Below are 230,686 nucleotides of genomic sequence, written 5' to 3'. Positions count from 1 at the left end.
AGTTCTGCAGATCCGTGAAGCAATCGATCGTGATTATCAGGTTGAAGGCGATCTTCGCCGCGAAAACTCGATGAACATTAAGCGTCTGATGGATTTGGGCTGCTACCGCGGTCTGCGTCATCGTCGCGGTCTGCCGGTTCGTGGTCAGCGCACGCATACAAATGCGCGTACACGTAAGGGTCCAGCTAAGGCGATTGCTGGTAAGAAGAAGTAGTATTGGCTGGAGGCAGTGCGCCTCTGGTGACGTTTAAGTTCGGGCAAGGGTATGCTCTTCCCGGTGGAGCCGCTGGTATTACGGCGGTGAAGAGATCTTAGAAAGGTTTAGCATGGCCAAGGAAGCCACACGCGTTCGCCGTCGCGAACGTAAAAATATTTCGTCGGGCGTTGCTCACGTCAATTCGTCGTTCAACAACACAATGATCACGATCACCGATGCTCAGGGCAATGCAATTGCATGGTCGTCCGCTGGCGCAAAGGGCTTTAAGGGCTCGCGCAAGTCGACACCGTTTGCAGCGCAGATTGCCGCCGAAGATTGCGCCAAGAAGGCACAGGAACATGGCATGAAGTCGCTTGAAGTGGAAGTTTGCGGTCCGGGTTCCGGTCGCGAATCGGCTCTTCGCGCTCTTCAGGCTGCTGGCTTCATGATCACGTCGATCCGTGACGTTACCCCGATTCCGCACAATGGTTGCCGCCCACGCAAGAAGCGTCGCGTGTAAGTGTTGGAATTCAACATCGGCTAGCTTTGCTATCGGTGCTTCATAGGTCGGTTGTCACGATTGGATGGTGGCGACGAACAGAAGGCAAGTGACATGATTCAGAAAAATTGGCAGGAATTGATCAAGCCAAACCGCGTGGAGTTTACGTCGAGCGGTCGTACCAAGGTTAGCCTTGTTGCGGAGCCGCTTGAGCGGGGTTTCGGTTTGACCTTGGGCAATGCGCTTCGTCGCGTATTGCTTTCCTCGTTGCGTGGTGCGGCTGTAACAGCCGTGCAGATTGACGGCGTTCTCCATGAATTCTCGTCGATTCCCGGTGTCCGTGAAGATGTCACCGATATCGTTTTGAATATCAAAGAAATCGCCATCAAGATGGATGGTGACGATGCCAAGCGCATGGTCGTGCGCAAGCAGGGTCCAGGTGTTGTTACCGCTGGTGATATCCAGACGGTCGGCGATATCGAAATCCTCAATCCGAATCATGTGATCTGCACGCTGGACGAAGGCGCGGAAATCCGCATGGAATTCACCGTTAACAACGGTAAGGGTTACGTGCCGGCCGACCGCAACCGGTCAGAAGATGCGCCGATTGGACTCATTCCGGTCGACAGCCTCTATTCGCCGGTGAAGAAGGTATCGTACAAGGTCGAGAACACCCGCGAAGGTCAGGTTCTGGACTACGACAAGCTTTCCATGTCGATTGAAACCGATGGCTCGGTAACGGGTGAAGATGCTATTGCATTTGCAGCTCGTATTCTTCAGGACCAGCTCGGTGTGTTCGTCAACTTTGATGAGCCGCAGAAGGAAGCTGTTGAGGAGGCGGTTACGGAACTTGCGTTCAACCCAGCGCTTCTCAAGAAGGTCGATGAGCTTGAACTGTCGGTTCGTTCGGCGAACTGCCTGAAGAACGATAATATCGTTTACATCGGCGACCTGATTCAGAAGACTGAAGCTGAAATGCTTCGGACCCCGAACTTCGGCCGTAAGTCACTGAATGAGATCAAGGAAGTTCTGGCATCCATGGGTCTGCATCTCGGGATGGAAGTGCCAGCTTGGCCGCCGGAAAACATCGAAGATCTCGCTAAGCGTTACGAAGATCAGTATTAATATATGAAGGCGGTGTATGAACGCTGCCTTTCCCCGTCAAACGGCAGGTGAATACCTGCATGTGTCAGGAAATTGCGGTCATACCCCGCATGTAAAGGAGAATAGCAATGCGCCACGGTAATTCCGGCCGCAAGCTGAACAGAACTGCAAGTCACCGTAAGGCCATGTTTGCGAACATGGCTGCGTCCCTGATTGAGCACGAACAGATCGTCACAACTTTGCCCAAGGCAAAGGAAATTCGTCCGATCGTGGAAAAGCTCGTGACACTTGGCAAGCGTGGCGATTTGCATGCCCGCCGTCAGGCTATTTCGCAGATTCGCGATGTGGCAGTTGTTGCCAAGCTGTTTGATACGATCGCTTCGCGTTACGGTAACCGTCATGGTGGCTACCTGCGCATCATGAAGGCTGGCTTCCGTCACGGCGATAACGCCGCTTTGGCAGTTGTCGAATTTGTGGATCGTGATCCTGCGGCCAAGGGCTCGAAGGATTTGGCTCGCGTCGCAGCCGAAGCCGATGCAGCAGAAGCTGCTTAACATTTCTGAAAATCATGAAAAAGCCGCGCCCTCAGCGCGGCTTTTTTCGTTTTGGCAGACCGCGTCCTTGGACTTGATTCCAACCTATTTTATTTGAAGGGTTGCTGGCTTATATCGTTTACGACATGACTTGAATGGATGGTGGAAATGTTCAAACCGTTGCGTATCGCTGTTGTATCTGGACTGGCGTTCATCGTTGCGGGTGCCGGGTGGGTCGCTTTTGTAGATCGCTCTCTTGGCGAGCAGACTGTTGATACGGTCCAGACAAACGCGGTTCAGACAGCCGTACCGTCCACAAAGGCCGAAATGCAGCTGTCATTTTCCCCGCTGGTGAAGCAGACAGCAAACGCGGTGGTCAATGTCTATGCGGAAAAGACGGTCCAAAGCCGCTCGCCTTTTTTTGACGATCCATTTCTGGAGCAATTCTTTGGCCAGCGGATGCCAAATCGCTCATCCAAGCAGTCCTCCCTCGGTTCCGGGGTCATCGTGACGGCAGACGGGACGGTGGTAACCAACAACCATGTGATTGAAGGCGCAGACGATATCAAGGTGGCGCTTGCCGATGGACGGGAGTTCGAAAGCAAGATCATTTTGAAGGATGAGCGGCTGGATCTTGCAGTTCTGAAAATTCAGGGAGAGGGGCCGTTTCAAATCATACCAGTTGGGAACTCCGACTCGCTAGAGGTTGGCGACCTTGTTCTGGCGATGGGAAATCCGTTTGGGGTGGGGCAAACGGTGACGAGCGGCATCGTGTCCGGCCTGGCGCGCAACCAGGTTACACCGGGCGACTTCGGTTTCTTTATCCAGACCGATGCGGCAATCAACCCCGGTAATTCCGGTGGCGCGCTAATCAACATGCGGGGTGAGCTGATCGGTATCAATACGGCGATTTTTTCGCGGGGTGGCGGTTCTAACGGTGTTGGATTTGCAATTCCAGCAAACCTTGTGAACGTCTTTGTGCAGTCTGCACAAAAGGGGGAAGGTGCGTTTGTGCGACCCTTCATCGGTGCGACGTTCGAGCCGGTGACATCGGAGGTTGCGGAAGCGCTCGGCCTTCAAACGGCGCGCGGCGCCTTGGTGAGTTCTGTCCTTGAGGGCAGTCCCGCATCGGACGCAGGTATCAAGCCCGGACAGGTCATTATTGCGGTCAATGGTATCCCGGTCGAGCATCCCGATGCGCTTGGTTATCGGTTAACAACCGTCGGCGTCGGGAAAACAGCGCGAATGACAGTGTCTGAAAACGGAACGCAGCGTGACGTCGAGATGACGTTGACCCAAGCGCCCGAAAGCACGCCGCGCGATGAGCGATTGCTGGAAGGGCGCAATCCACTCGCTGGAGCAGTGATTGCGAACCTCTCTCCGCGTCTGGCGGATGAACTTCGGATGCCAACAGGAAAGACGGGGGTTGTCGTAACATCCACCAAAAGCGGTTCTCCTGCGGCGCGTGTAGGGCTGCAAGCCAAAGACATCATCGTGGCATTGAACGGCGTAGATATCACAAACACGGCTATGCTGGAAAAAGCCGTTGCCGCCGATCCGTCCCTCTGGCGGCTTGAGATCGAACGCGACGGACAAAGAATACGGCAGTTCTTCAGATGACCGATCTGTTCTCAACGACCGAGCCAGCGGACATTGGCGCAAAGCGACCGCTGGCCGATCGGCTGAGGCCGAAAACACTCAGCGAGGTATCCGGACAGCCGCACCTCACTGGTGAGGATGGTGTCTTGAGGCGCATGATTGGGTCAGGATCACTCGGTTCCATGATCTTCTGGGGGCCGCCGGGTACAGGCAAGACCACCGTCGCACGGCTGCTATCGGGAGAGACCGGTCTGGCATTTGAGCAGATTTCGGCCATCTTCTCCGGCGTAGCGGATTTGAAAAAGGTGTTTGAATCGGCCCGTGCGCGTCGTATGTCCGGCAGGCAGACATTGTTGTTCGTGGATGAGATACACCGGTTTAACCGGGCGCAGCAGGACAGCTTTCTGCCTGTGATGGAGGATGGTACGATCATCCTGGTTGGGGCGACGACGGAAAACCCGTCGTTTGAGCTGAATGCCGCCTTGCTCTCCCGCGCGCGTGTCCTGACATTCAAGCCCCATGATGAGTCCAGCCTGTCGGAATTGCTGGTGCGAGCGGAGGAAACGACCGGGCAGACCCTGCCGCTGGACGATGAAGCAAGAGCCAGCCTGATCCGCATGGCGGATGGAGACGGAAGAGCGATTCTGACGCTGGCAGAAGAAATCTGGCGGGCTGCACGACCGGGCGAAGTATTCGACCAGAACGCGCTGCAAGACATCGTGCAACGCCGCGCCCCCGTCTACGACAAGGGGCAGGATGGTCATTACAATCTGATTTCAGCACTGCATAAGGCAGTGCGCGGATCGGACCCGGATGCCGCTCTTTACTATTTATGCCGAATGTTTGATGCAGGCGAAGACCCTCTGTTTTTGGGTCGCCGTTTGGTGCGCATGGCGGTGGAGGATATCGGACTGGCCGACCCTCAAGCTTTGGTGGTGTGCAATGCCGCCAAGGACGCCTATGATTTTCTGGGCTCACCGGAGGGCGAACTGGCACTGGCGCAGGCCTGTGTCTATCTGGCGACCGCGCCCAAATCCAATGCAGTGTACAAAGCCTACAAAGCAGCACTGCGTGTGGCCAAGGAACACGGCTCTCTGCTTCCCCCCAAACACATTCTGAATGCGCCGACCAAGCTGATGAAGGGCGAGGGATATGGCTCCGGATACCGTTATGACCATGATGAGCCTGACGCTTTTTCCGGTCAGGACTACTTCCCGGAGAAATTGGGCAGACACGTATTCTATGATCCGCCAGAACGGGGATTTGAGCGCGATATTCGAAAAAGACTCGACTGGTGGTCGAAGCTTAGAGCGGAAAGAGCGGACAAGTAAAATATCGGACCGAAAAGTGTGAAGCGGTTTTCGGAAAATCCGATGTGACTACAAAAGCCCAACAAGCGAAATGGGGCAGGAGCAGACGTTTGATGGACGGCAGTGTACAATCGCAGACGGAATCGCCGGGTTTGTTTCAGGCGTCTGTCTTTGCTTCAGCGGGTGTTGCGGCCGTGGTCGGTTTTGGCGGAACGCTTGCGCTCATAATAGCAGCCGCTCAGAAGCTTGAGGCAACACAGACGCAAACAGCCAGTTGGGTAACCGCCGTTTGTATCGCGATTGCGCTATCATCCACTTTTCTCAGTCTCAGGTTTCGCATGCCGTTGATCACTGCGTGGTCCACGCCGGGATTGGCCGTTATCAGCGCAAGTACCGGGTTTGGATTGAACGAGGCCGTTGGCGCATTCGTGATCACGGGCGCGGCACTTCTCCTGACAGGTATGGTCAAACCGTTATCCGCGCTGGTTTTGAAAATTCCAGCGCCGGTCGCATCCGGCATGCTGGCAGGTGTGCTCCTGAACTTTCTGGTGGGGGCCGCGAAAGCTGCAGCTATTGACCCTATGCTGGTTCTGCCGCTCGTCGCCATGTTTTTCATTGTCCGGTTGTTCAATGCTCCGCTGGCAATCATTGCCGTTCTCGCCAGCGGCGTGGTACTCGCGTTTGCGCTGGGGCGCGTCAGTGCTCTGCCGATGGTTGAGATATCGACGCTTGAACTGGTGTCACCCGTCTTCGATCTGCGTGTGGCCATCGGCCTGGCCTTGCCGTTGTATCTCGTCACCATGGCGTCCCAGAACCTGCCGGGTTTTGCCGTGCTGCGGGCTGCGGGCTATCAGCCGCCGACCTCTGCGTGTTTGCAGGTCACAGGTCTCGTGTCGCTCATCTCCGCGCCCTTTGGTGCGCATACGTCCAATATGGCGGCCCTTTCGGCGGCGCTCTGCACGGGGCCGGACGCCCACCCGAACCCTAAGCACCGCTGGTTGACGGGGCCGGTTTATGGCGGCATGTATCTCGTGTTTGCGCTGTTTGGTGCCTCGCTTGTAGCACTGTTCGCCGTGCTCCCACCGGTGTTCATCACGGTGGTGGCGGGACTGGCGTTGATGGCGCCGTTCATCAATGCAATGGCCCTGGCGCTCTCCGTTGAACGCGAAAGGGTCGCTGCTACGGTGACTTTTGCGGTTACAGCATCTGCCATCTCGGTCGGGGGGATCGGTTCGGCGTTCTGGGCGTTGATTGCAGGGCTGCTGGTCACGGCCGTGAATACCAGTCGCAAACCGTCAAGCTGAGGTAAATGACCATGCCGCTGAATATTGTGCTTGTGGCCGTGGGAGGAGCCGTTGGTTCGGTCCTGCGCTATCTGGTAGGGGTATGGGCGCTGCGTTTGGCAGGCCCGGTATTTCCGTGGGGTACGCTGTTCGTCAATGTTACCGGATCGTTTTTGATTGGAGTGACGGCTGAATTTATCGTCCGTCGGTTTGGCGGGTCGGTCGATTTGCGGCTGCTTTTGATCACGGGCCTTATCGGCGGCTATACGACCTTTTCCGCCTTCACGCTGGACGCTTTGACGCTCCTTGAGCGAGGAAATACAGCAGCAGCGCTCATTTATATCGCATCCAGCGTGGTTGTTTCCCTGTTGGCGGTGTTTGCCGGGCTGGTCCTGACCCGCTCAATCGTTTAAAGCCAGCTGTTAAAGCGGGTCTGAAGGATTACGCCTTTCAGAACAATGATCGAAGGTTGACGGGTATGGCGGGTATTGAGCATAGGCAAGTGGAAAGCGAAGAGGCGGGAATGCGGCTGGATCGCTGGTTCAAGGTCCATTTCCCCGGCCTCGGCTTTGGCCCTCTGCAAAAGCTGCTGCGGTCAGGGCAGGTGCGTGTTGATGGCGGTCGGGCAAAGTCTGATATGCGGATACAGCCTGGACAGATGATCCGCATACCGCCCATGGGAATTGATGCCAATGTAAAAACCGGTCCTATTGCCGGACGGGATCTGAAACATTCGCCGGATGGTGAATTGCTGTCACGCATGCTGTTGCACGAAGATGCCAAGGTGATTGTTTTGAACAAGCCTGCCGGGATCGCCGTACAGGGTGGCTCAGGTATCAACCGCCATATCGACAAAATGCTGGAAGCGTGGACAAGCCCGAAGGGCGAAAAGCCGCGCCTCGTGCATCGGCTGGACCGCGATACATCCGGCGTGCTGGTCATTGCCCGTACGCGTGGTGCGGCGCAGCAACTAACTGCCGCATTTCGTGAGCGTGATACCAAAAAAACATACTGGGCTCTGGTCAAGGGTGTTCCGCGAAAGCGCGATGACCGAATTTCAACATGGCTAGTCAAAGAGCAGACGCCCGATGGCGACCGGATGCGCATCTGCCAACACGGTGAGGATGGTGCGGACCATGCCGTGTCCTACTATCGTGTGCTGGAGCAGGCAGGCCAGAATTTTGCCTGGCTGGAGATGGAGCCCTATACGGGGCGCACCCATCAGCTGCGCGTTCACGCTGTTCACATCGGCCACCCGATTCTCGGAGATCCGAAATATTTTGAGGCGGACACGAACTGGGATTTTCCCGGTGGAATGCAGAACAAGCTGCATCTGCACGCGCGCCACATCGACATACCGCATCCGAATGGCGGACGCCTGAAAATCACCGCGCCGATGCCTCAGCACATGGTGCAGAGCTGGAATCTGCTAGGGTTCGATATGGCCAATGGTGAAAGGCTCGATGACTGATGCGGCTGGTTCTGTTTGATTGCGACGGAACACTGGTCGATAGCGCCGGTTTGATCCACGAAGTTATGGCACGGACCTTTGTCGCCTACGATTTGCCGCGCCCGGATATCAGCGAGACAAAATCGATCATCGGTTTGACCTTGGATATCGCCATTGCCCGCATGATGAGGCAGGCCCATGTGGATGACCGCGCGATCGCAATGACCGCCTACTATAAATCAATCTACGCGGATGTTCGCGCCGAGGCGGGTTTTCAGGAGCCGTTGTTCGCTGGCATTTCTGACGTCATGAGCACTTTATCGGCGCGGGACGATCTGGTTCTGGGTGCGGTGACCGGAAAATCACGCCGTGGTTTGGACGTCATCTCGCAAACCCACGGCTTCACCCCCATATTTGCCGTGTCGCGCACCGCTGACGATTGCCCCTCCAAGCCACACCCGGCGATGGTAACCGAGTGTTGTGCAGAGGCGAATATCGCCGCCACCCGTACCATTGTTATCGGTGACGCGATTTACGATATGCAGATGGCAAAAAGTGCGGGTGCAACGGCCATCGGCGTGGCCTGGGGCTATGCCAGCGTGCCGGAACTGGTGGCGGCGGGTGCCGATAGCATCGCACGCACGCCGAGCGACCTTATCAAAGTGTTGGAGACCAGCCATGGCTGACGTTCGAGACGACCTTACTGCAGCGCTGACCGATCCGGACCCGGTTCGCCGCGCGCAAATACAAATGTTGAAGCCGCTGCCCAAACGGTTCTATACTGCGGTGACTGTGGAAGAAGCAGAGGGGGGCTTTGCCATTCATCTGGATGGTCGTTCGGTCAAGACGCCTGCGAAAAACCTTTTGGTGGTCCCGACACCTGGCGTAGCGGACCTTTTGCGCGAAGAATGGGCCGCTCAGACCGACGTGATCGATCCGTCCTCCATGCCTGTCACGCGGCTTGCCAACACCGCATTGGATGGAATCGCACAAGACCCTCAGGCTGTCATTGATGATATCGTTCGGTTTGCTGGCACGGATATGATCTGTTACCGGGCCGACCAGCCGCAGGAACTGGTGTCTCTGCAGGATGAGCGCTGGGGACCTGTTCTGGCGTGGGTAACTGAGACCTACGGTGCGCGATTCATTCTTGCGCAGGGGGTCATGCACCAGACGCAGCCGCCGGAGGCGATTAACGCATTCCGAAACGCCATGGCGCGTCATCAGCAGCCTTTGGCACTTGCAGCACTGCATACGGTGACGACTCTGACCGGCTCTGCGCTTCTTTCACTTGCGCTTGTCGAGCAGCGTCTGGAGGCGGACGAGGCATGGGCGCTTGCGCATGTGGACGAGGACTGGAATGTCCAGCTTTGGGGCACTGACGAAGAAGCGGAACTGCGGCGAGCCCATCGCTGGAAGGACATGCAGGCCGCAGCAAAGGTTCTGTCCGCACTGCGTGTTTAAGCTAAAAGCAGATTGAAGAAACCCTTGGATACGAGCGCATCCAAGGGTTTTTTGCCGTCCGTTAAGCCGTCAGCTTCAAACCTGCGATACCTGCCATGATCAAGGCGATGCAGCCCAGGCGCGCTGCGGTAGCCGGTTCGGCAAATAGAATAATGCCGACAATGACCGTGCCAACGGTCCCGATTCCCGTCCAGACGGCATAGGCCGAGCCTATGGGCAGTGTTCTCACCGCCAGCCCCAGCAGCACCACACTCGCGATCATGGCACCGACGGTCAGTGTCGTCGGCACGGGTTTCGTAAAGCCCTCGGTATATTTCAGGCCGATGGCCCAGCCAATCTCGAAAAGTCCGGCAACAAAAAGCAAGGTCCAAGCCATGCCATCTCCATGCACCATCCCCATGGATGGTTCAAGTTCAGCGAGGTCGTCCTCGCAAGGGGAAGGGATGATACGGTCGTCCGTACAGGCGCACTATATAAGGCAAAGGTGCTCAACCTCAAGATAGCCGGGAGAGATAATCAGCCGGACAAACTCACCGCGACATTGACCGTGGCGGCAACAAGCACCGTATTAAAGAAAAACGAAACGATGGCGTGCGCCAGATTAAGTTGCCGCATGGATGTTTTGGTGATTTGAACGTCGGATGTCTGTGCCGTCATGCCAATCACAAAGGCAAAATACAGAAATTCGTAGACGCCGGGCTCGTCGTCGCCGGGAAAGTCCAGACCGCCAGCGATTTCACTGTCCTGTTCACCCTCGGCTGCTCCTTGCTTGGCCGAAAGCCAGTAAACATGAGCGTAGTGCAAAGCGGCCATCACGTGAACCGTAACCCAGCCGAGGCCGACGGACAGCAATGCAATGGCGAGATCGACCCCGCGAATGTCGCCATTGCCATTCAGGACGAAAAACAGGGAGGCAATGGAAACACCGACGGTAATCAGCGTTGCCGCAAAGATAATGGCAACCGGTTCATCGGTATCAGCCGCGTGTCTGCGCAGGAACGTCGCCGTCAGTCTCGGCAGTTTCAGAAAGGTGAGAATCAGGTAGGCTAGGAAAAAGACGATCGCTGCTGGCTCAAATGCGCGGGGCAGACCGGCGAGCGCCACGACGACCAGCGTCACCACGCCCAGCGCTGCCCCGATATAGAAAGGCATATGCCGAGACCGGTGCAGCGAGAGCGAGGTGACCAGCATGATTATGCCAACCGCTCGGCATGCCACTTCAAATGGTCATCCATAAAGGTCGAAATGAAGAAGTAGGAGTGATCGTAACGCTCGTGCATGCGCAACGTCAGCGCGATATCAGTCTCTTTCACCGCGTCCTCAAACAGCCATGGCCGCAATCCGTCCTCCAGAAAGCCATCGGCCTTGCCCTGATCGATGAGGAACGCAGGAAACCGGTGGCCGTCTTCGACCAAAGCACAGGCATCGTAGGCGCGCCACGTTGCCCGGTCAGCGCCGAGATATTTCTCAAACGCGCCGCTCGACCAATCGGCGGAAGAGGGGGCCACGATCGGCGCGAAGGCGGAGCAGCTTTTAAAGCGGTTCGGATGCTTCAGCGCTATCGTCATGGCACCGTGGCCGCCCATCGAATGGCCGAATATGCCCTGTCGGCTCATGTCCGTCCGGAACTGTTCTGCGATCAATGCAGGCAGCTCTTCCGTTACGTAATCGTACATCTGGTAGTGTTCGGCCCAGGGGGCCTCAGTCGCGTTCAGGTAAAAGCCTGCACCCTTGCCCATTTGCCAATTTGTGAGTTCATCCGGCACCTCATGCCCGCGCGGGCTTGTGTCGGGGCAGACGATGATAAGACCAAGTTGGGACGCCATCCGGCGGTATTCGCCCTTATCCATCACATTGGCATGGGTGCAGGTCAGGCCGGATAGATACCATAAAACCGGGCAGGGCTCGGAAATCGCCTTGGGAGGGACGTAGACCGCAAACGTCATCTCGCCCTTGCAGGCCTGTGATTCGTGCGTGAACACACCCTGCATGCCGCCAAATGCGGTTGCTTGCGATATGATCTTCATGGGTTGCTCCGTTGTGCTGTGCTGTGCTCGGACAAAATTTTGGCCCGTCGGCACAGACGGTCCAGTGTTTCCAGAAACGCCGAGCGGTCGCGCGGCGAGAAAGCCGCATTGTATCCTTTGCTCTCACCGGTTTCCCGAAGATGCTGACCGAGGTCTCGCATGGCGGTCGCCATGCCGATATTGGTCTTGTCAAACACGCGCCCGGTCGGGCCGGTTACCAGCGCGCCGCTGGCAACACAGCGGCCCGCCAGCGGCACATCCGCCGTGATGACCACATCACCCTCGGTTGAGCGCTCGGCAATCCAGTCATCTGCTGCATCGAAGCCCGCCGAAACGATCACATTCGTAACCCTTGGATCGCGCGAGGGCCGCAGGCCAGAGTTGGCCACGAAAGTGACGTCCATGCCGTGCCGCTCGGCGACTTTGAGAATTTCCGGTTTGACCGGACAGGCATCTGCATCGACGTAAATCATGTTGAATCAATGTGTTAAGAGCAGCGGAAAAGCCCATCTAACCAATGTTTTGATGGGCTTTCTTGAATCAGTAGATGACTACGGAGCGAATGCTCTCACCCCTGTGCATGAGGTCGAAGCCGTTATTGATGTCGTCCAGCGGCATGGTGTGAGTAATCATGGGGTCGATCTGGATTTTGCCTTCCATGTACCAATCCACGATTTTGGGAACATCCGTGCGACCTCGTGCACCACCAAAGGCGGTGCCGCGCCAGTTGCGGCCAGTTACCAGCTGGAACGGACGGGTGGAAATCTCCTTACCTGCGCCCGCCACGCCGATGATAATCGACTGGCCCCATCCACGGTGCGACGATTCCAGTGCCTGACGCATAACGGTGGTGTTGCCTGTGCAGTCGAAGGTGTAATCGGCACCGCCAATCGTGTCGTTGCGACGCTTCGTCAAGTTCACGAGATAGGGCACGATATCGCCGTCTACGTCCTTGGGGTTGACGAAATGGGTCATTCCGAACCGCTCACCCCATTTCTTTTTGTCATTGTTCAGGTCGACGCCAATGATCATATCGGCACCGGCAAGACGCAACCCCTGAATGACATTCAGGCCAATGCCGCCCAGACCGAAGACAATGGCGGTCGAACCGATTTCGACCTTCGCCGTATTGATCACCGCACCGATGCCAGTGGTCACGCCACAGCCGATATAGCAGATCTTGTCAAAGGGCGCGTCCGGATTGACCTTGGCAAGCGCAATCTCTGGCAGCACGGTGTAATTTGCAAAGGTGGAGCAACCCATGTAATGGTGAATCTTATCCTTGCCGATAGAAAAGCGGCTGGTGCCATCGGGCATCAGGCCTTGCCCCTGCGTTGCGCGAATAGCGGTACAGAGGTTGGTTTTCTGCGAAAGGCAGGAGTAGCATTCGCGGCACTCCGGCGTGTAAAGCGGAATGACGTGATCACCCTTTTTAAGCGACGTTACGCCCGGGCCGACATCAACGACGATACCGGCGCCCTCATGACCCAAGATGGCCGGAAAAATCCCTTCTGGATCTGCGCCCGACAGCGTAAACTCATCGGTATGACAAATGCCTGTGGCCTTAACCTCGATCAGAACTTCGCCAGCGCGTGGTCCTTCAAGTTGGACCGTCATGATTTCAAGGGGCTTCCCAGCCTGCACAGCGACCGCAGCGCGAACGTCCATAGTGTCTCTCCGTCTTAAATTAGAATGAACCATTGCAGAGCCGTTGAGCGCGCTCAAGCAAAAAGTCTTGTTTCACCACAATTGCCTTTCTAGGTCTCGTTAGATCGCGACATGGGGGCGGTGATTGTCGGACCGAAAACGACCTCAAAGGCCTGGCGAATCAGAATGTCGACATCTGACATCATGACGGGCAGACCGAGATCAACCAGACTGGTCACGCCGAAATCCGTGATGCCGCACGGCACGATGCCGGAAAAATGGTCGAGATCGGGATCGACATTCAGCGAAAACCCGTGGAAGCTGACCCACCGGCGCAAACGGATACCAATGGCCGCAATCTTGTCTTCCGCAATGTCCCCACTCGGGGTTCGTGGCTTGTCCGGGCGGCTGACCCACACGCCCACACGATCTTCCCGGCGTTCGCCTCGCAGATTCATCTCCGAAAGGGCGGCAATGATGACCTCCTCAAGAGCCGCGACGAACGCGCGTACATCCTGCTTGCGCCGCTTTAAGTCCAGCATCACATAGACCACGCGCTGGCCCGGTCCGTGATAGGTATATTCCCCACCACGCCCGGTTTTGAAGACGGGAAAGCGTGAGGGGGAAATCAAATCGCCCTCTGTTGCGCTGGTTCCGGCTGTGTACAGCGCGGGGTGTTCGACCAGCCAAATCAACTCGGCTGCGTCTCCTCGGGCAATGCTGTCTACCCGCGCTGCCATGAACTGAACCGCTTCATCGTAGGGCAGCAGCCCCGGCTCGATACGCCATTCCACCGGCGGTGAATCCACGGAGGCAAGGAAGGTTCGACAGAGATGTCCGCGAAGCATTGGCTTTCCCTCAGGCAAATTGGTTTGTGACCATGGGTACATTCCACATTCTGTATCAGAGGGGGTAGGCAGACGCCAACAGCCGATCAGGATCAGCAGTGTTTGACCATTGGCTGAATAGTTCAAGATAAAAGGAAAAATCGTTCGGCAGGCTCTTGTGTACCCCCCATGCTTTTGCTAGATGCACCCCACCGGAGCAGTTCGGTACTACCACGATGCGGTCGTGGCGGAATTGGTAGACGCGCAGCGTTGAGGTCGCTGTGGGGCAACCCGTGGAAGTTCGAGTCTTCTCGACCGCACCATTCAGAGCGACCTGAGCCTCTGTAAAATACTCTTTTAAATCACCGATTTCCGGGCATAAGACACGTCGACGTCATTGTTGCAAGACGGTGAATAAGACCGTGTTGCGCGATTGATATCAATTTAATCTCGCATGCCAACCCGAGCATCTCTGGCGAACACATGTTCGCCCAACTGCTCAAATCTCTTGTGTTGGTGCATTGCTGAGGATGTAGAGGCAATACCTCTTTTACCGGGAATGCGCGATGAGCCTCCCTACATCTCGGAATGCTGGTTCATACTTGGTTCACCTCTGACGGCGCATGGTCCCTCATCAATTCTGATAGGAGTGAACAATGAATAGATTTATCTCTGGTATCGGCGCCGCCCTGCTGGTTGCCGTGACAGCCTTTTCGTCGGTTGGTTCGGCCGCCGCCGCACCGGTCGTTATTCATCAACCTCTGGCAACGTCGGATGTTGAACTGGCGCAACATCGTGATCGTCATCGCCCACAGGTTCGCCATCACCGTGATCGTCGCGAGCGGTTCGATCGTCGTCGAGATCGTGCGGGCTATTGGCATGGACATCGTGGTTACCGCAACCACCGTCCTGGCTATCGCCGTCATAGCGACGGGTATTACTATGCGCCTTCGGTGTTCAAGCTGTACATCCGATAAAACGCAGCCCGTTAATCGCAAAACCCCGCACCATCACCGGTGCGGGGTTTTCTGTAGGTTCATGTCCCGCCACCAGACGGAACCTGTAACAGCGCCGCTGAAGAAACCCAGCAGACATATCCAGTCCTGAACGTCCCACCATAAACAACCCGCCAAGGGTATCAGCATCCCGATAAATCCAGCGGTGAAAGTATAGGTATTGGAACTTTCAGCGCGCAAACGCCGCAAGATGAATGTGACCGGGATTCCAAACACCAAACTACTGACGAGTACGATGGGGAACGCCACGGCGAGCGGCAAAAACACCATCTGAAGAGTTTGTGGCAAACTGCCTGGTCCCTTGATCCCGCCATCGGGAAGGGAGAGCAGTGCGAAGGTCACCGTTATCAGGAGGATTGGTCCAGCCCCGGCCAGCGTGCCAAACAACACAGCTTTCAGGAAGCTTTTAAAGGGAAACACGATCTGACCCTTCGCATTTACTAACGACCTGCGAAGAAAGCATAGTCGTATGGTCTATAGGAGCGCACGAGGCGCTCCTCATCAATGGGCGTTCAACCGAGCTTCCCGTGCGGCGGATATGAACATTTCGCGGGCTTCTTCAAGAGTTCGGCGTCCGTCGATCGCCGCACGACAGAACCGGCGTGCCTGAACGTAAAACGGACCGCGGCGATCCGGCCAGGCTTCTGCGAGGCAATGCAAAGCTTCCGATGGACCGTGGATCGCCCTGATGTCGCCTTGTAAAGAACCCACTTCTATTGGCTCACTCCAGGTGATTTTCATCGAAGACTTCCTTTCTGCGAAAACGGGGGCGGCTCCTCGTGCCGCATTTTCCAAACGCAAAACAAGGCGTTTGGTTCCCAAGCGCCGGGCCGTTGACGCACCAAAGCCGCCTTGCTTGTGCAGGCGGCTTTGCTCAATATAGTTCAGTCAAAAAGGATTAGCGACGTTCTGCCGTAACCTCATTGGAATTAATGGTTTTGCCGAGCGGGCCAAGCTGCCAAAGAGCGGAGAGGCCAACAAGAATATAAATGATCCGTGCCAGAAGCGCGTTCTGGCCACCGAAGATGGAGGCGACCAGATCGAACTGGAAGAGGCCAACCAACAGCCAGTTCAGGCCGCCGACAATAATCAAAAGGAGCGTAATAACATTGACAGTTTTCATGGGAAGATCCTCAGGGGTTGTCATTGCCCACTCAACAGCTTTTGATTGATATTGTTCCTCGTTCCAGTCAAGATTCCGCTTATTCTTTTATAGTAATACCGGCCTCTTTCGCAGCAGCGATAAAGGCTTCTCTTGCATCCTCATCAGGCCGTTTGCCCTTGCTGACGTCTGCGCAAACGAGCAGTGCGTGGTCGAGTGCAGGATGGTCTTCCAGCGGCCAGTCTTCAATCATGGCCCAGGATGCGCCCTGGGTGGAATCAATAGTTGTGTATTGGCCGGGTCCCTCAAGTTCCAGGGTCACGCTCTTTTTCCAAACCTGCGACATTCTTTATCCCTTCGGCATGCTTGCAGACACTGGTTTCCTTAGCATCAACCACCCGGTAACGCCTGACAGGATGGAGCCGCCCAGCACACCGATTTTTACCTGGTTCATCAGTTCTCCGCCATCGGTAAATGACAGATTACCGATAAACAGGCTCATGGTGAAACCGATGCCGCAAAGGATCGACATGCCGTAAATCTGGCGCAGGTTCGCGCCTGCAGGCAGGGATGCGACACGCAAGCGGGCCAGCAGCCAGAGCGTGGCAAAAATTCCGATCTGCTTGCCCAGAAACAAGCCGAGGCCGATCCCGAGGGGCAGGGGTGAAAGAAGGTCGCCGATCTCGATACCCGCTAGAGAAACACCTGCATTGGCGAAGCCGAACAGGGGCACGATTGCAAAGGCAACCCATGGGTGCGCTCGATGTTCCAAACGGTGCAGCGGTGAGTGAGCGTGGTCGGCTGACATGGGAATGGTCAAAGCCACCAGAACGCCCGCGAGCGTGGCGTGCAGACCGGATAGAAACACACAAACCCACACCAAAATACCAACCAGCAGATATGGCCAAAGGATGTGGATGCGCAGCCTGTTGAACAGCAGCAAAACGCAGAGACCGAGCACCGCCCCCATCAGCGGCAGCAACGACAGGGATTGGGTATAAAAAACGGCGATGACGATGATAGCGAGCAGGTCATCAATCACCGCAATAGCGGTCAACAATATTTTGAGCGACATGGGCACACGGGAGCCAAGCATGGCAAGGATACCAAGCGCGAAGGCTATATCGGTCGCGGCGGGTATGGCCCATCCCCGCAGGTTCTGTGGCTCGGACTGGTTGATAGCAACAAAAATGAGCGCGGGAACCACCATTCCGACGATGGCAGCAACGCCGGGGACGATCCGCTGACCCCAACTTGCCAACTGGCCTGAGACCACCTCCCGTTTGATCTCCAGCCCGATGAGCAAAAAGAAGATCGCCATCAGCGCATCGTTGATCCAGTGCGAAAGGGAAAGGGGTCCGAGATAGCTGTGCAAGATCTCGAAGTATTCAGGCGCGGCGGGAGAATTGGCAACGATCAAGGCCAGAAGCGCGGACATGAACAGCACGATTCCGCCGGCGGCTTCCAGATGGATGAAACGCCTGAGATGGCCGAAAAAGACTGTTGATTTCATGGGGTCACCGAAGAACGTAAAACAGATCAGCCCGGACAATGCCGGGCTGATCATACTTATCAGAGAGGACGAAGTTCAGGAGCAGCCGCTTGTTGAGCCGCAAGTGTCACATTTCAGGCAGGTTCCGTTGCGAACCATGGTGAAATTCGAGCACTCCGCGCAGCTGTCGCCGGTGTAGCCTTGCATGATGGACTTCATGCGACGGTCGGCCTCCAGTTTCTTCGCTTCCGTTTTTGCACTGGCGGCATCCGCCGCTGCCTGATCGGAGAACACATCCGTCACCGCGGCTGGCTGCAATACGGGTTCGGCAACCGGTGCCGCCCGCTCCTCAAAGTCCCGCTTGAAGGCGATGACTTCGCTCTGCTGCGGTGCCGCTTCCATTTTCAGCGCTGTCGATCCAATGGACGTGATCGTCGAAGATCCACCCTTGGGCTGTGTCGCAGTTGCCGAGCCCTTTGGCTCATTGATGTTGCTGACGTTATGGCCAGCAACGAGCGAAGGCTTGTATCCGCGGGTCCAGCCGGTGGATAGCAGATTGGTTTTGCCTTCTTCAATGCCTTTGCCAAGCGCGGTGTTGCCGAAATCGGACGTGTCCACATGCGCCAGATCGTTACGACCAAGGTAGGAAACGGCCAATTCGCGGAACACGTAATCCAGAATGGATGTGGCGTTCTTGATTGCATCGTTGCCCTGCACCATGCCAGCGGGTTCGAACTTGGTGAAGGTGAACGCCTCCACATATTCCTCCAGTGGCACGCCGTATTGCAGGCCGAGCGAGATGGCGATGGCGAAGTTGTTCATCATCGCACGGAAGGCCGCACCTTCCTTGTGCATATCGATGAAGATTTCACCCAGACGACCGTCACCAAATTCACCGGTGCGCAGATACACCTTGTGTCCACCAACGATGGCCTTCTGCGTGTAGCCCTGACGGCGGTTCTGGAGCTTCTCGCGCTGGCGAACGATCTTTTCGACCACGCGCTCCACAATTTTCTCCGTCACGGTCACAGCCTGCGCGGCAGCCGGGGCCGCCAGGAAGTCTTCCATGGCATCCTCGTCCTCATCGTCTTCGATCAGGGAGGAGTTCAGCGGCTGGGACAGCTTGGAGCCATCACGGTACAGGGCGTTGGCCTTGAGCGCGAGTTTCCACGAGAGCATGTAGGCGCTCTTGCAGTCTTCAACCGTTGCGTCGTTCGGCATGTTGATTGTCTTGGAAATCGCACCGGAAATGAACGGCTGGGCCGCTGCCATCATCCGAATGTGGCTTTCCACCGACAGATACCGCTTGCCGACCTTGCCGCAGGGATTGGCGCAATCAAACACCGCCAGATGTTCCTTTTTGAGGAACGGCGCGCCTTCGAGCGTCATCGCTCCGCAAACGTGGATGTTGGCCGCTTCGATATCCTTGCGCGAGAAACCGATGTGCTCCAGCAGATTGAAATCCATAGACGCAAGCTGATCGTCCGAAACCTTGAGCGTCTCCTTCAGGAAGTCGGCGCCCAGCGTCCACTGGTTGAAGGCAAACTTGATGTCGAATGCGGACTTCAGGCCAGCGCTGACGGCTTCAATCTTCTCATCCGTGAAGCCCTTTGCTTTCAGCGAGCCGGGATTGATGGCCGGAGCCTGATTCATATTGCCATGACCCACGGCATAGGCTTCGATCTCTGCCAGCTGGCTTTCGGAATAGCCGAGCGTGCGCAGGGCTTCCGGAACCGCCCGGTTGATGATCTTGAAGTAGCCGCCGCCGGCCAGCTTCTTGAACTTGACCAGTGCGAAGTCAGGCTCAATGCCAGTCGTGTCGCAATCCATCACCAGACCGATTGTGCCGGTCGGGGCCACAACAGTCGTTTGCGCATTGCGGTAACCGTGCTTTTCGCCAAGCTCCACAGCCTTGTCCCAGGCGGCTTTCGCGTGGCTGATCAGGTCCTGATCCGGGCATTCCGCATGGGCAAGCGGCACAGGGTTGACCGAAAGACCTTCATAGCCCGTTGCTTCGCCATAGGCCGCGCGGCGATGGTTGCGCATAACGCGTGCCATGCTGGCCTTGTTGGGAGCATAGCCCGGGAAAGCGCCGAGCTTGGCCGCCAGTTCGGCAGACGTGGCATAGGAAATACCGGTCATGATGGCGCTGAGTGCGCCACAAATGGCACGGCCTTCGGTGCTGTCATAGGGAATGCCCGACGACATCAACAGGCCGCCAATGTTGGCGTAACCGAGACCAAGGGTGCGGTACTGATAGGACAGTTCCGCAATCTGGCGCGAGGGGAACTGCGCCATCATCACGGACACTTCCAGCACGATCGTCCATAGCCGAACCGTGTGCTCGTAATCAGCGATGTTGATATTCTTGGTCGTCGGGTCCTTGAACTGCAGAAGGTTCAACGAGGCCAGATTGCAAGCCGTATCATCCAGGAACATGTATTCGGAGCAGGGGTTGGATGCCCGAATCGGGCCTGCTGCCGGGCATGTGTGCCAGTCGTTCATGGTTGTGTTGAAGTGCAGGCCCGGATCGGCCGACGCCCAGGCGGCGTAGGAAATCTGCTCCCAAAGGTCGCGCGCCTTTAAAGTCTTGATGGTGCGGCCATCCTTACGGGCAGTCAGGTCCCAGTCACCGTCATTTTCGACAGCACGCAGGAAGTCGTCCTTGATGGAAACCGAATTGTTGGAGTTCTGGCCCGAAACAGTCAGATAGGCTTCCGAATCCCAATCGGTATCATAGGTCTTGAAGTCGAGATCGGTATAACCCTGACGGGCAAACTGGATAACACGCTTGACGTAGTTTTCCGGAACCTGCGCCTTTTTGGCGGCGCGAATTTCGCGCTTGAGGGCAGGGTTTTGCTTGGGATCAAAGCAGGCATCATTGTCGGCTTCGCAGTTCTTGCAGGCCTTCATGATCGCTTTCAGGTGAAACGCGACGACCTTGGAACCGGTAACGAGCGCGGCAACCTTCTGCTCTTCCTTCACTTTCCAGCTGATATATTCTTCAATATCGGGGTGATCGATATCGACCACGACCATCTTGGCAGCGCGGCGGGTCGTACCGCCGGACTTGATGGCACCGGCAGCGCGGTCACCAATCTTGAGGAAGCTCATCAGGCCGGACGACTTGCCGCCGCCGGACAGTTTTTCACCCTCGCCGCGCACATAGGAGAAATTCGAGCCCGTGCCGGAGCCGTATTTGAACAGACGGGCTTCCCGAACCCACAGGTCCATGATGCCGCCTTCGTTGACGAGATCATCACCAACGGACTGAATGAAGCAGGCATGGGGCTGCGGATGCTCGTAGGAGGACTTGGATTTTGTCAGCTTGCCGGTGAAGGGGTCCACATAAAAGTGGCCCTGTCCGGGGCCATCAATGCCATAGGCCCAGTGCAGACCCGTGTTGAACCACTGTGGCGAGTTGGGGGCCACGCGCTGGCTGGCCAGCATATAGGCCAGCTCATCGCGGAAGGCCAAGGCGTCGTCTTCAGATGCGAAGTAGTTGCCCTTCCAGCCCCAATAGGTCCAGGTGCCGGCCAGACGATCAAAAACCTGACGGGCATCGGTTTCAGAACCGTAGCGCTCGCTTTCAGGCATATCCTTCATGGCCGCCAGATCAGCTTCCGAGCGCCACAGCCAGGATGGAACGGAGTTTTCTTCAACCTTTTTCAGCCGGGCCGGTACCCCCGCCTTGCGGAAGTATTTCTGGGCCAGAATATCCGAGGCAACCTGCGAGAACTGTGCGGGGACATCAATATTCTCCAGACGAAACACGATTGAGCCGTCCGGGTTGCGAATTTCACTGGTGGCTTTGCGAAACTCCAGGCTTGCATAGGCAGACTGCCCAGCCTTGGTAAAACGACGTTCAATACGCATTGTCTCAATCCTCTAGGAACCGCGCTCAGGCACGGGTTAGTTCATCTCGTCGCGGGGCGAACGGTCTCGCCTTATCTAGTGTGTCATACGTTGGTTAACACAATATGTAGTGCTCTATGCACACAAAGGCGAGTCGGTGCCAGTATAAAATCGTGTACAGACGTCAATTTTTTTGGACAGTGTCGGTCGCTACAAGTGCTACGTCATCCCATAGAAGCAGGGATCGTCACGTTGCAGCCCGTCCAGAACTGAGATGTGCCGTTTAATTACCGCGGGCGTCAAGCTGTAGATCGCCGAAACACGAGACCACTAAATATAGTAGGGTCCCCTGTGGATATCGTTTGATTTCGGAAGCTGCCTTTAGAATCAGCAGCTTCCCTATCAACCGGTGACGGTATCGCCTCCGAGCCCACCCGATTTAAATTTTAGATGTGCGAAACGACGTAAAAACGCTTGATTTCTTGCGTCGGCAAGCAGTCGCAATTCCTGGGTAGAATCGGTGGCACGTCGCCCAAAAAGTCGGCGCTTTTTTTCCGGCGTAGGACCCGGCAGGGAATCGTTGAATGCAAACAACGGTGGCTGCTCGGAAAAGCCAGACTATTAATCTAATCGGTTTGCAGAACAGTCAGTGAATTTATACTCTTGCCATATCGGAAATTTGCTGGCAGAGTTTCTGTCGTTCGGGCGAATTTGATCCCGGAGACTGGACAGATACCGGCGCAAATGCCTGAGCTTGATAGGTTTCGGCCTGGGAGGCAATATGGACGTTCTTTCCCCGATATCGTGACTTCTCGACTGGCTTTTTGCGTCGATCGATCGGCGCGGGAGGCAACACCACCGCACTGGCAACGGTGCAGCGTTTCTACAAGGGATAAGGACTTTCCCCCATGGCCACCAAGGGCATCGTAAAATTCTTCAACCAGGACAAGGGTTTTGGTTTCATCACTCCAGACGGCGGCGCCAAGGACGTATTCGTTCACATTTCCGCTCTTCAGGCAGCTGGTATCCAGACTCTGAAAGACGGCCAGCAGGTCACGTTCGACACCGAGCCGGACCGTATGGGCAAGGGCCCCAAGGCCGTCAACATCCAGGCTCACTAATAGCCTGTTACGAATTCAATAAAACGGCGCCCTTCAAACGGCGCCGTTTTTTGTGTCCTCATTGATAGTCTGCGTTGCCGACGCTTCAAAAATGGCATCAAACGCATGCGCGATGACGGCCGATTCCGCACCGGCCTTGGTGGCATCGCTGGACAGGATTTGCCGGAAGCGGCGCGCGCCCGGCCAGCCCTGGAACAGCCCTACCATATGACGTGTGACATGGATCAGGCGTCCGCCGCTGTCGATATGCCGGTCCGCATAGACCATCATGGTATCACACAGATTTTCCCAGAACGCCGTCGATGTCGTATGGCCTGATGGTGTCAATGCTTCCACCGGCCCCAAGGCGCGGGTCATTGGGTGCGGGAACATCTGGTCCACACCCGTCAACAACGCGCTGTCATGGTAGGCAGACCGCCCCATCATCACGCCGTCCACGTGCTTCAGATGATCATGTGCCTGTCCGAGCGATGTCACCCCACCGTTGATACCAATAAACAGCGAGCGACGCTCAGCTTTCACACGGTACACTAAATCATAATCCAGCGGGGGAATATCGCGGTTCTCCTTGGGGCTCAGTCCTTGCAACCACGCTTTGCGGGCATGGACCCATACGGCATCAACCCCGGCATCCACAACGTTTGCCAGCAGCTCGCGCAGCGCGACTTCCGCATCCTGATCGTCCACGCCGATCCGGCATTTGACGGTAACCGGAACGTGGACAACGGCTTTCATCGCGGCAACGCAGGCGGCCACTGTTTCCGGCTCCCGCATCAAGCAAGCGCCGAACGTGCCGCTCTGGACCCGGTCGGACGGGCAGCCGACATTCATGTTGATTTCGTCGTAACCGAAGTCCGCACCAATACGCGCGGCCTCGGCCAGTTTCACCGGGTCATTGCCACCAAGCTGCAAGGCAACGGGATGTTCGCTCTGATCGAACCCCAGCAATTTCTCGCGGTTGCCCCGCAGGATCGCATCGGCCACCACCATTTCGGTGTAAAGCAGCGCATTGTGCGACAGTTGCCGCGCCAGATACCGAAAGTGCCGATCGCTCCAGTCGATCATCGGTGCAACCGCGAATGTGGGCGTGCTGTAAAGGGGCATCAGAGGGGTCCAGTATGGTTCATTGCGAGCCTTATGACGCCTTTCGTTTTGATTTGAAACCCCGCAGGGGCCATGGTAAATCTCAAATCTTCGACAGCGCATGAGGGCATGATGGATAACGTCGGTACGATAGAGTTTGCTGCCAGCACGGTGCCCAAGTCCTTCAATCGCTGGCTGAGCCTGCGCGCCGCTACCTCCAGCAGCCATGAATCGCTCGATGCGCTCGTCATGCGAATGCGCCCGTTTGAAAGCATTGCGCGGTATGGGTTGTTTCTGCAATGCCAGTATCAGTTCCACGGCCTATTGCGGGCGCTCTACCATCGCCCGGAACTGACCGTCTTTCTTCCTGATCTCGCCGAGCGAGACCGTTTCGAGCTGATTGAACAAGACCTCGCCGATCTCGGTCTGTCTGCCCCGGAACTTGCCGATCCTTCGGATATAATCACCTCCGATACACCGACCGCGCTGGGTTGGCTCTATGTCGTGGAGGGTTCCAACCTTGGCGCTGCCTTTCTCATCAAGGAAGCGCGCAAGCTCGGACTGAGTGAAAGCCATGGTGCGCGCCATCTGGCGGGTCATCCGGATGGACGTGGCAAGCATTGGCGTTCGTTCACGGATTCGCTTAATGATATCGACCTTCCGCCAGCCGACGAGGCCCGCGTGATATCCGGTGCCATTGCCGCGTTTGAAACGATGCGCGCCATAGTGCTGTCGCGCGTCGATTCCTGACGCTCATACCAATCGAGCTGGAGTGTATCATGCCAGTCTACGCACTCGGTGATAAACGTCCAAAGACTCCTCCGGCTGGCTCCTACTGGGTGGCCCCGGATGCGCATGTCGTTGGTTCCGTTACCTTAAATGATCAAGTCAGCATCTGGTTTGGTGCCGTGTTGCGCGCAGACAAAGACGCCATCACCATTGGGACGGGAAGCAACGTTCAGGAAGGTGCCGTCATCCATGTGGATGCCGGTTTCCCGGTCACGATCGGCGAGGGCTGCACAATCGGGCACCGCGCCATTGTTCATGGCTGCACCATTGGCAACAATTCGTTGATTGGAATGGGCGCGACGATTTTGAATGGGGCTGTCATTGGCAACAATTGCCTCGTCGGTGCCAACGCACTGGTAACGGAAGGCAAGACCTTCCCGGACAACAGCCTGATCGTCGGAGCGCCTGCAAAAGCCGTTCGCGTGCTGGATGGCGAGTCCATCAGCACACTGCGCAAAGCTGCAGAAAGCTATGTCAACAACTGGCAGATCTTTGCGGCAAACCTTGCGATTTTGCCGGATTCCTAAGGATCAAACGCCAGCACAGGCACCACAAATTCCCCGAATTTCCATTGTGGTCTTGTTTGGCTTGAAACCGTTTTCTGATCCCCAGAACGCAATGCGCTGGTCGATGTTGGAATCATGAAACTCGTTGACCTGCCCGCAGGTCTCGCAAATTGCGAATGCGGTAACTCCATGGCTATGTTCGTCATCGTGGTTATGGGGATGGGAGCACGCAACGAAGGCATTGAGGCTTTCCAGCCGGTGAACCATGCCAAATTCCAGCAGTTTTTCCAGCGCGCGGTACACCTGCAAGGGCGCGCGAAAACCATGGTCGCGCAGTTGATCGAGAATCGTATACGCGCTCAGCGGGCCATCCGCGTGGCTCAAGGCATCATAAACAAGAGACTGATTTTTGGTCAGCTGCCGCGTACTCATTGCAAACTCCTCAGCAGGTCTGCGTCCGTTGACCTGTCATCTACACGTAATAATGTTACTGCGTGCTTGCAAGCGCACTGAACAAAAAAACCGGGCTCGTGTAGCGCCGCGCATTCATCATGCATGGAAGCGAGGCGTAACGCACGGCCCTCAACCAGCGCGGCCCAGCTATTGCCCGGGCCGCCCAGTCTTGCCGCGTCCCCTTTTTTTCTGACGCTCATCCGCCGGGTCCTCATAGCTGCCGACACCTGCCTTGGCGCGGCGCAACGGCTTGGCGTCATCTTCCGGCAAGCGCTTTTCCGACTGGCCCTGCAACAAGGGTGCCTGAATCCTGCCGCCCCGAGCAATCTCATTCTTCGTCAATGCCGACGGCTTTTCGGGCAAATTGGCGTTCGGCAACGGCTTTTCCGTGCGTCCTACGGTCATCTCATCCAGCGTGTTCTTGCGGAAAAGCGGTTTGACCATATCCGTTCCGGGACCCATATCGTCCAGTGATGGCTTGGCAAACAACGAACTAGCCGATGACGATGATGGGGCAGGCGGCGCTTTGCCGCGTTTGCCGCCGCCTTCGCCCGCATTGCCTTGCTCGCGTGCCAGCGGATCGTCCATCGTGGCGAGTTCGGCGGCTTTCAGACGCTTGATTTCGTCGCGAAGACGAGCAGCGGTCTCGAAGTCGAGATCGGCTGCGGCGTTGCGCATCTGCTTTTCCATGGCGTCAAGATGGGCCGCAAGATTGTTGCCGACCATGTGGCCACCGCTGGCAAAGCCCTTGCCGACGGCACCGGAAATATCTGCACGCACATGATCCTTCTCGTATACCGAGTCCAGAATATCGGAAATCCGCGCCTTGACGCTTTCCGGCGTAATGCCATTGGCTTCGTTATAGGCAACCTGCTTTTCGCGGCGGCGGGCGGTTTCTTCCATCGCCCGCTTCATGGAGCCGGTGATCTGATCCGCGTACAAAATGACCTTGCCATCCACGTTTCGCGCGGCACGGCCAATGGTCTGCACCAGCGAGGTTTCAGACCGCAGGAACCCTTCCTTATCCGCATCGAGAATGGCGACGAAACCGCATTCCGGAATATCGAGACCTTCTCGCAGCAGGTTGATGCCGATCAGCACATCGAACGCACCGAGCCGCAGATCGCGAATGATTTCAATGCGTTCCAGCGTGTCGATGTCAGAGTGCATGTAGCGCACCCGTACACCCTGCTCGTGCAGATACTCGGTCAGGTCTTCGGCCATGCGCTTGGTTAGAACCGTCACCAGCGTACGATAACCCGCCGCCGCCGTTTCGCGGATTTCGCCAAGAACATCGTCAACCTGCGTTTTGGCGGAGCGAACTTCCACCGGCGGGTCGATCAGGCCTGTCGGACGAATCACCTGCTCGGCAAACACGCCGCCGGATTGTTCCATTTCCCATCCGCCGGGAGTGGCGGATACGGCAATGGTATCCGGCCGCATGGCGTCCCACTCCTCAAACCGCAGCGGACGATTGTCCATGCAAGAGGGCAGGCGGAAACCGTATTCCGCCAGCGTCGCCTTGCGGCGAAAGTCGCCGCGATACATCCCGCCGATCTGCGGAATAGTCACGTGGCTTTCGTCGATGAAGATCAGCGCGTTGTCGGGAATGTATTCAAACAAGGTTGGCGGAGGCTCGCCGGGGGTGCGACCCGTGAGATAGCGGGAATAGTTCTCGATACCTTGGCAGGAGCCCGTCGCTTCCAGCATCTCGATATCATAGCGGGTTCGCTGCTCCAGCCGCTGCGCTTCCAGCAGACGACCGGCTTTCTCGAGTTCGGCAAGGCGGGCCGTCAGTTCTTCCTTGATGGACTTGATCGCCTGATTGAGCGTCGGGCGCGGTGTCACATAGTGCGAGTTGGCGTAGATTTTCACCGACTTCAGATCATCGGTCTTGTGACCGGTCAGCGGATCGAACTCAACAATCGAATCAATCTCGTCGCCAAACATGGAAATGCGCCAGGCGGCATCCTCTAAGTGAGCGGGGAAAATTTCAATCGTATCGCCGCGCACGCGGAACGAGCCGCGCTGAAAATCCATATCGCGCCGCTTGTACTGCTGCGCCACAAGGTCCGCCAGCAGCTGGCGTTGGTCCAGCCGGTCGCCCACCTGCATCTGGAAGGTCATGGCGGTGTAGGTTTCCACAGAGCCGATACCGTAGATGCAGGAAACGGACGCAACGATGATGACGTCATCGCGCTCGATCAAGGAACGGGTGGCGGAGTGGCGCATCCGGTCGATCTGCTCGTTGATCGATGATTCCTTCTCAATAAAAGTATCGGAGCGCGGCACGTAGGCTTCCGGCTGGTAGTAATCGTAGTAGGAAACGAAATACTCGACCGCATTGTTGGGAAAAAAGTTCTTGAACTCGGCATAGAGCTGCGCCGCCAAGGTCTTGTTGGGCGCCAGAATAACAGCGGGCCGTTGGGTCTTGGCAATGACCTGCGCCATAGTGAAGGTTTTGCCCGAACCCGTGACACCCAGCAGCACCTGATTGCGCTCACCCGATTCCAGCCCCTCGACCAGATCGCGAATGGCCGTTGGCTGATCGCCCGCCGGTTCGTATTCGGATACCATCTCGATCCGGATTCCGCCCTCTGACTTTTCAGGGCGGGCAGGGCGGTGCGGCGTCCACAGCTTGCCATCCTTAAAGAGCGGATTGCCTGACTCGATCAAAGCGGAAAGCGCTTCGACCGTGGCCGTGACGGCTGTGGAAGAGGTCAGCTTGTCCGCATCTTCCAGTGCGACATCCAGTCCGGCGACAGGATTGAGTCCAGCGGCGGCGCGGGTCTTGGGGTCGGTGGAGCCGCCCATGGAGGTGCCGCGCGCGGTCTTGGCGCTGCTGGCTTTTGTTTTCTTGGCCAGCTCCGTCTTCGCAGGGTCCAGACCGGCAGTCTTTTCCTTCTGCGCCGCAATTTCCACGCGCTTGCGGTGCTTGCCAGCCTTGGAGGCAACATCGTGGCGGGTCTCGATGGTTTCCGCCTCCGCCATGCGTTGCAGTTCCATCGCCCAGTCAGACACGGAACCGGACAGCGGCGTGCCGCTCAGGCCTGCCTGTGGCGCTTCTTCAAAACCGGGGGCGGAGGATGTTTTCGTGGATTTAGCCATGCCGCCAATATGGTGAGAGTCCCACCAAATGAAAAGTCCCTGGAGGGACAAAACGGCAACGGATCACCAGTTTTCGTAAGGAGATGGTGATAGAGACGATCTGCCGCCCCCTCATCGACTGAAAGCATTCGTTTACCGCTTTTGCATAAAATACCACGCGCATGCAACGGCATGACGCTCTGCCGGAGAACGGCCATGCGGCTGCCCGGTTTTGGCCATCAGAACCGGGTTTGATGACCCGAGTTGGCTGATGAAACGCCAGATAACCAGCGAAAGCGAAACGCATATGGCAGTCGGCTCTCTCCTGCGCAGGTCTACGGCAACAGTCGCTTTGCTGGCGCTGGCCGCCTGCACCTCCGATGTGCTGACCCCGACAGCGCGGGTGGATCACGGCGCCCGCGTCAACGCCATTTCGCGCAGCCAGCAAGCGCGGGTTGCCCCGGTGGAAACAGCGGCGGCCTATCCTGCGCCGGTTGAGGCAACGCAACCGGTGTCTGGGGCCATGTCCATTCCGGCCGAGGGCGTTAACATGGATGCGATGCTGGGCGCGGAGCCCACCGCGCAACAGCCTGTCGTGGGGCTGGCACAAGAGCAAAGCCTCGATATTGCCGAGGGCACGGGCAGTCAGCCCGTTGTGGATGGCATTGGCACGGATGAGGTGCGCCAAGTGTCCGTTCCCGTGCAAGCGGGATCGCCAATTCCGCCGCTGGATGGCGACGATCCTGATCTACCGCCACTGGCACAATCGCAGCCGCAACAGGTTGCCATGTTGCCGCGCGCGCAAAATCCTGTGCTGCAATCGGAACCAGAGCCGGAGTTGCGTTCTGAACCGCGCATGTCGCGGCCCGTACCTTCGGTCATGCCGAGCGGCGAGGTGGCCTGTCGCCAAGCGCTGAAACAACTGGGTGTTGTATATCAGGACATTCCAGCGATTTCGAGTGGCGGTTCCTGCGGCATTGCCTATCCCATCAAGGTGTCGCAGCTTTCCGGCGGTATCAAGCTAAAACCTGCTATTACAGTGGCTTGCCCGGTCACGGTCAATTTTGCCAAATGGGTCAAGTACGAGCTGGCACCGTCTACCCGCTATCGCTATTTATCCGGCTTGAGTGCGCTGGAAAATGTCGGGGGCTACTCCTGCCGCACCATGAACTCGCGGCGTGGCGCCGCCATGTCCGAGCACGCGCGCGGTAACGCCATTGACCTCGGACGCCTGACATTGAACTCTGGCAAGCGGATCGATATTCGCAGCAAGGGGCTGTTTGCATTCCGTGAGCGCGGCCTGTTGAAGTCCGTGCGTGGCGATAGTTGCAAGTATTTTACCACGGTGCTCGGACCCGGCAGCGACCGCTACCACAAGGACCATTTTCACTTCGATCTGCGTGCCCGCAAGTCGAAGTACCGGCACTGCAGCCTTTAAAGATAGCAAAACCTGAGAATTATGCCATATAACACCGCACCGATCCTCATGGACCCAACGGCAAAAGCATGGCACCTATCGTATCCGTTTCCAATCTTTCCAAGACCTATAAGGGTGGCTTTCAGGCGCTGAAAGGCGTGAGCCTCGATATCGAAGAGGGGGAGATTCTGGCGCTGCTGGGACCGAATGGCGCTGGCAAGACCACGATGATCTCCATCATCTGTGGTCTGGTGAACCCAACCGGCGGTCAGGTGCTGGTCGGTGGCTTCGATGTTGTCAAGGACTTCCGGCAGACGCGGTCCATGATCGGGCTCGTACCTCAGGAACTCACGACCGACGCGTTTGAAACGGTCTGGAACACCGTATCGTTCACGCGCGGCCTGCATGGTAAAAAAGCCGATCCGAAACACATAGAAAAAGTGCTGCGCGACCTGTCCCTCTACGACAAGAAGGACAATATGTTGCGCGAGCTCTCCGGTGGCATGAAGCGGCGCGTGCTGATTGCCAAGGCGCTTTCGCATGAGCCAAAAATTCTGTTTCTGGATGAGCCGACGGCGGGTGTGGATGTCAATCTGCGCAAGGATATGTGGCGCGTGGTGGAAGATCTCCGCGCCAGCGGCGTGACGATCATTCTCACGACCCATTACATTGAAGAGGCCGAAGAAATTGCCGACCGGATCGGCGTGATCAACGGCGGCAACATTCTGCTGGTGGAAGACAAGGCCGCGCTGATGGCGAAGCTTGGCAAAAAGGAACTGCGCATCGATGTCAGCGAGCCATTGACGGCGGTGCCGGACGCACTGGCACCGTACCGGCTGAAGCTTGAAAACAATGGCACATCGCTGGTCTATCAATATGACACGAAAGGCGAGCGCACCGGCATCACCGCGCTGCTGGCCGACCTTGCCGAAACGGGTATTAAATTGCGGGATATTTCCACTCATCAGAGTTCACTGGAAGACATATTTGTCGAACTGGTGGAGGCGCGGTCATGAACTTTGAAGCTGTCAAAGCAATCTACCTTTTTGAAATGGCGCGAACCCGCCGCACGCTGCTGCAAAGCGTGGTATCGCCGGTTATCTCCACATCGCTTTATTTCATCGTGTTCGGTGCGGCCATCGGCTCGCGCATTCAGGAGGTGGAAGGCGTGAGCTACGGGGCGTTCATCACACCTGGGCTCATCATGTTGACCCTTTTGACACAGTGTGTGGGCAACGGTTCGTTCGGCATTTATTTTCCGAAATTCACCGGCACGATTTACGAAATTCTGTCAGCGCCCGTGTCCATGGTGGAAATTGTGCTGGGTTATGTCGGCGCGGCGGCCACCAAGGGCATGATGGTGGGGCTGATCATTTTAGCCACTGCTGCGCTGTTTGTGGATCTTTCCATAGCCCATCCAGCAATGATGCTGCTGTTTTTCGTTCTCACAGCCATCACGTTCAGCCTGTTCGGCTTCATCATCGGCATCTGGGCCGGGAATTTCGAGCAGTTGAACCTGATTCCCATGCTGGTGATTCCGCCGCTGACGTTTCTGGGAGGCAGCTTCTATTCGGTCAATATGCTGTCGCCGTTCTGGCAAACGGTCAGCCATTTCAACCCGGTTTTGTATCTGGTGAGCGGCTTCCGCTGGAGCTTCTTTGAAATTGCCGATGTCAATCCGATCATCAGCCTGTTCATGGTTGGACTGTTTCTGCTGATCTGCCTAGGCGTTGTCGCCTATATCTTCCGCACGGGCTACAAGTTGAAAAACTAATCTCGGAGCCGCAGCTCGTCCGTCTGCATCTGCATTGAACTCAGCGACGAGAGAAAGCTCATGCCCAGCAGGCTTTGATCCAATCGTCCGCGCTCCGCTACGGTCGCGCGCACGTTGCGGCGAACGATGGGGCCGATAGCAACCTGCTCCAGCGTTACCGGGGCTGCCATGGCGCGCCCATTGGCGGTCATGACCGGCACCGTGAATCTGAGATTTCGCGGGTCCAGGCCAATCCGTTCCGCGTCCTCAAAGGACAGGGCAACATTGCTGGCACCGGTATCGACCAAAGCACGAATATCGAAATTATCGATGCTGACATTGGTTTCGAAATGGCCGTTCATCCGTTTGTAGAGAACCACCTCCGGTATGCCTTCCGCGCTGGTCATCACGACAGGGCGTCCAGGCACCAAAGCGCTGGTGAGGCGCTGCCCGATGGACTGGACATCGCCCCGGTAGATGTACCCGAATGCCAGCGCCATGAGGATAACGACCCAGATCGCGAGCTGACGCAGCGTTTCGCCCCAACGGTGCCGACTGCCCAAAATACCGGCACCCAGAAGTGCTCCAATGGCACTCAACGATACCAGCCGACCGAAATCATCATTGTCCAGACCAAAGGACTCGCCCTCACCATGATTGAACAGGAGGACGGCCAGGCCGCCGCCCAGAATGGCGAGAAGCAGAATCAGCCTGTTCATGAGGTCTCCCGAAGTGGGTTAAGTTGAGCGAGGCGGGCGGGGAGACGTCGCATGATCGCGCTGCGTTCGTGGTCGCTGTAGCCGCTCCAACTGCCGATCTCCGTCAGCGAGCGTCCGCATCCCTCACAAAGGCCGCTTGGCGCATCGATTGCGCAGATGTGAATGCAAGGCGTTTCCATGGCCGCTGATATTGGCAATTCAAACCGTAAGTGCAAGGGCGATAAGGCACGCAATCTCCGCCAGTTGCTGCGTTGTGCCCAACGTATCGCCAGTGAAACCGCCGATCGTCCGTCGCGCCTTGCCATTGAAGATTGCCGTGGCCAGAATGACCATCAGAGGCACCAGCAGGAACGCCGAGAGCGGAAGAAAGAAGGCTGATGCGACCGCAAAGCCCGCAAATGTGCTGATCAGCGCAAAACGAACTGACGCATTCAGCGGCAGCCCGGATGAAGCCGCCACACCCTGATCGCGTGCTGACGGCAATTGAGCCCAGTGCCACACCATCGCGGCGCGGCTGATGGCTGCTGCGAGCAGCACAATCGCGCCCGCTGCGAGTGCACCGACAGCGTCGAGAACTGCTGACAGGGCAGCAACGCGCAAGGCAAAGGACAGAATTAACGCGAGCGTGCCATAGGCTCCGATTCGACTGTCTTTCATGATGTCCAGAACGCGGTCGCGGGTTTTGCCGCCGCCAAAGCCGTCCGCAGTGTCCGCCAAACCGTCCTCATGCAGGCCGCCAGTCAACCAGATCAGCAGGCCCACCGCCAGAGTCGCAATGAGAAGGGGTGAAATGGCAAGCGCATGCAGCACGGCAACCATGACAGCAGGAATGGCCGAAATCACCAGACCCGCCACCGGAAACGCCCGGACCGCACGGCTCAACCGTCCATCAAACCCGTAAAAATGATGCGGTGGCACGGCGAGGCGGCTAAGGAAGCCAACCGAGCGAGCCACGTCATGGCGAAATTCTAAAAATGCCATTGTCGCATCCCCGGTTAACAGTTGTTAGAAAGCCTCTCTAAGATTAAGAACCGTCATAACTTCAGGCGATGAAATGTAAATGAGGAATTTAACAATGGCCAATAGCGGGCTTCCATTCGATGACTTCCGCGAATTGCTGCGCAACCTGCCCGGCCCGGATTCGCAGGCGCTGGTCGCAGCGCGCGCCCGCGATGCGGAGTTGACCAAGCCGCAGGGCTCGCTCGGTCGTCTGGAAGAAATTGCCATGTGGCTTGCCGCCTGGACGGGGCGCACGCCCTCGATCCGCCGTCCGCTGGTCGCCATTTTTGCGGGCAACCATGGCGTGACCGCGCAGGGCGTGTCGCCGTTTCCGGCCACCGTCACGCAGCAGATGGTGGAGAACTTTGCCGCTGGCGGCGCAGCCATCAACCAGATTTGCGTGGCCTATGACCTTGGCCTGAAAGTGTTCGATCTCGCTCTGGAGTATCCAACGGCAGATATCACGCAGGAACCGGCACTGACCGAACGCGATTGCGCGGCCACGATGGCCTTCGGAATGGAAGCGGTTGCCGGCGGCACGGATCTGTTGTGCGTTGGCGAGATGGGCATTGGCAACACCACCATCGCCGCCGCCATCAATATGGCGCTCTATGGTGGCTCGGCGGAAGACTGGGTCGGCCCCGGCACGGGTGCTGATGGCGATGTGATGGCCCGTAAAATTGCGGTGGTGGAAAAAGCAGTTGCATTGCACGGCGATCATTTCGGTGATCCGCTGGAGGTGATGCGCCGCGTCGGCGGTCGTGAAATTGCAGCCATGGCCGGTGCCATTCTCGCCGCGCGTATGGAGAAAATCCCTGTTATTATCGATGGGTACGTGGCGACTGCTGCTGCGGCGATCCTGAAAGCTGCCAATCCGGCAGCACTTGACCATTGCCTGATCGGCCATGTGTCGGCAGAGCCCGGCCATATACGGGCAATTGAGATGCTTGGCAAAACGCCGCTTCTGGCCCTTGGCATGCGGCTTGGCGAAGGCACGGGCGCGGCACTGGCCGCCGGTATCGTAAAGGCAGCAGCCGCATGCCATACGGGCATGGCGACATTTGCCATGGCCGGTGTCAGCAACCGGGGCGAGGCGTAATACACATGAGCCAACCAGAAGGTCTGAAAAAGCTTAAGGGCATCAGTCACTTTTTTGCGGCGGTCAGTTATTCCATTGCGGGCGTGCGGCGGCTTTGGGAGGAAGCAGCCTTCCGGCACGAAATCGGTGCCTTTCTGACTATTATGGTCGTCTTCTTTGCCGTGGGTGCCACACTCATCCATTTCGGCATTATGTTTCTGCTGTTTTTGTTGATCATTGCGTTTGAGGCGGTCAACACGGCAATTGAAGAGATCGTTGACCGCGTTTCACCGGAAATTTCCGTGTTTGCTAAAAATGCAAAGGATCTCGGCTCGTTCGCTTGCTCGTGCCTCATCGCCGCGAACGGCGGCTTTGCGGCATTTGTGGTCATAACGCGGTTGTTTGACCTGTGACGCGGTGGAGACCAGTTGCCTCCATAAAGGTCAAAGTTCTTGGCGTGGCGACCCGCGGGGATGAATTTCTTGTGTCCAACGTGCAGCGCGATGATGGCAGAATAACAGGCGTGCGTCCACTTGGTGGTTCGGTTGAGTTCGGAGAAACGCGCGTTAGCGCGCTACACCGGGAATTGATGGAGGAACTGGGAACGGCGATTATGATCACCAGCCCGTGGTCTGTTCTGGACAACATCTTCGAGCATCAGGGCGTGACGGGTCATGAACTGATTTCCGTGGCCCGCATTCAACTCATGAATTCGGACTATTACGAGCAAGACACGTTTTCTTTCCGGGAGCATGACGGCACCGCCTGCCAGGCACGATGGATGACCTTGGAAGCGATACACGCTGAGGGTATTGCCCTGTATCCAGATGGTCTAGAAGCGGTTTTAGGAGACAAGCTTCTGATTTAAGCGCTTTGGCGCTGTCCCGGCGAGGGGAGCAGAACGCGCTCGCGCGGCAGGATTGCGATAGCTTCGGTGCCTTTGCGAAGCTGAGATTTCAGCATGAACTGCCCGCCATGTTTGGACAGTATGGCCTGCACGATGGGGAGGCCGAGCCCGGTTCCCTGCTCGGCGCTTTTGATGGCGATAGAGCCCTGGCCGAAAGCCGAGAGCACAACCGGGATTTCCTCCTGCGGAATACCCGGACCATTGTCGCGAATGGCAAGATACTGCCCGCCGCCCGCAGTCCAACCGACTTTCACGGAAATTTCGCCGCCTGTCGGCGTAAATTTTACAGCGTTGGACAGGAGATTAAGCGTCACCTGCCGCATCGCCTTTTCATCCGCAAACACTGGCGGCATGCTGGTCTCCATCCGGTCGATGATGGTGATGTTCTTGGCGCTGGCCCGCAACTGCACCATGCCGATGCAGTCTTCGGTAATGTCGGCCAGATGAATTTCATCTTCCTGTAAATCGTATTTTCCGGCTTCGATGCGGGAGAGATCGAGAATTTCGTTGATGAGATCCAGAAGGTGCTGGCCTGAGCGATGAATGTCGCTGGTGTATTCCTTGTAAACAGGGTTTTCCAGCGGACCCATGACTTCGGTCGCCATGACTTCGGAGAAGCCGAGAATGGCATTCAGCGGAGTGCGCAACTCATGCGACATGGAGGCCAGAAAGCGGGACTTCGCAAGATTTGCCTCTTCGGCGCGTTGCCGGGCTTCGTCCGACATGGATTTAGCAACCTCCAGCTCTGCAATCAGCCCATCTTTTTCGGATTGAAAGGTCAGTAGCCGCACATTGCTGCGGTAGAGACGGGACGTCATCAAGCCAAGGAATACCGCAGCTGTCGCGATGAAGGCAAACAGACCCATCCGCAACGGTGAGGGAGATGCGACTGTCTGCGCCAGAAGAGTGACCCCAATGGGCAGGCAGAAGAGCAGGAAGCCGTAACGCATGAAACATGCGCTGAGTGCGGTTGCTGCAAGGGCAGCGAGCAACACAGCGCTTTGAACAAATGTTGCGTTTGAAGCGCTACAGGCCGAGCAGGGGAGCAACAGAAAAAACGACCAACCAACGCCCGATGTGACCTGGGCAAGCCAAAGCCGCAAACGCCATTTGGCGATCAGCGCGACGGAGCGTCGTTCCCTGTGCGCCGCTCGTGCAAGAGCAACGTGCACACAATGGGCAATCATCGCAAATGCAGCCCAGCCAATAAAGTAAATAGAACCGCTGATATACAGACCGGCAAAGGATGTCAGCACAATCAAAGCTGGGATGATAAAGGGGTTGCGCAGGAGGGAGCCAACGTGCAGGCGCAGCATATCCCGCTCGAAACCCCGAGCGCCACTGGCAAAGGTTTGCAACCGCAGACGCGCAGCCCGAACTGCATTCGCAGCGAATGTTGTCCGCTGGCGGGGCAGTCTATCGACGGTGCTGGTATCGTCCGATGGAGGGCTCATCTCTGCCTGCAAGATTCATGATTCACTAGGGTTAACAGAAAATTCTTAAGAGAATGCTGCGACAGACTGGCAGCTGTCAATTTGCAGCAGATAGAGGCTTGAAACCTTTGATGACGACATACACATGGTCGCCGTGAAACGATTGCGTACAGGAGCCCGGCGCGGGTGGGACTATGTGGTGGCAGCCTGCTTTCTGGTGCTGGTGAGTCTTATCGTGGCGAAGCTGGAGCACGATAGCGTGGAAATCTTCAGTGATTATGCGCGCGTGCTGGATGGCGACACGCTTATTTTGAACGGTCGGCATGTCCGTCTGTCCGGAATCGATGCGCCGGAACTGGCGCAAACCTGCAGAGGGCCGAATGCTGTGCAGCCCTGTGGTCGAGATGCGCGCGCCGCGCTGATCGCGTTGATTGGAACTGCGAAGGTGAGTTGTGAGGGCCAGGGTACTGATAAATATCGGCGTACACTGGCCACGTGTCTGGCCGATGATCGTAATCTCAACCAGGAAATGGTAGAGCGGGGCATGGCGGTCGCTTATGGACGCTACGAAAGGCAAGAAAAACAAGCCAGAATGAAAAAGTTCGGTCTTTGGACAACAGAGTTTGATCGGCCTGAGGAGTGGCGCAAGACCCATGACCGAAGCCAGTCCGCTGACCCGTTAGCGTCATGGCGCACGTGGCTTCCATCCTGGATGCCGGCGCAGTGATCGGCTATCCCAATGCCGTGCCGGATAAACTGGATGCGCTCCGTGAGGCCATTGCTCGCTGTCGCGTGTGTCGCGATGAGCCCCAAAGCGCAACGCCCTTGCCGCATGAGCCACGACCGATCTCGGTAATATCCCAGAAGACCTCTATTCTGATTGCCAGCCAGGCGCCCGGTCTGCGTGCGCATGACAGCGGCGTTCCGTTTAACGATCCCTCTGGTGTGCGGCTGCGCCAGTGGCTGGGGGTTGACCCCGAAACTTTCTATAACCGCGATCACTTCGCCATCGTGCCAATGGGGTTCTGTTTTCCCGGTTACGATGCGCATGGTGGGGACTTGCCGCCCAGACGCGAATGCGCGCCGGTCTGGCGTGAGCCGGTGCTGGCGTCCATGCCGCAGATACGGCTCATCCTCGCTATTGGCCATTACGCGCAGCGTTGGCATCTTGGGAAACTCTGTCCCAAATCGATGACCGATACAGTGGCGGCCTGGCGCAGTTTCATCGATCCCCAAGACGGTACGGTTCCGCTGCTGCCTTTGCCACACCCAAGCTGGCGCAATACCAGTTGGATCAAACGGCACCCCTGGTTCGAGACCGAGCTTTTGCCAGTTCTGCGCACTCGCGTGCGCACGCTGCTCGGTTGAAATAAGGTTCTTTTCTTTCCTGCAATTGCGGGTATAAGGGGAATATTATTCGCAAACGGGTGTTTTCATGGATCGTCTCGACCGTAAAATCCTGCGTATTCTGCAGGAAGATTCCACTTTGGCCGTGGCAGACCTTGCCAAGAAGGTGGGGCTTTCCACAACGCCCTGTTGGCGGCGTATCCAGAAGATGGAAGAAGACGGTGTTATCCGGGGCCGCGTCGCTCTTCTGGACCCTGCGAAGATCAACACCAAGGTTACTGTGTTTGTGTCCATCCGCACGGCATCCCATTCGATTGAATGGTTGCGTCGCTTCTCCGAAGTCGTGAGCGAATTTCCTGAGGTGGTCGAGTTCTATCGCATGAGTGGCGATGTTGACTACCTGCTCCGCGTGGTGGTGCCAGATATCGCCGCCTATGATGCCTTTTACAAGCGGTTGATTTCGAAGATCGAAATTCGCGATGTGTCGTCGGTGTTTGCCATGGAGCAGATCAAATACACCACGCAAATGCCGCTGGACTACATGCAGCTGGACAATGCGAAGTCCCAGGAAGACTAACCATGCTCGCGAAGAAGGCGGCTCAGTCCGCCTTCTTGTTCAGACGCGCCAGCAGGGACGATGTATCCCAGCGATTGCCGCCCATAGCCTGTACTTCGGCATAAAATTGATCGACCAGCGCCGTGACCGGAAGGTTTGAACCATTCCGACGCGCTTCTGTCAGCACGATATCAAGGTCTTTGCGCATCCAGTCCACGGCAAAGCCAAAATCATATTGACCTGCGGCCATGGACTTGTGGCGGTTTTCCATTTGCCAGGAGCCCGCAGCGCCCTTGGAAATGACGTCAACGACCTTTTCGATATCCAAACCGGCCTGTGTGCCGAAATGCAAGGCTTCGGCCAGCCCTTGCACCAGCCCGGCAATGCAGATCTGGTTCATCATTTTCGTCAACTGACCCGCGCCCACCGGACCCATCAAGCCCACCATACGGGCGTAGGATTCGATGACCGGCTTTGCGCGTTCGAAAACAGAGTCCTCGCCGCCGCACATGACGGTCAGCACGCCGTTTTCTGCGCCCGCCTGCCCACCGGAAACGGGTGCGTCCAGAAAATGTGCACCCTTCGCTGTCGCGGCGCGGTCAAGTTCCCGTGCGACTTCGGCGGATGCTGTCGTGTTGTCGATAAAAACAGCATTTGGGGAAAGCGTCTCAAACGCACCGTCCTTGGCTGTCGTTACCGAGCGCAAGTCATCATCGTTGCCCACACAGCAGAAGACAAAGTCCGCATCCTTTGCAGCCTGCGCAGGTGTATCGGCGGCTACGCCGCCAAACTCCTCCGCCCATGCTTTTGCTTTTGCGTTGGTGCGATTGAAAACGGTAACGGAGTGTCCGCCACGGTTTTTCAGATGCCCCGCCATAGGATAACCCATGACGCCAAGACCAATGAATGCAATCTTCGCCATGGGGAATCCTTCTGCTTTTATCCGCGATACCGGGCGACGATCAGGTGGCCGGGTGTCGGTTCGCCCTCTTCCAGCCGCACCGTGATTGGGCTGATATCAACGATATCAAAACCCGTTGCGTCAAGACGGCTGCGCACATAGGTTTCCGAATGGGCAAAACGCTGGTGCGGACCGACCATGAAATGGCGACCGGCGAAGACGGAATCCTCCAGCGTTTCGCTGGAAAAAACGAAGATCCCACCAGTTTCCATGTTTTCGGCAACGCCGAAGAACAGGGCTTCCAGCGCTCCAAGATAGGGAAGCACATCGGTCGCGGTTATCAGGTCGAACGCGTCATCATCGTTGTCGTCAAGGTAGTCGACCGCTTCGGCAACATAGAGCGTCTCATACAGGTCCTTGTCATGGGCCAGTTCAACCATGTTTTCGGACAGATCGATGCCGGTCATGTCCTCGACCATGTCGTGCAGCGCACCGCCGGTGAGGCCGGTGCCGCAGCCGAGATCAAGGAGACGCTTGAACGGTCCAAGGGCAAGGGTTTGCAATTTCTGACGCACGAGCAAAGGGACGTGGTATTCGAGCTGCTCCACCAGAACATCTTCAAAAACAGCCGCGTGCTGATCGAACAGCGTCGTCACATAGGCGTCCGACGCCTTATCCGGTATTTCGCCACGCCCCATGGACGCCAAACGAACGGCTGCACCGCCATGATCTTCGGGGTCGATGGCCAGCACTTCGTGGTAGGCAATTGCAGCTGCATCAAGATCGCCAGCCTTTTCCAAGGCCAGAGCGCGGTTATAGGCGTCCGCCAACGCTTCTTCGTCAATTTTTTCCATGCGGCCTTGATACTGTAAAATGCCTTGGACAGGAACCAAGATTTAGCGTTTCAGATGACGGGTTAAACGGTTTTCCAGAAGCACCCAAAGATTTCGGAGAAGTTCTACGAGGATGAGATACAAAATCGCAGCCCAGAGATACATCTGATAATCGAAGGTCCGCGAAAAGGCTCTACGGGTTTCACCCATCAGATCGAACACGGTGACGATGGCAACGATGGCTGATCCTTTGATCATCAAAATGATCTCGTTGCCGTAGGGGCGTAAAGCCACGATCATCGCCTGCGGCATGATAATCTTGAAGAACGATACGAGCGTGGAGAGGCCAAGAGACGAAGCCGCTTCATGCTGTCCGCGACCCACGCTGCCAATGGCACCCCGCAGAATTTCGGCCTGATAGGCTGCGGTATTCAAGGTGAAAGTCAGCAGCGCACAGTTCCATGCCTCGCGGAAGAACCACCAAAGACCGATGCTTTCCAACTGCGGCCGAAAGCTTCCCAGTCCGTAATAGATCAGGAACAACTGCATGATCATCGGGGTGCCGCGGAAGAAATAGACATAGGCGTAAGCCAGCGATGACAGAATCCGGCTTTTGCTCATTCTCGCAAAGGCAATCGGGAACGACAGGACCGCGCCGGCCAGAATTGAAATGGCAACGAGAACAAGCGTCGTCCGAAGGCCCGTCAGGTAGCTCGGACCATAACGCGCGAATTTCTCTGGATCCCAGCCGTTGACGATCATGAGGAAAAGCCCGACCACCACGGCAAGCCATACGCCCATGGAAACACTGCCGATAAACCGCGACCATGTGTAGGGGCGCGGTGGCGCGGGCGGCGGCGGAAGAGCTGGCAGCAAGACTTCGCGGTGACTCAACGGGTTGCCTCCGCACGCTTGGATCGCCGCTCAAGCGCCGAAAACAGTATTGACGACAGCATAGCCAGCACCAGAAACAACGCGCAGGACAGGGTAAAGAAGCCGAATGCCTGTTTGGTCACGCGCGCTGCGACCTGTGTTTGGCGGAGAATATCCGGAAGGCCGATGACGGACACCAGAGCGGTATCTTTCAAAAGCGCCATCCACAAATTGCCGAGACCGGGCAGGGCAATCCGGATGAGTTGCGGCAGGATGATGAGCCGCATGGTGCGTCTGCGCGGCAGACCCAGCGCATCACCGGCCTCATATTGTCCACGCGGGATTGCCTGAAATGCTGACGTCAGTACCTCCGAACAATAGGCCGAAAACACCACGCCCAGTGCAATCATTCCGGCAAAAAAGGTATTGATCTCGACAGCTCCGGTATAGCCCAGACTAGCCAGAAAACGCTGCGCCAGAATTTGCAGACCATAATAGACAATGAAGAGTGTCAACAGTTCCGGAAGACCGCGAAAGATCGTCGTGTAGATATTGGCAGCGCGGCGCAAAGAGGGCTCGTCCGATTGCTTTGCTAACGCAATACAAAACCCGATCATCAGGCCGACCGGAAGCGTTGCGAGGGCAAGCGTTGCAGTGATCCAGACGCCTCCGGCAATCTCATCGCCCCAGCCGGTATCGCCGCAGGCGAGCAGCGTATCGGAGGCAAGCCAGGTGAACAGCCCGAAATGTCCGCACAGCGGATCCAGCACAGCGCCCAACGTCGCCAATAACGATGAAACAGCGGTTATCATTCCGCTCATGCCAACTTGCTCCCGCGCCTCATGATTGCCGAGGTCGCTTTTATTCTTGTTCCTATCTCAAACAAAAATGGCGGAAGAGCAAGCCTTCCGCCATGGTATTTTAAACGGTCAATACAGCAGTTACCAATAAATTAGAATGTCTTATTCGCCATAGGCATCAAACGAGAAATACTTATCGTTGATTTCCTTGTATTTGCCGTTCTCGCGCAACGCGGCAATTGCCTTTGTGAAGCGCTCCGCCAGTGCCGTGTTGCCTTTCTTGACCGCGATGCCAGCGCCGTTTCCGTTGATGATCGGATCGACAGGCAGAACTTTCAAAAGCTTGCAGCAGGCTTCGCCATCGGGCGTCTTCAACCACTCGGACAGCACGACAATGTCGTCAACAATGCCGTCGATTCGGCCGTTGGACAGGTCCAGCTTGTATTCATCCGACGTTGGGTAGAGCTTCAGTTCCGATTTGGAAAAATGCTTTTCAACATAGTTGGAGTGCGATGTGGAGGACTGTGCACCCAGTGTCTTGCCGGATAATGTCTCTTCGGTCGCGTCCGTCAGGTCGGAATCCTTGGCAACTACGATTGCGGGTGGTGTATTGTAATATTTGGCGGAGAAATCGACCTTCTGCTTGCGTTCGTCCGTAATGGACATGGAAGCAACATAGGCATCGAACTTGCCTGCATCGAGCGCAGGGATGGCGCCGTCCCACTCCTGCGAAACGATTTTGCACTCGACCTTCATCTCGTCACAGACGGCTTTTGCAATGTCGATATCGAAACCGGTCATTGTGCCATCAGTCTGCAGAACGTTGAAAGGAGGATAGGCGCCCTCACTGGCAATGGTCAGGGTTTCAGCCGCCGATGGGCCGCTGGCAAATGCCAGATAAGCTGCTGATGCAGCCAGCAGCAGGCTTTTGGAAATGCGCATGATGTGTCCTCTCTGTTTGGTACCGGCGATTCTTTTTGTTGTCGACCGGCCCAGTCGTTACGGAGCGCCGCGCTCCGCTATGGTTGGTATAGTTTTGATTTTTGCGGGAAAAATCAACTGTATGCCCAATATTATTTTAGGGGCTGGACCCACGATTCTACCAGCCTATCTAAGCCATCTATTCATCGCTGGTTAATGGCGAATTGATTACGCAGGTGACGATTGTGGCGTTGCTACACACAGGCAGCGTCCAGAGCGAGGACTTTATATGACACTACGATCCAAATTGCTGGGCACTGTGGCCATGCCCGTATTGACCGTGGCGCTGATTGCTCAACCGATTTTGGCTGCGGCACAAACACGTTCGTTTGAGGTCGCGCAGGCCGAAGAAGCTGCGCCACAGGCAGAACCTGCACAACAGGACGATGGTGCTGCGGAAGCGCAGGCTGAAGAGGAGCGTCGCCGACAGGAACAGCAGGCGTCCGAGGCGCAGGCCGCTGCCCAGCAGAAGGCTGATGACGAAGCGGCCCGGGCTGCCCAGGCCGAAGCCGCAGAACAGCAACGCGCCGCCGATGAAGCCGCCGCCGCACAGGCTGCCGCCGAAAAGCAGGCCGCAAAAGAGGCCGCGAAGGCCGAAGCTGACGCCGAACAGCAACGTGCCGCACAGGCGGAAGCCGAAGCTCAGGCCAAGGCGGAGCAACAAGCTGCTGACGAGGCACAAAAAGCTGCCGATGAGGCGCAGGCTCAGCAAAAGCAGGCTGATGAGGCTGCCAAGGCGGCGGCTGAAGCGCAGGCTCAGGCTGACCAGCAAGCCGTGAGCAAAAAGGCTGCCAAAGAAGCTGAAAAGGCAGCCGAGGACCAGGCGGCACAGAGCCGCGCTGACGAGGAAACGAAGGCTGCAGCAGAGCGGCAGGCTGAAGAAGAGCGTGCGGCCAAAAAAGCCGCCTCTGCCGCCGAAAAAGCAGCAGAACCCGAGGCTGTAACGCCGCAGGAGCAGAAGGCCGTAGACGACAACGCCGCCGCGCCACAGGGTGAAGAACAGACAGCAGAACCACAGACGGCACCTGTGCCGACACCTTCCCCGGAAGCACCGGCACAAGAACAGGTTCCTGCGACGGGTGAAGCGCCCGTGCCAGAACCGGCACCGGGCGAACCAGCGGCACCGGCGGATCAGGCCGCACAGCCAGCACCGGTTCAACCGATTGTTGAGCAGCAGACGGAGGCAGAGAAGCAGACAATCGCTCAGGACCCCGCAAAAACCACCGAAACAGTCGTCCTGCCTGTCGAAAACGGTGCCGCCGTTCTGGACAGTGACAAGGATGCGGACAATGCCCGTGGTGCAGAGGGACGCCGCGAGCGGCAGGAGCAACGGGCACAGGAAAAGGCTGCACCACCGCCAAAGACAGATGCGGATGCGCAGGTTACCATCAAGCCAGCCGAGGCAAAGGCAATCAGTGCCAATGTACAGGAGGGTCTGACGGAAAAGGGCCAGAGGCTCGAAGCCGCACCGGTGTTCGCGGTTCCGGCGCAGGCTGGTGGAACGGTGATCAACAACAACACCGTCAACAATACGACGACGAACAACACCGTCAACAACAACACGGTGACCAACAACAATGTGACGAACACCACCGTCAATACCGTTGTGGTACAGAGCCAGGTGGATAACCGCACAGTCCTGAAGGTCGATGACCGTTTGATTGTTCGCGGTGATGATCGCCCAAGACTGCGAAGGGATTCGGACGATTCGTTTTACGAAGAGCTGCCGCGCGGCCGGACGCGTGAAACGATCGTGAAGCCTGACGGCTCTCGGATCGTTACCGTCTATGATCGTTATGGCGATACGGTCCAGCGCTCTCGCATTGACCGTCGAGGTCGCGAGTACTTGCTCACCTATGCACCGGAAATGGAGGATCGTGAGCCGTCCTACTATCGCGATCCGGGCTATGACCTGCCACCCATGCGCCTCACAGTACCAGTGCGGGACTACATCATCGACACGTCAAGCTCGAACGACCGGGATTACTACGAATTTCTGGCCGAGCCCCCGGTTGAGCGGGTTGAGCGGGTCTATTCCATCGATGAAGTGAAGTACTCGGCTCGTCTGCGAGACAAGGTTCGTCGTATCGACCTTGATACGATCACGTTCGCGACCGGCAGTGCCGAGGTTCCTCTGCAACAGGCAAAGACCCTGCGCAAGGTTGGTGAGGCCATCAACGAGGTCTTGAAAAAAGACCCCGGTGAAACCTTCCTGATTGAAGGTCATACGGATGCGGTTGGTTCCGACCAATCCAATCTGGTGCTGTCCGACCAGCGTGCCGAATCGGTCGCGGTTCTCCTGACGGAAGTTTACGGTATTCCGGCAGAAAATCTGGTGACGCAAGGCTATGGTGAGCGCTTCCTGAAAGTGCGCACTCAGACTGCTGAACAGGCCAATCGTCGTGTCACCATCCGCCGTGTAACGGCGTTGGTTCGTCCGGCACAAAAGTAACTGGCAACGGGTCCCGGCTTCGTGATGGTCATGAAGCCGGGACCCTTCATTTAAGATGGGTCGCCTTTTCGATGAAATTGGTGATCGCTACGGTGTCGTCCAGATTGAAAACCGGGATGGCACTATCCGGCACCGCATGATCCGCTGCAATCGCGACAATCGAGGGATCATCGCGATACAGAGGCGTCCGGCTTGAGGATTGCAGGCGGCGCGTTTCGATTTTTGCAATCGGTTCCTTCTTGTAGCCTTCGATCAACACCAGGTCGCACGGTGCCAGGCGCGATAGAATGTCGTCGAGCGATGGCTCTGGCGCATTACGCAGTTCATGCATGATTGCAAAGCGTGCTCCCGATACGATGGCAACTTCGCGCGCACCCGCTTGGCGATGGCGAAAGCTATCGGCACCCGGCTTGTCGATATCGAAATCATGGTGGGCATGCTTGATCGTGGAAACGCTGTAACCGCGCCGTGTCAGTTCGCTGACCAGGCGTGTGGTCAAGCTGGTTTTGCCTGAGTTTTTCCACCCGGAAATACCGAAAACGCGCTGTGTCATGGCGCTTGTAGCCTTTGTTCTGCGGTCCGAAGATCCTCCGGGCTGTTGATATTGAAGAATGGATCATCTCCATCGATCACTGGAAACTGCACATATTTCGTATCGTGCTGCGCGAGAAAAGCTCGTACCCGTCGTTTCTCGTCATGTCTTACGAAGTCTTCCAGCACGCTCGAAATCGATACGGGCCATAGCCCGAAGATCGGATGCAGATTGCCCCCGGACCACGCCACTGCAATTTGATCGGCAGAATCAAGGCCCATGTTCAATCGTGCGGCAAGATCGGTCGGGAAAAATGGGGTATCGATGGGCACAGTCAGCACATGCGTAGCCTCCGGATGAGACTGTCGTGTGTAAAGAAGGGCAGAGGCAATGCCAGCCAACGGACCCAGAAACCCCGGTATGGTATCTTCAAATCGGTCAATGTCCGGCGGCAGTGGCGTAGCAATCGGTCCGTTGTGGTTGATGGCCACAGCGTCCACCTGAGGGACAAGGCGCGTTAGGACTTGCGAAATCAGAGGCTTGCCACACAACAGCACATCAGCCTTTGGCTGCCCCATCCGCAGGGAGCGACCACCTGCCAGAACCACAGCGGGCAGGTTGGTTCGGTTGCGGGTATCATGTGACATCTCAGCGGCTCGTTTGCGGTATGGATTCCTGCGCCACCGGGTCAACCCGGCGCTTGTTTTCACGATAAAAGGCATAGAGGCCGGAGCAAACTACAATCGTGAGACCCAGAAGCATATAGCCATCCGGGACTTCGCCAAAGAACACGACTCCCAGCGTAATAGACCACACCAGTCCCGTATAGCGGAAGGGAGCAATGAAGGAGATTTCGCCGGTGCGCATGGCAACGATGATGCAGTGATAGCCCAGCGAAACCACCAAGCCGGATATGCATATCAAAAGAATCACATCACCATGCATCGGTTGCCAGCCACCCATCGGTATCATTAGCGCCCCGCCAGCGGCTGTGATGGCTGCGCTGGTCAGCACGGTCACGAACATCGATGGCAAAGCCGGGTCTACCCGTTTGGTTGCCAGATCTCGTAAAGCAGCAAACAGCACTGTGGCTATGGCTGCCAGCGAGACCATCGTAAAGCCTTCCGGGCCCGGGCGCGCGATGATCAAGACACCCGCAAAGCCGACAGCAATTGCCAGCCATCGCCGCCATCCGACCGGTTCTGCCAGAAACAGCGCTGCTCCCAACGTGACGGCAAGCGGCAAAGCCTGCAAAATGGCGGAGGCGTTGGCAAGCTGCATGTGCTTCAAAACATAGATGTTGGTAATCGCCGCGCAAACTTCACCAAATATGCGCAGGGTGAGTGCGGTGCTGGCAACCGCACGAACCGGACGCAGCGCTCCAAGACGCCAGGCAACCACGAACAATAGGAGCGTGGTGAAAATGCCGCGAACAAACATGATCTGGCCAACATTCAGGGATGCGGTCATTGCTTTGACCGCAGCATCGTTCACTGCAAAGGCAGCCATGGCGCTCATCATAAAAAGAGCACCTTTTGCATTGTGTCCGAGCTGCATTGTTCAAGCCTTGATTCGCATTGCCCCCCGTGAGAGACCTACAGCATCGTCCCGAAAATCGAAATGCATTTTCGGAACGCCTTATGCATTGATTAAAGGATTTAGAGCGACGTTCGCACGTCCGAATGGACGCACGGCGTCTAGCAAAATCCGCCTGATTTGACGTGTGAATTTTAGCCGCCGGTAACACTCATGTGGCGCGAAACAGCAGGCCGATTGTGTGTGCGGTCTATGATGAAATCATGACCCTTTGGCTTGCGGGCAATAGCCTCATCAATCGCTTTCGCCAAAACCATGTCGTCATCGCTTTGCCGCATCACACTGCGCAAATCCGCCGCGTCGTTCTGTCCAAGGCACATATAGAGTGTGCCGGTGCAGGTAAGCCGGACCCGATTACAGCTTTCGCAAAAATTATGCGTCATCGGCGTAATCAGTCCAAGACGTCCGCCGGTTTCCGCAATGCCGAAATAGCGAGCCGGGCCACCCGTCTTGTAGGGGATATTTTTGAGCGTGAACTGCTCCTCCAGCCGCTGCTGTACCAGCGAAAGAGGCAGATAACGGTCCGTGCGGTCTTCCTCGATCTCGCCCATCGGCATCGTCTCAATCAGCGTCATATCCATGCGGCGGCCATGCGCCCAGCGGATCATGTCGGGGATTTCGTCCTCGTTAAACCCCTTCAAAGCAACCGCATTGATCTTGACTGCAATGCCCGCATCTCGCGCCGCATCTATGCCGTCCATGACCTTTGCCAGATCCCCCCAGCGGGTTATGGCGCGGAATTTATCCGGGTCCAGCGTGTCCATCGATACATTGATGCGACGCACCCCGCATTCCGCAAGTTCCGCGGCGTAACGGGCAAGCTGTGACCCGTTGGTGGTCAATGTCAGCTCTTCCAGCCTGCCATCATGAACGCTGCGTCCCAGCGTGCGCACCAACTGCATGATATTCTTGCGTACCAACGGCTCACCGCCGGTCAGGCGCAGCTTGCGCACGCCCTTGGCGATAAACGCCAGACAGAGGCGCTCCAGCTCTTCCAGGGTCAGAAGGTCTTTCTTCGGCAGAAAATTCATGTGTTCAGACATGCAATAGGTGCAGCGGAAATCACACCGATCGGTAACCGAAACACGCAAGTAGCTGACCGAACGCCCGAACGGGTCTATCATCGGCCCAATCGCTGGCCCAATCACTGGCCCAATCACTGGTATGCCACGCGCGTTGAGCGCCCTGATCTGCGCCAATGGATTGATGTGCGTGTTCAAACAAAATCTCCGCGTTTAAGCGTCCAATGTTGTGACCGAAGACGGTTTCGTCAAGGCTTGATTGCGACTATAACGCATGTACAGGACTGCATGAAGGACACTTTCAACATGACCGCACCATGGCCGACGGAACTCCGTGTGACGAAAGATCGCCGAAACCTCAAGGTCACATTTCAGGATGGGGTCGTGGCGGAACTGCCTGCAGAGATGCTACGGGTGCTTTCTCCTTCAGCCGAGGTCCAGGGCCATGGGCCGGGCCAGCGCGTGACGGTGCCGGGCAAGCGCACTGTCGAGATCATCTCGGTGGTGGCCATGGGCAATTACGCCGTGCGCATCGGCTTTGACGATATGCACGATACCGGCATTTACACCTGGAGCTTTCTGCGGGAGCTTGGGGAGCAGGGGCGGGAGCGTTTTGCAGCCTACGAAGCCGAGCTGGCCGCGAAAGGGATGACCCGCGACCGCTCCGAAAAACCCCGGTGAAAATTCCACAGCAGTTCCAGCGAACATACGTTCGCCGGAACTGCTCTAACATCTTGTTTTGTCGCATTGTCCTGGCGTGAAAGTGATTCCACTTTTCCTGGAAATGCTCTAGCTACCGCTGCGCATCATGTCCGCATGTGACGGGAAGAACCGTTCAAGACCTGCCTGTTTGCCAAACATCGCATCATATTGCAGGTAGCGATAATCACGGATCAACGGGTCAACGGTTTTCGCGCGTGTCCAATCGGTGGTGACCGTCTCATCCCGCCCGACCAGCATGTACCGGTCAATGACGGAAATCTTATCATGCACCTTGCCGAGATACTCTGTGTAGAACGGGTGCTGGAAGTTGGCCAGTTTGAGAATGTGGTAGGGCAGGAACGCAGGGCTGGTGGTTCCGATGTTCTGTGCGCCCGTCCGGCTGGACCAGACAACAAGCGGCGTTTCGTGCTGCACCTTCATCTGTGCCAGCGGCCCTTTGCGCTCGGCGGTCGGGTCGTTCATGAAACCCGTGGAAACATAGGGGTTGCCCAGTGGGGGCAGGTGATCGCCGAAGAAAACCAGAATGGTCTCGCGGTCACGTTTCTTTGCCCAGCGCATCAGCGTTTTCAGGCCATCATCGGCGTCTTTTATGCCCTGTGCGTAGCTAGCAAGGGTTGCCTTGTCGGCATCGGGGATGTTTGCGTCCACCGTCATCTTGCTGTCGGGATACCGGTTCGCCTCGTAGGGGCCGTGGCCTTGCAACGTTACGGCAAAGTAGAACACCGGGCCGTTGGAGGCGTCGGCTGTCTGCATGATTTCCCGCATCAAACCGGCATCAGAGGCAAAGGTGCCGCGCTTCTCGATCTGTGGCATGTCGTCAGCGGACAGAAACTTGTCAAAGCCGAAGGCAGAATAGACGGAATTCCGGTTCCAGAACCAGCCCCCGAACGGATGCATGGCGGCCGTCTCGTAACCCTCACCTTTAAAGAAGGTGGCAAGTGACGGCACCGAGCGGCGCACATATTGCTGATAGGGGATGCTGCCATAGGGCAGAAATGCGTTTGAAAAGCCGGTCAACGCCTCGAACTCTACGTTCGCAGTCATGCCGCCAAATTCCGGCGAAAACATCGTGCCGGACTGCTGCTTGCGGACAGTCGGCATGGGATCGGCAGAAAATTTGACGTTTGGAAGCCGGGTCGGGTCCCAGAAGGATTCGCTCATGACCATGATGACATCCGGCTTGTCTTCAAAAAACGTCACCGGTGCAACCGGGCCTTCATCGATACGGCCGATCGCGTCAGCGGAATAGCCTGAAGGGGCGGCAACCGTTGCCATGGGCAGGTTAAACGCAAAGGCCAGAACAAACCCGTTGTGCGTATAGTTCTCCTTCTGGTCGTACATCATGGGAATGATTTGCAAACGATCCCGCGCCCATGAAAACTGATTGTAATCCATGAGGGAAAAGAAGGTCACCAGCAAAGGGACCGTCAGCAGCAGTCGAAAAGCGCGTTGACGGTAGGACATTTTTGGAAAATTACGCCACGCAAACCGCAGCGTCCAGATCAGACAGGCGATCGCTGCGATCAACGTCAAAACAATGAAAACAGCAGTCCATGGCCGGTCTTTCACCAGCACCGGCATCAACTCCATCAACTGACGGCCGAACAGAAAATCCGTGGGGTAAAGGGGGTCCGACAGGTACAGTTGCTTCTGTTGCGACATGAAGGCGGGGATGAGAGCGAGCGGGCCGAGCAGCAGGGCTGCCTTGTGCGTGCGACCAAGAAGAGCGTCCAGCGCGACGATCAACAGGAAGAACAGCCCGACCGTCGTCCAGCCCGGTTTGGTTGCGTCCAGAAGGTAATGGCCCGCAGCGATCATCGAGGAACGGGAGATCGATTCGATGGCAAACACGAGAAAAAGTGCGATCAGCAACGAAACAAGCAGTGTGCGACCGGTCTGGAACCCATCGATAGCAATGGGAAAGCGCCGGGATTGCGCAACTGAGGCTGTTGGTTGGGAGACCGTGCTGGCTCCGGTATGTGCGAGCGCCAAGGCCACCTCCGGTTTCATAAAAGTGTTACAGGGATGTCATATTGGCGTCATGTTGAACAGAGCATGAATGGTCGTTTTCCCCTCCCAAGGCACTGGATTGCGCAAGAGCTGGCAAAGAATGTTGCACCAGCGCACCATCCGGGCCATAGCGCTCGTCATGATCAAAGACACAAATGACAGGCTGGTTGCCGTTTCTGCTTTCGACGCCGACGACCGGGATGCGGTTTATCGCGCAATTCAGTCGCGGCGTGATGTTCGCGACCAGTTTCGGGGCGATCCGATCCCGGACGATGTGCTGCGCCGTTTGCTGGAGGCCGCCCACCAGGCGCCATCCGTGGGCTTCATGCAGCCATGGAACTTTATCGTCGTGCGCGACAAGGCGTTGCTGGAGCAGGTTCATACGGCTTTTTCAAAGGCCAACGCCGAAGCGGCACGCTTGTTTACCGGCGAGGCCCAGGCGCTCTATCGCAGTCTCAAGCTGGAAGGCATCCGCAAAGCGCCCTTGAGCCTCTGTGTGACGTGCGACCCCACCCGGGGCGGCGAGGTGGTGCTGGGGCGAACGCACAATCCACGTATGGATGTTTACTCGACCGTCTGTGCCGTCCAAAATCTATGGCTTGCCGCGCGGGCCGAAGGTGTCGGGGTCGGTTGGGTCAGCATTTTCCACGAGGATGACGTGAAGGCGGTGCTGGGTATCCCCGATCATGTCGAGATCGTCGCCTGGCTGTGCGTCGGTTTCGTAGATCAACTCTACGAAGAGCCGGAACTTGCCTTGAAAGGATGGCGGCAGAGACTGGATCTGAACGATCTGGTGTTTCAGGATCGCTGGAATAGCAAACCTACTTCGGGTTCTTGAGATCGATCGCTTTTTCGTTTGGTGGCAGGAATGTGGGGCCGACCACGCGCACATTTGCTTTTGAAGGGTCGTAGGGGCGTGCCGGTTGTTCCGGTGCCGGTGTGGCCGTCACCACCGCTGGCGGCGTTGGCTGGGGCTTTGCTGGTGTCGCAGATGCCGGGGGCAGAGCTGCGGAGGGAACGCGGGCCGTTGGGGCCTTTGGGGCCGGGAGTGCTTCCGGCGCTACGGGCTGTTCTGACTTTGGGGGCTGAGCAGGCGCCGTGACTGTCGTTGTTGGTTCTGTTTTGGGACTAGGCGTTGGCACGGTGATCACACTTGGGCTTTGTTCGCGCAGCGCCTTAGGCGTGTTGCCATACATCTTGGGCGGATTGCTGACCTCGCGCTGTGGCACGCCTTCAATGGCGCAGCCATTGGCACGTAGCGCAGCCAGTACCCGCGAGCGGACAAGATCACCTTCATTCGAACCTGCCCGGGAGCGCAGATCGTCCCGACGCGACTGCTGGAGATCGGCTACGCGATCCTGCAATGCCAGCACTTCATCCTCAAGCATCATGCACTGGCGGTCGGAGGCATAGTCATCGTAGAGGTCGCCACGCTCACCACTGCAACCATACCGGCGCAGATCTGACCGTGCGCTGCGCAGTGCCCGCAATTGATCGTTGAGTTGACGGTCGAGCCGCGCAGAGGTGGGGTCGATCTCGTAGGTTTGCGGCGCGCTGGCCAAACGCTGGTTGAGGCGAGCACACAGATTTGCGTCTTGCGCAACAGCGGAGCCAGCTGCAAGCAGGAAAAGCAGAAGGGCGGCGGAACCGAACTGGGGTGACACAGGCAGACCTCAAACCAGAATAGATTGTCCCGCTGTTAGCCGCAAAACATGGCTACACTGGGTCCAATACTGGTGCTTCTGATAGTGCGTGTGGTTGTAAAGGTCAATTTCGCCGCTGCCGGGTGCATGTCCCCGGCAGCGGCTGTTATCAGTGTACAAACTGTCTTAAGCCGCAACAGATACCGGTTGTTCATCCAGCGGAGCAACTATGTCGCCATCAATTCCAGCAAGCACCTTCATAGTGGACAGCATCGTCTGTGTCACCGGCCAGTCGATTGCGACGGCATCGACGGTGCCGATGCGAACCGGATTGCCGATGCGTGTGCCCGGGCAGCCCATGCGCCTAAACATGCGCTCCAGGAACACGTCGGTAACCGTCACGACGTTGTGGACCCCTTTGGCAAGCGACAAAGCGCCTACACCACACATCAATTCCGCTGCCGCAAGTGTGACGTGATTGGAACCGCGATTCTGCGTGATTTCCGGGTCGATACAGAACCGGCTGGACTCCCAGATGGTGCCTGAGTGTATCGGCGGCTTTCCGCCCAAAAGCACGGGGAACGTGTTGTTCAACATGTTCGGCCCGGATGTTGGAAGCAGCCGCAAGGCGCCGCGCACCGCACGGGTGGTTGGGTCCAGCGACAGAACGTAGATGGGATTGTTTCCATCATAGTCGTCAATTTCCCATCCCTCCTGCACCGAAACGTCCCACTGAAGCAGCTCATGGAAAACACGGTATCGAAGACGGAACATGGAGTTGAGCTCGGCAAGATGAGCCAGTTTGTTGGACGAATCGCATACTAAAATCATAGGGGTTCTCCTGTTAGAAACCCGGAGGACATCGCTAATTCTTGATAAAAATGTAACTGACGGTAGTGACAGGTAAAAATAACAATCTAGGATTTAAGGAATGGTTAGTAGACCGGTGGCGGTGGCTTGGGCAACGGCTTGGGAATTGGTGGCAGTATTCAGCTTCGCGCGGACGTTGGTCATGAAAAAGCGGACTGTCCGCTCGGTTATGCCGAGTATCTTGGCCGTTTCCCAATAGGTCTTGCCGGCGGCTATCCAGTGGAGAACCTCGCTTTCTCGCAGCGTCAGGGTCCCTGCGAGAGGAGGAACGAACCTGTCCTGTTCGGCCGCATGAAACATGGCACCGAGAAAGCTGAGGTCACGAAGATGAGCGCGAAGAAACCTGCGCCACTCCGCCTCCTGCATGTCGGCGTTGATGGATAACAGGGCTATGCGCGGCGAGCGCGTCAGCAGGGGAACGGAGATGCCTTGTGTTGGCACATCTAGTTTTTCCAGCGTGCGAAACAAGGGCTCGCTGTCGGGAAAACGTCTGCGTGCGTCCTCCCAGTTGATGGGGCGGATTCCCGTCATCATCAGTTTCAGAACTGGGTCGATCCGATAAAATCGGCGCGCTCGATACATGTCTTCGACATGCGGACCGAATGTATGACTGAGCCGCACGGCCCTGAGCCCCTGAAAGCCAATCTGCGCTTCAAGGTACAACAGGCCACGCACGGGAAAAATGGACTGCATCAACGAAAAAAACCGTTGTGGTCCAACGGCGCCTTCACGTTCAAGAATATCCAGAAGGTCAAAAAACCCCTGATGACGCACAATGATTACCCTGTAAAATTAGGGGATCATCGCCGTACATCAGGGGTTTGTAAAGTACAGAATTGTAAAAGTTTTATAGTACAACCAAGTGAGCGTTTACGCCTCGTCTTCGTAGGGGTGGGTTGCTTCCACCACGGCGAGCGCTGCCATATTGACCACGCCACGCGACGTCACCGAAGGCGATAGAATATGGGCGGGCAGGGCAGCACCAAGAAGAATGGGTCCCACATGCAAGCTGTCCGTCATGGTTTTGACGACACCGAGGGTAATGTTCGCTGCGTCCAGATTCGGGAAAACCAGCAGATTGGCTTCGCCGGACAGCGTGCTGTTGGGCATGACGCGCTTACGCAAAACTTCCGAAATAGCCGAATCGCCGTGCATTTCACCATCGGCTTCCAACTCCGGCGCAACCTTGCGCACCAGTTCGGTCGCCGCACGCATCTTGGATGCGCTTTCGGAGTCCCGGGAACCGAAGTTTGAATGCGATACAAGCGCTGCGCGAGGCGTAATGCCAAAGCGGCGGATTTCCTGCGCGGCCATAACGGTCATTTCAGCAATTTCTTCCGCAGTCGGCGCGAACTTCACATAGGTATCGGTGAAGAATGTCGCGCCGCGTTGTGAGATCAACAGGCTGAGAGCGGAAAAATCGAGCACACCGTCGCGCTTGCCGATAATCTGGGAGACATCGCGCAAATGCTTGCTATAGCGCCCTTCCAGACCGCAGATCAGCGCATCGGCTTCCCCACGACGCAGTGCCAGCGCACCAATCACTGTCTGGTTCGTGCGCACGATCGTGCGGGCGGCTTCCGGTGTCACGCCGAGGCGACCTACCAGTGAGAAATACTGATCGACATAATCGCGGAAACGCGGATCGCCTTCCGGGTTGATGACTTCAAAATCCGCATCCGGGCGGATGCGCAGACCATAACGTTTCAACCGGGTTTCAATAATCTGTGGGCGACCAATCAGGATCGGACGGGCCGTGCCTTCTTCCAGCAGCACCTGTGCAGCGCGCAACACCCGTTCGTCTTCGCCTTCGGCAAAAATGACCCTGTTTTTCGCGGCCGTCTTGGCGGCGGCAAAAATCGGCTTCATCAGGAAGCCGGAGCGGAACACGAACCGGTTCAACTGGTCGAGATAGGCGTCGTAGTCCGCGATCGGGCGATTGGCGACACCGGTTTCGGCTGCTGCTCTGGCAACAGCAGGCGCGATACGCAGAATCAACCGCTGGTCGAACGGGGAAGGAATCAGATAATCCGGTCCAAAGACTGGCGTTTCCGTCGTGTACGCGCGGGCCGCAACGTCGGACGGTTCTTCACGCGCAAGCGATGCAATGGCGCGAACGGCAGCCATCTTCATCTCTTCGTTGATGGTCCTCGCGCCGCAATCCAGTGCGCCCCGGAAAATGTAGGGGAAGCAGAGAACATTGTTGACCTGATTTGGGAAGTCCGAACGACCCGTGCAGATCATGGCGTCCGGCCGCGCTGCACGCGCCAACTCCGGCATGATTTCGGGATTTGGGTTCGCCAGTGCCATTATTAGCGGCTTCTCAGCCATCTGCGCCAGCAGTTCGGGCTTCAGGACACCCGCCGCCGACAGGCCGAGAAACACGTCCGCGCCACCGATGCTATCCGCCAGCACGCGTTTGTCCGAGTTCTGCGCGTAAACGGACTTCCACTGGTCCATCAGAACCTCGCGGCCCTCATAAACGAGACCTTCAATATCATGGACCCAAATATTGCTGCGGTCCGCACCGAGTGCGACCAGCAGATTGAGGCAGGCAAGTGCCGCTGCGCCCGCACCGGATGCCACGATCTTGACCTTGGAAATGTCCTTGCCAGCCAGATCCAGTCCATTGAGGATCGCAGCCGCCACGATAATGGCCGTGCCATGCTGATCGTCATGGAACACTGGAATGTCCATGGTTTCGCGCAGGCGCCGCTCTACGTCAAAGCATTCCGGCGCTTTGATATCTTCCAGATTGATGCCGCCGAAGGTCGGCTCCAACGCGGAAATAACATTGACCATATCGTCGACGCCAGCGGCATCGATTTCGATATCGAAGACGTCGATACCGGCAAACTTCTTGAACAGAACAGCCTTGCCTTCCATGACCGGCTTGGATGCCAGAGGGCCGATATTGCCAAGCCCGAGCACTGCGGTGCCGTTGGAAATAACCGCTACCAGATTGGCGCGGGAGGTATAATCCGCAGCCAGAGCCGGGTTATCACGAATGGCAAGACAAGGGGCTGCTACACCCGGCGAGTAGGCCAGAGCGAGATCGCGCTGGTTGCCAAGGGGCTTTGTCGCACGGATTTCCAGCTTTCCGGGCGAGGGGTAGCGATGAAAAAACAGCGCCTGCTCATCCATGTCCCCGGCAGACGGAACAGTGTTCTGCGGGGTGGCGGGTGTTTTTGAAGTTTCGCTCGTCATACCGGTTGATTCCATCCAAAGTCTGAGTGGTTTTGAGCCTTCTTGCACAAATAGCGGCAAGGGTACAGATCACAGCGCCGCGCACGGGGCCACAACATGTGTCGCGTTAGCACAATTGGCCCCTTGGCCGCACGTTGGCCCATGGTATAGCTCGGGTCTCACAATACAGGTGTTTCATGACAGCCGATTCGCCGCTGGTCTACCACCAGCCTGCGCCACCCTATTTTGTTCTTCGCACGGCGTTTTTGTTCGCGGCACCGTTTTTCGTCAATGGTGTGGCACTGCCGTTTTTCCCGGTATGGCTGCGCTCCCTGTCGATGACTGACCTGCAAATCGGGCTTGTGCTGTCCGTCCCGCTTCTGGTGCGGGTCATGACCGCACCGGTGGCCGGCGTCATTGCCGACCGCATTGGCGAACGGGCGGATGTCCTCATCTGGAGTGCGGGCCTGTCGTTGCTGACTGCGCTCGCCTTTTTCATGGGTGGCGGCTTCTGGGTCGTGTTGATCGTCTACGGGCTGCAAGGTGCCGTGTACTCACCCTATGTTCCGATTGTCGATTCCATTGCGCTCTCGGGCGTTCGGCGATGGGGTTTTGATTACGGTCGCATCCGCGTATGGGGATCGCTGTCTTTCATCGTCGCGACCATGATGGGTGGAATGTTGATTGGCCGATATGGCGGGGGCATCGTCCTGCCGGTCATGGCTGCGGGTTTTGTGCTCACGGTCATTGCCGCTCTCTTGTCTCCGAAAGTCGGTCGCCCGCGTCGCGCCAACGCCATACCGGCGCTGGAAACACCACCGAATTCCCTTCGCCAGAAAGATTTACAGTTGCTGTTGCTCGGCGTGACCCTCGTGAACGGCAGCCACGCTATGCTCTATGCGTTTTCAGCGCTTTACTGGCAGCAACTGGGCTTTACCGGAACACAAATTGCGGGTCTCTGGAGCGCTGGCGTCCTGGCCGAGGTTCTTGTGTTCATGGTGGCGAAGAACATTCGGCGGCACGTCAGCGTCTTCACCATGATTTTAAGCGGTTGCACGCTTGCCGTCGTGCGGTGGATACTGTTCCCCCTCGGAACGGATTTCTTCTGGTTTCTCGGCCTGCAATGCCTGCATGCGTTCACCTACGCTATCATGCACAGCGGCATGCAGGGGCGTATCGTCGAACGGGTATCGGAGGATCGCGAAGCATCGGCGCAGGGCCTCTATTTCTTCTACACAGGCACGTTCACGGCCTTTATAACGCTGATTTCCGGCTCGCTGTTTGAGAGATTCCACGTTTACGGGTTTTGGGCCATGGGTGGCTTTGCCTTCCTGGGACTTTTTATGGCCGTCCTCGGCTGGCGGCTTCAGCCCCACAGCCTCGGTTCTGGTGGCAGAACCAGAGAGTCGCGATAGGCAAGGCCCGGCTCTCGGTCCTTTGCCAGCAAAAGCGGTCCGTCCAGATCAACAAAGTCTGCGCCTTGTGCCAGCAGCACAGCCGGTGCCATGGCAAGCGAAGTGCCGACCATGCAGCCAACCATAACTTTCAGGCCAAGTTCGCGGGCACGTGCGCGCATCAGCAGGGCTTCTGTCAGCCCACCCGCCTTGTCGAGTTTGATATTAATGGCATCATATCGGTCGACGAGGGAGGCCAGATCGTCCGTCTTGTGCACACTTTCATCCGCGCAGACAGGTACGGGCCGCGAGACTGTCGCGAGCGCACCGTCATCCTCTTGTGGCAAGGGCTGCTCGATCAACCGCACGTCGCATTCCACACAGACCGCGAAATGCGCCGCCAGCGTCTCCGGTCGCCAGCCTTCATTGGCATCCAGTATCAAAGCGCTGTCAGGCGCAGCCGCACGAACGGCACGAATTCGAGACACGTCGTCACCCGTTCCAACCTTCACTTTCAATAGGGCCCTATGGGCATAGGCTTTTGCCTGCGCCGCCATGGTTTCGGGCTCCCCCAGAGAGATTGTATAGGCTGTTGTGAGTTCCACCGGTGCAGACGTCTCACCCATCATGCGCCATGCAGGCATCGCGCCGCGTTTTGCGTCCAGATCCCAAAGCGCGCAATCGACCGCGTTGCGCGCAGCCCCGGCAGGCATCAACGTCTGTACAGCAAGCCGGTCTGCCCCGGCCTCTATATTGGACCGAACAGCTTCGATTGCCGCCGTAACGTTCTCCATCGATTCGCCGTAACGTGCATAAGGAACGCATTCTCCACATCCGGTGTGCTGGCCTTGGGTCAGCCTCACACAGAGGACATCAGCCGCTGTTTTCGCACCCCGTGATATCGTGAAACTCCCTGCTATAGGGAAGCTCTCATGTGTGATGGTGAGCGTGGTCAGCATGAATTCCTCACAGCGGGTCTATTTTTTATTGAGGTAGCACCTATTATAGCGTTTCTGGCGATGACACCATGGTTTGAACACCGTATGAGTCTGCTGAGACAAGAACAATTCAGGAAGATTCGAAGCCGTTGACAGACACCGCTCAGAACACTGCCCGCAACACCGCTTCGGGGGCAGATGTGCAGGAACAGCAGGCGGGCAACGGTGGCGCACACACCTTTCTGTTCGACGGCGAGTGGCGTTATCAGGCTGCGGAACAGTTGCGGCCAAAACTGAACGAATTTTCCGCCAACGGTCAGGGCGGAGCCGAGATTGACCTCAGCGGTGTCACCGCTATGGACACGGCGGGTGCCTGGGCGATACGGCGTTTCATGACGCAGCTTCAGGATGCCGGTGGTGAGGTCAAGCTCACCGGCGACAAGCAGCGTTATATCGATCTTATTGGCGCCCTGCCGGAAAAGCTTCCCGAGCCCGCGGCGGACGATAACTCATCCACATTGTTTGAACGGATTTTTGCACCCCTGGGTGTTGGCGTCAAATCCCTATGGGACGATGTTCTGGCCGCCTTGTATATTCTGGGCTCCGCCGTTCGTGGTGCACAGTTGAAGCTTGGGCGTCACAGCGGGCTTTCACCCGCAGCCATCGTCAACCAGATTGATCAGATGGGCGTCAAAGCGGTGCCGATCATTCTGCTGATGTCCTTTCTGATTGGGGCCATCATTGCGCAGCAGGGTGCATTTCAGCTTCGTTATTTTGGCGCCGAACTGTTCGTTGTCGATCTGGTCGGCATTCTGCAATTGCGTGAAATTGGCGTCTTGTTGACCGCGATTATGATTGCGGGTCGTTCCGGCAGTGCGATCACCGCTGAAATCGGCTCCATGAAAATGCGGGAGGAAATCGACGCGTTGAAAGTCATGGGCTTGAGCCCTGTCGGCGTGCTGGTTTTTCCGCGTCTGGTTGCGCTGACCATTGCTTTGCCGCTTCTGACGATCATTGCCAATTTTGCGGCTTTGTCCGGTGCCGCCGTCGTTACATGGGCCTATTCCGGCATCACATTCGCCACGTTTCTGGCGCGCCTGCAGGAGGCTGTTGAGCTTTCCACGGTCATGGCAGGCATGATCAAGGCTCCGTTCATGGCGCTGATCATTGGCGTGGTCGCTGCGGTTGAGGGCATGAAGGTCGGCGGCAGCGCCGAATCGCTGGGCAAATGCGTGACCGCGTCGGTGGTGAAGGCTATTTTCGTGGTGATCCTTGTGGATGGCCTCTTTGCCATGTTCTATGCAGCGATTGAGTTTTAGAATGGAACAGGCTGTGCAAACCGAAACTAAGAACGGGCACGAACCGTCAGATCATCAGGATGACAAGGACAGGGAGGTTATTCTCTCCGTTCATGATCTCACTGTGAAATTCGGCAGCAATACGGTTCTCGATAATCTGAATCTGGAAATTTACCGGGGTGAAATTCTGGGTTTTGTTGGCGCGTCAGGTACCGGAAAATCGGTCTTGATGCGCACCGTCTTGCGACTTTTGCCCAAGGCCGCTGGCGAAATCCACATTCTCGGCGCACAGTACGACAAGGTCAGCGACGAAGAACGCATGCGGCTGGATATGAAGCTTGGCGTTCTGTTCCAGCACGGTGCGCTGTTTTCCGCGCTCACGGTGCTGGAAAACATTCAGGTCCCCATGCGTGAATATCTGGATTTATCGCAGGAAACTATGGACGAACTGGCACGGCTGAAGATTGAGCTTGTAGGCCTGGCACCCGAGGCTGCTAACAAGTTTCCATCCGAACTCTCCGGCGGGATGATCAAGCGCGCCGCGCTGGCACGGGCCTTGGCGCTGGACCCGGATCTCGTCTTTTTGGATGAGCCGACCTCCGGTCTCGATCCGATTGGTGCAGCCGAATTTGACGAACTGATTGCCAAATTGCGTGATACGCTGGGTCTGACCGTCTACATGGTTACGCACGATCTCGACAGCCTGTTTTCCGTCTGTGACCGAATTGCCGTTCTCGGCAAGAAAAAGGTTCTGGTGGAAGGCACAGTCGAGGATATGCTGGCTTTTGATGATCCGTGGGTGCAATCCTATTTCCGCGGCAAGCGTGCCCGCTCCATCGTTACGCAGGATGGCGAAAACGCCGCTGCCGCTTACGATCACAGCCCCAAGGGCGATGGCACCGATGCAGTCGACACACGTACAGACACGACGATAACGTAAGGGTATCAGACTATGGAAACCAAAGCCAATTACGCGATTGTCGGATTTTTCACGGTTATTGTGATCGCCGCTGCCTTCGGCTTCGTCTACTGGATGACCCAGTATGGACGGGGCGGACAGATGGTGGAACTGATCGTCAACATTCCGGGCTCTGCCAATGGTTTGAGCGTCGGCTCACCGGTTCGCTTCAACGGCATACCGGTCGGTTCGGTCCGCAATCTCGCCATTAACTCTGCCGATCCACGGTACTCGCTGGCGGTGACGCAGGTATCGGCCGATGCACCGGTGCTGAAATCGACCAAGGCGACGCTGGAAATTCAGGGCCTGACCGGCGCTGCCTATATCGAGTTGAGCGGTGGCAACAAGGGTGACGAAAATATTCTGACCACAGCGCTGAACGCCGGCAGTTCCGCGACGATCACCGCTGACCAGTCCAGCGTGACCAGCCTTCTGACCACAGCTGACCAGATCCTGAAGCGGGCCAACAGTGCAGTTGGCGACATTCAGGGCTTTGTAACCGATGTGCGCGCGCCGCTGACCGGCACTATCGTCAATGCGGAAAGCTTCTCGAAGTCCTTGGCTAACAATGCCGAGGGCATCGACCAGTTCCTGCAAAGTGTCAGTGCACTGTCCACCTCGATCAACGGCGTGGCCGGAAAGATTGACTCGACAGTCGAGGCCGTCGAGCGGTTGATCAAAGCCGTGGACCCGAAGAAGGTCGATGTGATTCTTGCGAATGTCGAAAAGATGAGCAGCGACTTCGCCGACGCATCCGGCAGTGTTTCCGAGGCCATTGTGGTGTTCAAGAACACAGCCTTGACCTACGACCAGTTCGGTCGCAACGCAACGAAGACCCTCGATCGGATCGATCAGTTGGTGGCCGCTGTCGATTCGCAAAAAGTTGGCATGACGGTTGATGATATCAATAAGGCCAGTGCGGATGCCCGCAAGGCCATTGCTGACATCTCGAGTGTTACAGAGAAATTCCGCACGCGCCAGAACGACATCGACCAGACCATTACAGACGTGACCCAGATGGCCAACAAGCTGAATGCAGCCTCCAGTCGTGTGGATGGCATTCTTGTGAAGCTGGACGGTTTCCTGGGTGATGCTGATGCGCCGTCACTCTCTGAAAATGCACAGGCGACTCTGGCATCGTTCCGCAAGGTGGCCGACAACATCAATGCGCAGATCGGACCGATTGCTGACAACATCAACCGCTTCTCCGGTACCGGGTTGCGTGATATCCAGACACTGGTCAACGAGACCCGCCGAACTGTGCAGAACATCGACAGCACAATTTCCGGACTGGACCGCAATCCCCAGCGTTTGATTTTCGGTGGTGACACGGTCAAGCAGTATGATGGTCGCACAAGACGCTGACGCTTTGACCGAGCCTCTTGTAACCGTGGCAAAAATACGTCTCGCAGCTTTCATTTGTTTGCCCCTGCTGCGAGTCGCTTGAATATTTGTAACAGTCTCATACCCTTGCGTATGAATGTGATGCGTCAATTGTATCTGCGTTAACGGGCCGATTTGAGAAAGTCGGCGATAGGATCGGAAGCGGAATGAAGTCCATAGTTTTGACGAGCAAGTTGAGTGCGTCTCGCATTGCGTTGGCGTCCGTTATCTCTCTTTTGTTGGCCGGCTGCGGTACGAAAGCCAGCAATGACACCTTCAGTCTTACGTCTACACCAATCATCGCCAGCAAGACCGGTGTGGCCAAAGGAAGGCAGATTCTGGTGCCGGAACCGACGGCGCTGAAAGCGCTGGATAGCGAGCAGGTCGTTGTTCGCCTATCTAATTCGGAAATTCAGTACCTGTCCAATTCGCAGTGGAGCGATAAGCTTCCGCGTCTGGTTCAGGCCAAACTGGTTCAAGCCTTTGAGAATACCGGGAAGCTCGGCGGCGTGGGCAAACCCGGCGAGGGCCTTGCAATCGACTATCAGGTCCAGACAAGCATCCGCTCGTTTGAAGTAACGACGGGTGCCAATAGCAGCGGCACGGTCGAGATTTTTGCCAAGCTTGTCAACGATCGCAATGGCTCGGTCCACGCCCAACAGGTGTTCCGCGCAACCGTGCCGGTGGCTGCCGCAGGCAATGCCAATTATGTGCAAGCGCTCGATCAGGCTTTCGCGCAGGTCACAAGCGATATTGTCGCCTGGACATTGCGGTCCATCTAGGGACCGCAGCATAGCGGCTGATGCAAACGTCTAGCGACGTATCCAGCAACTAATCAGTCATGAGTAAGGCCTTGTGGAAACACGGGGCCTTTTTGCTTTTGTGCCCTTCCACCAGCCAATAGTCCAGTGTGTCCGGGTGGGGCAACTTTGGAGGATTTCTCCAATCAGAGCGCTTTTCGTTCTGATGGAATCAGATCGGCGCCCTAAACCTTTATGCCGAAAGCATAATCTTATCGATCCTCGTTTCACTCCGGTCGGATTATGCTCTAACTCTTCCGTCAATGGTTATGCAGTCTGCCGATACCCGCGTTGACGTTGCCACTGGACGCCTCAAACAAACCGTATGGCATCCCCAGAGCAACTTTGACCGCCACAACTTTTCAAGGCACAAAAAAACCCGCCGAAAGGTTCGACGGGTTTTTGTGTTCCAGCGGACTTTTATCAGTCGAGTTTACGCAAACCGCCCCGCCGCATGCGCGAGCATTGTGTACACTTTGCCGGTGTCCGACGTCAGGTACGACTGAGTGATGGACTTGTCCGTATCATTGCGACTGACATCGGCGAGCAGCTTTTCGAAATCGCCGATATAACGATCCACGGCGGCACGAAACTCGCTTTCGCGATCATATTTCCGCTTGATCTCATCGAAGGTCTGTTGCCCCTTCAGCGTGTACAAACGCCGCGTAAAGATATCGCGCTCGCCGCGCTGGTAACGCCGCCAGAGATCGACCGAGGTTTCGTGATCAATCGCACGGGCGATATCGACCGAAAGCGAATTGAGGGAGTCTACGACCTGACGCGGGTTGCGAACTTCAGCTGTACGCGGCTGTGCCTGTGCCTGTACCGGTGCTTCTGCGGCGCGGGCTGGCGTGGCAGGCTGCGCTTCGGCGCCACGAAGCAGGTTACGCATCCAGCCCGCTTTTTCGTCCTCGGTAGCCGGGGCTTCCGCTTTAGGCGCAGACTTGGGTACGGGAGCGGCCCGTTCGGCATCCAAAGCGCCACGCAGAGGCGTTGTTTCAACGGGCCTCGTTTGAGTTACAGACGACGCTACCGTTGAGGGGCGCGGCGACTGTAATACCGTTGCAGCCGGAGCGGCCTGTGGCTGAGCCACCTCCAACTGGGCGGACGACTTGCCGATAATGTCCGACAGTTCCTGCAGTGCCTTGATCTGCTCGGTGACAGCACGGCGCATGATGGCTGCGTTTTCCTTGGCTTCTTCCGGTAGATCGAAAGCACCGCGCTTCAACTCTGTCCGGGTCGTGTCCAATTCGTTGCGAATCTGTTCAGCAGACGTGCGGATCGTATCCGTGGCACCGCTGAACTTGGCAAGCGCATCGTCAACGGCGACCCGCAAAGCGTCCCGCAGTTGAGACGATAGCGTACCGGACTTCTTGTCCGCTTCTTCTAGCAATCGCTCCAGATCGGTAACGGAAGCGCCGACATTGCTGCGCAGCCGCTGGGCAACCTCTTTCGAGCGCTTTTCCGCGTGACCGAAGGTAGTTTCCAGCGAAGCTCCGGCCTGTGCGCCCGCCTGTTCAATGGCGGAGCGAAGAGACGTTGCTGCGCTCAGGGCACGTGCTTCGGTTTGAGACAAGGTTTCGTTGACCGATGCAAAGGACTCCGAAACACCATTCTTAAGGTTTTCAGTGATCTCGCCGGACCGTGCCTCAACCTGGCCAAATGCCGCTTCCAGCGACTGGTTTGCCTCATTGCCAGCCTTGGCAATGGCATCGCGCATATTGGCTGCCGCCTGCAGCGCTCGGCGTTCTGTGGATGTCAAAGCGCGGTTCACGGTTTCGAACGATGTCTCCACGCCACTGATGACCGTTTCGGCAATTTTGCCGGAGCGTTCTTCCACCTGACCGAAGGCCGTTTCCAGCGAAAGGCTCGCGTCCATTCCGGCCTGAGAGATGGCATCGCGCAGCGACGAGGCGGCACCCAAGGCGCGTGCTTCCGTCGCCGATAGCGACTGGTTGACCGCGTCGAACGAGCCTTCAACGCCTGTGGTCAGAGCATGGGCAATCTCGCCTGTACGCTCCTGCGCCCGGGTAAAGACGCCTTCAATCGTATGGCTCGCGTCCTGACCGGCCTGCGACAGGCTCGCACGCATTCCCTCGGCAGCAGCAGCGGCTCGGCTTTCTGCCTCGGTCAGCACCTCATCCACATCCGAAACGGAGGCGTGCAAGCCCGATGCGAGATTCCGTACGGCTTGGCCCGAGCGCTGCTCGGCGCGCACGAAGATGCCTTCCACAACGCCTTCCAGCGCACGCATCGTTTTTTCGATATCGGCAGAGCGCTCAACCAGCCCGGCTGAAAGGGTGCGCAGGGCATCCTGACGCTCTTCCAGCGTGCTGGCAAGGCTCGACTGAGCAGCGCCAAGAAGATCGGAGGCCTGCGTCAGCACACGGGAATGGTCTTCAAACCGACCGACGATACCACCGATCTGCGACAGCGTCGTGGTGGAAACATCCGTGAGTTTTTCAGCTTTGCCTTCCAGTAGACGGGCCGATGTGGAGAGCAAACCACTGGCGCGGTCCGCGTGCTCGGTAAAGCGCGCCGTGGTCGCGTCGAGTTGGCGATCCATGGCCCCAATGCTTTCGCCAGCGGTTTCAACGGCCGTGACGATGGACGCGTTGCTGAGGGCAAGCTGCTCGATCAGATTGGTGGCCGTGGTCTGCATGCGTGCTTCCACGGCATTCATGACAGCGGCAGTTTCATCGGCGCGGGTTGTCAATTCGCTGAGCGTATCACCGGTGCGCGATGAAATCGCCTCAAGGAAAGCCTCATTCTCGCGGCGCAGGCGCTCTGTCTGTTCACGCGTGGCGTTGGCAATTTGCTCGACCGTGTCGCGACCCGTAATGGCATATTGTTCGATGACGGGGCGGGCCTGCTCTTCAATCAGACGGGCAAGTTCGGCGGAGCGTCCTGCCAGCATGGAGTTCAGCTCGCGCGTCCGGTCGTCGAGCGTTGTGCGAATGCTGTCGCCACGTGTATCCAGCGCTTTTTCAACCTCGATGAGACCCTGCTGCAGGAGGCCTGCATGTTTGGCCAACCGGCTTTCTGCCGCTGCAATGCGCTCGGACATGCCGTCGCTGCGCTCTTCCACAGCACGGGCAAATTCTGCGTTGCGGGTCGCCAGCGCGGCTGCGAAGTTTTCGCCAGCCTGTGCCAGAACTTCGGCAGCGCGAAGGGCCTGCGCGTCGATATCCTGTGTTGTCTGGGTAACCGCCTCGCGCAGTGTCCCAGCCAGCGCGGATGCACGGCCCTCAATCGACCGGCTGATATTGTCCAGCCCAATGTTCAGAGCACGATCCATTGTGCCGAGACGCTCGTCAATCCGGCCTGTGCCTGCATCAATGGTGGTGGCGATCCGTGAGGCGGCCGTTTCGCTGATCTGATCGATCTCGCCGATGCGGTTTGATATCGCGTCGGAAATGCGTTGGCCGGCCGTATCAGCAATGGTAGTCACACTGGTAACACCGTCGCGGATACGCCCTTCCAGAGCGCCGAGGCTGTTGGTGATCTGCGTTCCTGTCTCGTCAAACCGCCCGGCAACGCCGTCAATGCTGGAGCGCAGCCTGCCTTCCAGCGCGCCCAGATTGGTTTCAAGCAGGGTGCCGCTATCGGCAAAACGCGTATGCGTTTCGTGCAGGGTGCTATCGATCTTGGTCGTGAACGCATCGGCTGCGGATGCAATCTTGTCGGACGCATCGCCAATCTGGCCGGCAATGGTACCAACGCTGGTGCGCAGACGCGAATCGAGGTTGGCGGCACCGGCTTCGATAACTTTGGCAATCCCGTCCTGACGGTCTTCCAACGTCATTTCCAGCATGCTGGCGGACGCGGCAAGCGTCGCGCCGATGCTGGTGGATTGGTCGGCGAGAACCGATTCCAACTGACCGCGACCCTCGGTGACGACGACGTTGATTGCATTGATACGATCATCGAGCGTGGCGCGGATCTGGTCGTGGGTCGACAGGATGGAGCCAGTGATGGCTTCGGCGCGAACGGAGAGGGTGCGATCAATGTCGGCAGCATGGTTGGCAAGCGTGCCGCCAATCTCGTCGGCGCGATCTTTCAGCGTCGCGGTGATTTCACCGGCGCGTGAGGAGAGGGTGCGGACGATCTCAGCCGAATTGCCATTCATCGTCTCGGCAATTTCGCTGACGCGGCCACCGAGCGTTTCGGCAATCTGCGATACCCGTTCCGACAGCGACTGCTCGATATCCGTGGCGCGATCCTTCATGGTTTCCGCAATGACGGTGGTGCGCAGCGATAGATCGTCGGCGATATCGCCAGCGCGCGACGCCATTGTGTCGGCGATGGTCACGGCCCGCAGTGCCAGACCATCGGCAATCTCTTCCGCGCTGGTGCTGAGTGTGACGGACATATCGTTTGCGCGAGCGCGCAGCGTCTCAGAGAGTTCCGCAGCACGCGTGGACAGCACTGTATCCAGCGCATCCGTCTGCGCAGCAAAGGTCCCGCCGATCGTCCGGCTGCCTTCCGAAAGTGAAGTTTCCACGCGGCTGACGGCGGCGTCAACCGTCTGCTCAATGGCACCGGCATTGGTTTCCAGCGTAATGGCGAGAGATGACGTATGGGTCGCGAGCGTATCGCCGATCTGACGGCTGCCTTCGCTGATGACGGAGCCCACGCGGCTGACAGCGCCATCCACCGTGGATTCAATCGAGCCGGTGCTGCTATCGAGCATGATGGCAAGAGACGAGGTGCGGTCCAGAAGCGTATCGCCGATTTGGCGTGTGCTTTCATCCAGCAGCGAACCGACCCGCTCGACCGCGCCGTCTACGGTGGTGCGAATGATACCAGCGCTGTCATCCAGCCTGGTAGACAGAAGCGTTGTGCGCGTATCCAATGCGTCTGCAATCACACGGCTGCCATCGGTGAGCGTGGCGTTGACGCGAGAAACCGCACCGTCGACCGCTGATTCCAGTGCGCTGGCATTGTTGTCCAGCATAATGGCGATCGAGGATGTTCTATCCAGCAGCGTATCACCCAACTGGCGCGAACCATCTTCAAACAGGGAACCCACACGGGTAACGGCGGCATCGACCGTGGAGCCGATCTGCTCACCGCTGCTATCCAGCATGATTGCCAGGGACGACGTGCGATCGAGCAGAGTATCGCCCAACTGACGCGAACCGTCCTCCAGAACCGAGCCGACGCGGGCGACAGCCGCATCTACCGTGGAGCCAATCTGTTCGCCACTGCTATCCAGCATGATGGCGAGCGTTGAGGTACGGTCGAGCAAGGTATCGCCGATCTGGCGTGACCCTTCGTCGAGCAGTGTTCCGACACGTCCGACTGCGGCGTCAACGGTGAAGCCAATCTGCTCGCCGCTGCTATCCAGCATGATCGCCAGCGTCGATGTGCGATCCATCAATGTTTCGCCAATCTGGCGGCTACCGTCCTTCATCAGGGTATCAATACGGCCGACACCGGATGTAACAGCATTTTCAATGGCGCCGGTATTGCGTGCGAACGTCACCTCGATCTGGTCGGCGCGGCCGGACAGGGTCTCGGTCAGAACACGGCTGCCGTCGGCCAGAATGCTTTCGACTTTACCAACGGCGGAACCCACTGCCGTCTCGATTGCACCGGTGTTAGCGGCAAACACAGCACCAATTTCGTCGGCGCGGCCCGAGAGTGCGCCGTGCAGTCGGTCGGTTCCGTCGCTCAACACCGTTTCCACGCGGGAAACCGTCGTGCCAACCGATGTTTCTATCTGGCCAGCGCGTTCTTCCAGCGCTGCATTCAGGGCGGCGGTGCGCTCTGCCAGCGTGCGATCCAGTCGAATCTGTGTGGTCGCGAGTGTTTCGGTGATTTCGCCAGCGCGGTTCGATAATGTCTCTTCGAAACGACCCTGAACGGCTTCAATGCTTTCGGCGAAGCCGCTGCTGCGCGCATCAAGCGCGTCAATAATGCGGTTTTCGCTGTTTTCCATGGCGCGGGAAAGGGCTGCCGCACGCTCGCCAAACTGGCTGCCGATGCGGTTTTCCGTTGCGGTGAGACCGCTCAGCAACCGCTCCGAACGGTCGCTCAGCACACCATCGATACGCTCATGCACGTTGCCGATAGCAGCGGAAAGTTCTTCCGCCTTGCCAGACAGCGCATTTTCAATGAAATCTTGCGCGGTGCCAAGCGTCGTGGCCAGCGTCAGTGATTGATCCGTCAAGGATGAGCCCAGCTTGTCGATGCTGGTGTTCAGGATGCCGTCGATGGCGCTGGTGCCACTGGATACGGTTTCGTTGATGCGCCCGAGGCTTTCCATCAGCTTCGAGTCCAGCGTGCCGGCGCGCTTGTCGAAAGCGGTCGCGAATTCCTGGAAGCGCGAGTCAAATGCGGTGGCCAACTGACCGACGGTGGCCTGAAGACGATCATCGAAGAAGCCGGTGCGCAGATCGATATCCATGATGGCATCGTCGGCACTGGTCTTGAGGGTCTGTCGGAAGTTCGCGCCCTTTTCATCCAGCGTTGCGTTCAGGCTGTTCAGGATATCGTCGAGACCACCGGTAATGGCCTGCTGACCGATGCTCAGGCTGTCGTTCAGGTCGCGTGTGCGGGCAATCAACGTTTCATTCAACTGGCGGGCGCGCTCGTTCAGTGCAGCGTTCAGCTTTTCTGTGTTAGCGTCCAGCGACGATGCGCGGGTTTCAAACTGGCCAAGGAGATTCTCTCCGCGCTTGGTCAGCGTCTCGCTGATCGCTTCCAGCCGGGTATCGAATTCGTTGGTCAGGGCAAATCCGGCGGAATTCAACGTCGACAGCAACGAGTCGGTGCGCGATGCCAGCATGGCACCCATGGTCTGCGTTGCGCTGTTGGATTTTTCCATCAGCATTGCCGCGCGAATATCGATCATAGAGGCAAACGCCTCGCCGGATGTTGCGATACGGGAGGCAATATCCTCGCCCGCTGTCGACAGATCATCTTTCAATTGATCATGCGCACCGCTGATCGAGGAACGAATGCGCTCCGCATGGCTGACGATGGCTTCACGCTCCGCGCCCAGCTCCTGCACCAGTGAGCGCACACGCAGTTCATTGTCGGAATAGCTCCGCTCCAGAGCATTCACCTCGGAATGAACCAGCGTTTCCAGCTCTGTCGCGCGTGCAATCGTGCGCTCGATGCCTTCGTTCATGGCGGACACTTCGCGACGAACAGCCTGACCAACGCTCATCACGCGATCCGCTGCGGCGGTTTCCGGCTCGGCCAGACGCATGGCAACTTCAGCCATCGAGCGGGCGGCAGTCCGCAATTCCTGCGCACGAGACACCATGATAGCAAAGGCGAAGAACAGCAGGACAGGCAGCAAAAGAGCCAGAACAAAGCCCAGCGTACCGCTGAGCGAAGCGGCATCGCCGGAAGGGCTCCACAGCGCATCGCCATACATCAGCTTGGCGAACCCGATGCCGCCCAGAATCCAGACCAGCGATATGAGCGCGGCGGCCCTGAGCGCATTGCGGCCCGAGCGCGTGTCCAGCGCCTTTAAGACTGCAGCCGGGGTCTTGCGACCATCATCATTGGCGGGTGCGAAGGTTTGCGTCTTTGCAGGTTCTTTGGGCGCACTTTCCGGCTGAAGATTTCTCGCCGAAGGCGTGGGTTGCCGTGTGTCGGACATTGCGGTCTCCGGGCGGTGCTCAGGCTTCTTGGCCGGGCTCTGCGTTTTGGGAGCTGGCGTTTCCAGATCGTTGAAGTCGATATTCAGCGCATCTTCCAGTGCCTGGAAGGCTTTATCGTCAATCGACTCAGGTGTCTTGTTCGTCGCCATACGGATACGCCTCGTTACTAACTGGCAGGCCGGTTATACGCCTGAACCCCGCCGCCGCCCGATGGCAAGAGTTCTGTCCGGCCCGGATGACAGGAGCCAGGCTGTATACGCCAGCACGTTTCCCATCACCGTTTCTTACTCATACACATGACAAGACGGTAAATCCTGCCGATTGCACCTGTCTTCAAGCTTATCTTAGTGGCACATAAGCGCCCATCTTACAATTCGGCTGCATCCTGCCCAAGCGAAATGCTAACAGTTTGTTAATGGAACAGCGCCCGTGTCTGCGGCAAAATATGAAGGCTTTCCACGCTTTAGGGTTTGTTAACCATAGTTCAGATTTTTTGTGCAGAAAGAAGCAAGAGGTGTCCCGCAGCGACTGCGACCCTGCATTTGTTGACTGGAAACCCGATTTGAGGGAAGAGGCGCGTTCAAGTGCCTGTGTGCCGGTGATTGCAACACTATATGCAATGTCTGGGCCGACGGCCCGAACCATATCTCAAGCGGGAACACACCCTATGACTTTGCTGACAATTGTTGCTTTTGATGGAACGCGCTACGATCTCAATGTCGATAACGGCACGACGATCATGGAGAATGCCTCGCGCAATTCTGTACCGGGTATCGAGGCAGAATGTGGCGGTGCGTGCGCCTGTGCCACCTGTCACATCTACATCGACGACGATTGGGTGGAGCGGGTCGGCGGTCCCGAAGCCATGGAAGAGGATATGCTGGACTTCGCCTATGATGTGCGGCCAAGCTCGCGGTTGTCCTGTCAGGTCAAGATGAAGGATAGCCTCAATGGACTGGTTGTTCACGTGCCGGAGCGTCAGGCCTAGTCAAGCGCTGTTCTGATGGAATCAGAACAGCGCTCTCGCTTTGTATTTTAATGTTCTAGTTCACCGGGCGGGATTTAAGGCCGTAGCTCAATAGCCGCATCAACCTGCTGTTAAAATTGGCGGATTCAACACGATCAAATCGTGCCTGATCTTTGTCATGGGCAACAATTGCGTCGGCACTGGCCCGGTCCAGCCGCGCCTGCATCCGCTCGCAATCACTTTCGGGATGGAGCGCGAGAAACGTCTTTTCCATCGCGCGCGCATGGTTTCGGGCAATTTCCGCGTGGCGTTCTTCGTGTCGTTTGATATCGCGCGACAAGGTGTCCCAGATGAAAGCCAGATCCTTGTCGGCCCGGCGACGGTTGGTCCAGCGCGGCAGAATAAGGCGGGTACTCAGCGTGACATTTGCTGCGCCAACAGCACATTTGCCATTGCGCTCGACATAGGTCACGGTCCCGCCGAACTTGATGCGCGTCGCACCGGGATGACGCGCGCCGGTCTTGCGCATCAACGGTCCGTGATTGGACAATTGCTGATCAAGTTCCGAAGCCGTTTTTCCACCGATTGCAAAATAGCGGATGCTCTTTGTAATCTGAACGTCCGCCCGTGTCGGGTGTGTGAAAGCCAAGGCGGACAGAAGGGTGAGAGCAGACAGGCAAAGGCGGTGGTTCGGCATTGGCAAGCGGCTCTCGGTTGAACTCGCGTCAAGCTTGGGGCATAGCCACGCAGAGCGCAACAGCAAATCGCTTGGCTGTTGCCGTCATGAACGCGGAAAGGGCGCGGGATGGTTAATCCGCAATGGACGCGAATCTGGGTACTCGCGCACGATCGACAACTGGAGTTGGGGCCAAAGGGCCGGTTGATGGCCATTATCAACACCACGCCCGATTCGTTTTCCGATGGCGGCGAGCATCATGATCCACAGCGAGCCATCGCCTTTGCGCATCAATGTGTTGAAGACGGTGCGGATATTTTGGATATCGGCGGCGAATCGACCCGTCCGGGTGCGGCAGAAGTCAGCTTGGACGAGGAACAGGCCCGAATCCTGCCCGTGATCACCGCGCTCGCCGCGACATCGCAAACGCTAATATCGGTTGACACATACCGTGCGCAGACGGCCCGCGCGGCGGTCAGCGCCGGAGCGCACATCATCAACGATGTGCATGGTCTGCAACGCGAGCCGGAGATTGCCGCAGTTGCCGCACAAACCGGGGCAGGGCTCTGCATCATGCATACAGGCCGTGATCGCCAAACTCTGCCGGATATCATCGAGGATCAATTGGTTTTTCTGAAGCAATCGCTGGAGATTGCGGAACAGGCCGGAGTTAAGCGTGAACAAATCGTGCTGGATCCCGGTTTTGGCTTTGCGAAAGACACCGAGCAGAATTACACACTGATGGCCAGACTGACCGAACTGCACGCTTTCGGCCTGCCTTTGTTGATTGGCACGTCGCGCAAACGCTTTCTTGGCGCAGCAACGGGCAGGGACGCAGCCGAGCGCGACGCGGCGACGGCAGCAACCACCGCCTTGACGCGCACGATGGGTGCAGCCCTTTTCCGGGTGCATAATGTCGCAATGAATAGGGATGCGCTGGCCGTTGCGGATGCTATGCTAAAGCATTTCCAGTGAAAGCGGGATCGCTATCGCGTCTGGACGATGCGACCAACGAGCTAAGCACACCATCCCGATTGGGACAACACGACGGCGGAACGCAGATCATGACATCACTCTACACAATCACGCTGAAAAACTGCGCCTTTTTTGCCCGTCACGGCGTGCATGATGAAGAGGAGTTTCTAGGGCAGCGGTTTTTTGTCGATGCGGAACTGAGTGTCGAGCGCAACAACGCGCTGGAGGATGACGATATCGAATCGACCGTTCACTATGGCATCGTGTTCAGCGAGATCGAGCGTGTTGTCACCGGCAAGCGCCGTTATCTGATCGAGGCGCTCGCACTGGATGTTGCCAAGGCCCTCTGTACGCGGTTTGCCCAGATTCGACGGGCCAGAATTTCCATTCGCAAGCCGAATGTGCCGATTGCGGGCGTTCTTGACTATGCTGAAGTGACGGTTGAGCATATTGCCTGAAACGATGACGGCCACGCTGGGCCTTGGCGGCAATGTCGGTGACCCCGTGATCACTATGGGTGCGGCACTTCGCGCTTTGCAAGCGCGCTCTGACTGTACCGTTAAGGACGTATCCCGCCTCTATCGCACACCCCCTTGGGGCAATGTAGATCAGGACTGGTTCGTCAACGCTTGTGCGCTGATCGAAACGCAGTTGCAGCCCGACGATTTGCTGGCCGTGTGTCTGGGCATTGAACTGGATATGAAGCGCGAGCGAACGTTGCGCTGGGGGCCGCGTACCATTGATATCGATGTTTTGACCTATGGTGATCTTGAGCAGCGATCAGCGGTTCTGGAATTGCCGCATCCGCGCATGACGGAGCGTGGATTTGTGCTGATGCCGCTTGCCGATATTGCGCCCGATTTGGTCGTGCAGGGCAGAAGCGTGCGCGATTGGCTCGCGCAGGCCGATACTAGCGGCATTGAACCCGTGAGCGCTGCGCGCGACTGGTGGACTACTTGATCGAACCGACGGCAATCGAATCAACCTGACGGTTGAGACTGACGCCGATCACGGGAACCATCGTATCCTCGACCTTGACTGAAATAGTCACATTCATGGTCTTGTCGTCCTGCATGCGTGCAATCATCGCGCCATTCAGTTTTTTGCGTGTTAAGCCGATGACCATTTTGTCGGTTGCGACCTTGCCGGACACAATATCAAGGCCTTTGCCATCGGACCCGTCCAGAAACGTGCCGGTATAGCTGTCACCCTTCTGGGTAATCAAAGCGGACATCGGCTGTTTGAACACGCCGACGCGGCAGAACCCGTCAAGCTTGATGCCCACAACAGGAGCCATTTGCGGCTCGCCGTTCAGGTCGCAGGTGAATTTCGTGCCTTTGTATTTACCAGCCACAATTTCACCGGGTCCTTTCCACGAGCCTGAAACCTGCTCGAAGAAGGCCTTGTCCATGCTGCCGGCAAGTGCCGGTGTGCTGGTAACGGCCAGTGCCGCAAGCGTGGCGGCAGCAAAGCCGCGCGTAATCAAAGAAGGGCGCGCGTACATGTTCAATCCTTGATGGGTGAATGCGTGTCTTTGATCTACATTTGCGGAAAAATGGTTAATGGACCGTTTCGAATCCGTATTTCTATGCTTTGGAGGAGCCCGGCGTCAAATCGCCGATAAAATCTCCGATGCCCGGCCGCTTTAAGGCGTGGAACGGGAGAGGGCGACAAAGGTCCATTGCGGCAATACCAATTCGCGCGGTCATCAGCCCATTGATGACCCCTTCGCCCAATCGGGCCGAAAGTTTGGAAGCCAACCCATGGCCAAGGACTTGGCTGATGAGGCTATCACCCACGGCAATGGACCCGGTAACGGCAAGGTGCGCCAGAACATCCCGCATCAAGCGCATCATGCCCAGCGTCCCCGGTCTGCCGCCGTAGAGGTCGGCCATGGCCCGCACCATCCGCGCCGACTCGTAGACCACATATCCGATATCCACCAACGCCCGCGGGCTGACTGCCGTAACGATGGATACGCGCTTTGACGCATTAAGGATGAGTTGCCGCGCCTGCCGGTCCAACGGGGACAGCAATTCACGTTCGGCCAGATGGAGAAGCTGAATGCCGTCGATGATATCCTCTTCCGTCTCTTTCAAGCGGGAGCGGCCCAAAGCGGTTTCGGCTCGGGTGGCCAGAAGAAGCGTGAGTTCATCAACGACCGCCCGCGCCGCCTTCGGAGTTCTAGCAATCGCAGCATCGGCTGCGCGTGTTTTTAAAGCCTGAACCGCGTTCAGCCGCATGATGCCAAAAATCTCACGCCCAACAACGGCCAAAAAAGCCAGTACGAAGATGATCACGGCACCGATAGCGGTATAGCCCAACCAGTCGGACCTCGAAAACAGCGTGCGAACCAGCCCATCGAACCACAGTCCGAGTGCGAGCGAAACAATCAGGCCCAGCGCGCCCAATGCGAGCTTGCCGAAAGAGAAGCGTCGTTTACGGGGGATTGCAACCGGGACGGTCAGGTCGCCAGTAGCGACTGCTTCGGCTTCGAATGGGTCGGCTGCTTCCGGGGTCAGGCGTATGTTATCATCAAAACTCGCCGGGTGCCTTGGCGCCTTCGGCGCTTCAACCGGGGAATCGATGCTGAAGGAGGCGGGGGTGCGTGGAGGCGTTGTCATGCGAGCTTATCCCCGAACAGAAACTGCATCGCCCGATCCAACCGGATATGCGGAACAGACAGCTTCATACCGCCCCCGGTCTCCTCGATTTGCGGTGGGCGAAAACGGACGAAATTGACCGGTACATGGTGCTGAATATCCTGAAAAAGCGCTTCAGGATTGTCTGGCAAGTCACCGGGAAATATAGCGGTTTTGCGATTTCCATCAAAAACCTCTGATCCGACGCGCTCACCCGCAATCGGCGTCCCGACGATTACAGGAAGGACAGTGCCGCTTTGATCGATGGTTGCTTCCCGCGTTGCGCGAACGGAAGCAAGAGCCATCACGTCGATCCCTGCGCCCGCCATATCGATGCGCTCTATCGCGTTGTTCACCAGCCGGCGTGTAATGCGCTCCAGCCGATCATGGCTCTCGTGGTGCAGATGGTCCGCCTTCGTGGCCGCGACCAGAACCTTATCAATGCGCCGACTGAGGAACGATGTGAAAAACGAGTTTGTGCCGGGCCGGAAGCAGGCCAGCACGTCGCCCAGCGCCTGCTCTAGATCGGCAAGTGCCTCTGGTCCCCGATTGATGGCCTGCAGTGCATCAACCAGTACGATCTGCCGGTCGAGCCGTGCAAAATGCTCGCGGAAAAACGGCTTTACCACATGCGTTTTGTAAGCCTCATACCGACGCTCCATCATGGCCCACAAGGAGCCAGCGGGCGCACGACCTTCTGGCAGATCCGGCAGCGGCGCAAATGTCAGTGCAGGGGAGCCTTCCATGTCACCCGGCATCAAAAAGCGCCCCGGTGGCAGGGTGGATAGCGAGCGCTCGTCCGACTTGCAGGCCCGCAGATAATCCGTAAAGGCGGTCGCCAAGCCCCGCGCCGCTGCTTCCTGTGCTTCCGCTTCCGGGCTGTGTGTTGCAGCCAAAGTCAGCCACGGCCCAGATAGCGAGGCGCGAATGCCAGTGCGGGCAAGCCGCACCGTCTGATCGCTGAAACTGCGAAAATCCTGCCCCAGCAGCGGCAGGTCCAGCAGCCACTCTCCGGGGTAATCCACGATGTCGATGGAGAGCCGTCCGGGTGAAAACAACCGGCCCCAACCGCTCGCGCTTTCATAATCCAGTGTCAGGCGAAGCTGCGAGATGGCGCGCGTCGATTCAGGCCAAATCCGGTCGCGCACCAACGCCTGAATATGGTCCTCATACTGAAAGCGCGGAATGGCATCGTCCGGCTGCGGCTCCAGCCGGATTTTTGAAACACGGCCGGAGCGGACAGCTTCAAACAGGGGCAGGCGGCCCCCGTTCAAAAGATTATGAACCAGCGAGGAAATGAAAACTGTCTTGCCCGCGCGAGATAAGCCCGTAACGCCCAACCGAATGGCAGGGTTCACCAGTCCCGAGGCGCGGTCGGTCAACATGTCGAAAGCAATAAGGGCGTCGTCTTTGAAGCTCGTTGGGGCTGGTGGCAAAGGTTGTGTTCCTGTTCGTTGCTTGCCTTATATAAGGAGCAACCCATCGCTGAGAAGGGGCAGGAAAGGACTTCGTGTCACGCCTAAGGCACCAGTCGCGGGGATTTGGGCGTTATCATTCCCACATACCGCCCACCCGTTACGTGTCGCCCGCTGGGTAAGCTGTCGAAATCTATGATGGCCACGCCCGCCGTCGGATAGCCCCCATCCGGGGCAGCATCCGTCGCGAGTTCATGCAAGAGTTGCTCGATCATCGGATTATGTCCCACCAAGAGAAGTGATGTAACGTCGGTTTGCGCGGCAATCATGTCACGATAGACCGTGATCGAGCCGGTAAAAAGAGCGTCGGAATAGGCAATGTCGACAGGATCTGCCAGCGCGCGTTGGACGGCCTCTGCCGTCTGGCGGCAGCGCATGGCTGTCGAACACAGGACGCGCTGCGGATTGAAACCTGATTCTCCCAGAATGTTTGCGATGATGTCTGCCTCGGCAAACCCGGTGTCATCCAGCGTTCGGTCAAAGTCCTTTTGCCCATCGGCGGCGGGCCCGGAGCGAGCGTGACGCAAAAGCGCCAGACGAAACGCGGTTTGTGGGGGCAGTTCCATGATTATCTCCAAAACGGGGCGAGCGGGTTTGGTGCTGCAAATCGCCGAAACAAGCAAAAGAAGGTGTAGTGTAACGCATTTGCGCGACGGAATTGTAGCGATTTCGATCAACTTAAGCGAGAACGCCAGCGAAAGCGAAAAACGCGCCTTTGTCTCAAAACCTTCAAAAAGTGCTTTTATACGAGTGCTTTAAAAGATAATTCTAATTCGAATTGTAGGTTGCTCACTACACTTGAAAGGTTAGGGCCGTAGGGGTATACACCGCCCCCACATGAGATGTTCTTCAGGAGAAAACCCGTTGAGAGAGAAGATCGATCTTGGTACCTACGTCCTATCTGATGAGGACGAGTTTATGAATGCAAATCAGCGGGCATATTTTCGTGCCAAGCTGAATGCATGGAAGAACGAGATTTTGCGTGAGGCCCGCGAAACACTGGGTCATCTTGCGGAAGAAAGTGCAAACCACCCCGATCTCGCTGACCGCGCATCCTCGGAGACCGACCGGTCGATTGAGCTGCGCGCCCGTGACCGTCAACGCAAGCTGATTTCCAAGATCGATGCAGCGTTGCAAAGGCTGGACGAGGGCACCTACGGCTACTGTGAGGAAACGGGCGAGCCAATTGGCTTGAAGAGGCTGGATGCACGCCCGATTGCAACCTTGTCGATAGAAGCTCAAGAGCGGCATGAGCGTCGCGAAAAAGTGTACAGAGACGAATAGAAGCTTCGGATACACCGAAGCTTTTTTTATGGCTTTTTACCCGGGGCGATGTCGCCAAGCATCCGCGCCATCTCTTCTTCCAGTGTCGGCCCCGTCTTGATTGGCGGGACGGTGCAAGACGGTTGTTGTTCCAGGTTTGCAGAAACTTCCGCATCCAGAACCCGCTCGAAATCAGATACAGGTTCGCGGCGCGTCGGCTGCGCGACAGACGCGGCGGTTTTGGCTTGGACTGGTTTTGTCAACACCCGGGAACGGGCAGCATCCAGAATGTCTTCGGCATCCAACGTGGCGGAGATTGGCTTGGGCACCTGAGCCTGTACGGGTGCCACGGGTGGTGCCGTGCGAGCGGCAGGTGTGGGCCGAACGGGCGCAACCGTATCATCCGCACCGTAAAGCGTTTGACCGGCAGCAGAGACGGGCTTGGTAGGACTGGGCTGTAGTGCAGCTTTTGGCCTCGGGTCACGGGCTGCCGCCGCTGTTTTCGGCACGTCAACAACGGCGGCCTCGGCCTTTCTGGATGGTGCTGCCTGCGCTGGCATCGGCGGTTGCAGCGCAGCGGCTTCAACGCCGGAATTGCCTGCGATTCCGCTTTCTATGACGAGATCAGTCGGTCCTCCTATGAGAATCAGATGCTCCACATTGTCACGTCGGACCAGTACGATCCGGCGGCGGGCATCGACAGCGGCTGCATCCAGCACAGCAAGGCGCGGCTGACGATTCTTTCCACCGCGAATGAAGGGCGATGATGGGCGATTTTTGAACACTTTCAAAATCAGCACCAGCACCACAAGCCCGATCGCGACTGCTGCCACAGCCAACAAAAGACGACTACCATTGACGCTTGCGATGGTTTCAAACATAGGCTGCTGTCTCCTGACCGGGTGTTGAAGCAGTTTCTTACTGACTGTTTTTGGCGGAACGAACAACCGCGCGCATCACGTTGTCCATAGGTTAACACGGGAGATGTAGCGTTTGCCGGGACTTTCAAGATTGCTGAATTGCCAGCAATGAGGGGCGCGCGGTTTAAGGCGTGATATTTTTGTGCCAACATCGGCCAGCGGGGCGCATGGGCGGTTTTGGGCTTCCCTCAGGCATTGAATCGTGATTTTTGCAGTATATTCCAGTCATATCGCGAAGCAGCGATGGCCATGGATGCAAAGCAGACGAGGGTACGATGACGAAATTGCGGCAGGCGGGTGATTATCACATGCCGATTGTGGATCGGGGCACCCGTCCGGGAACCGTGCTGCGCATCATTGCGCTGGCGTTGGTAATGACGGCCTCCGCCGCTGCATTCGTTATTTTCAAGAACCAGCTCTACAATGAGATTGTGCTGGGCGTCCTTGGCATTCTTGCCATGGTCGGCATCTTCTTTCTGGTGTCGTCAGCCATTGGCTTTATCGAGGTCATGCCGCAGTCGCGACCGGATGAACTGGCCAAGGCATCTCTGGACACGCACCCGGAAGGCACGATCATCACGGATCGCAAGGGCCGGATCGTCTATGCAAACGGCGCTTACGGCGCAATGACCGGCGCGGAGAAGGCTTCAGACATCCAATCGCTGGAAACCATACTGGCGCGCAATCGCGAAGCGACCGAAGCGATTTATCGCCTGACGAACGGTTTGCATGAGGGGCGGGCTGGACACGAAGAATTTCGCCTGTTGCGTCCGATATCCGCCGGTAGTGCCAGCAGCGGCGGTGCCCATTGGTTTCGCCTGAAAGCGCGAGTGCTTCCGGTCGAATACGGCGCGCGCAATCCCATGTATCTCTGGCAGATTTCCGATATCACCTCGGAGCGGGACGATCAGGAGCGGTTCTTTCGCGAACTGCAAAACGCAATTGATTATCTCGATCATGCGCCAGCAGGATTCTTTTCCGCCGGTCGTAAGGGCGAAATTTTTTACGTCAATGCCACGCTTGCCGAATGGCTCGGCATTGATCTGACCAAATTTCAGCCGGGTTCGCTGTCCATCGCCGATCTTGTGGCGGGCGAAGGGCTGGCCCTGGTGCAGTCCGTGCATGCTGAACCTGGTTTGAAGAAAACCGAAACGCTGGATCTCGATCTGCGCAAGTCCAACGGCCAAAGCCTGCCGGTGCGCATGATCCACCGCGTAACTTCTTCGCGCGATGGCGCACCGGGGGAAAGCCGGACCATCGTTCTGGCGCGCAACAGCGACGATGAAAGCGACCAGTCCGCATCCATTGCCGCGATGCGGTTTACCCGGTTCTTCAACAATACGCCGATGGCGATTGCGTCGGTCGATGGAACAGGAAAAATTCTGCGCACCAATGCGCCATTCCTGAAGCTCTTCTCTGGCCTCGTGTCCCGCGATGACATGGAACACGGTGCGGCGTTTGAAACGGTGGTTCATGAAAGTGACCGTCAGCACCTGCAAAATGCTCTGGCCGCCGCGCGCGATGGGCAGGGGGATATCGCGCCGATCGATAGCCGCTATCCCGGCGATGAGGAGCGGCATTTCCGCTTTTACGTCAATGCCGTTATCGACCAGAGCGATGAGGCACCAGAGGAAGCTGCGATTGTCTACGCCGTGGAAATAACCCAGCAGAAAGCGCTGGAAACGCACATGGCACAAACGCAGAAGATGAATGCGGTGGGCACGCTTGCGGGCGGTATCGCCCATGATTTCAACAATGTGCTGACCGCTATTCTTCTCTCTTCCGATCATCTGCTGCTGTCCGCACGTCCATCGGACTCCAGTTTTGCCGACCTGATGGAAATCAAGCGCAACGCCAACCGTGCGGCGGTGCTGGTTCGTCAATTGCTGGCATTCTCGCGCAAGCAGACGATGCGCCCGACCGTGCTGAACATGACGGATGTGATCGGCGATCTACGCATGCTGGTTGACCGCATGACAGGCACCAACGTGAAGCTGGAAGTGGACTATGGCCGCGACCTGTGGACGGTGAAGACCGATCTGGGGCAGTTCGAGCAGGTGCTGATCAACCTTGCCGTCAATGCGCGTGATGCAATGCCCAATGGCGGCACGATTACCATCCGCACCCGCAATATTGCGGCCACAGATGTCGCGGCGTTGAACCAGCGTGGCCTGCCGGAAGAAGACTATGTGTCGGTTGAGGTCATCGATCAGGGAACAGGCATTGCGCCCGATATTCTCGATAAGATTTTCGAGCCGTTCTTCACGACCAAAGACGTGGGCAAAGGCACCGGGCTTGGGCTGTCCATGGTCTATGGTATTATCAAGCAGTCCAGCGGTTATATCTATCCGGAGTCGGAAGTCGGGAAGGGCACGACCTTCCATGTACTGTTGCCGCGGTTTATCGAAGAGCCTGTGGAGGAGACGGCGGAAGAGCCGTCCAGTTTTGCCGCTTTAGCCGCACCAAGCGCCGCCCCGGCGAAACCGACTACTCCTGCAAAAACACCTGAGCCTACCGATCTCACCGGTGATTCTGCCGTTGTCCTCCTTGTGGAGGATGAAGAGGCTGTGCGCCGGGGTGGCAAGCGCATGCTGGAAACGCGCGGGTACACCGTGTACGAGGCCGGTTCCGGCGTCGAGGCATTGGAAATTATGGAAGAGTTTGGAAGCACGGTCGATATCGTCGTATCGGACGTCGTCATGCCGGAAATGGACGGGCCAACACTGCTGACCGAGCTTCGTAAATCTTATCCGGATTTGAAGTTTATCTTTGTATCCGGTTATGCCGAAGACGCCTTCGCCCGCAATCTGCCTGCGGACGCAAAATTCGGGTTCCTGCCAAAACCGTTCTCGCTCAAGCAGTTGGCGGTGTCGGTGCGGGAAATGCTGGATGAGTAAGGTCGCTGCTGCGACCTTACCTTATGCCATCGCCACTGCGATTTCGGCGGCAAGCCGCGCATTGTTTTGCACCAGCGCAATATTGGTTTCCAGGCTTCGCCCATCCGTCAGGCGGAACAGGGTATCAAGCAGGTAAGGGGTCACAGCCTTGCCGGTAATCTCGTCGCGCTCGGCATTATCGATAGCGCGCTGAATGTAGATTTCCATTTCCGCGCGCGGAATTTCAAACGCTTCCGGCACAGGATTTGCAATCAACATACCGCCATCGATGCCGAGGTTCTGACGCATGGTCTGGAAGTTGGCAATTGCCGCAGGGCTGTTGAGCGTCAGCGGGCTGCGAAGGCCGGAGTCGCGCGACCAGAAGGCCGGAAAGGCTGGGTTGTCGAATGTAACGACCGGCACACCACGCGTTTCCAGCACTTCCAGCGTCTTGGGAATGTCCAGAATAGCTTTCGCTCCAGCACAGACCACGATCACCGGTGTCTTCGCCAGTTCTTCAAGGTCAGCTGAAATATCAAAGCTCAGCTCTGCGCCTCTGTGCACACCACCAATGCCACCGGTGGCAAACACATGAATGCCCGCGCGCGAGGCAGCGATCATCGTGGCGGCAACCGTCGTTGCTCCGGTGCGTCGCTCCGACAAGGCAAAAGCAAGATCTGCGCGTGAGAGTTTCAGCGCGCTGGGAACCTGCGCAAGCCATTCTAGCGCGGCATCTTCAAGACCGATATGCAGCACGCCATCAATCACCGCTATCGTCGCGGGAATTGCACCTTCGTTGCGAATGATCGTCTCGACACTTCGCGCCATTTCCAGATTGCCGGGAAACGGCATGCCGTGGGTGATAATGGTCGATTCCAGCGCGACGATGGGCGCATTGCGCGCCATAGCATCGGCAACTTCCTGCGAGTAACGCACGGGCAGGTCGGGAGAGATGGGCTTGGTCATGATGGGTCCTTGAATGTTGCAACTGCGGGCGATGGGTGGGAAAGTTTTGCAGCGAGGTCTGCGACAGCGGCGGGCGTGAGGCTATCATCAACCGCCTGCGGCGAACGAACAGTCAGCGCCGCCGCTGCCACCCCGCGTTTGAGACAATCCGACAACGAAAGTCCGGTCAGATACCCGGACAGGAACCCCGACGCCAGCGCATCGCCCGCGCCTGTCACATCGCGCAGGCCGTCTAGCACGGGTGGCACAAGGGTGAGTTGCGCGTCGGCGTCAAAGGCCAGGGCTCCTTCAGGACCGCGTGTCACAACGCCGCCATTCAAGCCCATCTGGCGAAGGATAGCGGGCCAGTCATCGAAAGTCGCGGGCGCTTGCCCTGTCAACGCACGGGCTTCCGCCTCATTCATGAAAAGCCAGTGAAGCGCTGGAAGAACCGTGAGCAACCTGACCACCTTGGCCGGGGAAATTGCGATGGCCGCCAGCACTTTTCCGGCACTTCGCGTCAATTCAGCAATGGCAGCCACAGTCGCCTCGGCAAAATTTGCGTCGACGAGAACCAGATCGCTTGCGGTAATCTGCTTGCGCATGCTCGCGCTGGACACACGGCGTGGTGAGAGAAGGGCATACAAATCCATATCGGCGAGGGCAACCAGCAGATTACCATCCGGCTCCAGCAAAGCGGTATAGCTCGGCGTTTTCCGGTCCAGAAACGTGATGGGGCAATAGCTGACACCGGCGGCGCGTGCCACTTGCGCGACAGTTTCTCCATCGGCGTCGCCGCCGCGCAAGGACACAATGGAGACGGCGTGCCCAAGCCGGGATAAATTGCGCGCAGCATTGAAGCCGCCGCCGCCCGGCTCCTCAATCCACCGGCCGGGAGTGCTCGCGCCTGCAACAGACGGCTGATAAAACTGGCCGCGCCGGTCCATATGGGCGCCACCAATCACAAGGACGTTTTTACCGATCATGCCATGTCCATTCGATTCGCGAACCCGGACACCAAAATGAAGCCCTTGAACGCTCGCCACGGATTATTTTACACACGATGAACAGGAAAAGAACAGGGGCCGGATTGTTTTTTTATATCATAGGCTTTGTTCCCTCTTGTCTAATTGGAACAAAGTAAGTACATAGGTTTCATCAGAGACTTGATTGCCTGTGCGGCTTCAATAACCTAAAGGTGAACCAATGGCACAAAACTCTTTGCGGCTCGTAGAGGACAAATCCGTGGATAAAAGCAAAGCATTGGAAGCGGCACTTTCGCAGATCGAGCGTTCGTTCGGCAAGGGTTCGATCATGAAACTTGGCTCCAACGAAAGTGTTGTCGAGATCGAGACGATTCCCACCGGTTCGCTTGGGTTGGATATTGCATTGGGTGTCGGCGGGCTTCCGAAGGGTCGTATTATTGAAATTTATGGACCGGAAAGCTCCGGTAAAACGACACTTGCTCTCCAAACCATCGCGGAGGCACAGAAAAAGGGTGGCGTTTGCGCCTTCGTGGATGCTGAACACGCGCTGGATCCGGTCTATGCCCGCAAACTGGGTGTCGATCTTGAAAACCTGTTGATCTCACAGCCCGATACGGGCGAGCAGGCGCTGGAAATTACCGATACGCTGGTTCGCTCCGGTGCTATCGATGTGTTGGTCGTGGACTCGGTGGCGGCTTTGACGCCACGGGCGGAAATTGAAGGGGAAATGGGCGACAGCCTGCCGGGCTTGCAGGCCCGTTTGATGAGCCAGGCACTGCGCAAGCTGACTGCGTCCATTTCCAAGTCGAATACGATGGTGATCTTCATCAACCAGATCCGCATGAAGATCGGTGTGATGTTCGGTTCACCGGAAACGACGACTGGCGGTAATGCGCTCAAGTTCTATGCGTCCGTCCGTCTCGATATTCGCCGCATCGGCTCGGTCAAGGAGCGTGATGAGGTGGTGGGCAACCAGACCCGCGTGAAGGTGGTCAAGAACAAGATGGCCCCCCCCTTCAAGCAGGTCGAGTTTGACATCATGTATGGCGAAGGCGTGTCGAAGACGGGCGAGTTGGTCGATCTGGGCGTGAAAGCTGGTATCGTCGAAAAGTCCGGCGCATGGTTCTCCTACAACAGCCAGCGGCTGGGGCAGGGACGTGAAAACGCCAAGACCTATCTGAAGGAAAATCCCGAAGCGGCACGCGAGATTGAACTCGCCCTTCGCCAGAACGCCGGTCTGATCGCCGATAAGTTCCTGGAGAACGGTGGTCCCGACGCACAGGAAGACGATGACACCGCACCTGAGGCATAAGTTTACAGTGTAAGCACAAACCGGCTTCTTTGAAAAAGGAAGCCGGTTTTTTGTTGTCTGGACAGGCCCGCAAGCGAACGCTAAAAGCCTGTTTTCAAGAGCTGCGTGGTAAATGTCAGTTGACACAGGATAAGGGCGCAATATGAGCGGCGTAAATGAAATTCGGTCGACCTTTCTCGACTATTTTAAGAAAAATGGCCACGAGGTCGTGCCATCCAGTCCGCTCGTCCCGCGCAACGATCCTACGCTTATGTTTACCGCTGCCGGAATGGTGCAGTTCAAGAACGTTTTTACGGGTTTGGAGCGTCGTCCCTATACGAGGGCGACGTCTGCGCAAAAATGCGTTCGAGCTGGTGGCAAACATAACGATCTGGACAATGTCGGGTATACGGCTCGCCATCATACTTTTTTCGAGATGCTCGGTAATTTTTCGTTCGGCGACTATTTCAAAGAGCATGCGATTGAACTCGCATGGAATCTCATAACGAAAGAGTTTGGAATCGATGCAAAGCGTCTGCTGGTAACAGTTTACCATACCGACGAAGAAGCACCTGTTCTGTGGAAAAAGATCGCCGGTCTTTCCGACGACAAGATCATTCGGATTGCCACCAGCGATAATTTCTGGGCTATGGGCGATACCGGCCCATGCGGTCCGTGTTCGGAAATTTTCTACGATCATGGCGATCATATCTGGGGCGGACCTCCGGGATCTGCAGATGAGGACGGTGACCGGTTCATCGAAATCTGGAACCTCGTCTTCATGCAGTTCGAGCAGGTGACCCGCGAGGAGCGCCTGGCTTTGCCGCGTCCGTCGATCGATACAGGCATGGGGCTGGAGCGTGTCGCAGCCTTGCTGCAGGGCAAGCACGATAACTATGAAATCGATCTGTTCCAGGCCTTGATTGCCGCCTCGGTCGAGGCGACAGGTGTTCCCGCCGAGGGAGACCGTCGCGCGAGCCACCGCGTTATTGCCGATCACCTTCGCTCTGCCTCGTTTCTGATTGCCGATGGTGTTCTGCCATCCAATGAGGGCCGTGGCTATGTTCTGCGCCGCATCATGCGCCGCGCCATGCGTCATGCGCAGTTGCTGGGTGCCGAGCAGCCGTTGATGTGGAAGCTGCTCCCGGCACTCGTCGGGCAGATGGGTCGCGCCTATCCTGAGCTTGTGCGAGCGGAAGCTTTGATTTCCGAAACGCTGAAGCTGGAAGAAACGCGTTTTCGCAAGACTCTGGAACGTGGTCTGACATTGCTGTCGGACGCCACAACCGATCTGACCGAGGGCCAGCAGTTGAACGGCGAAACGGCGTTCAAACTTTATGATACCTATGGATTCCCACTGGATCTCACGCAGGATGCGCTGCGCGCTCGCGGCATCGGCGTTGATACCGATGGCTTTACCGAAGCCATGAACCGGCAAAAGGCAGAGGCGCGCGCAAGCTGGTCCGGCTCAGGCGACAAGGCCACGGAAACCATCTGGTACGAGCTTAAGGATACGTTCGGTGCAACCGAGTTTCTGGGCTATGATACCGAAACCGCAGAGGGTGTCGTTCAAGCCTTGGTGCGGGACGGTGCAACCTTGGATCAGGCTGCTGCGGGTGATGTGGTTCAGGTGGTTGTCAATCAGACCCCATTCTATGGTGAATCCGGTGGCCAGGTTGGAGATACCGGCGTAATAACCACGGATACGGCACGGCTGCTGGTGTCGGACACGCAAAAGCGTGGTGAAGGTGTGTTCGTTCACATCTGCACCGTGGATCACGGCATTATCAAGGTTGGTGAGCCAGTCGTGCTGACCGTCGATCATGCGCGCCGGTCCAGCCTCCGCGCCAACCATTCCGCAACACACCTTCTGCATGAAGCGCTTCGCGAGGTTCTTGGCACCCATGTGGCACAAAAAGGGTCGCTGGTCGCGCCGGAACGCCTGCGGTTCGACGTATCCCACCCCAAGCCCATGACGGCCGAAGAGCTCAAAATCGTTGAGGATATGGCCAACGAGATCATCGTCCAAAACACGCCGGTGACGACGCGCCTGATGAGCGTTGATGACGCCATCGCCGAGGGCGCAATGGCTCTGTTTGGTGAAAAATACGGAGATGAGGTTCGTGTCGTCGCCATGGGTCAGGCGGTTCAGGGCGAAAAGACTGGGAAGGCGTACTCAATCGAATTGTGTGGAGGCACGCATGTCACGGCAACCGGCGATATCGGCCTTGTGCGCATTCTGTCCGAAAGCGCAGTCGGTGCAGGTGTCCGGCGTGTGGAAGCTGTAACGGGCGAAGCCGCACGTTCGTATCTCAGCGAACAGGACGAGCGTGTCAAATCGCTTGCCACACTGTTGAAAGTGCAGCCAGCAGATGTGCTCACGCGCGTTCAGGCGCTGACCGACGAGCGCCGCAAGTTGGAGCGTGAACTGAACGAAGCCAAGAAGAAACTGGCTCTCGGCGGTGGTAGCAACGTTTCCGGAGGCGAAGGGGATTCAGTGCGCGATGTGGGCGGCATCCGGTTCCTCGGCAAGGTCGTTACGGGCGTTGAGCCGAAGGATTTGAAGGGTTTGGCCGACGATGGGAAGACAAGCATTGGCTCCGGGGTCGTCGCTTTCGTGGGCGTCTCCGCCGATGGAAAAGCCAGCGCGGTTGTGGCAGTCACCGACGATCTGACCGGGCGTTTCAGTGCAGTTGATCTGGTGCGGGTGGCATCTGTTGCGCTTGGGGGCAAGGGCGGCGGCGGTCGCGCTGATATGGCGCAAGCCGGCGGGCCAGATGGCGCCAGTGCGCAACACGCACTGGACGCCGTCGCAGACGCGCTGTCCAAGTAATCAGCGTTGGCACTCGGCTGAGCCGGGTGCCCCACAACGAAGAAAACAACAAAAATCTGTCGTTTTACCTGTACGAATTGATGATTGTCAGAGGTTTGATTTTACCCCCGAAATATTTGGGGTGTATTGCTGCCGGACACTTGGTATTGGTTGTATTTTGTGAAATGAGTACACTCATACGGATTGAGGTGAGTTGTGCTTGGGGATCACATCGACATCGTCACTCTGCTGATTTGCACGTTTCTGGCAACAGCGGTGGTGGCGATTTTCCTGACATTGATATGGTTGCGTGACCGTACAGCGTTCGCCGTTGGCGTATGGTGTCTGGCGCTATGGACAGGTGTTGTGTCCTGCATGTTGCTGGGACTTCGCGCCATCGGACCTGAGTGGCTTTCTATCGGCATTGGCAATGCTTTGGCAATTTTGGCCTATGCCATTCTCTGGGCGGGGTTCAAGGCGTTTGACGGGTCTCGTGCTCACCCGGTGGTTTTCCTGGCCGGACCGGTAATCTGGCTCGTCTGCTATTTCGGGTTGTCATTTCATGACGATGCCAATGCACGCGTTGTTCTGGCTTCGCTGTCGGTATCCGCCTATTCCCTGCTCGTGGCTGTTGATGTGTATAGTGCACGCCACCGGGAAGCCTTACCCTGTAGACCGATTATCACCAGCTTCTTCGCGCTGCACGGGCTTGTCTATTTTTTGCGCATCCCTTTTGCAATCATGATGCCACTCGACGCGCGCAACGTCATGAACTTTCCAGTGTGGTTTTCTATCTTCAATCTGGAGCTGTTTGTCAGCACGATCGTCATCGTCGTGTCGGTTCTGGCGCTGACACTGGAGCGGGCGCAACATCGCTATCGGATTCTCTCGTTCACTGATGAGTTGACGGGTATCTCCAACCGCCGGTCCTTTACGGAGAAGGTCGAAGCCTTGCTGATGCGGCCCAACACGGTTGGCGCATTGATGATTCTTGATATCGATCACTTCAAACGGATCAACGATACCTGGGGTCATATCGCGGGGGACCGGGTGTTGAAACGGTTCGCTGAGATCGTGACGCTGCTCGTTGAACAGAATGTGCTGTTTGGGCGTATTGGCGGTGAGGAGTTCGCGCTGTTTCTACCCAACGCCGGTGTGCTGCGGGGGCTCGCTTTGGGCGAGACCTTGCGGCGGGAGGTGGAAGGCATGGCGATGGACTATGAGGGCCATCGTGTGGACATTTCTGTCAGCGTCGGCGTATCGTGTGTTGGGCAGGTCGGTACGGATTTTGACCGGCTGCACAAGGCAGCGGACTGCGCCCTATACGAGGCCAAACGCTCCGGCCGTAACGCGGTGCGCGTGTTCAGCGAGGATATGTTGTTGCGCTCCTGTATGGAATATCCGCCGACGATGGAGCTGAAACTGCGGCCAGTGTAGGCAATAAAAAACCCGGCTCGTGGCCGGGTTTTGTCCTGTCGCTTGTAATATCAGGCGGCCATGGCGATCTTCAGGTTCTCATCGATTTTATCGAGGAAGCCGGTCGTGGACAGCCATGGCTGATCCGGTCCAATCAACAGCGCCAGATCTTTCGTCATGAAGCCAGCTTCAACGGTTTCTACGCAAACGCGCTCCAGCGTATCGGCAAACTTCGTCAATTCTGCATTTTTGTCCAGCTTGGCACGATGCGCGAGGCCGCGTGTCCAGGCGAAGATGGAAGCGATGGAGTTGGTTGAGGTTTCCTCACCCTTCTGATGCTGGCGGTAGTGGCGCGTGACCGTGCCATGGGCAGCTTCCGCTTCAACGGTCTGGCCATCCGGTGTCATCAAAACGGACGTCATCAGACCAAGGGAACCAAAACCCTGAGCCACGATGTCGGACTGCACGTCACCATCATAGTTCTTGCACGCCCAGACATAACCGCCGGACCACTTCAGAGCCGAGGCAACCATGTCGTCGATCAAACGGTGCTCATACCAGATCTTGGCTTCCTTGAACTTGTCGGCGAATTCTTCGTCAAAGACCTTTTGGAAGATATCCTTGAAGCGGCCGTCATAGACCTTGAGGATGGTGTTCTTGGTCGACAGATACACCGGCACTTTGCGCTGCAAACCGTAGTTCAGCGATGCGCGAGCAAATTCTGTGATCGAATCGTCCAGATTGTACATGCCCATGGCAACACCGGCTGATGGTGCGTCGTACACTTCGTGTTCGATTTCCTGGCCGTCTTCGCCAACGAATTTCATGTACAACTTGCCCTTGCCGGGAAATTTGAAATCCGTTGCACGGTACTGGTCACCAAAGGCGTGGCGGCCAACGATGATGGGCTTGGTCCAGCCGGGAACCAGACGCGGAACGTTTTCGCAGATGATCGGCTCGCGGAAGATCACGCCACCGAGGATGTTGCGGATTGTGCCGTTTGGCGATTTCCACATTTTCTTCAGCTTGAATTCTTCAACGCGGGCTTCGTCCGGTGTGATGGTTGCGCATTTAACGCCAACGCCGTGCTTCTTGATGGCGTTTGCCGCATCAATGGTCACCTGGTCGTTGGTTGCATCGCGATGTTCCATGCCGAGATCGTAATATTCAAGATCGATGTCGAGATACGGATGAATCAACTTGTCCTTGATGAACTGCCAAATGATGCGGGTCATCTCGTCGCCGTCAAGTTCAACGACCGGGTTTGCCACCTTGATCTTGCTCATAAATACCTCGTTTTGTTGCAGGGCAACTCCCGTGCCCACACGCCTTTAAAAGAACCGTTAGCCCTATAGCATTGTGCGCAGACGAGGCAAAGGCGCGATTTGTCGGTGACACCTGCAATTGCCTGTGTTTTGCCGGAATCCTCATGCTAGTCTCATGTGATAGCGATGGGGGAATGGTATGAAAGCACGTGTGACGGGTGCGATGCTGCTGTTGGTGGCCACGGGGGCTAAGGCTGGCGATGTGCTGGCCCCGGTTCAGGAAATCATGGGTGCCACGCGCCAGTTCTGGAGCGAGCAACCGGGGTCTAATACCGACATTTTTACCGAGGATCGTCTGGCGCGCTTGTACAGCAAGGATTTCGCGGAGAAATATCGCGCTGCTGCGAAATACCCGGCCTATGAGGGTGGGCGCTCTCCGTTTTCTTACGATCCTATCACCAACGTGCAAGATGGTTGTTCGATAGAGGATCTGACGATCGCTACGGAAAGCGAATCTGAGGGTGTCAGCGATGTCGCCGTGCGGTTCAATAACCTGAAATGCTTGGGCGCAGCACCTGAATATGCCGCCCTGAACGAGTTGCATTTTCAGGTGAGGGATGAAGAGGGGCGCACGGTGATCGACGATGTGCTCCACAAAAGCAGCGATGGCAGCATGCGCTCCATGAAAGCGGAACTGGTTGCGTTAGAAAAATCTGGCCGCGAAGGGCAGCGCGCAGCCGATACGGACGCGGAATGAGGTGCCCTGTCAATTTCCTTTAAATCGGCGGAAGGATATGCAAGGAAGCGCGACAGCGCAGCAACAGGACAAGACAATGGCAGGTACAGATAAAAAACGTGCACTTCTCACTGAAGGCCCCGCCATTATTCTCGTTGAGCCGCAATTGGGTGAAAACATCGGCATGGTTGCCCGCGCCATGGCAAATTTCGGCCTGTCGGAACTGCGTCTGGTCAATCCTCGGGATGGCTGGCCGAATGAGAAGGCTGTCTCGGCTGCCAGTAAGGCGGATCACGTGATCAGCGGCGCTGTGGTGTTCGATACGCTTGAAGAAGCAATTGCCGACCTGCATTTCTGTTACGCAACAACGGCGCGGGAGCGATACGGGTTCAAGGCCGTACGCTCGCCGGTGGAAGCCAGTGAGACACTGCGCCAACGATTCAATGCCAATGAAAAAACTGCTATTCTCTTCGGGCGCGAACGCACGGGCTTGAAGAACGAAGAAGTGGCCCTTGCCGATGAGATCGTAACATTCCCTGTCAATCCGGCCTTTGCGTCACTGAACATTGCACAGGCCGTTCTGCTGATGTCGTATGAGTGGATGAAAACGGGCATGGAGAGTGCAAACGCAACGCCGTTTCAGGCGCTGACCCAACGGCCCGCGACGAAAGAGCAGTTGCAAGGGCTGTTCGACCATACGGAGGAGGCTTTGGATGCGCGCGGATATTTCCGCCCTTTGGCAAAGAAGCCGAAAATGGTCGATAATCTTCGTGCAGTGCTGACACGGCCGGGCTTCACGGAAACGGAGATACAGGTCATGCGGGGCATCGTTTCATCGCTTGATCGTTTCAGCCGCAAGGTGCCGAAGGGAAGCGGCGGCCCCTTTGAAGGGGACGATGCGGATGATGACCATGCGTGATCTCAAACCCATTCTGGTATTTGATAGCGGAATTGGGGGCCTTACCGTGCTGCGCGAATTGCGCGTCCTGTTTCCGGAACGTCAGTTCATCTATGTCGCAGATGATGTCGGTTTCCCCTATGGCAACTGGGAGGAGGGCGCCCTCAAAGCTCACGTGTTAGCCCTGTTTACGCGTTTATTGGCACACCATACGCCAGAATTGTGTGTCATTGCCTGCAACACCGCGTTTACCCTGGCCGGAGCGGATTTGCGCGCCGTATTTCCCCACATGCGGTTTGTCGGAACGGTTCCGGCCATAAAGCCCGCAGCAGAGCGCACGCGTTCCGGCCTGGTTTCCGTACTGGCAACACCCGGCACCGTTCGGCGCGCCTATACGCATGATCTCATTCAATCCTTCGCCACCCAGTGTAACGTCACGCTGGTTGGCTCTCAAAATCTTGCACGCATGGCGGAAGCCTACATCCGGGGCGAGGGTATCGATGAAGATGCTGTTCGCGACGAGATCAGCGGCTGCTTTGTCAGCGACGGGAATAAGCGCACCGACATCGTCGTTCTGGCGTGCACCCATTATCCATTCCTGGCCAATCTGTTTCGCAAGCTGGCCCCATGGCCGGTCGATTGGCTGGACCCGGCAGAGGCGATTGCCCGACGCACGCGAAGTCTGGTGGAAGCGGAGGACGGGTTTGAACCGCGCATGGGCAATGACCGGGCCATCTTCACATCCGGCGCTGCTGATTTTTCCACGCGCCGGTTAATGCAGGGGTTTGGCTTATCCACGGAATGATCTGTGGGTTTCCGGGTGAACGGGCGGGCGGGGGCAGCCAATAGGTGCTAAAGACCGCCCATGGACGCAAGACATAAGAGGGTCAGATGAGGGTCGGGATCGACATGGGAGCGGCGCAGGGCGGTGTGCCGGCCACGCTCGATATCGAAGAGTTACTTGCCACACGCCTGCTGGTGCAGGGCAATTCTGGCTCTGGAAAGTCACATCTCTTGCGAAGGTTGCTGGAGCAATCCGCCCCCTGGGTGCAACAGGTGGTGATCGATCCCGAAGGGGACTTTGTCACCCTTTCCGATAAGTTCGGCCATGTCGTTATTGAGGGGGAGCGCTCCGACGCTGAATTGATCGGGATTGCAACGCGTATTCGCCAACACCGTGTCTCCTGCGTTCTGTCGCTGGAGGGGTTGGATATCGAGCAGCAGATGCGCGCGGCAGGCGCATTCCTGAACGGCCTCTTCGATGCTGACCGTGACTACTGGTATCCCGTGCTGGTGGTGGTGGACGAGGCGCAGATGTTTGCGCCCTCCGTTAGTGGCGATGTGTCGGAAGACGCGCGCAAATTGTCTCTGGGTGCGATGACGAACCTGATGTGCCGTGGGCGCAAACGCGGGCTTGCAGGCGTTATCGCCACGCAGCGTTTGGCAAAGCTCGCCAAGAACGTCGCCGCTGAAGCTTCGAATTTTTTGATGGGCCGCACATTTCTGGATATTGATATGGCCCGCGCAGCCGATCTGCTGGGTATGGATCGCCGGACTGCCGAAATGTTTCGTGACCTGAAACGCGGACATTTTGTTGCGTTAGGCCCGGCGCTGTCACGTCGTCCGCTGCCCATCACCATCGGCGCGGTGGAAACCTCTGCCCGTTCATCCAGCCCCATGCTCATGCCGCTTCCCGATGCTGTGGCTGATGTCGAAGACTTGATCTTCACGCCCGACCCGGATGAGATGATGCGACCGTTGGCACGCCGTGCAACACCCGCTCCGCGTCCGACAACTGATATTCTCGCCGAACTGTCCCGTGCGACATCATCCGGACCTTCGGCCCCGGTCGAAACGCGCGTCAGTCAGCCGGACATGAGCCCACAGGAGCGCGAGGAAAAAATTGCATCGGTACTGGCAACGATCCTGCAAAATCCACACTCGGCCTGGCAACCGGACGCGGTTCTCTATCAGGAGTTTTTGATACAGGCGCGCATGCGGCGCATCGCTGGCGCACCGATGTCACTGCCGGAGTTTCGGCGGCAAGTGGCGATCACGCGGTCTGGTGTGGATGAGGTAACCGCAGCCAGCGAGGGCTGGCAAAAGGCGCTGGAGCTATCGAGGTCCGTATCGGACGATCTGCAAAGCGTGTTCCTGCTGCTCGTCAAAGCAGCGCTCGGGGATGAACCCTGCCCATCGGACGCCCGCATCGCACGCGCTTATGGCACACATTCCGTTCGCCGGGCGCGTCGGCTTCTGGGCTATTTCGAGGAGCAGGGGCTGGTGGTGCTTCATGCTGATTTTACCGGCAAGCGCATCGTCGCCTTCCCCGATCTGGATATCAAGACGGCTCCCGGTGATGCCAATGCCGTGGAGGACGATATCGTCCGCGCAGCGGAGTGACTTACACGGTTAATGCGGCCCAGATTGTTGTGGCCATGGTAACGAACCCCACGATGCATGAGAGAAGAACCAGCAGAAGGATCGACAGGACGAGCCCAACCAGCAGCCGATCCCTGACTGTCAGCGGCTTTTTTACCGGACCAACATCGTCCGATGCGGTACTCAGCGCTTTACGTGTCTCGGCAGACCATCCTTCCAACTCGAATTCTCTGGACGCTATCAATCCGGCAAGATGCTTGTGTTTGCTCACCATGCGCGGCAATGCCGACAGAAACTGATCCGGGTTCTTTCTGCTATTGCGAGACAGAAACAAAGCAATCGCCGCGCCGTATTCCGGTTTCCGAGCACCTGATGCAAAGAGCATTCTCCCCGCCTCCAGATCGTCGCGCATTGAGAGCAGCAGTCGGCCATAGTCTTCCATAAGCTCCGGCTCAAAACCCCCTGAACGCAAACGTCCCTGCAACTTTTGCTTGGCCCTCCAGGGTGGTAATGTCTTTTCTCGGGTCACCTATCACTCTATGTATTTCGCGGCTGTTTCGGCCCAACTGTAGCCGCCGTTACGCCCACCGATCTGCTTTGCCAGAAACGTCTCTATCGCCCGGGCACGAATAACCTGGGATTGCCAGCGCGCAACCCCATGGCCCTCTTTTTCGAGATAGAGCGCAGTTACATCCTTGCCGGACGCTTTCAGCGCCCGCTCGAACTCTTCCGTCTGTTCAAAACCAACGATATTGTCTTCCTTGCCAGCAATCAGCAGGAGTGAACCGGTTACATTGCTCGCATGGGTAAGAGGGGATCGGTCAACCATATCACGCAGGTCATCGGCATTTTCGCTATCGCCGTAATACCGTTGTACCTGCTCAACAATCAGTCCCCATGCGGCAGGATTGTTGCGCATTTGATAGGCAATATCGGTCACTGCGTATTCCGCTATCGCAGCCTTGAACAGGCCCGGATCGCGTGTCATCGCAAGGGCCGATACATAACCGCCGAAACTGCCACCCATGACGGCCATATTGTCTTTGTCTGATATCCCTTGCTCCACCAGCCAGTTGGCTGCATCCACAATATCATCCTGAATGGCCTTGCCATACTGGCGAAAGCCCGCCTGCTGGAAGGACTTGCCGTAGCCGATCGATCCACGGAAGTTGACGGACAAAACAGCGTAGCCGCGATTGGCCAGAAAAAGGTCATCAATTTCGGTCGTCCAGATATCCCGCCAAGCAGGACCGCCGTGGACCCGAACCACCGTTGGGAGGTCTTTGCCGTCCGTGCCAGCGGGCAGGGTGAGAAACGCCGGAATGGGCAGTCCATCACGGGCCTTGAAGGTCACCGGTGTCTTGGTTGTCAGATCCTTATTGTATTTGGTCCGCGGTGTGTCAGCCAAACGCTTGGCTGTTTCAGTTTTTATGTCGAGCAGCCAGAAAGCTCCAAATTTCGCATCGGTTGCCGTGAACACCGTCACAAAGCGCCCGTCAGAAGACCGGTCAACAACCGTGAAATCGACCGGACTGCCCTGTGCTTCAACAAGCCTTTTGAAAACCTGGCCGCGTTCACTGAGCGGCTCGATTCGCGGCAACCCGTCGCGCACGACAACAACATCGGGCGAGAAATCAGCGCCGGCAAGGTTCAGGACATCCGTGATATCCACATTCGGATTACTAAAGACGACCGTTTCTTCGGCAGTCTTCATATCAACCTTCACCAAAGCGGACTTGTCTCGGTTGCGATTGCAGAGGGCGTAGACGAAGGTATCGGTTGGTTCGGGCGTGTTCAGTATTGTGAAACTGTCGAGGACATCAACGCGAAGCAGTTCCTTCCACGCTTTGTCTTTTCCGCGTATGAAGTAAATCTGTCCCGTCGGGTTGCCTTTATCGATCCGAATAACCGGTTCCCGCGCCTTGTTGATAAACCAGTCGATGGTTTGCCCATCGTTGCGCACCAACAATTCTTTTCCAGTCCCGTCGTCACGCGTGGTGTACACATCGACTGCAGCGGCCATTCGTTCATTCGTGCTCACGATCTGACGACCGTCTGCGTTGGGGGCTGGTTCTGCAATTCTCCAGAATTGGAAACCTCTCGGGGTGGTGTCTTTTTGTTTATCACGATCGGGCTGATAGGGATCGACACTCCACAATCTGCCATCGCGGTACACCCGTAGAATGTTGTCATGCATCGACCACATGAACCACTCGATGTCGCCATCGTCTATGACAGTGACTTCCGAAAGGTCGCTCGTCTTTACGATCCGAATGACCGGCTTGCCATAATCACTGGCGAAATGGGCAACCATGCTGCCATCGAAGGAGGGTCTGAAATCCCAGACATCGTTCAGGTTCGCATGCAACTCAGAGATCGGAATCAATGGCGGGAGCGGAGCATCTTTCAACACAGTATGCGTTGCAGGGGTTCCTCGTGAAAACCACAGGTAGCTCGTCATGCCTATTGCAAAGAGGCCACTGAGAACGACGACCGCTATCAAAAGGAAGTTCCGCATACATAACACTCCTACTCAAGGAATGTCTAAATTTACAATGATGCTTTTGCAACCGGTAATATCCGCCATTCCAGCGTTGACTTTCCGTGCGTTCCTGCCTAAACACCGCGCAATCGCCGGTGCATGTCGTGCTGGTGGTTTTGACATGTCCCGTGGTCTTTCCGTTAGCGTAATGTGAGAGGTCTGTCAGAGTTCGGCAACGGGCTCAAAGGAGGGCGTGTTTCCTCTCGCCGTGCCATATTGGCCGGCGCAACGTTGAAGGGAAATGCGATGAGCAAGCGCGAATCGTCTAAGTACAAAATTGACCGCCGTATGGGCGAAAATATCTGGGGTCGTCCGAAGTCCCCGGTCAACCGTCGCGAATACGGCCCCGGCCAGCACGGCCAGCGTCGTAAGTCCAAGCTTTCCGACTTCGGTGTGCAGCTGCGCGCCAAGCAGAAGCTGAAAGGCTATTACGGCGATATTCGCGAGAAGCAGTTCCGCGCGATTTTCGCTGAAGCTGACCGTCGCAAGGGCGATACCGGTGAAAACCTGATCGGTTTGCTCGAGTCGCGTCTGGATGCCATCGTCTACCGCGCAAAGTTCGTTCCGACACCCTTTGCTGCCCGTCAGTTCATCAACCACGGCCACGTCAAGGTCAACGGTGTGAAGGTGAACATTGGTTCGTACCGCTGCAAGGCCGGTGACGTCATTGAAATCCGCGAGAAGTCCAAGCAATTGGCTATCGTTCTGGAGTCGGTATCGCTCGCAGAACGTGACGTTCCTGATTACGTCGAAGTCGATCACAACAAGATGGTTGCAACCTACGTCCGCGTTCCTACGCTGGCAGATGTTCCTTACCCGGTCATCATGGAACCAAACCTCGTCGTCGAATTCTACTCGCGTTAATCCGCGTCTCGATGGTTTCGAAAAGCCGCCTTCCGGGCGGCTTTTTGCATTTCAGCGCTCAATTGAATACAAGCCGCGAACCGAATGGCTTGGAGGGTTTCGTGTTCGATTTGCAAGCGATAATAGACGATATCTATCGGGAGTTGGAGCCGCAGCGCGGCTTGGGAAAGGTTGCCGATTACATTCCCCAACTGGCGCGGGTTGATGCAAGACGGTTTGGCCTTGCCATAGTAACCGTCGAGGGGCAGGCCTATGTGGCGGGTGATGCCGATACGGCGTTTTCCATTCAGAGCATTTCCAAGGTCTTCAACCTCACACTTGCACTTGGCAAGTTCGGTGAGGCAATCTGGCGGCGGGTCGGGCGGGAGCCTTCTGGATCGGCCTTCAACTCCATTGTGCAGTTGGAACAGGAGGGCGGCAAGCCCCGCAACCCCTTCATCAATGCAGGCGCCATTGCGGTGACCGATTTGATGCTGGCGGGACATACGCCGCGCGAAGTCATTGGTGAATTCGTCCGGTTCGTTCGCTCGCTGGCCGATGACGAGACCATCGTGATCGACCACGAGGTTGCGGCGTCGGAGGCAGCCACCGGTTTTCGCAATGCGGCCCTTGCCAATTTCATGAAGTCCTTCGGCAAGCTGGATCAGCCGGTCGAGCATGTTCTGGGCGTCTACTTCCACCACTGCGCATTGGCCATGTCCTGCCGTCAGCTAGCAAAATCCGGTCTGTTTCTGGCAAACAATGGTCGCAACCCGATGACAGGGCATTCCGTGGTCTCACCGCAACGGGCCAGACGCATCAATGCGCTGATGCTGACCTGCGGCCACTATGATGGATCAGGTGATTTTGCTTATCAGGTCGGTTTGCCCGGCAAAAGCGGCGTGGGTGGAGGTATCCTCGCGGTCGCTCCCGGTAAAGCGTCAATTGCGGTCTGGTCACCCGGTTTGAACGATAATGGCAACTCCGCACTTGGCAGCAAGGCGTTGGAGATGCTGGCCCAGCGCACGGGCTGGTCGGTTTTCGGGAGCTGACCCATCGCATTTCGCTTGAAATTCAACACCAATACGGGCAAGCCCTCTGCCAAGCGAGGCGAGATTTGATACTTCGCTGCAACTGATCGGACAACCACGATGGACCTTTCCCACGATACCGCCAGCACGCCGATTGATTGGCCGGCAATGCCGGATGCCTTGGCAAGCCCTGAGACACATCCATTGTTTTCCAGAATGCCATCGTCGGTTTCGTTCAACAAGCTGCGCAAACGCCTGCTGCGCCAGACCCGTCAGGCAATCGAAGATTTCGGTATGCTGGGGGGCAATACCAAGCGGTGGCTGGTGGCCTTGTCGGGAGGCAAGGACAGCTACAGCCTGCTGGCGCTGCTGATGGATCTGCAGTGGCGCGGGCATCTGCCGGTCGAATTGGTTGCGTGCAATCTCGATCAGGGCCAGCCAAATTTCCCAAAACATATTTTGCCGGAGTATCTGACGTCGATAGGGGTCAAGCACCGCATTGAATACCGGGATACCTATTCCATCGTGAAGGAGAAGGTGCCAGCGGGCGGAACCTATTGTTCGCTCTGTTCCCGCCTGAGGCGGGGTAACCTCTACCGCATGGCGCGAGAGGAGGGATGTGACGCGCTCGTGCTTGGTCACCACGGCGACGATATTCTGGAAACGTTTTTTATGAACATGTTTCATGGAGGGCGGTTGGCAACGATGCCTGCGAAACTTCTCAATGATGAAGGCGACGTCATGCTGCTGCGCCCATTGGCCTATGCCTGTGAGGATGATCTGGCAAAATTTGCAGCGGCGATGGAATTTCCCATTATACCCTGCGACCTCTGCGGCTCGCAGGACGGGCTTGAGCGCAATGCAATGAAGGCCATGCTGTCCGATATAGAGCGGCGTATGCCTGGCCGGAAAGACACGATGCTGCGGGCGCTATCGCACGTGAATCCATCCCATCTTCTGGACCCCACACTGTTTGACTTCAAAGCCTTAACGACGGAGACCATGCCATGACTGCTGTGTTCGATTTCGCTGCGTTGACGACCGTTCTGAAGGAGGCGGCGCAGGCGGAGATATTGCCGCGCTTCCGGCGTCTGGGTACTGGCGATGTGCGGATGAAGACAGAGGCGATCGATCTGGTCACGGAAGCGGATGAAGAAGCCGAGCGGTTCCTGAAAGCACGCATGGACGCGATTGCACCGGGCGCGCTGTTCATCGGCGAGGAAGCCGTATCGGCCAACCCGTCGCTGTTGGACACAATCTCGGGCGCTGATCTGGTTGTCATTGTCGACCCGATTGACGGAACCTATAATTTCGCGGCCGGCATGCCTTTGTTCGGCGTCATGGCAAGCGTGGTTTACAAAGGTGAGACGGTTGCCGGCATCATCTACGATCCCATGGGGGATGACTGGGTTCTGGCGGAAAAAGGCTCCGGCGCTTTCCGGCAGCGCCCGGATGGGCATCGTGAAGCCATGACAGTGAGCGCCCCCGTTACGCTGGACAATATGGTGGGTGTCGCCAGCACCACGTTTTACAGCGGCGAGGACAAGCGCATGATTCTGTCCAACCTTGCGCAAGTGCGTTTGGCGACCAGCTATCGCTGCGCGGCGCATGAGTACCGGACGTTCGTTGCCGGGTATCTGCATTTCCTGATGTACAATAAGCTGATGCCGTGGGACCATCTGGCCGGCGTGCTGATAGCACAGGAAGCGGGCGGCTATGTTGCTCGGCTAGATGGTTCAGCCTATCTGCCGCACCATGTGGGCGGTGGACTGATCGCCGCGACCGATCCCGACAGTTGGGAAACGCTGCGCGCCAAAATATTTACGATCTGAACCCGGAATAACAAGCCCCGCCGTACTAATGGCGGGGCTTGTTGCTAATTGTTAAGCTGAAAGCTTTGTTGCAATCTGTGCAACATGCGAGCCCTGGAAACGTGCGGCTTCCAGCTCCACTGCGGATGGCTGACGCGAGCCATCGCCATCCGTGATTGTTGTTGCGCCGTAGGGCGTGCCACCCTTGACTTCTTCCAGTCCCATCTGACCTTGGAACGAGTAGGGCAGACCGACGACCACCATGCCGTGGTGCATCAGGGTCGGGATAAAGCCGAGCAGCGTGCTCTCCTGACCGCCATGCTGGGAGGCGGTGGATGTGAAGACAGAACCGACTTTGCCCACAAGCTTGCCTTGTGCCCACAGACCGCCCGTCTGGTCAATGAAGTTGCGCATCTGCGATGCCACGGTGCCATAGCGCGTACCGGCACCAAAAATGATAGCATCGTATTCTGGCAACTCATCAACGGTCGCGATCGGGGCTTCCTGATCCATTTTGTAGTAAGAGGCCTTGGCGACGTCTTCTGGAACCAGTTCCGGAACGCGTTTCACGACTGCTTCCGCTCCGGCGGCGCGAACGCCCTCGGCGACTGCATATGCCATCGTTTCGATGTGCCCGTAAGCGGAATAATACAGTACCAGTACTTTAGCCATGTCTATCTCCCTGGACAGCTCTTGATTGCACCTGTCACTTCCCTGTAGCAAGTTGTGAAAGCCTTGTCTCACGACAGACGGTCAACAGATTGTATCTGGTCGGTTGACAGTGTCGGCCAGATGACAGTGATTCAGAGACAGGCGATCAAGGGAGCAGGGACAGGCGATGAGCGAAACGACAATCACAGCAGCCATGGTTGCCATCGGGGATGAGCTTTTGTCTGGACGGACAAAAGACAAGAATATTGGCCATCTGGCTGATGTCCTCACGCTGGCTGGCATCGATCTGAAAGAGGTTCGGATCGTCTCGGATGATCAGGATGCCATCGTGGAGGCGATCAACACGCTACGCGCCAAGCATCGCTATGTGTTCACCTCCGGCGGCATTGGGCCGACGCATGACGATATTACAGCTGACGCCGTATCAGCGGCCTTTGGCGTGGAATGCCACCATGATGCTGAGGCGATGGAATTGCTGGGAACCATGTATAAAAACCGTGGGTTGGACTTCACCGAAGCACGCCAACGCATGGCGCGGATGCCTGTTGGGGCTACCCATATTCCCAATGCGGTTTCCACGGCGCCCGGGTTCATCGTTGACAATGTTTATGTGATGGCGGGCGTACCACAGGTGTTTCAGGCGATGCTGAATGCCGTTCTGCCATCCTTGGAAACAGGCGCAAAAATGCTCTCCCGCTCTGTCGTGTCTCCCTTTGGTGAAGGTGATATCGGAACATTGCTGGGTGAGGTACAAAAGACCCATGCTGACACCAGCATCGGCTCCTATCCGAAATTCGACGGACAAAGCTTTTCGACGGAGATTGTTGTTCGCGCTCGCGACGAAGCAACACTGGATGCTGCCGTTCAAGCGGTGCAGGATATGCTGACCGCCATCGGCGAGAGCAAAGCCAGCACAGGGCCCGATCTCGGCTAAAGCAATTATTGTTTCCAGAACACTGGCGTAAAAACCACCAGGACTGTCAGCACTTCCAGTCGTCCAAGCAGCATCATGATGGAGAGCAGATACAGCCCTCCATCATTGATCGTCGAGAAGTTCCCGGCGGGGCCGACAACATGGCCGACGCCCGGACCAACATTGGAAAGAGCCGTGATGACAGACGATGTCGCGGTCACAAGATCATAACCCAGTGCGCCCATGGCGAGGCTGCCGAAAACCCAAAGAAAAATGTAGGTCGTGAAAAACAGAAACACGGCGCGCTGTGTATCTGGGTCCACGGTCGTGCGTCCATACCGCACAGCGTAAATCGCGTTTGGGTAAACCAGTCTGTTCAGACCTGATCGTATCGTGTTGAAAAGGATAATAAAACGATAGGCTTTAATACCGCCTGCGGTGGAGCCCGAACATCCGCCCATGAACGACGTGACATAGGCAGCGATGACGACAAACGGCCCCCAGAGCGTGTAATCCTCGCTCATAAATCCACTCGTCGAAAGGATAGAGGTTATATTGAAGAAGGAGTGAGCCAGCGCAATGTGGAACTCCACGCCATTTGCCAACCGGTGATAGGCACCCGTGGCGACGGAAAAAGCGACGAGGTAGGCTAGAAACACGATGATCTGTGGATCACGCAACGCATCCAGCCGTCCGCGCACCATGAAAATAATCAGAATGGAAAACGGCAGACTGCTCAACGTCATGAAGAATGTTGCGGCCCACAGCAACGGGATGCTGTTGTAAAACGCGAACGACGAGTCATGAACCGAAAAGCCGCTGGTTGCGATGGTGGACATGGCGTGGTTCACCGCATCGAAACGGCTCATTCCAAGACTTGCATAGGCGATAAAACACGCCACCGTCATCGTCACGTAAATCAGGATGAAGGCCCGTGTAAAGCTGGAAACCCGGGCAAAAGGCTTATCGTTCGTATCGGATGATTCCATCTTGAAGAACGACAGTCCGCCGACCCGCAGATAGGGCATGACGAACAGGCCAAGCCCGACAATGCCGATGCCGCCCAGCCAACACAGCAGCGAGCGCCAGATGAGAATGCCCGGGGGCGCGTTATCAAGACCGACGATAACCGTGGAACCGGTTGTCGTGATTCCCGAGACCGACTCAAAGAAAGCCTCCGAAAAATCGAGATTGAGCGATGACAACCAGAACGGTATGGCCCCAATGAGAGAGCAGACGAGCCAGAGGATATTGACCAGCAGAAACCCGAAGCGCTTCGAAAACGGCGGTGGGCCCGACCGAGTCGCCATGGCGGTGGCGAGACACAGCCCGCCGGTCATGAAAGCGCTGACGGCAAAGATCTGCCAGTCCCTGTTGCCGTAATAAAGATCTGCCAAGGCCGGGATCAGCATAGCGGCAGACAGATAGAGACCGAAAATCGCAGCAATATACAGCGAATGCCGAATGAGTGTGGCGTTCAACGTCTTGCAATCCTTTGATTGTCGGTGTGGTTTCTTCGCGCCGTTTATGCCATAGCGGTTGGATGTTTTAAACTCAATGGACGAAGTAACTGTTATGAAGAGCCAAGTGAATGAGGCCAAAGAGGCTTTGCGGGAGCTGTTTCCGGCAACACCTTTACAACTGAATGAGCACCTCAGCGCGCGCTACGGTGCCCATATTTACCTCAAGCGCGAGGACCTCACTCCGGTTCGTTCATACAAGATTCGCGGCGCGTTCAACTTCCTGCGCAAGGTTGTGGCGGCGGGTGAAACAGACAAGGTTTTCGTGTGCGCGTCTGCGGGCAATCACGCACAGGGTTTCGCATTCGTTTGTCGACATTTCGGAGTGCAGGGCGTCGTATTCATGCCTGTGACGACCCCGCAGCAGAAGATCGACAAAACCCGGATGTTCGGTGGGGACTTTATAACCATCAAACTTGTGGGTGACTTTTTCGACCAGTGCTATCAGGCGGCCCGCGACTATGTGGAACGTATGGATGGCTACATGGTGCCACCCTTCGACCATGCCGATATCATTGAGGGACAGGCGACCGTCGGTGCTGAAATCATGGAACAACTGCCCGAAGGTGAGGTGATCGACGCCGTGATCATGCCAGTGGGCGGTGGTGGTTTGTCTGCCGGTGTCAGCGGATACCTAAGCGGTATCTTACCGAAAGACGCATTTCTGTTTTGCGAGCCTGCGGGCGCGCCGAGTCTTAAAACCAGTCTGGAAGCGGGCAAGGTTGTGACCCTTGACCGTGTCGACAATTTTGTTGATGGCGCGGCAGTGGCGCGGATCGGGGAACTGAATTTCGAGCGCCTCAGCGGCTTCTCGCCCGAGCAGGTCTTGTTGCTGGAAGAAAACGCCATCTGCGTGACCATCACGGAAATGTTGAATCTCGAAGGCGTCGTTCTGGAGCCCGCTGGGGCACTGTCTCTGGCTGCGCTTGAGAAGCTCGGGCGACCGGCTCTTGAAGGCAAAACCATCGTTGCGGTCGTCTCTGGCGGCAATTTCGATTTCGAGCGGTTGCCGGATGTTAAAGAGCGGGCAATGCGCTATTCCGGCCTCAAGAAATACTTTATTCTGCGGCTTCCTCAGCGTCCCGGTGCGCTCAAGGACTTTCTCACCCTTTTGGGCGAAGAGGATGATATTGCTCGCTTTGAGTACCTGAAAAAGTCTGCTCGCAACTTTGGTTCTATCCTGCTCGGCATTGAAACCAAGCGACCGGAGAATTTCCCGCCGCTGTTCGCGGCGTTCGATGCGGCAGGCATTGGCTATCAGGATATCACCGAAAACGATATTCTCGCCAATCTGATCATTTAAGAAATTCGAAGACTACCGAAGAGGTCAAAATGTCGTTTCTCAAAAAGCTGTTTGGTGGGTTTGGCGGGCAGGCCTCTGAACCTGCGCCTGCAAAGGAACAGAAAGAAGCCTACCGTGATCTGGTAATCGTCGCAAAGCCGGTGCGCGAAGGCGCGCAGTTCCGGCTGGCCGGCCGTATCGAGCAAGGCGCAGAGAATGCTACCCGCTCAAGAACTTTTGTCCGCGCCGACCTGTTCACATCCGAAAGCGATGCCATTGATGCTGCCCTGCGCAAGGGCAAGCAAATCATCAACGAGCAGGGCAACGGCCTGTTCAAGGACGAGGCCGAAACACGAAACGTTTAGAGCATCTCCAATAAAAGCGGAAACGCTTTTACGTCTGGATACTGCTCTAACCTTGTTAGGGAACGTGCTGGTGGCTTGGCACGACCAGCACGTTCCCGAAATCACGCCTTGCCGGTAACGACCGGCGTATCGTCGCGTGAACCCCACTCGGCCCACGATCCATCATACAGCGTATTGTCTGCATGGCCCACGGATTGCAAAGCCAGCGTGATAACGGCTGCTGTTACGCCGGAGCCGCAGCTGGTAACAACGGGACGGTCAAGATCAATACCGGCTGCTAGAAGTGTTTCGTGCAAGGCTTCTATCGACTTCAGTCGCCCGTTTTCAGCCAGCGCAGCAATCGGCAGATTTTTTGCCCCGGGCATATGGCCGGAGCGCATACCGGCGCGCGGCTCGGCTTCTGCACCGGTAAATCGTCCGGCACCGCGCGCATCGGCAATCTGGGCTGAACCGGTCTCCACCGTTGAGCGCATTTCACCAAATGTCGTAATGGCATCGGCGTTGAACACGGGCGCAAAGATGGTGGCCTGCGGCTCCGTGGGTTCATTGGTCAAAGGACGCCCCTCGGCTTTCCAGCCATCCAGCCCGCCGTCCAGAACATAGACCTTCGTGGCGCCCATCACACGGAACAGCCACCAGACACGGGCAGAGCTGAACAGGCCGGGGCCGTCATAAACGACAATCGAAGCATCAATGCTGATTCCCATCTGGCCGACATGGGCAGCAAAAACGTCGGGCGAGGGAACGGTATGCGGCAGGCCGGAGGTGTGATCAGCTATCTCATCCTGATCGAAAAATACGGCCCCTGGAATATGGCCAGCTTCATACTCTGCCTTGCCATTTCGGTTATGCTGGGGGAGATACCAGGACGCATCCACAATCTTCACTGTCTGGTCGGTCAGGCGTTCCTGCAACCAGTCGGCGCTCACAATGAAACGGCTTGTTGTGTCTGTCATTTGAATTCCCTTTCTGAAAAACCGCTGTAGCTTTGGCGCGACATGCGTCAGGCAGTCGAAGGTTCGGCTGCGCCGAAGCGAATGCGAAACCGGCGGTTTTCCTTGCCCTTCTTCTCGATCTTGCTGATGTGAATCAGACCCACATCCTGTGTTTGCGCCACATGGGTGCCACCGCAGGGCTGGCTGTCGATGCTGGCATCTTTGCCGATACACACAAGCCGCACGCGCCCGAGACCCATAGGTGGCCGAACGTTCTTTGATTTTACCATGCCGGGATTGGACTGCAATTCTTCATCGCTGATCCAGACACCATAGACAGGATGATTGGCTGAGATGAGTTCCATCAGTCGAGCGGTCACCTCGTCCTTTGATGCACTCTGACCGGTCATATCAAAATCGACGCGGCTCTCTTCCACGCCAACGGCGGCACCGGTTATTGGAAAGGGACATACCACCGAGAGCAGGTGACAAGCCGTGTGCATTCGCATCAGGTTGAAACGCCGTTGCCAGTCAATATGCAGGGTTACCCGTTCACCAAAATCAAGCTGGGCGCTTCCGGGTGCAGGCACATGCAGGATGATATCCTTCGTTTCTCCATGAACCGTGCCTTCAATGACGATGCGTTCGCCGGACGCTCGCTCCAGATAGCCGGTATCGCCGGGTTGACCGCCCGATGTGGCATAAAAGCAGGTTCGGTCCACCTCGATACGCCCGTCGTTATGCACAGCCGTTACGGTGGCGTCGCAGCTGGATGCCGCCCAATCATCCCGGAATAATGCGTCAACAGCCATCGTTAAACCTTACTCGGTTGTCTCAAACGGTATGGAGATAGAGGGACTTTCCTCCAACCACGCTGGTACGGGCAGATCTTTGCTGCGCAGAAAGTCCGGATTGAAAAGCTTTGACTGATACCGGTTGCCATAATCGCACAGAATTGTGACAATGGTGCTGCCCTTCGGCAGGTCGCCTGCAAGACGGATCGCACCGGCAATGTTGATGCCGGAGGAGCCGCCAAGGCACAAACCCTCATGCTGGATCAGATCGAAGACCAACGGAATGGCTTCCTTGTCCGTGATTTTGTAGGAATAGTCCGGGGTGAAATCTTCCAGATTGGCCGTGATCCGGCCTTGGCCGATGCCCTCGGTAATAGAGCTTCCGGGAGAGGCAAAGGTGCCGGTGGTGTAGTAATCAAACAGGGCTGCACCTTCCGGGTCGGCAAGGCCAATTTTGATAGCGGGATTGAAGCTGCGCAAACCAGCCGCAACCCCCGCCAGCGTTCCGCCGCTGCCAACGGCGCAGACGAAGCCATCGACCTTGCCATCCGTATCGCGCCAGATTTCCGGTGCCGTTGTCTCGATATGGGCTTGCCGGTTGGCGGTATTGTCGAACTGGTTGGCCCAGATTGCGCCGTTCGGCTCGGTTTTCGCCAGTTGCTCAGCCAGACGACCGGACAGGCGGACGTAGTTGTTCGGGTTCTTGTAGGGTAACGCTGGAACTTCGATCAACTCTGCGCCAAGCAGACGCAGGGCATCCTTCTTTTCCTGCGCCTGTGTTTCGGGAATTACGATGACGGTGCGATAGCCGAGTGCCTTTGCGACCAGCGCCAGTCCAATGCCCGTATTGCCTGCTGTGCCTTCAACGATTACGCCCCCGGGTCTCAGCGCACCGCTGCGCTCTGCCTGCCGGATGATGGCCAGAGCCGCGCGGTCCTTGACCGACTGGCCGGGATTGAGAAACTCCGCCTTGCCAAGAATGGTGCAGCCGGTTGCCTCCGATGCGGCTTTCAGCCGGATCAAAGGTGTGTTGCCAATGGCCTCCAGAACGGACGGAAGATAGGACATGGTCTTCAACTTTCTTGACGTGGCGGTTCGAACCTTTTTCTAGCCCATGGCCCAAATTGGCAAGCAATATCGTTTCATTCGTCTTTGCCAGACAATAAAATTCGTTTTATTTTCAACCTTGCATTGATGAGGCAGGGGTGATCCGTCGCTTGACAACCGGCGTATGACCTGCGGTAAACCACAGCGCACCACGATCCCGGTGCAATGGTAAAGACGGACGGCGAATGGCGCAGAGTATTCCTGATACGGTTGATACATTGCTGGCACAGTATGTGGCCGGAACCCTGCCGGAACCGGTACGCGTGTTAATGGGTGCCCATCTGGAACTGAAGGACAGCAGCCGCATATGGGTGCGTGATCTCGAGTTTGCAGCAGGCACAGCGCTGGAAGGCATGGCTCCAGAACCCTTGACTGAACGGGACCGCTGTCTGGACACGATATTTGCCACCAAGTCTTCCAGTGAGCATGGATTAGAGCCCGCATACCAGCCAACCGCCGGCTTTTTTCCAAAGGCCATTCAGGAATTCATTGGCTTCGATCTAGATCAAGTGCCATGGAAAACCAAGCTCCCGGGCTTCAAAGAGCATATTATCGGGAACTTTGACGGGTTTGAAGCCAGCCTTTTCTGGATACGACCCGGTCGGGCTGTTCCGGCCCACACGCATCAGGGAACGGAGTTGTTTCTGGTCGTAGATGGCGCCTACAACGACACACTGGGCCGTTTTGCGCGCGGCGATATTGCCTATGCGGATGCAACGATCGATCATCGTCCCATTGCGGAACCGGGCAGGCCCTGTGTCGGTTTTGCTGTAGTTGATGCGCCGTTGAAGCTGACGGGGTCTTTCCGTCAATTGATCGGCGATCTCATTGGCTGATTAAGGCCATAGTGGTGTGCGACTGAACAATTTCCCTGTTTTACTGAAGGCGTGACCATGACCCATTTCGTTGCCCGGCCTGAACATGGTTTTGCATGGGTGACAGGGGCAAGTTCCGGGATAGGCGAAGCTGTAGCGTTGAAGCTCGCTTCCGAGGGCTTTACCGTAGTACTGACCGCGCGCAATCATCAAAAACTGGTGGAAATCGCCAACGCCTTTCGCGGACCCGGCAAGTTGATTGTACTGGATGGCGATGTCACCAAGCCGGACGATATGGAAGGCGTCATTTCTGCCATCGAGTATGAGCACGGTACACTCGCGCTGGTTGTTCTGTGTGCTGGAACCTATGTGCCAGTTCATGGGGAGGACCTGAAACGGCGTGATTTCGAGGAGACGTTCGCTGTCAATTTTGGTGGGGTTGTGAACTGCGTTGTTCCCGCTGTTGCTCACATGAAGCGGCAGGGACGTGGCCAGATCGCGATTGTTGCGTCCGCCACAGCCTATGGTGGCTTGCCCACCAGCGCGGCCTATGGTGCCAGCAAGGCAGCCTTGAACAATATGGCAGAAAGCTTGAAGTTCGACCTCGATAAGCTTGGTATTCGTATCCAGATCGTCAATCCCGGCTTTGTTCAGACCCCGCTGACGGACAAGAATACGTTTTCCATGATTTCCGTTATTTCCTCTGAGAAAGCGGCGGAGGAAATTGTTGACGGTCTGAAATCAACCCGGTTTGAAATCACATTCCCGCGACGATTCACCTATGTTGTGAAGGCACTAAAATTTTTGCCATATTCGGCCTACTTCTGGCTCATAGGTGCCGTGACCGGATGGACGAAGAAGCCGCTTCGCCCGCCGGAACAGTAGGCATCAATCAGCTTTTTGGAACACAACCTGCCGAACGTCGATATTTCCCGCCCGGAATCCAGCTTCACAGTAGAAGAAGTAAAATTCCCACAGGCGTTTGAACCGCATATCGAAGCCCAATGGCGCGATCTGCTCCCAGCGTTGCCAGAACGCTTCACGCCATTCAGCCAGCGTACGCGCGTAATCCTGTCCAAAACCGAAATCGCTGGTGATCGACAGACCGGCTTTCCGACCGAGTTCATGCAGGTGCTGTGGCGTCGGCAGCATGCCGCCGGGAAAAACATACTTTTGAATGAAGTCCGGGTTTGACCGGTATTCGCGGTAGGCTTCCGGCTTTATGGTGATGATTTGCAGGCCAGCCTTGCCCGCCGGCTTTAAACAGTCTCGCAACGTGCCGAAATAAACCGGCCAGAATTTTTCGCCGACCGCCTCAAACATTTCAATGGAAACGATCCGGTCGTATTGGCCCGCCTCATCGCGATAATCCTGAAACTTAAGGGATACGCGGTCGGACAGCCCGGCCTTTTGCATCCGCTCTGTCGCAAAGGCCAGTTGTTCGCGGCTGATGGTCAGACCGGTCACGCGACACCCGATTTCGCCAGCGGCGTACTCTGCAAATCCGCCCCATCCACAGCCGATTTCCAGCACATTGTGGTGGGGTTCTATCCCGGTGGCCTCAGCCAGTGCACGGTATTTTTCCCGTTGTGCAGCGGCGAGGTCGTCAGCTCCATTGGCAAACAGGGCCGAGGAGTACGTCATGCTCGGGTCCAGCCATTCGCGGTAAAAGGCATTGCCGAGATCGTAATGCGCGGAGATATTGCGCCGCGATCCGGATTTTGTATTGGCGTTGCGCCAGTGGCGCAGCTTTTCAAATAACCGGAACAGCCCCCGTGCTCCGTTGGAAAATCTGCTTCCCATCTCGGCATTGACGAGGAAGAGTTCCAGAAACGCGCCAACATCGGTGCTTTCCCAGTCTCCATCCATATAGCCTTCGGCAACCGCAATCGTGCCGCCTGTCAGCGCATGACGAAACAGGTTCCAGTTGTGCAGCGTTATGTCGGCCCGTGGGCCAGGGTTGCGACCGCTGACCAATACCGTGCGTTTATCCGGCAAAGTCAGTGATAACGAACCGTGCTTCATCTGGATAAGACTTTGCAGCACAAGCTGAGCTTTTGCCGGTAAGCCTCTGATTACACTTTTGATGTTTTCAGGAGACAGAGTCAGGGGCCGGTTCGTAGGATGGTTGGTAAGCTCGGTATCAGTCATGTTGTCACACCCTGGCGTGATAGGCCAATAAATCCGTATGTCATTCAGCCGGGTCGCCGATAATCACCTTGCCCCGATTGCTGACCGGCGGCGGTGCTTCAGGTCTGGGAATATACCGCACGCCCTTGAGCCACAGCTTGAGCGCCTCCCAATGAATAGCACCAACTATTTTCAATGTAAGGTGTGGAATACGCGCTGCAAGTCGTAAAATTTTACCCGTGGTGAGCGGTTGCTTCTGCCCTGAAAACACAGCAACAAGCAGCACCCCTTCGGGGTCTTTTTCAACGATCCGCCACTGAATGCTGCTTGATGGCAAAGCCATATGGAAATGGTAGCGCATATTCATCGGGATAAATGGCGAAACGTGAAAAATCTTGTCGCATTCCTGCTTCAGCCCGGCGGACGACAACTCGCCATCGCGCACCGGGCAGACATAGGTGTGCCTCTCACCGAACGTGTTGCGCACCTCGTAGATCACTGCGACGAGAGCCGAGGTTTCGTTATAAGCATAGTAAACCGCAAGCGGATTGAACACGAGCCCAAGGATACGCGGGTAACACACCAGAATGATTTTGGCTGCCGGTTGTTCAAGCCCTGCGGCTTGCAACAGGCGATCAGCATACTCTCTCAAACAGCCATCGTCGCCTGAGTGATCGCGCTCGAAAAACGACACGACATTGCGGCGGTTGACGGAGAACAACTTGCTGAGCGCATTGGCTTCGTCCAGCCGGTCCAGATCGACCATCAGCGAAAATACATCGTACTGAAAGCGATGACCAACGGGCTTCATACGCTGATGCATGACCCAGCCCGCGTAGAAGGCAGCAGCCTCCGACGGCGGCTCTGTTGGGTTGATCTGCGCTGACGACACGCTCACTCAGCTGCCTCGGCATAGGCTTGCCGCGCCCCGCGCCACGGAACGGTTCCTCCAAGGGCCTCGGCAACCGCCAGCCCGGAGGACAGGCCGTCCTCATGGAAACCATAGCCTGTCCAGGCACCGGCAAACCATGTGTTCTGCACCCCCTGTATAAGCGAAAGTTGCTGCTGCGCAGCCATTGAGCGCGTATCGAACTGGGGATGATCATAGCTGAATTCAGCGAATACACTGCCCGGCGCAGGCTCCCGTTCCGGGTTCAGCGTAACAAACAGCGGGTGATGAGCACTGATGCCCTGCAGCCGGTTCATCCAGTAGGTCACCGCCACCGCGTTGCCATCGTTTGCATTGCTGGTGCGCAGATAATTCCACGAGGCCCAAACCTTTCGGCGTGTCGGCATCAGGCGGCTGTCACGATGAAGGATCACCCAATTTGGACGATAGGGTATGGATGAAAGGACGGAGCGTTCCTGCTCGGTAGCATCGCCCAGCATAGCCAAGGTCTGATCGCTATGGCTGGCGAGGACAACGTGATCAAACACAGCCTGTTCACCGTGGCTGTCGTGGACGGTTACCTTGCCATTATGCCGCGTAATACGCTCGACACCGCATCCAAGTTTGACGCGTTGGCCCAGTGGTTTCAGCAGCTGATGCAGGTAGGTTCTGCTTCCACCGGTCACGGTCCGCCACGGATGGGTTTTTGTATGGATCAGCCGATGGTTTTCAAAGAAATTGATGAAATGCTCCGCAGGAAACGCCAGCATCTTGTCGGTCGGCGTTGACCAGATGGCCGCCGCCATGGGCATCAGGTAGTTTTCGGTAAACGCGTTCGAAAACTCACGGGTCTTAAGATAGTCACCAATCGAGCGGTTTTTCATCATCCCGGACTGGCGATCCGTCAGGCAAATACGATTGAACCGCAGAATTTCACGGATCATCCACAGGAAGGACGGACGAACGATATTGCGCTTCTGGGCAAACAAAGTGGTGAGATTATCGCCGCTCCATTCCAGTTTGCCGTTATCGAGCGACAGCGAGAAGCTCATATCACTCTGATGGGTCTGCACACCCAAATGCGCAAACAGGGCTGTCAGATTCGGATAATTTGCTTCGTTGTAGACAATAAAGCCGGTATCAACTGCCAGCTTCGTGCCATCATAATCAATATCGACAGTGGCCGTGTGTCCGCCCGCGCGCTGGTCCTTCTCATACAGAGTTACATCATGCGCGGTATGCAAGGCCCAGGCCGCAGAGCTACCGGAAACCCCGGAGCCAACCACGGCAATTTTCAAACGGCTTGATGCGCTCGAGAGCGTCGCAGGCAGAGTTGGCACGATCATACGGCGTCCTTGATGGTTTTGAAGACATCCAGAGCGCGATCACGCGCCATGGAGTGATTGACGATGGGAGCAGGGTACGTGGTGCTAAGCGTTACACCAGCCTTGGTCAGAACAGACGCTGGCGCTTCAAACGGGCGATGCACATACTTGGCGTCGAGGTTGGCGAGTTCCGGAATAAAGGTTTTGACATAAGTGCCGTCTGGGTCGAACTTTTCGCCCTGCAAAATCGGATTGAACACCCGGAAGAATGGCGACGCGTCCGCCCCGGAACCAGCAACCCACTGCCAGCTGGCGGCGTTGGATGCGGGATCGGCATCCACCAGCGTATCGGCAAACCAGTCCAGCCCCCGCCGCCAGTCGATCAACAGGTCCTTGATGAGAAACGAGGCCGTAATCATCCGGACACGGTTGTGCATGTAGCCATGCCGCCAAAGCTGGCGCATTCCGGCATCGACAATGGGGTAGCCGGTGCGGCCGTGGCACCATGCCGTGAATTCGGCATCCGAGCCGCTCCACGGGAACGTATCGAACTTGCGGTTTAAATTAACGCTCGGCAAGGTCGGGTTGTGAAAGAGCAGATGGTAGGAAAACTCGCGCCAAACTAGCTCTTTGCGATAGGTGATGACATCGGCTGAATCGCTGTCCGTCACCAGACCTCGTGTCGCGTACCAGATACGCGCAGGAGAAATCTCACCCATGGCCAGATGGGGCGACATGCGTGATGTGCCATCGACGGACGGGATGTCGCGTCTGGTTTTATAGTCCTGAACGTTCTTGTCGATGAAGTCTTCAAGCTTTTGAAGCGCGGCCTGCTCGCCCGGCTCCCAGATCTCGGAAAATGTGCGCGCCCAGTTCGGTTTCGTTGGTAGCAACGCCCAGTCCGAGAGCGTATCGGAATGGGGGTACGACCTTGGCGGATGAATGTTGTCTGGCGGGTCGAGCGGTTCGGAGGGCTCACCACTGGCTTCCAGTGCGCGCCAGAATGGTGTGTAGACCTTATAATGGGTACCGGAGCCTGTTTTCAGCTTGGAGGGTTCATGCAGCAATTGCCCTGCAAACGTGTGCACCTCCAGACCGCGCTCCGTCAGGTTCGCTTTCAGGGCGGTATCGACCGCAATCCCGGCGGGGTCGTAGCGTCGGTTCCACAACACCATATATGCGCCCGTCTCGTCGATTATACTCGTCAGTTCGGTCTTGGCGTCGCCGCGCCGAAGGATCAGACGAACGCCTTTGGCATCTAGCGAACGCGACAGGGCCTCCAGCGAGTGATGCAGCCACCAACCCTGGGCAGCACCCTGCGGACCGTTTCCGCTGTCTTTTGGTTCCAGAATGTAAACGGCCACGACCGGATGACCGGACGCGACGGCAGCGTTCAGTGCCAGATTATCGTCCAGCCGAAGGTCTTTGCGGAACCACAACAGGACCGGACTATCGAGATTGGTAGCGTTCGCTGTCATTGTCGGGTCCGCCGGGTTTTTGTCATGGTCGATCATACGGTTATACGGGCGCGGCGGATCATGAGTTTCACCGCTAGTCGTTTTATATCATGTGTTTAGGTGTTGCTGATGGGAGGGTTACATCTTCTGGTAGCGTTTGATGAGGCGATCCCGTTTCAGCCTCGACAAGCGATAGATCCAGAAAATGCCGTCCATCTGGTCGATCTCATGCTGAAGGCAAACGGACAGCAACCCATCGGCGTCCAGTTCCTGCGGCTTGCCGGTCATGTCCTGATAGCGAATGCGTACGCGTTGTGGGCGAGTGATCTCCTCGGTCACGTTGGGCATCGAGACACTGCCCTCCGTATGCCCGGCTGTTTCGGGCGACGACCAGACGATGTGCGGATTGCAGAAGCATCTGACCCCCACGCCATCATTGAGATCGATTACCGTGAGCCTTTGAAGCACGCCGACATGCGCTGCCGTTATCCCGATGCCCGGAGCTGCCCGCATGGTGTCCTCAAGATTCTGCGCCAAAGATGTCAGGGCGGAATCAAAGTCGGTCACGTCCTGAGACGGCAACCGCAGGCGCGGATCGGGGAATTGAAGCAGGGGTAGAACGCTCATTGCATATCCGTATCGGGACGTTTCGTATTTTAGACAGTGATGGAGCGCGGGCTTGGAAATTGCAACAGGTGTATGAAATGATTGTTGGCCGCACCAAGGTCTGTGGACCGCGAACGCGGATTGCTTTAGCACATCGCTATCTCTCACAGAGGCGGCCCGGCTGGCCGAATTTTGCGCGAAGGCAGACCCATGAACGACGTCAACGAACAGCACCAGGACCGCGAGAGCGAAAGCACCAGGGTTGAAGACCTTGGCTATGCCGATATCTATGCGGAAGACGGGTCCATTCGGTCTGATTATCTCATGCATGTCGGCGCGGCGATTGCCGACCGCGATCTGCTTTATCTGCGCCAGAACGTTGCCCGTCTGCACGAATCGGAACTGGGGGACCTTCTCGAAGCCATTCAGGTGGACCAGCGGCGCGCTCTGGTCTCGCTTCTGGGCAACGATTTTGACATGGCCGCCCTCACGGAGGTCGATGAGGCCATCCGTCTGGATATCGTTGAGCATATGCCCAACGAACAGATCGCCGCAGCGCTCGGCGAGATGGATTCCGACGACGCCGTTTACATTCTGGAAGACTTGAACGAGGAGGATCAGGATGAAATCCTCTCCAAGCTTCCCTTTACCGAACGCGTGCGTCTGCGCCGCTCGCTGGATTACCCCGAAAGCACTGCCGGTCGGCGTATGCAGACGGAGTTTATCGCCGTGCCGCCATTCTGGACGGTCGGCCAAACCATTGACTACATGCGTGAAGACGATGATCTGCCGGAATTCTTCACGCAGATCTTTGTGATTGACCCAACGTTCAAACTGTTGGGCACCATCGACCTCGACCGGATTTTGCGCGCCAAGCGCTCAGTCAAGATCGAGACGATTATGCGCGAGACCAACCATCTGATACCGGCAGAAATGGATCAGGAAGAGGCGGCGCAGCTTTTCGAGCAGTACGACCTTCTGTCTGCCGCAGTGGTCGATCAAAATGGCCGGCTGGTGGGTGTGCTGACCATCGATGACGTAGTCGACGTGATTCAGGAGGAGGCGCAGGAAGACTTGATGCGCCTTGGCGGTGTGGGGGACGAAGAGTTGTCCGACTCCGTCGCCAGCGCGTCCCGTTCGCGCGTGCCCTGGCTGCTTGTCAATCTGGTGACGGCCTTCATGGCCGCGTCGGTGATTGCGTTCTTTGACGCGACGATTGAACAGATTGTTGCTTTGGCGGTGTTGATGCCGATTGTCGCCGGTATGGGGGGTAATGCAGGATCGCAGACCATGACGGTGACGGTGCGCGCTCTGGCAACGCGCGACCTCGATATTCACAACGCCGGGCGCATCATTCGTCGTGAGGCCGGAGTCGGCATCATCAATGGTGTGGTTTTCGGCGTTCTGATCGGTGTTGTTGCGGGACTTTGGTTTCAGGACGTCAACATCGGCGGGATCATCGCCACGGCAATGGTTGTCAACATGCTGGCAGCGGCTTTGGCCGGCATCCTCATCCCGTTGCTGCTGGACCGGTTCGGTGCCGATCCGGCCGTGTCCTCAGCGGTGTTTGTGACAGCGGTGACGGATATTACAGGGTTTTTCGCTTTCCTTGGACTGGCTACCTGGTGGTTCATGACCTGAATTCGTCAGGTTCTTGATCTTGCTAACGCAACCCTGCGTAAATTGACTTTGACGTCAAAGAAAATATGTATCGAATCCGGACGTGCGCATTGGAGCATACATGGAGCGGTACTACACCATAACGGAGCTGACGCGGGAGTTCGGCGTATCGACCCGTACGCTGCGCTTCTATGAGGATGAGGGCCTGATCCACCCGGAGCGGCGCGGGCGCACACGGCTTTTTCGCGCGGCAGATCGTCGGCTGATTCAGGAAATCCTGCGCGGGCGGCGGATTGGCTTTACGATTGCAGAAATCCGCGAAATTATTCAGGTCTACAAGGACCCGCCGGGTGAAGCCGGGCAGTTGCGTCTGCTGATGAAGCGCGTTGACGAGAAGCGTGACGACCTGAAACAGAAGCGCAAGGATATCGAGGAAACGCTCAACGAACTCGATCACATTGAAGAGGCGTGTCTCACACGCCTGGCTGAAATCGGCGTGGGAACCTGAAGCGGAGCTGTTAAATCCAGCGTGTGGTGGAGCGGCAGTATTTCTCGAACTCGACGCCAAACCGCGACAACAGGTGACGCTCCTGCCGACGAATGGCAAAGGCCGTAATAACAATCACCGCCAGAATTGCCAGAACGAAAAACCACGGGTTGAGCGAGATCAAACCAAACCCGATGGTCATGATGGTGTGCCCCAGATAGACCGGGTTACGCGTGTAGCGAAACGGTCCGCACATGATCAAATGATTGGGAAACTTTTGGCGTTTGACCGCCAGTCGACGGTTGATAACAGTCGCAATGGCCCATGTATTGAGTGATAGAGCCAGTACAATCAGAACGGAACCTGCGATGACGGTCGCCCAGCCATGGCTCTGGTAGACGGGGATGGGATGCAGCCGACCCAATAGCACGGCACCGAGAATAGCCAGTCCGTACAACAAGGATGGCCATGGAAATTTGAGCGGTTTCACACGATGTGCGTTCATGATCCTACTCCTTCGGCCCGACGCCAGCTTCAGCGCTGCACTGACCGGCCAGACTGACAATGCGCGGGTCGTTCGTCATATTGATATTTCCAGCATTCATGTCGTTGAACAGGTTCCCATCCAGAAGACCGGCCAACGTGCATTCACAAAAAGCCTGACACACGGGCTGCCCCTGATTTTGACTGCAAACGGCGACACATTGTTGCATGTACGACTGCACCGGATCAGGCACAGCTGGCGGCACGATCCATGTCGCAAGATAGACCAGAGCAATCAGCAGGGGTTGGTGAACGAGGTATATGACCAGACTGTGGCGCCCTGCGGTCACCAGCGTCCTTTTCCACAGACGTGTTGGTGCCTCCGCTGAAAACCACCGAAACCAGCCGTATTGAAGGGCAAGACGTGTCACAGCCATTCCCAAAAGGAAGGGTGCCAGCCAGGGAAAGATCGGCACATAATCGTTGGAGCGGGGCAGGGTTTCGGACAAGCCCAGCCACCAGAATGCCGGACTATCGAAGGCGGGTGAGCGCAGATACATCGGCGCTAGAAACGCAAACAGTGCCGCCAAGGCGGTGACTGGTGCTGGTGCGCGCAAGAACACGACGCCAACCATGCTGGCAGCGGCCATTCCGTGCAGGATACCGAAGAAGATAAAGCTGTCCGGCATAGCAACATAGGTCGCGACGGAAATCACGAGGGCGGCCAAAGCTATTTTCGCCAGCCGGATACCGAAAGCGCGGGGCCGAAACTGCGGGGTGTGGCCAAGCACCAGACCCACGCCCGCCAGAAACAGGAAGCTGCTGGCAATCAGCCGAGCGAAAATCTTCCAGCCGCCTGTGCCAGCCGTTGCGGGGTCTATATATCCGAAGAAACCGAGATCCCATGTGAAGTGGTAAATCGCCATGGCTATGAGTGCCACGCCGCGCGCGACATCAATTGCCGCCAGACGACGCGGGGCGGCTAACGGAGCACGTGGCTGGTCCTGCGATAGTGATGGCATGGACATACGATATACACTTCCACAATCTTTAATGCAGCATGGTCCGCACAGCTTGTGCCACGCTGGTCATAAATCCATATTTTCTAAAAGAGCAGCACGTGCATCGGAGAAGAACTGGCGATGCGCAAGAACGGCGACAACGAACACGGTCAGGCCAATGAACATATAGGGGCTGATGAACCATCCCAGATAGCCAATGGATAGGAAGATCGCGCGCAAGCCTGCATTAAAATGCTTGCCCGCCATGATGTTCAGTTGAATGGCGCGCTGGGCAGCCCGTTCGGCTGCGTCCGGGTCCTTGGCCGCTTCGCCCATCATGGGAATTGCACCCATGAGAATGGAGCAGTAATTGAACAATCGGTACGACCAGCCAAATTTAAAAAAGGCGTAGGCGAAGATGCAGGTGAGCCCGGCGACTTTTAATTCATAGGCCGTGCGCCCGCCTTGAACGACATAGGGCAGATCGTTGAGGATGGCCTGAACCTGCTCCGTCGAACCCAGCAAAGCGAAACAGCCACCGATAGCGAAGATTGTCGTTGAGGCAAAAAATGCCGTGCCGTTCTGAAGCCCTGCGATGATCTGGGTGTCGATCATCTTGAGATCACGCATCAGGGAGTTCTGTATCCAGCGTCGCCGATGCTCGCTCATAATGCGGGTGAGGCTCTTGCGTTTGAATTGCCGCGCACTGCTGCTCGTCCAGCTGAAGCCGAGCCACATGCAGCCGAACAGCACCAACGCAATGTAGTCAGAAACGATCATGTCACAAGTTTTGCGGTGGAGATCGGAAAATTGCAAGCACGGTTTCTGGTCATAGCTGCATTCTCCGTGACGAAAATCTAATATACAGAAATATCGGGTGTAAGCTGGCTGAGTGACAGTTTCGTGTCAACGAAGACACAATTTAGCCATTTTTCGTGCTTGCCGCAGTGCATGAATTTCACTATGTAATAAAGCGTGAAATGCTGAAGTAAGACTGCTGGAGTGACCATGGACGAGATGATTGAGAGATCCTGCTGGGGCTTGACGCTGCGTGTCGTTGCTGGATTCATCGCGCTTGTTGTTCTGGCCTATCTTTTCGGCGGCATTTAGGTCCCGACCGTCACCGTTACCGGCCATGTCGCGCCTGATGCTGCGAATGTCGGCGCTTTATCGCATCATCCACTGGACTCGTGCTAGGCTTGAACCTGCAACGGCCGGTTACTTACCGCCGTTATGCGTCATATGGAGCCAGCATGTTCCTTTCTGTTTTCGATGTTTTCAAGATTGGTATCGGTCCCTCGAGCTCCCACACAATGGGGCCGATGTCGGCAGCAAACCGGTTTCTGGATCTGATCCTGTCGAACGACTGGCCACGGCCAACGGGCGCTATGGTCGCTGGCATTAAGGTCAGCCTCCATGGGTCGCTCGCTTATACCGGTATCGGCCATGGCTCTGGCCGTGCCGTGGTATTGGGACTGATGGGCGAGCAACCCCATACGGTGGACCCCGACCATATGGACGCCATCATCAAGCAAGTGGAAACGCAGGGTACGGTAACACCGCCCGGGCATCCACCATACGCGTTTCAGCCTGCGGATGATCTAATTTTTGACCGGAAGATACCTTTGCCGGGACATGCCAATGGCATGACCTTCTGCGCATTTGACCGGAGCGGACGGCTTCTGCTGAAGCGCATCTATTACTCTATCGGCGGCGGGTTTGTGGTCACCGATACCGAACTGGACGCGATGCGGGCAAGCAAGAGCAAACCCAATGGCGTAACCGTGCCATATCCCTTTGCGACTGCCAAACAGATGCTCGACATGGCCGAGCGCTCCGGCTTGACGATTGCGCAGATGAAGCGCGCCAATGAAGAATGCTGTATGACATCGGCGGAGCTCGATGCAGGGCTGGACCGTATCTGGTCTGCTATGTCTACCTGTATCGATCGCGGCCTCACACAGGACGGCATTATGCCCGGTGGGCTGAAAGTGCGCCGCCGTGCGCGGATGATCCACGATAAATTGCAGGAGGAGTGGCGCTCCAACCGGATCAATCCGGTTCTCGCCAATGACTGGCTGAGCGTCTACGCAATGGCGGTGAACGAGGAGAATGCGGCGGGTGGACGGGTCGTGACCTCCCCAACCAATGGCGCAGCCGGAGTGGTTCCCGCCACGCTGCGTTATTACCTGCACTTCTATCTGGATGCAGACCAGAACGACATCCGAAACTATCTGCTGACGGCTGCCGCTATCGGCGGCATTATCAAGTTCAATGCTTCGATTTCCGGCGCGGAGGTCGGCTGTCAGGGCGAGGTGGGCTCTGCCGCTGCCATGGCCGCTGCCGGTCTTGCGGCCGTTATGGGCGGCAGCCCGGAGCAGATCGAAAATGCAGCGGAAATTGCGCTGGAGCATCATCTGGGCATGACGTGTGATCCGGTTGGCGGATTGGTGCAGGTTCCCTGCATTGAGCGCAATGCGCTGGGCGCTGTCAAAGCTGTCACGGCTGCGTCTCTGGCCGTTAAAGGCGACGGGCAGCACTTTGTGCCGCTCGATGCCTGCATTGAAACCATGCGGCAAACTGGCATGGATATGAACGAAAAGTATAAGGAAACGTCAACAGGCGGCTTGGCCGTTAATGTCGTGGAGTGCTGACTGGCGCTTCATCCAGCGCACGATAACCGTAGAGCCAGTCCAGATCGCTCGCCAGCGTTTCTGGTGGGCGCATGGACAGGACGATATCGCGGGCCACACGCACGGGCCCTCGGGCATGATAGGCGAAACGGTTGAACGCACCACGCGCGCGAACCTTGGCGATACGTGCGCGACGATGCTGTTCGAAGGCAGCCAAGGCCGGGGCAAGCGGCCCGGTGCCTGTCGCAAAGGCTGCAAGTTCAAAGGCATCCTCGATTGCCATCGCCGCGCCTTGCGCTGCGAACGGTGTCATCGCATGGGCGGCATCACCGATCAAAACGGTGGACGACCCCACATGCCACGGACCGTCCGCAACCTGAAACAAGGGCCAGGATGTGGGATTGGGTGCGGTCGCCAGCAGATGCTGAATGGCCGGATTCCAATTGGAAAAGGCAGCCAAGGCCGCTGTGAGATCCCACGCGCTCATGGACCGGAACCAGCTCCGAGCGTCACCGCCGCCTTGCAGAATGGCAACAAGATTGAACGCATTCATCTCGCGCAAGGGATAGGCGACGATATGGGTCTTGGCGCCAAGAAGCGCAGTCACACATGTCGGATCAAATACTGTCGCGCCCGTCGCGCTATCCAGCACAAAGCGAATTGCCATATTGCCAGAAAAACGCGGCGCTTTGGCTCCGGGTACAGTGCGGCGTAGGGCTGACCACACACCATCGGCCCCCACCACGAGGTCGGGCACGCGCCCGGTCACGGCAACGATGTCGGCTTCAGACGCTGCGTCCAGTTGCTGGCCGAGATACAGGCGGCATAAAGGGTTGGCCTGAACGGCGGCCAGCAGTGTGGATTGAAGGGTCGCCCTGTGCAAAACACCGTGCGGCATATGCCAGCGCTGACGTGCGAAAGTGCCCGAAGGCACGGAGCTCACGGGTTTCAGCGAAGAGCCGGAGACTAACAATATGCGGTCCGGCTCAAACCACAGCTTTTCCAACGCGGGCAGAACCCCGAGCTTGTCCAGAACGGCAGACGCATTGGGAAAGCTCTGTAGTCCGGCACCCACCTCTTCCAGCGCCGGCGCCTTCTCGATCATGTCCACCGCCACACCTTTGCGCGCGAAGGCGAGGGCAGCGGTCAGACCGGCAATGCCCGCTCCAACAATTGCAACGGTTCTGACGGGCACGGCGCGGCGATCAGGCGTGAACGGCGAATGTGCAGCCAGCCGGAACTGTCTGCGTTTCTTTCAGGTCGTGATTATAGCGATAGAGCGTGGAACAGTAAGGGCAGACCTTTTCATTGTCGTCGCCCATGTCCAGAAAGACGTGAGGGTGGTCGAAAGGAACATTGGCGCCGACGCACATGAATTCCTTGACGCCGATTTCAATGGCGCGATGGCCACCATCATTTTGAAAGTGTGGAATTGTATGTCCGGCCATGTCGGTCTCCGAAAGAAGGCTTGTTTGCGCGGACCATAATGGGGTTGAACGCAAATGTGTAGCGGCAAATCTGTGGCCTCCGCCGGTCTTTTTGACTTTTCAGCATTTGCATTCTAGGTCATTGGTGCACCGCACCTGCCGAGCAAGAGACGTTTCCCGATGAATCTGAACACTCCGAACTTTTCGCGTTTTACCCATGATGGGTTGGAGTTCGCTTTCTTCGATGAGGGGCCACCCGACGGTGTGCCAATCCTGCTCATTCACGGCTTTGCGTCCAGTGCCAGCGTCAACTGGGTCTATACGGGTTGGCTGAAAACCCTGGTTGATGCCGGGTATCGGGTCATTGCCATCGACAATCGCGGACATGGCGACAGTGACAAGCCGCATGATGCATCCTTCTACCATTGCAGCGCCATGGCTTCCGATGCGCTGGCACTGCTTGATCATCTTGATCTCGCCGGAGCCCATATCCTCGGATATTCCATGGGTGCGCGGATTGCCGCTTTTGCGGCTGTGCAAAGTCCGGCGCGTGTATCGTCTCTGGTGTTCGGCGGGCTGGGCCTTGGAATGGTCGATGGCGTGGGTGACTGGGACCCGATTGCCGACGCGCTCCTTGCTTCATCTCTTGCCGATGTGACGCATGACCGGGGACGCATGTTCCGCGCGTTTGCCGACCAGACCAAAAGCGACCGTATCGCGCTGGCGGCCTGTATCAGAACGTCTCGTGATTCGATTTCCCGTGAGCAGGCAGCGCATATCTTCGCGCCCACGCTGATTGCGGTTGGCACGAAAGATGATCTGGCTGGTTCACCCCAAGGACTGGCAGCCCTTATGCCGCACGCGACTGCGCTCGATATACCCAACCGGGACCATATGCTTGCGGTGGGTGACAAAGTGTTCAAACAGGCTGTGCTGGAGTTTCTGGCGGAGGCTCCTACGCCTTAAGTATTTTCGAGCACAGTGAACTGCGCCGGTTGGTGTCAGCGCAAATCTGTCCTATATTCCGATCCAATCTTGAAAGACGTTGTTAAAACGGGGAGAGCGGCAATGGTCGCCACACCAGAATTACGCCAGACCGACGCGCTTGCCGTCATGGACCCCATCTGGGATACCATGCGGCAGGAAGCGCGGATTGCTTCCGAACAGGATCCCCTGCTGGCGGCGTTCATCTACTCTACGATCATCAATCACCACTCACTGGAAGACAGCGTTATCCATCGCATCTGTGAGCGGCTCGACCACCCGGACCTGCAAGCCAATCTGCTGCGCCAGACATTTGAGGAAATGCTGGAAGACTGGCCGGAATGGAGCACGGTTCTTCGGGTAGACCTGCAAGCTTTCTATGATCGCGACCCCGCGTGCACCCGATTTATCGAGCCGCTATTGTACTTCAAGGGGTTCCACGCAATTCAGACTCATCGCTTGGCGCACTGGCTGCGCAATCGCGGTCGTCGTGACTTTGCATTGTACTTGCAAAGCAGGTCGTCCAGCATCTTCCAGACGGATATCAATCCCGGTGCCCGTATCGGCAAGGGGGTGTTTCTGGACCACGCAACCGGTCTCGTGGTCGGCGAAACCGCGGTCATCGGGGACAATGTATCCATTCTGCATGGGGTTACGCTGGGTGGAACCGGCAAGGAAGGCAGCGACCGGCATCCCAAGATCGATAACGGTGTGCTGATCGGCGCTGGCGCTAAAATTCTGGGCAATATCCGTATCGGGTACTGCTCACGCATTGCAGCCGGCTCGGTTGTGTTGAAAGAAGTGCCGCACAACAAAACGGTGGCCGGTGTTCCTGCGCGCGTAGTGGGTGAGGCCGGATGCTCCGAGCCCTCGCGCGCCATGGATCAGGTGGTTGCCAATTTCGATATTTGATTTCGGAATCGCTGAAATTCACTGGGGCAACTGCGCGGGAGACACGGAGCGGGGTTTACACATCTTCCCCAGCCGTGCCAAAAGCAGCATCCCATATACAAAAATACGGAGACGAGCGTGAAGCCGGAAGATATCAAGAAACTCGAAGCGTATTTCAAGCGCACGTTCAATCAGGCGATCGTCATCAAGGCCCGCCCGAAGAAGGATGAGTCGGCTGAAGTTTACTTAGGCGATGAGTTCTTGGGCGTGATCTTCCGTGATGAGGAAGATGGTGAGCTGTCCTTCAATTTCTCCATGGCTATTCTGGATATCGACCTGTGAGCCAGCACTGTCGCTAGCCATATCTGAACCTCAGATTCGGGAACTGCCTGACCGGCTGCGATGTGCGTGGCCGGTTTTGTTTTTTCACGAGACTTGCGGCGCAACGGGATGTGCATCACACTTGGCACGGACAGAGGATAATGTTGAAGAGGTGAACCCCGGCACTTAAAATCGGGAAAAGAATAACTAGATTATGCACCATGTACGCGGCACACTCGCTACGGTGTCCCTGATTTTACAGGGTAGCAAACAGGGAATGACAGAGAATGATCGCACTGCCGGTCCAGATGAGCGAGGGTGATGACAAGAACGGCGGCAATGCCAATCGCGGCACCTCCGTAATCACCCGGACAAAGCCGAAGACGAAAAAGCCGAGCCTCTACCGCGTTCTGATTTTAAACGACGACTACACGCCGATGGAATTCGTGATTCATATACTGGAGCGTTTTTTCCAGAAGGATCGTGAAGCGGCAACCCGGATCATGCTTCATGTTCATAACCACGGCGTGGGCGAATGCGGTGTGTTCACATACGAGGTTGCCGAAACGAAAGTGGCACAGGTGATGGATTTTGCCCGCCAGCATCAGCATCCATTGCAGTGTGTCATGGAAAAGAAATGAGGAACGAACGTGCCAACATTTTCAACCAGTCTTGAAAAGGCGCTTCATCAGGCTCTGACTTTGGCCAATGAGCGCCATCACGAATTTGCAACGCTGGAGCATCTGCTGCTGGCGTTGATCGATGATGCAGACGCCGCGGCAGTCATGGGCGCTTGCAACGTCAACTTCGAAGCGCTGCGCAAAGTCGTGTCCGATTACGTGGATAACGATCTCGCCAATCTGGTTACCGGATATGACGAGGACTCCAAGCCCACGGCAAGCTTTCAGCGTGTCATTCAGCGGGCTGTGATCCACGTCCAGTCCTCCGGTCGCGAAGAAGTGACCGGTGCCAATGTGCTGGTCGCTATCTTTGCCGAGCGCGAAAGCCACGCCGCCTACTTCCTGCAAGAGCAGGAAATGACGCGCTACGATGCGGTTAATTTCATCTCCCATGGAATTGGCAAGCGTCCGGGTGCGTCTGAATCGCGGCCTGTGCGTGGCGCGGAGGACAGTGATGCCGAGCCGAAGGCAAGCGGCGCGCGCGATGCCGAGGACGGTCCTGCCAAGAAGCAGGATGCGCTCACGGCCTATTGCGTGAACCTGAACGAGAAGGCGAAAGTCGGAAGGATTGATCCGCTGATCGGACGCCACGCCGAAGTGAACCGGACCATTCAGATTCTATGCCGCCGCTCCAAGAACAATCCGCTCTATGTGGGCGATCCCGGCGTGGGCAAAACGGCGATTGCCGAAGGTCTGGCAAAGCGCATCGTTGAGAAGAAGGTGCCGGAAGCCCTTCAGGATGCAACGATCTTTTCTCTCGACATGGGAACGCTGCTTGCGGGCACGCGCTACCGTGGTGATTTTGAAGAGCGTTTGAAACAGGTCGTGAAGGAACTGGAAGAGTATCCGGGCGCGGTGTTGTTCATCGATGAAATTCATACCGTCATCGGTGCCGGTGCCACATCGGGTGGGGCGATGGACGCCTCCAACCTGTTGAAGCCTGCGCTGTCTTCAGGACAAATTCGTTGCATTGGATCAACCACTTACAAGGAATACCGTCAGTTTTTTGAGAAGGACCGCGCTCTTGTGCGTCGCTTCCAGAAGATCGATGTGGCGGAGCCGACAGTGGATGACGCCATCGAGATCATCAAGGGTCTGCGGCCCTACTTTGAAGAGTACCACAAGCTGAAATATTCCAACGAAGCCATCAAGTCGGCTGTGGAACTTTCGGCTCGGTACATCAATGATCGCAAGCTGCCGGACAAGGCTATCGACGTGCTGGATGAAACGGGTGCTGCACAAATGCTTCTGCCTGCCGGCAAGCGTCGCAAGCTGATTACGGAGCGGGAAATTGAAGCGACCATCGCGACGATGGCTCGTATCCCTGCAAAAACCGTATCGAAGGATGACGAGACGGTGCTTGCCAATCTTGAGCAGGAACTGCGCTCGGTCGTGTACGGTCAGGATCTGGCGATTGAAGCCCTGTCGTCGGCTATCAAGTTGGCGCGCGCCGGTCTGCGTGAGCCGAACAAGCCCATCGGCTCCTATGTCTTCTCCGGCCCGACCGGCGTCGGCAAGACCGAAGTGGCCAAGCAACTGGCGGCATCGTTGGGTGTGGAACTGCTGCGCTTCGACATGTCGGAGTATATGGAGCGGCACACGGTTTCGCGTCTGCTCGGTGCACCTCCCGGCTATGTCGGCTTCGATCAGGGTGGTCTGTTGACCGATGGCGTGGATCAGCATCCGCATTGCGTATTGCTGCTCGACGAAATCGAAAAGGCCCATCCGGACCTGTTCAACATTCTGTTGCAGGTCATGGATCACGGCTCGCTAACGGACCATAACGGCAAGAAGATCGATTTCCGCAACGTCATTCTGATCATGACGACCAATGCGGGCGCTGCCGATATGGCACGGGCAGCCATCGGCTTCGGGTCTTCCAAGCGTGAGGGTGAGGATGTGGAGGCGTTGAACCGCCTGTTCACACCTGAGTTCCGCAACCGTCTGGATGCCGTCATCCCGTTCGGCTCGCTGCCGACACCGGTGATCCACAAGGTGGTGCAGAAGTTCGTCATGCAGCTTGAAAGCCAGTTGGCCGAACGCAACGTGACATTCGACCTGCACGAGGATGCCATCGCTTGGTTGTCCGATAAGGGCTATGACGAAAAGATGGGTGCTCGTCCGTTGTCGCGGGTCATTCAGGAAAACATCAAGAAGCCATTGGCCGATGAAATCTTGTTTGGCAAGCTGAAGAAGGGTGGCGTCGTCAAGGTGACGATTGGCGAAAAGGAAGATGGAAGCCGGGGTCTGATCCTGGAATCTATTGCCGAAACCGCACCTATTCGTCCAAAGGCAGAAGTGGTGCGGCCAGCCCGCAAAGCTTCAAAGCCGAAGAAGGCACTTGAGGCAGAAACGGTCTCTGCCGAGCTGACGGAACCGAGTGCCGAAGGTGAACCGGATAGCAATTCTGATGCACCGCGCAAGAGCGCTGTGCCCAAGGTGCCTCGCAAAAAGTAAGCAATAAAAATGCCGGGCCAATCGCCCGGCATTTTTTTGAGCATAATCCGACCGGAGTGAAACGAGGATCGATAAGATTATGCTTACAAACAAAGGGGTTAGAGCGCCGATCTGATTCAATCAGATCGAATTGCGCTCTAAAATCTATTCGATCAGTTACCCAGCACGCCCTTCAACTGTTGCGCATGGGTTGCCAGCACATCCTTGTCCTCCATGCGACCGGAATGGCGGTTGAGTTCCACGCCTTCATGGCGCGGTATGACGTGGAAATGCAGGTGGAAAACCGACTGGCCACCAGCCGCCTCGTTGAACTGCATGACGGTAATGCCGTCCGCTTCAAAGGCGGTCTTGGCAGCATTGGCGATTTTCTGCACGACAGGAATTAATAACGCCAGCACATGGGGGTCGGCATCCAGCAGGTTGCGCGAAGGCGCCTTGGGAACCACCAGAACATGGCCGGGTGCCTGCGGCATGACATCCATAAAGGCTATCGCGACATCGTCCTCGTAAACCGTATAGGAGGAAATTTCGCCACGCAGGATTTTTGCAAAAATATTGGTGTCGTCATACGTTGTCATGAAGTCTCCTTAATCGTCCTGTTGCCGCTCGCCTTTTCGGAAAGGGCTGTGCTCCGTCAGTATTTCAGAAATCTGTTCTACTTCGGCCCGCTCACGCGACAGGTAATCCCTGATGGCCCGCGCCAGTCCGGGGTGAGTGATGTAATGGGCCGAATGGGTGGTAACCGGCAGATATCCTCGCGCCAGCTTATGCTCACCTTGAGCGCCGGCTTCGACACGCGCCAGTTTGTTTGCAATCGCGAAGTCGATCGCCTGATGGTAGCAAACTTCGAAATGCAGGAACGGATGATCCTCAATGGCACCCCAGTGGCGACCGTAAAGTGCGTCCGATCCAATGAAATTGATGGCGCCTGCGATATAGCGCCCTTCGCGCTTTGCCATGACCAACAGAATATCGTCGACCATGCGCTCACCAATCAGCGTATAGAAAGCCCGCGTGAGGTAAGGCCGGCCCCATTTGCGGTTGCCGGTATCGGTGTAAAACGCAAAGAACTGATCCCAGATGTTTTCCGTCAGGTCGTTGCCGGTCAGCCATTCAATGCTGATGCCGTTTTCCAGCGCAGCGCGCCGTTCTTTCTTCAGTGCCTTGCGTTTTCGCGACGCAAGCGTCTCCAGAAAATCATCGTGGGATGTGTAGTTGTCATTGATGAAATGAAACTGCTGGTCCGTGCGATGCAGAAAGCCTTCGCCTTCAAGCCCTCTTATTTCGTCTCTCGGAACGAACGTGACATGCGCCGATGAAATATCGTTCTGGCCAGCCATCTCTTTCAAGCCGGTTGCCAGAATGCTGCGCACCCTGTCTGAGTCCTCTCCAAGGGCGTAGAGAAGTCGCGGTCCGGTCGCCGGCGTGAAGGGTACCGAGCATTGCAGTTTCGGGTAATAGTCGCCGCCTGCACGCTCAAAGGCGTCTGCCCAGGCATGGTCGAACACGTATTCACCTTGGCTGTGGTTCTTGAGGTAGCAGGGCACCGCGCCGAGTAGCCGCCCATCGTCATCCTCCAGCAAAAGATGCTGGCCGAGCCAGCCGGTTTTTGCGGTGGCCGACCGGGACTCCTCCAGGGATGACAGATACGCATGCGAAACAAAGGGATTATAGGGGATGCCGGGCTGGTCTTTGCCAGCCCCGGCCAGAGTTGCCCATGCTAAGCGGTCGATGGATTTGAACGAGGTTTCGATACGAATCTTCATGGGCGAGTCCGTTCACACAGTTGCAATCGTCCTCGGGTCGAAACCTTCAAACGTCATCTGGTCTGCGTGCCTGAAGGTGTGGGCCATTGCCGCCTCGTCACGCACCGTCCATGTAATGACTGGAATTGCGTTGTCACGGGTCTGCGTGACAAAAGGATTGGGCAGATGCCCATAATGATAGGAAACGAAATCAAGCCCCAGCGCCATAGCCTCGGCATGGCTGCTGAAAGCCTGCTCCGTATTGCCTTCCGCGGTCAGGCCAATGGGGCAGGGTGGAGCCATTCCCTTGAGATCGGCCAGCAGCCAGTGATCGAAACTCATCAGGCCAATGGGACCGCGATAATCCTCGATGGATTCCAGTACGCTGGCAGCAAAGCCTTCGTCATCACCTGCTCGGCCTTTGAGCTCCACAATCACCGGCACGCGCCCCTTCACCAGCCGCAGCAACTGACGCAGTGTGGGAACCTTGTCGGAGGTTCCGCCTACATGAACCAGACCGAGTTCACCCGCCGTCTTGGCGCGGATATCGCCCTTCACGCCGCATAGGCGTTCCATGTCATCATCGTGGAAGACGACAGGTACGCTGTCGGCGCTGTACTGCACATCGCATTCTATGGCGAAACCAGCCTCCACGGCACGGGTGGCGGCCGAAAGCGTGTTTTCCCAAATGGTCTTGTTCATATCGTGATAGCCACGGTGGGCTATCGGCTGCGCTTTCAGAAAGCCTGCATCATGCATCAGGCGATTTCCACGATGGCATCGATTTCCACAGCGGCGTTGAAGGGCAGGCCGGCAACGCCGACCGCCGCCCGTGCATGAATACCCGCATCACCAAGGATATTGACAAGGAGGTTGGAGGCTCCGTTGATAACGAGATGATGCTCGGAAAACTCCGGCGCAGAGGCAACAAAGCCGGTAATTTTCACCAGCCGCTTGATACGCGAAAGGTCGCCGCCAAGCGCTGCCTTCACCTGTGAAAGAATGTTGATGGCGCAGAACTCTGCCGCCCGCTGGCCGTGGGCCACGTCCACATCGCGGCCTAGAAGGCCGGTAACGCCAATACGGCCATTATCCAGCGGCAGCTGGCCCGAGATATACAGCATGGAGCCGCTGATGACATAGGGCACATAGTTTGCAACCGGCGAGGCGGCCTCCGGCAGTACGATCTTCAGTTCCTGAATACGCTTATCGATATCGGACACAGTATGCTCCTTGGGTGGCTTTGCTCACATGTGGGTCACTTAAAGAGATGCAAGCAACTCACATTGTTTTTTGGCGCAGAATGATGCAAGCAGATCGCCGCTGCATAATTCTTTAATCGGAATCGATTCAAAGATAAATTATGCAGCAGATAATAACGTTACAGCGTCCTTTGCGCATCATCTTTGATGTGCGGCGCTGTAATGCCTCGCTTGCGCCCTATCTCGTTCTTATATCATCGCGGTGAAGTCCAACAGGAGGAAACGCATGTTTCGCTCAACCTTTGTCACCGGTTTTTGTCTGTTTGCGGGCCTTGCCGGTGTTGCGCCATCGGGCGCGGCCGCTGCAACGCTCGTACCCCATCGCGCGGTCTATGATTTGCAGCTGAAAGACGCGTCCGAGCGTTCCGGGATCTCCTCCATGTATGGACGAATGGTCTATGAGTTCAACGGCTCGGCCTGCGAGGGCTACACGGTGAGTTTTCGATTCGTGACACAGGTGGATACCGGCGATGAGGCCCGGCTGACGGATCAGCAGACCACGACATTCGAGGATGTGCGCAAGCGCAGCTTCAGGTTCCTGACCCGCTCTTTTACCGATGAAAAGCTGGACAAGGAAGTGCGCGGCTCTGCCAATCGCGCGGCCAACGCAATCAGCGTAGACATTACCGAGCCAGCCAAGAAAAAGGTGGAACTGACACCGAGCTTGTTTCCGACAGAGCACATGATGGATGTCATCAAAAAAGCTCGGGAAGGCCAGTCCTTCTTTGAGGCACGGGTGTTCGATGGCTCCGATTCCGGCGACAAGGCCATGTACACGACGACGGTGCTCGGCAAGCTCGAAACGCCCAAACAGAATGACGCAGATGCCGACAAGGCGGGCACGCTGTCCGCGCAGTCCTACTGGCCGGTGACCATTGCTTACTTTACCGATGACAACACCAGCGACGCCCTGCCGATCTATCGCATGTCGTTCAAGCTCTATGAGAATGGCGTGACACGTGACCTGACCATGGACTACGGCGACTTTGTGCTGTCCGGCCACCTTGCCAATCTGGAGTTGTTCAAGGAACAGGCTTGCAAATAAGCTTGGGTACAGACTTGATTTGCGAGGGTTTTGCGCGTATGTGCGGCCCATTCCACACGTAAGGTTTTGGGATGATTCCGGGAGAAATCGGAATTGTTCCGCCGGTGGCACGGTTTGAATCGTGCTGTTTGCCTTGCGGAGGTTCAACCGGAAAAGGAGAAAAGGCATGGCATTGCCTGATTTTAGCATGCGCCAGCTGTTGGAAGCTGGTGTTCACTTCGGTCACCAGACTCACCGCTGGAACCCGAAAATGAAACCGTACATCTTCGGCGATCGTAACAACGTTCACATCATCGATCTTGCTCAGACCGTGCCGCTTCTGTCGCGCGCGCTGCAGATCGTCAGCGACACTGTTGCCAATGGCGGCCGCGTCCTGTTCGTTGGCACGAAGCGTCAGGCTTCGGAAATCATTGCAGACGCTGCAAAGCGTTCCGCACAGTACTACGTCAATGCGCGCTGGCTCGGCGGCATGATGACGAACTGGAAGACAATTTCCAACTCCATTCAGCGTCTTCGCAAGCTGGACGAAATTCTGTCTTCGGAAGCACAGGGCTTCACCAAGAAAGAGCGCCTGAACCTTGAGCGCGAGCGTGAAAAGCTCAACCGCGCACTTGGCGGTATCCGCGATATGGGCGGCGTTCCTGACCTGATGTTCATCATCGACACAAACAAGGAATCGATTGCAATCGAAGAAGCCAAGCGTCTTGGCATTCCGGTCGTTGCCATCATCGACTCTAACTGCGATCCGGACCAGATCGATTTCCCGATCCCCGGCAACGATGACGCATCCCGCGCTATCTCGCTGTACTGCGACCTGATTTCGCGTGCAGCACTGGATGGTATCGCTCGTCAGCAGGGTTCGTCCGGTCGCGATATCGGCGCGTCTGCTGAAGTTCCTTTCGAGCCTGCGCTCGAAGAAGCTGAAGCACCAGCAGCTTAAGGCCTGGCTCACGAGCTTGCTCGGAGCAATTCGATATGTTGACGAGGCCGTTTGCGACAAATTGGAGTAAACGGCCTTTTCCTATTCCGGCAGGTTGGCATTTTGTCACTCCCGGTCGGCGCGCGTCACAGCGCTGTCATGGTCCGGGGTAAACCTGTTTAAACCCAGCGGACGCCGCTCCCGTGAAGAGTAGGCTGGCCCGCGACACGATATATGAGGCAAAGATGAGCATTACCGCTGCAATGGTGAAGGAACTGCGCGAAACGACTGGCGCAGGCATGATGGACTGCAAAAAGGCGCTTGGCGAAACCAATGGCGACATGGAAGCAGCCGTTGACTGGCTGCGCGCCAAGGGCATCGCAAAGGCTGATAAGAAGTCCGGCCGTACCGCCGCTGAAGGCCTGATCGGCATTGCCAGCGCTGGCACAAAGGCTGTGGTTGTTGAAATCAACTCCGAGACCGACTTCGTTGCCCGCAACGATGCGTTCCAGGATATCGTTCGTGGCGTTTCCAAAGTTGCACTCGACACTGACGGCTCCGTAGACGCCATTGGCGCTGCAACATACCCTGCCACAGGCAAGGCTGTATCCGAAACGATCACGGACGCGATTGCGACAATCGGCGAAAACATGTCGTTGCGTCGCGCCGTTCAGCTTTCGGTTACCGATGGCGTTGTTTCGACCTACGTCCACAATGCGGTTGCTGATGGTCTCGGCAAGCTTGGTGTTCTGGTGGCCCTACAGTCCACAGGCGATAAGGATGCGTTGAACGCAATCGGTCGTCAGATCGCCATGCACATTGCTGCCACCAACCCGCTGGCTATTCGCTCCGAAGACGTCGATGCCGCCGTTGCAGAGCGTGAGCGCAACGTGTTCATCGAGCAGTCGCGTGCTTCCGGCAAGCCGGATGCCATCATCGAAAAGATGGTTGATGGACGTATGCGCAAGTTCTTTGAAGAAGTTGCACTTCTGTCGCAGGCCTTCGTGATCAATCCTGACCTAACGGTTGCTGCTGCCATCAAGGAAGCGGAAAAGACCGTTGGTGCACCGATTGAAGTGACCGGCATTGCGCGTCTGCTTCTCGGCGAAGGCATTGAAAAGGAAGAGTCCGACTTTGCTGCTGAAGTGGCAGCGGTCGCCAAGGGCTAATCGACCAGCCATCAGCTTTCCCAGGAAATGCTTGGAAATGTCAGGGCATCGCGTGACAACGCGGTGCCCTTCGTGTATCCGGCAACGCTTAGGAGATCATGTCAGCATGGATCGCCTGCGCGCACTGCCCGCGCCACACCAGTAATTTTACGATCTACGCCGCTTCAGGAGTCATCATGTCGGTCCGACCAATCTACAAACGCGTGCTGTTGAAGGCCTCCGGCGAAGCACTGATGGGTACGCAGGGCTTCGGAATTGACGTCACCATCGTGGATCGCATCGCGGGTGATATTGCGCGCGCCCGTGCCATGGATGTTGATGTCGGCGTCGTGGTCGGCGGCGGCAACATTTTCCGTGGTGTTGCCGTGGCCTCCAAGGGTGGGGACCGAGTAACTGGCGACCATATGGGCATGCTGGCAACCGTCATCAACGCGCTGGCACTTGCAACCTCGCTTCGCAAGCTTGGGGTGGACACAGTTGTTTTGTCGGCCATCGCCATGCCTGAGATCTGCGAGAGCTTTTCCCAACGGGCGACCTTGCACCATATGGCGCAGGGCCGGGTTGTCATTTTTGCAGGTGGTACCGGCAATCCGTTCTTTACGACCGATTCTGCCGCCGCGCTACGTGCGGCCGAAATTGGCGCCGAGGCTATCTTCAAGGGTACGCAGGTGGACGGCATCTATTCAGCCGATCCGAAGCTTGATCCACTGGCAACGCGCTTCGAGCGCTTAACCCACAGCGAAGTTCTTGATAAGGGCCTCGCCGTCATGGACGTTGCGGCGGTGGCCTTGGCACGTGAAAACTCCATTCCGATCATCGTCTTCTCAATCCATGAGAAAGATGGTTTCACGGAGATATTGACCGGCGGCGGCCGGGCAACCATTGTAACCGACAATTGAATGAAAGCCGGCCTGGCCGGTGGCTATAACGGAGTACTATGATGAGTGAAGGTATCGACCTGAATGATCTGAAACGCCGGATGGACGGAGCTGTATCGGCGTTCAAAAGCGATATTGCATCGCTACGCACCGGCCGCGCATCAGCCAACGTGTTGGATCCTGTCATGGTGGAGGCCTATGGCGCGCGCACACCGCTCAATCAGGTGGCCAACATTACGGTTCCAGAACCGCGCATGCTGGGCGTGTCGGTTTGGGACAAATCGATGGTGGGCGCGGTCGAGCGGGCAATCCGTGAGTCGAATCTCGGTCTGAACCCTATTATCGACGGCCAGAATCTGCGCATTCCCCTTCCTGAACTGAACGAGGAGCGCCGCAAATCGCTGGTAAAGGTCGCGCATGACTACGCCGAGAAGAGCAAGGTTGCCATCCGCCATGTGCGCCGTGACGGTATGGAAGACCTGAAAAAGGCTGAGAAGGACGGCAAGATTGGCCAGGACACCAGCCGAAGCCAGTCTGAAAAAGTTCAAAAGATGACGGATGAGATGATTTCCGATGTTGACCGCTTGCTTGCCGACAAGCAAAAAGAAATCATGCAGGTCTAGCTGCCTGACCTTTAAACCCCTTTGAGCGTGTCCCCTACTTGAGCGTGTCTATGACAAATCTGACGGCAGGTCCGGTTCCACAACACGTTGCCATCATCATGGATGGCAACGGCCGTTGGGCCAAGGCACGTGGCCTGCCGCGCACCATGGGGCATCGCAAGGGTGTCGAGGCTGTTCGCGAAACCGTCAGAACGGCTGCCTCAGCGGGTATCCAGTATCTGACGCTCTATGCTTTTTCATCGGAGAACTGGCGCAGGCCCGAAAGTGAGGTGACTGACCTCATGGGCCTGCTGAAAATGTTCATCCGGCGTGATCTGGCCGAGCTTCATAAAGAAAATGTGCGTATCCGCATCATTGGTGACAAGGTCCAGTTGCGCAGCGATCTGTTGCCGCTGCTGCTGGAAGCGGAAGAAACAACGCGCGGCAATACCGGTATCACGCTGGTTATTGCGTTTAACTACGGTTCACGGGATGAGATAACCCGCGCAGTGCAGCGCTTGGCCAGCGATGTTGCAAACGGGTTGCTTGCGCCGCATCAGATAACAGCGGAGCATCTAAGCGCAACCCTTGATACGCAGGGCATTCCTGATCCGGATTTGGTAATCCGGACCAGTGGGGAAGAGCGATTGTCGAACTTTCTGCTCTGGCAGTCGGCTTATTCCGAACTGATGTTTCTGCCAGACTTCTGGCCGGACTTCAGCCGCGAGACCTTTCTAAAGGCTCTGGAATCATATGCCTGTCGGGATCGACGCTTCGGCGGCGTGGATGAAACAACACGAGCGGTCGGGTCCGTATGAAATCAGAGCTTCAGCTGCGCGTCCTCTCCGGCGTTGTCATGGCATTCCTGACACTGACCTTGACATGGCTGGGCGGCACCTTCTTTTCCGTGTTTTCCGCGCTGATCGGCCTGTTGATTTTCTATGAGTGGTCCACAATTACAGCAGTCAAACAGGATCGGGCGAATGCGATCTATGGCTGGGTAGCACTGCTCGTCATCTGCCTTCTCGTCTCGGTGTTTGCATTTCTGTGGGCGTTCGCTGCACTTGTGATCTTTACCGCAGCAGCGTGGGTCTGGGCGAAGGTTCGGCAACAACGCTACTGGTTGCCGATGGGCATCTTCTACGCTGGCTTTAGCGCTTTGTCTCTGGCGTCGATTCGCGGAGACGATACCGCTGGGCTGATAGCCATGCTCTTCGTGTTTGCGATTGTCTGGACAACGGACATATCGGCCTATTTTGTAGGTCGTGCAGCGGGTGGTCCCAAGTTGGCACCGCGCATTTCGCCCGGAAAAACATGGTCTGGCGCTATCGGCGGCGCGTTTTTTGGCACGCTGGCCGGTGTCGGCGTTTACATGCTCAACTACCCATTCCTGGGTATATCCATTGTCATTCTGGCACTGTCGCTTTCGGTCTTCAGCCAGATCGGGGATTTGTTTGAATCGTTTATCAAAAGACGTTTCAGCGTCAAAGACTCAGGACATATGATTCCCGGTCACGGCGGCATCATGGATCGGGTGGACGGGCTGGTGTTTGCATGTTTTGCTGCCTTTCTCGTCGCCAGCGTCCTGGATTACATTTTCCATGGCGGCGCTCTTCCCATCGCAGCAACGTTGCTGAACCCATAACCGCGTGGAAAACATAAACAGCTTGGCCATAATCGTGCTAGGATGTTTGTAACGACAAATCTGGATACATGCATGGACAGTCTGCTGCAGCTTTTGGGCCTGTTTACCGGGTACATAGTCCCGTTTTTGATCGTGCTGACACTTCTAGTGTTTGTGCATGAGATGGGTCATTACCTCGTCGGCCGCTGGTCCGGTATCAAGATTCTGGCGTTCTCGGTTGGGTTTGGTCCGGAAATCCTTGGCTTTACCGATAAGCACGGGACTCGCTGGAAGCTCAGTGCCATTCCCCTTGGCGGTTACGTCAAGTTTTTCGGTGACGAAGACGCGGCCAGCACGCCGGACTACCGACGGCTAGACACCTATTCAGACGACGACCGCAAACGCACCTTTCTGGCTGCGGCCCTCTGGAAGCGGGCGGCAACCGTTGCGGCTGGCCCCATCGCCAATTTCCTCCTTGCTATCGCTATTTTCGCGGTGATGTTCTCCATCTATGGCAAGTCGGTCGCCGATCCCATCGTGGCCGAGGTCCAGCCGAACAGTGCTGCGGCTGCCGCAGGCGTCACTCCCGGGGATCTTCTGTTGAAACTGGACGGTGAGCGCGTCTCGACGTTTGACGATGTTCGTCGCTACGTCAGCGTCCGGCCGGAGATGCCCATTGTCGTGACTGTGCGCCGCAGCGGAGCTGATATCGACTTGCCGATGGTGCCGCAGCGCACGGAAATTACCGATCAGTTCGGCAATAAGATGGAAATGGGCATTATCGGTATCGTCACCAATCAGGAAAAGGGAAATTTCCGCGTTGAGCGCTACGGACCCGTCGAAGCTATTGGGCAGGGCGCCTTACAGAGCTGGCATATCGTTACCGGCACATTCGATTATCTCTCCAATCTGGTTATGGGACGCATGAAGGCCGACCAGCTTGGAGGGCCGATCCGGGTCGCGCAGGCATCCGGGCAGATGGCCACGCTAGGCGTTGCTGCGCTGCTGCAACTGGCTGCGGTTCTCTCTGTATCGATTGGCTTGTTGAATCTCATGCCGGTGCCGGTTCTGGACGGTGGTCATCTGATGTTTTACGCCATAGAAGCCGTTCGCCGGAAGCCTGTGGGACCGGCTGCACAGGAAATTGCGTTTCGGATTGGTATGGCTATGGTCTTGTCACTGATGGTCTTTTCGACCTGGAATGACGTGTCGAGGTTCTTCCAGTAGGCGGCTTTATCCACAGGCCGAACGAGTTTGCTGACTGGTTCTGCAAACTTCGCTTGGATTGAAACGGTTTATTAACGATAATTCCACGCAGTAGTGTCCGTTTTGACACTGTGCGTTTTGAAGTAAACAGAAATTAACGCGCTCCCTTGCTTGTATGTAAAAAGCAGTTAAAACGGCAAGCGTGACCGGAGTCGGTAAGAGTTCGCTACGGGACATTGGGAAAAAGGTAAAAAGTGAACATGAAAGCTGGTTCAAGATTTTTGAACGCTGTGTCGGCGGTTGCTCTGTCTGCTGGTGTTGTCGCAACAGGCTCCACTGTCGTAACGCTGGCCAGTGCCACTGCAGCGCAAGCAGCCGTAATTCAGCGCGTCGATGTGCGTGGCGCCACACGGGCCAGCTCGGAAACGGTTCGCGCAAACATCACCATTGTCCCCGGTAAGACATTCAGCAACAGCGACATCGACGAATCGGTCCGCCGGTTGTTCTCCACCGGGTACTTCTCCGATGTCCGTATTACGGTGTCCGGCAGTACGCTTGTCGTGTCGGTTTCCGAAAACAAGCTGGTCAATCAGGTCGTTTTTAACGGCAACAAGAAGATTAAGGACGAGAAGCTTTCGCCGATCGTTAAGACCCAGCCTCTGGGGCCCTACAGCGAGACTGCGTTGCAGGGTGACATTCAGGCCATCCGTGATGCCTACTCAGCCATTGGTCGTAGCGACGTGCAGGTTACAACGCAGGTCGTTCCCATTGGTGAAGGTCGTGTCAACGTAGCGTTTGCGATCAATGAAGGTGAGCGCACGAAGATTTCGTCGATCAACTTTGTCGGTAACGAGGCCTACAGCAATAGCCGTCTGGAAGCTGTGATCGTGACCAAGGAGTCCGGTCTGCTGTCGTTCCTGACGCGCAAAGACGTTTATAGCGAAGAGAAGCTGCGTGCCGACGAAGAACTGCTCCGTCAGTTCTATTACAACCGTGGCTATGCGGATTTCCGCGTTGTGTCCTCGAACGCTGTTCTGGATGAAACGACAAACCAGTACGTTATCACCTACACCCTTGAAGAAGGGAAGCGTTACGACTTCGGCGACGTGAATGTCGAATCTACGGTCGAAGGCGTCAATGCCGATGAATTGAAGGGTCTTGTCGAGACCCGTGCCGGTCGCGTCTACAGTGCGAAGGACGTGCAGGAATCGATCTCGAATATTTCCAAGCGTGTTGCAGCCGAGGGATATCCTTTTGCGCGTGTAACGCCTCGTGGGAACCGCAACTTCGAAACCAATACCATTGCCGTTGATTATCTGGTTGATCAGGGCGAGCGTGCCTATGTCGAGCGCATTGAAATTCGCGGTAATACGCGTACGCGCGATTACGTTATCCGTCGCGAGTTCGATATGAGCGAAGGCGATGCTTTCAACCAGGAAATGATTGCGCGCGCCAAGCGCCGCCTGGAAGCACTGGGTTACTTCTCGTCCGTGAACATCACGACGGCGCAGGGGTCTGCCGGTGACCGTGTCGTTATCGTTGTAGACGTACAGGATCAGTCGACCGGTTCGTTTGGTATTGGTGCAGGTTACGCAACGGGCAACAACAGTGGCGTGCTGCTGGAAGCCTCGGTTGAAGAAAAGAACTTCCTTGGTCGCGGTCAATTCATTCGTGTTGCCGCCGGTGGCGGCAAGGATACACGTACGTACAACGTATCCTTTACCGAACCCTACTTCCTTGGTTACCGTCTGGCCGCTGGCTTTGACGTGTTCGCAAACGAAAACGACTATGAAGACAACTACAGCTACGAGGATCGTGGTTTCAGCTTGCGCGTCACTGCGCCAATCACGGAAAAGCTGTCGACCACGCTGCGTTACAACTACACGAGCCTGGAATACAAAACCGGCAACCTGACGACGGTTTCAACGCCGTTCCGCAATCTGGTCGGCCGTGATCTGGTTCGTTCGTCGGTATCGCAGAGCTTCACCTACAACACGCTTGACGACGCGACATTGCCTCGCGAAGGCATCATTGCGACGTTCACACATGAATTTGCTGGCTTGGGCGGAGACTCCGATTTCTACAAGATCAGCGGTAAGGCGAAAATCTTCCAGTCCTTGAACGATGAAGCCGATATCATCGGTTCGTTGTCGGGAAGCGCCGGACATGTATTCGCGACAAACGACAATCTCTATGTCTACGACCAATTCATGATTGGCGGCAACGAGGTTCGCGGGTTTGAGCGTAATGGTATTGGTCCGCGTATTCTAAGCTCGAATGGTGTAGCATTGAGAGATGCTGTCGGTGGTACGACCTATTTCGCAGCGTCGGCTGAGGCGACTTTCCCAATTCCAGGGATTGCTCGTGATGCCGGTTTCCGCGGCGCCGTTTTTGCTGATGCGGGTACGCTCTACGGCAACGATACGGTTATCGGAAGCGACACGCTGGTTGGTAGTAGCAGTGCGTTGCGTGCATCCGTCGGTCTTGGTGTAATCTGGGCGTCGCCATTCGGTCCGCTTCGTTTCGATTACGCATTCCCGATTGCGAAGGAAGATTACGACAAGACGCAGAACTTCAAGTTCGGCATGTCCTCGCAATTCTAATGAGGCAGTCCAGAACTGCGTTGTAACTGTTCTGGAGTGTCCGGTGCATGGAATACAATAGCTTTTTTCCGCCTCGCCAAGGCGTAACTTTGTCCGAGTTGGCGGCTCATATTGGCGCGGAGTTAAGTGATAACAGTGCGGCCTCGGTTGTTATAACCGGGGTGGCTCCTATCGCCCGGGCTCAACCGGGCGAAGTCTGCTACGTTTTGTCTCGGCGCAACAGAGATGAACTGAAGACGTGCAACGCGTCGGCAATTATCTGTGACGAGTCACTCTCCAGTATCATGCCGGAAGGCGTACCTCTTCTCCTCACTGCGCGTGCCCATACTGCTTTTGCTGTGGCAGGTGCGTATTTGTATGAAAGTGCAATGCGGCCAGCCGTCATCGGGGAGGCAATGATCTCGCCGCAGGCGTTTATTGATCCGACCGCCGTGCTTGAAGATGGGGTGCATGTCGAACCTTTCGCGACCATTGGCCCACATGCGGAAATTGGTCGGGGTACACGAGTTGGCGCATCTGCTGTGATTGGCGAGGGCGTGCGTATCGGTCGCAACTGCACCATTTCACCCAATGTCAGTGTCCTCTGCGCCTATATCGGAGATCACGTTATCCTCCATCCCGGTGCGAGGATTGGTCAAGACGGCTTCGGGTACGCCCCTGGACCCCGGGGCGGGATGATCAAGATTGTTCAGATTGGCCGAGTCATCATACAAGACCATGTGGAGATCGGTGCGAATACCACCATAGACCGTGGAACGATGGACGATACCGTTATTGGCGAAGGGACCAAGATCGACAACCAGGTTCAGATTGGTCACAACGTCCAGATCGGTCGCTCATGCGGCATCGTTGCAAAGGTTGCAATTGCCGGTAGCACCCGGATTGGTAACGGTGTCATGATTGGTGGCGCGGCGGCAATTAACGGTCATATCTCGCTTGGCGATGGGGTACAGATTGCAGCCATGAGCGGCGTTGTATCCAATGTGCCGGCCGGGGAGAAATATGGTGGTATTCCCGCCAGACCGATGCGGGATTTTCTCAGAGACATTGCGGAGATCGCGATGCGTTCCAGTAATAAATCGAAAAAGACGGAAGGTCGCAATGACTAACGATGTGAAAACAGCCTTGGCGACGGCGGATATACGTGAAATATTGACACTGCTGCCGCATCGTTATCCTTTCCTCCTGGTGGACCGGATTATCGAGATTGACGGTGATGAATCTGCCATTGGGATCAAGAATGTAACGGCCAATGAGCCGCATTTCATGGGTCATTTTCCTGAGCAACCAATCATGCCCGGTGTTCTTTTGGTCGAAGGAATGGCGCAGACTGCAGGCGCTATTTGTGCGCGAAAGACAGGCGATGGAACCAATCTTGTCTACTTCATGACGATTGATAATGCCCGTTTCCGCAAACCTGTGGTTCCCGGTGACCGGGTAGAGTTTCATGTCAAAAAACAGAAGCAGCGCGGCAGTATCTGGAAGTTTCATTGCGATGCAAAAGTTGACGGGCAATTGGTAGCAGAAGCTGATATCGGGGCGATGATTGTCGCAAGAGAAGATAGCTAAATATGATTGCTGCGAGTGCAAAAATTCATCCGCTTTCCGTTGTCGAAGATGGTGCGGAAGTCGGTGAGAACGTCGTCATTGGTCCTTTCTGCCACGTTGGCCAGAAAGTTGTTCTTGGTGATAAAGTAGAGCTTCTAAGCCACGTGGTTGTCATCGGCAGAACCCAGGTCGGGAGCGGAACGAAGATTTTTCCCTCGGCGGTCATTGGCGGAGACTCGCAAAGCGTTCATCATAGCGCGGAGAATACGCTGCTGAAGATTGGCAGCAATTGCACGATCCGCGAAGGCGTAACGATGAACACCGGAACGGTGGAGCATGGCGGCGAAACCGTGGTTGGAAACAACAACCTCTTCCTCGCCTACGCCCATGTCGCGCATGATTGCCGGCTTGGCAACAATATCATTCTATCCAACAACGTTATGCTGGCGGGTCACGTCACCGTGGGTGATCGCGCAATCCTTGGTGGCGGTTGCGCCGTTCACCAGTTTACCCGGGTGGGCAATAATGCATTTGTTGGTGGCTTGTCGGCGGTCAGCTATGATCTGATACCCTATGGAATGCTGAACGGAAATCCGGGGGTTCTCGGTGGTTTGAACATTGTCGGCATGACCCGTCTGGGTTTTGAAAAGCCTGTTCTGCATACCGTTCGTCGGGCTTACAAGCAGATCTTTGAGGGTCCAAAGTCCATTCGTGAAAATGCCGCCGCTGTCCGCGACACATACCTTGATTGCCCCCCCGCGCTCGAAATTCTGGATTTCATAGCCCACGAAGGGGACCGGGCCCTGTCGTCGCCAAACAGGAAGCGATAGATGGAACGGGAGGCGGGGCCGGAGTCACGTCGCCTTGGGATCATTGCCGGAAGTGGATTTCTTCCCCTATACGTCGCTCAGGCGGCAAGGGCCAATGGGGAAAATCCGTTCATCATCGCCTTGAAAGACGAGGTAGACCGGGACTGGGGTGATTTCCAGCATGTGAGTGCTGGGATTGGTGATTTTGCAGCCATCCGAACGATTTTCGCCGAGCACTCCATTGATCGTGTCGTGCTCTCGGGCGCGGTGCAGCGCCGTCCCCATTGGAAAGACATTCGGCCTACGCTGCGCACCCTCCGCAAGATCCCGTCGGTTCTGGCGACCTTGCTGGCCGGGGGTGATGACAGTGTTTTAAAGATGGCCATTGAATTGATTGAGGCGAGCGGCGCAAGGGTCATTGGCGTCCACGAAATTGTCCCCGAACTTCTGGCAGAGATTGGTCCGCTGGGAACGCATCAGCCGAACACTTTCGACTTGAACGATATTCGGGTGGCGGCAAGCGCAGCCGATGCGATTGGCAAGCTTGATATCGGGCAGGGGGCAGTGGCAGTTGGGGGGCGGGTTGTCGCTCTTGAGGGGCCGGAGGGCACGGATGCCATGTTGCAGCGGGTCGCTGAGCTGAAAGCGTCCGGACGTATCCCTGCACACCGGAAAGGTGTGCTGGTAAAGCTCTGCAAGACGAACCAGGATATGAGAGCGGATTTGCCGTCTATCGGGCCATCGACCATCGCGGGCGCGGAAGCAGCTGGCCTTGCTGGGATTGCCGTTGAGGCGGGAAGGGCGCTTGTGTTGGAGCGCGAGACGACTGTGGCCGCTGCCAACGCAGACAATGTGTTCCTGACAGGTATTGAACGAGGCAAACTATGACGTCTCAATCGCTAAAGGTTGCAGTGATCGCTGGCGAGGTGTCCGGCGATTTGCTGGGTGCAGACCTGATCGCATGTATAAAGGAACAATGCGAGGGTGATGTTTCGGTTGTGGGCGTTGGGGGAGACGCGATGACTGCACAAGGGTTGCGGTCGTTGTTTGATTACTCTGAGTTGTCCATCATGGGCATATCGCAAGTTCTGGCAAAGTTGCCGTCTCTCTTGAAGCGTATCAAGCAAACCGCTGATTTCTTGGTAAATGAAAAGCCGGATGTTCTGGTGATCATCGATAGTCCTGACTTTACCCATCGCGTTGCAAAGCGGGTAAAGAGCAAACTACCAGATCTACCGGTGATCAATTATGTTTGCCCAAGCGTATGGGCATGGAAGCCCGAGCGGGCACCCCGTATGCGCAGCTATGTTGATCATGTGTTGGCTTTGCTTCCCTTTGAGCCGGAGGCTATGCGTGCTTTAAACGGCCCGCCGACTACCTATGTGGGCCATCGCTTGACCAACGACACAGCGTTGTTGAGGGCACGAGATGAGAATGCATCGCGAGCGCCTCAAACAGATAAAGTCTGCTTACTGCTCCCCGGTTCAAGACGAAGCGAGATAGACCGCCTGCTTCCGGTCTTTGGTGATGTTGTGGCGCAGTTGAGTCAGCGTCGACCAGATATACATTTCGTTCTTCCCGCTGTTCCCAGGCAGGAGCAGCGTGTGCGGGAACTCGTGGAATCCTGGAGCGTAAAACCCGACATTGTTGTGGGGACTGAGGAAAAGTGGAAGGCGTTTGCGCAGGCGGATGCAGCCATTGCTGCGTCTGGGACGGTTATTCTGGAACTGGCACTAACGGGAATCCCTGTCGTCTCCGTGTATAAGGTCGACTGGTTGATCAAGCTTATGCACATGAGGATCAATATCTGGACCGCAGCACTTCCGAACCTCATTGCTGATTACACCATCATTCCTGAATATGTGAATGAGGTTGTGCGTCCGGGTAGTCTTTTGCGCTGGGTTGAGAAACTGGTGGATTCGACCGATCAACGTCGAACCATGGTGAACGGCTATCGAGATGTTTGGGATCGAATGCAGACGGAGCGTCCACCGGGAGCCACTGCAGCGGCAATTGTTTTGGACTATGCAAACAAAAAACCCGGTCATCTCTGACCGGGTTTTTGTTCTTATCGTTCCGCAACGGGGATGTAATCCCGTTTCGGCTCGCCAACGTAGAGCTGGCGTGGGCGGCCAATGCGCTGTTCAGGGTCTTCAATCATCTCGTTCCACTGTGCAATCCAGCCAACAGTCCGGGCCAGCGCGAACAACACGGTAAACATTGTGGTGGGGAAGCCGAGCGCCTTCAGCGTGATTCCCGAGTAAAAGTCGATGTTGGGGTACAGTTTCTTCTCGATGAAATACTCATCAGTCAGTGCGATACGCTCCAGCTCCATGGCCACAGCAAGCAATGGATCATCGTTATGGCCCAGTTCCGCCAGCACTTCGTGTGTTGTTTTCTGCATGATCTTGGCGCGCGGATCGTAGTTCTTGTAAACACGATGGCCAAAACCCATAAGCCGGAACGGATCGTTCTTGTCTTTCGCCTTGGCGATATATTCCGGGATACGATCGACTGAACCGATTTCCGCCAGCATATTCAGTGCTGCTTCGTTCGCGCCGCCATGGGCCGGACCCCAGAGGCAGGCAATGCCAGCCGCAATGCACGCAAACGGGTTTGCGCCGGACGAGCCCGCAAGGCGCACGGTCGACGTCGAAGCATTCTGCTCGTGGTCAGCGTGAAGGATGAAAATTCGATCCATGGCGCGCGCCAGCACCGGATTGACGACGTACTCTTCGCACGGAACCGCAAAACACATGCGCAGGAAGTTTGAGGCGTAGTCGAGATCATTCTTTGGATACACGAATGGCTGGCCGACATGGTACTTGAATGCCATCGCTGCAAGCGTCGGCATTTTTGCAATCATGCGAAGGCTGGCAACCATGCGCTGGTGCGGGTCGGTAATATCCGTCGAGTCATGGTAGAAGGCCGAAAGTGCCCCCACACAACCGCACATGACAGCCATGGGATGTGCGTCACGGCGGAAGCCCGTGAAGAAGCGGGACATCTGCTCATGGACCATGGTGTGGTGTGTGACGCGATGATCAAAATCGCTTTTTTGTGTCTTGTTCGGCAGTTCGCCGTAGAGCAGCAGATAGCAGACTTCGAGAAAATCGCCACGCTCGGCCAATTGTTCGATTGGGTAGCCCCGATGCAGGAGAACGCCTTCGTCACCGTCGATATAGGTAATCTTTGATTCACAGGACGCAGTGGAGGTGAAACCGGGGTCATAGGTAAACGCTCCGGTCTGCTTGTACAGCGTGCCGATGTCTACGACGTCGGGGCCAATCGAGCCAGATCGTACAGGCAGTTCCACAGACCGCTCGTCCAATGTGACGCTTGCGCTTTTAGTTGTCATGAAGACCCTCCGTTTAGAGCAACCGGCGTTAGCACGCCGTATTTGGAACGTTGGAATTTGCTATCTGATTTCGGCTGTCATGCCAAGCGGCGAAAGGGTTTAACGCTGACTTACCTCCGATGCGGTTGGTGATAAAACAGGCACATTCCCCTTGCGCCCTACACCCTTTCCTTACACTACTGTATATAATAGACATGACTAATGAAAAGCGGAAGGCAGGAATCAGGCTGCTATCGGGGTGGGTGACCGGTGCCTAAATCTGAGCAAATTGCCGATATGCCGGATTGCTTGCGCGTCGCGTCTCCCGCTGCGCAAACGGCAAAAGCTCCCCAGTTTCAGGCTGGCGATGCCGAGGAGCCTCCAGATGCTGTCCCCTATGGCGCGTGGTCGACAACGTTGCGATTCTGGTATTCGCAGGAGATCGACTACGGGCACAGGTTTCTGTTCATCCCCTTTTGGCTAGGCCTTGGTGCATTCTGGTGGTTTGCGCTTTTAAATCCGCCGAAGATATTCATTGTGACGGCATTGGCATGCGCTGTCGGCATGGCTGCTATTAGACGGACGCATACCGATGGGTTTATTCATGCCTGTTTGATTTCTGTAATATTGTTTCTGCTGGGCGCGGCCTTGGCTATGTTTCAAACCCATCGCTCGTCGACCGTCATTCTCGATCAGTCTGTGACAACTCTTGTATCCGGGTTTGTCACAGCGCGGGAAATCGATGAGCGTGGACGTATCCGGTATACAGTGACACTGACCGAGACTGATGATCCGGTTTTGAAACGATTGCCGAGTTCAGCCACGCTGATCGCACGTACACGCCATGATCCCGTTGACATTGGTGGAGGGATTACTGGACGAGCGCGTTTGTCACCGCCGTCCGGGCCAGCACTGCCTGGACTGAACGATTTCGCGTTTGCGAGTTTCTTCCGGGGCATTGGTGCTGTCGGCTACTTCTATGGTGCGCCGAAAGCCAAACCCGTTGCAAGGAATGCCACCGTCTTTAGACATGCGCTGGAAGACATGCAGGCTCGTGTTCAAGGTATGCGGATTGCGATTGGAGATCGTATTCGCGGAACGATCGGTGGGGATGCTGGCGCGATTGGTGCAGCGCTGATCACCGGAGAAGAGCGCTCTATCAGCCGTGATGCGCTGAGTGCGCTCCGTGACTCTGGTCTGGCGCATGTTCTGGCGATCTCAGGGCTTAACATGGCTCTGGCCGCTGGGACCTTTCTCGTTGGCGCGCGCGCTGTACTCAGCTGCATTCCGGGGTTGGCGCACCGGTTTTCTATTAAAAAAGTTGCGGCCATCGGCGCACTCATTATGGTAACGGCATACATTCTGATTTCCGGAGCCGCAGTGTCAGCAGTGCGAGCCTGGATCATGATCTGTATCATGCTGATCGCCACGCTGTTTGATCGCCCATCGATCAGCCTGCGCAACGTCGCTCTATCAGCCATCATTATCCTCGTTATCACGCCCTCGGCGGTCACCGGCCCGGGCTTCCAGATGTCATTTGCAGCAACGCTCGCGCTTGTCGCCGGATATGCGCGGTGGCGTATTAGTGAGCCAGCTGAGGGAACTTCACAACATTTGCCGCGCCTCTTTCAGGTGTTGCGGACAGTCAAAATTGCAGCGGCAGGACTGTTCATCAGTTCGCTCATCGGAGGCGTATCTACTTTGATCTACGCAGCCGGTTATTTCCACAGCATCCCTGCGTACGGTTTGGTTGGTAACGTCGTAACGATGCCGTTGATCAGCATTGTCATCATGCCTTGCGCGCTGATAGCGATGCTGTTGATGCCGCTTGGACTGGATACCTATCCGCTTCTCCTGATGGGCGCTTGTCTAGACATGGTGCTGCTCGTCGCGCTGGAAGTAGCGTCGTGGGGCGGACAGACATTGACAGGACGAATCCCCGCTCTCGCCTTCTTTTTCATCGGTACCGGCGGCATTGTTGCGTGCCTTTTTCGGACGCGCCTTTCGCTGATAGGCGTGGCAATGATCCTGTCTGGTATCCTGGCGCTGATTCTCAGTGCGCGTGCCGAACGCCCCCATGTTCTGGTATCGGAGGATGGAAAGCTGGTTGGTTATCTCAACGACGCCGGGATCGCCACCAACCGGTCCAAACCGCCGGAATTCATCTACGACCAGTGGCGCAAAGCGCTGATTATTGAGGAGACTTTTGCACCTGTTGTTCAAACGGCAACCGGCATCATTGTTTCGTCAGCAAAGTCAAAGGAAAGGCTTACTCTGTCGCAGCGTGATATTCAGATTATCCGAAAAGACATCGCGGCTGTGTTCGAAAAAGGTCCTACCCGATCCTTCACCTGCGCTAAAAACCTTTGGTGCGCCGGTATCACCGAGCGCTCCACTAAAATTATCTGGTTCGAGCAGCCTGCTTTGGCTGACACTGCCTGTGATCTGGCAGATATTGCCGTTACCCCATCGATGTTACGAATGAATAAGTGCCGCACAGGTGCAAAACTCATTAGCGGTCGAACGCTTCGACAAACGGGAGCGCTGGAAATTTACGCGGGAACTTCCGCGAACGGTCGAGCCCAACTTCATATAATACCAGCAATCCAATCGCTGAACCGACCGTGGAACCGCCACAGAGCGTATGACTGGCGTACCAACAGCTATGTTGAGCAAGGGGAAGGTGAGCAGGAGAAGGCTGAACTGTCTCCTGCTCCAACCTTTAGTGATATCGACGCACCAGACCCACAAGCTTACCCTGAACCTTGACGCGATTGGCGTCTAAAACACGGGTCTCGTAGGCAGGATTGGCTGCTTCGAGTGCAATCTCGGAGCCCTTACGGCGGAAACGCTTCAGCGTCGCCTCTTCCTCATCTACCAGGGCAACGACAATTTCACCCGGGCTGGCATTGCTGCCATTGCGAATAATGACGGTGTCGCCATCAAGAATACCGGCGTCAATCATTGAATCGCCTTTAACTTCCAACGCGTAGTGCTCTCCAGGACCAACCATTTCGAGCGGCACGACGATGTCATGTGTGATATTCTGAATGGCGGAAATGGGAACACCTGCTGCAATGCGACCCATGACAGGCAATGAAACCGATCCCGCAGAGGTGCTATCGGTCTTCGGTGTGTCCTTCTTGTCCGGCTGAGAGGCCACCACCGAAAGCGACGGTGCGGTGGGGGCAGGGCGGGTATAGGCTTCGGGCAATTTAATGATTTCCAGAGCACGCGCTCTGTTTGGCAACCGACGGATAAACCCGCGCTCTTCCAAAGCCGTGACAAGCCGGTGAATGCCTGATTTCGAAGCCAGATCCAGTGCAATCTTCATTTCATCGAACGATGGCGATACGCCCGACTCCTTAACTTTCTCATGGATAAAGAGCAAAAGTTCCTGCTGCTTGCGCGTCAACATATCTCAGCCTCCTGAATCGCGAACCATACATGAAATGAACTCTATATGTTCCATCTGTGTTCCGCAAGTATTTAAATCATCGCTTATATTGAAAACGAATGTTTTATACGGAAAATGGTGCAGGAATCGCCCTGAGCCAGCGCGGTTTCAAAGGGCGCACGTACCAGCAAGCAGTCGGCATGCGCGAAAATGCGCATCATAGACGAGTCCTGCGGTAGAAACGGCGTTGCAATCCCTCTGCCGCTCGAATCACTGGTCAGCCATGACCGGATATAATCCTGCCGGCCATCGTTTGCCGGCAGATCGATACCGGCAACTGCCTGCTGCAAGCGGTTGATGCCCGGAAGGGATCCCACTCTGCGAATAAGAGGTTCCAGAAAGAGATAACTGCAAACGAGGCTGGAGGCAGGGTTGCCCGGCAGACCCAGAACGTGCATGCCATCAAGCTTGCCAACCATAAGCGGTTTGCCCGGCCGCATGGCGATGCGCCAGAAATCGAGGGTCATTCCAAGTTGACGCAGCGATGATTGTACGAGGTCATGATCCCCGACAGATGCGCCACCCAACGTTACCAATATATCGACGTTCTGCGCCTGTGCGTTTCCGACGGACGCCATGATAGCGTTGGTTCGATCCGGGCAAATGCCAAGATCGACGACATTCGCGCCTGCCTCCCGTGCAATTTCGGCAACGCCATAGGTGTTGGATCCGATGATCTGGCCGGGTCCCAATTGGCTTCCGGGTGACAAAAGTTCGTTACCGGTCGCCAGAATTCCCACTATGGGTTTGCGATACACGGAAACGCGCGGGTAATTCATTGCCGCAGCGAGCGTTAAATGGCCGGCATCCAAAATCTGTCCCTGCCTCAGCAGGACTTGATCCTGCCTGAAATCCTGACCCTTTGGACGAATGTTGCGGCCCTTCACGGGGAGCGAGGTCGCCGTAATGGTCCCATCTGGATTGACGACAGCATTTTCCTGAATTAGCACAGTGTCAGCACCGTCAGGGACCGGAGCGCCGGTGAAAATGCGAATGGCCTCACCCGACCCAAGGCTCTGTGGTGCAGCCAAGCCCGCGGCGGCCTCGCCAGTGACACGAAGCGGCAGGCCGCTTTCAAGATCGTCACCACGGACTGCATAGCCGTCCATCGCGGAGTTATCGAACGGCGGTTGCGTGAGTTTGGCAGAAAGGTCGCTTGCAAGCACCCGCCCTCCCGCATCATGCAAGGATACCAATTCTGAGCCCGTTTTCGGGGATCCGCTGTGCAGCAAGCGGGACAGTGCTTCAGCGACCGGTAAAAGCCCGGTCATGGAGACTGGTTCCGGACAAAATCGCCGGATTTGCCGCCACTCTTGGTAGCCAGTTGAATGCCGCCAATTTCCATCTCGCGGTCTGCAGCCTTTGCCATGTCGTAGATTGTCAGGCAGGCAATACTGACAGCGGTCAGGGCTTCCATTTCTACGCCGGTCTGGCCTTTCAGCTTCGCCAATGCGGCCACACGCAACCCGGGCAGCTCCTCATCCGCTTGAATATCGACTGTGACTTTGGTCAGCATGAGTGGATGACAAAGCGGGATCAGCGACGCCGTTTGTTTGGCTGCCATAATTCCGGCAATTCGCGCGGTGGCAATCACATCGCCTTTCCTGGCATTGCCGTCCTGAATCATGGCCAAGGTTTCGGCATGCATTTTCACGTAGCCAGTAGCGGTCGCGATCCGTACGGTATCGCCCTTTTCGCTGACATCCACCATGTGCGCCTGGCCGGTGTCATCAATGTGCGTCAGCCGGGCGCTCGTCATTGAGCAGGCTCGGTAGCGTGGCCGGTCAGCAACTGGCGGGTAGCAGACGCGACATCGGCCTGGCGCATCAAGCTTTCGCCCACCAGAAACGTTGTGATACCACTGACAAGCAGCCTTTGGCAGTCTTCGTGGGTGAAAATCCCGCTTTCCCCGACAAGCAGCCGCTCCGGCCCTACCATGTGGGAGAGGGTCTCGCTGACAGCCAGGTCAACCTCGAATGTACGCAGGTTTCTGTTGTTGATGCCAATCAGTGGCGATTTCAGCTTCAGCGCCCGTTCCATCTCATCAGCATCGTGCACCTCGATCAGCACATCCATACCGAGAGCCATGGCCTCGTCCTCAAGCTCTTCCGCTTCGTCATCGGTCAGGCTTGCCATGATCAGCAAAATGCAATCTGCGCCCCAGGCTCTTGCCTCGTGAACCTGATAGGGATCGAACATGAAGTCCTTGCGCAGGGCTGGCAAGCGACACGCAGCGCGTGCTGCGCGCAAAAATTCGGGTGAACCCTGGAAGCTTGGGCCGTCGGTCAGCACCGAAAGACACGCGGCACCACCGTCTTCATAGGCTTTTGCGAGAGATGGCGGATCAAAATGCTCACGGATCAAACCCTTGGACGGGCTGGCTTTTTTGATCTCCGCAATCAATCCAAATTTTCGCTGCTCGAACCTGTCGGTGAGGGCTTTCATGAAGCCCCGGGGCGCTGTCTGGTCAGCGCTCATGGCCTTCAGCTCCTCCAGTGGCACAGCGGATTTGGCTGCTTCGATCTCTTCGCGCTTGTAGGCTTCGATTTTGCGGAGAATATCGGTCATTGCCAGTCCTTAATCTGCGAGATTGGAAACAGCGACAAGGCGCTGCAACGCCGTGTTTGCCGCGCCACTGTCCACCGAAAAGCGGGCGAGGTCCATCGCTTCTATCAGTGATTGGCTTTTACCTGCGATGACAAGTGCTGCGGCGGCATTGGCGAGCGAGATATCGAGGTAGGGCATCCGGGCACCGTCAAGCACCGCTTGCAGCGTGGCGGCATTGTGTGCGCCGTCACCGCCTCTTAACTGAGGCAGCTCGACCTGCGGCAGACCGAAGTCCTCCGGCGTTACAGTGAATGTCCGGATATGCCCGTCTTCCAAGGCAGCGATCTGCGTGGGCCCAGTTGTCGTAATTTCATCCAGACCATCGCCATAGACGACCCAGACTCGGGTCGATCCCATATCTTTCAAGACCTCGGCCACAGGCACCAGCCATTCTGGCGCATATACACCGATGAGCTGCTGTTTCACACCGGACGGGTTCGACAGCGGACCCAGCAGGTTGAAGATTGTGCGAGTCCCCAATTCCACCCGTGCCGGCCCAACATGGCGCATGGCGGAATGGTGTTTTTGGGCGAACATGAAGCCGACGCCCGCTTCCTCAATGCAACGGGTAATCAAGGCAGGTTCAATGTCGAGCTTGACGCCCAGACAGGAAAGCGCATCCGCTGTGCCCGATTTGGAGCTTAGGGCGCGGTTGCCGTGCTTGGCGACTGGCACACCAGCACCCGCCACAATCAAGGCTGCAAGCGTCGAAATGTTGTAGGTATGGGCACCGTCGCCCCCCGTGCCGACAATGTCGATAGCATTCTCAGGTGCGTTAACCGGCAGCATTTTGGCGCGCATTGTGCTGACCGCACCGACGATCTCATCGACCGTTTCGCCCCGGACACGCAGCGCCATGAGGAAGCCGCCAATCTGCGCGGGCGTTGCTTCGCCCGACATGATGATATCGAACGCCTGACGCGCCTCATCCCGCGACAACGATTGCCCGTTGGCAGCCTTGGCAATGAATGGCTTCAATTCGGGCATGGGGTCCTGTTCCCTTCTACCGGGCGGCCATGGTTGCGTCTGCAAGCGGGCGATTGACGCTGACGCTGTAGCTGGTCTCCAACTGGTCCACCATCTGGTCGAGAATGTCATCACCACTGGCACGGGCAGCTGCTTCGATCTGTGCATCGCTGTTGTCAAGCGCGTCAGTTGCCGTGTCGAAGGCGACGTCTGTGACCTTGAACAATATCTGTCCGTCACCATCCATGCCCGCAGCGTTGCCAACCAGTCCGTTCGGACCTGCGAAAGCAGCGCGGATTGCGGCTGGGCTTAACGCTGCATCCTGTGTGCCGCGGCGCAAGCCTACTTTGGTTTCAACAGCCAGACCCATGTCTGTCGCGATGGCCACCAAGGTTTCGCCTCCGCTGACGCGTGCTTTCAATTCAAGAGCCCGTGCCTCCAGGGCCTTTGTCTGCTGCTCGGCCGTCCAGTCAGTCAAAACGCGGTCCCTTGCTTCCGCAAGCGTGCGGTCACGCGCCGGTGTGGAATCGTTGACCTCCAGCCAGAGATAGCCTTCACGGCCGATATTGATAACCGTCGGGTCACCGCCAACATCGGCCTTGAACGCATCTGCTAGTACCGTCTGGCGTTCGGGCAGATCGGCAACTTCGTCATCATCCGGTGTCTTTCCGGTCGCATCGATGGCTTCAACGGTTACCGCTTTCAGGTTGACCTGACGTGCTGCGTCGACCAGCGAGGCGCCGCCTGCGCGGGCATCTTCAAACTGATCGTGAATTCCAAGAATTTCGTTCTGGGCAAGAGAAAGCGCAAAATCGCGGCGCAACTCTTCCTTCACGTCCTCAAAGCTTTTCACGGTTTCTGGCTGGATGTTGGCAATACGCAAAATCACCGGCCCAAACACGCCGTCAACGACTGGCGTCGTCTGGCCATTCTGTGCAACGGCAAAGGCGGCGTCGGCTACCTTGGGGTCTGGAAGAACGTCCTTTGTAAAGTCACCCAGGCGAACATCGGCAAGAGTTTTACCCTGTTCGGTAACCAGAGCGTCGAATGTCACGCTTCCAGCGTTCAGGCGCGCCAGAGCCGCATCGGCCGCCCCTTTGTCGGGAAAATTGAGCTGTTCAATGGTGCGGGTCGCCGGAGTGCGATAGGCGTCCTTTTGCCGGTCGTAGGTTGCACGCAGGTCTTCATCCGTGGCCTTTGAGAAATCGGCAATGTCCTCCGGCTCCAGCTTCACGTAGGTGAGCTTGCGATATTCCGGGGCGCGGTACGCGGCTTTCTTCGCCTCAAACCATGGTGCCAGCACATCGTCGCCGGGCGCTTTGATCGGATCGATATTGGCGTTGGAAAGCAGTATATAGTCGATGGAGCGCATTTCGTTGCGGAACTGGCGCAGCGCATCGACCATGGCCTTTGGCGGGCTGTAGCCATCCGAAACGGCATCGACAATCTGCTGGCGGACGGCAACCTTGCTGCGGCTGTTGATATAATCGTCCTCACGCAGACCAGCATTCCTCAGGGTGCTGGAAAAAAGCTGGCGATCGAACTGGCCGTTGACGGAGCGAAATGCCGGTTCCTCGGCAATAGTGCGGGCGAGTTGATCCTGCGACAGGCCGAGATTCATATTGCTGGCAAGTTGGTCCAGTGACGCGCCGGCAATCATCTGGGCAATGACCTGCTGATCAATACCAAGCGCGCGCGCCTGATCATGAGTCAGCCGTGTGCCGTACTGGCGGGCCGCAACGGAGAGTTGCCGCTCGTATGCCATACGAAGATCGGTCGTGGACACATCAACATCGCCAACAGAGACCACGGCCTGCGACGTTCCTGTGACGAGTGAGGTCGATACGCCCCAGACGCCGAACGACAGCACGAGAAGGATAAGAAGCCCTTTGACGATCCAGGTCTGGGAAGCTCTTCGCAGGGATTCAAGCATGAGAATGCGTACCTCTTGGCAATGGTCTGGTATGGGCGGTCTGGTCCACGCACAGTCCGCCACAGCGTTCCTTAAATGAAACAGTTCCAGAATTGAAGCTAGGTTTCATCAAAAAGCGTTGACCTTGCGATTTTGCAAAATGCGCATGGCTTCTTATATCAGAAGCATTGACGGCCTGCAGCGGTGCCGCAGTTGCCTTAAGTCGTGCCGTGATGCGTATTCGCGTCACGACGCGTCGGATTTGTTAGCCGGCAACCAAATTTCGTGTGCGACACTGGCATTGTATCCGGTGTCTGTTATTCTTCCAAAGGTCTAACTCAGGCCCGGAAGAGAAAGCTTTTGTAATGTCTTCCATGATCGTCATGATCAATCTGTTCGGCGCGGTCGCGCTGCTTTTGTTTGGGCTGTCCCAGGTCAAAAGAGGCGTAACAGCGGCCTTTGGCGCAAAGTTGCGCACCGGTCTGGCCAGGGGCACCAAAAGCGCTGTCCGATCTTTCGTGTCCGGCTTCGTCGCGACCATCGGTTTGCAAAGTTCAACCGCGACGGCGCTTATGGTTGCGTCGTTCGTGGAGCGTGATTTGATGCGCGGTCGGCGGGCGCAGGTGGTGCTGCTGGGCGCGAATGTGGGCACGGCGGTCACCGCATGGCTTGTCTCGACGGGTATAGTTTGGATATCGCCGCTTCTGTTGCTGGTTGGCATGGTTTTGTACCGCTCTGGCTCTACGGCGCGCAAGGGTGGTGGTTCGGCCCTGATTGGCATTGGCCTCATGCTGCTCTCGCTGGAACTGCTGGGTATTGCCACAGAGCCTATGCGCGATTCGCCTGCGCTCGCAGCATTTTTAACATTGCTGGACAGCGCTTGGCCGGTGGCGCTCATGTTCTCTGCGGTCCTTGCGGTAATTTCGTCGTCGAGCCTTGCTGTCGTAGTGCTTGTCCTGTCCCTGGCATCAGCGGGTATTCTCTCGCCAGCATTGACAATTGTTCTGGTGCTGGGTGCCAATCTGGGCGGGGCTATACCTCCGGTTATTGCGACAGCCAGAAGCTCTGCCTCTGCGCGACGTGTGACGCTTGGTAATCTGCTGGTTCGGACAATCGGCTGTGTGCTGGCCATGCCAATGGCTGGGATCATTTCTGATCTGCTCAACGGGCTACCTTTCCTCAACGCGAAACTGCCGGTTGATTTCCATTTGCTGTTTAATATCAGTGTCGCGATTCTGGCGTGGCCGTTCAGTTCTCCCTTGTCGCGTTTGATGGCGCGGCTGGTGCCCGACGAGCCGAAAAGTGACAACGGGCCGCGCTATCTGGACGAGGATACACTTGCTTCGCCTGTCATGGCTCTTTCAGGTGCTACCCGCGAGGTCCTTCGGGTTGGTGACATCATCGAAAGCATGCTGATCAAGACCATGCATGCGTTCGACCGCAACAACCTGTCGGACATCCATGATATTTCCATGCTGGAAAAACAGGTAGACCGTCTGCAGCAGGATATTAAAATTTATCTGTCGCGTCTGGGCCGGGCGGGATTGGACGAGGAGTTGTCCCAACGCTCGATGGTGATTATCGATTATGCCATCAATCTGGAGCATATCGGCGACATCATTGAAAAGGGAGTCTACGACCATGTGACCAAGAAGGTGCGCCATGGTCTGAAATTTTCCGAGGACGGATATCAGGAACTGCATAAGCTGTTCGACCTCACGATCGACAATCTCAGGATTGCGCAAACAATTCTCGTGACGCGAAATTTCGATCTCGCTCGACAGTTGATGCAGGTGAAGGTGGAGGTACGTCGCATGGAGCGTGTTTCTGCCGCACGCCACCTTGAACGTTTGCGCGATGGGCGCTTGGACAGTCTGCAAACGAGCTCGCTGCATCTGGATATGCTGCGGGACTTAAAGCGCATCAATGCGCATATTGTGTCCGTCGCTCATCCCATTCTGGACGAGAACGGCGTGCTGACCGAAAGCCGTGTCAGTATGCCGAAGTCAGGGTAACAGGTCGTTACGCACAAATGCGTCAAAGCACGGCGTCAGCGTTATACGGCTGTGATTGGGAGTTAGCATCGGTTGGTAGATCGATAATAAGTCCGCGACATTGGTGGTTAGGGGGCAGGTGGGGAGCAGGGCAATATCCACGGCACTGACCGCTGATATGACCGTGTCGTCTGGAGGCGGCACCGCACGAGCAGGATCGGCACCAATGGCAATGTGTTTGGGCGCGTCCCGCTTCATGATCCACGCAAACGGATTTGTAAAGTCGATGGTCATGACGGTCGAAAAGCGCAGGTTTCGTTGCCGTTCGAGCGCATAGAGTGCTGTGACGGCTTCGTCCGCATTCAAAAGCCACATAGCCTGGTAATCAATGTCGCTGAAAAGCAGGAACGACGGTAGGTCTCCTTGCGTCGTCAACGCGGAAAAGGTGCTGCGATGATCGGCGTAGAAGCGCCGCATGGTCTGTGCCCTGTCCAGATGCTCGGACCGCATTCGAACCGCCCCCAGAGTTCGCAGATTTGCTTGCGGCAGAGTCTCGTACCGCAAAACGCCGATGCCGGAACGCGCCGCGTTTTGCAGGATAGTCACCGCATGCGGCAGGGCTATCGCCAGTATGCAGACCGTAGCACCGGCTCTGAGATGCCTCGAACGCTCTCGCAATGACCACGCCAGACCAAGGAGAAGAAGCGGCCACAGGAAAATGAAGGCCTGACTTCCGGTATTCTGACTTTCAAACAGCAGTCCGGCCAGCAGAAACAGAGGCAGCAGAACCAGCAGGCGCGTGTTTCGACGCTGGCCCATGATCAGCAGCACCCAGAAAAGTCCGCCAAGGGCCACGATCATGGCGTTCAATGATGCTGCTTGCAGCAGGCGGCTGCCCAGACCCGAATGGTTGAGCATCAGCAACGCACCGATATCGCGTGCATAGGCTACCGGAATACCGGTGGTAATCTGTAGGACAACCAACGCCGCGAAGAACGCAAAAGCGGACAGGACCGCATCTTTAATGCGCAGAGATCCCGTCAACACTGCGCCGAGGCAGAGAAGCCCACCGGCTACGGCACCGGTGATTTTCACGAGGCAAAGGCTGAGCATGGCGATTGTGATCAGCACGGTTTGCAGGCGCGTAGTCTTCATAAAAAGCAATATGCACGCCAGAACATACAGCAACTGGCACGCCTGCCGGTTGTAAATGCCAAACCCGTCAGCGCCGGGGAAGGGGTAGAAAAAGCCGGTGTTAAACGGCAGCACGGAAAAGAGCAGGAACGGGATCAGCAGCGCAAAAGCTGTCGTATTTGACCGCTTTTGAACATCCGCCAGCACAGCGGCCATGAGCGGAATGGTGACGAGCAGAATGCACCAGCTCGCAAGAAACAGCGGTTGGGCCTTCGGAAAAACGGCCATCAGGCCCGCGTAGAGATAATAGCCAAGCGGTCCAACGGGTGCGAAGAAATCGACAATCGGAATCTGACCGGAATAAATGCGCTGTGCCGCATCCAGATACAGGTATTGATCCCAATACATCGGGCCGAGCGGCACCGGGATTGTAACAACGAGAGCACCGCCAAGCAGCAATGCGGCAACGGCCAGCATAGCAAGGGGTGAGCGCCAATAGGGATGTCGTGTGTCTTCCGAACGTATGTCTGCCGCTTTCATGAGTTTCAATCCATCCCCAGAGCGTCGGAAAATGGCACGCCTTGCCCCCGCCTGTCACCAGCCTCGCGATAGATTGTTTGCAGATACACGTTTCTGATATTACAACGCCCGACGCGTTGATGAACCTGGAGATACCTATGGCCCGTACATGTCTGGCGGTCGTTCTTGCAGCCGGTGAAAGCACAAGGATGAAGTCATCCATGTCCAAGGTGCTGCACCCGGTCGGCAATCGCCCGATGATTTCGCATGTCATGGCGGCACTTGAAGGTGCCGGGGTCGATGCTGTTGCGCTGGTCGTTGGGCGGGATGCACAGGCCGTGGAAGACACAGCGCGAAAGCATGCACTGCCTTTGAGCGTGTACGAACAGACACAGCGGCTTGGCACCGGCCATGCGGTTCTGGCAGCAAGGCAAGCCATTGCAGAGGGTTACGACGACGTGCTGGTCGTCTTTGGCGATACGCCGCTCATTACCGGCGCGCCCTTGACGGCGGCGCGTGAAGGGCTGGCTGCTGGTCACGATGTTGTGGTGATTGGTTTTCAAGCGGCCAATCCTCACGGCTATGGACGGTTGATCACCGAGAATGGTGCGCTTCTGGCTATTCGCGAGGAGAAAGATGCGTCCAGCGACGAGCGTGCGATCACCTATTGCAACGGTGGTCTTATGGCCGTGCGCGGTGATAAGGCGCTGGACCTGTTAAACCGCATCGGCAATGGCAATGCGAAAGGCGAATATTACCTCACTGATCTGGTAGAAATCGTGGTTGCTTTGGGCGGCTCCGCCATTGCGGTGGAAGCGCCGGAGCAGGAACTGATGGGGTGTAATACCCGCGCCGAACTGGCTGTCATCGAACGCATCTGGCAGGAGCGCCGCAGGCACGACGTCATGCTGTCGGGTGTATCAATGATCGCGCCAGAAACCGTGTTTTTGTCCTATGATACCCAGTTTGAGCAGGATGTGGTGATTGAGCCCCACGTCGTTTTTGGTCCGGGGGTTAGCGTTGCAGCTGGTGCCGTCATCCACTCGTTCTCGCATATCGAAGGGGCGACAATTGGGCCAAAGGCGGAGATTGGCCCCTATGCTCGTTTGCGTCCGGGCGCAAAGCTGGCGGCCAAATCCAAGGTCGGTAACTTCTGCGAGGTCAAGAAGAGCGAAGTGGGCGTCGGCGCAAAGATCAACCATCTGAGCTATATCGGGGATACATTCATCGGTGCCGGTGCCAATATCGGAGCCGGTACGATCACATGTAACTACGATGGCATCAACAAACACATTACCCGCATCGGGGACAATGCCTTTGTCGGTTCGAATTCTTCGCTCGTAGCCCCGGTGACGATAGGCGCGTCCAGCCTCATTGCCTCCGGCAGTGTGATTACACAGGACGTACCCGACAATGCCACCGCCTTCGCCAGAAGTCGGCAGGAAAACAAGCCGGGTCATGCGGAAGTGGTACGCGCCAGAAACGCTGCCTTTAAGGCTGCAAAACTGAAGGCCGACGAAGCGTAAAACTTTGAAATGCAAAGTGAAGTCCGCGCCATTGCGTATTTCATCAAAGTCTTTAACCAGACAAGCTTCGATGGGTGAATACGGGGACATAGTATGTGCGGAATTGTCGGAATTGTCGGTAATACTCCGGTTGCCGAAAGGCTTGTTCAGGCGCTGAAGCGGCTTGAATATCGTGGTTACGATTCGGCGGGCGTTGCGACAATCCACGACGGACGCCTTGAGCGCCGGCGCGCCGAGGGAAAGCTGGTCAATCTCGCTCACAAGCTGGACGCCGAGCCTCTTGCCGGGACTATTGGGATAGCCCATACCCGCTGGGCGACCCATGGCGCGCCAACGGAAAACAACGCGCATCCGCATTTCACCGATGGCGTCGCGGTCGTCCATAATGGCATTATCGAAAACTTCTCCGAGATTAAAGAGGACCTGAAAGCCGCTGGCGCGACCTTTTCTTCTCAGACCGATACGGAGGTTGTGGCGCAACTTCTGGCCATGCTGCTGCGAGCGGGGCTCGGCCGCCGTGAGGCCATGCACGCCATGCTCCAGCGGGTGCGTGGTGCCTATGCACTGGCCGTGTTGTTTCAGGACGATCCGTCCACGATCATGGCGGCCCGCAACGGCCCACCGCTGGCAATCGGCTATGGCGAGGGTGAGATGTTTCTGGGGTCCGATGCCATCGCGCTGTCACCCTTTACCAACCGCATTTCCTATCTGGTGGATGGAGACTGGGCGATCCTTGGTCGCGAGGGCGTCCACATTTTCGATATGCAGGGTGAACCCGTTCAGCGTCCGCAGCAGATCGCCAGTGCAACGGCCTTTCTGGTCGACAAGGGCAACCACCGGCATTTCATGGAAAAGGAAATCTATGAACAGCCCGAGGTGATTTCCCATGCACTCGGCCATTACGTCGATCTGCTTGAAAATCAGATCCGCCCGCTGGATGACGCCATTGATTTCGCGCGTATTTCCGGTTTGGCAATTTCGGCCTGCGGTACGGCCTATCTGGCAGGCATGGTCGGCAAATACTGGTTTGAGCGGTATGCGCGCTTGCCGGTTGAAATCGATGTGGCATCGGAATTTCGCTACCGCGATATCCCCCTGTCTCCATCGGCAGCAGCGCTGTTCATTTCACAGTCCGGCGAAACGGCGGATACGCTGGCGTCCTTGCGCTACTGCAAAGAGCTGGGCTTAAAGATCGGTGCCGTCGTCAATGTGCGTGAATCGACCATTGCGCGAGAGGCTGATGCGGTGTTTCCAATTCTGGCGGGCCCGGAGATCGGGGTCGCGTCGACCAAAGCTTTCACCTGCCAGCTGACGGTTTTGGCTGCGCTGGCGATCCGTGCCGGACGGGCGCGCGGTACGATCACGTCCGAGCAGGAGCGCGAACTGACGGGGCATCTCGCGGAAATGCCGCGCATCATGTCCGCCGTTCTCAACGACATTCAACCAGCCATGGAATTGCTGGCGCGTGATCTGTCGAAGTACAAGGATGTGCTGTATCTCGGGCGTGGCCCAAGTTTCCCGCTGGCGATGGAAGGGGCGTTGAAGCTCAAGGAAATTTCCTACATTCACGCCGAAGGTTACGCCGCCGGTGAACTCAAACATGGCCCAATCGCGCTCATCGATGAAAACATGCCGGTCATCGTCATTGCACCGCATGACCGCTTCTTCGACAAGACCATATCGAACATGCAGGAAGTGGCGGCGCGGGGCGGCAAGGTCATCTTTATCACCGATGCCGCTGGTGCGAGCGCTTCAAATCTGGAAACGCTGAAAACCATCGTTCTGCCGCATGTGAGCGAGATTATCGCGCCGATGATATTCTCTCTTCCCATTCAGCTTCTGGCCTACCATACTGCGGTCTTCATGGGGACCGATGTGGATCAGCCCCGCAATCTGGCCAAGTCCGTAACAGTGGAATAGTGCCTGAATGAATGACGTACCCAAGCGCGGATTTCTCGCGACCCGTCTCAGAAACTATTTCCTGACGGGACTGATCATTTGCGCGCCACTGGCAATTACGATCTGGCTGGTCCATTCGTTCATTCTGTGGGCGGATGGCTGGGTCAAACCCTACCTGCCCAGTCTGTATAACCCGGATAATTACCTGCCGTTTGCGGTGCCGGGTTTTGGACTGCTGACTGCGATCTTCGTCATCACCATGGTTGGGTTTTTAACCGCCAATCTGGTCGGGCGTTCCATCGTTGCTTTCGGTGAATCCCTGTTGAGCCGCACACCGCTGGTGCGCGGTATCTACAAGGCCCTGAAACAGATTTTTCAGACCGTGCTACAAGACCAGTCCACGTCTTTCAAAAAAGCCGGGTTGATCGAGTATCCAAGTCCCGGCCTCTGGTCGATGGTGTTTATCGCAACCGATGCGCAGGGCGAGATTGCGTCCAAGTTCAACGATATGGGGCTGGACATGGTCACCGTGTTTCTGCCGCCCACGCCGGTGCCCACGGCAGGGTTTCTGTTGTTTGTGCCACGCGACAAGATTACCATTCTGGATATGAGCGCGGAGGAAGCAGCCAAGCTGCTGATTTCCGGGGGCCTGATTGCGCCGGATTACAAGCCCAAACTTCTTGATTCCCATGGGAATGCTATCCAGCCCTGAGAAACCGGATCGCCTCATCCCGCTTGTGGAGATAGAGCAGGGTGCGCAGGGCCTCACCCCGTTCTGATGTCAAATCCGGGTCCCGCTCGATGATATAGGCGGCATCTTTTCGGGCAATTTCCAGAAGGTCGCTATGGGCTTCCAGGCTGGCGATACGAAAGCCGGGTGTTCCGGACTGGCGCGTACCCAGCACTTCGCCCTCGCCACGCAGCTTCAAATCTTCCTCGGCGATCAAAAAGCCGTCTTCGGAATCACGGAGAATGGAAAGCCGCGCGCGTCCGTTCTCGCTCAACGGTCCTTTATAGAGGAGAATGCAGGTGGAAGCGCCTTCGCCGCGCCCCACGCGACCGCGCAACTGGTGCAACTGCGCCAGCCCGAAGCGCTCCGCGTGTTCAATCACCATAATGGTCGCGTCGGGTACGTCCACACCGACTTCCACAACCGTGGTGGCAACCAGCAGGCGGATCTCACTGTTTTTGAACGCGGCCATGGCCGCATCCTTCTCATCGGCTTTCATACGGCCATGGATCAAGCCAACAGAACTGCCGAAAAGTTGTGTCAGCGTCTGATATCGCTCATCCGCCGACATCAGGTCTGATTCTTCGGACTCTTCAACCAGAGGGCAAATCCAGTAGGCTTTGCGACCGTCGGCGAGGGCCACGCGCAAACGTTCAACAATCTCGCTGATCCGGTCCGTCGATACCGTCACGGTGGTAATCGGTTTGCGTCCTGCCGGTTTCTCGGTCAGCTTGGACACATCCATATCCCCGAAAGCGGCCAGCACCAGCGTTCGCGGTATTGGTGTGGCGGTCATCACCAGCATGTGCGGTGAGACACCCTTAGAGGTCAACCGCAGCCGTTGATGCACGCCAAAACGGTGCTGCTCATCGACGACCGCCAAAAGAATATTATGGTAATTCACGGCGTCCTGAAACAGCGCATGTGTGCCGATGACGATCTGGGTTGCGCCCGACGCAATCCGCTCCAGTATCGCCTCGCGCTCGCGGCCTTTCGTGCGGCCCGTCAGCACATCCACTGTGACACCAGCACTGCCAGCAAGTTTGGAGATGGTCGCAAAATGTTGTCGGGCCAGAATTTCGGTAGGCGCCATCAGCACGGCTTGCCCGCCAGATTCTACCGCAGCTAGCATGGCCATCAGAGCAACGGCAGTTTTACCCGCGCCTACATCACCCTGTACGAGCCGTAGCATCCGCTGGTCGCTCTCCATGTCCGCCAGAATGTCGGCGAGTGCTGCAGTCTGGCTGTTGGTAAGCGAAAACGGCAGGGCGGCGAGAACCGCTTTTCGCAAATGACCGTCTGAGCGAATGGGTATGCCCGCCACCTTGCGCAGCCGTTGGCGCACAAGGGCAAGAGACAACTGCCCAGCCAGAAACTCGTCATAGGCCAGCCTGCGCCGCTGCGGGGCTTGCGCATCAATGTCGGTCTCGTCATGGGGATCGTGCAAGCGTCGAAAGCTGTCATCAACGGTTGGAAAACCCTCGCGCGCGGCAAGCGTACTTTCGATCCAGTCTGTAAAATGCGGCAGACGGGGCAGGGCCGCTTCTATACTTTTGCGCAAGCCCCGCGAGGTCAGGCCAGCAGTGAGCGGGTAGACCGGCTCCACCAACGGCAGGCCCTCGGCCTCGCTGGCGCGCACCATATAGTCCGGGTGCACCATGGAGGCCCGCCCGTTAAACCAATCCACCTTGCCGCTGACGATCACCGTTTCATCGACAGGCAGAGATTTTTCTAGCCAGTTTCCGCCGCGCGGGTTGGCGGCAACGCGGAAGAAGGTGAGGGCGAGTTCGCCCGTTTCATCCTCCATCAACACACGATAAGGCACGTTTGAGCGGCCGGGCGGCGGGGGCTGATGACGAACCACCCGACCGGTGATCGTAACGATGATACCTTGAGGTGCGTGCGCAATGCCGGGCTGGTGCCTGCGGTCGATCAGCGATGTCGGCGCATGAAACAGGAGATCGATGACACGGCAGTCTTCAATCGAGTCGCGGCCCAGCAATTTTGCATAGAGTTCGCCGGTTTTCGGACCAATTCCCGGAAGGGAGGAGAGTGAGGCAAACAGAGGATCGAGAATGGCTGGGCGCATGGCTCTAAAATGCGATGGAAATTCGTGTTTTGGCAAGGCTGACATTCACTTTTAAGCAGTTTATAGACGGACCAGATAAAAAGGACTTTGGCTATGACAGGAATGACCCGCTCCAGTGCCGATCTCGATCCCCGCCGCCGGCGCATTCTGTTTCGCGCCTGGCATCGTGGTATCCGCGAGATGGACCTTGTCCTCGGCCAGTTCGCCGATGCGGAAATCGGCACCTTGTCCGATATTGAACTGGACGAACTGGAAGTGATCATGGCGGAAGAAGATCAGGACCTGATCAAATGGGTGGTGGGCGAGCAGCCAATCCCACAACAGTATCGCACACCGCTGTTTACCCGCATCATCTCCTACCGGCCTGACTTCGCGCCCCTGTCCAGCGGGCAGGGCGCATGATTCCGGGTTTCGATCCTGAATTTCTGGTTCAGGCCCAACAGTCGTTTACCATTGGTCCCGTACCCTCCGGTGTCGAGCCGCTGATTCTGGCGGATCTGGCGCGCAGCGGCGGGCCGCTGGCTTACATCATGTCGGATGGTCAGCACATTGCCGATATGGAGCAGATGCTCGGCTTTGCCGCGCCTGATATTCCGGTGCTGACGCTTCCCGGTTGGGACTGCCTGCCTTATGACCGGGTCTCACCGAGTGCCGATATTTCCGCGCGGCGCCTGTCGGCGCTGTCCTCGCTGATTGCGCACCGCAAAAAACCGCATCCGGCGATCGTGCTCGTGACCGTCAACGCGGCGCTGCAAAAAATCGCGCCGCAGAGTGTTCTGGAAAGCCTCGCCTTCTCTGCCCGTCCCGGCGGCGTGGTGCGGATGGACGATATTGCGCAGCGGCTGGAGCGCAATGGTTTTGACCGCGTGGCAACCGTGCGCGAGGTGGGTGAATATGCCGTTCGTGGCGGTATTCTGGATGTGTTCGTACCCGGCAGTCCGGAGCCCGTACGTCTGGATTTCTTCGGCGATACGCTGGAAACCATTCGGTCATTTGATGCTGCAAGCCAGCGGACAACGGGGCAGGCGCGTTCGCTCGATCTCAACCCCATGAGCGAAGTGTCGCTGACGCCGGAGACCATCAGCCATTTCCGCACGCGCTATCTCGCCATGTTTGGCGCGGCAACGCGGGACGATGCGCTGTATCAGGCCGTGTCCGAAGGACGCCGCTACGCCGGAATGGAACACTGGCTGCCCCTGTTTTACGATGGGCTGGAAACCGTCTTCGATTATCTGTCAGACTTCCGGATCGTGACCGACCACATGACGCGCGAAGCCGCGTCCGAGCGTTCAAAGCTCGTGCAAGACTACTATGAAGCACGCCAGAGCTCCAATGTGCCGGCCAAGGGGCAGTCCACGCAGGGTACACCCTACAAGCCGGTGCCGCCGGATGAACTCTACCTTTCGACCGATGCGTTTCAGGCGGCACTGACATCCGCCAACGCCATCCGCCTATCGCCGTTTACCGAGCAGGGCGGGGCATCACGGCACGTCGTCAACATCCGCGCTTCCCAAGGTCCTCGCTGGGCGAAGGCCTCCAACGAAGCGCAGGCGGAAGGCGAGCGCGTCAATGTCTTTGACGAGGCCGTCAAGCATATTGCGGAGCGCCGCTCCAAGGGGTCCAAGGTCGTCATCTCCGGCTGGAGCGAAGGCTCGCTGGACCGGTTGTTGCAGGTTTTGGCCGAGCATGGGCTCGGCAATATCAAGTCGATCAAGGCATTTTCCGAACTGAACAGCCTGAAACCCGGCGAGGCGGCGGCCACGGTTCTAAGCCTTGAAAGCGGCTTTGAGACTGGAAACCTCGTCTTTATCGGTGAACAGGATATTCTCGGCGACCGTATGGTGCGCCGCTCCAAACGGCGCAAGCGTGGCGCGGACTTCATCGCCGAAGTTGCCGGACTTGATGAGGGCAGCATCGTCGTTCATGCCGAACACGGTATCGGTCGCTTCGTGGGCTTGCGCACCATCGAAGCGGCCGGCGCGCCGCATGCCTGTCTGGAGCTTGTCTATGCCGACAATGCCAAGCTGTTTCTTCCCGTTGAAAACATCGAGCTGTTGTCCCGCTACGGTTCCGAAGCCTCCGATGCAGCGCTGGACAAACTTGGGGGCGTTGCCTGGCAGGCCCGCAAGGCCAAGCTCAAAAAGCGCCTTCTGGATATGGCTGGCGGTCTTATTCGTATTGCAGCCGAACGCACCACGCGCCACGCGCCGGTCTTGACCACGCCGGAGGGTGTGTATGATGAATTTGCGGCCCGTTTCCCCTATGACGAGACCGAGGATCAGCTGAACTCTATCGAAGCGGTGCGGGATGATCTGGGCGCGGGTCGCCCAATGGATCGTCTGGTCTGCGGCGATGTCGGGTTTGGAAAGACAGAAGTAGCGCTTCGCGCCGCATTCATCGCAGCCATGAACGGCGTGCAGGTTGCGGTCGTGGTTCCGACCACCCTTCTCGCCCGCCAGCACTTCAAAACGTTTAACGAGCGTTTTCGTGGGCTGCCCATTCGTTTGGCGCAGGCCTCTCGTCTGGTTGGCTCGAAGGAACTGGCACTGACGAAGAAGGAAGTGGCGGATGGCAAGACGGATATTGTTGTCGGCACCCATGCTCTGCTGGGTTCATCCATCAACTTCGCCAACCTTGGCCTGCTGATCATCGATGAGGAACAGCATTTTGGTGTGAAGCACAAGGAGCGGCTGAAAGAGCTGAAATCGGATGTGCATGTGTTGACGCTGTCGGCAACGCCCATTCCGCGCACGCTCCAACTGGCGCTGACCGGGGTGCGGGAACTGTCGTTGATCACGACCCCGCCGGTGGACCGCATGGCGGTGCGCACGTTTATCTCACCGTTTGACCCGCTGGTGATCCGCGAAACGCTGATGCGTGAGCATTATCGCGGCGGGCAGAGTTTTTACGTCTGCCCGCGCCTCGCTGATTTGGCCGATATTCAGGATTTCTTGCGCAGCGACGTGCCGGAGTTGAAGGTTGCCGTGGCGCACGGACAGATGCCGGCGACTGAACTTGAAGACATCATGAACGCCTTCTACGACGGCCAGTATGATGTGCTGTTGTCAACAACCATCGTGGAGTCCGGGTTGGATGTTCCGCGTGCTAATACGTTGATCGTTCACCGTGCGGATATGTTTGGTCTAGCCCAGTTGTACCAGCTTCGCGGTCGTGTCGGTCGTTCCAAGGTGCGCGCCTTTGCGCTGTTCACACTGCCCGCCAACAAGACGCTGACGACGATGGCGGAGCGCCGGTTGAAGGTGTTGCAGTCACTGGACACGCTCGGTGCAGGCTTCCAGTTGGCCAGCCATGATCTGGACTTGCGCGGAGCGGGCAATCTGCTTGGCGATGAGCAATCCGGGCATATCAAGGAGGTCGGTTTCGAACTTTACCAGCAGATGCTGGAAGAGGCCGTAGCCGAAATGAAGGGCGATGAGGAGGTGCGCGATACCGGCTGGTCACCACAGATTTCTGTGGGCACACCGGTCATGATACCGGATGAATATGTGCCGGATTTGCATTTGCGGCTCGGACTGTATCGCCGCCTTGGCGAAATTACGGATGCCGCGGATATCGACGCCTTTGGCGCTGAAATGATTGACCGCTTCGGTCCGCTGCCGATCGAAGTCCAGCATCTTCTCAAGATCGTGTTCGTCAAGGCTCTGTGCCGGACGGCGAATGTCGAGAAGCTGGATGCGGGGCCGAAGGGCGTGGTCGTGCAACTGCGTCACAAGCAATTCCCAAATCCCGTGGGTCTGGTTGGCTTCATGTCCAAGCAGGGAACGATGGCGAAGGTGCGTCCCGACCAGAGCCTGTTTTTCAGCCGTGATTTGCCGACGCCCGAAAAGCGTCTGGCTGGAGCAGCCATGGTCATGACACAGCTTGCAAAAATTGCGAGCGAGAGTTGAGCGAGAGGCTGCGGGTTTCAGACCCGCAGCCTCTCTCGAGACAGCTTATTCCGGCAGGCCCGCCAAGCCCGCTTGAGGGTCTGCTGGGGCGAGCGACGGCGGCAGAGCCACGCCGCGCTGCTTTTCACGCATCAGCGTAATCAGCCCGGAGAAGATGATCAGCACAATTCCGATCAGCATCGGCAGATCGACCGTATCCCCGAAGACGAGATAGCCAAAGCCGATGGCCCATACCATCTGGCTATATTGTGGCGGGCCGATATAGGTGGCGGGTGCGTGCCGGGTGGCGGCCATGAGAAGCACGCCCGCGACGGCGGCAAGCAGCCCGTAACTGGCCAGCCACAACCACTGGATAGGGGTTGGCCACTGGAAGTTTGCCAGCATCAGAACGCCTGCAAGGCATAGCCAGCCGACAACGCCAGCGCCATAGAGTGAAATCCGCTTTTCAGTTGGCCCCATGGCGCGAAAAATCACGATGGAAATTGCGCCGCTCAAGCCGCCCACCACTGCGCCGAGATGCCCGATGGATAGCTCCCGGAAACCCGGGCGCAGCACAATCATGACGCCGATAAAACCGATGATCACGGCTGCCCAGCGCTGCAAGCGCACATCCTCTTTCAGAAAAACAACAGACAGGATTGTCACGAAGGACGGAAGCAGAAAGATCAGCGCGAACGCCTCTGCCATGGACAGATGCGTGAACGCAACCACGCTGCCCACCGCGCCGAAACCCGACGAACAGAAGCGCATCAGCCATAAGGGACGGTTGGTGGTTGTGATAATATCGCGCCAGCGGTCTCCCTTGCGTTTGACGAACGGCAGCGCGAACAATCCAAAGAATGCACCAAAGAACGCGACTTCGAAGTGATCGAGTGTGCCTTCAAGCATCTTGATGGAGGCGTCGCTCCAGGCAAATACGGCATAGGATGCAAAGGCCAACAAAATGCCTTTGAGTGGACGAGCGGAAGATGTCATTGCAATTTTCTGTAACTGAGGCTGAACGAGGGACCGGCATGAAGACGCCGAACCCGTTCCTACAGGGCGATTATGATGAAAGTTCGGTGGTGATCTGGCGGATTGCGTTCACCAGCACCGCAGTTGGCTGCGCGCCGGACACCGCATATTTATCGGCCAGAATAAAGCAGGGAACGCCCGTTATCCCCATTTGACGCGCCGCATCAATTTCCTTGTGAACAGTATCACAATCAGCGTCGGTTGACAGCAGTCGCTCGGTCAAGGCCCGGTCCAGACCAGCCGCCTCGGCGAGGTCAACCAGCACACCACGATCCGTCAGATCCTGTCCATTCTCGAAATACGCTTTGAACAGGCGTCCAACCATGTCGTTGTGCATGGCATTGTCTTCGATCCCGGCCCACAGAATCAGCCGGTGGCAGTCCAGCGTATTGGGGCTAAGCTTTATGGCATCGAAATGAAATGCAATACCATCTTCCCGCCCCAGCGCGGTCAGCCGATCATGCGCCGCCTTCACGGCATCCGCGCCGCCGAGCTTGTCGGCCAGATGGCGCTTATGGTCTACGCCGTTCACGGGAATGTCCGGGTTTAACTGATACGGACGCCAGACGACATGAGCGGCCACGTCATCCCTAAGGATATTCAGCGCGGCTATCAGGCGGGCGCGGCCAAGATAGCACCAGGGACAGACAACATCGGAAACAATATCGATATTGATGGAATGCATGGTGTTGTCCTGAATTTCACTGCGCGCGTTCATCCCACCAGGTCGGCAGGGTGTATCCGTATAGGGGCATTTGCGCGGGATGGCCAATATGTTTGTGGCGGGCCACCCATTGTTCGCCCAAATGATAGAGTGGCACGACATAGCTACCGGACAACAGTAGCCGGTCATGGGCGCGTACGGCAGTGCGGAATTCTTCAGGCGTCCTGGCCTGCAACAGCGCGTTGATCATCCGGTCCGTGTCGGCATCGGCTACGCCGGCAAAGTTTTCGCTGCCCGAACGATCCCGTGCTTGCGAACTCCAGCGCGACATCTGTTCCATGCCCGGGGATAAGGATGATGGAAAGGAACGCAGGATCACATCATAATCAAAGGATTGGCTGCGACTTTGATACTGGCTGTCATCCACAGTGCGCACCGAAACGGCAATGCCAAGTGCGGCCAGAAAACGTTTGTAGGCGAGTGCAAGTTTCTCCTGACCCTCGTTCTGCGTCAGGATTTCAAAGGCGAGCGGCTTACCAGCCGCATCCGCCATCACGCCGTTTTGAATCGTAAATCCCGCGTCCTTCATCAGGTCGACAGCCTGGCGCAAAATTTTTCGATCCCGCCCGGAGCCATCGCTGACAGGCATGCGGTAGGATCCATCCAGTATGGACGGCACCACTTTTGCCGTTGCCGGACCGAGTAACATTCGCTCGGCCTCGTCGGCAGGCATGCCGAGGGATGACAGGTCCGAGTTCTGCCAGTAGCTTTCGGTTCGCTTGTACGCGCCTGCATACAGATTGCGGTTGACCCATTCAAAATCAAAAACCAGTGAAAGACCGCGCCGCAAATTCACGTTGCTGAACATGGATTGGCGCGTGTTGAAGACGAAACCGAACATGCCGGATGGCGTCTTTGGCGTGAACGTCTCTCGGATCACCTCACCGGATTTAACCGCAGGAAAATCGTAACTGCGCGCCCATTTGTTGGGGCTTCCTTCCGGAAAAACATCAATGTCACCCTTTTTGAACGCTTCAAACAACGACGTTTCCTGGAGGAAATATTCAACGGAAATCTCGTCGTAATTGTCCTGACCCACCTTGGAAGGAATGGTCCAGCCCCAGTAGTTCGGGTCCCGAACGTAGGTAATCTTTTCCCCCTGCCGGATAGTGCCCACCCGGTACGGTCCGGAGCCAACAGGCGGGGTCAGCGTCGATTGGTCGAAGCTCTCGACATTGGTGGCATGTTTGGGAAGGATCGGTGACAGTGCCAGAAGCATCGGATATTCCCGGTCTGCGTCCGGTTTGAATGTGAACCGCACACTGCGCTCACCAATCTTTTCCATACGCTCCACTTTGGACAGGCGCGTGCTGAAAGGAGCGCGGCCTTTTTCTGCAAGTAAACTGAAGCTGAACAGAACGTCCTCTGCCGTCACCGGCTGGCCGTCCGACCAGTGTGCCTCTGGGTTGAGGTTGAACTGTATGAAGCTGCGCGTCTCGTCGGTTTCAATGGACTGCGCCAGCAAGCCGTACATGGTGAAGGGCTCATCCCGGGAGCGCTGCATCAGCGATTCAAAAACAAGATTGCCATATTCCGGGTCCCACATGCCGCGCGCGGTGGTGCGCATGCTTTTGAGAACGAACGGGTTGAGGCTATCGAACGTGCCAATGACGCCGTAGGCAATTTTACCGCCCTTTTTGACGTTTGGATTGACGTAAGGAAAGTGTTTGAAATCGGCGGGCAGGGCGGGTTGTCCATGCATGGCCAGCCCATGAACCGGCTGCGCCGACGAAACCGACGGTGCAAACCCTGTCACGATCGCCACAATCGCCAATAGATATGCTCTCACCCGCTTCTCCTTACCGTCTTTCACCATGATGCAACGGCGTTATGACAGGAAAATAAGAATGAAGAATGGAAAAAATGAGCCAAGGGTCTGGATATAAGCCCTTCGTCATTGTAACAAACGTGCAACGACGCGGGCCATGCAATTGCCTCAATTGGCCCACAGGAGAGCGTACGGCAGACCATTCACTGTGGGCGGCGACCGGTCGCTTTGACAAAACGAATTCAGGAGATAGACATCGTTATGATCTTCACGTCAAAAATTGCAAATCGGGCTGCGCTGTCGGCTTTGGCGCTTTCGTTTGCAAGCGCAACCGCACCGGCATTCGCTCAGGCTCCCGCCGGAGCCCCGCGTCAGGGTTGGTTCAAGGTTTGCACCAAGCAGGAAGATAACGATGTCTGCATCGTCCAGAACCTGTTGACCGCAAACAATGGTCAGCTTGTCACCGCTGTTGGCCTGATCACCGTTGAAGGCAAGGTTAACCGCAAGATCATTCAGGTGTCGGTTCCCTCGGCTCGCCTGATCCAGACCGGTATCCAGATGCAGATCAATGGCGGCAAGGCTGCCAAGCTTGATTATGCTGTTTGTATGCCTGACAAGTGCGTAGCGGAAGCTCCTTTGACAGATGCTACAATTGCTGCATTGAAGAAGGGCAACGAGGTCGTGTTCACCTCGGTCAACTTCCAGCGTGCGCCGAACCCAATCAAAATTTCCCTCGATGGCTTCACCGGCGTGTTTGATGGCGCTCCTATCGAGCAGTCGAAGCTGGAAGAGCGTCAGCGCGCCCTGCAGGAAGAAATGCAGAAGAAGGCGGAAGACGCTCGCAAGAAGCTGGAAGATGCCCAGAAGGCTGCCAAGCAGCAGTAAGCTGGCAATGACTTCATTAAAAAAGCCCGGCTTTGTCCGGGCTTTTTTGTAGCTGCTGTTTGCTGCGGCTAGAGCATAATCCGACCGGCGCGAAGCAAGGATCGATAAGATTACGTTTAAATCATAGATGTATAGAGCGCCGTTCTGTCTCAATCAGCACGAAAAGCGCTCTAATGGGCGTAAACGGCCTTCGGCTTGTACTGGCCGCTGTTGGCAGGGCTGAACAGCGCGTCCACCTGGCTGTGGCGCATCGGCATATCACTGTCGTCGCCCACCAGATTCTGCTCGGATACGTAGGCTACGTATTCCGACTCATCATTTTCCGCGAAAAGATGGTAGAATGGCTGGTTTCGATCCGGACGGATTTCTTCAGGGATAGCGTTCCACCATTCCTCGGTGTTTGCAAATTCGGGATCGACGTCAAAAATAACGCCCCGAAATGGAAACACGCGATGGCGGACAACCTGACCAATCGTAAATTTTGCGTCTCTCTGTTTCATGGCATCAGTTCCTTTCGCCTTATCATGTGGTGATCTTTGAGCGAACATCAATAGTTCGTTTGCGACAGCCGCACGACAATTTCACTGACTTCTAAACGACGAAAGGCGGGACATGGGTCCCGCCTTTCGCACATATCCATCGGAATATTTTATACCGAATAGTACATGTCGAACTCGACGGGGTGCGGCGTCATTTCGAAGCGCATGACTTCCGCCATCTTCAGCTCAATGAAGCTATCGATCTGGTCGTCGTCAAATACGCCGCCAGCTGTCAGAAACTTGCGGTCGCGATCAACGCTTTCCAGTGCTTCACGCAGCGAGGCGCAAACCGTTGGAATCTTCTTCAGTTCCTTTGGTGGCAGGTCGTACAGATCCTTGTCCATAGCCTTGCCGGGATGGATCTTGTTCTTGATACCATCGAGACCGGCCATCAGCATGGCAGCGAAAGCGAGATAGGGGTTGGCTGTTGGATCCGGGAAGCGGACTTCAACGCGCTTTGCTTTCGGGTTGCTGCCGAACGGAATGCGGCACGATGCCGAGCGGTTGCGAGCCGAATACGCTAGCAGAACCGGTGCTTCGTAGCCGGGCACGAGACGCTTGTAGGAGTTCGTCGAAGGGTTGGTAAAGGCGTTGAGCGCCTTGGCGTGACGAATGATGCCGCCGATGAAGTACAGGCATGACTCCGACAGACCGGCATATTCGTCACCAGCAAAGGTCGGCTTGCCATCTTTCCAGATCGACAGGTGAACGTGCATGCCCGAACCGTTGTCGCCAAAAATGGGCTTCGGCATGAAGGTTGCTGTTTTGCCATAGGCATTGGCGACCTGATGCACAACGTACTTATAGATCTGCATCTTGTCGGCGTTGCGTGTCAGGGCGTCAAACTTGATACCAAGTTCGTGCTGTGCAGCAGCCACTTCGTGGTGGTGCTTTTCAACCGTCACACCCATTTCAGACAGAACGGTCAGCATTTCCGAGCGCATATCCTGAGCGCTGTCGATTGGCGGAACGGGGAAGTAACCGCCCTTGACGCGGGGGCGGTGGCCAAGGTTGCCGGTGTCGTAATCGGTATCGTCGTTGGAAGGCAGTTCGGTACAATCCAGCTTGAAGCCCGTGTTGTAAGGATCAGCCTTGTACTTCACGTCATCGAAAACGAAGAATTCAGCTTCAGGACCTACGAACACGGTATCACCGATGCCGGAAGCCTTAAGGTAGGCTTCTGCCTTCTTGGCTGTCGTGCGCGGGTCGCGGTTATAAGCTTCGCCGGAAACCGGATCCAGAATATCGCAGAGCAGAACCATTGTAGACTGCGCGAAGAAGGGGTCCATATGGGCCGTTTCCACGTCCGGCATCAGAACCATGTCGGATTCATTGATCGCCTTCCAGCCACCAATCGAAGAACCGTCAAACATCACGCCATCGGCGAACATGTCTTCGTCCACACAGACAACATCCATGGTGACGTGCTGAAGCTTGCCCTTCGGGTCGGTAAAGCGCAGGTCAACAAACTTGACGTCGTTATCTTTGATTTGCTGTAGAATTTCACTTGCAGTCGTCATGATAGACAGTTCCTGTATGAGATGACGTTGTTCCTGAATGCTCAGGAGACTTGACTTCGATCTACGCATTGTCCGGAGGTAAAAGCGAACCCGCTTTTACTGGAAATGCTCTAAATGGCATCTATGCCTGTTTCACCGGTGCGGATTCGGATAACCTCTTCCACATTGGAAACGAAGATTTTACCGTCGCCGATGCGGCCCGTTTGCGCAGCGTTGCGAATAGCCTCAATGACAGCATCCGCATTTTCGTCCGCCAGCACGACCTCGACTTTCACCTTTGGCAGAAAGTCAACGACATATTCTGCCCCACGGTATAGCTCCGTGTGACCCTTCTGCCGTCCGAACCCCTTGGCCTCCGTGACAGTGATGCCCTGCAAACCGACTTCTTGAAGGGCTTCCTTCACCTCATCGAGCTTGAAAGGCTTAATGATCGCTTCGATCTTTTTCATGAGAAAATTTCTCTCCGCTTCTCCCGTTAAGCAGGATCATACCCGCTGCCGATATTAATGCACTTAGCGTGCCAGTTTGGTGATTTCGTCAAATTGTTCCCGAATTATTTCTGGAAACAGCGGAAAGATTGAGGTTTGTCGGTGCTAGCAGCAAAAAATCCATCAATTCCTCCAGATTTTTTTCGTCAATACACTTCTAAAATACAGGCGCCGTGTGCAAGCTCACTGTCTAAAAATTGAGCATTTGCACGATTAAGTCGCCCTCTGCCCATATTGTCACGTGCACAGCTTAAAGGCATCATACGGCATGGACTCAATTACACAACATTGGATCATCACACCCGATGGTATGGGCAAGGTGGACGCTGCCGCCGCGCAATCGGGCCTTGATAGTTTTGGACTGATGCGGGCTGCGGGATCTTCAGTTGCAGCAGCAGCACTGCGGGATTTTCCCCAGGCACAACGGTTTTGCGTTCTGTGCGGGCCCGGTAATAACGGTGGTGATGGTTATATTGCGGCAACGGCGCTGGCCCAAAGCGGCGCAAGTGTTGACGTCTTTTCAACTGGAAATGGAGATCAGTTGAAAGGGGACGCTAAACGGGCGTTCGATGCATGGGAAGGTCCCGTGCACGCAATCAGCCAATGCGTTGTCACTGACCGCGATGTCGTCATCGATGCCCTTTTTGGTGCAGGCCTGTCCCGTACCGTTTCGGATGAGATCGCCGCAGTGATCCATCGTGTGAACGCAAGCGGCGTTCCCGTCGTAGCCGTCGATCTGCCGAGCGGCATTTCAGGACACAGCGGTGCTGTGCTTGGTGCGGCCTTCAAGGCCAGCCTGACGGTAACCTTCATGTGCAGAAAGCCCGGTCATTTGCTGTTGCCCGGGCGCGTGCATTGTGGGCGGTTGGATGTCGTCGATATCGGCATTCCCAAGCGGATACTGGAAACGCAAAAAAGTACGATTGTGGAAAATGGCCCGTCAGTGTGGGCCAGCGCGTTACCGACCGAAGATCTATCCACGCACAAATACCGCAAGGGCCATCTGGCGGTGTTTTCGGGAGGCGCCCTGCATACCGGTGCGGCACGGCTGGCATCGATGGCAGGGTTGCGCAGCGGGGCCGGTCTGGTCACGCTGGCAAGCCCTCAAGATGCACTGGCCACCAATGCAGCCCATCTGACGGCTGTGATGCTGAAAGAAATCAATACCAAAGCCAATGTGCGGGAGTGGCTGGACGATCAACGCTTGACGACGTTTGTGCTTGGGCCCGGCTTCGGGATTGGGCAAAACGCGCGGGACATCGCGCTGGCAGTTGCTGACCGGCGCCTGGTGCTGGACGCAGACGGCATCTCGTCCTTCAAAGATAACCCGACGGAGCTGTTTTCTGCGTTCTCGAACGGTGACACCCGTTTGATTCTGACACCACACGATGGTGAGTTTGCAAGGCTGTTTCCTGATATTGCCGCCGATGACATGTTGTCAAAAGTGGAAAAGGCTATCGAGGCGGCGCGCCGGTCCCATAGCGTGGTGATCCTGAAGGGCGCTGACACGGTGATTGCGGCACCGGACGGGCGCGCGGCCATCAACACCAACGCACCCCCATGGCTGGCTACAGCAGGATCCGGCGACGTTTTGGCTGGCATTGCCGGTGCGCATCTGGCGCAGGGTATCCCAGCTTATGAGGCAGCGGCCTCGGCCGTGTGGCGGCATGGACGTGCGGGCCTGAGGCTCGATGCGACGGCGACAGCGGAAGCGCTGGTGGATTGCATTCCGCCGCTCGACCGGTAAAACGGGGTGCGAACGCTTTCAGCAGGATTCCCCATGAAAAAGATTGATATTGCCTTGGCCGTCATCGTGGCTGCGCTTTGGGGTTTTTCGTTTGTGCCTGTGCGCCTTGGTCTGTCGGAATTTCCGCCGTTGATGTTTTCGGCACTGCGGTTTCTGTCCGCAGTGTTTCCGCTGGTATTTTTTATCCGCAAGCCCAATGTGCCGTGGCCGATCGTGTTCGGGATCGGCCTTTTTCTGGGAGTGGGTACATTTCCCCTGCTGTTTCTCGGCATCAAACTGGGCGTTCCTGCCGGTATCGCGTCGTTGCTGATCCAGACTCAAGTGTTGTTTACCGTCGTCATGGCTGCGATCATTTTGCGCGAGACCATCCGGCCCATGCAGATCATTGGCATCCTGATTGCTTGCGGGGGGATGGGGCTGATTGTGCTGACGCTGGATGCCCGGTTCACCGTAACGGGGTTCGTTCTGGTGCTGGCGGCAGCACTTTGCTGGGCCTCGTCCAACGTGCTGATGAAAAAGGCTGGCAATTCCGACATGCTTGCGCTGATCGTATACGCCAGCCTTGCTGCGCCAATACCGGTTCTGCTCATGTCCTTCTATTTTGAAGGTTGGAGCGGTGATGTCGCGGCCTTTTCCCACGTCACCTGGGTCGGTGTCCTATCAGTTTTGTATAACGGGTTGATTGCTACAGTGATCTGTTTCTTCGTCTGGGGACGACTGATCAAGCAATATGGGGTAGGGCAGATCGCGCCGTTTGCGCTGCTCGTTCCGGTGTTCGGCATGTCGTCTGCGGCATTGTTTCTTGGCGAAGCATTTGGGCCCATCCGCCTCGCCGCAGCCGTTCTGGTTATTTCAGGCCTTGTGCTGACAGTGCTGAGATTTTCCCGCCCTGTCATACCCGCAACTTAACGGCTTGCTTTAAGTTTTAAGCTTAGCCGCTAGTGAGCGCGCACCATTGGGCGCATTCACCTTGCCCTCATGAATAAAGTAAACAAACACATCACGGGCCTGCTTTTTCGGTTTTGTATCCGGATCGGACAGGGGAAGGTCATCCGGCTGCTCGCCCTTGGCCCATACTGTAACGCGATCCGCCCATTCGTTCAGCGCGTCTTCTGGGTAGCAGGTTTCGATATCGTCGCTGCCACGCTGCAAGCGCGCGTACACAAAATCGGCGGTTACGTCGGCAATTTCCGGATACTCGTTGTGATGCGCATAGACGATTGCGCAATTGTGCTTACGCGCCAGTGAGAGGAATTCGGCGCAGGCAAATGTCGCGTTGCGCACTTCCAGCGCATGGCGCAACGGCAGCCCCTCCAGCTTATCTGGCAATAGCTCAAGAAACGCGCCGAAGTCATCGGGGTCAAACCTCTTGGTCGGCGCGAACTGCCACAGCAACGGGCCCAGATGATCACCCAGTTCCGTCAGACCCGAGCCCAGAAACTTGGCCACAGACTCCCCGGCTTCTGCCAGAACTCGACGGTTTGTGACGTAACGGGTCGCTTTCAAGGAAAAGACAAACCCGTCGGGCACTTCGCTCGCCCATTTGGCAAAGGTTGCCGGCTTCTGCGTGCTGTAATAGGTGCCGTTGACCTCGATGGTGGCGAGCTCGCCGGCGGCAAACCGCAACTCGTCCTTCTGCTTCAGGTCATCGGGGAAAAACGTTCCCCGCCATGGCTCGAAGGTCCAGCCGCCAATCCCTGTGCGTATCATGCCCTGACGTGCCATAGGTTACTCCGCCGCCTGTATTTTCTTCATCGGTCGCCGCTCCAGCAATTCCTTCAGGAAGTGGCCGGTGTGAGAGCGCTCTTCATGCACGATGGATTCCGGAGTTCCAACTGCAATGACCTCGCCGCCGCCATCGCCACCCTCCGGCCCGAAGTCCAGCACCCAGTCTGCGGTCTTGATCACCTCAAGATTATGCTCAATGACGACGACGGAATTGCCCTGATTGACCAGTTCATGCAGCACTTCCAGCAGTTTTGCCACATCGTGGAAGTGCAAGCCTGTCGTCGGCTCGTCCAGAATATACAGCGTGCGCCCGGTTGAGCGCTTCGACAACTCTTTAGCCAGCTTCACACGCTGCGCCTCACCGCCTGAAAGCGTATTGGCCTGCTGGCCAACCTTGATATAGCCAAGGCCCACTTCTTTCAGCGTTGCGAGTTTGTCGCGGACCGATGGCACAGCCGCAAAGAACTCGACGCCTTCCTCAACCGTCATATCCAGCACGTCGGCGATGGATTTGCTTTTAAACGTAACATCCAGCGTCTCACGATTGTAACGCTTGCCGTGACACACGTCGCAGGTCACGTACACATCGGGCAGAAAGTGCATCTCAATTTTGATTACGCCGTCACCTTGACATGCCTCACAACGACCGCCCTTGACGTTGAAGGAGAACCGGCCCGGCTGATAGCCGCGCGCCTTGGCTTCTGGCAGACCAGCGAACCAGTCGCGGATCGGCGTAAACGCACCGGTATACGTGGCCGGGTTGGAGCGCGGTGTGCGTCCAATCGGCGACTGATCGATATCGATCACCTTATCAATGTGCTCGAAGCCATCGATCCGATCATGCTCTGCCGGGTTTTCACGCGCGCCCATGACGCGACGGGCTGCGGCCTTGTACAGCGTTTCAATCAGGAATGTGGATTTGCCACCGCCGGACACACCGGTAACAGCGGTAAAGACGCCGAGCGGTATAGACGCTGTGACATTCTTGAGGTTATTGCCGCGCGCACCGACGACCGTTAGCTGCTTGTTCTTTTTTGTCTTGCGACGCTCGGCAGGCACACTCACGGCCAATTCGCCGGACAGATATTTACCGGTCAGCGATCTCGGATTGGCGATAATGTCGGCGGGCGACCCTTCAGCGATAACCTCGCCGCCATGGACACCCGCAGCCGGGCCAATATCGACCACGTAGTCCGCCGTCAAAATTGCATCCTCGTCATGCTCGACGACAATGACGGTATTGCCGATATCGCGCAGATGGCGCAGCGTATCCAGAAGCCGCGCATTGTCGCGCTGGTGTAGGCCAATGGACGGCTCATCCAACACGTAGAGAACGCCCGTCAGACCCGAGCCGATCTGCGAAGCCAAACGAATGCGCTGGCTTTCACCCCCGGACAAGGTCCCCGAATTTCGCGACAGGCTGAGATATTCCAGCCCGACATCGTTCAGGAAGCGAAGCCGCTCGCGAATTTCCTTAAAGATTCGCGCTGCAATTTCATTCTGTTTCGACGTCAGTTTTGCCGCCAGCGTCTCGAACCAGTCACGCGCAACACGGATCGACATTTCCGTGACTTGACCGATGTGCAGCCCATCGATCTTGACGGCCAGTGCCTCGGGTTTCAACCGATAGCCCGCGCAAGCGGGGCAGGGTGCCGCCGACATATAGCGCTCGATTTCCTCCCGCGCCCAGGTCGAATCGGTCTCTTTCCAGCGGCGCTCAAGGTTGGGGATAATGCCCTCGAAATCCTTGGAGGTGGTATAGCTGCGCGCGCCATCCTTGTAATGAAATTCGATGCGCTCTTTCGTACCATGCAAAATGGCGTGTTGCGCGCTGTGCGGAATTTCGGTCCACCGCTGTCCCAGCTTGAATCCGAAATGGCTGCCGAGAGCCTCAAGAGTCTGCGTGTAATAAGGAGACGAGGATTTTGCCCAGGGGGCAATCGCGCCATCGCGCAATGTCCGCTCAGGCTCCGGAACGATCAATGCGTCATCGATCTTCTGCTGGCTGCCCAAACCATCGCAGGTCGGGCACGCGCCAAACGGGTTGTTGAAGGAAAACAGACGCGGCTCGATTTCAGGGATCGTGAAACCGGACACCGGGCAGGCGAACTTTTCTGAAAACAGAACCCGCTCATGCGTTTCATTCAGCGACTTGTTGGCAGAACCACCGGCGGACGTATCCTCGGCACGCAGCGGCTTGTCGGCAAACTCGGCCACGGCCAGACCATCGGCAAGCCGCAGCGCCGTTTCCAGACTGTCTGCCAGACGAGAGGCGATATCGGTGCGGACCACGACACGGTCCACAACAATGTCGATATCGTGCTTGTATTTTTTGTCGAGTGTCGGGGCCTCGGCAATTTCGTAAAATTGCCCGTCGATCTTGACGCGCTGAAAGCCCTTTTTCATCAGCTCTGCGAGTTCTTTTTTATACTCGCCTTTGCGTCCGCGCACCAAGGGTGCAAGGATAAACAGCCGGGTGCCTTCCTCAAACGCCAGAACGCGATCCACCATCTGGCTGACCGTCTGGCTCTCGATCGGCAAGCCGGTTACAGGTGAATAAGGGACGCCCACGCGCGCAAACAGCAAGCGCATATAGTCATAGATTTCGGTAACTGTTCCGACGGTCGAGCGCGGATTGCGCGACGTGGTTTTCTGCTCGATGGAGATGGCGGGCGAGAGACCTTCGATCTGGTCCACGTCCGGCTTCTGCATCATCTCCAGAAACTGCCGGGCGTAGGCGGACAGGCTCTCAACATAGCGCCGCTGCCCTTCGGCATAAATCGTATCAAAGGCGAGCGAGGATTTTCCCGAGCCCGACAGGCCCGTCATAACGATAAGCTTGTTTCGAGGCAGATCGAGATCCACCCCTTTGAGATTGTGTTCGCGCGCGCCGCGTATCGAAATGGTTTTCAGTTCGCTCATCTTGTCCAGCTTTAAGTGAAACAGTCCGGCTCTATGTAGGAATTGCTGCGGTGGAGTCGAGCGTAATCGTGAAATTCGCAAATGGGTGTAGCGACTCCCTTGACTCTCGACATGGCCTTTATTAGAACAAAAAATGAACGTTGCAAAGTGAAATTTGTTGTTGATCACGGGAGATTGGTTGGTACGGGCGTAGCCGATATCGACTAGGGTAAGTCTCAGTTTTTGAGCGCTCGAATTCTTCGCGCAAGAAATAGGAAAATACGATGGCTGGAAGCGTCAATAAGGTAATCTTGATTGGAAATCTGGGTGCGGACCCGGAAATCCGCCGCACGCAGGATGGCCGCCCCATCGCCAACCTGAATATTGCAACCTCAGAGACCTGGCGCGACCGCAATTCGGGCGAGCGCAAGGAAAAGACCGAATGGCACCGCGTCGTTATCTTCAATGAAGGCCTCTGCAAAGTCGCGGAACAGTATCTGAAAAAGGGTGCCAAGGTTTACATCGAAGGCCAGCTTCAGACCCGCAAATGGCAGGACAAGGACGGTCAGGACAAGTACTCCACCGAAGTCGTGTTGCAGGGCTTCAACTCGACCCTCACAATGCTGGATGGCCGTGGTGAAGGCGGCGGTGGTGCACGCGGCGGGTCGGCTGATTACGGCGGCGGCGGCGGTGGAAACTTCGGCGACGATTACGGCCAGTCCAACACGCCTGCGCGTTCCGGCGGCGGAAACACGGGCGGCGGGGGCGGTGGTTTCTCCCGTGACATGGACGACGACATTCCGTTCTAGGATTGTTGATAAAGCGACCTTCGGGTCGCTTTTTTTATGGCGTCAAATGGCAAACGCGGATTTCACGCCATCCACCACGAACTGAACGGCAAGAGCGGCGAGGATCACGCCCAGAAGCCTTGTCAGAATTGCGCGGCCTGTTGCACCGAGAAATCGGTCCAGTCGCTCCGCAATGACGAGAGCGCAGAAGAGAATACCGACACAGACGCCGATCACGGTGATCAGTTCCAAACGCTGTACCGGCTGGGCGAAAGAACCCGACAGGAGTATAACCGCCGAAATGGCACCGGGTCCGGCAATCAACGGAAGCGCCAGCGGAAAGACCGATATGTTGCGGATATGGTCTTGCGTGATGGCAACCTCACCGGTTTTTTCCTTGCGCTCCTGACGGCGCTCGAAAATCATTTCGAATGCGATCCAGAAAAGCAGCACGCCACCGGCAATGCGAAACGCGCCAATGGAAATGCCGAGCAGCCCCAACAAGCTGTTACCGAACAACGCGAACGCCGCCAGAATGCCGAAGGCAATCAGCGACCCGCGCAGCGCCACCTGAAACCGCTCCGTGCGGGTCATGCCCATGGTCAGGCTGAGAAAGATGGGTGCCAGCCCCGGCGGATCAATGGTGACCAGAATGGTCGTCAGCGCATTGATCAGAAGATCGAGATGAATCATGGTCGGCCCTTTTGCTGGCAATCGTGAAACTTATGCCTTAATGAGAAGGGATCGTGAAGAGCGCGCCCGAAAAGCCTGTATAAAACGAAAAGCCTGTATAAAACCTGGGCTGAAATTGGCGCTGGAGCGCTCATTCGGCTATACTGATTGTCTGATTCTGAACAAAGATCGTGATCGAAATTGACTGAGCAAAGCACACCCGGCGGCGGCAAGAATCCACCAGGCATCGAACCCATTTCCATTATGGAGGAAATGCAGAGGTCCTACCTCGATTACGCCATGAGCGTTATCGTCAGCCGCGCGCTTCCCGATGTTCGCGACGGTTTGAAGCCAGTTCATCGCCGCATTCTCTACGGGATGAGCGAACTCGGCATCGACTGGAACAAGAAATACGTCAAATGTGCCCGCGTCACCGGTGACGTCATGGGTAAATTCCACCCCCATGGCAATTCCGCGATTTACGACGCTCTGGCGCGCATGGCGCAGCCTTGGTCGTTGCGGTTGCCGCTGATTGATGGTCAGGGCAATTTCGGGTCCATCGATGGTGATCCGCCAGCGGCTGAACGTTACACCGAGTGCCGTCTTGAGAAAGCCGCACATGCGCTTCTCGACGATCTCGACAAGGACACGGTGGACTTCCGTGATAACTACGATGGCACGCTGAGCGAGCCCGTCGTTGTTCCCGCGAAATTTCCGAACCTGCTGGTCAATGGTGCCGGCGGTATCGCTGTCGGCATGGCGACCAATATTCCGCCGCACAACCTCACCGAAGTGATCAATGGCTGTATCGCGCTGATCGACAATCCGGCGCTGGAACTGCCCCAGCTGATGGAGATCATTCCAGGACCGGATTTTCCGACGGGTGCGTTGATTTTGGGCCGTTCGGGCATCCGGCAGGCCTATGAGACGGGCCGTGGCTCGGTCATCATGCGCGGTCGTGCGCATATCGAGCCAATGCGCAATGATCGTGAGCAGATCATCGTGACCGAAGTTCCCTATCAGGTGAACAAGGCGACGATGATTGAGAAAATGGCCGAACTGGTGCGTGACAAACGCATCGAAGGTATTTCCGATCTGCGCGACGAGTCGGACCGTCAGGGCTACCGGGTTGTTATCGAGCTGAAGCGCGATGCCAATGCCGAGGTGATCCTGAACCAGCTTTATCGCTATACGCCGCTGCAAAGCTCGTTCGGCTGCAACATGGTTGCACTGAATGGCGGCAAGCCGGAGCAGATGACGCTGCTCGACATGTTGCGGGCTTTCGTCTCGTTCCGCGAGGAAGTCATCAGCCGCCGTACGAAATACCTTCTTCGCAAGGCGCGTGAGCGCGCGCACGTCTTGGTCGGTCTGGCAATCGCGGTTGCCAATATTGATGAAGTCATCAAGCTGATCCGTCAGGCGCCGGACCCGCAGACGGCGCGCGAACAGTTGATGGAACGCCGCTGGCCAGCCCATGACGTCGATTCGCTGATCCGGCTGATTGACGATCCTCGTCATCGTATCAATGAAGACAACACTTACAATCTCTCGGAGGAGCAGGCTCGCGCTATCCTCGAACTGCGCCTGCAAAGATTGACGGCTTTGGGTCGTGATGAAATTGCCGAAGAGTTGAACAAAATCGGTGCGGAAATCATCGATTACCTGGATATTCTCGGCTCGCGCTTGCGGATCATGACCATCGTCAAGGAGGAGCTTGCCGCTGTTCGGGACGAGTTCGGCACGCCGCGCCGCACGGAAATCGCTGACGGCGGACCGGACATGGACGATGAGGATCTCATCGCTCAGGAAGACATGGTCGTGACCGTTTCGCATCTGGGCTACATCAAGCGGGTGCCGCTGACGACCTACCGGGCGCAGCGCCGTGGCGGCAAGGGCCGCTCCGGCATGGCGACGCGGGATGAGGATTTCGTCACGCGGCTGTTCGTTGCCAACACCCATACGCCTGTTCTGTTCTTCTCGTCGCGCGGTATCGTGTACAAGGAAAAGGTCTGGCGTTTGCCGATCGGCACGCCGCAATCTCGCGGCAAGGCTTTGATCAATATGCTTCCTCTGGAAGCCGGTGAACGCATCACCACCATTATGCCGATGCCGGACGATGAAGCCATGTGGGAGAACCTCGATGTGATGTTCTCAACGACGCGGGGAACCGTTCGCCGCAACAAGCTGTCGGACTTCGTGCAGGTCAATCGCAATGGCAAGATTGCGATGAAGCTGGATGAAGAGGGCGATGAAATCCTGTCGGTGGAAACCTGCACCGAGTTTGACGATGTGGTGCTGACCACGGCGCTCGGCCAGTGCATTCGCTTCCCGGTCACGGATGTGCGTGTGTTTGCCGGTCGCAACTCCATCGGTGTCCGAGGTATTTCGCTGGGCGAAGCTGACCGGGTTATTTCCATGACCATTCTGGGCCATGTGGAAACGGAGGCATCCGAGCGCGCCGCCTATCTCAAGCGTGTGTCGGCTGAGCGTCGCAGCAGCGGTGAAGATGTCGAGGACATTCAGCTCGTCGGTGAGGATGCAGGCGAACTGGCGGAACTTTCGCAGGAGCGCTATGAAGAGATGAAGGCACGGGAGCAATTCCTGCTGACCGTTTCTGAAAAAGGCTTTGGCAAGCGGTCGTCCTCGTACGACTTCCGGGTGTCCGGTCGCGGTGGCAAGGGGATTCGCGCCACAGACACCTCCAAGGCCAAGGAGATCGGTGAACTCGTCGCCGCATTCCCGATCGAAGACAAGGACCAGATCATGCTGGTGTCAGACGGGGGTCAGTTGATCCGCGTGCCGGTTGTCGACATTCGCGTGGCAAGCCGTGCGACGAAGGGCGTCACCATCTTCTCCACCGCCAAGGACGAAAAAGTCGTGTCGGTTGAGCGGATCAGTGAGCCGGAAGCGGAAGAGGAAATAGAAGGCGAAGCGCCTGCGCCTTTGGAGGCGGAAACACCAACAGACGAATAAGCGAAAGCCGGGCATAGCCCGGCTTTTTTAGTTTTTAGCTCAAAAAGACGTGTCAAATCGTTGATTTAAATCAGCTTCAGGCCCTTCAGGCTAACATGGCCTTCCTTGCCGATGATGATGTGATCGTGAACCGTAATGCCAAGCGGCTTGGCGGTCTCGATGATCTGTTTGGTCATATCGATATCAGCACGCGACGGTGTCGGGTCACCGGACGGATGATTGTGCACGAGGATGAGCGCGGTTGCTGATAATTCCAGAGCGCGTTTTACGACCTCACGGGTATAGACCGGCGTATGGTCCACAGTGCCGCGTCCCTGAATTTCATCGGCGATCAACGCGTTGCGTTTGTCCAGAAACAGAATGCGGAATTGCTCGGTGGTTTCATAGGCCATGGCTGCATGGCAATATTCAATGACCGCCGACCAGGAGGCGAGAACCTTTTTGCCCCGCAGTTCACTTTTCAGCATGCGATGGGCGATGGTGGCGATCAATTTGATATCGAGTGCAACACTTTCGCCGATGCCTTTTACCTCCTGCAACAAAGCAGGGGGCGCACCGAACACGCCGGCAAGCGACCCGAACCGGTCGAGTAAGGCTTTGGCAATAGGCTTCGTATCGCGGCGCGGTATCAACCGAAACAGAAGAAGTTCCAGAATTTCGTAATCTGCCAGCGCAACGTCGCCGCTTTCACGATACCGCGCACGCAGCCGGTCCCGGTGGCCGTGATAATGAAGATCATCGGCACCTTTTGTCGGTCCGCTTGGTTTCTGGTTGCGACTGACCTGCGTTGCCGGATGATCAGCGAAGAATCCCCTCTCATCGGCAACCTCGTGATCAAACGACGCAGTTGGCTCTTCCAATCCGGTGGTCGGCTTGGAACGGGACGGGTCTTTCGCCATGGAATTGTCAGCCGCTCAGTCCGGGACGGTCAAGACCCCCGGGAGACAGTGTGAACACTTCACAGCCGGATGTCGTGACGCCGACGGTGTGTTCGTACTGCGCCGACAACGACCGGTCCCGTGTCACAGCTGTCCAGCCGTCTGCCAGCACCTTGACCTGTGGCCGACCCAGATTGATCATCGGTTCAATTGTGAAGATCATGCCTTCGCGCAATTCCGGGCCTTCGTTTGCCCGGCCGTAATGCAGAATGTTGGGGGCGTCGTGAAATACCTGACCCACACCATGACCACAGAAATCACGCACGACTGAACAGCGCTCGGCTTCCGCATAAGTCTGAATAGCCTCACCGATTGCGCCGGTGCGGGCGCCGGGCTTGACCGCCGCTATTCCCCGCAACAGGCTTTCATAGGTCACTTCCAGAAGACGCTCAGCCGACCGCTTGATTTCACCGACCGGATACATGCGGCTGGAATCACCGTGCCATCCATCGATGATATAGGTGACGTCGATGTTGACGATATCACCTTCGCGCAAGGGCTTGTCATTGGGTATGCCATGGCAGACAACATGGTTGATCGAGGTACAGACAGATTTCGTATAGCCACGGTAATTCAGCGTTGCCGGAAGCGCGCCGTTGTCCATGCCGAACTCGAAGACGAACCGGTCGATCACATCGGTTTTAACGCCCGGCTTCACGATATCCACCAGCGCATCGAGGCAGCGCGCAGTCAACTGGCATGCGCGGCGCATGTTCGCAAATGCGTCCTCGTTGTAAAGCCTGATCACGCCGGTGTTGCGGAGTGGCGCGGAGGCGGCGTCGATATAGGTTACCATGGCAGAAATTCCGATTGCGTCATGGGTCAAGTCATAAATCAGCTTGCCCCGGTTCGTCCATCGCTATCACCCCATCTACAACGATTTGGTGCGGAGATATGGTGCATTTGATGCCAAACGCTTCTACACCGCGCCGCATCGCGCGCCGAAAGGCCACACCATAAACGGGATCAAGCTCTTCGCATATCGAAAGCCGCGAGCAGTCTGAACGTTGTATCACGTAGAGCATGATGGCCCGGTGTCCGGCTTCAACCATATCACCAAGTTCCTCAAGGTGCTTCGCGCCACGTGCCGTAACACTGTCCGGGAATTCGGCAAGCCCCATAACACGCGTAAAATGGACGTTCTTGACTTCCACATACGCCTGCCCGAGAACCGGGTCGCTAAGCAGAATGTCGATGCGAGAATTTTGCCCATATTTCTGCTCGCGCTTTAGGTCTTGATAGGCTGCGAGATTTGAGAGCAAACCTGCATGTATGGCTTCTTCCGCAAGGCGGTTGGGCATGCCCGTATTAATGCCCACAATTGTGCCATCAGCTTCAACCAGTTCCAGCATATGCCGGTACTTTCGGGTCTTGCTGTTGTGTTCAGACAACCATATGCGGGAGCCTGGCGTGGTCAATCCCCGCATGGAGCCGGTGTTGGGGCATGATCCGGTGATTTGTGTACCATCCGCCAGAATGGCATCGAACAGGAAACGCTTGTAGCGTCGGATCAAGATGGCGGGCACAAGCGGTGTTGAGAAAAGCATAAGGTCCTTGGCACTTTGCAGCGCGTGGCATAAACGTGTTTTGTATTTTTACATTCTGCAGCAAAGAGAATACAAGTGCGGACACAACAATCGCTTATTACGGGCAGGGTACTATGAGAGACGTTTTTAGCAGGGATTTAAGCCGCCTTGGTTTGATGCTGGTAGCAGGCTGCCTCGTCACGGTGGTCTCCGGCTGTGCGTCTTCCAATAAGGATACTGCTCAGCGCCGGCAGGCTCCGGCGGTGATTATCGATACAGATACGACATCGGCTGGCGAGGGTGTGTCAACAGCCCTTCGCAAGACCGGAACTTATCCAAGCCTTGGTGGGCCGCTTCGCGCTGCCAACCGTCAGTTGAGCGCCACGGATGTATCCAGCATGTCCAGCCAGTTGCAGGCGTTAAGCAACGCGCGCGCGACCGGGGTAATCTCGGACGCAGAATACAAGACGCGGCTGGCGGAACTCGAAAAGCTGTCGGCAACCCACGGTGCGGAAACGCTGAAACAGATCGAGCAATAACGCGTTTCACGAGCAGGCACCGTGAGACATGTTCTCGTTTATCATGCCACTCCGTGAAATCAGCCAAAGTGGTTTGTTCGACATGCTTTAGCACTTGCGTTTCGCTTCATTTGGACGCAAAGCGTGAGATGCAATCTGCTTCGCAAGACCCAGTGGGCAGGGCGGATTGTCCTGTCTAGAACTGTGCGAGGTCCTGGGGCTCATGCGCTCAGCTCGCGCGAAATGAGGTTGAGAAATGGAAGAGTTTCACAAAGTACGCCGCTTGCCGCCTTACGTTTTCGAACAGGTCAACCGTTTGAAAGCCAGCGCACGAGCGGGTGGAGCCGACATTATCGACCTTGGCATGGGTAACCCCGACCTTCCCACCCCCCAGTCCGTCGTCGACAAGCTCTGTGAGGTTGTGAAAGATCCGCGCACCCACCGCTATTCCACATCCAAAGGCATTCCCGGCTTGCGCAAGGCGCAGGCTAATTATTATGCGCGCCGCTTCGGTGTAAAGCTGAATCCGGATACGCAGGTCGTCGCAACGCTTGGGTCCAAGGAAGGCTTCGCCAATATGGCGCAGGCCATTACGGCACCCGGTGATGTCGTTTTGTGTCCTGACCCGACCTATCCGATCCACGCATTCGGTTTCTTGATGGTGGGCGGTGTTATACGCTCGATACCGGTGGAGCCGGACGACAGTTTCTTCCCGCCGTTGGAGCGTGCCGTGCGCCACTCCATCCCCAAGCCGCTGGCGCTAATCATCAATTACCCGTCAAACCCGACAGCGCAGGTCGCATCGCTGGACTTCTACAAGGAAGTGGTGGCCTTCGCGAAGAAGCATGAAATCTTTATCCTGTCGGATCTGGCCTATTCGGAAATCTACTTTGACGGCAATCCACCGCCATCGGTGTTGCAGGTTCCGGGCGCTATGGATGTCACGGTAGAGTTTACTTCCATGTCCAAGACATTTTCCATGCCCGGCTGGCGCATCGGGTTTGCGGTGGGCAATGAGCGGTTGATTGCCGCGCTGACGCGAGTGAAGTCCTATCTGGACTACGGCGCGTTTACCCCCATTCAGGTCGCGGCAACGCACGCGCTGAATGGGGATGGTTCGGACATTGAAGAGGTCCGCACCATCTACAAGCGTCGCCGGGATGTGATGGTAGAATCCTTCGCGCAAGCGGGTTTCCACGTGCCGCCGCCAGCGGCCACAATGTTCGCCTGGGCCAAAATCCCGGAAAAGTTCCGCCACCTCGGTTCGCTGGAGTTTTCCAAGTTGCTTGTTGACAAGGCCCATGTCGCGGTTGCGCCGGGCATTGGCTTCGGCGAGCAGGGTGACGAGCATGTGCGCCTTGCGCTGGTTGAAAACGAACATCGTATTCGCCAGGCAGCCCGGAGCATCAAGAAATTCCTGTCGACTGCCGATGAAACGCTCCACAACGTGGTGACGCTCAACCAGCGTTAACATCAGCGCTCAAAATTCGGCAAATTTATATCCACCGCTCCGCCAGACTGGCGGAGCTTTCTTGACACGTAAGGAAGATAGAATGGCAGATGCCCTGAAACTTGGCATTGCGGGCTTGGGAACCGTTGGCGCATCGCTGGCGCGAATTCTTCAGGATCGGCGTGACATGCTGACCACAACCTGCGGCCGGGCTATCGACATTACTGCCATTACTGCACGGGATCAAAGCCGCGACCGTGGCTTTGATGTGTCCGGTATCACATGGTTCGACACCGCGGACGCACTGGCCGCAAATGCAGACATCGATGTCTATGTGGAACTCATGGGTGGGGCCGGCGACCCGGCGTATTCGTCCGTCAAGGCGGCGCTGTCACGCGGCATTCACGTGGTTACCGCCAACAAAGCCCTGCTTGCAGCCCACGGAACCGAGCTAGCAGAAATTGCCGAAGCCAATGGAGCCTTGCTGAATTACGAGGCGGCCGTGGCTGGCGGCATTCCGGTCATCAAGGCGCTGCGCGAGTCGCTGACCGGCAATACGGTTTCGCGCGTGTACGGTATCATGAACGGCACATGCAATTACATCCTGACCAAGATGGAAAAGGAAGGTTTGGGGTTCGAAACCTGTCTGAAAGAAGCTCAGCGCCTTGGCTACGCCGAGGTTGACCCTGCTTTCGACATCGAAGGCAATGATACTGCCCACAAGCTGTCGATCCTGACCAGTCTGGCCTTCGGCACGGCGATTGCAGCGGATGATATCTATCTTGAGGGTATCACGAACATTTCGATACAGGATATTCATGCGGCCGCCGAACTCGGCTACCGCATCAAGCTTCTGGGGGTCGCGCAGCGCACCGAGAGCGGTATTGAGCAACGCGTTCATCCCACCATGGTGCCGCTGGATTCGGTCATTGCGCAGGTTGAAGGCGTGACAAACGCTGTCGCCATCGAGTCCGATGTGCTCGGAGAACTGTTGATGGTCGGACCGGGTGCAGGGGGCAACGCAACTGCATCCGCCGTGCTGGGTGATATCGCTGATATTGCGAAAAGTCGTCCGGGTGCGCAGAATGTCCCGGCTTTCGGCAGACCCGTCGCATCGCTTGCGCCATACCAGCAGGCGACGATGCAAAGCCATGAAGGTGGCTACTTCATCCGTCTTTCGGTCGAAGATCGAGCCGGTGTCTTTGCAAGCATTGCAACACACATGGCACAAAACCATATATCGCTGGAATCGATTGTACAGCGCGCGCGTCAGCACGACGCGGCAAACGAGCCGCAGACGATTATTCTCGTGACCCATGCGACCACGGAGGATTCCGTCCGTAAAGCCGTTGCTATGGTCAAGGGTGAAGGATATCTGGTGGGCGAACCGCAGGTCATTCGCATCGAGCGGCCTAAGGCGTCCTGACGTTTGCTTGGCACCGCCAGGTGATTTCAACCGGTGCTTTCGCCAGAAAGTGCCGGTTTTTGCTTTAATGAAAACGGAGATCTGCGTATGAGCACTTTGGTAGATCCGGTAGAGAGGGCATTCCTCGGCGTTGAAACCTCTGTATCCGGCCAGCGCTGGGTTTCCCGACTGGATCAGGCCGGTCTAAACCGTGCGCTCGCCATCAGCCAGACACACGGTTTTTCCGACATTATCGCCAGAGTTCTTGCCGGACGCGGTGTCTCCATGGACGATGCTGTGTCCTTTCTGGACCCGACGATCCGCAACCTGATGCCGGACCCGGATGTGCTGACAGACTGCCGCAAGGCCGCTATCCGTATTGTTCAAGCGATAGAGCGTAGCGAAAACGTCGTGATTTTCGGCGACTATGATGTCGACGGGGCCACATCATCCGCGCTGATGTTTCGCACTCTGCGGCACTATGGGCTGGAGCCAAGCATCTACATCCCCGACCGCATCTTTGAAGGATATGGCCCCAATCCAACTGCCATCGGCCAGTTGATCGATAAGGGTGCAACGCTCATTGTGACTGTTGACTGCGGTTCCACCAGTTTCGAGGCTTTGGCTGTTGCGGCTGAACGCGGTGTGGATGTGGTCGTGATCGATCACCACCAGACAGGCCATGCGTTGCCGATCTGTCATGCTCTCGTCAATCCAAACCGGGACGATGATTTGTCGGGGCAGGGGCATCTGTGTGCTGCAGGCGTCGTGTTCATGGTGCTGGTCAACCTGACACGTATCCTGCGCGAAGCGGGCGACAAGCGTGTTGCGAGTTTCGATCTGCTCGCACTGCTGGACCTCGTGGCGCTCGGAACCGTGTGCGACGTGGTTCCGTTGAAGGGGCTCAATCGTGCCTATGTGGTCAAAGGACTGATTGCGGCACGGCGGATGGGAAACCCCGGTCTGTCAGCGCTGTTTCAAAAGGCGGGACTGGGAGGCCCGGTTACGCCCTATCATTTCGGTTTCATGATCGGCCCGCGCATCAATGCGGGGGGCCGCATCGGCGACGCGGCACTGGGAAGCCGTCTGCTGGCGATGGAGGACGCGAGCGAGGCAATGGACATTGCAACGCGCCTCGATGAGTTGAACCGGGAACGGCAAGCCATGGAAATCGCCATGCTGGCCGAGGCCGAAGCGGAAGCACTGGCCGAGTATGGCGACGGCAGCGATGCATCGGTCATCGTGACGGCCCGCCAGAACTGGCATCCGGGTATCGTGGGTCTGCTGGCCTCCCGTCTGAAGGACAAGTTTCGGCGGCCCGCGTTTGCCATCGCATTCGATGTGAATGGTAAAGGCACCGGCTCCGGGCGCTCGATCAACGGCTTTGATATGGGACGGATGGTCAGGGCTGCAGTCGATGCCGGTATTCTGGTCAAGGGCGGCGGCCACGCTATGGCTGCGGGGTTGACTGTGGAGCGTGCGCAACTTGGTAAGCTCCGCAGCTTCTTTCAGGATGCTGCGGAAAAAACGGTCCGCTCGCTCGTCGCATCACAAACCCTGAAGATTGACGGGGCACTGGGTGCAGCAGGCGCAAACATTGCTCTGCTTGACCAACTGGAAATGGCTGGTCCCTATGGCTCCGGCCATGCGCAACCTGTTTTTGCATTCCCGGCGCACCGCATCGTGGATACGCGTCAGATCGGGGTCAATCACATCAAAATCACGCTGGAAGGGCCTGACCGTTCCCGGCTGGACGGTATGGCGTTCCGCGCACTGGAAACACCACTCGGAGACTTTCTTCTGGGGGCGTTGGGCATGACAGTTCACGTTGCCGGATGCCTGAGCGCGGATCAATGGCAAGGCAACAAACGCATCCAACTGCGCATCATCGATGCTGCGAAAGCGTTATAGGAAGATGGAGAGAACAAGTGGCACGCCCTAGGGGAGTCGAACCCCTCTTTCCAGAATGAAAATCTGGCGTCCTAACCGATAGACGAAGGGCGCGTGCGGCTTGTGTGGGCGCTTTATAGGCAGGCTCTGAGATTCCCGCAAGCGCTAAAATCGTGTTTCTTCAAAAAAATTCGCGGGAAATTCTGCAAAGAAAAAGGTCGAACTATCATCGCTTTAGCAAGGCGGAACCGTGTCAGGCAAACATCCAGTTGCCTGACACGGAAGGTCTCCATATGAGACGTTTAGAACTTCAACGCGAAGTTGATTTTTGCGCCATTGCTGCTTGTACCATCACCAAACTGACCATGATAGGACAGACCAAGCGTAGCCTTGTTGGTGACGGCATAGTCAAAACCGGCCTCGATCAAAGCGGCGTTCTTCGCAATGGGGACGCCCGCAATCAGGAAGCTGTCACTTCCTGTAAAGCTGCGTGTTCCCACGGTTTCAATATCCCCGAACGCATGGCGCCAGCCAAGCGTGCCAAACAGAGACGCTTGAGGCCCGATTATATCAAGAGGCGTGGATGCCCGAAGCCCAACTGTGGTGAATGTCGTGTTGGTCGATTCGCTACCAACCCGTAGACGTCCGTCGCCGCCTTGCTCCGTGAAGCCGTCGGTATGGAGCCGCACATTGGCAAGCGCCGCGAACGGCTCAAGCGTGACGGTATCCAGATTGGTGCGATAAGCGAGTTCGCCGAAGCTCTGGAACGTGCTGGCATCGTAGCTTGCAGAGGTACTGTCTCCAAACCCGGGGAAGGCTATGCTGCGGTTTGCCTGAACATCATGGAAGCTGTAGGCGAGCCCGGATCGATACGACAGGTTACCCCATTCGGTACCACCGTAGAGGCCGACATGGTAATTGTCGCTTTCTACACTGGACCGGCTTACGTCACCATCGACGTTGGACCGGCTGTAGCCGAACAAGGCGCCCAGGCGGAATGTTTCGGGAAAGCCAGCCGATGCAAGCGGGTTGGCCAGTGTCGTATCGCCTCCGAACAGAATACCGCGTGTATCGTGGTCAATACCGGAGGCGTTCCCGTTGCCGTCAATATCGCCCCATTCTCCAATGCCGCGTGACCAGACTGCCGGGTCTTGTGAACCGGCTGAGGCCCGTAGCCGCTCGGTCGCCGTATCGCGGACCAGATGGCTGTCCTCGATCAAAGCGGTGGCCGTGGACGAATAGATCTCACCCGACAGGTGATCAAAACCCAACCCGGCTGTGTCCCGCGTGGAAGACAGAACCGCTCCAACGGCTGCGTTGGTGGCGGGCAGCGTTTCCAGTGCATGGGCAACCGCTGCCTGATTGCGGGTTGTCGCGACCGACGCGAACTGAACGGCATTTCTTTCAAATCGCAGGGATACGTCGTCTGCCGAATAGCTGAGTGTGGGATCCAGAAAAGCGAGGTTGGAGGTCGCTTCAGTGAAGGCTCCTGTGACGCCGCCCTCTGACCTCAAGATCGTGTAGCTGGTATCGGCGCTGTAGCGTCCGGAAGCAGCGAGAACCCGCAGACTTCCTCCGTTCAGAACCGTATTTCCCTGAACGACAACCTGATCGGACTGACCGTCCGCCGTTACATCCAGAGCGTAGTAGGAGCCCGGATTGAACTGGAGATTGTTGGTAACGCGAAGCGTACCAATACCCAAGCCGGGACTAACGCCTGCGCCGTTGCCGAGTGCGAGCGTCCCTACGGAGCCGAAACCGGTCACAACGCCGCCTGCTGATACATCGAGTGTGCCGGTTACGCTGCCCCGGTTGAGCAGAGTGCCCCCGGAAATCGATGCAGACTGAATGGAGCCGGCATTGTCAAATGTCCCCCCGGTATTTGTAACGTCGACAATTGTGCCGTAATTGGCGCTTTGTCCGGCATTGACGATGGATGCGACCGTAGCTGTGTCATTGTTGACAAAGGAACCACCACCTTGAACGTCCGTTGCCGCCAGCGTGCCATTGTTGACAACGCTACCGCCGGATACGACCGTAGACCCTTGCACGGTGCCTGTAGCGTTATTGACGAAACTTCCGGCGGTATTGTTCAGCGATTGAACGGTCCCATCATTCAGAACCGAGCCCGAATTCTGAATGGATGCAATGGACGCATCCCGATTGTTGATTAGAGACCCAGTCGAGCCCACAGTGGTTGCTGCGACGGTCCCGTTATTCGTCAATCGGCCACCAGTGAGCGTGGCCGCTTGCGTCACGGAACCGGTGCCATTGACGATGGCTTCGCCACCCGTCACGGAAAGCGAGCTGACCGCTCCATCTGTGATAAACGTGCCGCCGGAAATTGCAGCGATGCCTGTGATGGTGCCACCGGCATTGTTGACGGCTTGTCCGGATGTGGAGGTCAGCGCAGCAATCGCGCCGTCATTCCTCAACGTGCCGGAATTGCTCACTTCGGTAATGCTACCGCTCACGTTGTTTGTGAGTGTTGCGTCGCCAGCGACCGTGGTCGATGAAAGGCGACCACTGTTGGCAGCCTCGCCAGCGGTCACGACAGTATTTCCCGTAACAACGCCATTTGTGTTGTTATTGAACCGGTTGGAGGAACGCACGGAGGATATGGAACCGTTATTGGTGACCTCGCCCTGGCTGACGACGTCCCCGACGGTTGCGGCAACATTGTTGACCAGATTGGCCCCTGCGCTCACGGCGGATGAACCAAGGGTCCCGTTGTTGATAACGCTACCGCCCGTGGCATTCAGTTGCCCGGAAACAACGCCGCTGCCATTGTTGGTAAAGCTGCCTGACGTATCGAGAGATGCGACCTGGCCGTTGTTGGTAAATGTTCCGCTATTCACCATGGTCTGGACAACGCCGGTTGCGTTGTTCGTAACCGTTGCAGCGCTCACCGCCGAGATGATTGTACCGTTGTTTTCCACAGTCGCGGGCTGCGCGACGTTGATGGATGATATGGTGCCGGAATTGGTTACCGTTCCGCCATTGGCTGAGACCGGCGACAGGAGCGTTCCGCTCTCAAGCACCGAAAGTGTCGCCGCGCCTGTCAGGACAGTGCCGCCCGAGGCCGAAACCGTCCCGTTTTGAATGTTAAGGACACCATTATTAGAGATGGCGATGGAGTTCACGGCGATACTGGCGCGGACAACCGATTCGCTGATCGTGATCGTGACATTGTCGCCGGACGCTGGGGTCTGAGACGGAGCCCAGCCGACCGGATTGGCGAAATCCTGATCCGGTGCGCCTTGCCAGGAAAGATCAGCCGCAGACGCCGGCGCAGCTAGAACGGCAAGGGGGAAAAGGGTTGCAACGACATGCACAGGAAGCATTGCGGAACGCGCCGGTGAACGGACAGGGCTGAGCGCGGAAGATCCTGAGATCATCCCCATCCGGGCATTGAAGCCTTTGAAAATATGATTTGCCACTGTGCTTCCCCCGCAAGTAAAGTCTAATATAATTCCGCAGATGCGCGGATAAATAACTGATTTTTATGCTGTAAACGAAATGGGTTATGTTGAGAATAGCTGGCCGTTAGCTAAGGATTTAAGTTTATATCTGTGCTCAATATGCAACGGGAACTTTTTATATCATAAATAGATAATTTTCGAAGAGTAGCGACGGAAGCGTGTGTATGGTGGCTCGCGGAACTTAGTGTAGCCGAGCGTGTTGTAGCGCTGAAGCGCTTGCGGGCACGCTGCTCCGGCGTAGTGAATAAAGGAGCACCTGTATGTTTAAAAGATTGTGCCTGACTGTAACTGCCGCAACCTTGGCCTTCAGCCCGCTTGTCCTGAGCAATCCAGCGTTTGCTCAGGATCTGGAACTTCAACTCGGCAAGGATCTGCGGATCGTACGCCCAGATGATCGTGGGCCACCGCCACGTCGCGATCGCGATGATGACCGTCGTGCGGGTCGCGGGCAGTGTGATCCTGATGATGCCGAGGACCTAGCGCGCGATGCAGGCCTTCGACGCGCCCACGTTGTTCGCGTCACGCCCCGGCGCATTGTTGTGGAAGGCATGACGCGCCGCGGCCCGGACCGTATGACGTTTGCAAACGAACGAGGCTGCCCGGAAATCTAAATTTTCAAGGTGCCAAGAGCCCCCGATATTGCGCGAGCGATGCGGGGGTTTTTCTTTGCCTGCAGATTTCAGGAAATGGTCGGCGTTGCTGAATTGGATATGCTAATTGCCAAGCAAAGCTGCCAGGTCAGGTATCTCACCATGCGCACCGAGAATGCGGGGACTGCTCATATCCCCGGTTTCTGAATCCACCTGTACCGCGTACGCAGCTACGCCAACGAACCGATCCGCCATGGCAGCTGCAATCCGCTCAGCAGAAGCCGGGTTCGACGCCTGACGCATTTCTCCCGGCACCAGATTGCCGCGATTTTTCTTGTAGGGAATGATGATATATTTCTCGTCAGCCATGAAGAACACCTTTTTGTTCTCAATATGTTCATTATGCGTGATAAGTCAAGGCTGACCATGCAGCGGAGTGCAGGTCCGTTGTGGCCTGCACCCCTATGCTCTCCTAGTGCAGAATCTGGCTGAGGAAAAGCTTCGTACGTTCATGCTGAGGATTGTCGAAGAACGCCGTTGGCTCGTTCTGCTCTACGATCTGGCCCTGGTCCATGAAGATAACCCGGTTGGCCACCTGACGCGCAAAGCCCATTTCGTGAGTAACGCAAATCATGGTCATGCCTTCCTCGGCAAGACCAACCATGGTGTCCAGCACTTCCTTGATCATTTCCGGATCAAGCGCCGACGTCGGCTCGTCGAACAGCATGACGCGCGGATTCATGCATAGTGAACGCGCAATCGCCACGCGCTGTTGCTGCCCGCCAGAAAGCTGACCCGGGTATTTATTGGCCTGTTCCGGAATTTTCACTCGCTTCAAGAAATGCATCGCGACTTCTTCCGCCTGCTTCTTGGGCATCTTGCGAACCCAGATTGGCGCCAGCGTGCAGTTTTCCAGAATGGTCAGGTGCGGAAACAGGTTGAAATGCTGGAACACCATACCGACTTCGCGGCGTACTTCGTCAATCTTTTTCAGATCATTCGTCAGTTCCGTACCATCAACGAAAATCTGTCCCTGCTGATGTTCTTCCAGACGGTTGATACAGCGGATCATGGTTGATTTTCCCGAGCCGGAAGGACCGGCCACCACAATCCGTTCACCGCGCATCACCTTGAGGTTGATATCGCGCAGAACGTGAAAATCTCCATACCACTTGTTCATGCCGATGATTTCGATGGCCACATCGGTGTCGGAGACCGTCAGTTTCGACGCTAGGGCTGAATTTGTCATGGGATACCCCTGTAAATTATCGTTTGTGGCCGCGATCAAGGACGCGTTCCATGAAACCAGAATATCGAGACATTCCAAAGCAGAATATCCAGAAGACGAAACCTGCAAACACCAACCCACTCATGGGTGTTACGGGCGAAGCCCACGCGCTGTCGGAAAAATTAAGCCGGACAATGCCAAGCAAATCAAACATGCCGATAATAGACACGAGTGAAGTATCCTTGAACAGACCGATGAACGTATTCACGATCCCCGGAATGACCAGTTTTAAAGCCTGGGGCAGAATAATCAGGCCTGTTTTCTGCCAGTAACCCAAGCCAAGGGAATCCGCGCCTTCATACTGACCCTTTGGAATAGCCTGCAGACCGCCCCGGATAACTTCCGCCATATAGGCGGATGCAAACAGTGACACCCCGATCAACGCCCGCAGAAGCTTATCCACGGTCATGCCCTGAGGCAGAAACAGAGGCAGCATGACGCTGGCCATGAATAGAACCGTGATAAGGGGAATACCCCGCACCACTTCGATAAAGATGGTGCTCAACAACCGGATCACGGGCAGCGTGGAGCGTCTGCCAAGCGCCAGCATGATGCCAAGCGGCAGTGACACCGATATGCCGACGAACGACAGAATCAAAGTCACCAGAAGGCCGCCCCATAGGGGAGTTTCCACGTACGGGAGACCAAACACACCACCCAGAAGCAGCACGAAAGCGACAACAGGCAATGCGCCAAACAGCAACACGGCATTGACCGCCTTATGTTTGACGGACGGCATAAGGATTGGGATCAGAAGAGCGATGAAGAGTACCGCAACAAGCATCGGACGCCATCTCTCTTCAACGGGATAGCGACCAAACATGAACTGCGGAAACTTATCTGCAACAAACGCCCAGCAGGCGCCGCTCCATCCGTCTGGCTTGATGCCGCCTTGCGCCACTGTCGAGCAGACAGAACGGTCAGTGCCGGACCACGACGCATTGACAAAGAGCCAGTTGGCCGCGTGTGGCAGAACCCACACCAGCAACGCCAATGCAAGAAGAGACAGAACGGTGTCCTTCGGCGTTGCAAACAGATTGGTTCGCAGCCAGTGGACCACACCGCCGGTTTTCGTTGGTGGTGCGATTGGAGGCAGAATGTCACGGCGCACGAAACTTGGGTTTTGCGTTACCATGTTATCTCTCCACCAAAGAAACGCGTGCGTTGAACCAGTTCATGATGGCAGCGGTGATAAGGCTCAGCGACAAATAGACGATGATCCATATGGATACGACTTCAATGGCCTGACCGGTCTGGTTCAGGATCGTGCCACCAATGGCAACGAGATCTGCATACCCCACGGCGACCGCAAGGGAAGAGTTCTTCATGAGGTTTAGATACTGACTGGTGAGCGGCGGAATGATGATCCGCATGGCTTGCGGTACAACAACCAGACGTGTGGTTTGACGCGGACGAATGCCAAGTGCATGAGCTGCTTCAGTCTGACCCTTGCTGACGCCACGGATACCGGAACGTACAATTTCTGCAATGAATGCTGCTGTGTAGAACGAAAGCGCGAGAAACAGCGAAATGAATTCGGACCCAATCGTAGAGCCACCCCGAATACCGAAGCGCCCGGCAACCGGAACCTCGAAGGTCAACGGCATTCCCGAAAGAATGAGTGTGAGCGCGGGAAGGGCGATCAGGATCGCTATGCTGATGGCAAGCACCGGCAAGGACCGGCCCGTGGCTGCCTGCCGCTTCTTCGACCATAGGACAAGGCCGATGACCAAAGCAAAGGCGACCAGACATGCGATCAGCGTAAGACCGAAACCATCGCCAGCCAACGGCTTGGGAAACAGCAAACCCTGATTGTTCAGGTAGGTATCCAGCGGTAGATTTATGGACTCCCGGGGTAGGGGCAGCAGCGACAGAATGGCATAATACCAGAAAAAGATGACCAGCAGCGGCGGTATGTTGCGGAAGAACTCGACATAAGCCAGAGAGAGTTTCGCAATCAGCCAGTTGTTGGACAACCGTCCGATGCCGACGATAAATCCGATAATGGTAGCGGTAATAATGCCGGTAACGGCAACCAGAATGGTATTGGTCAAGCCGACGATAAAAGCACGGCCATATTTGGAATCGCTGGTGAAGGCGATCAGTGACTGACCGACGTCAAAACCTGCCCGACCATTTAGAAAGCCGTATCCCGAGGCGATGTTGGAGCGATGTAGATTTTCGACAGTGTTGGAAATGATCCAATACAGGCAGAGAGCAATCAGAAAAAGTGCAATCGCTTGATACATGACCCCGCGAACTTTTGGATCGTTAAAGAACGATCCGGTCCGCCCGCTTTTGCGTGGCGGATTGAGGGCGTCCATAGCCATAAAAACCTCTTTCCCCTAGACCATTGATGGCCAATTCATGGGCACTGTTTTCAGCGTTCCCAGTCTGCTTCCCGGCGTGGACTTTTTTGCCAACCACGCCGGGAAGTGTATCAATAGGCTTAGCGAACTGGCGGAGCGTATTGCAGCCCGCCCTTGTTCCACAAGGCATTCAGGCCGCGCTCAATCTTGAGCGGGCTCCCGGCGCCAATATTGCGGTCGAACACTTCGCCGTAATTGCCAACGGCCTTGATGATGTTCACGGCCCAATCGTTGGTCAGCCCAAGATCCGTGCCGATCTTGCTATCGGCTTCGACGCCCAGGAAGCGCTGAATATCGGGATTTGCCGACTTCTTCATTTCCTCGACATTGGCCTGAGTGATGCCAAAGTCTTCTGCATTCACAAGCGCGTAGTGAACCCAGCTGATAATGTCGAACCACTGATCGTCACCTTGGCGGACAGCAGGTCCAAGTGGCTCCTTGGAAATGATTTCCGGCAAGACTTCATGGTCGTCCGGTGCTGCCAGCGTCAGACGGAGCGAATACAGGCCGGACTGGTCCGTGGTGTATACGTCGCAACGACCAGCATCATAGGCCGAGTTGACCTCTTCCAACTTTTCGAAAACGACCGGGTTGTATTGAAGGTTGTTGGTCTTGAAGTAATCGGCCAGATTGAGTTCCGTCGTAGTACCGGTCTGCACGCAAACGGCAGCGCCGGACAGCTCGAGTGCGGATTTCACATTCAGGCTTTTGCGAACCATGAAGCCCTGACCATCATAGTACGTCACCGGACGGAAATTCAGGCCAAGAGCCGTATCGCGGTTGATGGTCCACGTTGTATTACGCGACAACACATCCACTTCACCGGACTGTACGGCGGGGAAACGCTCTTTTGCTGATAGGGGGGTGTATTTTACTTTCGTTGCATCGCCAAACACCGCAGCAGCAACCGCCTTACAAAAATCGACGTCAAATCCGGTCCAGTTTCCAGCCGAATCAGGTGACGCAAAACCGGTCAGACCTGTGTTCACACCGCACTGCAGAAAGCCTTTTGCTTTCACATCAGCCAGTGTTGCAGCCGAAGCGCCCTGTGCTCCCAGACCCAGCAAAGTGGCCCCAACCAGCGCGGTCACAATCTTTTTCGCCATATTTACAACCTTTTTTGTTGTCCCTTATTATAAGCGCACCAGCTTTGACCGGCAGATGCACCCGCTACTGCTTTCAGCGTGCGTGCCCTATCACAGTATTAAATCACCATCGGGTCAAGTCTGGGTGCGCTTTTTTGCCTCTTTTCGGGCAAAATATCAATAAGCGCTAAAATTTAATCGATTTGCTGTGGATTGTAGCAGTCATCAGGCCGTGAAGCAGCCCTGAAGGGGCATAGGCTCGATAAGTTCTTGACCTGCCGTTCCACGGGGTTGAAAAGCAGGCGAGCGTAGCTTGGATGTGGGATTCGATATGACCGAGAAGAAATCAAAGCTGGCAAATGCCGGGATCAATACGCAACTCGCCCATAACGGCTTTACCCCAAAAGATTATCATGGTTTCATCAACCCACCCGTTGTTCACGCATCCACTGTGCTGTTTGACAATGCGAGGGGTATGGAGACGCGGGCTCAACCGTACACCTACGCCACCCGTGGTACCCCGACCACCGATGCTTTGTGCGAAGCCATTGATGAACTGGAAGGATCTGCTGGAACGATCCTCGTTCCCTCGGGTCTTGCGGCGGTAACCGTTCCAATGCTGGCGTTTTTGTCGGCGGGTGATCATGCACTGGTGGTTGACTCGGTCTATCAGCCCACCCGCCATTTCTGCGATACCATGCTGAAAAGGTTGGGCGTAACCGTTGAATATTACGACCCTGCGATAGGCGCGGGTCTTGCAGCGCTGATGAAACCAAACACCCGGCTGGTTCATACGGAATCACCGGGTTCAAACACCTTTGAAATGCAGGACATCAAAGCCATTTCTGATGTTGCACATCGACATGGCGCCGTGGTGACCATGGACAATACCTGGGCGACGCCGCTCTACTTCAAACCGTTGGAGCATGGCGTGGATATATCAATCCATGCCGCGACGAAATATCCTTCCGGGCATTCCGATATCCTGATGGGAACTGTATCGGCGAATGCGCAACACTGGGAACAGTTGAAACAGGCCAATATCACGCTGGGCATCTGCGGGTCGCCCGATGACAGCTACCAGATTCTGCGCGGTTTGCGAACGATGAACCTGCGACTGGAGCGGCACCAGGAAAGTGCGCTTCACATAGCGCGCTGGCTTGAGCAACGGGAAGACGTGTCGCGCGTGTTACAGCCCGCGCTACCAAGCTTTCCCGGGCATGACCTGTGGAAGCGTGACTTTACAGGCGCGAGCGGCATATTCTCATTCATTCTGAAGGTTGATAGCCCCGATCAGTTCAGGGCCAAGGCCCATGCGTTTCTTGATGCGCTTTCGTTGTTTGGTCTGGGATGGTCGTGGGGTGGCTACAGCAGTTTGGCCGTTCATGTTGGATTGTCTGACCGAACGATCACCAAAGTGCCGGAGGATGGGCCAGTGTTGCGGCTTCAGATCGGTCTTGAAGATACCAAGGACCTTATCGCCGATCTCGGTGTGGGATTTGACGCCGCTGGCTCTATATAAGGTACAGCGCAGACAAAGAGGCCGAGCGACATCATGCGTCAGAAGTGTCGCACGACGCTTGAGGCCGGGACATGAAGCATGGCATTACATCTGATTAAATTGTGTGTTGGCGCCGACTCAATCGATGACCTGCGTGACTGGGTTTCGCGTCGAGCGCTTCTGGAAGTTGCCGCCGGTCGTGATCCCCATTCGTCTCACGTAACCCGAATGGTGCCGAAACGTATTGAGGAGTTGCTGGATGGCGGGTCGCTCTACTGGGTCATCAAAGGCCAGGTTCAGGCCCGCCAGCATCTGCTGGATATTCGCACATTCATCGATGGTGAAGGCATTACCCGTTGTGACCTGAAATTAGGGCCTGAAGTCATTGAGACCGTGCCGCAGCCGCGACGGGCGTTTCAGGGATGGCGTTATCTGAAGGAAGGCGAAAACCCTCGGGATCTGACGGTTTTGACCGGCGAGGCGGCAGAGATGCCTTCGGAGCTTCGACGGGAACTCGCGGAACTTGGCCTGCTTTAAAATACAGCTTTACTCACCCTGTGGCAATTTCATACGCAGTGGCGATGCATTTGCCGAGCCGCGAACACGAATACGCAGTTTCGCTTCAGGTTGGGTTGAACGCCAGGCGCGTGCGCCATGCGTCAGCAAAAGTCCGACAAGGTCACGGGTTTTTTCTCGCGGACGGTTAAGGCCTATATCTGCAATACGCATTGCCGCTTCATGCAAGGGGTGGAGGCCGGAACCGAGGCGCTTGCGCTTGCCGGTGGGGGCAGGAACAAGGCCCGGAATATTTTCATTAATTGCCATAATCGACCTCGTTACACAGTACACATCGAGGGATGCAGCGGGCAGAACGCGCCCGCCGTTGCTATTGTAGGCTTGCCCAGCAGGCAAATCCTTGATTTTTCAGTGCCTTGCAAGCGGACAAAGCCTGAGTCTGGCCGGTAAATCCGGAGAAACGGGCGCGATAGAGTTGCGAGCCACTATCACCGAAGGCAACAGTAAATGGCTTGGCTTGGGACAGAGCCCGTCCGCCCTTTTGCTTCGCCGTGTCCAGCAGCGCCATGGCCTGGTTCTTGTCCGGCGTGGCGCCGATCTGGATGACCCAGCCAGCGCTTTGAGCTGAGGATGTGGATGCCGTTGTCAGGCTGTCAACCTGTTCAATCACTTCGGTGGCGACAGGGTTCGATCCACTTTCGAGCTGGCGCTGCTGTTCCTGAAGCGAGGAAATGACGACGGCGCGATTTACGATTGGATTGTTGGATTTGGCAGGTGCGGCGTAAGCCATTTCTACCGGTGCGTCAGACTCATAGCGCACAGTTGGAACCGGTCCGCGATGGGGAAGGACCGACCCGCTCACGGTTGCAACGATTGACGGCTCTACAGCATCCGGTACGGAGGCCGGTGCGGCCTGTGCGACGACGGGAGCAGGGGCCGTTTGCGCGATCAGATTTCCATTCCCGCCACGGGTGGATGCGGCCGGCATATATTTTTCAATCAGGCGTCGCATCTGAGCATCACGAGCACCGCCGGATGTACCGCCCAGCACAACGCCGACAACGCTACGGCCATCCGCCTGTGCGGAGGTAACGAGATTGAAGCCGGAGGCGTTCGTGTAACCGGTCTTGATGCCGTCAACGCCGCGAACGGTGCCTAAAAGACGGTTGTGATTGCCGATAACCTGCTTGCCAAACTTGAAACTACGGGTCGAAAAATACGGATAGTACTGTGGAAAATGCTGGCGCAGCGCTATTCCGAGCCGTGCCTGATCCCGTGCCGTTGTCTTCTGAGCGCTGTTTGGAAGGCCGTTCGCGTTGCGGTAGGTCGTGCGTGTCATGCCAAGCGCACGCGCTTTCGATGTCATGATTCGTGCAAAACGATCTTCCGAGCCACCAAGAAATTCGCCAAGTGCAGTTGCCGCATCATTGGCAGAGCGTGTCACCAAGGCCTGGATACCTTGCTCTACCGTAATTGTCGTGCCCGCCCGCACACCCAGTTTTGAGGGAGGTTCCATAGAAGCATTTTTAGAGATCGGGACCGGCGTATCCAGACGGATCTTACCGGACTCCAGCGCCTCGAACACCAGATAAAGGGTCATCATCTTGGTCAGCGATGCGGGAAAGCGATATTCGTCGACGTCCTGCCCGTAAATGACCTTGCCCGTCTTGGCGTCGACAACGATCCCGGCATATTTGGGGTTCGCATGGGCCTGACCGCTCATGACCGCAACCGACAGGACACCGGTGATCAGAAGTTTTGAACACACGCCAGACCATGCTGCACGCAGTTTATGAAATCGGTCGGAATTTATAGCTTGGGACACAGCTTCACTCTTCATGCTCAAATCTTACCGGATCTCCGGAGGCTGCTTCCGGAAGCGACTATCGGACGAACCTAGCGGCACAGCGTTACCAATCGGTTTATGATGAATGATTGGTTTCCAGAAAAAATGCCTTCTTTCCATTTATTTTTAGGGGATATGGCAAAGCTAAGGACATCCGCGCGACATGACCCATTAATTAGGCGAAATTGGGCATGCCATAACAAAAGGCGCGGTGAGGGGCCGCGCCTGTCTGTTCACTCCTGATGATGTCCGCCTAATCTCGTTTTGGCGTCTGCTTATCGCACAGGCTTTAGCGAACGCTACCAACGGCAACCGCGCGGCCATCCTGAATCTTCATCCACCGGCTGGAATTGTCAGCCGCTTGCCGTTTCAGGAACGTGTATTCGGTCTCCGACCACAGGAGAATGCTTTCGCGCATGTTATCGAGGACAAAATCACCCCTGTCGGTCGTTACCGTCAGCACGGCATGGCCTTCGCCGTTCGTTTGAAGCACAACTGTGATGAGAAGGTTGGAGGGTGCGAAACCCGCCGCAATCAGGTTGCGCCGCTTCAAAAGGGCAAAGTCCTCGCAGTCACCCGCCGTCGTGGGGTAGGCCCAGTATTCTTCCAGGCCATAGACATCTTTGTCTGTCAGTGGCGAGACGGCAGCGTTGACGGTTTTGTTGATCTCGACAAGTTTCGCCCAATTGGCAGCTGTCAGCGGCAGGGGCGCCTCGGCCTGTGTCGGTCCACATTCAGCGGGCAGACGCTTGCAGAATTCGTAATGACCGATCGGTGGATTGGTTCGTGACGAAATATCCATGACCGGTCGTCCTGCCCATGCGGCAGCAAACGTCATCATCAGAAGCATCATGCAAAAGCCGGCGATTCTAAATACTGCGAGTGCCATGTCTATCTCCCTCAACGAGAGGATAATGACAGATAGGCTTTTACGTCAGACGAATTGTCGAAGTAAAATAAAGCTCAAAAGCAAGTAGAATACAGTTAAAATCATACGGGTTAGAGTAGCTGCCTGTTAACCATACCCGCACGTCTTGTCAGATGAAGGCTGTCAGCGCATCCTTGGACTGCACGGCGGAAAACTCTATCGCTACACCTTCAGCAAAGTGGCGAACAATGTGGCCGCGCATAGTGCCAAGGGTGATAGCGGTCCCGACATTCGGACGTATTTCCAGATCGACCGCCGCACCAGACAGAGACAAATCGATGATACGGCACGCAATCTTTTCTCCGGATGGAAGGGTGATATCCGTGCGGGTACGCCTCGGTGTCAGGCGGTCATGACGGCGGTCTTCCGGAAGGCCAAGCTCGTGCCGGTTGGCGATCCAGGTCAATTGCGCTGCAAGCTTGGTTCGCTTTCGATCTGTCGCTGTCAGACGCAAAACAAATGCATGATCCGCCAGACGGCACACGGGACCTTCCAGCCGCCCGATTTGCTCCACATAAGCGATGATATTTTCCCCGAAACGTGGACGCGCGGTACAGGTGATGTAAACATCCCCCGGAGACATTTCGGTGACCTGACAAGCGAATTCGTCGCGGCTTTCGGTCATCAGCCGCCCGGGCAGGCTGACGGTCACCCGTTGGAACGAGCGCTGCTCCAATGACGAAGGTCCTTTGGCTACTGACGAATCAAGGGATGACTGCATGCGTCTCTCGCAGGTAAGCTGTTGCTCCAGCCTTCATATACCGTTCGCAATCGCTAAAATAGACAATTCTTTGCATCGGTTGTTTTTTTAGAAGCATGTCACTGAAACTGCACAGCGGTTTTGCGATGCCGATCTGCAACCAAACCAGAACCTGACGCGGGGAAATCGGCTCTTAAAGGTTGCAATACGCTTCAGTCTTGACGCCCGCCTTCAAATACCCGCAGGTGAAGGACGCGGCGAATAGCGTTTCCCATTGCCGCAGGTCGTATGACGGCAACGTTTTCAGCCGGAGCCTTCTTCTCCGATTCAGGGTGCGCAGCATCGTGTTCCGCAGCCATCGGGCAGATGCTTTTAATCGTCAGCCCCTGAATGTCGTCCGTGTTAAGCCATGACGGCAAATCAAGCGGCACTAGCGTTCCAATCAATCGGTCTGCAACGTGCCCGTCGGATGATAACGGAAGCAATGCAACTTCCACATTGAAGTGCCGCTCTGACTTCGTCAGCATGGTCGCTGAAATCAAATGAGGCTCTTTGAATGCTGTGGTCCGTGTGATCGTTCGATGCAACGCTGTGCGTGATTCCGACAACCAGATGTTTTCAAAACCGGTATTCCGAAGTTCTTTGCCCATCAGGCTGCAGATATTCGTACCGGCGAGGCGAACTGTCGTCGTCTTGTCGTCTGACGGCTGCAGAATGAAAACATCGGCGAGAATCGTTCGCATCTCTGCAGGCTGGATATCGCGCCGCAGGGGGACAGGCCGACCTGCGCACAGTCTTGTCCAATACTCGAAAATTTCATTTGCGGTCTTGCTACGCATTACACTAACCCGTCATGAGTTTAGACTGTACCATCATGGCACAAAAACAGTCTCTTCATCACTTTGCGAATCGCCGGATATTATCCTTCGTTCCATTAGTATTGTTGATAGCGAAGCCGAAATGCAATTGAGGATGGCATGAAAAAGCCAGTAGATACACGAATTCGAGAGCTTACATTGAAACGGCCATAATGGTTTACCTATTTGATCAATAGACTTTTATGAAAATCTGCGAGACTTGATGAGTAATACCCCAAAAATTGATGGTACAGAACGCGCTAGCCCTGCGCAGCCTCAGTTGCCAGTGCGTGAGCCTGCATTCAACCTTCCCGGTAGTCTACTCTTCATATTGAGTGCGCTCGTGGTGATACATGTTCTGCGCCTTTACGCGCTGAGCGCTGACATGGATAATGAACTGCTCTACAACTTTGCCTTCCTGCCAGCGCGCTATGATTATCCGCTGTTGGAACAGGGCTGGGCCTGGCTATGGTCACCCATAACCTACTCGTTCCTGCATGGCGGTTGGGAGCATCTGATTTTCAATGCCTTCTGGCTTGTGGCTTTCGGTGCGCCTGTCGCGCGGCGGATCGGCCCTGCGCGTCTTGCCGTCTTCTGGTGTCTGGCCGCGCCTGCCTCGGTCGCGATGCATGTGGCGTTTCACTGGGGCGAAGAGGTCATTGTGATTGGCGCCTCCGGTGTCGTCTCGGCCCTTATGGGAGCGGCGGCCCGGTTTGTTTTTTCGCCGAATGGTGGCATCGAGCGTCAGGATGCACACCGCAATGCGCGTTTAAGTATTCCGGCCGCATTGTCGAACCGATCCGTTCTAACGTTCGCTGCCATTTGGCTTGTAACGAATTATGTGCTCGGCTCGGGCTTGCTGGGGGGTGTCAGCGCGACGGGCCCGGTCGCCTGGGAAGCGCATATGGGCGGCTTCCTGTTTGGTTTTTTGCTGTTCGGGCTGTTCGACGCAAACGGATCTCGTCGTTTTCGCTAATACGCTTTTGATTGCGCGCGTTTGAAGCTACGATAGGCCGCGGCCAATCGGAGGAGTGCGGCTGCACCATCTTATGGGAGGACGTTATGCAAGTACGCACCATTCTGGAAGAAAAAGGCCGACAGGTTATTACCATTGTGCCGAGTCTGACCGTGCAAGACGCTGCGAAGTGCCTTCACGACAATCACATCGGCGCTGTTGTTATCTTGGACGCGGAGAACGCAATCGCGGGGATACTGACTGAACGGGATATCGTCAGTTGTATAGCCCGACAGGGGCCTGCGTGTCTGGACCAGCCCGTTTCCAACTTCATGTGGACAAATGTCTATTGTTGTTCGGAAGACACTTCAATTGATCACGTCATGCAGATGATGAGCACGCTTCGCGCCCGCCATATCCCTGTGGAAGAGAGCGCCCGAATCGTCGGCATCATTTCCATAGGTGATGTGGTCAAAAGCCGCATTCGCGCCATTGAACAGGAAGCCGAGCATATCAAAGCGTATATTGCTGGCTGACCATCAACACCAAAGGGCGGCGTCTCTCACACTCTTTCAACACAGATTTCTTGCAGACGCCGCAGTTCCCCGATCTTGAGTTTGGTTTCCTGATAGCCACGGTCGATAGCTTCGCTGGCACGATGAAACTCTGCCATTCCAATCTCGCTCAACCGGGGATGCAAGGACAAGTCCGGTGGGTCCCCGGCAAGGCGCGCGCGGGCAATACGGTCCTGAATAATATTGTAGGCTTGCACCATGACCCGGGACACCCCCAGGCGGGCAGCCTTGTCGTTGCGGGCAACCTCATTCATCTCTGGCGGTGGTTCACTTGCAATGTGTTTGATCACGCCGGATCGACCATACAGATCATAGTTGAGGTTGACGGCCACGACGAGGGGCTGTTCATAGGCGCGACAGACTGATACCGGCACCGGGTTTACCAATGCGCCATCAATCAATGTGCGGTTTCCCGATTTCACCGGTTCAAATATACCGGGCAGGGCGTATGAAGCGCGCAACGCCGTGATCAATGATCCCTGATGAATCCAGACCTCGTGACCGGTATGAACTTCCGAAGCGACGGCGACGAAGGGTTTGCCGAGTTGTTCAATGAGCACACCATCCAGATGATCCTGCATTCGTTGCGTCAGGCGCATTCCACCCAGCAAACCGCTGCCGCCCAGCATGAAGTCGAGCAAACCCACGATCCGGCGCAAACTCAAGGAACGGGCAAATGTCTCAAGCTCGTCAAGCTTTCCTGCCAGATAACAGCCACCCACCAGCGCCCCAATCGATGTCCCGGCGATCATGCCCACTTCGATGCCTTCCTCGTCGAGCGCGCGCAAGACACCGATATGTGCCCAACCACGCGCCGCACCGCCGCCCAAAGCCAGCGCAATTTTGACAGTCGGAGTGGATGTGGCCTGTGGAAGGCTGGAGGAGGTAAGGTCTTTCAAATGGTTGCTGCGGTGATACCAAGTCAACATGCTGCCCCCTTTCGAAATCGATCATTAGTGATTTCTATAACACATTCGCATGATTCGATTTCAAAATATTAAAGAGCGCGAACCATTAACCCTTGGAATAAACGGATTGCGGATCGAAATGGCGAGTGTCATCGGTAATTGTTAGGCTGGCCTTGCCATCATCAACCGCAACAGTCCGATAGAAGCACGACCGCCGTCCGGTGTGGCAGGTTGCATCGTGACCCCCAACAGACACCTTCAACCAGATGGCATCCTGATCGCAATCGGTGCGGATCTCGGTCACTGTCTGGAAGTTTCCCGATGTCTCGCCTTTTTTCCAAAGCTTGCGACGGGATCGACTGTAGTAATGCGCAACGCCCGTTTCTAGCGTCAAAGCCAGCGCCTCGGAATTCATATGGGCAACCATCAGCAACATGCCGTCACCGGCGTCGGTGACGACGGCAGTTATCAGCCCGTTGGCGTCAAACCACGGCGTGAATGATCCACTGCCTTCAAGTTCCGATTTGTCGGCGGACGGCGGCGCAAACGGAATGGTCATCATACCTCTATCCGCAGGTTAGCGCCCGCGCAGCATCGTCATAAACCGCACCTGCTCGGCAGGTTCAGCCTTGAATACGCCAGTGAAGGTGGTCGTTAGCGTCGTTGAGCCCTGTTTCTGCACACCACGCATGGCCATGCACATATGTTCGGCTTCAATCATGACGGCGACACCGCGCGGGCGCAGACTGTCATCAATCGCCTTGGCGATCTGCGCAGTCATAGTCTCCTGCGTTTGCAGGCGTCGGCCGTAGATCTCCACGACCCGCGCGATCTTGGACAGGCCCAGAACCCGGCCGTTCGGCAGATAGGCTACGTGAGCTTTGCCGATGATCGGAACCATATGGTGTTCGCAATGCGAAAAGAACGGAATGTCTTTGACCAGAACCATTTCATCATAACCGGCCACCTCTTCAAATGTGCGCCCCAGCACATCATCGGCGTCCAGTTCATAACCAGAAAACAGTTCCTTGTAGGCTTTGGTCACGCGCGCGGGCGTATCTCTGAGGCCCTCCCGCTCGGGATTGTCCCCGGCCCAGCGCAGCAAAAGACGCACCGCGTCCTCGGCTTCCTTCTGGGTTGGCCGACCGGAATTGTCTTGCGGTGGAAAATTTTTCACAACTGCGTCCATAAAAGGCCCCTTGACGATCCGCGTCTTACACTCAGTTTACCCCGAAAGCACGTTGCAGCCGTTGATCGTCTTAACAATGGGCTGAAAACGCCTTGCGCATTCGCCGCCCGATACCGACATATATAACAATCGCGAGTGTATGCGGAAGACCGCAGACATACCTGCTCGTGCTTTTTTGCGACATACGCAGTATACAGGCTCGCGGATCAATTGCTAATAAACGCTTGTTGGAATGATGTTGGTGTGATGGACGATATTTACAATACCAAAATACTGGAGTTCGCTGGAAACATCACCCGGACCGGCCGTCTTGATGATGCCCATGCGCAAGCCAGCGCGCACTCTCGTTTGTGCGGTTCCAAAGTTACGATCTGGCTGAAACTCGACGGGGACACGGTGAGCGACTTCGCACATGATGTCAAAGCCTGTGCGCTGGGGCAGGCGTCGTCAGCAATCATGGCACAGCATGTGGTTGGTTCTTCGGTAGATGAACTCCGACAGGCCCGCGCCGATATGCTGGCCATGCTGAAAGACGGCGGCGAAGGTCCATCGGGGCGGTTCGTGGATATGCGGTTTCTCAAACCCGTGCGCGATTACCGTGCTCGCCATGCCTCCACCATGCTGACCTTTGATGCCGTCAACGATGCCATTGCGCAGATCGAGGCAAAGGCCTGATGTGCGGGCGGCAGGCGGCATCCAAGCCTTACCGTGGCCGCAACTGGCGTGGAGAGTTCGTGAGAACCCCTGATCGCTTGTTGGGTATGGGGTTGATCCGGCTGTATCAACTGACACTCTCCGGCTTCATTGGGCAAGGGTGTCGGCATCTGCCCACCTGCTCGGAGTATGGCTATGAAGCGATCGCCCGCCACGGCCTGTGGCCGGGGGGCTGGCTGACCCTGTTTCGTGTTGTTCGGTGCGGCCCGGGTGGTACGCATGGGATTGACCGTGTGCCCGAGGTGCTTCCACCGCACATGAAATGGTATTTGCCCTGGCGCTATTTCGTTTCTCATCGATAAATTTGAGGAACCGCGCCCTTTGACGAAGCTGAAAAAGACTATATGACCACCTCCGATTAAGCCGGAATGGTCCGGCGATCAGCGCCCACTTCCCCACCCGCATTCGTTGGCGGGACTGGAACAGGAGACTTATGATGTCAGCCCCAATCTCCCTCACATTTCCCGATGGTTCGGTCCGCGCGTACTCGCCGGGAACGACCGGACGTGAGGTTGCAGAATCCATTTCAAAATCCCTTGCGAAAAAAGCCGTTGCCATTGCGCTTGACGGTACGCTTCGTGACCTGTCCGATCCGGTGGACACCGGTCGGCTGGAAATTATTACCCGCGAAGACCCGCGCGCACTGGAACTGATCCGACACGATGCCGCCCACGTGATGGCAGAAGCCGTGCAGGAACTGTTTCCCGGCACTCAGGTCACAATCGGCCCTGTGATCGATAACGGGTTCTATTACGACTTTGCCAAAAGCGAGCCGTTTACACCGGAAGATTTGCCGAAGATCGAAAAGAAGATGAAGGAGATTATTGCCCGCAATAAGCCCTTCACGAAGGAAATCTGGAGCCGCGACAAGGCCCGCGACGTTTTTGCCGCAAAGGGCGAAAGCTACAAGGTGGAACTGGTCGATGCGATTCCCGCCGATCAGGACCTGAAGATTTATGCGCAGCGTGACTGGTTCGACCTCTGCCGCGGCCCGCATATGGCGGCAACAGGGCAGATCGGTACGGCCTTCAAACTGATGAAAGTCGCCGGTGCCTATTGGCGTGGTGACAGCAACAACCCGATGTTGACACGCATTTACGGCACGGCATGGGCAACACAGGAAGAACTGGAACATTATCTCCACGTTCTGGCGGAAGCTGAAAAGCGCGACCATCGCCGTCTCGGTCGTGAGATGGACCTGTTCCATTTTCAGGAAGAAGGCCCCGGTGTTGTGTTCTGGCACGGAAAGGGCTGGCGCATTTTCCAGACGCTGGTCAGCTACATGCGCCGCCGTCTGGCTGGAACCTACCAGGAAGTGAACGCACCGCAGGTGCTGGATAAGTCGCTGTGGGAAACATCTGGCCACTGGGCGTGGTACCGAGACAATATGTTCAAGGTGACCGTTGCGGGTGACGAAACCGACGATGATCGCGTCTTCGCGTTGAAGCCGATGAACTGCCCCGGCCATATCCAGATATTCAAGCATGGTCTTAAGTCTTACCGCGAACTGCCTGTTCGACTTGCTGAATTCGGGAATGTACATCGGTACGAGCCTTCGGGTGCTCTGCATGGCCTGATGCGCGTGCGTGGCTTTACACAGGACGACGCCCATGTGTTCTGCACCGATGAGCAAATGGCCGCCGAGTGCCTTCGCATCAACGATTTGATTCTGTCGACCTATGCCGATTTCGGCTTTGAAGAAATCACGGTGAAACTGTCTACCCGCCCGGAAAAACGCGTGGGTTCGGATGACCTGTGGGATCGTGCCGAGCAGGTGATGTCGGATGTTTTGAAAACCATCGAAGCGCAGGCTGGCGGGCGGATCAAGACGGGCATCTTGCCCGGTGAGGGCGCGTTTTACGGTCCGAAATTCGAGTATACGTTGAAGGATGCTATTGGCCGCGAATGGCAGTGCGGAACCACGCAGGTGGATTTCAATCTGCCGGAGCGTTTTGGTGCATTCTATATCAATCAGAACTCCGAAAAGCAGCAGCCTGTGATGATCCACCGGGCCATTTGCGGCTCTATGGAGCGGTTCCTCGGTATCCTGATTGAAAACTATGCCGGGCATATGCCGCTGTGGTTGTCGCCATTGCAGGTTGTCGTGGCCACGATAACCTCGGAGGCGGATGATTATGGGCGTGAAGTTGCAGACCTCCTGCGGGACGCGGGCCTGACCGTTGAGACGGACTTCCGCAACGAGAAGATCAATTACAAGGTTCGCGAGCATTCCGTGACCAAGGTACCGGTCATCATTGTATGCGGCATGCGCGAAGCGGAGGAGCGGTCAGTCAACATCCGTCGTTTGGGTAGCCAGTCCCAGACGCCGATGGCGCTGGACGCGGCGCTTGAAGCCCTTGTGGACGAGGCAACGCCACCGGACCTCAAGCGCAAAGCCCTTGCCAAGGCAAAAGCAGCGTGACGACGAAAGCCCGGCCTTGACCGAAGGCCGGGCTTTGCTCTTCAAAGCGCAAGCGAAGCGTCAGTCAGCGGTGTTTTGCGCCTGCGCATCGCGGTCCAGCAGAACCTCAATATCTGTATTGACGCCCGCCTGAACATTAAAATCACGCTGGTAAAACTTGTCCTTGTTGCGCGCAATGGCGATGTAGTTTCCTTCCGCAAGCACCACGGTGGGAAACGCGCCAACACTTTCGCTGATAACATCGCCCGACGATGCCAGTATCGACCATTTGGTATCGGCGATGGCTTCGCCGCCTGCTTCGGACACCAGCTTCAAGGTCAGTTTCGCAGCGCGGTGCTGGATGGTTGCCTCGGTCATCTTACCCGCTTCCACCTGAATATCCGCGCGGATCACAGCATTGACGTCGCCGTAATCCGAAACAATGTGGTAGGTGCCTGAGTTGAGACGCACGACCGTTGACGGTTTGACGTCTGTCGAGACGAGCGCCCGCTCGCCGTCTTCCTTGACATCCGAGGAGTAAATCGAAAATGTCAATTCTTTCGGCGGTATGCGCACGTCGCTGCCGGAGACAGCATTCAGCACCAGCGCACCGGCATCCAGATTCATGACCTGCTTTGGCAAGCTGCCATCGGTCGGTACGCGGATTTTTTTCGTTGCACCAGCCCGACCGAAAACGACGTTGATGAAATACTCTCCGGAGCCCAACTGAAAATCTGCCGATCCGCCTTCCGACGTTGCAAGCAGCGGAAGTTTGCCATCACCGCCGGGGATCGGGCTGAACACGCGCCACGTCAATCCGTGCTGGACGGCAGGTCCCTCGTCGGTCAGCACCGCATCCAGTCGAACGTCCTTCAAGTCCGGGTTGGGATTGCTGTTGGGGACGGGGTTAAAGCCGTTAATGGGCGGCAGGTCCACTGCCGGGGCGGCTGGAGGCGCGGGAAATGCACTTCCTTCATTTTGCGCATGCAGCGGAGAAGCCGCGATAAACGCGGTCAGAGCAAAGCAGGCTGTGTGCCAGCTGGCGGAATTTCGAAACGGGGGCATAGGCGCAGTTGACTTCCTGTTTTTCAGGCTCCACTTGAAAGCCCGGCAGATGGCGTTTTCAAGGCTGCCGCCGACCATGATTAACGGATGAGACGAATGATGAAAACTGAAATCAAGCTTGTGGATTATCTTTCCAGCCGCCGATCTATTCCGGCGTTTCAGATGGGAGAGCCCGGGCCTGATCGCGGCGAGATCGAAGAAATGCTGAAACTGGCATCGCGCGTGCCGGATCACGGCAAGCTGGCGCCCTGGCGGTTCATCGTGTACCGGGGCGAGGAGCGTGTCCGTATCAGTGCGGAGCTGTTGCGTCTGGCGCTGGAAGCCAAACCCGATCTATCGGATGAGATGATAGAGGTGGAGCGTACACGGCTCACTCGCACGCCGGTGGTTATCGCCGTCGTCAGCACGGCGGCACCGCATTTCAAGATCCCCGAGTGGGAGCAGGTCATGTCTGCCGGAGCTGTGTGCCTCAACCTTTTGATGGCCGCAAATGCTCTTGGCTATTCATCGAACTGGCTTTCCGAATGGTTCTGCTTCGATGAGCGGGCATGGCCGGTACTTGGCGTGAAGCCAAACGAGAAAATTGCAGGATTTATCCATATTGGCACCGCACAGGTTCCGCCCTTCGAACGGCCACGTCCGGAACTGGCCGATATTGTAACTTGGGCTGGCGAAGCGTCTTGAGGATTGATGATGTTTTATAACACCGCAGAAAATCGCCATGGTCTCTCACATGACCCGTTCAAGGCCATTGTATCGCCGCGTCCCATCGGGTGGATCGGGTCCGTGTCGTCCAGCGGCGCGTTCAATCTCGCTCCATACTCGTTTTTCAACGCAATCTGCGACACCCCGAAGCTGGTCATGTTTTCGTCAAGTGGCTTCAAAGACAGTGTAAGAAACATTCAAGATACCAAAGAATTTACCTGCAATCTCGCTGGTAAACATCTGCAAAAACAGATGAATTTAACATCTGCGCCCGCACCGCACGGGGCAAGCGAATTCGAACTCGCCGGCCTGACCCCGGTGAGAGGTGAACTTGTTGCCGCGCCGTATGTTGGCGAAGCATTTGCAGCGCTCGAGTGCCGCTTAACACAATTTTTTCAACCCGATACGTTATCGGGAACACCAGCCGACAACTTCGTTGTCATCGGCGAAGTGGTCGGTATTCATATCCGCGAGGAAGCTGTCAAGAATGGTCGGCTGGATATGGCAACCGTACGCCCGCTGGGTCGCATGGGCTACATGGACTATTGCGACGCAGGAGATGTCTTTGAGATGCTTCGACCATGACGCGGCGGTATGGTGAATAATTCTTAAACATTCAAAGCTTATAAAGTGGCTTCGATACAGTTCGTATGGGGGCCTTTCGTGATCATAGAAGCATTTCTACGTTGGATGAAAGACGCGCGGGTTGCTGACCGTTCCAAGGCAGCAAATGCTCTTGGCCGCGCCTATGTCCAGTCTGCTATCAAACCCATCGACGAGCAGGCGGCGGAGCTTGCTATGACCTATGTGCTGGATGATCCATCACCCAAGGTTCGACTTGCTCTGGCACAAGCGTTGGTCGCCAGCGAACGTGCGCCGCGCCACATCATTTTGTCACTGGCACAGGATCAGGCGGAAATCTCCTCGACTATTCTCTTGGGCTCGCCCTGCCTTACCGACGCTGATCTGATCGACATCATGGTCACCGGCACAAACCAGACACATGCGATGATAGCGCTGCGCCGCACCGTTTCAGCGCCTGTATCTGCTGCGTTGGTAGAGGTGTGCCGTGATTACGATGCGGCTTTGTTGCTTCAGAACCCGGGCGCCAATATTCCAGTGATCGCATTCAGACGGTTGGCGGAGCGTTTTGCAACCCACGCCCAAATTCGGGAGCTGTTGCTGGATCGCGCCATTCCAGAGGATGCGCGACTTCGACTGGTCGATGCTTTATCGCAATCGCTGGCGCAGTCCACGTTCATTCAGAACGTGCTGGCACCCGGCGCCATCAGTCATGTTATGACAACTGCGACGGATGACGCAGTTATTTGCTTGCAACAAAGCGCTTCACAGCGCGGCAGCACGATCATCCAGTATCTTCACGTCCAACGTCGCTTAACGCCCGCTTTCCTCATGACTCTGCTGCACCGGGGCGAACTACCGTTCCTGTGTGCCATTTTTGCTGAGTTGTCCGGCACCTCAAACAAGCGCGTCCGGTCAATCCTTGCGGATGGGCGAATGCAAGCCGTCCAGAATTTGTTGATTACCTGCGGGATGAGCGAGATAATCGCGGCCGACTTCGCACATACGGTCATTCTCTGGCGACAGGCGCGACCATCCGCAACAGCATCGCATATGACGGATCGTAGGAGTTCACCGGGTCAATTGGAACGACTTGCGGAACGGCTTGAAATTGCAGACAAACGCAGCGACGCACGTGGCTATGCTGCACGGCAAATCAATGCCGCCGCGTAGCGCCTCGTCATCCAGTTCGATGCTGGAATGATTCACTTTTCGAATTTGCGAGCAACCCAGGAGTAGCTACCCTCAATGTAGTGAACGGGTGTTGAGACCAGCTCCCGCAATTGCGAAGATGAAGGCAGCGATTCGGTCAGGATAGCCATTGCGCGACGGGGCATGCTGCGATGGTCCTCCGGTGCCACGGTCGTTTCGGGAGTGGTTGGCAGTCCTGAATTTGGCGGCGGCGACTCGATCTCGGCAACCGTCATGTTGCTGCCGGATGTTTCACAAACGGCAACGACCACCGGATAATTGCTTTTGGTAAAGGTGCTCAATTGCTTTTCGGACTCAGCGTCACATGTCGCGACGGACTCCCACGACCGATCCAAAGTTGAAATATAGTGGCATTGACTGGCGGTGTCATCGCAGCCGAGAATGGTCATCACGATAATCGCAGCCTTCATAGGTCAAACCCTTCATCAACAGGCGAGGTGCCAAAGACGCTTAAGCGCAACGACCAACAAAATTAAGGCATTTTGTGACCGGTTAATAAAAAGATAACCTACATTCACGCATTCTAAAAGAGGATAAATGAACGCTCTGATTGAAGTTGAAACCCCGGACCAGCCGGGTGTGCTACACCTGCTACGCCAGTCCGATGCGTATATGGCCGAACTGTATCCTGCCGAGAGCAATCATCTGGTTGATGTCACGGATTTACTGCGTCCAGAAGTGACCTTCTTCGTTGCCAGACGTGATGGCGATATTGTCGGATGTTGTGCTTTGGTGAATGCGGGGGGAGGCAATGCGGAAATCAAACGCATGTTCGTTGATCCCGCCGCTCGCGGTCTGAAGCTTGGCGGCCGCCTGCTTGCTGCTCTGGAAAGCCACGCACTCAGAAGTGGCGTTCACACAATCCAACTGGAGACCGGCATTCATCAGCCGGAGGCCATCGGCCTCTATCGTCGGTCCGGGTTTGCCGAGCGGGGTCCCTTTGGCGCGTACAGGCAAGACCCGCTCAGCATTTTTATGGAAAAGCGGCTGACCTCGACGCTCTGATCAAATGTCGAGGTTGTCCACAAATGCAGCCCGCTCCTGAATAAACCGAAAACGTGCATCGGGCCGGGTCCCCATCAGATTGTCGACGGCATCGCGTGTGCCTTCAAAGTCAACATCATCAATGGCGACTTTCAGCAGAGTGCGCTTTGATGGATCCATTGTCGTTTCCTTCAACTGCGCCGGTAACATTTCCCCCAAGCCTTTGAAGCGTCCGATTTCAATTTTTCCGCGGCTGTTAAACTCGCTCGCGATCAATTCGGCACGGTGGACATCATCACGCGCATAGAGCGTTTTTGCCCCCTGAGTGATGCGGTAGAGCGGAGGAACGGCCAGAAAAAGGTGGCCGCCACGGATAAGTTCCGGCATTTCCTGATAGAAGAAGGTGATAAGGAGTGAGGCGATATGGGCACCGTCCACGTCCGCATCGGTCATGATGACAACGCGCTCATAGCGCAGATCTTCCTCTCGATATTTTGTACGTGTGCCGCAGCCCAAGGCCTGCACCAGATCGGCAATCTGCTGGTTCGCCCCCAGCTTTTCGCGACCCGCACTCGCAACGTTGAGGATCTTTCCACGCAGCGGTAGGATTGCCTGATTGGCGCGATTTCGCGCCTGCTTGGCAGAGCCGCCAGCCGAGTCCCCCTCCACGATGAATAACTCGGCACCCCGTGCGGAATTTTGTGAACAATCCGCCAGCTTGCCCGGCAGGCGCAGTTTGCGCACGGCAGATTTGCGGCTGACTTCCTTTTCCTTACGGCGGCGCATACGTTCGTCTGCGCGCTCGATCACCCATTCCAGAAGCTTCGCCGCTTCGTTGGGATTGTCGGCCAGATAATGATCGAACGGATCGCGTATAGCGTTTTCCACCAAACGCTGTGCTTCGACAGTTGCGAGTTTATCTTTCGTCTGGCCGACGAATTCCGGCTCACGAATGAAGACGGACAACATGCCGACGGCTGAAATCATCACATCTTCGGTGCTGATCATCGCGGCGCGTTTGTTTTGCGTCAGTTCGGCATAGTTCTTCAACCCTTTGGTCAGCGCAATGCGGAAGCCAGCCTCATGTGTTCCGCCATCGGGAGTGGGAATCGTATTGCAATAGGAATGGAGGAGGGCGTCGCCACCATACCAGGTGACGGCCCACTCCAGCGAACCATGGCCACTGGCCTTCTCGGTTTTTCCGGCAAAAATTTCCCGCGTGACGGTAAACTCCTTGCCGAGATTGGCCTGCAAGTAATCCTTAAGACCGCCAGGAAAATGAAACTCTGCCTTATCGGGAATGTCGCTGTTATCGGCGACAAGGGCCGGATCGCAGGTCCAGCGGATTTTAACGCCACCGAACAGATAGGCTTTCGAGCGCGCCATGCGGAAGAGACGCGCGGGATCGAATTTGGCATTTGCTCCGAAAATCTCAGGGTCCGGACGGAAGCGGACGCGGGTGCCACGACGGTTCTGCACATCACCCAGATGCTCCAGACCACCCTGCGGTACACCCCGTGAAAATCGCTGGCGGTAAAGCTTGCGGTTGATGGCCACTTCAACTTCCAGGGCGTCGGACAAGGCATTGACCACGGACACGCCAACGCCGTGAAGACCGCCGGATGTCTCGTAGGCCTTGCCATCGAATTTGCCGCCCGCATGCAGAACGGTCAGCACCACTTCCAGCGTCGATTTGCCGGGCATCTGCGGGTGATTGTCAACCGGAATGCCGCGCCCGTTATCGGTTACGGTCAAAAACCCATCAGCGTCAAAATTGACGTCGATCAGGGTTGCATGACCGGCGACCGCTTCGTCCATGGAGTTGTCGATCACTTCGGCGAAGAGGTGGTGCATTGCCTTCTCATCGGTGCCGCCGATATACATGCCGGGCCGCAGGCGAACAGGCTCAAGCCCTTCCAGAACCCGGATTGTCGACGCATCATAGGTTTGCGACAGGCCCTGCGTCTGCGCAGCCGAAGCGGGCACCGGTTTCGGCTTTTCGGCCTTCGGAGCGACTGCGGGGGGCACCGGGTTTGATGAGAAGAGATCGTTGTTGTCGTCCATGAGCCGTTCAAAATCTGGAGTGCGGAACGCTTGTTCCGATGGTCGGTATCAATCAAGCAGGCGTGCCCAACGGTTTGCAGGCGTGGAAGGATTGCGTCCGCACCGTTCTGATGGCAAGAGATGCCGCCTATGGGGAGCCTTTAACATGCACGCATCCACAGGTCATTTCATTTTTCGGCACGTGGTGCTGCTCTGCTTGTTGTGTATGGTATCAACCGGCGTGCAAGCCGAATTGTTGAAGCCCTATAAGGACGAGCTTTTTGCCTATCCGCAAATCGTGACGCGTTCAGATGGTGGTGACTATACGGTTGTTGATTATCAGGAACTGCGAGACATCAACGAGCGCGACCAGATACCGGAGCGGCGAGTCAAAAGACCCTATGTCAGCCTGATCCCGGCCAAAGCACGATTTTTGGAAACCCTTTCAGTCGAAACAGGGCCGCTCGATGTGGCGCGCGTTGGGCCATCTCAAAATGCGGCGTTTACCGTAATATTTGTTCATGGCCGTGGCGGAGACCGGCGGCTGGGGAACAACGACTATTCGTTCGGCGGTAATTTTAACCGAATAAAAAACCTGAGTTATGCGAATGGTGGCGCCTATTATGCGCCTTCGGTGGGTGCCTTTGATCAAAACGGGGTTTCGCAGGTTGCATCCCTGATCAAACATGTGAAACAGTCATCGCCGGGACGGCCTGTGTTTGTGGCCTGCGCGTCCATGGGAAGCTTTGTGTGTTGGGGGTTGATGCGTGAGGCTGAAACTGTTGCCAACCTGAAGGGCATGATGATCATGAGCGGCGCAGCGGATGCGAACTTTCTGTCTAGCGCAGGGTTCAAGGCAAAATTGCCTTTGTTCTTCTCACACGGCAGCCGTGACTCGGTCTACACAGCGGATGAGCAGACCCGTCTCTACCGCACACTGAAGGCGAAGAAATATCCGGCGCGGTTTGTTCTATTTGAGGGGGGCAATCACGGAACGCCGATACGGATGACAGACTGGCGCGATGCACTGAACTGGTTGGATCAATAAAGCAGCACTGAGGGCACCGGCAGGCAGATATGGATCATTCTATCAATACCGTTCAGGTGCCGCTGTGCGTCGATCTGGATGGGACGCTGGTTGCAACCGATACGTTGTGGGAAGGCGCAATCTCTATCCTGCTTCGGAACCCATTGATGGTGTTTCATCTGGCACTCTGGCTTTTCAAGGGAAAGGCGGAGCTCAAGCATCAGGTCGCGACGCGCTCGAAACGACTCGCACAGGACTGGCCGTATCGCGATGAGGTAATCGCTCGGCTCAAAGCCGAGAAAGAAAACGGCCGCTCTCTAGTCCTTGTTACCGGCGCTGCCGCACCTGTTGCGATGGCGGCGGTAGAACATCTCGGTATCTTCAACGAGGTCCTGCACAGCAGTCGCGACAACAATCTGACCCGTCATCGCAAGAGGGATCTGCTGGTTGAACGGTTCGGGGCTGGTGGCTTTGATTATATCGGCAACAGCAAGGACGATATTGATGTGTTTGACGCTGCTCGCACAGCTATCGTGGTTGCACCTGACCGTCACGCGCTTAAATGGCAGACCGATCACGGTGCCGAGTTGATCGACACGGGGCCGTCGAATGGGTGGGTCTCCCTGAAAACCATCCGCATGCACCAATGGGCCAAGAATGTACTGATCGCCGTGCCTATGGTTCTGAACCATGACATCGCCAATTGGGATATCGTGTTGCGGACTGTTATTGCATTTTTTGCTTTCAGCTTTCTGGCATCGGCTGTCTATATCATCAACGATCTGTCTGACCTTCAAAACGACCGCGCCCATCCGAAAAAGCGTATGCGACCTTTGGCGAGCGGGCAGTTGTCGATCCCGAGAGCATTGGCAATCGCTTTGGGTTTGACTGTATGTTCCATTTTACTTTCTACGCTTCTGCCAGCACAATTCATGCTCGTTCTCGGATTTTATGGATTATCGACAACCGCTTACACCTTTATTTTAAAGCGTAAGTTGCTGGTCGATGTCTTTACTCTGGCAGGGCTCTACACCGTGCGCATTATCGCCGGGTCCGTCGCCACCGGTGCAGACTTGTCATTCTGGTTGCTGGCTTTCTCCATTTTCTTCTTTCTCAGCCTGGCGCTGGTCAAACGCTATGTTGAACTGAATGAATTCGGCTTGAATGAGGTAGGAAACGTGCCCGGTCGTGGTTATATGGCTGTCGATTTTGAAATGGTCGGGCAGGCGGGCGTGGCGTCCGCGTTTACAGCGTCTCTTGTGCTGGCGCTTTACATTCACAGCACTGAAATGCAGGCCATGTACACCTTACCATGGGCGCTCTGGCCGCTGTGCCCACTGGTGCTGTATCTGCTCCTGCGCATCTGGATGCTGGCGCGCCGCTCCATGCTGCACGAAGACCCTGTCGTCTTCATCATGCGGGACTGGCGCAGCCAGCTTACAATGGCGGCCGGCATGGTCCTCGTCTTTATCGGGACATTGTAAGTGAAGCCGGAATCGTTGCAAAGCTGGGGCAGGCTCGTGAGCGCAACACGGCGGTCGATATCTCCCGATGCCTATGAAGATGCCCGCCTCGGTGCAGAGCCGGGATCGTTTCTGCCGTTTGGCAATGGCCGCTCTTATGGCGATAGCTGTCACAACGATGCGGGAACCTTGATCGCAAACCGCGCCCGGGACCGCATTCTCTCCTTGGATCCGGGGACGGGCCTGATCTCCTGCGAAGCGGGCGTGACCTTAGCGGAAATTCTCGCGCGTGCGGTCCAGAGCCGTTTCTTTTTAGCGGTCACACCAGGAACCGCCTTTGCAACCCTGGGCGGAGCGGTGGCAAATGACGTTCACGGCAAAAATCATCACGCCAGAGGCTCGTTCGGCAAGCACGTCGTCAGCCTGACACTGCTGCGCTCCACGGGCGATGTGCTGACCTGTTCACGGCAGGAAAATTCGGACTTGTTCAAGGCAACCATTGGCGGCATGGGGCTGACGGGCCTGATCGTCACGGTTCAGCTTCAACTGATGAAAGTGCCTTGCGCACACATTCAACAGCATACAACGCGGTTTGATACCCTGTCGGACTACTTCGCAATCATTGACGACACCGACGCATCTCATGAATATTCCGTGGCCTGGGTCGATCAACTGGCCGGGGGCAAGACGTTCGGGCGTGGTGTGTTGCTGGCGGGTGACCATGCAGATGGGAGCTGTGATCTGCCGGATGGCCCACGCAAGTCCCGATTGTCGGTGCCGTTTCAACCGCCGTTCAACCTTTTGAATTCAGTGTCGCTGAAAGTCTTCAACGAAGTTTATTTCCGCAAAGTCCCACGACATGAAACTGTGACGACGGTGCCGTGGAGCAGCTATTTCTACCCTCTGGACGCCATTCGCGGTTGGAACCGGCTCTACGGACCGGCTGGCCTGTTTCAGCATCAAAGTGTCTACCCCGCAGCCGATGCCGAAGCCGTGACGAGGCTACTGCTGACAGAGGCGAAGAACGCAGGCCATGCCTCTTTTCTGACGGTGTTGAAGAAGTTTGGCGACTCACCGCCCGCCGGTTTGCTGTTATTCGCACGGCCCGGGTTCACCCTGACACTGGACTTTGCCCATCAGGGAAAGAGCACGCTCAATCTTTTGAACCGGTTGGATGATATCGTTCTGGACGCCGGTGGCGCGGTTAATCCCTACAAGGATGCGCGGATGTCAGCCCGAACCTTTGCTGCATCATTTCCCAATTGGCAAAAGCTGGAAGTCCTTCGCGACCCCGTAATGATGTCTGACTTCTGGCGCAGAACCGCAATGCAACTGTCGCGATAAAAGAAACCGTCAGATCGATAAAATTTTACGATCACAGTTGACGTTTATTTTGCTTGATGAATCTAACAGTGCGTAGGGCCGGAGAAGCGCCATGAATATGCTTGTTTTCATTCTATTTACTGTCATGACCAATGCCGCCGCGCAGCTGATGTTGAAACAGGGCATGTTGTCCATTGGGCCGCTAAATCTGTCGGCTGGCAATGTCGTCCTCGGCATTATTCATATTGTTTTCAACCCTTGGGTGTTTGCGGGCCTTGCGACCTTCGTCATATCGATGGCCTCTCACCTTTATGTCCTGTCCAAGGTTGAGCTTTCGTTTGCCTATCCCTTCCTGAGCCTGGCCTATGTTGCAGTCGCCGTTCTTGCCTATTTTCTGTTCCATGAAAACCTGAACGCTTGGCGTATCGCGGGTATCGCTTTCATCTGCGTCGGCACCGTGCTGATTGCCCAATCCGGCAAAGCCGACGCGTCTCATGCAGAGCCACAGGAGAGCCGTTCATGAAACACATCATCTTTGGTGGTGACGGCTTTGTTGGACGTCATCTGGTGGAAATTCTGCTGGCGGACGGTCAGGAGGTTGTTGTTGCGGACATCGCGAAATCAAGCCTTGCGCATTACGATCACGTCCGCTTCATCCACACGGATGTGACGAACCGTGATGCGGTGCAGTCCGTCGACATGGGTGCGGATGACGTTATCTACAACATGGCAGCCAAAATGCTTTCGCCGTTGCAGGTACGGGCTAAACGCTGGCAGTTTTTCTGGCCAGTGAATTATTATGGGGCCGAAAACATCATCCGCAGTATGGCGCGGCGCGATGCCAACCGTTTGGTGCAGTTCACGACCGACATGGTGTATGGACACACGATCCAGTCTCCGCAAACCGAAGCGCATCCGGCAAACCCTTTGGGTGAATACGGAAAGTCCAAATGGGCCACGGAAAAGCTGGCGATGGAATGGCGCAAGGAGGGAATGAACATTTCAATCTTCCGCCCACGCTTGATCATCGGTCCCGGCCGGCTGGGCATTCTCGAAAAGCTGTTCAAGCTCATTGACCGCAATTTGCCCGTGCCGATGATCGGCTCCGGCAAGAATCCCTATCAGTTTATCTCGGTATTTGACTGTGCAGAAGCGGCGCGTCTGGCCTGGAAGCATGATGTTCCCAACGCCGAGTACAATCTCGGTTCCGATAATCCGCCACCCGTGCGAAAATTGCTGGGCGATCTGATCAATCATTCAGGCTCGAAATCCATTCTCGTTCCGACGCCCGCTTTTCTGGTGAAAAAAACGCTTGCGGCGTTTGATGCGGTCAACTTGCCAATCATGGATCCTGAACAATATCTTATCGCGGATGAAATGTGCATACGCGACACCACGAGACTGAA

Annotated in this window: 213 protein-coding genes and 2 tRNA genes (2 of these 215 only partly in view); 111 read left to right on the top strand and 104 right to left on the bottom strand. The window is 56.5% G+C overall.

The features are described from left to right. The 11 genes from rpsM to IFT84_RS15350 all read left to right on the top strand — a co-directional run. Positions 1–214 carry the 3' portion of a 30S ribosomal protein S13 gene (rpsM, locus tag IFT84_RS15400; RefSeq protein WP_192120904.1) on the top strand. It extends 155 nt beyond the left edge of the window, so the window shows 214 of its 369 coding nt (coding positions 156–369); its start codon lies off the left edge, out of view; its stop codon occupies positions 212–214. 112 nt (positions 215–326) lie between these two features. Further along, positions 327–716 (top strand): 30S ribosomal protein S11, encoded by a 390-nt coding sequence (gene rpsK, locus IFT84_RS15395; protein WP_192120902.1) that lies wholly within the window; start codon positions 327–329, stop codon positions 714–716. A 93-nt stretch (positions 717–809) separates the two neighbouring features. Continuing rightward, positions 810–1,820 (top strand): DNA-directed RNA polymerase subunit alpha, encoded by a 1,011-nt coding sequence (locus IFT84_RS15390; RefSeq protein WP_192120900.1) that lies wholly within the window; start codon positions 810–812, stop codon positions 1,818–1,820. Between the two features lie 107 nt (positions 1,821–1,927). Further along, positions 1,928–2,353: a 50S ribosomal protein L17 gene (gene rplQ / locus IFT84_RS15385; protein ID WP_192120898.1), complete on the top strand. Its 426-nt coding sequence runs from the start codon at positions 1,928–1,930 to the stop codon at positions 2,351–2,353. A 306-nt stretch (positions 2,354–2,659) separates the two neighbouring features. Next, positions 2,660–3,952, top strand: coding sequence for a DegQ family serine endoprotease (locus IFT84_RS15380; RefSeq protein ID WP_244651243.1), 1,293 nt, complete (start codon positions 2,660–2,662; stop codon positions 3,950–3,952). Continuing rightward, complete coding sequence (locus IFT84_RS15375; RefSeq protein WP_192120894.1) at positions 3,949–5,262, top strand: replication-associated recombination protein A; 1,314 nt, start codon at positions 3,949–3,951, stop codon at positions 5,260–5,262. Before IFT84_RS15380 ends, IFT84_RS15375 begins: the two co-directional genes overlap by 4 nt. Positions 5,263–5,354: 92 nt before the next feature. Beyond that, positions 5,355–6,545: a benzoate/H(+) symporter BenE family transporter gene (locus tag IFT84_RS15370; protein WP_192120892.1), complete on the top strand. Its 1,191-nt coding sequence runs from the start codon at positions 5,355–5,357 to the stop codon at positions 6,543–6,545. Positions 6,546–6,556: 11 nt separating this feature from the next. Then, positions 6,557–6,937 carry a fluoride efflux transporter CrcB gene (gene crcB, locus IFT84_RS15365; protein ID WP_446737609.1) on the top strand — a complete coding sequence of 127 codons (381 nt, stop codon included), beginning with the start codon at positions 6,557–6,559 and terminating at the stop codon, positions 6,935–6,937. 65 nt (positions 6,938–7,002) lie between these two features. Beyond that, positions 7,003–7,995, top strand: coding sequence for an RluA family pseudouridine synthase (locus tag IFT84_RS15360; RefSeq protein WP_192120890.1), 993 nt, complete (start codon positions 7,003–7,005; stop codon positions 7,993–7,995). Then, complete coding sequence (locus IFT84_RS15355; RefSeq protein WP_192120888.1) at positions 7,995–8,660, top strand: HAD-IA family hydrolase; 666 nt, start codon at positions 7,995–7,997, stop codon at positions 8,658–8,660. Before IFT84_RS15360 ends, IFT84_RS15355 begins: the two co-directional genes overlap by 1 nt. After that, positions 8,653–9,438, top strand: a complete 786-nt coding sequence (locus tag IFT84_RS15350) for an ATP12 family chaperone protein (protein WP_192120886.1) — start codon at positions 8,653–8,655, stop codon at positions 9,436–9,438. The genes IFT84_RS15355 and IFT84_RS15350 overlap by 8 nt, the downstream gene beginning before the upstream one ends. A 61-nt stretch (positions 9,439–9,499) precedes the next feature. Here IFT84_RS15350 and sugE read toward each other — a convergent pair whose 3' ends face one another. The 6 genes from sugE to lipB form a co-directional block, all read right to left on the bottom strand. Next, positions 9,500–9,814: a quaternary ammonium compound efflux SMR transporter SugE gene (gene sugE, locus IFT84_RS15345; protein ID WP_192120884.1), complete on the bottom strand. Its 315-nt coding sequence runs from the start codon at positions 9,812–9,814 to the stop codon at positions 9,500–9,502. 140 nt (positions 9,815–9,954) lie between these two features. Continuing rightward, positions 9,955–10,590, bottom strand: coding sequence for a DUF1345 domain-containing protein (locus tag IFT84_RS15340; RefSeq protein ID WP_244651233.1), 636 nt, complete (start codon positions 10,588–10,590; stop codon positions 9,955–9,957). A 41-nt stretch (positions 10,591–10,631) separates the two neighbouring features. After that, positions 10,632–11,465 carry an S-formylglutathione hydrolase gene (fghA, locus tag IFT84_RS15335; RefSeq protein WP_192120880.1) on the bottom strand — a complete coding sequence of 278 codons (834 nt, stop codon included), beginning with the start codon at positions 11,463–11,465 and terminating at the stop codon, positions 10,632–10,634. Beyond that, entirely contained in the window at positions 11,462–11,938 is a 477-nt protein-coding gene (locus tag IFT84_RS15330; RefSeq protein WP_192120878.1) for a YaiI/YqxD family protein, read from the bottom strand. The genes fghA and IFT84_RS15330 overlap by 4 nt, the downstream gene beginning before the upstream one ends. Positions 11,939–12,005: 67 nt before the next feature. After that, entirely contained in the window at positions 12,006–13,133 is a 1,128-nt protein-coding gene (locus tag IFT84_RS15325; protein WP_192120876.1) for an S-(hydroxymethyl)glutathione dehydrogenase/class III alcohol dehydrogenase, read from the bottom strand. Between the two features lie 89 nt (positions 13,134–13,222). After that, the gene (gene lipB / locus IFT84_RS15320) at positions 13,223–13,960 is read right to left on the bottom strand and encodes a lipoyl(octanoyl) transferase LipB (RefSeq protein WP_192120874.1); all 738 of its coding nucleotides are present in this window, start codon (positions 13,958–13,960) and stop codon (positions 13,223–13,225) included. Between the two features lie 217 nt (positions 13,961–14,177). Here lipB and IFT84_RS15315 point away from each other — a divergent pair. Both IFT84_RS15315 and IFT84_RS15310 read left to right on the top strand, forming a co-directional pair. Then, positions 14,178–14,262 (top strand) — tRNA-Leu (locus tag IFT84_RS15315). 333 nt (positions 14,263–14,595) lie between these two features. Further along, entirely contained in the window at positions 14,596–14,916 is a 321-nt protein-coding gene (locus IFT84_RS15310) for a hypothetical protein (protein ID WP_192120872.1), read from the top strand. 33 nt (positions 14,917–14,949) lie between these two features. Here IFT84_RS15310 and IFT84_RS15305 read toward each other — a convergent pair whose 3' ends face one another. The 6 genes from IFT84_RS15305 to IFT84_RS15280 form a co-directional block, all read right to left on the bottom strand. Then, positions 14,950–15,375, bottom strand: a complete 426-nt coding sequence (locus tag IFT84_RS15305; RefSeq protein WP_192120870.1) for a hypothetical protein — start codon at positions 15,373–15,375, stop codon at positions 14,950–14,952. A gap of 81 nt (positions 15,376–15,456) precedes the next feature. Further along, entirely contained in the window at positions 15,457–15,696 is a 240-nt protein-coding gene (locus tag IFT84_RS15300; protein WP_192120868.1) for a DUF982 domain-containing protein, read from the bottom strand. A 157-nt stretch (positions 15,697–15,853) separates the two neighbouring features. Then, a complete protein-coding gene (locus IFT84_RS15295; RefSeq protein WP_192120866.1) occupies positions 15,854–16,078 on the bottom strand; it encodes a DUF378 domain-containing protein in 225 nt (74 codons plus the stop codon). Between the two features lie 79 nt (positions 16,079–16,157). Next, positions 16,158–16,403 (bottom strand): DUF982 domain-containing protein, encoded by a 246-nt coding sequence (locus tag IFT84_RS15290; protein ID WP_192120864.1) that lies wholly within the window; start codon positions 16,401–16,403, stop codon positions 16,158–16,160. 3 nt (positions 16,404–16,406) lie between these two features. Continuing rightward, positions 16,407–17,570 (bottom strand): Na+/H+ antiporter NhaA, encoded by a 1,164-nt coding sequence (gene nhaA, locus IFT84_RS15285; RefSeq protein ID WP_192120862.1) that lies wholly within the window; start codon positions 17,568–17,570, stop codon positions 16,407–16,409. Between the two features lie 75 nt (positions 17,571–17,645). Further along, on the bottom strand, positions 17,646–21,425 hold the full coding sequence (locus IFT84_RS15280; RefSeq protein WP_192120860.1) for a vitamin B12-dependent ribonucleotide reductase: 3,780 nt from the start codon (positions 21,423–21,425) through the stop codon (positions 17,646–17,648). 887 nt (positions 21,426–22,312) lie between these two features. Between IFT84_RS15280 and IFT84_RS15275 the strand changes: the two genes are divergently transcribed. Next, positions 22,313–22,525: a cold-shock protein gene (locus IFT84_RS15275; protein WP_192120858.1), complete on the top strand. Its 213-nt coding sequence runs from the start codon at positions 22,313–22,315 to the stop codon at positions 22,523–22,525. 33 nt (positions 22,526–22,558) lie between these two features. Here IFT84_RS15275 and dusA read toward each other — a convergent pair whose 3' ends face one another. Then, complete coding sequence (gene dusA / locus IFT84_RS15270; RefSeq protein ID WP_192120856.1) at positions 22,559–23,629, bottom strand: tRNA dihydrouridine(20/20a) synthase DusA; 1,071 nt, start codon at positions 23,627–23,629, stop codon at positions 22,559–22,561. A gap of 72 nt (positions 23,630–23,701) precedes the next feature. On the opposite strand from dusA, the gene IFT84_RS15265 reads away from it, so the two are divergent. Together IFT84_RS15265 and IFT84_RS15260 are read left to right on the top strand one after the other, a co-directional pair. Next, on the top strand, positions 23,702–24,358 hold the full coding sequence (locus IFT84_RS15265; RefSeq protein ID WP_244651232.1) for a biliverdin-producing heme oxygenase: 657 nt from the start codon (positions 23,702–23,704) through the stop codon (positions 24,356–24,358). A gap of 29 nt (positions 24,359–24,387) precedes the next feature. Beyond that, on the top strand, positions 24,388–24,924 hold the full coding sequence (locus tag IFT84_RS15260; RefSeq protein WP_192120854.1) for a gamma carbonic anhydrase family protein: 537 nt from the start codon (positions 24,388–24,390) through the stop codon (positions 24,922–24,924). Positions 24,925–24,927: 3 nt separating this feature from the next. On the opposite strand, the gene IFT84_RS15255 is transcribed toward IFT84_RS15260, so the two are convergent. Beyond that, positions 24,928–25,335: a Fur family transcriptional regulator gene (locus IFT84_RS15255; protein WP_192120852.1), complete on the bottom strand. Its 408-nt coding sequence runs from the start codon at positions 25,333–25,335 to the stop codon at positions 24,928–24,930. A 168-nt stretch (positions 25,336–25,503) separates the two neighbouring features. Then, a complete protein-coding gene (gene uvrB / locus IFT84_RS15250; protein WP_192120850.1) occupies positions 25,504–28,464 on the bottom strand; it encodes an excinuclease ABC subunit UvrB in 2,961 nt (986 codons plus the stop codon). Between the two features lie 286 nt (positions 28,465–28,750). Here uvrB and IFT84_RS15245 point away from each other — a divergent pair, with 286 nt between their 5' ends. The 3 genes from IFT84_RS15245 to IFT84_RS15235 all read left to right on the top strand — a co-directional run bounded on the left by IFT84_RS15245 (position 28,751) and on the right by IFT84_RS15235 (position 31,634). Then, on the top strand, positions 28,751–29,881 hold the full coding sequence (locus tag IFT84_RS15245) for an extensin-like domain-containing protein (protein ID WP_192120975.1): 1,131 nt from the start codon (positions 28,751–28,753) through the stop codon (positions 29,879–29,881). A gap of 68 nt (positions 29,882–29,949) precedes the next feature. After that, positions 29,950–30,876, top strand: a complete 927-nt coding sequence (locus IFT84_RS15240) for an ABC transporter ATP-binding protein (RefSeq protein WP_192120849.1) — start codon at positions 29,950–29,952, stop codon at positions 30,874–30,876. Further along, positions 30,873–31,634 carry an ABC transporter permease gene (locus tag IFT84_RS15235; protein ID WP_192120848.1) on the top strand — a complete coding sequence of 254 codons (762 nt, stop codon included), beginning with the start codon at positions 30,873–30,875 and terminating at the stop codon, positions 31,632–31,634. The genes IFT84_RS15240 and IFT84_RS15235 overlap by 4 nt, the downstream gene beginning before the upstream one ends. Here the strand turns inward: IFT84_RS15235 and IFT84_RS15230 are convergent. Genes IFT84_RS15230 through IFT84_RS15220 form a run of 3 tightly spaced genes read right to left on the bottom strand, consistent with a single transcriptional unit; the run spans position 31,631 to position 33,313 of the window. Then, positions 31,631–32,332: a retropepsin-like aspartic protease family protein gene (locus IFT84_RS15230; protein ID WP_192120847.1), complete on the bottom strand. Its 702-nt coding sequence runs from the start codon at positions 32,330–32,332 to the stop codon at positions 31,631–31,633. The two genes, IFT84_RS15235 and IFT84_RS15230, sit on opposite strands and share 4 nt — an antisense overlap. Then, a complete protein-coding gene (locus tag IFT84_RS15225; RefSeq protein WP_192120846.1) occupies positions 32,329–32,511 on the bottom strand; it encodes a DUF1289 domain-containing protein in 183 nt (60 codons plus the stop codon). Before IFT84_RS15225 ends, IFT84_RS15230 begins: the two co-directional genes overlap by 4 nt. A 19-nt stretch (positions 32,512–32,530) precedes the next feature. Next, the gene (locus IFT84_RS15220; RefSeq protein ID WP_192120845.1) at positions 32,531–33,313 is read right to left on the bottom strand and encodes an adenosylcobinamide-GDP ribazoletransferase; all 783 of its coding nucleotides are present in this window, start codon (positions 33,311–33,313) and stop codon (positions 32,531–32,533) included. A gap of 94 nt (positions 33,314–33,407) precedes the next feature. On the opposite strand from IFT84_RS15220, the gene cobT reads away from it, so the two are divergent. Genes cobT through IFT84_RS15205 form a run of 3 tightly spaced genes read left to right on the top strand, consistent with a single transcriptional unit; the run spans position 33,408 to position 35,277 of the window. After that, the gene (gene cobT / locus IFT84_RS15215) at positions 33,408–34,430 is read left to right on the top strand and encodes a nicotinate-nucleotide--dimethylbenzimidazole phosphoribosyltransferase (RefSeq protein ID WP_192120844.1); all 1,023 of its coding nucleotides are present in this window, start codon (positions 33,408–33,410) and stop codon (positions 34,428–34,430) included. Between the two features lie 5 nt (positions 34,431–34,435). Further along, a complete protein-coding gene (locus IFT84_RS15210) occupies positions 34,436–34,822 on the top strand; it encodes a diacylglycerol kinase (RefSeq protein ID WP_192120843.1) in 387 nt (128 codons plus the stop codon). Further along, entirely contained in the window at positions 34,819–35,277 is a 459-nt protein-coding gene (locus IFT84_RS15205; protein WP_192120842.1) for an NUDIX domain-containing protein, read from the top strand. Before IFT84_RS15210 ends, IFT84_RS15205 begins: the two co-directional genes overlap by 4 nt. Here the strand turns inward: IFT84_RS15205 and IFT84_RS15200 are convergent. Continuing rightward, positions 35,274–36,770 carry a sensor histidine kinase gene (locus IFT84_RS15200; RefSeq protein WP_192120841.1) on the bottom strand — a complete coding sequence of 499 codons (1,497 nt, stop codon included), beginning with the start codon at positions 36,768–36,770 and terminating at the stop codon, positions 35,274–35,276. The two genes, IFT84_RS15205 and IFT84_RS15200, sit on opposite strands and share 4 nt — an antisense overlap. A gap of 124 nt (positions 36,771–36,894) precedes the next feature. On the opposite strand from IFT84_RS15200, the gene IFT84_RS15195 reads away from it, so the two are divergent. The 3 genes from IFT84_RS15195 to IFT84_RS15185 all read left to right on the top strand — a co-directional run bounded on the left by IFT84_RS15195 (position 36,895) and on the right by IFT84_RS15185 (position 38,673). Continuing rightward, a complete protein-coding gene (locus IFT84_RS15195; protein WP_192120840.1) occupies positions 36,895–37,476 on the top strand; it encodes a thermonuclease family protein in 582 nt (193 codons plus the stop codon). Next, the gene (locus IFT84_RS15190) at positions 37,437–38,117 is read left to right on the top strand and encodes a uracil-DNA glycosylase family protein (protein ID WP_192120839.1); all 681 of its coding nucleotides are present in this window, start codon (positions 37,437–37,439) and stop codon (positions 38,115–38,117) included. The genes IFT84_RS15195 and IFT84_RS15190 overlap by 40 nt, the downstream gene beginning before the upstream one ends. Before the next feature lie 67 nt (positions 38,118–38,184). Beyond that, complete coding sequence (locus IFT84_RS15185) at positions 38,185–38,673, top strand: Lrp/AsnC family transcriptional regulator (RefSeq protein ID WP_192120838.1); 489 nt, start codon at positions 38,185–38,187, stop codon at positions 38,671–38,673. 22 nt (positions 38,674–38,695) lie between these two features. On the opposite strand, the gene IFT84_RS15180 is transcribed toward IFT84_RS15185, so the two are convergent. From IFT84_RS15180 to IFT84_RS15160, 5 genes are all read right to left on the bottom strand, one after another. After that, entirely contained in the window at positions 38,696–39,595 is a 900-nt protein-coding gene (locus IFT84_RS15180) for an NAD(P)-dependent oxidoreductase (protein ID WP_342212882.1), read from the bottom strand. Next, on the bottom strand, positions 39,592–40,407 hold the full coding sequence (locus IFT84_RS15175) for a methyltransferase domain-containing protein (RefSeq protein WP_192120835.1): 816 nt from the start codon (positions 40,405–40,407) through the stop codon (positions 39,592–39,594). The genes IFT84_RS15180 and IFT84_RS15175 overlap by 4 nt, the downstream gene beginning before the upstream one ends. 42 nt (positions 40,408–40,449) lie before the next feature. Beyond that, positions 40,450–41,280, bottom strand: coding sequence for an ABC transporter permease (locus IFT84_RS15170; protein WP_192120833.1), 831 nt, complete (start codon positions 41,278–41,280; stop codon positions 40,450–40,452). Continuing rightward, positions 41,277–42,080, bottom strand: coding sequence for an ABC transporter permease (locus IFT84_RS15165; protein WP_192120831.1), 804 nt, complete (start codon positions 42,078–42,080; stop codon positions 41,277–41,279). Before IFT84_RS15165 ends, IFT84_RS15170 begins: the two co-directional genes overlap by 4 nt. 141 nt (positions 42,081–42,221) lie before the next feature. Further along, positions 42,222–43,001, bottom strand: coding sequence for a transporter substrate-binding domain-containing protein (locus IFT84_RS15160; RefSeq protein ID WP_192120829.1), 780 nt, complete (start codon positions 42,999–43,001; stop codon positions 42,222–42,224). Positions 43,002–43,269: 268 nt separating this feature from the next. On the opposite strand from IFT84_RS15160, the gene IFT84_RS15155 reads away from it, so the two are divergent. Further along, positions 43,270–45,492, top strand: a complete 2,223-nt coding sequence (locus tag IFT84_RS15155; protein WP_192120827.1) for an OmpA family protein — start codon at positions 43,270–43,272, stop codon at positions 45,490–45,492. A 46-nt stretch (positions 45,493–45,538) separates the two neighbouring features. Here the strand turns inward: IFT84_RS15155 and mobB are convergent, their stop codons facing one another. From mobB to moaA, 4 genes are all read right to left on the bottom strand, one after another. Continuing rightward, entirely contained in the window at positions 45,539–46,045 is a 507-nt protein-coding gene (gene mobB, locus IFT84_RS15150; protein WP_192120825.1) for a molybdopterin-guanine dinucleotide biosynthesis protein B, read from the bottom strand. Next, positions 46,042–46,671: a molybdenum cofactor guanylyltransferase MobA gene (gene mobA, locus IFT84_RS15145; protein ID WP_192120823.1), complete on the bottom strand. Its 630-nt coding sequence runs from the start codon at positions 46,669–46,671 to the stop codon at positions 46,042–46,044. The genes mobB and mobA overlap by 4 nt, the downstream gene beginning before the upstream one ends. 1 nt (position 46,672) lies before the next feature. After that, positions 46,673–47,581, bottom strand: a complete 909-nt coding sequence (locus tag IFT84_RS15140) for a DMT family transporter (protein ID WP_192120821.1) — start codon at positions 47,579–47,581, stop codon at positions 46,673–46,675. A 173-nt stretch (positions 47,582–47,754) separates the two neighbouring features. Beyond that, positions 47,755–48,744: a GTP 3',8-cyclase MoaA gene (gene moaA, locus IFT84_RS15135; RefSeq protein ID WP_192120973.1), complete on the bottom strand. Its 990-nt coding sequence runs from the start codon at positions 48,742–48,744 to the stop codon at positions 47,755–47,757. A 204-nt stretch (positions 48,745–48,948) separates the two neighbouring features. Here moaA and IFT84_RS15130 point away from each other — a divergent pair, with 204 nt between their 5' ends. Then, positions 48,949–49,323: a gamma-butyrobetaine hydroxylase-like domain-containing protein gene (locus IFT84_RS15130; RefSeq protein WP_192120819.1), complete on the top strand. Its 375-nt coding sequence runs from the start codon at positions 48,949–48,951 to the stop codon at positions 49,321–49,323. Positions 49,324–49,431: 108 nt separating this feature from the next. Here IFT84_RS15130 and IFT84_RS15125 read toward each other — a convergent pair whose 3' ends face one another. Then, entirely contained in the window at positions 49,432–51,375 is a 1,944-nt protein-coding gene (locus IFT84_RS15125) for an LTA synthase family protein (protein ID WP_192120817.1), read from the bottom strand. A 139-nt stretch (positions 51,376–51,514) separates the two neighbouring features. Here IFT84_RS15125 and bluB point away from each other — a divergent pair, with 139 nt between their 5' ends. Further along, the gene (gene bluB, locus IFT84_RS15120; RefSeq protein ID WP_192120971.1) at positions 51,515–52,213 is read left to right on the top strand and encodes a 5,6-dimethylbenzimidazole synthase; all 699 of its coding nucleotides are present in this window, start codon (positions 51,515–51,517) and stop codon (positions 52,211–52,213) included. Here the strand turns inward: bluB and IFT84_RS15115 are convergent. The 4 genes from IFT84_RS15115 to IFT84_RS15100 all read right to left on the bottom strand — a co-directional run bounded on the left by IFT84_RS15115 (position 52,197) and on the right by IFT84_RS15100 (position 57,095). Continuing rightward, positions 52,197–53,039 carry a hypothetical protein gene (locus IFT84_RS15115; RefSeq protein WP_192120815.1) on the bottom strand — a complete coding sequence of 281 codons (843 nt, stop codon included), beginning with the start codon at positions 53,037–53,039 and terminating at the stop codon, positions 52,197–52,199. The genes bluB and IFT84_RS15115 overlap by 17 nt on opposite strands. 165 nt (positions 53,040–53,204) lie before the next feature. Beyond that, positions 53,205–53,849, bottom strand: coding sequence for an acyl-homoserine-lactone synthase (locus tag IFT84_RS15110; RefSeq protein WP_192120813.1), 645 nt, complete (start codon positions 53,847–53,849; stop codon positions 53,205–53,207). Positions 53,850–53,942: 93 nt separating this feature from the next. Further along, the gene (locus IFT84_RS15105; protein WP_192120810.1) at positions 53,943–54,581 is read right to left on the bottom strand and encodes a response regulator transcription factor; all 639 of its coding nucleotides are present in this window, start codon (positions 54,579–54,581) and stop codon (positions 53,943–53,945) included. 177 nt (positions 54,582–54,758) lie between these two features. Beyond that, positions 54,759–57,095 (bottom strand): NADP-dependent malic enzyme, encoded by a 2,337-nt coding sequence (locus IFT84_RS15100; protein WP_446737608.1) that lies wholly within the window; start codon positions 57,093–57,095, stop codon positions 54,759–54,761. A 176-nt stretch (positions 57,096–57,271) separates the two neighbouring features. Between IFT84_RS15100 and IFT84_RS15095 the strand changes: the two genes are divergently transcribed. Further along, positions 57,272–58,489, top strand: a complete 1,218-nt coding sequence (locus IFT84_RS15095; protein ID WP_192120808.1) for an MFS transporter — start codon at positions 57,272–57,274, stop codon at positions 58,487–58,489. Here IFT84_RS15095 and dgcA read toward each other — a convergent pair. Continuing rightward, positions 58,441–59,427: an N-acetyl-D-Glu racemase DgcA gene (gene dgcA, locus IFT84_RS15090; RefSeq protein ID WP_192120806.1), complete on the bottom strand. Its 987-nt coding sequence runs from the start codon at positions 59,425–59,427 to the stop codon at positions 58,441–58,443. The two genes, IFT84_RS15095 and dgcA, sit on opposite strands and share 49 nt — an antisense overlap. A gap of 128 nt (positions 59,428–59,555) precedes the next feature. Here dgcA and IFT84_RS15085 point away from each other — a divergent pair, with 128 nt between their 5' ends. The 4 genes from IFT84_RS15085 (at position 59,556) to IFT84_RS15070 (ending at position 63,827) form a co-directional block, all read left to right on the top strand. Then, positions 59,556–60,725: an MlaE family lipid ABC transporter permease subunit gene (locus IFT84_RS15085; RefSeq protein ID WP_197975564.1), complete on the top strand. Its 1,170-nt coding sequence runs from the start codon at positions 59,556–59,558 to the stop codon at positions 60,723–60,725. Further along, entirely contained in the window at positions 60,706–61,644 is a 939-nt protein-coding gene (locus IFT84_RS15080) for an ABC transporter ATP-binding protein (protein WP_446737607.1), read from the top strand. The genes IFT84_RS15085 and IFT84_RS15080 overlap by 20 nt, the downstream gene beginning before the upstream one ends. A 12-nt stretch (positions 61,645–61,656) precedes the next feature. Further along, positions 61,657–63,027: an MlaD family protein gene (locus tag IFT84_RS15075; RefSeq protein ID WP_192120802.1), complete on the top strand. Its 1,371-nt coding sequence runs from the start codon at positions 61,657–61,659 to the stop codon at positions 63,025–63,027. Between the two features lie 185 nt (positions 63,028–63,212). After that, positions 63,213–63,827: an ABC-type transport auxiliary lipoprotein family protein gene (locus IFT84_RS15070; RefSeq protein WP_192120800.1), complete on the top strand. Its 615-nt coding sequence runs from the start codon at positions 63,213–63,215 to the stop codon at positions 63,825–63,827. A gap of 451 nt (positions 63,828–64,278) precedes the next feature. Here IFT84_RS15070 and IFT84_RS15065 read toward each other — a convergent pair whose 3' ends face one another. After that, positions 64,279–71,613, bottom strand: a complete 7,335-nt coding sequence (locus IFT84_RS15065; RefSeq protein ID WP_192120798.1) for an apolipoprotein A-IV repeat region-like domain-containing protein — start codon at positions 71,611–71,613, stop codon at positions 64,279–64,281. A gap of 518 nt (positions 71,614–72,131) precedes the next feature. Between IFT84_RS15065 and IFT84_RS15060 the strand changes: the two genes are divergently transcribed. Next, positions 72,132–72,452 (top strand): 2Fe-2S iron-sulfur cluster-binding protein, encoded by a 321-nt coding sequence (locus tag IFT84_RS15060; protein ID WP_192120796.1) that lies wholly within the window; start codon positions 72,132–72,134, stop codon positions 72,450–72,452. 55 nt (positions 72,453–72,507) lie between these two features. Here IFT84_RS15060 and IFT84_RS15055 read toward each other — a convergent pair whose 3' ends face one another. Continuing rightward, positions 72,508–73,128, bottom strand: a complete 621-nt coding sequence (locus tag IFT84_RS15055; protein WP_192120794.1) for a DUF922 domain-containing Zn-dependent protease — start codon at positions 73,126–73,128, stop codon at positions 72,508–72,510. 108 nt (positions 73,129–73,236) lie between these two features. Here IFT84_RS15055 and folP point away from each other — a divergent pair, with 108 nt between their 5' ends. From folP to folK, 3 genes are all read left to right on the top strand, one after another. Further along, the gene (gene folP, locus IFT84_RS15050) at positions 73,237–74,082 is read left to right on the top strand and encodes a dihydropteroate synthase (protein WP_192120792.1); all 846 of its coding nucleotides are present in this window, start codon (positions 73,237–73,239) and stop codon (positions 74,080–74,082) included. An 89-nt stretch (positions 74,083–74,171) separates the two neighbouring features. After that, positions 74,172–74,540: a dihydroneopterin aldolase gene (gene folB, locus IFT84_RS15045; RefSeq protein ID WP_192120790.1), complete on the top strand. Its 369-nt coding sequence runs from the start codon at positions 74,172–74,174 to the stop codon at positions 74,538–74,540. Beyond that, positions 74,533–75,042, top strand: coding sequence for a 2-amino-4-hydroxy-6-hydroxymethyldihydropteridine diphosphokinase (gene folK / locus IFT84_RS15040; protein ID WP_446737610.1), 510 nt, complete (start codon positions 74,533–74,535; stop codon positions 75,040–75,042). The genes folB and folK overlap by 8 nt, the downstream gene beginning before the upstream one ends. Here the strand turns inward: folK and IFT84_RS15035 are convergent. From IFT84_RS15035 to IFT84_RS15020, 4 genes are all read right to left on the bottom strand, one after another. Next, entirely contained in the window at positions 75,035–75,586 is a 552-nt protein-coding gene (locus IFT84_RS15035; RefSeq protein WP_192120788.1) for a hypothetical protein, read from the bottom strand. The genes folK and IFT84_RS15035 overlap by 8 nt on opposite strands. An 82-nt stretch (positions 75,587–75,668) precedes the next feature. Next, a complete protein-coding gene (locus tag IFT84_RS15030) occupies positions 75,669–76,706 on the bottom strand; it encodes a YcjF family protein (protein WP_192120786.1) in 1,038 nt (345 codons plus the stop codon). Next, positions 76,703–78,160: a YcjX family protein gene (locus tag IFT84_RS15025; RefSeq protein ID WP_192120784.1), complete on the bottom strand. Its 1,458-nt coding sequence runs from the start codon at positions 78,158–78,160 to the stop codon at positions 76,703–76,705. The genes IFT84_RS15030 and IFT84_RS15025 overlap by 4 nt, the downstream gene beginning before the upstream one ends. Before the next feature lie 83 nt (positions 78,161–78,243). Continuing rightward, a complete protein-coding gene (locus IFT84_RS15020; RefSeq protein WP_192120782.1) occupies positions 78,244–78,765 on the bottom strand; it encodes a SixA phosphatase family protein in 522 nt (173 codons plus the stop codon). On the opposite strand from IFT84_RS15020, the gene IFT84_RS15015 reads away from it, so the two are divergent. Together IFT84_RS15015 and dksA are read left to right on the top strand one after the other, a co-directional pair. Then, entirely contained in the window at positions 78,764–78,958 is a 195-nt protein-coding gene (locus tag IFT84_RS15015) for a hypothetical protein (RefSeq protein WP_192120780.1), read from the top strand. The two genes, IFT84_RS15020 and IFT84_RS15015, sit on opposite strands and share 2 nt — an antisense overlap. 105 nt (positions 78,959–79,063) lie before the next feature. After that, positions 79,064–79,483 carry an RNA polymerase-binding protein DksA gene (dksA, locus tag IFT84_RS15010; protein ID WP_192120778.1) on the top strand — a complete coding sequence of 140 codons (420 nt, stop codon included), beginning with the start codon at positions 79,064–79,066 and terminating at the stop codon, positions 79,481–79,483. A 26-nt stretch (positions 79,484–79,509) separates the two neighbouring features. On the opposite strand, the gene IFT84_RS15005 is transcribed toward dksA, so the two are convergent. Continuing rightward, positions 79,510–80,343: a flagellar biosynthetic protein FliO gene (locus tag IFT84_RS15005; protein ID WP_192120776.1), complete on the bottom strand. Its 834-nt coding sequence runs from the start codon at positions 80,341–80,343 to the stop codon at positions 79,510–79,512. 314 nt (positions 80,344–80,657) lie between these two features. Here IFT84_RS15005 and cckA point away from each other — a divergent pair, with 314 nt between their 5' ends. After that, positions 80,658–83,279: a cell cycle histidine kinase CckA gene (gene cckA / locus IFT84_RS15000; RefSeq protein WP_192120774.1), complete on the top strand. Its 2,622-nt coding sequence runs from the start codon at positions 80,658–80,660 to the stop codon at positions 83,277–83,279. Positions 83,280–83,300: 21 nt separating this feature from the next. Here the strand turns inward: cckA and IFT84_RS14995 are convergent, their stop codons facing one another. After that, the gene (locus IFT84_RS14995; RefSeq protein WP_192120772.1) at positions 83,301–84,224 is read right to left on the bottom strand and encodes a pseudouridine-5'-phosphate glycosidase; all 924 of its coding nucleotides are present in this window, start codon (positions 84,222–84,224) and stop codon (positions 83,301–83,303) included. Further along, a complete protein-coding gene (locus IFT84_RS14990; RefSeq protein WP_192120770.1) occupies positions 84,221–85,189 on the bottom strand; it encodes a carbohydrate kinase family protein in 969 nt (322 codons plus the stop codon). Before IFT84_RS14990 ends, IFT84_RS14995 begins: the two co-directional genes overlap by 4 nt. A gap of 220 nt (positions 85,190–85,409) precedes the next feature. Between IFT84_RS14990 and recA the strand changes: the two genes are divergently transcribed. The 3 genes from recA to IFT84_RS21715 all read left to right on the top strand — a co-directional run bounded on the left by recA (position 85,410) and on the right by IFT84_RS21715 (position 90,729). After that, positions 85,410–86,501, top strand: coding sequence for a recombinase RecA (gene recA / locus IFT84_RS14985; RefSeq protein WP_192120769.1), 1,092 nt, complete (start codon positions 85,410–85,412; stop codon positions 86,499–86,501). Between the two features lie 142 nt (positions 86,502–86,643). Further along, complete coding sequence (gene alaS, locus IFT84_RS14980; RefSeq protein ID WP_192120768.1) at positions 86,644–89,313, top strand: alanine--tRNA ligase; 2,670 nt, start codon at positions 86,644–86,646, stop codon at positions 89,311–89,313. A 195-nt stretch (positions 89,314–89,508) separates the two neighbouring features. After that, positions 89,509–90,729 (top strand): diguanylate cyclase, encoded by a 1,221-nt coding sequence (locus tag IFT84_RS21715; protein WP_192120767.1) that lies wholly within the window; start codon positions 89,509–89,511, stop codon positions 90,727–90,729. Positions 90,730–90,779: 50 nt separating this feature from the next. Here IFT84_RS21715 and IFT84_RS14970 read toward each other — a convergent pair whose 3' ends face one another. Then, positions 90,780–91,994, bottom strand: coding sequence for an NADP-dependent isocitrate dehydrogenase (locus IFT84_RS14970; protein ID WP_192120766.1), 1,215 nt, complete (start codon positions 91,992–91,994; stop codon positions 90,780–90,782). A 178-nt stretch (positions 91,995–92,172) separates the two neighbouring features. Here IFT84_RS14970 and IFT84_RS14965 point away from each other — a divergent pair, with 178 nt between their 5' ends. The 4 genes from IFT84_RS14965 to IFT84_RS14950 all read left to right on the top strand — a co-directional run bounded on the left by IFT84_RS14965 (position 92,173) and on the right by IFT84_RS14950 (position 96,010). Further along, positions 92,173–92,730: a hypothetical protein gene (locus IFT84_RS14965; protein WP_192120765.1), complete on the top strand. Its 558-nt coding sequence runs from the start codon at positions 92,173–92,175 to the stop codon at positions 92,728–92,730. 76 nt (positions 92,731–92,806) lie between these two features. Next, positions 92,807–93,628 (top strand): RNA methyltransferase, encoded by an 822-nt coding sequence (locus tag IFT84_RS14960; RefSeq protein WP_192120764.1) that lies wholly within the window; start codon positions 92,807–92,809, stop codon positions 93,626–93,628. Beyond that, the gene (gene murI, locus IFT84_RS14955; RefSeq protein WP_192120963.1) at positions 93,615–94,412 is read left to right on the top strand and encodes a glutamate racemase; all 798 of its coding nucleotides are present in this window, start codon (positions 93,615–93,617) and stop codon (positions 94,410–94,412) included. Before IFT84_RS14960 ends, murI begins: the two co-directional genes overlap by 14 nt. Before the next feature lie 86 nt (positions 94,413–94,498). Next, positions 94,499–96,010: an ATP-binding protein gene (locus IFT84_RS14950; protein ID WP_192120763.1), complete on the top strand. Its 1,512-nt coding sequence runs from the start codon at positions 94,499–94,501 to the stop codon at positions 96,008–96,010. Between the two features lies 1 nt (position 96,011). Here the strand turns inward: IFT84_RS14950 and IFT84_RS14945 are convergent, their stop codons facing one another. Together IFT84_RS14945 and IFT84_RS14940 are read right to left on the bottom strand one after the other, a co-directional pair. Further along, positions 96,012–96,374, bottom strand: coding sequence for a hypothetical protein (locus IFT84_RS14945; RefSeq protein ID WP_192120762.1), 363 nt, complete (start codon positions 96,372–96,374; stop codon positions 96,012–96,014). A gap of 147 nt (positions 96,375–96,521) precedes the next feature. Then, positions 96,522–98,507 carry an alpha/beta hydrolase family protein gene (locus IFT84_RS14940; protein ID WP_192120760.1) on the bottom strand — a complete coding sequence of 662 codons (1,986 nt, stop codon included), beginning with the start codon at positions 98,505–98,507 and terminating at the stop codon, positions 96,522–96,524. A gap of 270 nt (positions 98,508–98,777) precedes the next feature. Here IFT84_RS14940 and rpsD point away from each other — a divergent pair, with 270 nt between their 5' ends. From rpsD to IFT84_RS14920, 4 genes are all read left to right on the top strand, one after another. Continuing rightward, positions 98,778–99,395, top strand: a complete 618-nt coding sequence (gene rpsD, locus IFT84_RS14935) for a 30S ribosomal protein S4 (protein ID WP_192120757.1) — start codon at positions 98,778–98,780, stop codon at positions 99,393–99,395. Positions 99,396–99,496: 101 nt separating this feature from the next. Next, entirely contained in the window at positions 99,497–100,426 is a 930-nt protein-coding gene (locus IFT84_RS14930) for a glutaminase (RefSeq protein ID WP_342212881.1), read from the top strand. A 147-nt stretch (positions 100,427–100,573) separates the two neighbouring features. Then, positions 100,574–101,416: a tRNA 2-thiocytidine(32) synthetase TtcA gene (gene ttcA, locus IFT84_RS14925; protein ID WP_244651239.1), complete on the top strand. Its 843-nt coding sequence runs from the start codon at positions 100,574–100,576 to the stop codon at positions 101,414–101,416. Then, on the top strand, positions 101,413–102,237 hold the full coding sequence (locus IFT84_RS14920; RefSeq protein WP_192120751.1) for an inositol monophosphatase family protein: 825 nt from the start codon (positions 101,413–101,415) through the stop codon (positions 102,235–102,237). Before ttcA ends, IFT84_RS14920 begins: the two co-directional genes overlap by 4 nt. A gap of 51 nt (positions 102,238–102,288) precedes the next feature. On the opposite strand, the gene wrbA is transcribed toward IFT84_RS14920, so the two are convergent. Beyond that, entirely contained in the window at positions 102,289–102,888 is a 600-nt protein-coding gene (gene wrbA, locus IFT84_RS14915) for an NAD(P)H:quinone oxidoreductase type IV (protein WP_192120749.1), read from the bottom strand. A gap of 166 nt (positions 102,889–103,054) precedes the next feature. Between wrbA and IFT84_RS14910 the strand changes: the two genes are divergently transcribed. Further along, positions 103,055–103,822, top strand: a complete 768-nt coding sequence (locus IFT84_RS14910) for a competence/damage-inducible protein A (RefSeq protein WP_192120747.1) — start codon at positions 103,055–103,057, stop codon at positions 103,820–103,822. 5 nt (positions 103,823–103,827) lie between these two features. Here the strand turns inward: IFT84_RS14910 and IFT84_RS14905 are convergent, their stop codons facing one another. After that, positions 103,828–105,282, bottom strand: a complete 1,455-nt coding sequence (locus IFT84_RS14905; RefSeq protein WP_192120745.1) for a TrkH family potassium uptake protein — start codon at positions 105,280–105,282, stop codon at positions 103,828–103,830. A 94-nt stretch (positions 105,283–105,376) separates the two neighbouring features. On the opposite strand from IFT84_RS14905, the gene ilvA reads away from it, so the two are divergent. Next, entirely contained in the window at positions 105,377–106,624 is a 1,248-nt protein-coding gene (gene ilvA / locus IFT84_RS14900; protein ID WP_192120742.1) for a threonine ammonia-lyase, read from the top strand. 29 nt (positions 106,625–106,653) lie between these two features. Then, complete coding sequence (locus IFT84_RS14895) at positions 106,654–106,968, top strand: HlyU family transcriptional regulator (protein ID WP_192120740.1); 315 nt, start codon at positions 106,654–106,656, stop codon at positions 106,966–106,968. 101 nt (positions 106,969–107,069) lie between these two features. Here the strand turns inward: IFT84_RS14895 and sseA are convergent, their stop codons facing one another. The 3 genes from sseA to IFT84_RS14880 are packed head-to-tail and all read right to left on the bottom strand — an operon-like array spanning position 107,070 to position 109,765. After that, positions 107,070–107,924 (bottom strand): 3-mercaptopyruvate sulfurtransferase, encoded by an 855-nt coding sequence (gene sseA / locus IFT84_RS14890; RefSeq protein ID WP_192120738.1) that lies wholly within the window; start codon positions 107,922–107,924, stop codon positions 107,070–107,072. Between the two features lie 47 nt (positions 107,925–107,971). Further along, positions 107,972–108,715 (bottom strand): alanyl-tRNA editing protein, encoded by a 744-nt coding sequence (locus IFT84_RS14885; RefSeq protein ID WP_192120735.1) that lies wholly within the window; start codon positions 108,713–108,715, stop codon positions 107,972–107,974. Positions 108,716–108,724: 9 nt separating this feature from the next. Beyond that, complete coding sequence (locus IFT84_RS14880) at positions 108,725–109,765, bottom strand: cysteine synthase A (protein WP_192120733.1); 1,041 nt, start codon at positions 109,763–109,765, stop codon at positions 108,725–108,727. Between the two features lie 224 nt (positions 109,766–109,989). Here IFT84_RS14880 and IFT84_RS14875 point away from each other — a divergent pair, with 224 nt between their 5' ends. Both IFT84_RS14875 and IFT84_RS14870 read left to right on the top strand, forming a co-directional pair. Beyond that, positions 109,990–110,640 (top strand): ChrR family anti-sigma-E factor, encoded by a 651-nt coding sequence (locus tag IFT84_RS14875; protein WP_192120731.1) that lies wholly within the window; start codon positions 109,990–109,992, stop codon positions 110,638–110,640. A gap of 57 nt (positions 110,641–110,697) precedes the next feature. After that, a complete protein-coding gene (locus IFT84_RS14870; protein ID WP_192120729.1) occupies positions 110,698–111,504 on the top strand; it encodes an SDR family NAD(P)-dependent oxidoreductase in 807 nt (268 codons plus the stop codon). A 3-nt stretch (positions 111,505–111,507) separates the two neighbouring features. On the opposite strand, the gene IFT84_RS14865 is transcribed toward IFT84_RS14870, so the two are convergent. From IFT84_RS14865 to IFT84_RS14845, 5 genes are all read right to left on the bottom strand, one after another. Next, entirely contained in the window at positions 111,508–112,770 is a 1,263-nt protein-coding gene (locus tag IFT84_RS14865; protein WP_192120727.1) for an SAM-dependent methyltransferase, read from the bottom strand. A gap of 40 nt (positions 112,771–112,810) precedes the next feature. Then, positions 112,811–113,647, bottom strand: coding sequence for a DUF1365 domain-containing protein (locus IFT84_RS14860; protein WP_342212880.1), 837 nt, complete (start codon positions 113,645–113,647; stop codon positions 112,811–112,813). Further along, positions 113,644–114,984 carry an NAD(P)/FAD-dependent oxidoreductase gene (locus IFT84_RS14855; RefSeq protein ID WP_192120726.1) on the bottom strand — a complete coding sequence of 447 codons (1,341 nt, stop codon included), beginning with the start codon at positions 114,982–114,984 and terminating at the stop codon, positions 113,644–113,646. Before IFT84_RS14855 ends, IFT84_RS14860 begins: the two co-directional genes overlap by 4 nt. Then, a complete protein-coding gene (locus tag IFT84_RS14850; protein WP_192120724.1) occupies positions 114,981–116,441 on the bottom strand; it encodes a cryptochrome/photolyase family protein in 1,461 nt (486 codons plus the stop codon). The genes IFT84_RS14855 and IFT84_RS14850 overlap by 4 nt, the downstream gene beginning before the upstream one ends. Before the next feature lie 117 nt (positions 116,442–116,558). Next, on the bottom strand, positions 116,559–117,047 hold the full coding sequence (locus IFT84_RS14845; RefSeq protein ID WP_192120722.1) for a peptide deformylase: 489 nt from the start codon (positions 117,045–117,047) through the stop codon (positions 116,559–116,561). Between the two features lie 189 nt (positions 117,048–117,236). Between IFT84_RS14845 and mgtE the strand changes: the two genes are divergently transcribed. After that, a complete protein-coding gene (gene mgtE, locus IFT84_RS14840) occupies positions 117,237–118,667 on the top strand; it encodes a magnesium transporter (protein ID WP_192120720.1) in 1,431 nt (476 codons plus the stop codon). Between the two features lie 100 nt (positions 118,668–118,767). Further along, on the top strand, positions 118,768–119,154 hold the full coding sequence (locus IFT84_RS14835) for a MerR family transcriptional regulator (RefSeq protein WP_192120718.1): 387 nt from the start codon (positions 118,768–118,770) through the stop codon (positions 119,152–119,154). Positions 119,155–119,164: 10 nt separating this feature from the next. Here IFT84_RS14835 and IFT84_RS14830 read toward each other — a convergent pair whose 3' ends face one another. Genes IFT84_RS14830 through IFT84_RS14820 form a run of 3 tightly spaced genes read right to left on the bottom strand, consistent with a single transcriptional unit; the run spans position 119,165 to position 121,397 of the window. Continuing rightward, positions 119,165–119,638, bottom strand: a complete 474-nt coding sequence (locus IFT84_RS14830; RefSeq protein WP_192120716.1) for a methyltransferase family protein — start codon at positions 119,636–119,638, stop codon at positions 119,165–119,167. Positions 119,639–119,642: 4 nt separating this feature from the next. Beyond that, positions 119,643–120,644 carry a heparan-alpha-glucosaminide N-acetyltransferase gene (locus tag IFT84_RS14825; RefSeq protein ID WP_192120714.1) on the bottom strand — a complete coding sequence of 334 codons (1,002 nt, stop codon included), beginning with the start codon at positions 120,642–120,644 and terminating at the stop codon, positions 119,643–119,645. Between the two features lie 60 nt (positions 120,645–120,704). Continuing rightward, positions 120,705–121,397, bottom strand: coding sequence for a DUF599 domain-containing protein (locus IFT84_RS14820; RefSeq protein WP_192120712.1), 693 nt, complete (start codon positions 121,395–121,397; stop codon positions 120,705–120,707). A 473-nt stretch (positions 121,398–121,870) separates the two neighbouring features. Here IFT84_RS14820 and IFT84_RS14815 point away from each other — a divergent pair, with 473 nt between their 5' ends. Beyond that, a complete protein-coding gene (locus tag IFT84_RS14815) occupies positions 121,871–123,271 on the top strand; it encodes an L-serine ammonia-lyase (protein ID WP_192120710.1) in 1,401 nt (466 codons plus the stop codon). Here the strand turns inward: IFT84_RS14815 and IFT84_RS14810 are convergent. Together IFT84_RS14810 and IFT84_RS14805 are read right to left on the bottom strand one after the other, a co-directional pair. Further along, positions 123,252–124,445, bottom strand: a complete 1,194-nt coding sequence (locus tag IFT84_RS14810; RefSeq protein WP_192120708.1) for an FAD-dependent monooxygenase — start codon at positions 124,443–124,445, stop codon at positions 123,252–123,254. The genes IFT84_RS14815 and IFT84_RS14810 overlap by 20 nt on opposite strands. Before the next feature lie 10 nt (positions 124,446–124,455). After that, positions 124,456–124,698, bottom strand: a complete 243-nt coding sequence (locus tag IFT84_RS14805; protein WP_192120705.1) for a zinc-finger domain-containing protein — start codon at positions 124,696–124,698, stop codon at positions 124,456–124,458. Positions 124,699–124,857: 159 nt separating this feature from the next. On the opposite strand from IFT84_RS14805, the gene IFT84_RS14800 reads away from it, so the two are divergent. The 5 genes from IFT84_RS14800 (at position 124,858) to clpA (ending at position 130,010) form a co-directional block, all read left to right on the top strand. Beyond that, complete coding sequence (locus tag IFT84_RS14800) at positions 124,858–125,643, top strand: alpha/beta fold hydrolase (RefSeq protein ID WP_192120703.1); 786 nt, start codon at positions 124,858–124,860, stop codon at positions 125,641–125,643. 102 nt (positions 125,644–125,745) lie between these two features. Next, positions 125,746–126,573, top strand: a complete 828-nt coding sequence (gene cysE / locus IFT84_RS14795; RefSeq protein WP_192120701.1) for a serine O-acetyltransferase — start codon at positions 125,746–125,748, stop codon at positions 126,571–126,573. 117 nt (positions 126,574–126,690) lie between these two features. After that, positions 126,691–126,894, top strand: coding sequence for a DUF3126 family protein (locus IFT84_RS14790; protein WP_192120699.1), 204 nt, complete (start codon positions 126,691–126,693; stop codon positions 126,892–126,894). Between the two features lie 266 nt (positions 126,895–127,160). Beyond that, positions 127,161–127,514, top strand: a complete 354-nt coding sequence (gene clpS / locus IFT84_RS14785; RefSeq protein WP_192120697.1) for an ATP-dependent Clp protease adapter ClpS — start codon at positions 127,161–127,163, stop codon at positions 127,512–127,514. Positions 127,515–127,523: 9 nt separating this feature from the next. Next, on the top strand, positions 127,524–130,010 hold the full coding sequence (clpA, locus tag IFT84_RS14780) for an ATP-dependent Clp protease ATP-binding subunit ClpA (protein WP_192120695.1): 2,487 nt from the start codon (positions 127,524–127,526) through the stop codon (positions 130,008–130,010). A 152-nt stretch (positions 130,011–130,162) separates the two neighbouring features. Here the strand turns inward: clpA and IFT84_RS14775 are convergent, their stop codons facing one another. From IFT84_RS14775 to IFT84_RS14760, 4 genes are read right to left on the bottom strand one after another with little or no spacing between them, the layout of a single operon-like run. After that, complete coding sequence (locus IFT84_RS14775; protein ID WP_192120693.1) at positions 130,163–130,588, bottom strand: HIT family protein; 426 nt, start codon at positions 130,586–130,588, stop codon at positions 130,163–130,165. A 9-nt stretch (positions 130,589–130,597) separates the two neighbouring features. After that, positions 130,598–131,776: a GNAT family N-acetyltransferase gene (locus IFT84_RS14770; protein WP_192120691.1), complete on the bottom strand. Its 1,179-nt coding sequence runs from the start codon at positions 131,774–131,776 to the stop codon at positions 130,598–130,600. A gap of 12 nt (positions 131,777–131,788) precedes the next feature. Beyond that, the gene (locus tag IFT84_RS14765; RefSeq protein WP_192120689.1) at positions 131,789–132,514 is read right to left on the bottom strand and encodes a glycerophosphodiester phosphodiesterase; all 726 of its coding nucleotides are present in this window, start codon (positions 132,512–132,514) and stop codon (positions 131,789–131,791) included. Beyond that, positions 132,514–132,978, bottom strand: coding sequence for an Atu1372/SO_1960 family protein (locus tag IFT84_RS14760; protein WP_192120687.1), 465 nt, complete (start codon positions 132,976–132,978; stop codon positions 132,514–132,516). The genes IFT84_RS14765 and IFT84_RS14760 overlap by 1 nt, the downstream gene beginning before the upstream one ends. Positions 132,979–133,243: 265 nt before the next feature. Here IFT84_RS14760 and IFT84_RS14755 point away from each other — a divergent pair, with 265 nt between their 5' ends. The 14 genes from IFT84_RS14755 to lpxB all read left to right on the top strand — a co-directional run bounded on the left by IFT84_RS14755 (position 133,244) and on the right by lpxB (position 147,474). Further along, the gene (locus IFT84_RS14755; protein ID WP_192120685.1) at positions 133,244–134,062 is read left to right on the top strand and encodes a cell envelope integrity EipB family protein; all 819 of its coding nucleotides are present in this window, start codon (positions 133,244–133,246) and stop codon (positions 134,060–134,062) included. A gap of 166 nt (positions 134,063–134,228) precedes the next feature. Continuing rightward, positions 134,229–135,002, top strand: a complete 774-nt coding sequence (gene rpsB / locus IFT84_RS14750) for a 30S ribosomal protein S2 (protein WP_192120683.1) — start codon at positions 134,229–134,231, stop codon at positions 135,000–135,002. A 224-nt stretch (positions 135,003–135,226) separates the two neighbouring features. Next, on the top strand, positions 135,227–136,150 hold the full coding sequence (tsf, locus tag IFT84_RS14745) for a translation elongation factor Ts (RefSeq protein ID WP_192120681.1): 924 nt from the start codon (positions 135,227–135,229) through the stop codon (positions 136,148–136,150). 176 nt (positions 136,151–136,326) lie between these two features. Continuing rightward, positions 136,327–137,049: a UMP kinase gene (gene pyrH, locus IFT84_RS14740; RefSeq protein WP_192120679.1), complete on the top strand. Its 723-nt coding sequence runs from the start codon at positions 136,327–136,329 to the stop codon at positions 137,047–137,049. 41 nt (positions 137,050–137,090) lie between these two features. Next, a complete protein-coding gene (gene frr / locus IFT84_RS14735) occupies positions 137,091–137,651 on the top strand; it encodes a ribosome recycling factor (protein WP_192120677.1) in 561 nt (186 codons plus the stop codon). Between the two features lie 50 nt (positions 137,652–137,701). Continuing rightward, entirely contained in the window at positions 137,702–138,448 is a 747-nt protein-coding gene (locus IFT84_RS14730; protein ID WP_192120675.1) for an isoprenyl transferase, read from the top strand. Continuing rightward, positions 138,445–139,275, top strand: a complete 831-nt coding sequence (locus tag IFT84_RS14725) for a phosphatidate cytidylyltransferase (protein WP_192120673.1) — start codon at positions 138,445–138,447, stop codon at positions 139,273–139,275. Before IFT84_RS14730 ends, IFT84_RS14725 begins: the two co-directional genes overlap by 4 nt. Positions 139,276–139,347: 72 nt before the next feature. Continuing rightward, positions 139,348–140,481 carry an RIP metalloprotease RseP gene (gene rseP, locus IFT84_RS14720; protein ID WP_192120671.1) on the top strand — a complete coding sequence of 378 codons (1,134 nt, stop codon included), beginning with the start codon at positions 139,348–139,350 and terminating at the stop codon, positions 140,479–140,481. A gap of 239 nt (positions 140,482–140,720) precedes the next feature. After that, the gene (gene bamA / locus IFT84_RS14715) at positions 140,721–143,063 is read left to right on the top strand and encodes an outer membrane protein assembly factor BamA (protein ID WP_192120669.1); all 2,343 of its coding nucleotides are present in this window, start codon (positions 140,721–140,723) and stop codon (positions 143,061–143,063) included. Positions 143,064–143,110: 47 nt separating this feature from the next. Next, entirely contained in the window at positions 143,111–144,172 is a 1,062-nt protein-coding gene (lpxD, locus tag IFT84_RS14710) for a UDP-3-O-(3-hydroxymyristoyl)glucosamine N-acyltransferase (protein WP_192120667.1), read from the top strand. Continuing rightward, complete coding sequence (gene fabZ / locus IFT84_RS14705; protein WP_192120665.1) at positions 144,165–144,632, top strand: 3-hydroxyacyl-ACP dehydratase FabZ; 468 nt, start codon at positions 144,165–144,167, stop codon at positions 144,630–144,632. The genes lpxD and fabZ overlap by 8 nt, the downstream gene beginning before the upstream one ends. A 2-nt stretch (positions 144,633–144,634) precedes the next feature. Next, positions 144,635–145,441 (top strand): acyl-ACP--UDP-N-acetylglucosamine O-acyltransferase, encoded by an 807-nt coding sequence (gene lpxA, locus IFT84_RS14700; protein WP_192120663.1) that lies wholly within the window; start codon positions 144,635–144,637, stop codon positions 145,439–145,441. Further along, positions 145,442–146,308, top strand: coding sequence for an LpxI family protein (locus IFT84_RS14695; RefSeq protein WP_192120661.1), 867 nt, complete (start codon positions 145,442–145,444; stop codon positions 146,306–146,308). After that, positions 146,305–147,474 carry a lipid-A-disaccharide synthase gene (lpxB, locus tag IFT84_RS14690; RefSeq protein ID WP_192120659.1) on the top strand — a complete coding sequence of 390 codons (1,170 nt, stop codon included), beginning with the start codon at positions 146,305–146,307 and terminating at the stop codon, positions 147,472–147,474. The genes IFT84_RS14695 and lpxB overlap by 4 nt, the downstream gene beginning before the upstream one ends. Before the next feature lie 14 nt (positions 147,475–147,488). On the opposite strand, the gene gltA is transcribed toward lpxB, so the two are convergent. Further along, the gene (gene gltA / locus IFT84_RS14685) at positions 147,489–148,778 is read right to left on the bottom strand and encodes a citrate synthase (protein WP_192120657.1); all 1,290 of its coding nucleotides are present in this window, start codon (positions 148,776–148,778) and stop codon (positions 147,489–147,491) included. Between the two features lie 249 nt (positions 148,779–149,027). Between gltA and IFT84_RS14680 the strand changes: the two genes are divergently transcribed. Beyond that, on the top strand, positions 149,028–151,526 hold the full coding sequence (locus IFT84_RS14680; protein ID WP_342212879.1) for a ComEC/Rec2 family competence protein: 2,499 nt from the start codon (positions 149,028–149,030) through the stop codon (positions 151,524–151,526). Here IFT84_RS14680 and lexA read toward each other — a convergent pair. From lexA to IFT84_RS14650, 6 genes are all read right to left on the bottom strand, one after another. Beyond that, positions 151,480–152,175: a transcriptional repressor LexA gene (gene lexA / locus IFT84_RS14675; protein ID WP_192120655.1), complete on the bottom strand. Its 696-nt coding sequence runs from the start codon at positions 152,173–152,175 to the stop codon at positions 151,480–151,482. The genes IFT84_RS14680 and lexA overlap by 47 nt on opposite strands. 83 nt (positions 152,176–152,258) lie before the next feature. Then, positions 152,259–153,485, bottom strand: coding sequence for a molybdopterin molybdotransferase MoeA (locus IFT84_RS14670; protein ID WP_192120653.1), 1,227 nt, complete (start codon positions 153,483–153,485; stop codon positions 152,259–152,261). Continuing rightward, positions 153,482–153,973, bottom strand: a complete 492-nt coding sequence (moaC, locus tag IFT84_RS14665) for a cyclic pyranopterin monophosphate synthase MoaC (RefSeq protein ID WP_192120651.1) — start codon at positions 153,971–153,973, stop codon at positions 153,482–153,484. The genes IFT84_RS14670 and moaC overlap by 4 nt, the downstream gene beginning before the upstream one ends. Then, a complete protein-coding gene (gene trpC / locus IFT84_RS14660) occupies positions 153,970–154,782 on the bottom strand; it encodes an indole-3-glycerol phosphate synthase TrpC (RefSeq protein WP_192120649.1) in 813 nt (270 codons plus the stop codon). Before trpC ends, moaC begins: the two co-directional genes overlap by 4 nt. 9 nt (positions 154,783–154,791) lie before the next feature. Beyond that, positions 154,792–155,808, bottom strand: coding sequence for an anthranilate phosphoribosyltransferase (gene trpD / locus IFT84_RS14655; RefSeq protein WP_192120647.1), 1,017 nt, complete (start codon positions 155,806–155,808; stop codon positions 154,792–154,794). Between the two features lie 16 nt (positions 155,809–155,824). Further along, positions 155,825–157,720: a peptidylprolyl isomerase gene (locus IFT84_RS14650; protein ID WP_192120645.1), complete on the bottom strand. Its 1,896-nt coding sequence runs from the start codon at positions 157,718–157,720 to the stop codon at positions 155,825–155,827. A 344-nt stretch (positions 157,721–158,064) separates the two neighbouring features. Between IFT84_RS14650 and IFT84_RS14645 the strand changes: the two genes are divergently transcribed. Then, complete coding sequence (locus IFT84_RS14645; protein ID WP_192120643.1) at positions 158,065–159,714, top strand: Na/Pi cotransporter family protein; 1,650 nt, start codon at positions 158,065–158,067, stop codon at positions 159,712–159,714. Here IFT84_RS14645 and IFT84_RS14640 read toward each other — a convergent pair. After that, positions 159,706–161,367 carry a hypothetical protein gene (locus IFT84_RS14640; RefSeq protein WP_192120641.1) on the bottom strand — a complete coding sequence of 554 codons (1,662 nt, stop codon included), beginning with the start codon at positions 161,365–161,367 and terminating at the stop codon, positions 159,706–159,708. The two genes, IFT84_RS14645 and IFT84_RS14640, sit on opposite strands and share 9 nt — an antisense overlap. 137 nt (positions 161,368–161,504) lie before the next feature. On the opposite strand from IFT84_RS14640, the gene glmU reads away from it, so the two are divergent. The 3 genes from glmU (at position 161,505) to IFT84_RS14625 (ending at position 165,483) form a co-directional block, all read left to right on the top strand. Beyond that, a complete protein-coding gene (gene glmU / locus IFT84_RS14635) occupies positions 161,505–162,872 on the top strand; it encodes a bifunctional UDP-N-acetylglucosamine diphosphorylase/glucosamine-1-phosphate N-acetyltransferase GlmU (RefSeq protein ID WP_192120639.1) in 1,368 nt (455 codons plus the stop codon). 93 nt (positions 162,873–162,965) lie between these two features. Continuing rightward, positions 162,966–164,792 carry a glutamine--fructose-6-phosphate transaminase (isomerizing) gene (gene glmS / locus IFT84_RS14630; protein WP_192120637.1) on the top strand — a complete coding sequence of 609 codons (1,827 nt, stop codon included), beginning with the start codon at positions 162,966–162,968 and terminating at the stop codon, positions 164,790–164,792. A 7-nt stretch (positions 164,793–164,799) separates the two neighbouring features. After that, positions 164,800–165,483, top strand: coding sequence for a DUF502 domain-containing protein (locus IFT84_RS14625; protein ID WP_192120635.1), 684 nt, complete (start codon positions 164,800–164,802; stop codon positions 165,481–165,483). On the opposite strand, the gene recG is transcribed toward IFT84_RS14625, so the two are convergent. Then, entirely contained in the window at positions 165,470–167,590 is a 2,121-nt protein-coding gene (recG, locus tag IFT84_RS14620) for an ATP-dependent DNA helicase RecG (protein WP_192120633.1), read from the bottom strand. The genes IFT84_RS14625 and recG overlap by 14 nt on opposite strands. A 93-nt stretch (positions 167,591–167,683) precedes the next feature. On the opposite strand from recG, the gene IFT84_RS14615 reads away from it, so the two are divergent. Together IFT84_RS14615 and mfd are read left to right on the top strand one after the other, a co-directional pair. Next, the gene (locus IFT84_RS14615; RefSeq protein WP_192120631.1) at positions 167,684–167,992 is read left to right on the top strand and encodes an FAD assembly factor SdhE; all 309 of its coding nucleotides are present in this window, start codon (positions 167,684–167,686) and stop codon (positions 167,990–167,992) included. Further along, the gene (mfd, locus tag IFT84_RS14610; RefSeq protein WP_192120629.1) at positions 167,989–171,498 is read left to right on the top strand and encodes a transcription-repair coupling factor; all 3,510 of its coding nucleotides are present in this window, start codon (positions 167,989–167,991) and stop codon (positions 171,496–171,498) included. Before IFT84_RS14615 ends, mfd begins: the two co-directional genes overlap by 4 nt. Before the next feature lie 45 nt (positions 171,499–171,543). On the opposite strand, the gene IFT84_RS14605 is transcribed toward mfd, so the two are convergent. The 3 genes from IFT84_RS14605 to IFT84_RS14595 all read right to left on the bottom strand — a co-directional run bounded on the left by IFT84_RS14605 (position 171,544) and on the right by IFT84_RS14595 (position 175,052). Further along, complete coding sequence (locus IFT84_RS14605; protein WP_192120627.1) at positions 171,544–172,473, bottom strand: DMT family transporter; 930 nt, start codon at positions 172,471–172,473, stop codon at positions 171,544–171,546. Positions 172,474–172,543: 70 nt separating this feature from the next. Then, a complete protein-coding gene (locus IFT84_RS14600; RefSeq protein WP_192120624.1) occupies positions 172,544–173,197 on the bottom strand; it encodes a DsbA family oxidoreductase in 654 nt (217 codons plus the stop codon). Between the two features lie 16 nt (positions 173,198–173,213). Continuing rightward, on the bottom strand, positions 173,214–175,052 hold the full coding sequence (locus IFT84_RS14595) for an extracellular solute-binding protein (protein ID WP_192120622.1): 1,839 nt from the start codon (positions 175,050–175,052) through the stop codon (positions 173,214–173,216). 213 nt (positions 175,053–175,265) lie between these two features. On the opposite strand from IFT84_RS14595, the gene IFT84_RS14590 reads away from it, so the two are divergent. Beyond that, positions 175,266–175,889 carry an invasion associated locus B family protein gene (locus tag IFT84_RS14590; protein ID WP_192120620.1) on the top strand — a complete coding sequence of 208 codons (624 nt, stop codon included), beginning with the start codon at positions 175,266–175,268 and terminating at the stop codon, positions 175,887–175,889. 170 nt (positions 175,890–176,059) lie between these two features. Here IFT84_RS14590 and hspQ read toward each other — a convergent pair whose 3' ends face one another. From hspQ to IFT84_RS14575, 3 genes are all read right to left on the bottom strand, one after another. After that, a complete protein-coding gene (gene hspQ, locus IFT84_RS14585; RefSeq protein ID WP_192120618.1) occupies positions 176,060–176,389 on the bottom strand; it encodes a heat shock protein HspQ in 330 nt (109 codons plus the stop codon). Between the two features lie 149 nt (positions 176,390–176,538). After that, complete coding sequence (gene glnA / locus IFT84_RS14580) at positions 176,539–177,948, bottom strand: type I glutamate--ammonia ligase (RefSeq protein ID WP_192120616.1); 1,410 nt, start codon at positions 177,946–177,948, stop codon at positions 176,539–176,541. Positions 177,949–178,058: 110 nt separating this feature from the next. Then, entirely contained in the window at positions 178,059–178,397 is a 339-nt protein-coding gene (locus tag IFT84_RS14575) for a P-II family nitrogen regulator (protein WP_056326314.1), read from the bottom strand. Positions 178,398–178,704: 307 nt separating this feature from the next. On the opposite strand from IFT84_RS14575, the gene IFT84_RS14570 reads away from it, so the two are divergent. Further along, positions 178,705–180,183 carry an NAD(P)H-hydrate dehydratase gene (locus IFT84_RS14570; protein ID WP_192120614.1) on the top strand — a complete coding sequence of 493 codons (1,479 nt, stop codon included), beginning with the start codon at positions 178,705–178,707 and terminating at the stop codon, positions 180,181–180,183. 33 nt (positions 180,184–180,216) lie between these two features. Next, on the top strand, positions 180,217–181,092 hold the full coding sequence (locus tag IFT84_RS14565) for an EamA family transporter (RefSeq protein WP_192120612.1): 876 nt from the start codon (positions 180,217–180,219) through the stop codon (positions 181,090–181,092). 9 nt (positions 181,093–181,101) lie between these two features. Here IFT84_RS14565 and IFT84_RS14560 read toward each other — a convergent pair whose 3' ends face one another. Together IFT84_RS14560 and uvrA are read right to left on the bottom strand one after the other, a co-directional pair. Then, a complete protein-coding gene (locus tag IFT84_RS14560; RefSeq protein WP_192120610.1) occupies positions 181,102–181,908 on the bottom strand; it encodes a DUF72 domain-containing protein in 807 nt (268 codons plus the stop codon). A 3-nt stretch (positions 181,909–181,911) separates the two neighbouring features. Then, a complete protein-coding gene (gene uvrA / locus IFT84_RS14555) occupies positions 181,912–184,833 on the bottom strand; it encodes an excinuclease ABC subunit UvrA (RefSeq protein ID WP_192120608.1) in 2,922 nt (973 codons plus the stop codon). Between the two features lie 263 nt (positions 184,834–185,096). Here uvrA and IFT84_RS14550 point away from each other — a divergent pair, with 263 nt between their 5' ends. After that, on the top strand, positions 185,097–185,621 hold the full coding sequence (locus tag IFT84_RS14550) for a single-stranded DNA-binding protein (RefSeq protein ID WP_192120606.1): 525 nt from the start codon (positions 185,097–185,099) through the stop codon (positions 185,619–185,621). Positions 185,622–185,663: 42 nt separating this feature from the next. Here IFT84_RS14550 and IFT84_RS14545 read toward each other — a convergent pair whose 3' ends face one another. Beyond that, complete coding sequence (locus IFT84_RS14545; protein WP_192120604.1) at positions 185,664–186,293, bottom strand: MarC family protein; 630 nt, start codon at positions 186,291–186,293, stop codon at positions 185,664–185,666. 180 nt (positions 186,294–186,473) lie between these two features. Between IFT84_RS14545 and gyrA the strand changes: the two genes are divergently transcribed. Further along, positions 186,474–189,245 carry a DNA gyrase subunit A gene (gene gyrA, locus IFT84_RS14540; RefSeq protein WP_192120602.1) on the top strand — a complete coding sequence of 924 codons (2,772 nt, stop codon included), beginning with the start codon at positions 186,474–186,476 and terminating at the stop codon, positions 189,243–189,245. Between the two features lie 65 nt (positions 189,246–189,310). Here gyrA and radC read toward each other — a convergent pair whose 3' ends face one another. Genes radC through sfsA form a run of 3 tightly spaced genes read right to left on the bottom strand, consistent with a single transcriptional unit; the run spans position 189,311 to position 191,730 of the window. Next, complete coding sequence (gene radC, locus IFT84_RS14535) at positions 189,311–190,144, bottom strand: RadC family protein (RefSeq protein ID WP_192120600.1); 834 nt, start codon at positions 190,142–190,144, stop codon at positions 189,311–189,313. 7 nt (positions 190,145–190,151) lie between these two features. After that, a complete protein-coding gene (map, locus tag IFT84_RS14530) occupies positions 190,152–190,979 on the bottom strand; it encodes a type I methionyl aminopeptidase (RefSeq protein ID WP_192120598.1) in 828 nt (275 codons plus the stop codon). Positions 190,980–191,010: 31 nt separating this feature from the next. Next, a complete protein-coding gene (gene sfsA, locus IFT84_RS14525) occupies positions 191,011–191,730 on the bottom strand; it encodes a DNA/RNA nuclease SfsA (protein WP_192120597.1) in 720 nt (239 codons plus the stop codon). A gap of 113 nt (positions 191,731–191,843) precedes the next feature. Between sfsA and IFT84_RS14520 the strand changes: the two genes are divergently transcribed. From IFT84_RS14520 to recJ, 4 genes are all read left to right on the top strand, one after another. Beyond that, on the top strand, positions 191,844–192,248 hold the full coding sequence (locus IFT84_RS14520; RefSeq protein WP_192120595.1) for a hypothetical protein: 405 nt from the start codon (positions 191,844–191,846) through the stop codon (positions 192,246–192,248). A 235-nt stretch (positions 192,249–192,483) separates the two neighbouring features. Further along, on the top strand, positions 192,484–193,698 hold the full coding sequence (locus IFT84_RS14515) for an LL-diaminopimelate aminotransferase (protein ID WP_192120593.1): 1,215 nt from the start codon (positions 192,484–192,486) through the stop codon (positions 193,696–193,698). 82 nt (positions 193,699–193,780) lie between these two features. Next, positions 193,781–195,103, top strand: coding sequence for a homoserine dehydrogenase (locus IFT84_RS14510; protein WP_192120591.1), 1,323 nt, complete (start codon positions 193,781–193,783; stop codon positions 195,101–195,103). Positions 195,104–195,190: 87 nt separating this feature from the next. Next, positions 195,191–196,993, top strand: a complete 1,803-nt coding sequence (gene recJ / locus IFT84_RS14505; protein WP_192120590.1) for a single-stranded-DNA-specific exonuclease RecJ — start codon at positions 195,191–195,193, stop codon at positions 196,991–196,993. A gap of 18 nt (positions 196,994–197,011) precedes the next feature. Here recJ and IFT84_RS14500 read toward each other — a convergent pair. Continuing rightward, a tRNA-Glu gene (locus IFT84_RS14500) sits at positions 197,012–197,086 on the bottom strand. Positions 197,087–197,274: 188 nt separating this feature from the next. Next, the gene (locus IFT84_RS14495) at positions 197,275–200,412 is read right to left on the bottom strand and encodes an autotransporter domain-containing protein (protein WP_192120587.1); all 3,138 of its coding nucleotides are present in this window, start codon (positions 200,410–200,412) and stop codon (positions 197,275–197,277) included. A gap of 302 nt (positions 200,413–200,714) precedes the next feature. On the opposite strand from IFT84_RS14495, the gene IFT84_RS14490 reads away from it, so the two are divergent. Then, positions 200,715–201,065 carry a hypothetical protein gene (locus IFT84_RS14490; protein ID WP_192120586.1) on the top strand — a complete coding sequence of 117 codons (351 nt, stop codon included), beginning with the start codon at positions 200,715–200,717 and terminating at the stop codon, positions 201,063–201,065. 102 nt (positions 201,066–201,167) lie between these two features. Here IFT84_RS14490 and IFT84_RS14485 read toward each other — a convergent pair whose 3' ends face one another. The 5 genes from IFT84_RS14485 to IFT84_RS14465 all read right to left on the bottom strand — a co-directional run bounded on the left by IFT84_RS14485 (position 201,168) and on the right by IFT84_RS14465 (position 205,807). Continuing rightward, positions 201,168–201,413, bottom strand: coding sequence for a hypothetical protein (locus IFT84_RS14485; protein WP_192120584.1), 246 nt, complete (start codon positions 201,411–201,413; stop codon positions 201,168–201,170). 103 nt (positions 201,414–201,516) lie between these two features. After that, complete coding sequence (locus IFT84_RS14480; protein WP_192120583.1) at positions 201,517–202,293, bottom strand: amino acid ABC transporter ATP-binding protein; 777 nt, start codon at positions 202,291–202,293, stop codon at positions 201,517–201,519. Positions 202,294–202,309: 16 nt separating this feature from the next. Beyond that, the gene (locus IFT84_RS14475; RefSeq protein WP_192120582.1) at positions 202,310–203,467 is read right to left on the bottom strand and encodes an amino acid ABC transporter permease; all 1,158 of its coding nucleotides are present in this window, start codon (positions 203,465–203,467) and stop codon (positions 202,310–202,312) included. A gap of 1 nt (position 203,468) precedes the next feature. Continuing rightward, on the bottom strand, positions 203,469–204,662 hold the full coding sequence (locus IFT84_RS14470; protein ID WP_192120581.1) for an amino acid ABC transporter permease: 1,194 nt from the start codon (positions 204,660–204,662) through the stop codon (positions 203,469–203,471). 119 nt (positions 204,663–204,781) lie between these two features. Then, positions 204,782–205,807, bottom strand: a complete 1,026-nt coding sequence (locus tag IFT84_RS14465) for an amino acid ABC transporter substrate-binding protein (protein WP_192120580.1) — start codon at positions 205,805–205,807, stop codon at positions 204,782–204,784. Positions 205,808–206,117: 310 nt separating this feature from the next. Between IFT84_RS14465 and IFT84_RS14460 the strand changes: the two genes are divergently transcribed. Next, positions 206,118–207,308, top strand: coding sequence for a cystathionine beta-lyase (locus IFT84_RS14460; protein WP_192120579.1), 1,191 nt, complete (start codon positions 206,118–206,120; stop codon positions 207,306–207,308). Positions 207,309–207,386: 78 nt separating this feature from the next. Next, positions 207,387–207,824, top strand: coding sequence for a DUF1489 family protein (locus IFT84_RS14455; protein WP_192120577.1), 438 nt, complete (start codon positions 207,387–207,389; stop codon positions 207,822–207,824). 9 nt (positions 207,825–207,833) lie between these two features. On the opposite strand, the gene IFT84_RS14450 is transcribed toward IFT84_RS14455, so the two are convergent. From IFT84_RS14450 to IFT84_RS14430, 5 genes are all read right to left on the bottom strand, one after another. Further along, the gene (locus IFT84_RS14450) at positions 207,834–208,112 is read right to left on the bottom strand and encodes a hypothetical protein (RefSeq protein ID WP_192120575.1); all 279 of its coding nucleotides are present in this window, start codon (positions 208,110–208,112) and stop codon (positions 207,834–207,836) included. A gap of 61 nt (positions 208,113–208,173) precedes the next feature. Beyond that, positions 208,174–209,643 carry a serine hydrolase gene (locus tag IFT84_RS14445; protein ID WP_446737606.1) on the bottom strand — a complete coding sequence of 490 codons (1,470 nt, stop codon included), beginning with the start codon at positions 209,641–209,643 and terminating at the stop codon, positions 208,174–208,176. Positions 209,644–209,938: 295 nt separating this feature from the next. Continuing rightward, entirely contained in the window at positions 209,939–210,538 is a 600-nt protein-coding gene (locus IFT84_RS14440) for a transglutaminase-like cysteine peptidase (protein ID WP_446737605.1), read from the bottom strand. A gap of 148 nt (positions 210,539–210,686) precedes the next feature. Next, complete coding sequence (locus tag IFT84_RS14435) at positions 210,687–211,298, bottom strand: PilZ domain-containing protein (protein WP_192120571.1); 612 nt, start codon at positions 211,296–211,298, stop codon at positions 210,687–210,689. 191 nt (positions 211,299–211,489) lie between these two features. Further along, entirely contained in the window at positions 211,490–212,116 is a 627-nt protein-coding gene (locus IFT84_RS14430) for a PAS domain-containing protein (RefSeq protein WP_192120569.1), read from the bottom strand. Between the two features lie 241 nt (positions 212,117–212,357). On the opposite strand from IFT84_RS14430, the gene IFT84_RS14425 reads away from it, so the two are divergent. Together IFT84_RS14425 and IFT84_RS14420 are read left to right on the top strand one after the other, a co-directional pair. After that, positions 212,358–213,110 carry a rhomboid family intramembrane serine protease gene (locus tag IFT84_RS14425; protein WP_192120567.1) on the top strand — a complete coding sequence of 251 codons (753 nt, stop codon included), beginning with the start codon at positions 212,358–212,360 and terminating at the stop codon, positions 213,108–213,110. 86 nt (positions 213,111–213,196) lie between these two features. Then, entirely contained in the window at positions 213,197–213,625 is a 429-nt protein-coding gene (locus tag IFT84_RS14420; RefSeq protein WP_192120565.1) for a CBS domain-containing protein, read from the top strand. A 26-nt stretch (positions 213,626–213,651) separates the two neighbouring features. On the opposite strand, the gene IFT84_RS14415 is transcribed toward IFT84_RS14420, so the two are convergent. The 3 genes from IFT84_RS14415 to folE form a co-directional block, all read right to left on the bottom strand. Continuing rightward, complete coding sequence (locus IFT84_RS14415; RefSeq protein WP_192120563.1) at positions 213,652–214,593, bottom strand: patatin-like phospholipase family protein; 942 nt, start codon at positions 214,591–214,593, stop codon at positions 213,652–213,654. A gap of 85 nt (positions 214,594–214,678) precedes the next feature. Then, positions 214,679–215,131 carry a phosphoribosyl-AMP cyclohydrolase gene (gene hisI, locus IFT84_RS14410; RefSeq protein WP_192120955.1) on the bottom strand — a complete coding sequence of 151 codons (453 nt, stop codon included), beginning with the start codon at positions 215,129–215,131 and terminating at the stop codon, positions 214,679–214,681. 18 nt (positions 215,132–215,149) lie between these two features. Next, positions 215,150–215,761: a GTP cyclohydrolase I FolE gene (folE, locus tag IFT84_RS14405; protein ID WP_192120561.1), complete on the bottom strand. Its 612-nt coding sequence runs from the start codon at positions 215,759–215,761 to the stop codon at positions 215,150–215,152. Between the two features lie 246 nt (positions 215,762–216,007). Here folE and IFT84_RS14400 point away from each other — a divergent pair, with 246 nt between their 5' ends. The 3 genes from IFT84_RS14400 to thrS all read left to right on the top strand — a co-directional run bounded on the left by IFT84_RS14400 (position 216,008) and on the right by thrS (position 218,897). Next, a complete protein-coding gene (locus tag IFT84_RS14400; RefSeq protein ID WP_192120559.1) occupies positions 216,008–216,436 on the top strand; it encodes an iron-sulfur cluster assembly scaffold protein in 429 nt (142 codons plus the stop codon). After that, on the top strand, positions 216,436–216,777 hold the full coding sequence (gene yidD / locus IFT84_RS14395; RefSeq protein ID WP_192120557.1) for a membrane protein insertion efficiency factor YidD: 342 nt from the start codon (positions 216,436–216,438) through the stop codon (positions 216,775–216,777). The genes IFT84_RS14400 and yidD overlap by 1 nt, the downstream gene beginning before the upstream one ends. Positions 216,778–216,911: 134 nt before the next feature. Continuing rightward, a complete protein-coding gene (gene thrS / locus IFT84_RS14390; RefSeq protein ID WP_192120555.1) occupies positions 216,912–218,897 on the top strand; it encodes a threonine--tRNA ligase in 1,986 nt (661 codons plus the stop codon). 60 nt (positions 218,898–218,957) lie between these two features. On the opposite strand, the gene IFT84_RS14385 is transcribed toward thrS, so the two are convergent. Next, positions 218,958–219,941, bottom strand: a complete 984-nt coding sequence (locus IFT84_RS14385) for a hypothetical protein (RefSeq protein ID WP_244651230.1) — start codon at positions 219,939–219,941, stop codon at positions 218,958–218,960. Between the two features lie 99 nt (positions 219,942–220,040). Between IFT84_RS14385 and IFT84_RS14380 the strand changes: the two genes are divergently transcribed. The 3 genes from IFT84_RS14380 (at position 220,041) to IFT84_RS14370 (ending at position 222,401) form a co-directional block, all read left to right on the top strand. Next, a complete protein-coding gene (locus tag IFT84_RS14380) occupies positions 220,041–220,625 on the top strand; it encodes a nitroreductase family protein (protein ID WP_192120953.1) in 585 nt (194 codons plus the stop codon). 9 nt (positions 220,626–220,634) lie between these two features. Next, positions 220,635–221,231: a flavin reductase family protein gene (locus IFT84_RS14375; protein ID WP_192120553.1), complete on the top strand. Its 597-nt coding sequence runs from the start codon at positions 220,635–220,637 to the stop codon at positions 221,229–221,231. Between the two features lie 78 nt (positions 221,232–221,309). Next, the gene (locus tag IFT84_RS14370; RefSeq protein ID WP_192120551.1) at positions 221,310–222,401 is read left to right on the top strand and encodes a DUF2336 domain-containing protein; all 1,092 of its coding nucleotides are present in this window, start codon (positions 221,310–221,312) and stop codon (positions 222,399–222,401) included. A 32-nt stretch (positions 222,402–222,433) separates the two neighbouring features. On the opposite strand, the gene IFT84_RS14365 is transcribed toward IFT84_RS14370, so the two are convergent. Beyond that, a complete protein-coding gene (locus IFT84_RS14365; RefSeq protein ID WP_192120549.1) occupies positions 222,434–222,850 on the bottom strand; it encodes a hypothetical protein in 417 nt (138 codons plus the stop codon). Between the two features lie 127 nt (positions 222,851–222,977). Between IFT84_RS14365 and IFT84_RS14360 the strand changes: the two genes are divergently transcribed. Next, positions 222,978–223,445, top strand: coding sequence for a GNAT family N-acetyltransferase (locus tag IFT84_RS14360; RefSeq protein WP_192120547.1), 468 nt, complete (start codon positions 222,978–222,980; stop codon positions 223,443–223,445). Here the strand turns inward: IFT84_RS14360 and parE are convergent, their stop codons facing one another. Continuing rightward, positions 223,446–225,488 carry a DNA topoisomerase IV subunit B gene (parE, locus tag IFT84_RS14355; RefSeq protein WP_192120545.1) on the bottom strand — a complete coding sequence of 681 codons (2,043 nt, stop codon included), beginning with the start codon at positions 225,486–225,488 and terminating at the stop codon, positions 223,446–223,448. Between the two features lie 145 nt (positions 225,489–225,633). Here parE and IFT84_RS14350 point away from each other — a divergent pair, with 145 nt between their 5' ends. The 5 genes from IFT84_RS14350 to IFT84_RS14330 form a co-directional block, all read left to right on the top strand. Further along, the gene (locus tag IFT84_RS14350; RefSeq protein WP_192120542.1) at positions 225,634–226,515 is read left to right on the top strand and encodes an alpha/beta hydrolase; all 882 of its coding nucleotides are present in this window, start codon (positions 225,634–225,636) and stop codon (positions 226,513–226,515) included. A 29-nt stretch (positions 226,516–226,544) separates the two neighbouring features. Further along, positions 226,545–227,978, top strand: a complete 1,434-nt coding sequence (locus tag IFT84_RS14345) for a UbiA family prenyltransferase (protein ID WP_192120541.1) — start codon at positions 226,545–226,547, stop codon at positions 227,976–227,978. Further along, positions 227,979–229,301 carry an FAD-binding protein gene (locus tag IFT84_RS14340; protein WP_192120538.1) on the top strand — a complete coding sequence of 441 codons (1,323 nt, stop codon included), beginning with the start codon at positions 227,979–227,981 and terminating at the stop codon, positions 229,299–229,301. A gap of 91 nt (positions 229,302–229,392) precedes the next feature. Continuing rightward, positions 229,393–229,803, top strand: coding sequence for a transporter (locus IFT84_RS14335; protein WP_192120536.1), 411 nt, complete (start codon positions 229,393–229,395; stop codon positions 229,801–229,803). After that, positions 229,800–230,686: the 5' portion of an NAD-dependent epimerase/dehydratase family protein gene (locus IFT84_RS14330; protein WP_192120534.1), read on the top strand. Its footprint extends 103 nt past the window's final position; the window shows 887 of its 990 coding nt (coding positions 1–887); the start codon lies at positions 229,800–229,802; its stop codon lies off the right edge, out of view. Before IFT84_RS14335 ends, IFT84_RS14330 begins: the two co-directional genes overlap by 4 nt.

Source organism: Rhizobium sp. CFBP 8762 (assembly GCF_014841565.1).
GTDB lineage: Bacteria > Pseudomonadota > Alphaproteobacteria > Rhizobiales > Rhizobiaceae > CFBP-8762.
The sequence above is the reverse complement of the archived record's forward strand: the minus strand, read 5'-3'. Positions and strand labels throughout refer to the sequence as shown.

Bases quoted from the DNA above. Each gene is read 5' to 3' on its own strand.
- rpsK (WP_192120902.1), top strand. From the start codon at position 327: ATGGCCAAGGAAGCCACACGCGTTCGCCGTCGCGAACGTAAAAATATT.
- IFT84_RS15390 (WP_192120900.1), top strand. From the start codon at position 810: ATGATTCAGAAAAATTGGCAGGAATTGATCAAGCCAAACCGCGTGGAG.
- rplQ (WP_192120898.1), top strand. From the start codon at position 1,928: ATGCGCCACGGTAATTCCGGCCGCAAGCTGAACAGAACTGCAAGTCAC.
- IFT84_RS15380 (WP_244651243.1), top strand. From the start codon at position 2,660: ATGCAGCTGTCATTTTCCCCGCTGGTGAAGCAGACAGCAAACGCGGTG.
- IFT84_RS15375 (WP_192120894.1), top strand. From the start codon at position 3,949: ATGACCGATCTGTTCTCAACGACCGAGCCAGCGGACATTGGCGCAAAG.
- IFT84_RS15370 (WP_192120892.1), top strand. From the start codon at position 5,355: ATGGACGGCAGTGTACAATCGCAGACGGAATCGCCGGGTTTGTTTCAG.
- crcB (WP_446737609.1), top strand. From the start codon at position 6,557: ATGCCGCTGAATATTGTGCTTGTGGCCGTGGGAGGAGCCGTTGGTTCG.
- IFT84_RS15360 (WP_192120890.1), top strand. From the start codon at position 7,003: ATGGCGGGTATTGAGCATAGGCAAGTGGAAAGCGAAGAGGCGGGAATG.
- IFT84_RS15355 (WP_192120888.1), top strand. From the start codon at position 7,995: ATGCGGCTGGTTCTGTTTGATTGCGACGGAACACTGGTCGATAGCGCC.
- IFT84_RS15350 (WP_192120886.1), top strand. From the start codon at position 8,653: ATGGCTGACGTTCGAGACGACCTTACTGCAGCGCTGACCGATCCGGAC.
- sugE (WP_192120884.1), bottom strand. From the start codon at position 9,814: ATGGCTTGGACCTTGCTTTTTGTTGCCGGACTTTTCGAGATTGGCTGG.
- IFT84_RS15340 (WP_244651233.1), bottom strand. From the start codon at position 10,590: ATGCCTTTCTATATCGGGGCAGCGCTGGGCGTGGTGACGCTGGTCGTC.
- fghA (WP_192120880.1), bottom strand. From the start codon at position 11,465: ATGAAGATCATATCGCAAGCAACCGCATTTGGCGGCATGCAGGGTGTG.
- IFT84_RS15330 (WP_192120878.1), bottom strand. From the start codon at position 11,938: ATGATTTACGTCGATGCAGATGCCTGTCCGGTCAAACCGGAAATTCTC.
- IFT84_RS15325 (WP_192120876.1), bottom strand. From the start codon at position 13,133: ATGGACGTTCGCGCTGCGGTCGCTGTGCAGGCTGGGAAGCCCCTTGAA.
- lipB (WP_192120874.1), bottom strand. From the start codon at position 13,960: ATGCTTCGCGGACATCTCTGTCGAACCTTCCTTGCCTCCGTGGATTCA.
- IFT84_RS15310 (WP_192120872.1), top strand. From the start codon at position 14,596: ATGAATAGATTTATCTCTGGTATCGGCGCCGCCCTGCTGGTTGCCGTG.
- IFT84_RS15300 (WP_192120868.1), bottom strand. From the start codon at position 15,696: ATGAAAATCACCTGGAGTGAGCCAATAGAAGTGGGTTCTTTACAAGGC.
- IFT84_RS15295 (WP_192120866.1), bottom strand. From the start codon at position 16,078: ATGAAAACTGTCAATGTTATTACGCTCCTTTTGATTATTGTCGGCGGC.
- IFT84_RS15290 (WP_192120864.1), bottom strand. From the start codon at position 16,403: ATGTCGCAGGTTTGGAAAAAGAGCGTGACCCTGGAACTTGAGGGACCC.
- nhaA (WP_192120862.1), bottom strand. From the start codon at position 17,570: ATGAAATCAACAGTCTTTTTCGGCCATCTCAGGCGTTTCATCCATCTG.
- IFT84_RS15280 (WP_192120860.1), bottom strand. From the start codon at position 21,425: ATGCGTATTGAACGTCGTTTTACCAAGGCTGGGCAGTCTGCCTATGCA.
- IFT84_RS15275 (WP_192120858.1), top strand. From the start codon at position 22,313: ATGGCCACCAAGGGCATCGTAAAATTCTTCAACCAGGACAAGGGTTTT.
- dusA (WP_192120856.1), bottom strand. From the start codon at position 23,629: ATGCCCCTTTACAGCACGCCCACATTCGCGGTTGCACCGATGATCGAC.
- IFT84_RS15265 (WP_244651232.1), top strand. From the start codon at position 23,702: ATGGTAAATCTCAAATCTTCGACAGCGCATGAGGGCATGATGGATAAC.
- IFT84_RS15260 (WP_192120854.1), top strand. From the start codon at position 24,388: ATGCCAGTCTACGCACTCGGTGATAAACGTCCAAAGACTCCTCCGGCT.
- IFT84_RS15255 (WP_192120852.1), bottom strand. From the start codon at position 25,335: ATGAGTACGCGGCAGCTGACCAAAAATCAGTCTCTTGTTTATGATGCC.
- uvrB (WP_192120850.1), bottom strand. From the start codon at position 28,464: ATGGCTAAATCCACGAAAACATCCTCCGCCCCCGGTTTTGAAGAAGCG.
- IFT84_RS15245 (WP_192120975.1), top strand. From the start codon at position 28,751: ATGGCAGTCGGCTCTCTCCTGCGCAGGTCTACGGCAACAGTCGCTTTG.
- IFT84_RS15240 (WP_192120849.1), top strand. From the start codon at position 29,950: ATGGCACCTATCGTATCCGTTTCCAATCTTTCCAAGACCTATAAGGGT.
- IFT84_RS15235 (WP_192120848.1), top strand. From the start codon at position 30,873: ATGAACTTTGAAGCTGTCAAAGCAATCTACCTTTTTGAAATGGCGCGA.
- IFT84_RS15230 (WP_192120847.1), bottom strand. From the start codon at position 32,332: ATGAACAGGCTGATTCTGCTTCTCGCCATTCTGGGCGGCGGCCTGGCC.
- IFT84_RS15225 (WP_192120846.1), bottom strand. From the start codon at position 32,511: ATGGAAACGCCTTGCATTCACATCTGCGCAATCGATGCGCCAAGCGGC.
- IFT84_RS15220 (WP_192120845.1), bottom strand. From the start codon at position 33,313: ATGGCATTTTTAGAATTTCGCCATGACGTGGCTCGCTCGGTTGGCTTC.
- cobT (WP_192120844.1), top strand. From the start codon at position 33,408: ATGGCCAATAGCGGGCTTCCATTCGATGACTTCCGCGAATTGCTGCGC.
- IFT84_RS15210 (WP_192120843.1), top strand. From the start codon at position 34,436: ATGAGCCAACCAGAAGGTCTGAAAAAGCTTAAGGGCATCAGTCACTTT.
- IFT84_RS15200 (WP_192120841.1), bottom strand. From the start codon at position 36,770: ATGAGCCCTCCATCGGACGATACCAGCACCGTCGATAGACTGCCCCGC.
- IFT84_RS15195 (WP_192120840.1), top strand. From the start codon at position 36,895: ATGGTCGCCGTGAAACGATTGCGTACAGGAGCCCGGCGCGGGTGGGAC.
- IFT84_RS15190 (WP_192120839.1), top strand. From the start codon at position 37,437: ATGGCGCACGTGGCTTCCATCCTGGATGCCGGCGCAGTGATCGGCTAT.
- IFT84_RS15185 (WP_192120838.1), top strand. From the start codon at position 38,185: ATGGATCGTCTCGACCGTAAAATCCTGCGTATTCTGCAGGAAGATTCC.
- IFT84_RS15175 (WP_192120835.1), bottom strand. From the start codon at position 40,407: ATGGAAAAAATTGACGAAGAAGCGTTGGCGGACGCCTATAACCGCGCT.
- IFT84_RS15165 (WP_192120831.1), bottom strand. From the start codon at position 42,080: ATGAGCGGAATGATAACCGCTGTTTCATCGTTATTGGCGACGTTGGGC.
- IFT84_RS15160 (WP_192120829.1), bottom strand. From the start codon at position 43,001: ATGCGCATTTCCAAAAGCCTGCTGCTGGCTGCATCAGCAGCTTATCTG.
- IFT84_RS15155 (WP_192120827.1), top strand. From the start codon at position 43,270: ATGACACTACGATCCAAATTGCTGGGCACTGTGGCCATGCCCGTATTG.
- mobB (WP_192120825.1), bottom strand. From the start codon at position 46,045: ATGACACAGCGCGTTTTCGGTATTTCCGGGTGGAAAAACTCAGGCAAA.
- mobA (WP_192120823.1), bottom strand. From the start codon at position 46,671: ATGTCACATGATACCCGCAACCGAACCAACCTGCCCGCTGTGGTTCTG.
- IFT84_RS15140 (WP_192120821.1), bottom strand. From the start codon at position 47,581: ATGCAGCTCGGACACAATGCAAAAGGTGCTCTTTTTATGATGAGCGCC.
- moaA (WP_192120973.1), bottom strand. From the start codon at position 48,744: ATGATAGACCCGTTCGGGCGTTCGGTCAGCTACTTGCGTGTTTCGGTT.
- IFT84_RS15130 (WP_192120819.1), top strand. From the start codon at position 48,949: ATGACCGCACCATGGCCGACGGAACTCCGTGTGACGAAAGATCGCCGA.
- IFT84_RS15125 (WP_192120817.1), bottom strand. From the start codon at position 51,375: ATGAAACCGGAGGTGGCCTTGGCGCTCGCACATACCGGAGCCAGCACG.
- bluB (WP_192120971.1), top strand. From the start codon at position 51,515: ATGATCAAAGACACAAATGACAGGCTGGTTGCCGTTTCTGCTTTCGAC.
- IFT84_RS15110 (WP_192120813.1), bottom strand. From the start codon at position 53,849: ATGATTTTAGTATGCGATTCGTCCAACAAACTGGCTCATCTTGCCGAG.
- IFT84_RS15105 (WP_192120810.1), bottom strand. From the start codon at position 54,581: ATGCAGTCCATTTTTCCCGTGCGTGGCCTGTTGTACCTTGAAGCGCAG.
- IFT84_RS15100 (WP_446737608.1), bottom strand. From the start codon at position 57,095: ATGACGAGCGAAACTTCAAAAACACCCGCCACCCCGCAGAACACTGTT.
- IFT84_RS15095 (WP_192120808.1), top strand. From the start codon at position 57,272: ATGACAGCCGATTCGCCGCTGGTCTACCACCAGCCTGCGCCACCCTAT.
- dgcA (WP_192120806.1), bottom strand. From the start codon at position 59,427: ATGCTGACCACGCTCACCATCACACATGAGAGCTTCCCTATAGCAGGG.
- IFT84_RS15080 (WP_446737607.1), top strand. From the start codon at position 60,706: ATGCAGCGATTGAGTTTTAGAATGGAACAGGCTGTGCAAACCGAAACT.
- IFT84_RS15075 (WP_192120802.1), top strand. From the start codon at position 61,657: ATGGAAACCAAAGCCAATTACGCGATTGTCGGATTTTTCACGGTTATT.
- IFT84_RS15070 (WP_192120800.1), top strand. From the start codon at position 63,213: ATGAAGTCCATAGTTTTGACGAGCAAGTTGAGTGCGTCTCGCATTGCG.
- IFT84_RS15065 (WP_192120798.1), bottom strand. From the start codon at position 71,613: ATGGCGACGAACAAGACACCTGAGTCGATTGACGATAAAGCCTTCCAG.
- IFT84_RS15060 (WP_192120796.1), top strand. From the start codon at position 72,132: ATGACTTTGCTGACAATTGTTGCTTTTGATGGAACGCGCTACGATCTC.
- IFT84_RS15055 (WP_192120794.1), bottom strand. From the start codon at position 73,128: ATGCCGAACCACCGCCTTTGCCTGTCTGCTCTCACCCTTCTGTCCGCC.
- folP (WP_192120792.1), top strand. From the start codon at position 73,237: ATGGTTAATCCGCAATGGACGCGAATCTGGGTACTCGCGCACGATCGA.
- folB (WP_192120790.1), top strand. From the start codon at position 74,172: ATGACATCACTCTACACAATCACGCTGAAAAACTGCGCCTTTTTTGCC.
- IFT84_RS15035 (WP_192120788.1), bottom strand. From the start codon at position 75,586: ATGTACGCGCGCCCTTCTTTGATTACGCGCGGCTTTGCTGCCGCCACG.
- IFT84_RS15030 (WP_192120786.1), bottom strand. From the start codon at position 76,706: ATGACAACGCCTCCACGCACCCCCGCCTCCTTCAGCATCGATTCCCCG.
- IFT84_RS15015 (WP_192120780.1), top strand. From the start codon at position 78,764: ATGATTATCTCCAAAACGGGGCGAGCGGGTTTGGTGCTGCAAATCGCC.
- IFT84_RS15020 (WP_192120782.1), bottom strand. From the start codon at position 78,765: ATGGAACTGCCCCCACAAACCGCGTTTCGTCTGGCGCTTTTGCGTCAC.
- IFT84_RS15005 (WP_192120776.1), bottom strand. From the start codon at position 80,343: ATGTTTGAAACCATCGCAAGCGTCAATGGTAGTCGTCTTTTGTTGGCT.
- cckA (WP_192120774.1), top strand. From the start codon at position 80,658: ATGACGAAATTGCGGCAGGCGGGTGATTATCACATGCCGATTGTGGAT.
- IFT84_RS14995 (WP_192120772.1), bottom strand. From the start codon at position 84,224: ATGACCAAGCCCATCTCTCCCGACCTGCCCGTGCGTTACTCGCAGGAA.
- IFT84_RS14990 (WP_192120770.1), bottom strand. From the start codon at position 85,189: ATGATCGGTAAAAACGTCCTTGTGATTGGTGGCGCCCATATGGACCGG.
- recA (WP_192120769.1), top strand. From the start codon at position 85,410: ATGGCACAAAACTCTTTGCGGCTCGTAGAGGACAAATCCGTGGATAAA.
- alaS (WP_192120768.1), top strand. From the start codon at position 86,644: ATGAGCGGCGTAAATGAAATTCGGTCGACCTTTCTCGACTATTTTAAG.
- IFT84_RS14970 (WP_192120766.1), bottom strand. From the start codon at position 91,994: ATGAGCAAGATCAAGGTGGCAAACCCGGTCGTTGAACTTGACGGCGAC.
- IFT84_RS14965 (WP_192120765.1), top strand. From the start codon at position 92,173: ATGAAAGCACGTGTGACGGGTGCGATGCTGCTGTTGGTGGCCACGGGG.
- IFT84_RS14960 (WP_192120764.1), top strand. From the start codon at position 92,807: ATGGCAGGTACAGATAAAAAACGTGCACTTCTCACTGAAGGCCCCGCC.
- murI (WP_192120963.1), top strand. From the start codon at position 93,615: ATGACCATGCGTGATCTCAAACCCATTCTGGTATTTGATAGCGGAATT.
- IFT84_RS14950 (WP_192120763.1), top strand. From the start codon at position 94,499: ATGAGGGTCGGGATCGACATGGGAGCGGCGCAGGGCGGTGTGCCGGCC.
- IFT84_RS14945 (WP_192120762.1), bottom strand. From the start codon at position 96,374: ATGCTCTTTGCATCAGGTGCTCGGAAACCGGAATACGGCGCGGCGATT.
- IFT84_RS14940 (WP_192120760.1), bottom strand. From the start codon at position 98,507: ATGCGGAACTTCCTTTTGATAGCGGTCGTCGTTCTCAGTGGCCTCTTT.
- rpsD (WP_192120757.1), top strand. From the start codon at position 98,778: ATGAGCAAGCGCGAATCGTCTAAGTACAAAATTGACCGCCGTATGGGC.
- ttcA (WP_244651239.1), top strand. From the start codon at position 100,574: ATGCCGGATGCCTTGGCAAGCCCTGAGACACATCCATTGTTTTCCAGA.
- IFT84_RS14920 (WP_192120751.1), top strand. From the start codon at position 101,413: ATGACTGCTGTGTTCGATTTCGCTGCGTTGACGACCGTTCTGAAGGAG.
- wrbA (WP_192120749.1), bottom strand. From the start codon at position 102,888: ATGGCTAAAGTACTGGTACTGTATTATTCCGCTTACGGGCACATCGAA.
- IFT84_RS14910 (WP_192120747.1), top strand. From the start codon at position 103,055: ATGAGCGAAACGACAATCACAGCAGCCATGGTTGCCATCGGGGATGAG.
- ilvA (WP_192120742.1), top strand. From the start codon at position 105,377: ATGAAGAGCCAAGTGAATGAGGCCAAAGAGGCTTTGCGGGAGCTGTTT.
- IFT84_RS14895 (WP_192120740.1), top strand. From the start codon at position 106,654: ATGTCGTTTCTCAAAAAGCTGTTTGGTGGGTTTGGCGGGCAGGCCTCT.
- sseA (WP_192120738.1), bottom strand. From the start codon at position 107,924: ATGACAGACACAACAAGCCGTTTCATTGTGAGCGCCGACTGGTTGCAG.
- IFT84_RS14885 (WP_192120735.1), bottom strand. From the start codon at position 108,715: ATGGCTGTTGACGCATTATTCCGGGATGATTGGGCGGCATCCAGCTGC.
- IFT84_RS14880 (WP_192120733.1), bottom strand. From the start codon at position 109,765: ATGTCCTATCTTCCGTCCGTTCTGGAGGCCATTGGCAACACACCTTTG.
- IFT84_RS14875 (WP_192120731.1), top strand. From the start codon at position 109,990: ATGGCGCAGAGTATTCCTGATACGGTTGATACATTGCTGGCACAGTAT.
- IFT84_RS14870 (WP_192120729.1), top strand. From the start codon at position 110,698: ATGACCCATTTCGTTGCCCGGCCTGAACATGGTTTTGCATGGGTGACA.
- IFT84_RS14865 (WP_192120727.1), bottom strand. From the start codon at position 112,770: ATGACTGATACCGAGCTTACCAACCATCCTACGAACCGGCCCCTGACT.
- IFT84_RS14855 (WP_192120726.1), bottom strand. From the start codon at position 114,984: ATGATCGTGCCAACTCTGCCTGCGACGCTCTCGAGCGCATCAAGCCGT.
- IFT84_RS14850 (WP_192120724.1), bottom strand. From the start codon at position 116,441: ATGACAGCGAACGCTACCAATCTCGATAGTCCGGTCCTGTTGTGGTTC.
- IFT84_RS14845 (WP_192120722.1), bottom strand. From the start codon at position 117,047: ATGAGCGTTCTACCCCTGCTTCAATTCCCCGATCCGCGCCTGCGGTTG.
- mgtE (WP_192120720.1), top strand. From the start codon at position 117,237: ATGAACGACGTCAACGAACAGCACCAGGACCGCGAGAGCGAAAGCACC.
- IFT84_RS14835 (WP_192120718.1), top strand. From the start codon at position 118,768: ATGGAGCGGTACTACACCATAACGGAGCTGACGCGGGAGTTCGGCGTA.
- IFT84_RS14830 (WP_192120716.1), bottom strand. From the start codon at position 119,638: ATGAACGCACATCGTGTGAAACCGCTCAAATTTCCATGGCCATCCTTG.
- IFT84_RS14825 (WP_192120714.1), bottom strand. From the start codon at position 120,644: ATGTCCATGCCATCACTATCGCAGGACCAGCCACGTGCTCCGTTAGCC.
- IFT84_RS14820 (WP_192120712.1), bottom strand. From the start codon at position 121,397: ATGATCGTTTCTGACTACATTGCGTTGGTGCTGTTCGGCTGCATGTGG.
- IFT84_RS14815 (WP_192120710.1), top strand. From the start codon at position 121,871: ATGTTCCTTTCTGTTTTCGATGTTTTCAAGATTGGTATCGGTCCCTCG.
- IFT84_RS14805 (WP_192120705.1), bottom strand. From the start codon at position 124,698: ATGGCCGGACATACAATTCCACACTTTCAAAATGATGGTGGCCATCGC.
- IFT84_RS14800 (WP_192120703.1), top strand. From the start codon at position 124,858: ATGAATCTGAACACTCCGAACTTTTCGCGTTTTACCCATGATGGGTTG.
- cysE (WP_192120701.1), top strand. From the start codon at position 125,746: ATGGTCGCCACACCAGAATTACGCCAGACCGACGCGCTTGCCGTCATG.
- clpS (WP_192120697.1), top strand. From the start codon at position 127,161: ATGATCGCACTGCCGGTCCAGATGAGCGAGGGTGATGACAAGAACGGC.
- IFT84_RS14775 (WP_192120693.1), bottom strand. From the start codon at position 130,588: ATGACAACGTATGACGACACCAATATTTTTGCAAAAATCCTGCGTGGC.
- IFT84_RS14770 (WP_192120691.1), bottom strand. From the start codon at position 131,776: ATGAAGATTCGTATCGAAACCTCGTTCAAATCCATCGACCGCTTAGCA.
- IFT84_RS14765 (WP_192120689.1), bottom strand. From the start codon at position 132,514: ATGCATGATGCAGGCTTTCTGAAAGCGCAGCCGATAGCCCACCGTGGC.
- IFT84_RS14755 (WP_192120685.1), top strand. From the start codon at position 133,244: ATGTTTCGCTCAACCTTTGTCACCGGTTTTTGTCTGTTTGCGGGCCTT.
- rpsB (WP_192120683.1), top strand. From the start codon at position 134,229: ATGGCATTGCCTGATTTTAGCATGCGCCAGCTGTTGGAAGCTGGTGTT.
- tsf (WP_192120681.1), top strand. From the start codon at position 135,227: ATGAGCATTACCGCTGCAATGGTGAAGGAACTGCGCGAAACGACTGGC.
- pyrH (WP_192120679.1), top strand. From the start codon at position 136,327: ATGTCGGTCCGACCAATCTACAAACGCGTGCTGTTGAAGGCCTCCGGC.
- frr (WP_192120677.1), top strand. From the start codon at position 137,091: ATGAGTGAAGGTATCGACCTGAATGATCTGAAACGCCGGATGGACGGA.
- IFT84_RS14730 (WP_192120675.1), top strand. From the start codon at position 137,702: ATGACAAATCTGACGGCAGGTCCGGTTCCACAACACGTTGCCATCATC.
- IFT84_RS14725 (WP_192120673.1), top strand. From the start codon at position 138,445: ATGAAATCAGAGCTTCAGCTGCGCGTCCTCTCCGGCGTTGTCATGGCA.
- rseP (WP_192120671.1), top strand. From the start codon at position 139,348: ATGGACAGTCTGCTGCAGCTTTTGGGCCTGTTTACCGGGTACATAGTC.
- bamA (WP_192120669.1), top strand. From the start codon at position 140,721: ATGAAAGCTGGTTCAAGATTTTTGAACGCTGTGTCGGCGGTTGCTCTG.
- lpxD (WP_192120667.1), top strand. From the start codon at position 143,111: ATGGAATACAATAGCTTTTTTCCGCCTCGCCAAGGCGTAACTTTGTCC.
- fabZ (WP_192120665.1), top strand. From the start codon at position 144,165: ATGACTAACGATGTGAAAACAGCCTTGGCGACGGCGGATATACGTGAA.
- lpxA (WP_192120663.1), top strand. From the start codon at position 144,635: ATGATTGCTGCGAGTGCAAAAATTCATCCGCTTTCCGTTGTCGAAGAT.
- IFT84_RS14695 (WP_192120661.1), top strand. From the start codon at position 145,442: ATGGAACGGGAGGCGGGGCCGGAGTCACGTCGCCTTGGGATCATTGCC.
- lpxB (WP_192120659.1), top strand. From the start codon at position 146,305: ATGACGTCTCAATCGCTAAAGGTTGCAGTGATCGCTGGCGAGGTGTCC.
- gltA (WP_192120657.1), bottom strand. From the start codon at position 148,778: ATGACAACTAAAAGCGCAAGCGTCACATTGGACGAGCGGTCTGTGGAA.
- lexA (WP_192120655.1), bottom strand. From the start codon at position 152,175: ATGTTGACGCGCAAGCAGCAGGAACTTTTGCTCTTTATCCATGAGAAA.
- IFT84_RS14670 (WP_192120653.1), bottom strand. From the start codon at position 153,485: ATGACCGGGCTTTTACCGGTCGCTGAAGCACTGTCCCGCTTGCTGCAC.
- moaC (WP_192120651.1), bottom strand. From the start codon at position 153,973: ATGACGAGCGCCCGGCTGACGCACATTGATGACACCGGCCAGGCGCAC.
- trpC (WP_192120649.1), bottom strand. From the start codon at position 154,782: ATGACCGATATTCTCCGCAAAATCGAAGCCTACAAGCGCGAAGAGATC.
- trpD (WP_192120647.1), bottom strand. From the start codon at position 155,808: ATGCCCGAATTGAAGCCATTCATTGCCAAGGCTGCCAACGGGCAATCG.
- IFT84_RS14650 (WP_192120645.1), bottom strand. From the start codon at position 157,720: ATGCTTGAATCCCTGCGAAGAGCTTCCCAGACCTGGATCGTCAAAGGG.
- IFT84_RS14645 (WP_192120643.1), top strand. From the start codon at position 158,065: ATGTCTTCCATGATCGTCATGATCAATCTGTTCGGCGCGGTCGCGCTG.
- IFT84_RS14640 (WP_192120641.1), bottom strand. From the start codon at position 161,367: ATGAAAGCGGCAGACATACGTTCGGAAGACACACGACATCCCTATTGG.
- glmU (WP_192120639.1), top strand. From the start codon at position 161,505: ATGGCCCGTACATGTCTGGCGGTCGTTCTTGCAGCCGGTGAAAGCACA.
- glmS (WP_192120637.1), top strand. From the start codon at position 162,966: ATGTGCGGAATTGTCGGAATTGTCGGTAATACTCCGGTTGCCGAAAGG.
- IFT84_RS14625 (WP_192120635.1), top strand. From the start codon at position 164,800: ATGAATGACGTACCCAAGCGCGGATTTCTCGCGACCCGTCTCAGAAAC.
- recG (WP_192120633.1), bottom strand. From the start codon at position 167,590: ATGCGCCCAGCCATTCTCGATCCTCTGTTTGCCTCACTCTCCTCCCTT.
- IFT84_RS14615 (WP_192120631.1), top strand. From the start codon at position 167,684: ATGACAGGAATGACCCGCTCCAGTGCCGATCTCGATCCCCGCCGCCGG.
- mfd (WP_192120629.1), top strand. From the start codon at position 167,989: ATGATTCCGGGTTTCGATCCTGAATTTCTGGTTCAGGCCCAACAGTCG.
- IFT84_RS14605 (WP_192120627.1), bottom strand. From the start codon at position 172,473: ATGACATCTTCCGCTCGTCCACTCAAAGGCATTTTGTTGGCCTTTGCA.
- IFT84_RS14600 (WP_192120624.1), bottom strand. From the start codon at position 173,197: ATGCATTCCATCAATATCGATATTGTTTCCGATGTTGTCTGTCCCTGG.
- IFT84_RS14595 (WP_192120622.1), bottom strand. From the start codon at position 175,052: ATGGTGAAAGACGGTAAGGAGAAGCGGGTGAGAGCATATCTATTGGCG.
- IFT84_RS14590 (WP_192120620.1), top strand. From the start codon at position 175,266: ATGATCTTCACGTCAAAAATTGCAAATCGGGCTGCGCTGTCGGCTTTG.
- hspQ (WP_192120618.1), bottom strand. From the start codon at position 176,389: ATGAAACAGAGAGACGCAAAATTTACGATTGGTCAGGTTGTCCGCCAT.
- glnA (WP_192120616.1), bottom strand. From the start codon at position 177,948: ATGACGACTGCAAGTGAAATTCTACAGCAAATCAAAGATAACGACGTC.
- IFT84_RS14575 (WP_056326314.1), bottom strand. From the start codon at position 178,397: ATGAAAAAGATCGAAGCGATCATTAAGCCTTTCAAGCTCGATGAGGTG.
- IFT84_RS14570 (WP_192120614.1), top strand. From the start codon at position 178,705: ATGGACTCAATTACACAACATTGGATCATCACACCCGATGGTATGGGC.
- IFT84_RS14565 (WP_192120612.1), top strand. From the start codon at position 180,217: ATGAAAAAGATTGATATTGCCTTGGCCGTCATCGTGGCTGCGCTTTGG.
- IFT84_RS14560 (WP_192120610.1), bottom strand. From the start codon at position 181,908: ATGGCACGTCAGGGCATGATACGCACAGGGATTGGCGGCTGGACCTTC.
- uvrA (WP_192120608.1), bottom strand. From the start codon at position 184,833: ATGAGCGAACTGAAAACCATTTCGATACGCGGCGCGCGCGAACACAAT.
- IFT84_RS14550 (WP_192120606.1), top strand. From the start codon at position 185,097: ATGGCTGGAAGCGTCAATAAGGTAATCTTGATTGGAAATCTGGGTGCG.
- IFT84_RS14545 (WP_192120604.1), bottom strand. From the start codon at position 186,293: ATGATTCATCTCGATCTTCTGATCAATGCGCTGACGACCATTCTGGTC.
- radC (WP_192120600.1), bottom strand. From the start codon at position 190,144: ATGGCGAAAGACCCGTCCCGTTCCAAGCCGACCACCGGATTGGAAGAG.
- map (WP_192120598.1), bottom strand. From the start codon at position 190,979: ATGGTAACCTATATCGACGCCGCCTCCGCGCCACTCCGCAACACCGGC.
- sfsA (WP_192120597.1), bottom strand. From the start codon at position 191,730: ATGCTTTTCTCAACACCGCTTGTGCCCGCCATCTTGATCCGACGCTAC.
- IFT84_RS14520 (WP_192120595.1), top strand. From the start codon at position 191,844: ATGAGAGACGTTTTTAGCAGGGATTTAAGCCGCCTTGGTTTGATGCTG.
- IFT84_RS14515 (WP_192120593.1), top strand. From the start codon at position 192,484: ATGGAAGAGTTTCACAAAGTACGCCGCTTGCCGCCTTACGTTTTCGAA.
- IFT84_RS14510 (WP_192120591.1), top strand. From the start codon at position 193,781: ATGGCAGATGCCCTGAAACTTGGCATTGCGGGCTTGGGAACCGTTGGC.
- recJ (WP_192120590.1), top strand. From the start codon at position 195,191: ATGAGCACTTTGGTAGATCCGGTAGAGAGGGCATTCCTCGGCGTTGAA.
- IFT84_RS14490 (WP_192120586.1), top strand. From the start codon at position 200,715: ATGTTTAAAAGATTGTGCCTGACTGTAACTGCCGCAACCTTGGCCTTC.
- IFT84_RS14485 (WP_192120584.1), bottom strand. From the start codon at position 201,413: ATGGCTGACGAGAAATATATCATCATTCCCTACAAGAAAAATCGCGGC.
- IFT84_RS14480 (WP_192120583.1), bottom strand. From the start codon at position 202,293: ATGACAAATTCAGCCCTAGCGTCGAAACTGACGGTCTCCGACACCGAT.
- IFT84_RS14475 (WP_192120582.1), bottom strand. From the start codon at position 203,467: ATGGTAACGCAAAACCCAAGTTTCGTGCGCCGTGACATTCTGCCTCCA.
- IFT84_RS14470 (WP_192120581.1), bottom strand. From the start codon at position 204,662: ATGGCTATGGACGCCCTCAATCCGCCACGCAAAAGCGGGCGGACCGGA.
- IFT84_RS14465 (WP_192120580.1), bottom strand. From the start codon at position 205,807: ATGGCGAAAAAGATTGTGACCGCGCTGGTTGGGGCCACTTTGCTGGGT.
- IFT84_RS14460 (WP_192120579.1), top strand. From the start codon at position 206,118: ATGACCGAGAAGAAATCAAAGCTGGCAAATGCCGGGATCAATACGCAA.
- IFT84_RS14455 (WP_192120577.1), top strand. From the start codon at position 207,387: ATGGCATTACATCTGATTAAATTGTGTGTTGGCGCCGACTCAATCGAT.
- IFT84_RS14450 (WP_192120575.1), bottom strand. From the start codon at position 208,112: ATGGCAATTAATGAAAATATTCCGGGCCTTGTTCCTGCCCCCACCGGC.
- IFT84_RS14445 (WP_446737606.1), bottom strand. From the start codon at position 209,643: ATGAAGAGTGAAGCTGTGTCCCAAGCTATAAATTCCGACCGATTTCAT.
- IFT84_RS14440 (WP_446737605.1), bottom strand. From the start codon at position 210,538: ATGGCACTCGCAGTATTTAGAATCGCCGGCTTTTGCATGATGCTTCTG.
- IFT84_RS14435 (WP_192120571.1), bottom strand. From the start codon at position 211,298: ATGCAGTCATCCCTTGATTCGTCAGTAGCCAAAGGACCTTCGTCATTG.
- IFT84_RS14430 (WP_192120569.1), bottom strand. From the start codon at position 212,116: ATGCGTAGCAAGACCGCAAATGAAATTTTCGAGTATTGGACAAGACTG.
- IFT84_RS14425 (WP_192120567.1), top strand. From the start codon at position 212,358: ATGAGTAATACCCCAAAAATTGATGGTACAGAACGCGCTAGCCCTGCG.
- IFT84_RS14420 (WP_192120565.1), top strand. From the start codon at position 213,197: ATGCAAGTACGCACCATTCTGGAAGAAAAAGGCCGACAGGTTATTACC.
- IFT84_RS14415 (WP_192120563.1), bottom strand. From the start codon at position 214,593: ATGTTGACTTGGTATCACCGCAGCAACCATTTGAAAGACCTTACCTCC.
- hisI (WP_192120955.1), bottom strand. From the start codon at position 215,131: ATGACCATTCCGTTTGCGCCGCCGTCCGCCGACAAATCGGAACTTGAA.
- folE (WP_192120561.1), bottom strand. From the start codon at position 215,761: ATGGACGCAGTTGTGAAAAATTTTCCACCGCAAGACAATTCCGGTCGG.
- IFT84_RS14400 (WP_192120559.1), top strand. From the start codon at position 216,008: ATGGACGATATTTACAATACCAAAATACTGGAGTTCGCTGGAAACATC.
- yidD (WP_192120557.1), top strand. From the start codon at position 216,436: ATGTGCGGGCGGCAGGCGGCATCCAAGCCTTACCGTGGCCGCAACTGG.
- thrS (WP_192120555.1), top strand. From the start codon at position 216,912: ATGTCAGCCCCAATCTCCCTCACATTTCCCGATGGTTCGGTCCGCGCG.
- IFT84_RS14385 (WP_244651230.1), bottom strand. From the start codon at position 219,941: ATGCCCCCGTTTCGAAATTCCGCCAGCTGGCACACAGCCTGCTTTGCT.
- IFT84_RS14380 (WP_192120953.1), top strand. From the start codon at position 220,041: ATGAAAACTGAAATCAAGCTTGTGGATTATCTTTCCAGCCGCCGATCT.
- IFT84_RS14375 (WP_192120553.1), top strand. From the start codon at position 220,635: ATGTTTTATAACACCGCAGAAAATCGCCATGGTCTCTCACATGACCCG.
- IFT84_RS14365 (WP_192120549.1), bottom strand. From the start codon at position 222,850: ATGAAGGCTGCGATTATCGTGATGACCATTCTCGGCTGCGATGACACC.
- IFT84_RS14360 (WP_192120547.1), top strand. From the start codon at position 222,978: ATGAACGCTCTGATTGAAGTTGAAACCCCGGACCAGCCGGGTGTGCTA.
- parE (WP_192120545.1), bottom strand. From the start codon at position 225,488: ATGGACGACAACAACGATCTCTTCTCATCAAACCCGGTGCCCCCCGCA.
- IFT84_RS14350 (WP_192120542.1), top strand. From the start codon at position 225,634: ATGCACGCATCCACAGGTCATTTCATTTTTCGGCACGTGGTGCTGCTC.
- IFT84_RS14345 (WP_192120541.1), top strand. From the start codon at position 226,545: ATGGATCATTCTATCAATACCGTTCAGGTGCCGCTGTGCGTCGATCTG.
- IFT84_RS14335 (WP_192120536.1), top strand. From the start codon at position 229,393: ATGAATATGCTTGTTTTCATTCTATTTACTGTCATGACCAATGCCGCC.